Raw genomic sequence first — 230,686 nt, forward strand, 5'->3', positions numbered from 1 at the left:
GCATCTCCTGCTCGTGCTCGAGAACAGCGAGCGCGCCGCCGACGCGGCCGCTCAGGGCAACTTCAAGAAGTTCATGGAACACCTGACCGTGGCGCGGAACGAGGACCGAGCCTTCCGGGCGATCCTCGCCGAGCTCGGCTATACGCTGCCCGATCTGAGCTCGAAGCGCTGAGGCGGCGGAGCTCCGCCCGCGGGCCCTCGGCCCGCGCCGGTCGAAGCGGGCCTGCGCCGGAGGAGCGGCGCCGCGCCGGAAGCGCCTGCCAGGCGCCCCGGCGGTGCGCGCCTCAGAACACGGCGCCGAGATCGAGCGCCAGGGTCCACTGCGACCCGAGCCCGGCGAACTTGTTCTCGCCGTTGATCTCGTGGGTCGATCCCTGGTTCGCGTCCTCGGGGCTCACGATGTCGGTGATGAAGTGCGCGCCGAGCTTGACCATCTGGAACCGCAGCTGCGCGCCGAAGTGGAGCCGGTGGCGCGTCATGCGCACGGCGTCGAACACGACGGTGTTGTTGAAGTCGGCCTGGGAGCCGCCGTCGCAGACCGGCTGGCCGTCGTGGGGGAGCGTCTCGCCGCCCTGTCCCTGCACGGGGTTCGCGGGCGAGTTCAGCCCGCGGAAGTTGCAGTAGTTCACGGCGTCGGTGTTCGGGGTGAGATCGATCAGCCCCGAGTCGCCGAAGATGTGGATCCACTGGTAGCCCGCGTACGGGGTGACGACCACCGTGCCGCCGATCGGCAGAGGCTTCGAGATCTGCGCGTCGAAGCCGGCGACCGTCAGCTGGAACTCCTCGGTCCCGGTGACCGTCCGGACGCTGCCGCCGACGGCGAACTCCGGGAAGATCGCGGGGATCCCTCGGCGGAACCCCTCGAACAGCGCCCAGCGCACGTCGGCGCCCCCGCTCACGATGCTTGTGTTGGCCAGGAATCCGACCGCGCCGGTCAGCTCGAGCCCGAACGGAAAGCCCTTGCGCACCTTGAGGGAATAGTGCTGCAGGAAGGAGTCCGGGCTCCGGTTCTCGATCGAGAAGTTCCCGCTCGACGGATCCTGCGGTCCCTGCGTGCCGCGGCGCCAGTAGTCCGCGTCGCTGTCAATCTTTGTGTAGTCGGCCTCGACGCCGATCTCGAAGCCGCCGTAGCCCGTGGTCCGCGCCGAGTGCATCGCCGACGGCGCCACCGCGAAGCCGTACTGCGCGATGAGCTTCGCGAACGCGGCGTCGTCGGTCTGGCAGCGCTGATAGCGCGACGCGGGGTTGTAGTAGACGCCATGGTCCGGCCCCACGAGGCGGCAGGGGACGGCCGCGGCACCGGCGCCCTGAGCCGGGTCGCGCACGAGCCGCGCGAGCGCCGGGTCCATGGAGTCTGCGGCCGCCAGCGAGGACGACGCGACCCCTGCGAGGGTAATAGCCGAGGCGATCCAGCACGATGCGCGCATTCCGTGTCTCCGAGGCGGGAGGCTACGTGTCCGCTCGTACAGCCGTCAAGCGAACAGAGGCACCTCGGCCGGTTCCGATCGCGTTTTGCGCGCTGCCGCGTGGGCCGGCACCCGATCAGGCGGCGGTGGCGAGCCAGGTCGCAGGCGCGATCCCTCGCTCGGGGGTTGCGGCGCGCGGGCGCGTCGCGGAAAGAGAGGACGTGCTCAATGATGGTCGCCCCCGGCTCCGCGCGGCGCCGCTCGATCCGCCGTTCCGGATCGTGCTGGTCGAGCCCGAGATCCCGCAGAACACAGGCAACATCGCGCGGCTCTCGGCTGCGACGCAGAGCCCCTTGCACCTGCTCGGGAGGCTGGGGTTCCGCATCGACGAGCGGAGCGTCCGCCGCGCGGGGCTCGATTACTGGCACCTGGTCACGCTCGAGCAGCACCTTGACATCGCCCACTTCCGCCACCGGCACCCGAACGCGCGGCTGCGCCTGTTCAGCGCGGTGGCGCAACGGAGCTACCTCGACGCGGACTTCCGGCCGGGCGACGCCCTCGTCTTCGGCAAGGAGAGCGTGGGCCTCGACCCCGACCTCCTCGCCCGCATGCCCGACGACGTGTTCGGCATCCCCACGCTGGGCCCCGTGCGCTCTCTCAACTTGGCCAACGCGGTGGCCATTGTCCTCTACGAGGCGCTCCGTCAGGCGGGCGCGCTCGCGGGCGCCGCGCCGGGGTGAGCGCGTGATCCGCGGCGAGGCCGCGCCGGAGGTGACGCCCGCGCGCGGTGGATCCCGGCGCCCGCGCGCGGTGGACGGCGACGGGGCGTCGTTCTAAGGGACGGGGACATGAACATGCACCGGCAGCGCGCGCGGCACGACGGCGGACGGGCTGCCGCGCGCTTCGTTCGAATCGGCATGGCCGTCGCGCTCTCGGTCGCGGCGCTCGCCTCCGCCGGATGCACGAGGCGGCCTCCGAACGGCACGCCCGACGGCGCCGTCCGGGAGCTCGTCGCGCGCCTGCGGCAGCTGCATGGCGACCCGGCGGACGCCAAGGCCGCCTTCGAGCTCCTGTCCCGGCGCGCTCGGGACAACCTGGCCGCGCGCGCGCAGCGCTACAGCGCGGCGACCGGCAAGGCGATCGCGCCCGAGGCGATGATCACGCCGTCCCGCTTCATCCTGCGCTTCGAGCCGCAGCGGTACGTCGCCCAGGTCGCCGGCGCTCACGCCCTTGTGGACGTCGCCGGCCTGCTCCCAGGCGAGCGCGTCCAGGTGCCTTGCGTCTACGAGGATGCAGGGTGGCGCGTCGATCTTGCGCTGCCGTCGCTCCCTCCCGTCCAGAAGCGGCCAGGCAGCGATCTCTGAGCGCGCCCGTTCCGCCACCAGCGGTGCGGACCGAGGCGCGACGTTCCGAGCCCGAGCCCTCTGGAGGGGATCTCGGGCTCACAAAAGCCCGGAGGCCGGCAGTGCCGGCCTCCATCGGCAGCGGCCGCAGGGCCGCTAGCCATGAGGTAACGCCTCAGTTGGCGAGAAAGATCGCCTCGATCTCGGTCTTCACCTGCTCTTCCGTCTGGCCCCGGGCGATCGCGATCTCCTTGACGATCAGCGTCCGGGCGGTGTCGAGCATGCGGCGCTCACCGAACGAGAGTTGCTTGTCCGTCTTCAGGCGGTAGAGGTCGCGGAGCACCTCGGCGACGTCGTAAATCGAGCCCGTCTTGATCTTGTCCATGAAACCGCGGTAGCGGCGGTTCCAGGTCTGGTTGTCGAACGCGATGGTGCGCTCGCGGAGGATGTCGAAGATTTCCCGGATTTCCTGCTCAGAGATGACCTGGCGAAGGCCAACCGCGCTCGCGTTGCTGACCGGAACCATGATCTTTCGATCCGTGTCCAAGATGCGGAGAACGTAGAATCGCTGGCGATTCCCAGCGATATCCTTCTCCTCGATGTTGACCACCTCGGCAACGCCTTGGGCCGGGTAGACGGCTTTGTCGCCCACCTTGAACTGGATCTCCGAACGAGCCTGCATATCGTCTCCTTTGCCTTCCACCCCGCCGTCTCTTTATTTTCTCGTCTGCCTCCCGAAATCCTCTTCGGGACGCGTACGTTGAACATGCGGTTGAACCTGGACCCGCAGAACCGACACACACCGTCGCGCATTCCTAGAAAAGAGCCATGAGCCGCCTCTCGAGACCGCTGTGCGAGGAGCAGAAGCGAGAGCACCACCGCCATGACCCGCGAGGGGCCGGTGCTCCGGCATGCACAGTGGAAGCTTGAGCGGCGGCGGTAGAAGCGGACGGTTCCGGGCGGAAGGGATTGAGGTTGGGGGAACGGCCCTCTTGAGAAAGAGCCGGTTTGCGCCAGGCGCGCGCACTCTAGTGAGCCGGCCCAGATACGTCAACGAAAATCCCCGTGGCGGACCCATCGCAGCGAGATCGCTCTGGTTTTTCTTTCGGGATCGGACGGGGGCACAGTGTGTACCGATGGGGCATCCGCGTGGATGCACGCTGACTGACGCCGCCTAGCTTAGGGCAGAGCGGGCCTCTCCGGGAGAGGCGGCGGACCTGACCTGGGTGGGATGGGTCGAAAATGTGGCGGACACAACGGCGCCTGGTGCAATATCCGTCCAGGCTTCAAACGAGCCAGGGGACTCAGGCGGTACAGAGCCGCTCGGCCAGCCCCCAGCGGACGCCGCGATCCGAGGCGATGAGATCGACGGGCGCTCCGGCGAGCCGCGAGGCCCACGCGAGGATCTCCTCGATGAGCACGCTGCCCGCCACGATGACGTCGGCGCGCGCCGGATCCAGGGCGGGCAGCTGCCTGCGCTCGGCGAGCGGCACCGAGGCGAGGCGGGACGTGATCGTCACGACCTCCGCCCCGGATACCCGCGCGCCGTGCACGCGAGCGCTGTCGTAGGGGACGACGTCGCGCACGAGCGCGGCGAGGGTCGTCACCGTCCCCGCCACGCCGACAAGGGTGGGCGCGGCGAGCAGGGTCACGGCGGGGACAGTCGCCAGGGCGGCCCGGGCGTCCGCGCGGACGGCCTCGAGCTCCTCCCTGGTCGGCGGATCCGCCCGGATGTGACGCTCGGTCAGCCGGACGCTCCCGATGTCGAGGCTCACCGCCCCCTCCACCGCCCCGCCGGCGCTGCCGACGATGATCTCGGTGCTGCCGCCGCCCACGTCGAACACGATCCTGGGACCCTGGGCCGGCAGATCGAGCCCCGTCAGCGCGCCGGCGTACGTGAGCTCCGCCTCCTCCGGCCCGGAGATGACGCGCGGCGCGACGCCGATGAGCCCGCGGGCGCGGGCGATGAACTCCTCCCCGCCGGCGGCGTCGCGCATCGCGCTGGTCCCGACGGCGTCCACGCGCTCGACCCCCAGCGACCTCAGCTCCTCGCCGTACCGGGCGAGGCAAGCGAGCGTCCGCTCCACGGCGTCGGGCGCGAGCGCGCGCGCCGCGTCGACCCCCTGGCCGAGGCGGGTGATGGTCGCGCGCTCGGCGAGCGCGACGAGCTCGCCCCCGCGGCGCTCGGCGATGAGCAGGAGGACCGAGTTGGTCCCGATGTCGATGGCCGCGACGCTCATCCGCGAGGCCTCACTGGGTGAGCGTCTTCAGGTCGAGCATCTCCTCGACGTTCGGCAGCACCACGAGCTCGCAGCGCCGGTTGGCCTGCTTGTTCTCCGGGGTGTCGTTGGCCTTCACCGGGTCGGTGTCGCCGTAGCCCGAGGCGCTCCACCGCTCGGGCTTGAGCCCGCCGCCGCCCTTGTCCTCGGGCTGGAGCAGGAACGCCAGCACCTCGCGGGCGCGCATGACGCTGAGCCCCCAGTTGTCCTTGAAGCGGCCGCCCGCGAGCGGCGCGTTGTCCGTGTGCCCGGCGACCTGGAACGAGCGCGCCGACAGCCCGGCGTCGTTGCGGATGACCTCGGCCACCTTGAGCAGGATGTCGTGGCCCTCCTTCTTGAGCGTCTCCCGGCCCGAGTCGAAGAGGACGTCGCCGGGCAGCTGGATGACCATCCGGTTGTTGCGGACGGTCACGTTGAGCCCGAGCTTCGTGAGGGCCTGGAGCTTGTCCCGCAGGACCTCGAAGCGCTTCTTGATGTCCTCGAGCTGCTGGGCGCGGCGGCGGAAGTCCTCGAGCGCCCGGGCCTGCTGCTCGAGGTTCGCGTTCAGGTTGGAGATGTCGACGCCCGCGGCCTTGAGCTGGGACTTGAGCTGCTCGATCCGGGCCGCCGCCTCGTCGAGCTCGCTCTTGGCTTTCTTGTTCTGCGCCTGCTCGGCGCTCAGCTGGGTCTTCAGGCCCTCGATCTCGCGGACCCTCGCCTGCATCTCCTCCTCCGAGTAGCCGCATCCGAGCGCCCCCGAGCCCGCGAGGAGCGTTGCGCCCAGGAGCACCCACGACGTCGAGCGACGAACCAACATACCTTTCCTCCTAGAGCCGCGAGGCGCTCGGCCATGAGGGGCGCCGCGCAGGCGGCGCGACCGTAGCGAGGCGAATGGCGCCGCACAAGGCTCTCTAGAGCCTGCGCAACGCTGGTGCTCCGTGCGACCATGAGCTCTCCGGCGCCGCTCGCCGCGCCGTGGGGGCGCGCGATCGCCGGGAAGGAGCGCAGAGGGCCAAGACAGACGTTGTAGAGGTTGTCAACGAAAATCTGTTGTCCAGTGCGGTCTGGTTGTTTTCACCACGGCCTGATCCGGCGTTTACCCTCGCAACGCTTGCGGACCAGTTTGCCTGGAACACATGGGATACATCGGTTTAGGCCCTGCAAGATTTTCCTTGACCATCACCATGCGTGGCAATATACGTCGTGCAACATCTGTTGCCTCGGTGAGTGAATTGTAGCGGCGACGACGTTGGGCGATGTCCGCCGTGCCGGGGCGAATGCAGGAGGATTTCCAATGGCTGCTAAGAAGACCGCGAAGAAGCCTGCGAAGAAGGTGACGAAGTCGGCCAAGAAGCCGGCCGCCGCGAAGGCCGGGAAGGTCGCGAAGAAGCCGGCGCGGAAGGCAGCGAAGAAGGCCGCCCCGAAGCGCGCGGCCGCCAAGAAGACCCCGAAGCGCGCGGCCGCCAAGAAGCCCGCCGCCAAGAAGGCCGCTCCGAAGCGCAAGGCGAAGGCCGCCGGCAAGCGCGCGGCTGCTCCGAAGAAGGCGGCCTCGCCTCGTGGCGGACGCGCCGCTGCCAAGCGAGCTCCCGCCAAGGGTGCGAGTACCCGCGGCACGCGCAAGAGCACGCCGGCGCCGGCTCCCGCGAGCGCCGGGCCGTCCGACGAGTCGGAATAAGGCGCAGAAGGCGCGCCTCGCGTTTCTCAACAGCTCGAGGCGCCGCGCGCGGGCCCACCGGCCGCGACGAGACAATCCGTCTTATATGATGTTCGGGGGGTGAGGACGCCGCGGATCCGGCGCCGAGCCAGACCGTCGGGCGCGCGGGTGGATGATGTCCCCGCGATGCACCGCCGCCCGCGATCGCGGCGACGGCGCTCGGCGAGCGCTCAGGTGCGCTCGCCGAGGTAGAGGCGGAGCGCGCGCGTGGCGCCCTTGCGATCGAACGGGACGCCGGCGAGATCCTCGCGCTTCGAGATCTGCTCGAAGAGCTTCATCAGGAACTCGAAGAACGCTTCGCACTCGCGGATGGCGGCGTCGAGCCGCTGGGGATCGAGCAGGTCGCTCTCCTCGAGCGCCGTCATCGCCGAGATGAACGCGTCGACGCGGGGATAGTCGCCCACCCTGAGCAGCGGGTAGCCCATCGCCCGGAAGTACGAGAGGAACTCGCGGACGAACGCGAAGCTCGCGATGCCCGTCCATCGATCGGGCGCCGGGCCGGTGGTGCGTGCCTTGCTCGCGAACGCGCGCGCGATCTGGGCGAACATCCACACGTCGCGCCGGAGCCGATCGCTCGTCGACCGCCGCGCCGCCTGATCGTCGAAGACGCGGCCCTCCTCGAGCTTCGCGTCGAGCGACCTGCCGATGAACAGGATCGCGTTCTGCAGCGCGGGGCGGAGGCCGTGCGCGACGGCGCGGAGGCGGACGCGGTACTCGGACTCGCTCACCAGCGCGTCGGCGGGCGGCAGGTCGTGCTCGAAGGCGCGGCGCATCTCGAGCCGCAGGTTCGCGGCGAGCCCGGTCAGGGCGGCCTTCGTGGAGAGCAGGCGGTGGCCCTCGGCGGCGAGCTCGTCGTGGCGCGCGACGATGTCGCTCGCGGGCACGCGCAGGAGATCGCGCTCGTAGCTGTCCGCGAGCAGCGCGCCCGCGCGGCGCCGGAGGTAGTTCGAGAGCGCGCGGGCGTCGCTGCGCAAGACCGCGAGCACGAGGTACCCGCGACCGGCGACGCGGTGATCCGAGTGATCGAGCGCGAGGGCGTCGAGCAGCCGGAGGTACCGGAGCATCCTGAACAGCGCGAGGAACGTGAGCGCCACGAGGCGGTGCGCCTGCTCGCCGGGGACGCGATGGATCAGCTCGAGCACCTGCGTCGACGCGATGCGATCGAACTCCGGGCGAAACTCGAGCGCGTGGAGCGGGTTGAAGAACGTGCTCTGAGCGATCTCGCGCATCGCCGTCGCGAGGTGGGCGTAGAAGAGCCTGAAGCTGACCCGCGGCAGCCGGAGCAGCCCGCCCGCGACCTCGATGAGGTTCGTGAACCCGTGCCGCAGCACGAAGAGGCTGGACTCGGGCGACTCCTGCGCCATCGTCGCGTGCAGGAGCCGCGTGCGCGCGGTGTCCTCCGGCATCACCGTCTCCAGGTAGCGCTGGAAGACGAAGGCGCGGTCGCGATCGCCGAGCATGGCGCGCGTCAGCTGGACCACGCGCGCCATGCCGTCGCGCGCGTGCTGGAGGTGCTCGTGGAAGTCGTGGCTGACGATCGTCTGGCGCTGCGCGGCGCCGGGGTGGTTCCGCGGGTTCGCGAAGCAGGCGACGCCCTTCAGGAGGATCTCGAGCTCGAAGAGCGTCTCGTCCTTCTTGTCGGCCGCGAGGCGCGCGAACCACGCCTCGCGGGCTTGCTGCTGCTCCCGCCGCAGGCCGCGCGTGTCGCGGAGCAGCTCGGCGTAGGCGTTGCGGCCGGGGTAGCCCGAGCCGCGCAGGATCCCCGAAGCGTCGCTCGACACAGACGTGCTCCTCGGCGGCGGCGCGCCGCTAGTAGTTGCGTCGCTTGAAGTCGAAGGGGTAGGTCAGCACGGTCTCCTTGCCGCTCGGCGACCGCGCCCAGGTGGTCGACTTCGCGAGCTCCGCCATGCAGGACTCGACCTGCGGCGCGGTCACGTCGCTCTTGTCGCGCACGATGGTCGCCTCCTCGAAGGTGCCGTCGGGCTTCAGCTTGAGCTGCCACGTGATCCTGCCCTGCGCGCCCGGGTGCTTGCGGGCGTAGAGATCGAAGCAGCAGCGGAAGCCGTCGCGCCTGGCCTTGATCGCGTCGACGAGCGGCTGCAGCCGATCGCTCGAGCCCGCGTCGGCGGACGTCATCGCGTTGTTCATCACGACGCCGCCCTCCGGCGGCTCGTTCGTGATCTCGGAGGCGATCACCTTGCAGTCCTCGACCGTCTCGGGCGCCTTCTTGCGAGCCGCAGGCTTGTCCGGCAGCGCCGGCGCGGCAGCCCCCGGGTCGGTGGCGCCCGGGCCTGCGGCGCCCGGGCCTGCGGCGCCCGGGTCTGCGGCGCCCGGGTCTGCGGCGGTGGCCGGCTGCGATGCCGGCGTGGGCGATGCGCCGAGCGACGCGCTGTCCGGCGGCGAGGGCGGCGCGGTGCCGCTCGAGCAGGCGCCGGACAGCGACAGCGTCGCGGCGAGGAGGACTCCGGTGAACACGGCGCTGGCAGTGGCGCAGGGACGCATGGCGCGCATACTAAACGGTTCGGATGAGCGGAGGCGAGGCGCCTTGTGGTTTTCTCCCCCGCGCGCCGGCAATCCGAGGTCTCCTCACGGCTGCCTTGAAGATTCCGCTGTCATTCATCGCTGGCGCCGCGGCCGCCGCTGCACCGGCAGGCTGCGATCCCATCGCCGAGCCGCAGCTGTGCGGGGAGATCCCCCAGGGAGGGTGCCCGATCGGCCGAGGGGGGAGCTGCGACGACGCGGCTTGCCGCGCCCTCCACGATTGCCTCGATGGCGCCTGGACGGAGGTCGCCCGCTGCGTATCGACAGGGCGATCCTGCGCTGGACGCGGGCGCGGGCGGCGGAACGGACGGCGCGTGCGAGAGCGTGACGCTCGACCGCAGCGGCGAGGCGCGGGGCTGCACGCCCGCGCTGCAGCTGCCGGATTGCCCGGCGGAAGCCGCCGAGACATGCGCGGATGCCGCGTGCTGGACCGGCTGCATCGATTTCTTCCTCTGCACCGAGGACGGGTGGAGAGGGGTCGCCACCTGCGACGAGCAGGGGCGACTCACCGTGATCCCGTGAACGATCGCCTCGTCGGCGCCAGCCTCCGTCGGCCGTCGCGGCGAGGCCCGCGCGGGGGGCGGTCAGCCGGCCTTGAGGAAGGGGTTCCACTCGTCGAACGAGTGCGGCAAGCCGAGCAGGATCTGCATGGTCGCCGACCACCGCGGCGGCAGCGGCTGACGGATGAGCCGCATGCAGGCCTCGTCCGGCGTGCGCCAGCCCTTGCGGAGATTGCACGTGCGGCAGGCGGTCACGAGGTTCTCCCAGGAATCCTCACCGCCGCGCGACCGAGGGAGCACGTGGTCGATGTTGAGATCGCGGACGGGCGGGCGGCGCGTGCAGTACTGGCACTGGTGCGCGTCGCGCAGCATCACGTTCTTTCGCGTGAGCCGGATCGTCGGGCGCCGCATGCGCTCGTAGCGGCGGAGGTGCAGGACGCGCGGCACGCGGAGCGAGCCGCCGACCACAGGGAGGCCGTCGTCCTTGTCCCGCACCGGCAAGCTTCGCCAGGCCGAGAAATCGTGGAGCTCGCCGAGCTCATCGATGGCGAGAGCGGCGCCGCCGAAGAGCAGCAGGAAGGCACGACGCGCCGTCGTGATCTGCACAGGCTGGAAGAAGCGGTTCACCACGAGGACGGGAAGATCGAGCGGCTCGGTCCGGCGCTCGCGGTGAAACCCTGAAGATCCGTCGCCGAGATCGAGCGCCTCGTGAGGAGAGCCCCCCGGGACTGTAGCTACCCCGTCCGGCACGCTGGGGAGTGTAGCAATGAAAGCCCCCTTGAACATCCGGTGCTGCACCGAGGAAATTCTGCTGGAACTCCGCCGCCATGCGGCGCGCGCCTCGGGGCCTCGCCCCGAACACCGCGCCCGCTCCGCCGACGCTCGGGCGCCGTCTCCATGCGCCGCGGCCCGCGCGGGGCCAGGAGGCCGGCGCCCGTGCCTCGCGGGCCGGGCGGCGCCTCGCGCCGCGGACCGCTTTCGGTCGGGCGCCGGTTTCGCTAAGACGCGTCCATGTCAAGGGACGGTCGTCTCCGGGGTCGAGCCGCCGTGGTGGGGAAGCAGGTCGGATGACGGAGCAGCGCGAAGGTGCGGGGCCGGAGCGGGCGACCAGGGCAGAGCCGCCCACCGGCTCGCCCTGGGACGATCCGATCGAGCGCGCGCCGCTCGTGTTCCTCGATCTCGAGATGACGGGCCTCCGCCCCGAGAGCGACCGCGTGATCGAGGTCTGCGCCGAGCGGATGCGGGGGGACACGCGCGAGGACGCGATCACGTCGCTCGTGCGGCCCGAGCCGGGCGTCTTCGGCAACGCGCACGTGCACGGCATCGATCCGCAGCACCTCGCGGGCGCGCCCACGTTCGCCGAGCTCTGCGATCGCATCGATCGGGTGACCGAGGGCGCGGTGCTCGTCGCCCACGCGGCCGCGTGGGACGTCGCGTTCCTGGAGGCGGAGCTCGCGCGGGCGGGGAGGGCGAAGCGCGTCACGCACTACCTCGACACGCTCGTCCTCTCCCGCCGGGCCTTCGCCCTGCCGAGCCACAGCCTCGCCTCCCTTTGCCGGGAGCTCGGCGTGCACCGCGAGCGCGCCCACCGCGCCGAGGACGACGTGCACGCCCTGCGCGCCGTGTTCCGCAAGGTCGTGGAGGTCCTCGCCCCGCGCACGCCGCGCGACCTGTGGCACGTCCGGATCGGCGAGCGCCACGCTCGCCCGGAGCTGGTCGCCGCGGCGGTGCACGCGGCCGAGCATGCCGCCACCGTGCTCGTGCGGTACCGGCCGGCGCGCCGTGGGCCGGAGGAGCTCGTGGTACGGGTAACGGGGGTGCGAACGGACCTCGACCCACCCCGGGTTCTCGGCTATCTGCTCCCGTCGCGCAGCCGCCGGGAGCTACGGGCCGATCGCATCCTGGCGATCGAGCCGATTTCGCCGGGAGAAATCGGCCCGGACGGCACGCGGCAAAGGGCCTGAGATCCACGTGCGAATCCATTCGAATCGAAACGCGCCGACGAGAAGCTCCCTCGCTGTTCGCCTCGGCGGCTTGCTGACCGCGACCCTCCTCGCGTCGTGCTCGACGATGATCGGCCCGGAGTCCGCCCGCCCGCCGGCGGCGGAGAAGTGGCTCGCCCGCGCTCGACAGGAGTTTCAGTCCGCCGACGTCGACAACGCGCGCGATGCGGTCGCGAAGGCGCTGACGATCGCCCCCGGCGACACCGAGGCCCGCCTGCTCGCGGGGCGCATCGCGCTGGCCCGGCTCGACTACGCCGAAGCGCTGCGCCTCCTCAAGGGCGTCGCAGGCTCCGAGGCCGCCGGGCTCCGCGGGCGCGCGCTCTGGTACAAGGGCGACCTCGACGCCGCCGCCGACGAGCTCGAGGCGATGCTCGACGATCCGGAGGTGGTCGACGACTGGGCGAAGTCGATCGCGAAGCTGGCGCGGCGCGGGGCGGGGCGCGTGCCGTTCACGCTCTCGGGCGCGCTCCTGGCGGCGATCGAGATGCCCCACGTCAACCCCGCGGCTCCGTTCTTCATCGTCCCGGTCGAGATCGACGGCGAGTCGGCGCTCGCGATGGTGTCGACCGGCACCGGCGAGGTGGTCCTCGACAGCAGCACGCGCAAGGAGCCGAGCTGGGTCTCCCTCCGCTTCGACAGGAAGCTCGAGGTCAACGACGTCCCGGCGCTCACGCAGGACCTCTCGGGCATCTCGAAGCAGATCGGCGCGCCGGTCAAGGCGCTGCTCGGGGTGAACCTGATCCGGCACCTCAACGCGACCATCGACTACGGCGGCCGGCAGTTCGTCGTGCGCAGCTTCTCCCCGCCGGCGCCGCCCGACGCGACGCGCGTCGACGTGGCCTTCATCAAGGGCGGCGGCATGGTGCTGCGCAGCAGCCTCGGGCCCGACAAGACGGTGCAGGGGCCGATGCTCATCGACACGTCGATGACGTTCCCGATCGCGCTCGACAAGGAGGGCTGGAAGAAGGCCGGCTTCGAGGCCGACGGGCTGAAGCGGGTCGAGCAGGATCCGGAGCAGAAGCTGAAGCAGGGCGTCGTGCCGATGCTGCGGCTCGGCGCGCTGGAGATCCCCAAGGTCCCGGGCGTGTACGGGGCGCCGCTCCAGGCGATCGAGAAGCAGCTCCAGCTCGATCTGGACGGCGTGATCGGCGCGGGGCTGCTCGCCTACTTCCGCGTCACCTTCGGCGACGGAGGGCGGCTCATGTGGATCGAGGACGACACCGCCATGAACAAGGTGCTCCAGGGCAGCGAGCCGGCGCCCGCCGACGAAGGGCAGGCCCCCGCCGCCCCTGCGGATGGGGCCGGCCCCGCTGGCGCGATCGGCTCGCCTGCGCCCCAGGCGCCGGCCTCGCCTGCGCCGGCCTCGCCCGCGGCCGCGCCGAAGTCGCCCCCGCCTGCGGCTGCTCCGAAGCGGACGCCGGACCAGTGAGCGCCATGCCCAAGGAACTGCTGGCGGTTTATGCGGGGAGCTTCGATCCGATCACGTTCGGTCACCTCGACCTGATCGAGCGGGCGTCGAAGCTGTTCGATCAGGTGATCGTCGCGGTCGGCCGGCATCCGACGAAGCACCCGCTCTTCACCTACTCGGAGCGGCTGGAGCTGCTGCGCCAGACCACGAGCGAGGTGACGAACGCGCGCATCGACTCGTTCGAGGGGCTGCTCATCCAGTACTGCCAGCGGGTCGGCGCGCGGGTGATCGTCCGCGGCCTGCGCGCGGCGACCGACTTCGAGTACGAGCTGCAGATCGCCCACGCGAACGCGGACATGCTCCCCGGCGTCGACACGGTGTTCCTGCCGACGCGCACCCACTACGGCTTCGTCTCGGCGTCGCTCGTGCGCGAGATCGCGAGCCACGGCGGCGACGTCAGCCACTACGCGCCCGCCGTCGTCTGCGACGCGCTGCGGGCGAAGTTCGGCGCCGCGAAGCCCTGAGCGCCGGCGCGCTCAGTAGGTCCCGAACGGGGTCGGCATCAGCAGCAGCACGAAGAGGAGCAGCGTCACCACCGCGATCGCCTTGCGCGCCGGCGACAGCTCGCCAGGCTCCGTGGGAGGGTGCTCCCGCCCGCCCATCCGCAGCATCAGGTAGACCACGCCGAACCACGTGAGCCACGGCATCCCGTTGGCGACCCCGGCGCGGAGCGCGTCGGAGAACCCGTCGGCGATGAAGTGCCGCGTGAAGTAGACGACGTTGCCGATAAAGAGCGCGAGCATCAGGAAATGCGCGGCGCGGCTGTAGCGGTCCTGCTGCTTGCCGAACAGCGCGTAGGCGACGTGCCCGCCGTCGAGCTGGCCGACCGGGAAGAGGTTGAACGCCGTGATGAGCAGCCCGGCCCACCCGGCCATCGCCGCGGGGCCGAGGAAGACGTCGTGGCCCTCCGGGATCGGGCCGACGGCGAGCCGCCTCAGCAGGAGGTAGAGCAGGCTCCGCCCCTCCTGCAGCGCGGGTCCCGACGCGGCGTGCACCTCCGACTGCATCAGGCCCACGAAGAGGACCGGGAGCGCCACCACCAGGCCGGCCAGCGGGCCGGAGGCGCCGATGTCGAGCAGCGCGTTCCGCGACTTGATCCTGCCCTTCATCGAGATCACCGCGCCCATCGTGCCGAGCGGGCTGATGACCGGGAGCGGGATGAAGTAGGGGAGCGACGCCTCGACCCCGTGCGCGCGCGCCGCGAAGTAGTGGCCGAACTCGTGCGCCAGGAGGATCGACAGGAAAGGCACAGCGAACGGCCACGTCTGCGGCAGCGCCTTCACGAGGGCGAGCACGCTGTCGTCCTCCGGACTGATCGGAGCCCAGAGGGTGCCGGCGACGAACACCGAGACGACCGTCAGGCAAAAGAGCGCGAGGTTCTTCTTCCAGCGAAGCGGAGGCGGACGCGAGGTGGCTGCAGCGCTCGGCCCTGGGGAGCTCGCCGTCGCAGGAGCCAGCTCGGCCTCCACGTCGAGCCGGCGCGGGGAGGGGAATCGACGATCGTCGGTCATGCGCCGCTAAGCGTGGCCGTCTCCTCGTCGCCGCTCAAGCGATCCGCGCGCACCTGCGTCCGGGCGGGCAGCTCGCCGCGCGCCGCCTCGTTCGGCGCGACCCGTCCGCGGCGCTCGATGGCGGCCCCAGCAGGCTCCGCCAGGCCCGTGCGCGGCACCGGATGACTTCGCGCGTCATCCCTTGTGTCCTCGTCCTCCGGCGGAGCCAGCCCGGTCGGCGGGAGCGAGCGCGCCGGCCTGGGCTCCTCGCAAGAGGTCGCGCCGCGGCCGCCGGTCGGTGCGGGCGCGGACCTCCTGCTGCGTCGGGCCGGGCTGCGCTCTCTTCTGCGCTGCCTCTGCGCGCCTTTGCCCTTCGGCGGACGCGACTGCGCTACGCTCGATCCCATGCCTCCCGCACGCGTCGCCGCCGAAGCGCTCGTGGGCAGGCTCCTCTGCAACAAGTACCGCGTCGTGCAGCTGCTCGGCAGCGGCGGGGTCGGGCACGTCTACCTCGCGGATCGCATCGGCTGGCCCCAGGAGGCCGCGTCGTCGCGCGTCGCGGTCAAGGTCCTCCGGGCGGAGCTCCGCGACGATCCGCGGGTCGTCGCGCGGTTCGAGCGAGAGGCAGGCGCCGCGTCGCGCGTCCGCCACCCCAACGTCCTCTGCGTCGAGGCGCTCGAGCGCGCCGTCGATACGCCGTGCTTCGCGATGGAGCCGCTCGTCGGCCTCGATCTCGCCGACACGCTGGGCTTCACGTGCTGGCTCGTCGCCGCGCGCGCGGTTCGGATCGCCGCCGACCTCGCCGCGGGCCTCGAGGCCGCGCACCGCGCCGGCGTGATCCACCGCGACGTGAAGCCGGAGAACGTGTTCCTCGTGCACGCTGCCGACGGGCGCGAGCTCGTCAAGCTGCTCGACTTCGGGTTCTCGTTCATCGAAAGCCAGGGCGAAGGCGCGCGGCTCCCCCGGGTCGTCGGGACGCCGGAGTACATGGCGCCCGAGCAGGCGCAGGGCGCTCCGGCGGCGCCCGTCGCCGACGTCTACTCCCTGGGCATCGTGCTCTACGAGATGCTCGCGGGCCGTGTGCCGTTCCAGGGCCCGTACCCGGCGATCGCGGAGAAGCACGCGCGCGAGCCGCCGCCGCCGCTACACCGGCTGCACCCGGGGCTCCTCATCTCGCGCGAGCTCGACGCCGTTGTGCGCAAGGCGCTCGTGAAGGACCCGCGCGGCCGGTTTCCTTCGATGGCGGAGCTGCGGCAGGCGCTGCTCGCGACGCCGGAGGCCAGCGCCGGGGCGCCGCTCGCCGCCCAGCCGGACGCAGCCCCGCCGCCGGGCGCCGGGATCGGGCACTGGGGTACCAAGCCGTGAAGCCCGCTCGCTCCGGAGACTTCCGTCGGTCTCCCTGCGCCTCGGCTTTGCTCTCACGGCGAAGCCCTGCTAGACGGCCGTTAGCATCTCTTGTTCCGGGCGACAGCCGGATCCGCTCGTCAGGCCGACGCAGGCCGAGGCGAGCCAGCCGGCACGGTTCGGGGGTCCGCGGGCGCGGGCCTCATCTGCGCGGGTCGGCTCTCCAGGGAGTCCTGGAATCCCACCATCGCGCGCCAGTCGTCCTCCACTCCCTCCAGGCGCTGCCTGGTGCTTTCTCGGTTGCTCACTATGGGTCGCGCGACCCCATCTCCTGAAAACGGAACAGCGGCGATTCAAGAGGCCGAACTCCCGATGTATGAGAGCCGCAGTGCCCCCGGGCTACGCGCGGGGCCCGAAGGCGAGCCTATGCCGACGGACACAGGCGTCCTCGACGCCGATCCGTTCCGCGTCGAGTTCGTCGACGAAGACATCCCCACCCCGCGTCGCTACCAGGTCGTTTTCGACGAGGCGCGGATCGATCCAGACGTCCAGAAAGTCGTGCGTCGTCTCGTCCGCCATGGCCATCAAGCCTACTTGGTAGGTGGCTGTGTGCGAGATCTGCTGCTCGACCGCCGCCCGAAGGACTTCGACGTCGCCACCAGCGCCCGGCCGGAGGAGGTCCGCGAGCTCTTCCGCAACTCGCGCATCATCGGCCGGCGGTTTCGCCTGGTGCACGTCCTCTTTCAGGGCGGGAAGGTCATCGAGGTGGCGACCTTCCGCCGCAATCCGAAGGAGGACTCCGAGGACGGGAGCGAGCTGCTCATCCGGAGCGACAACGCGTTCGGCGTCGCGCACGAGGACGCCGTCCGCCGCGACTTCCGGATCAACGCGCTCTTCTACGACGTGGAGGCGCGGCAGATCCTCGACTGGGTCGGCGGCATGGATGACGTGCGCCGCCAGGTGGTCCACACGATCGGCGACCCGGAGACGCGCTTCCGCGAGGATCCGATCCGGATCCTGCGCGCCCTCAAGTTCGCCGGCCGGCTGGGCTTCGCGATCACCCCGGACGTCTACGATGCGGTCGTCTACTGCCGCGACGCGCTCGCGCTCGCAGCGCGCCCGCGCCTCTCGGAGGAGATCCTGCGCCTGCTGCGCGGCGGCCAGGCGCGCCGCACCATCTACATCGCGTGGGAGACGGGGGTGCTCGACGTCCTCTTGCCGGAGGTCTCGGCGCTGCTCTACGACGATCGCGGCGACGACGGCCCGGGCCAGCGCGTCTGGCGCGTGCTCGACTACGTCGACCGGCGCACCGCCGCGGGCCAGCCGCTCGACGACACGGTGCTCTGGACGCTCCTGCTCCTCGAGCCGATGAAGGAAGCCTGCGACGGGGTCCGCGACCGCGCCGCGGCGGTCGCCGACTTCCTCGAGCCGCTCATCGACCGGCTGGCCATCTCCCGCCGCTACGCCGACGGCATGCGCCGCATCGTCGCCGTCCTGCCGAGGCTGGCCGGCGGCCGCGCCGGCCGCTTCGCGCGGACGGACATCTTCCAGCCCGCCCTCGACGTGCTGGCCGCCGAGCTGACCGCGCGCGGGGAGCCCACCGAGGCGATCGACCGGCTCCGCTCCGCCCCACAGCCGCGGCGCCACCACGCCGATGCCGTGCAGCACCGGCGCTGATCGGCGTCTGACCGTCGCCGACGGTGAACGCCGGTGACGAGGGCGCGGACGGACCGGCCGGCGTGGAACATCGCCGGGGTTTCTGGTTTCATAACAGCCCCCTGATGTCCTCTCCGGCCGCGCGCCTGCGCCCTGCTCGTCCGCCCGCTGTCTCCGCGTCCCGGCGCCGGCTCGGCGGCTGGGCGCGCGGCCTGCTCGTGCTCGCGCTCGCCTGCGCCGTGTCGCCGCTCGCGGACGCGCAGGTGTCGCTCCTGCACGAGTTCATCGCGCCGGACCCGGCGGAGGACGTGTCGCTCGCCACGACGACGCTCGACGGAGGGCTCCCGGCGGCGATCCAGACGCCGAGCGGCCTGGCCACGGCGCCCGATCCGCAGCGCCCGCCGTCGAACCAGCAGCAGGTCTACAGCAACGTCGGCTCCGACGCCGGTCCCGAGGCGTCCTACGAGCCGGATCGAGACACCCGCCGGCCGAACGTCGAGCGCTACGACGATCCGTTCTCCCCGGCGACCGCGCCGTTCAAGCGGCTGCAAGCCTACGACGCGGTGAGGGCGGACTACTCGCTCGTCGTCCGCCATCGAAGCCTGAAGACCGTCAAGGCCGACAGCTTGGTCGCGGCGGGCGACGAGGCCTTCTACGGCGACATCTCTGTCGACCTCGTGCCGAACGAGCCGGTCCGGATCCCGACGGTCGGGCCGGACACGCGGCTCGTGCGCATGCACGTGAACCCCGACACGCCGGTCGTCGTGCTGCGTGACGGCGCCGACAACTGGTTCGTGCGCGGCACGAAGAGCGCGCGCGTCCGGATGGTCGTGCAGCTCGCGATCGCGCGCGCGACCTTTGGCAGCGATTTCGCCGACGTCGACTGGGGCGTGCTCGCGCGCACGCCGCAGGAGGCGTCGCACGAGGCGGCGTTCCGGCAGGTCGCCCAGGCGATCGGCATCTCGCCCACGATGCGGCCGCGCGACGTCGTGCAGAAGATGGTCGAGTACTTCCGGTCGTTCACCCCGTCGGACGACCCGCCCAAGGGGAACGGCGACATCTATCTCGACCTCGCGCTGTCGCGAAAAGGCGTCTGCCGCCACCGCGCCTTCGCGTTCCTCGTCACGGCCCTGCACATCGGGATCCCTGCGCGGATGGTCGTCAACGAGGCGCACGCCTGGGTCGAGGTCTTCGACGGCTCGCTCTGGCACCGCATCGATCTCGGGGGCGCCGCCCTCAACATGGACCAAGAGGTCGATCCGAGCCGCCCGCCCTACGTGCCGCCGCCGGACCCCTACAGCTGGCCGGAGCAGCGCGACTCGGGCCAGGATCTCGCCGAGCGGACGCGCGCCGAGCAGATGCAGCAGGGGCCGCCCGGCCCGGGCGCTGCCGGTGGCAGCACCGCCGCGCCGCCGCCTCCACCGCCGGCGCCCACGTCCACGAGCGACGCGACCGGGCGCGCGGCGCGCACCGACGTTGTCGTGACCGCGCTGGACAAGGACATCCGCCGCGGCTTTCCTCTCCACCTGCAGGGGCAGGTCAGCAGCGACGGGGCGCCGTGCGGGCACGTCCGCGTCGACGTGATCCTGACGGGGAACACCGCGCCGCAGGGCGTGACGATCGGCTCGCTGTCGACCGATGAGCGCGGCCGCTACGACGGGGCCGTGGTCATCCCCGGCGACTTTGCGCTCGGCGACTACGAGCTCGCGGTCGCGACGCCGGGCGACGTCCGCTGCAAGGCCGGCCGCACCGGGACGACCGCTCCGTGAGGGATGCGCCGGAACGCGCCCCGGAGCCCCCGCGCGTGGCGGTCGGCGCCGTCGTGATCGAGCGCTGCCCGGACGCGTCCGGTGCGCCCCGCGTGCTCCTCGTCCGTCGCGCTCACCCCCCGCTCGAGGGCACATGGTCGCTCCCCGGCGGTCGCGTGGAGCCAGGAGAGCGGCTCGCAGACGCTGTCGCCCGCGAGATCCGCGAGGAGACGGGCCTCGAGATCCGCGTCGGCCCGCTCGTGGAGGTCGTGGAGATCGTGGAGATTCCGTATCACTACGTGATCCTCGATTACCTGTGCGAGCCGACCGGAGGTGTCCTCGCTCCAGGCGACGACGCCTCCGAGGTGGCCCTCGTGCCAGTCCCCGAGCTGCCGGCCTATGGTCTCACCGACGTCGCGCTCCGCGTGATCCATCGGGCGCTGGCGATGGCGACCGCGGGCTGAGATCTCGCGATGCGGGGAGAGCCCGACTGGGCGCAGCCGCGGAGGCGGGATGTCGCCCGAGGCGCGACTCTCCACGTTGAGAGTCCAAGGTCGTGTGGTGACAACGTTATTTTGCCGCCCTGCCGCCCACGACATGCGCCGGCGACAGCGCTAGGTTTCACGTGGGTGTCGGGATGAGCGCTGGTCCAGCGATCGTGAAGGGTATGGTGGTTGTCGCGGCGGCGACCCTGCTCTTTTCTCCTCTCTGCTTCGCGCGGCCCGAGACCGACGGCGCCGGCCTCTTCGCGCTGCCCGCGCCGCGCGCATTGCGCGCCGCCGCGCGGCCCGGCGCGCGGGGAGGCGCGCCCGCCAGCTCAGGCGGGTTCGCGGCGCGGATGGCGCGAACGCTCTCAAGGACCGTCGAGCGGGCGGCGCGCTCGGGTATCGCCCCGATGTTCCTCGGCCTGCACGGGTTCGGTGTGACCGTATCCGGTGAAATGTGATGAGCGCGGCTACCCTGCCATAAGCAATGGCTGAGCGAGCGCGCGTCGGACGCTCGTGGCGCTTCCGTCAACTCGAATTCGCCGGGGGTCGACCACGGCGTCTGCATTGCGGCGCTCCTGGAGACAGCGTAAACCGGTAAGCCTATGAGCTCGACGCGAAGAGCGAGGAAGGAGGAACAGAAGGAGGAGCGACGGCGGCTCATCATCGACGCAGCCTGGCAGCTGTTCCAGGAGACCCCGTTTATCGAGGTCACCATGGCTCAGGTCGCCGAGCGCACAAGGCTCGCAAAGGGCACCCTCTACCTCTATTTCACCACCAAAGAGGAGCTCTTCCTCGCGGTCGTGGATCAAGAGCTCGCGAAGTGGTTCCATGAGGTGGAGTTCCGCCTGACGCATTTCGGCGCGTCCCAGGGCGAGGCGACCGCGGCGCGCCCCCGACCCTCGCGAGCGCGCCGCGGCGCGCCCGCGGCGCCCGCCCAGGATGCCGCGGCCGGCATCGCCTCGATCCTGTCGACGACCCTCGTGGCGCGCGACGCGATGACGCGCTTGCTCTCCATCCTCCACAGCGTCCTCGAGCAGAACGTCAGCTACGAAGCCGGCCTCCGCTTCAAGCTCTCGCTCCTCGCTCACGTCGAGCGCACCGGGGCGCTGCTCGAGCGGTGCCTGCCGTCGCTCACGCCCGGGCAGGGCGGCCCGATCCTCGTCCGCATGTATGCCCTGCTCATTGGCATGCGTCAGGTCTGCGACCCCAGCGACGTGATCCGCGATATCCGCAGCCGGCCTGAGATGGGCCTTTTCCGGCTCAACTTTGGCGAGGAGATCCGGGCCTCGTTTGCCATCCTCCTGAGCGGAGCGAGCGCGCCGCCGCTCGGGTCCGAGCGGCTCGGCGCCCCGGTCCTCCGCGGGATGACCTCAGTGGAGCGGCGCCGCCCGGAGGGGTGAGGGGCGCGCGCTCACCACGGATCCCGCGCCGACATCGGCGGCAGGTGATCGGCGAACGGCTGGTTGAGGATGCGGGCGATGACGGACTTCCACGTGGTCGCGTCGTTCTCGAAGTCCTCGTGTCGTCGCGCCTCCGAGCCGTGGGGAGGGGGCCTCGTGTTGGGCCCCTTGATCCACTCCGCCCGCGGAAACACGGTGGGCCGATCCTCCCTGTTCTCCGTGAGGAGCGCGAGGACGTCGGCGTTCTCCGGATCGAGGAGCCCCGCCTCCATGCCGAGCAGCGAGACGCCGCTCGTGCCGGGCACCCGCGGGCGCCGCTCGAGCGCGTTCGAGACCAGGTAGAGGAGCGACCTGCCGTACACCTCGCAGTGGTCCTGGAGCTCCGCCTCGTCCGTGAGCGTGAACAGGGCGAACCGGCGGACCATGCCGCTCTTGATCGGCGGCATGTACGTGTCGCGGAACGCGTCGATGGCGCTCGCCGGAGCGAGCAGGGAGAGCGAATCGATCGGGAGCCCGAGCCCGAGCTGACCCCGCATCGGACCGCCCTCGATCTTCCTGCCCTTCTCCGAGGTGACCAGCTGGATCAGCGGCGCGAGCAGGAACGTGCCGCTGGAGTGGGCGACCAGGTGGAGCTCGATCCTCGGGTCCCTGTCCATCAGCGACGCGAGGCGGCCGATCATCTCGCGGAGGCCGCCGTGATCGGCGTCCATCGTCGCGTCGCCCGCGGCGAGCTTCATGCGATCCCACTCGGCCTTGCCGCCCATGCGCCGGACGAGCGGCTCCAGGGCGTCGTCGCGCCGATCGATCATGAACCCGAACGCCCTGGGATCATAGCCGTCGTGGCGGCGACCCTCCGTGGCGCGGTGGAGGATCTCGAGGAGGCGCGGGTAGTGGTCGGTGTCCCAGAGGAGCTCCAGGGGATAGATCTCGTGGCCGAGCAGCTTCGGCCGGAGGCGCGACATCCGGTTGATGGCGTCGATCTGCCGGCGGAGCCCGCCGCCCGCGACGAGCAGGAGCCGGCGGCGCCTCCAGCCCTCGGTCGCGCTCAGGAAGTCTTCTTCCATGATGATGCGGACGTCCTCCGAGGACGTGCCGTAGGCCCCGCGCTGCTGGAGCTGACCGTGCATGTCGACGCTGATGAGGTGCGGCCGCAGGCTGGCGAACGTGCGGCTCGTGGACGTGAGCGGGCGCAGCGAGCGCGGCTGGCTCAGGCGGATGGGGACGCCGAGCCGCCCGACCCACGCGTCGAAGCCGTACTGGAGCCAGTCGTCGTAACAGAGCCGCCCGAAGCCGCTCTTGCCCCAGCCGGGGCCCCAGGAGTTCTGGAGCCAGAAGCCCTCCGCGTCATACCCCACGATCGCGAAGGCATGGCCGCCCCAGGGCGCGATGAACGGGTTCGTCTTGTCGACCGGCGGGATGATGCCGTTCTTCTGCGTCCCGTAATACCAGCCGTTGAACGGGATGAGCGCCGAGGCCGCGATGATCCCGACCTCCGCGAGGGCGTTGTGCATCGCCGGGAGGTCCTTGTGGTTCACCCTTTGATACAGGCCGAGCGGCCGGAGCATCGCGTCCGCGGCGCGCTCCGGCGTGAGCGTGCCGTGGAGATCGTTCGGGTCCCACGGCCACTGCTCACAAGAGCAAATACCGTGTTTGTGCCAGCCCTTCATGGCGCCCCTCAGGCTGGAGCCCCTCGCGTCGTCCTCGCCCGGGTACTCGTCGTATCGGCGCGCCATCGTGTACACCATGTTCTGGCTCACGAGGCCGTACTCCGGGGAGACCTTGCGCTTGCGCAGCAGGAAGTGGGCCACGGTGGCGACCGTGAAGCCGGTACAGCCGTTGTTCCTGCCCTGGTCGAGCACGGGCACGCCGTAGTCCATGAAGCGCTCCGGTGGCATGACCGGAGGCACCTCGATCATCGTCGGACGATAGAGGGTGTCGCGGAAATCGAGGACGTCAGCGCGCGCGTCGGTCGTGATGTCCCCGTGACGCTCGGCGAAACGCTCGGAGTCGATCATGGTTTCCGATCTCGTGAAGTCGCCGAGTGTCGCACGGGCGGCGCTCCTGGCAAAGTCGGCTGCGCCCGCCCCTGGGACGAGTCTGCTCGTGCTAGCGTCGCCCGAGACGGCGCCGCCGCGCCGGCCAGAGGTGGGATGAGCGAGGACAGCCGGGCAGGGGGAGGAGGCGAGAGCGCGCAGGGTGACGTCGGCGACGTCGTGCCGCGGCTCGAGGCCGAGGTGCTGAGGCGACTCACGTCGTTCCGAGGCCGGCTCGGGGGCGAGCTCGGCGCGCTGTTCGACGCGCTCGCCGCGCGCCTCAGGCTCCTTGAGGGCGAGCCGGGCGAGGGCTATTTCTCCCACCCGACGGCGCTTCCGGTGCTCGAGCTGCCGCTCTGGGTCGCGACGCGGCCCGGCGGGGCGACGCCCGGGCCGGACGCCGGATCGCGGGCGCTTCCGCCGCTCGCTGTCGATCTCGCCGAGGCGGCGGCGGTCGGGTACCTCCACGTCCGCATCGAAGACGACCTGCTGGACGAAGGGGTCGGCGAGCCCGGCGCGGCGGTGCTCCTGTCCGGGGCGTTGTTCGCTCGCCACCAGGCGCTGCTCGCTCGCTCGCTGCCCGGCGGGAGCCCGTTCTGGGGCCTCTTCGAGGAGGTCTGGCTGGGATACGGCGAGGCGATGCTCCTCGAGCGGCGGCTGCACCGGGGCGCAGGTCCGCGCGACGCCGCCACGTTCCGGCGGGTGCTCGCCCGCTCGCGCCCGCTCGTGCTCCCGGCGGCCGCGGCCCTGTTCGCGCTGTCGCAGGCCGAGCACCTCGCGGCCCTCGAGGAGTTCGTCTCGGCGCTCGCCGCAGCGCACCAGCTGTTCGCGGACCTGCTGCACGCCGAGAAGGATCGCGCGCTCGGGAACGCGACGTACGTGCTCGCTCGGCTCGGAGCGCTGGTCGAAGCGAGGGATGAAGGACAGCCTCAGCCGAGCGGCGCCGCCCTCGCCGGAGGCGAGCCGCGCCACGATCCGGCGGGGCGCGGCGCGACGGCCCTGCGCGCGCAGCTGTTCGCGCGCGGCGGCTTCGACGCCATCCTGGACGAGGCGCGCTGTGAGCTCGCTCGCGCCGAGGTCGCTGCCAGGGCGCTCGGGCTGCCGGAAGCCGCGCGCTTCTGCAAGAGGCGCGGGCAGTACATGACCGAGATCCAGCGGCGCGTATTCCTCGCGTTCTTCGGCGCGCTCACCGGCGAGCCCGTCGCGAGCGGCGGCGCGCCGCGCTGAGCCGGCGCGCGGGCGCGGTTGCGCCGCGGACGCGCGGACGCGCGGACGCGCCTGCTTGTACTTGCTAGCCGTTTGGAGGTCTCCTAGCCTCCCGAGCGAGAAAGCGAGGAGTCGTGATGTCGAAGAAAACAGAGGCAGAGCTCATCGGTCGTGCCGTTGTGGATTCGAGCTTCCGCCAGCAGCTCCTTGCCGATCCGGAGCGCACCATCGAGGCGGAGGGGTACGCGGTCGGACCGGAGACGCTCCAGCGCATCCGCGACGCCGCGACCTCGACGCCCGAAGCGGTCGATGCGGCCATCGCGACCGCGGCGCGTGACGGCGGAGTCGGTATGTGACGCTGTCCCCTGCCTCAGGGGCGACCGCCGTCTGGCCCTGGCTCGACCCGGACGACAGGGGGGTGTGCGAGCGCTCCTGGTCGGCGCTGCTGTCGGCGGGGGCGCTCCGGCGCGGTGACACGGCATGGGGGGCGCTCGCGCTCGCGCGCGGCGTGGGCGCTCCGCCGGGGCACGGCATCCCGTGGGCCAGCTGGGCGCTCCGGCTTTGCGGCCGCGTGTCTTCGCCCGCCGCGGCCGGTGATGTCGCCGTGGCGATCGCCGCGGTGGCCGCCGGCGACGTCGAGGGCGCTCCGGACGCGCTCGCGCGGGGCGCGCTCGCGGCGCGTCTCCTCGCGCGTCACGCGGACGAGGCGCGCGCGCGCCGCTGGCTCGTCGACCTGGCCGAGCTCGCGGAGGCTTCGTGGCGCCGCAACCCGGTGGTCGCGGGCGCCGGGCCGGACGCCGCGACGGGGCGCGCCGACGCCGCCGGCTCGCGCGAGGTCGTCGCCCTCTGGACGGCGATCGCGCTCGTTGCAGGCGACGATCTCGCGCCCGCGCGCCGCTTCGCAGAGGCCGTGGCCGAGCCGCTCGCGCTGCTCGACGGGCTCGGGCGCCTCTGGCTCGATCCGGCCGCGCCGGATCTCGCAGCGCCGACGCTCACGCCGCTCCTCGCGCTCTGGTTGCGCGGCGCGGATCTCGCTCCTCCGCTGCTCCGCGCGCTCTCGGGCGAGCGCGCGTCCCCCGTGCGCCGCCGCGAGATCCACGGCCTGCTCGCGACCCGCCCCTACCGGGCCGCGCTCGCCGCGCGCATGCGCGGCGCGCTCGCGTCGGCCCGCGAGGCGGCGGCCAGCTCGCCTCGATCGCGCCCGACCGAGCGCGGCCTCGCCGAGGCCCAGCGCGAGCTCGTCGACGCCCTTGGCGAGCGCCTCCGCTTCTTCGATGGGCTGATGTCGTTCCGCGATCTCCTCGACGCTGGCGCGGCGCTCGGGCCATCGCGGTCGCAGGGCGACGGGGCGCCGCGCGAGGACGCGGGCGCCGATCTGCAGGCGGCGGTCGCGTTTCTCGTGGAGGCGGCGCCGTGGTCGGAGTCCTGGGAAGTGCAGCGCTTCGGCGTGCTCGGGTCGCGCGAGCAGCCCGTCGGGCACTGGTTCGTGCGGGCGACGATCCTGAGAGCGCTGATCGAGATCGGGGAGGTCGGGCGCGACGTCCGCGCCGACGCCGCGGCGCTGCTCGACGAGATCCCGGCCGGAGAGCTCCGCTACTTCGGCGCGTTCCGCGATCTCCCGCCGGACGCCGACGACCTCTCGATCATGCTCGAGCTGGTCGCCGAGACGGGTGCCGCCCGGGACCGCGCCGAGACGTGGGTCGAGGTCATGCTGACCAACGTGGGCGAGGATGGCGTCGTGCCGACCTGGTTCTACCGCGGGCCTGCGGGGCCAACCACGCCGGGCGCGGCGTGGGCCGGCGACGACTGCGCGGCGGTCCGGTTGAACCTGCTCGCGGGCCTGCTGTCGTTCGACGCGGAGCGGTTCGCGCGGCTCATCGACGCCAACGTGCGGCGCGTGCTCGACGGCGCCGCGGAGGGCGGCATCGAGGGCGCCTGCTTCTACGACGCGTCGTACACGGACCTCGCGTTCCTCCGCTTCGCGCGCCTCTACCGGGAGAGGGCAGGGGAGGCGCGGTGGGCCGCCGAGGTCGCCGCGGTCGAGGCCGCGACCCTGTCGCGGATGCTCGGAGCGCAGCGGCTCGACGGCGGCTTCGGGACGCCGCTCCGCACGGCCGCGTGCCTCGAGGGGGCGGCGATGACGTCGTCGCCGGACCCGCTGATGGTGGAGCGGGGGCTGCGTTACCTCGGCGAGCACCAGCTCGTGGACGGCTCCTGGCCGGCCGAGCCGCTCTACCGGGTGCCGATGAAGCACGGCCGCGAGGGGCACCACCAGGGCAGGGCGCTGACGACCGCGCTGTGCGCCCGCGGGTTCGCCGCGGCGTGGTCCCGGCGGCGGCGCGGAGGAGAGCGGCGCGCATGAGCATCGAGAAATCGACGGAGATCGTGCGGATCCTCCAGGCGCAGGAGATGCGCGGAGAGCAGATCGTGAACCACGTCCGGTTCGTGTTCGCGCTGCTCTCCGCCTACACGTTCACGCACGTGTGGACGGTCAACACGCCGGCCGCGAACCAGGTCTTCGCGATCCAGATCGGCGGGTACCTCGCCTTCTCGCTCCTGCTCTACGCGTTCTTCCGGCTGCGCCCCGGCGCCTACGCGGGCTGGCTCAAGTACGTGAGCATCTTCGTCGACCTCGCGCTCCTGACGCTCACAGCGCTGGCGACGGCGAGGAACCACTCGGGGATGATCGAGTACTTCTCGAGCTACCTCGCGACCGTCTACGTGCTCTGGAACCTGATGTCGGGCTTCCGCTACAGCCTCGCGGCGTGCCTGTACTCGGCGGGGCTGTCGGCCCTCTTCAACTCGGTCGTGCTCGCGATCACTGTCCACTCCGGCGCGATCCCGATCAGCCCGGTGTCCGTCTACGGACAGAACGCCATCAACATCGCGGACCAGTGCCAGCAGGTCCTCTTCATCGCGCTCCCGGGCGTCGTCGCCGGCATCATCGCGCGGATGTCGCGCAACCTGGTCCTCCGCGCCGAGATCGAGTCCCTGGCCCGCCTCCGGCTCGAGCGCGAGAAGCAGGAGCTCGGCCGGTACCTCTCGAAGGACCTCGTCGACTTCGTCCTCTCCGACCCGGGGCGGCTCAAGCTGGGCGGTACGCGCCGGCACGTCTCGGTGATGTTCACCGACATCCGCAACTTCACGCCGCTCACCGAGTCGGTCGAGCCGGAGGCCGTGGTCTCGTTCCTGAACGAGTACTTCACGGAGATGGTCGACATCGTGTTCCGCTACGGGGGCACCCTCGACAAGTACATCGGCGACGGCTTGATGGCGGTGTTCGGCGCGCCGCTCTCGGTCGAGGACGCGCCCAAGCGCGCCGTGATCGCGGCGATCGAGATGGTGCAGGCCCTCGAGCGCATGAACCAGCGGCAGCTCCTCGGCGGCGGCGAGATCAAGATGGGCGTCGGCATCGCGACCGGCACCGTCATCTCCGGCAACATCGGGTCGCTCCAGCGAATGGAGTACACCTGCATCGGAGATACGGTCAACACGGCCTCGCGCCTCGAGCAGTTCAACAAGGAGCTCGGCTCCAAGATCATCATCTGCCAGGCGACGTACGCGAACCTCGACGACTGCGTCCCGGCGCAGGCGACCGGCGCCCTGAGCATCCGGGGCAAGAGCCGCCAGGTCCACCCCTACATCGTGGACCACCAGGAGCTCCCGCCGGCGCTCCTGGATGCGCTCCGGCAGCAGCTCCTCTCGACGCCCCGCCCCATCGCATCGATCCCGCCTCGGGCCGACGCGGCGCAGGCGCCCGCCGCCTGGCAGAGCACGGATCGCGAAGGAGCGCAGTAGCGTCGCGGCGTCAGGAGGGCGTCGCGCGGAAGCGCCGCACCCGCGCCGAGCCGGGGCCGCCGTCCTGCGTCGACAGGCCGAGCGCCGTGCGCGCCGGCGCGTGGAGGCGCTGGAGGACGCGATCGAGCAGGCGGAGCGCGCCGTCGCTCATCTTCACTCCGCGCGGCGAGCGGTAGCCGAACGCGACGCCGTCCACGACCTTGTAGGCGTTCTCCGTGGGCGAGGCGGGGCGCATCTCGACGACCAGCGCGCCGTCGCGCGTCTTCATGATGACGACGATCTCGCCCGGGCGCGCGGAGGCCTCCACGAAGGTCCACCCGCCGGAGGTGGCCTCCTTGATCCCGAGCTCGAGCACGCGCTGCAGATCCTGCCCCGCCGGCGCGAGCGTCGTCGCGCCCTCGACCCGGATCTCCCCGCCCGGCGGGACCACGCCGCTGCCGAGCGGCATCGCCGGCCGCCGCATCTCGCGCGGCCCGGGGAACGACCACATGTCCGGCGTGATCTCCCCACCCTCGCGGTACGCCATCTCGATGAGGCGGCTGCGCTCGCGGGAGAGCGCGTCCTCGGACCAGCCGAGGCACGAGCGCATCATCAGCGTGAACGGGTCGAAGCGGAGCTCGAACGACGCGGGCGCGCGGGTCATGAGGTCGTCCGGAAGGACGAGGCTGTGGAAGATGCGGACCTTGCACGGCAGCTCGCGCGCGCGCTCGAGCGTGCGCCGGAACGTGACGGGGCCGTCGCCAGGCAGGCCGAGGAGGATGTCCACCTCGATGTCCGTGAAGGTCGAGAGCTCCTCGATCACCTTCGCGAACTTCGACTCCCGGAAGGGGCGCTGCGTGCCGTCGCCGGTGTCCTTGTTGAGCGGCGGCAGCCGCGCCTCGAGGGACACGCGCGCGGCGCCGTGGAGGAACTCGAGGTGCTCGTCGTGCACGTGCTCCGGATCGAGCGACGCCATCAGCGTCGCCTGCTTGAAGAAGCCGACCTGCTTCTCCGCGGCCACGAGGTTCCGGAACGCCTCGGCGTTCAGGTTGAGCGGGGCGTCCACGATCTGCGCGCCCGGGGCGCCGGCGTCGCGGAGCGCGCTCAGCTCCTCGACGAGGTAGGCCTCCGAGAAGGCGCCGGCGCCGGCGTCGCCCGTCGAGGCGCCGCACGTCGGGCAGCTCATGACGCCGCCGCGGCAGATCTCGATCGGGACGAGGCGATCGGTCGGGAGCAGCTTCATCCGGATCGGCGAGGGGAGCTCGTCGGGCGCCACGTGAGGCGCTTCGCCCGTGGAGACCCAGCCGTCGGCCGTGAAGACGTGCAGCCCCGGCACGGTGCGCAGCGCCTCGGAGGAGCGCTCGCTCAGGCGGACGATGTTCCGGAACGTGAGCTCGTTGCCGTACACGAGGGCGTCGATGCTGGCGGCGGCGTCGCGCCAGGGCGAGAGCGCGAACATCGCGGGGCGCGCGAGGGGACCGCAGAGGACGATCGTGCGCCCCGGCCGGTTGCGCTGGAGGTGGCGCGCGACCTCGATGAACGTGGGAAAGGACCAGACGTGCGCGGCGAGGCCGACCACGTCCGCGTCGACGGTCTCGACCTCCGCGACCCACGCGTCGAGATCCCTCGTCTGCGCGTCGATCACATGGATCGGCACGCCGGCGAGCTCCGGATCGGCGAGCAGAGAAGCTTCGACACGACGGATTCCATGGCTGAACGGCGCTCCCCCACCGTCCGGCATGGTTGACTCCATCGCGAGTAGCGCGACGCGGCGTTCGCCAGGCATCCATGGGAGTCTACCAGGGTGTCTCGTCCGTCGGGGAGTCCGTTCGCGCTCTCTGTTTGCTCCCGCTCCCGTCCGCTCCGGCGGCGTGCGGGGTTACGACCAGGCTTACGTCCGGCGTTCGCGTCCGGAGTTGCATCCGGAGCGCGTCCGGGCTTTCATAGTGCCCGGGGCGAAAGAGGGGGAAAGGAACGTACCGGATCGCCGGAGTGCGGCGGTCTGTCGGGTTGCGCGCTTCGTGGGTGGACGTGGCGCGCCGCGGCGAGCGCTCTGGACTGCGCAGATCCGTTCGCCCGGGTGATTCGTCACGCCGGGTCGGTCATCGTCGTCGAGCGGGCCTGCGCTGCGCCGGCTGCTGGCCAGTGGGGCTCGCGTCGCGTCGAGCGTCGCTCCTCCGTGCGTGGAGGAAAGATGGCGCGCCGCCCTGCGCAGCGGCCCCCGTTTCCGAGGAAAGCCGAGGGGAGCCATGTGTGGCAAGCACGTGATCCTGGTTGCAGAGGACGACGTTGACACTGCGGCAATGCTGCAGGAGCTCCTGACGCTGGAAGGATACGAGGTCGAGCTGACCGCGACCGCGGGCGCGGTGCTCGACGCGCTCGCGGAGCGACGCTTCCACGCCGTCCTCCTCGATCTGACGATGCCGGGCATGACGACGGACCGGTTCGTCTCCGAGATCGAGGGGCTCGGCACGCCCTCTCCCCTCATGATCTTCTCGGCCCGCCTGCCCCACGAGATGCAGGCGATCGCCGAGCGGCTGCGCGCGGCCGCGCTCATCCCGAAGCCGGTGGACATCGATGTGCTGCTGAGCACCCTTTCGAGGGTGGTGCTCGGCGCCGCGGGCCAGGAAGGTTGACGCTGCCCGCTCGAGCCGCGCCGCGCGCCTCGCGCCGCTGTTCCGGTGGGCCGCGCTGCTGCGCACCACCGCGCCGGTGGTACGATCGCAGGCTCATGACCTGGTGGAGCGCGACCGAGCCGCGCGATGCTCACCCTGGCAGGCCGCAGATCGGACAGAGAGCGGCTTCGCCGGAGCGCGACCGTGCTGTAACATCTCGTGCTCGACCTCCGACGATCGAGCACGATGCGCACGCCCGAACCCCTCCTGCCTGACCCGTCCGGCTTGAGGACCGTCGACTCCACGCGGGTCCACGGCGTGAGGGGCGTCGATCGAGCGGGCTCCGCTCCGAGGCGCCCATTGCCGCAGAGAGACCTTCATGCGCCCCCTTCCTCGCAGAACAGGCCTGATCAAGCGGACCCCGAGCAGGGATTCAGGGCTTTCCCTGTTTCGCCGTGACGTCAGGCTTTCGCATAGTGGTTGATGCACCGTGCCTGCCACTCCCTTGAAGAGGATCCTCGTTGTCGATGATGATCCGGATATTCGAGAGACCCTCGCCGAGCTCCTGCAAGAGGAGGGCTACGCCGTCGCGTCGGCGGCGCACGGCGGCGAGGCGCTCAGCGCGCTTCGAACGGATCCCAGGCCTGGCCTCATCCTGCTCGATCTCATGATGCCCATCATGGATGGCTGGCAGTTCAGGGCAGAGCAGAAGAAGGACCCGGAGCTCGCGTCGATCCCGGTGGTGATCATCTCGGCGACAGGCCGCGACGAGTTCGTGTCCTCGCTCGGCGCGGCGCAGTTCCTCAAGAAGCCGATCAACCTCGAGCAGCTGCTCGCCGCGGTCGAACAGCACTGCCGGTGACGGCGCCGTTGCGCCTGTTCGTCTACGGCACGCTGATGCGGGGCGAGCGCTCGCACGGGCTGCTCGGGCGCGCGCGCTACCTCGGGGGCGCCCGCACCGCCCGGTCGTTCGAGCTCGCCGACCTCGGCGCCTACCCGGCGCTCGTGCGCGGCGGCTCGAACGCGGTCCTCGGGGAGCTCTACGAGCCGGATCGGGAGACGCTCGCCTCGCTCGACGTCTACGAGGGCTGCCCCGATCTCTTCCGGCGCGAGCCGATCCAGCTCGACGGGGGCGCGCCCTGCGAGGCGTACCTGATGCCCGCGGGCCAGGCGCTGGGGTGTCCCCGCATCGACTCGGGGGACTGGCGGGCGCGGCGGCGGTGAGGGCGTCAGTCGGGGCCGGCGCGGCGCGCTGGCCGTAGCCCCGGCGGAGGGGGCTCGTCCTTCTCGGGCCCCGTCCTGTCCTCGACGACGAGCAGCAACGCCGGGAGCTCGCCCTCGTCGGCCTGGAGCCGGAAGGCGGAGAACGACAGCGTCCGCCGCCCGGCGTGCGCGAGCACGGCCTCGAGGCGGAAGTCGACGAGCGCGGCGCTGCGGCGGAGGACGTCCCGGAGCCGCAGCTCCAGCTGCGGGGTGTTCCACCCGGCGTCGATGGCCGAGAGGGGCCGCCCCTCGATGTCCCCGAGCGGGACCATGAACAGCTCGCAGTACCGCCGGGTGGCCGCGCGGATCCGGAGCTCGCCGTCGAGCAGGAGGAACGGGTGGCGCAGCACCTCGAAGACGGCGGAGATGCGATCGCGCGCGCCCGCGAGCTCGCGCCCGGCACGCCTCGGCGCGTCGCTCTCCAGCCAGCAGATCACCGCGCCGTCCACCTCGTTCCCGGTGGTCCGGAAGGGGCGCGCTCGCATGAGATAGAGGCGCCCCTCGCGATCCTCGACCTGCCGCTCGACGGTGCTCCTCGTGTCGAGCACCTCGGCGACGACGGGCGCGATGTCGGCCGCGCTCCTCGGCTTCACCTCGAGGATCGACCTGCCCACGTCGCTCGCGCCGAGGCCGAGCAGCTTGTCGGCCGCGCCGGCGACGCGGCGGATCCGCAGGTCCGCGTCGAGCATCAGGACCGGGATGTTCATGCTGCCGAGGAGGTTGCGCAGATCGTCGTTGGCGAGCCCGAGCGCGACGCTGCTGCTGCGGAGCTCCTCGTTGATGGCCGTCAGCTCCTGGTTCGCCGACCGGAGCTCTTCGTGGGCGGACTCGAGCGCGTCGTTCATCCGGTGCAGCTCGTCGTTGCTCGCGAGGAGCTCCTCGTTCGTGCAGAGGAGCTCCTCGTTCGTTGCCTCCAGCTCATCGATGAGCGACTGGAGGTACTCCCTCGTGGTCACGAGCTCCCTGCGGAGCTGGGCGATCTCCAGATCCTTCTGGGGATCGCTCTGGGCCGGATCGTCGCCCGGCCGATCCAGCCTGGGCCCGCCCGACTCGGAGAAGACGACGAGGAAACAGCGCCCCTGCGGGAGCCGCACCTTGAGCGGCCACACCTCGACGTCGACGTCCCGGCGCCTGTCTCCCTGCCGGACCTTGATCTTCTCCTTGCGGGCCATCGCGCCCGAGTTCATCGATGCGTCGATGGCAGCCCGGAGGCCGAGCAGGAGCCCCTCCCGGGCCATCTTGAAGAGGTGCAGGCTGGCGTCGCCCGGCGCCGGCTCGAGGTAGGGCCCTGTCTTGCCCCGGAACTGGACGATCTGCATCTCCTCGTCGACCACCACGCCGGCGGGGGCGTAGCGCGCCATGACGATGGCGTCGGCCTCCTTGCGCACCGCGTCCATGATGAGCCCCTCGGGGCTGCGCGGCTTCTCCTTCTCCAGCGCGGGCGCGGGCTCCAGCGCGGGCGCGGGCTCCAGCGCGGGCGCGGGCTCCAGCGCGGGCGCGGGCTCCAGCGCGGGGAGGGCGGGCGCGGCGGGGAGGCCGCCCGCGCAGGTCGCCTCCGAGGCGGCGCGCTTGCAGAAGATCCTGTGGGTCCTGTCCACGACCCCGAACAGGTCGGACATCGTGCTGATGCTCTCGGAGGAGCCGAGGAGCAAGAAGCCGGTGGGCTTGAGGGCCTGGTGGAAGGTGTGCAGCAGCCGGCGCTGCAGGCTCGGCTCCAGGTAGATCATCAGGTTGCGACAGCTGATGAGATCGAGCTTCGCGAGGGGCGGGTCCGCCGCGGCGTTGTGGCGCGAGAAGATGCACAGGTCGCGGACCGCCTTGTTGACCTGGAAGCCGCCGTGCACCCTGACGAAGAAGCGGCGCAGCCGGCTGGGCGAGACGTCGAACGAGATGCTATCGATGTAGATCCCGGCGCGCGCCTGCTGGATGGCGGCCTCGCTCAGGTCGGTGCCGAAGATCTGGACCGCGTTGTCGCTCGCGTCGGCTTCGAGGAACTCGAGCAGCGAGATCGCGAGAGAGTAAACCTCCTCGCCCGTCGAGCAGCCCGGCACCCAGAGGCGAATGGGGGAGTCCTGCGGCCTCTTGTGCATGAGCACCGGGAACACGTGGGTCTTCAGCGCGGCGAAGGCGCCCGGATCGCGGAAGAACGTGGTCACCTTGATGAGGAGCTCCTGGTAGAGGTGCGCGAGCTCGTCCGGGTCAGCTCTCAGTTGATCGAGGTACTCCTGCAGGGCCGCGAGCTTGTGGAGCGTCATTCGACGCTGGATGCGGCGCTTCAGCGTGCTCTTTTTATAGTGGCTGAAGTCCACGCCCATCGCGGCGTGAAGCAGCCTGAAGAGCTTGCCGAGATCCGGGTCCACCCCCAGGGATGTGCCCTGCGCGAGCCACGGGGTGAGCGCGCGACCGGGGCGGCCCATCCTCACGAGCTCCGCCGCGATCGCCTCGACGCTGAGGGGGAAGTCGACGCCTCCGGCCGCGATGGCGTTGCGCGGGAGCGCCGGCCGCTCGGCGGTGCGCGGATCCTCCGCGAACGTGACCCCGCCCTCCGCCTTCACATCCTTGAGCCCGAGGGCACCTTCGCTCCCGACGCCGGACAGCACGACGCCCACCGCGCTCGACCCCAGCTCGATCGCGAGCGAGCGCAGGAAAGCATCGGCGGGGCTCGGGTCGCCCTCGCTGCGCGGCGCGAGCTCGACGCGCAAGCCGTCGAGCGTCGCGCGCGTGTCCGGGGGCAGGACATGGACGTGACCTGGCACGAGCCTCGCCCCTGGTCGAAGCTCGGTCACGGGGAGCGGGCTGCTCTGCGCCGCGAGCTCGAGGACCGGGATCTCCCCAGGATCTGCGCTGTAGCTCAGCACGAGGGAGAGCCTCGTGTCCCTGCTCGGCATCCGCCGGAGGAGCTCCGCGATCGCGCCGCGTCCACCGGCCGACGCGACGACGCAGACGACCGGAAAGCGCCGCTCGTTCCCGGCGTGCGGCTCGCCCGCCGCGGCCTCCTCCCCGGCGTCCTGAAGCGGGTCCGGCGCGCGCCTCGGCGCAGCCGCCCTGCCGGCATGGGGCGCGGCGTCGCTGTGGCCCGGTGCTCTGAGTTGCGTCCGGCGTGACTTCTTCTGTTCCGGCATTGTTGGCTTGAACGGTTAAGCGTTCTCTCTGGCGTCTCGCTGCCGCGGGAGCAGACAGGGGCGAAGCTAGGGTTGCTGCGAGCGATCGGTCAACGTGCCTGTCCTCGCCGGCGCGGAGCGCCGGACACGGCGCCTGGCGGCCACCCCACCTTGCTCAGCGCGCCCCTTCCAGGCGCTTCAGGAGCTGCTCGAGCTGCTCGATGACGTGCGCCGATCGGTCGGACGCCGTGCGGGCGGAGTCATTGAGCCTCATCAGCGTCCTCTCATCCATCTTCCCGCTGGGCTGGAGCCTGGTCATGGCTTCCAGCGCGGCGTCGTGACGCGCCCGGGCGACCTGGGCTGCCGCCATCGCGCGGCGCAGACGTGTGCGCGGGGGTTCCGGGCTCTCGACCCTCGGCGACCTCCTCTCGGGCGGCTCGCGCCGCGCCTTGTCCTCGGCCCGCGCCTCGTGCTCGGCGGGCGCCGCGCGCGGCGCGGGGGCCTCGCGCGCCTCCCGCAGCGCTCGATCCGCCTGGCTCCCCGCCTCGTGTGCGCGCTCCCCGCGCTGGTCATCGGCCCCGATGCGGAGGCTGACGCTGAGCTCCCGGTCCGCGCTGGGCTCCCGGTCGTCCTCCCACCCCTGCTCGTCGACAACCTGCTTCGTCGCGTCGTTGACGAGGAACACCTGATCCGCGTCGTGGAACCGCTCGGCCCGCAGGGCCCGCAGCGAGGCGCGCGCCGTCTCGAGCGAGCGGATGTGCTTCATGAGCGCGAGCCGCCTGCCCCGGAAGCGAACGTAGATGCTGTAGGTGGTCTGGGACGCCATCTGCATCGCCTCGTGGGCCTGGCCGCGTCATGCGGTGTTCCTCGCTCTTCTTGACAGCAGCTTCCAGGGGTCAGCGCGCCGTGGTGCCGGGTCGAGCATGCGAGTACGCCGCTGGGTCACGTTCCCGCCGGTCCGCCGCCGTGAGTCCTCCGCGCGAGCTCCGGGGGCGCGTCCTGCTCTCCGCGTCACGCCTCAGGCACCGTCGTCAGCAGCACCAGCCTCCCGGCGGTCCGCTCGGCCGTCCTGCAGGCGGTGCGCACGAGCTGCCACTCTGACTTCACGAGCTCCGCCATGAGCGACCTGTCCTGAAAGAGGGCTTTGCACAGGGACTCCTCGGCGTCGTCGCCGAAGGAGAGCACGCGTATCGCGATGGCGAGCGCGAAGTCCCGGGTCAGCCGGACGCGCAGGTCGACGTCCGGGGTGGAGACGTGGAGCGCGTGCTCGGCGAGGGCAACCTCGATCCTGTCCGCGATCGACCTCTCCGTGTCGGCGCGCCACTGGAGCGAACGGCACGTCTGCCGGATCAGCTCCTGGATCAACCGTCTGTCGCAACCCGATCGTGTGCTCATACAGCCCCCTCGACAGCCCCATTCCCCTGCGGAGAACCGCCCGGAGAGCGCCTGTTATCGGCCAGAGCGCGCGATGGTCACCATGGCGCGGTCGAACGATCAGGACCGCTCCCCCAAGGCTGCGCTCCTCCGGGGCGCCCGGGCGGTTTCCCTCCGACTCCCCGATCCTCCCCCTCACTGTCCCGAGGCCGAAGTCCCCGTTGACCGTTAGCTCTACCTCACCTGCAGCTCGGCCGACCGCTAGGGCAATGAGGAATCACTAGTCAGGGATTTCCTGTACATTTGCCGTGATTGAACCGGGGATCCGCGTGCTGGTTCAGGTAATTCCTTACTTCCGGCACCGTAGCGGTCGACGGCGGGCTCGGCTCACCGTCGCCGGTTGACGACGACCCGCGGTCGGCGCGCACCGCAGCCGTCGCCGAGGGCCGCGGGCAGGCGGCGCGCGCCTCAGGTCGTCTTGGCCTTCGAGCGCCGGCGCTCGCGACCCGGCCCTGATGCGGGAGCCGAGCCGGCGGTCTGCCGCGCGCTGCGCGGCGGCGCTTCCGTGACCGGCAGGTCAGCGACGGCGCGCGCCTCCGGGGTGAGCAGGCCCTGCATGAAGAGCTGGAGCACCTGCGCACACCAGTCGGCGATGTCTGGCCTGGAGGGCGCGTCGATGAGCTTGCGGACCAGGCGATCGAAGGCGCCCGAGATGAGCGCCGCGATGACGCTCGGATCGAGGTCGCGCCGGTAGAGGCCGATGTCGATCGCGTACCGGACGCGGCTCTCCACGAGGCACGCGACGCGCTGGGCGAACTCGTCGATCAGGTAGGCGTAGGGGGCCCCGCCGCCGCCCGCTTGCATCATCTTGAGGAGCGCCCGGTTCTGCCAGCAGAACTCGAGCACCTCGATGTCGTGGGCGAGGAGCCGCTTGAAGTACTCGCTCACCGGGGCTCGATCGACGCCCTCGACGGCGATGAGCGGCAGCTCCACGCACCCCGCGAGCCGCGCGATGAAGGTCTCGACGATCTGCTTGAAGCAGTCGTCCTTGCTGTGGAAGTGCAGGTAGAAAGCGCCCTTCGAGACGCCGGCCCGCTCGGTGATGTCCTCGACCCGCGCCGCGGCCAGGCCGCGCTCGGTGAAGGCCGCCTCGGCGGCGCGGAGCAACTCGATCCTGGCGCGGCGATCGGCGAGTCGGGGCATTCTGACTGGTGGGTCAATTCGAGGGACCTGGGCACTATGGGAAGGCCACCAGGAGCCGTCAAGACGGCTCGGTCGCGCTTCCTCGCGACGCGGCGCGTTCGAGCGCGGCGCGGCGCGGGTGGCACGCGCGATGCTCCAGGGAAATCCATGGCGACCGTGGCGAGACGAAATGCAGCAGGGCGCGACGCCGGCGCCGGCGAGGCGACGGCGGCGGCCCTGGTCCCCAGCGATCCTTCGTTGCCGCGCCTGCGCGAGGCCGCCGCGGGCTGCCGGGCGTGCCCGCTCTGGGAGCGGGGGACGCAGACGGTGTTCGGCGAGGGCGCGGCGCGCTCGGACGTGCTCCTCGTCGGCGAGCAACCGGGCGACAAGGAGGATCTGGCCGGCAAGCCGTTCGTGGGCCCGGCGGGGCAGCTGCTCGATCGCGCGCTCGAGGCGGCGGGGATCGATCGGCGCCGGGCGTACGTGACCAACGTGGTCAAGCACTTCAAGTGGGAGCCGCGCGGCAAGCGCCGTATCCACAAGAAGCCGGACGCGCGCGAGATCCGCGCGTGCCTTCCCTGGCTCGCCGCGGAGATCGCGGCGGTGCAGCCGGCGATCGTCGTATGCCTCGGCGCGACGGCGGCGCAGGCGCTGCTCGGCAGCTCGTTCAGGGTCACGCGCGATCGCGGCCGGATCGTCGCCTCGCCGCTCGCGCCGCGCACGCTGGCGACCGTGCACCCCGCGTCGATCCTGCGCATGCCGGACGAGGCTTCCAGGCAAGCCGAGCTCTCCCGCTTCATCGACGATCTCACCGCGGCGGCGCGCGCGCTCGGTTGAGACCGCGCGCCCCGCCTCCTCGCGGGGGGCGCTCGCGATGGAGTAGGATCCGCGCCCCATGACGACAAGCCCACAACCGGCCCCGGGCTCAGAGCGCCCCGCGGCGTCTGCGCCGGCCGAGGGCGCTCACGGAGCGAGCCCGAAGAAGACGTGGCCGCTGATGCTTGCGGCGCTCGGGGTCGTCTACGGCGACATCGGGACGAGCCCCCTCTACGCGATGAAGGAGTGCTTCAGCCCGATCAGCCCGCATCATGTCGCTTCGACGCCGCAGAACGTGCTCGGCGTGCTCTCGCTCATGTTCTGGGCGCTGATGATGGTGGTGACCGTCAAATACGTGACGTTCATCACGCGGGCTGACAACGAAGGGGCGGGCGGCATCCTCGCGCTGCTCGCGCTCGTCCCGAACAGCGAGCGCAAGGGCGATGGTCGTGGCCTCCTCGTGCTCCTCGTCCTCATCGGCGCCGCGCTCCTCTACGGCGACGGCGTGATCACGCCGGCGATCTCGGTGCTCTCGGCGGTGGAGGGCCTCGAGGTCGCGACGTCGACGCTGAGGCCCGCCGTCGTGCCGATCACGTGCGCCGTGCTGCTCGCCGTGTTCCTCGTGCAGAAGCGCGGCACGGTCGGCGTCGGGACGATCTTCGGGCCGGTGACGCTCGTGTGGTTCATGGCGCTCACGCTGCTCGGGGCCAAGGAGATCCTCCACAGCCCCGGCGTGCTCCGGGCCGTCTCACCGACCTACGCCGTGAGCTTCTTCGCCGAGAACAACGTGCACGGCTTCCTGATCCTCGGCGCGGTCGTCCTCTGCATCACGGGCGGCGAGGCGCTGTACGCCGACATGGGTCATTTCGGCCGCGGGCCGATCAAGTACACCTGGTACACGATCGTCTGGCCGGGGCTGCTCATCAACTATTTCGGTCAGGGCGCCAAGCTCCTCGAGGACCCCGCCGCCGCGGCGAACCCGTTCTACGCGCTGGTCCCGTCGTGGGCGCTCTACCCCACGGTGGCGATCGCGACCGCGGCGACGGTCGTGGCGTCTCAGGCGCTCATCTCCGGGGCTTTCTCGCTGACGCAGCAGGCGGTGCAGCTCGGGTACTTCCCGCGCGTCACGGTGATCCACACCTCGAAGGACGAGGCGGGGCAGATCTACATCCCCGAGGTGAACAGCGGGCTCCTGATCTCGTGCCTCGTGCTTGTGCTCGCCTTCAAGAGCTCGAGCGCGCTCGCGGCCGCGTACGGCATCGCCGTCACGGGCACGATGGGGATCACGACGGTGGTCTACTACGTGGTCACGCGGAAGACGTGGGGCTGGCCGCTCTGGAAGTCGCTCCCGCTGGCCGGGCTCTTCCTGGTGATCGATCTCGCGTTCTTCGTGGCGAACAGCGCCAAGTTCTTCCACGGGGGCTGGGTGCCCATCGTGATGGGGGCGGCGATCTTCACGGTGATGACGACGTGGAAGACGGGGCGCAAGCACCTCGCCGCGGCGATCAGGTCGGTGATCTTGCCGCTCGACACGTTCCTCGAGGACGTGAAGCGCGTGAAGCCGCACCGGGTGCGCGGGACGGCGGTCTTCATGGCGTCGAGCCCGGAGGGCACGCCGCCGATCCTGCTGCACCACGTGAAGCACAACCAGGTGCTGCACGAGCAGGTGGTGCTCCTCTCGATCCAGGTGCTGAACGTGCCGGAGGTGCCGGCGGAGCGGCGCATGACGGTGATCCCGCGGGGCGAGGGCATCTACCAGGTGACGGCGTGCTACGGCTTCATGCAGACGCCGAACGCCCCGTCGGTGCTGGAGGGGTGCAAGCGGCACGGGCTCCACATCGATCTCGGGCGGACGAGCTACTACCTCGGCCGGGAGACGCTGCTGACGACGGGGAGCTCGAAGATGTCCCGGTGGCGAAAGGGGCTGTTCGCGTTCATCTCGCGGAACGCGCGGCCGGCCACGGCGTACTTCGGTCTGCCGCCCAACCGGGTGGTCGAGCTCGGCATGCAGGTCGATTTTTAGGGCGCGGCAGCGCGGCGATCAGGGCCCGGTGTACCGGGCGCGGGGCCGCAGCATGTACCCGGCCTCCCGCTGCTCGAACGCGTGGGCGATCCACCCCGCGGCGCGCCCCACCGCGAAGAGCGCCGCCGCCGAGCCGGCCGGCAGGCCGAGCGCTGCGGCGATCGCGACGAGGCCAACGTCGAGCGACGGCGGGTCGTGACCGGCGTCGCGCAGCGCGTCGACGAGCGCGAGGACCGTGCGCAGCGCCGCGCTCTGCGGCGCGAGCGCCCGGGCCGTGTCGAGCAGCGCCCGGGCGCGGGGGTCGCCCTCGGGGTAGAGCCGGTGCCCGAAGCCGGCGATGGGCTCGCCGCGGCGCAGCCGCTCGTGGACCGCGGCGGCGGCGCGCTCGGGCCGGCTCGCTTCGGCGACCAGGGCTTCCACCCGGTCGCTGGCGCCGCCGTGCCTCGGGCCGGAGAGCGCCGCGAGCCCGGCGCTGACGCAGGCGTAGAGGTCGGCCCCGGTGGAGGCGGCCACCCGGACCGCGAACGTCGAGGCGTTCAGCTCGTGATCGGCCGACACCAGCAGCGCCCGGTTCACGGCGCGCTCCGCCTTCTTCGTGGGGTTCGCGCCGAGGGCGACGAGCAGGCGCCGCGCCGTCCCCTCGGCCTCGAGGGCGGCGGTCGCCCTGCCCGCCTCCCGCCCGAGGCCGACGAGCGCCGCGAGCGATCGCACGAGCGCCCGCGCCCGCGCGCGCTCCGCGTCGCTCGTGGGGATGCGCCCGTCGCCCGAGGGCGCGCCCACGTGGCGGGTCGCGTCGTGCGCGCCGAGCGCGGGCACCACGAGCGCGAGCGCGGTGAACGGCGGCGCGCCCTCCGGCAGGAGCGCCGCGAGCTTCGCCGGGCGGACGCCCAGCCGGCCGGGTCGCGCCGCCGGCGCGCCCTCCGCCGGCAGCTCGCCGGTCCACAGCAGCTCGGCGACCGCCTCGAACGGCACGTCCTCGAGCGCCAGCGCGACCGCCTCCTTGCCCCGGTAGACGGGCCCGCGCGGGCCGATCGCCGTGAGCGCCGACTCGAGCACCGGCTCGCCCCACCGGAGCGCCTCGGCGGCGACGGGGCCGTGGCCGGCGCGCGCGTCATGCCGGGCCCTGAGCCGCTCGATGTCCGCCCTCAGGTAGAGCCGCGCGCGCCCTCGCCCGCCGGGCACGCCCCGGAGCACGCCTCGGCTCGCATACGCATAGAGCGTCTCCCGCTTCACGCCGAGCAGCTCCGCCGCCTCGGCGCCGGTCACGTACGCCGAAGGCCGCTGCTCCGATTCAGGTAGATCAACCATGAGGGTCCATCAACGTCAGCTCCAGATCCCGTCGACCGATGCCGGAGGCGCGGCCCGCGGATCGCCGGGCGCCTGTGTCCCTCCTAGCACCGGCTTCCCCGGTCCTCGCCGGGATTCTTCGCGCAGGCGCGGGCCACGCGCCGGGTGGCCGCCGCCCGCGAGCGCCCACCGTGCGCCGCGCCCGAGCCGGGGAGGCGCGGGCTGGGCGACCCGCGCCCGGCGGCATCCTCGACGCACTCCGATAGCGTGCATGGTTGATTGTACAATCAAGGTTGATCAACTTCATGCGATGCCCAACATGTCCTCGGTGGAGGTGATCGGAATGAGGGACATGGCGGCGCCGCTCGCGAGCGGCCTGGAGGGTGTTGTGGTGGCGGAGACGCGGCTCTCGGAGGTGGACGGGGAGCGGGGGAGGCTCACCCTCGCCGGCCACGACGTCGAGGCGCTCGCCGGCGACGGCGGGGTGACCTTCGAGGACGCGTGCGGGCTGCTCTGGGGCGGCGCGTTGCCGTCGGCGCCTGCGCGCGAGTCGCTCCGGAGAGCGATCGCCGAGGGGCGGACGCGGGCCTTCGCGCTGCTCGGGCGGCTCGGGGACGCGCTCGACGCGGGCGACGGCATGGACGCGCTCCGCGCCGCGGTCGCGCACCACCGGGGCGACGCCCCGCCCGCGGCGATCGCCGGGGCGGTCGCGACGTTCGCGGCGGCCTGGTCGCGGCGCTGCGCGGGCGAGGCGCCGGTCGCGCCCGATCCGGCGCTCCGGCTCTCGGCCGACTACCTGCGCATGGTGCGCGGCGCGGCGGCGAGCGAGGCCGAGGCGCGCGAGCTCGATACCTACCTCGTGACGGTCTCGGACCACGGCATGAACGCGTCCACCTTCGCCGCGCGCGTGGTCACCTCGACGGGGTCGGACGCGATCTCGGCGGTGGTCGCGGCGATCGGCGCGCTGAAGGGGCCGCTCCACGGCGGCGCGCCGGGGCCGGTGCTCGACATGCTCGACGCCATCGGGGCGGCGGGCGAGGGCGGCGCGCCGTCCCCGGGCAGCGCCGAGCGCTGGATCCAGGCGGAGCTCGCGGCGGGGCGGCGGATCATGGGCATGGGGCACCGGATCTACCGGGTGAGGGATCCGCGGGCGGCGGTGCTCGAGCGGGCGATCGAGCGGCTCGAGCGGACGGCCGGCGGGGCGCGAGGCGCCCGGCTCGCGCTGGCGCGCGCGGTCGAGCGGGCGGCGGAGGCGGCCCTCCGCGCGCGGCACCCGGATCGCCCGCTGCGCGCGAACGTCGAGTTCTACACGGCGGTGCTGCTCGACGCGCTCGGGCTGCCGCGCGCGCTCTTCTCGCCGACCTTCGCGGTGGGCAGGGTCGCCGGCTGGTGCGCCCACATCGACGAGCAGCGGCGCGCGGGGCGCCTCATCCGGCCGAGCTCCCGTTACATCGGGGACGCCCCCGATGCGGCCGCTGTCCCCGGAGCGGCCGCTCCGCCGCATTGACGCCGAAGCGGCAGATGCTCCGCCAGCGCGCCAACAGGAGCGCCGCGCCGGCCCTCGACGGTCCCCAGGTCGACAGGCCGCGAGCCGAACTTATTGAAGAACCCAGACGGGCATTCCCCTCATCCCCGTCGTCCTGTCACCCTGCCGATCACAGATCGCCGACGAGGGCATTCCGCCGTCCTGGAAGGGAGAAAGTGGAACACGACGGGCACAGGTAGGACTTTGTTCGTCCAGCAAAGTTGGCGGCTTCGCGAGGTCACTGTTACCATGTTCAGTATGTCGCCCGCCGCTCTTGCCGCTCCTCTCGCCCGGGACCTCCTGCGCCACACCCTCCCCGAGTTCGAAGCGCGCGCCAAGACGCTGCCGCTCAGTATACAGGAAATCAACGAAGCGCTCCCGGAAGGGGGCCTTCCGCGCGGGGGGGTCGTGGAGCTCGCCGCGCCGCGGGGGCTGGGGCGCTCCACCTCGCTCGCCCTCTCTGCGTGCGCGTCGGCGCAGGTGGAGGCGCGGCTGCGCGGGACGAGCGCGACGGCGGGCGCGTGGTGCGCGTGGATCGACCCGAGCGGCTCGCTCTTCGCGCCGGCGGTCGCGCGCGCGGGGGTCGACCTGAGCCGGCTGCTCGTGGCGCGGCCCCCCGTGGAGATGCTCGCCAAGGTCGCGGTCCGGATGGCGATGAGCCGGGCGTTCGCGGTGCTCGTGATCGACGTGGCCGGGGTCCCGGGGGCCTTCGGTCAGGGCGCGGGGAAAGGGGAGCGGGGCGCGCCCGCGGCGGGGCGCCGCGAGGAGGACCTCGCGCGATGGGTCAACGTGGTGCGCAAGCTCGCCCTGGCGACCGAGGGGAGCGACGGGACGATCCTGCTCCTCACCGATCGCCAGGCGGCGCGGCCGATGCCGCTGCCGGTCGCGATGCGGCTGGAGCTCGAGCAGGTCGCCGAGGGGCGGTTGATGGTCCGCGTCGCAAAGGATCGCCGCGGGCGCGTGACCTCGCCGACACCGGTGGTGCTCGGGGATCGATCGCGGGAGAAGGCGGAGCGGGCGGCGGGAAGCGAGGCGCGGCCCGCGCTGTCGCGGGCGTGAGGGAGGAGAGGCGATGGCGACGAGGCGCATTGTGGCGATCGTGCTCCCGCAGCTCGCGTGCGAGCTGGTGAAGCAGCGTGGACCGGTCTCACCGAGCGGGAAGGCGCCGCTCGCGGTGATCATCGGGGGCGAGGAGGAGCGCCGGGCGGCGCTCGGCGCGCGGTCCGAGCGCGAGCCGGCGGCGCCGGTAGCGGTGCTCGACGTCGTCGACGACGAGGCGAGGCGGTACGGGGTGAGGCCGGGGCAGAAGGTCGTCGAGGCGGCGGCGCTGGTCGCGCACCTCGCGATCCACCGGGTGACGTTCACCGAGATGGACGCGGCGCTCGGCCGGGTCGCCGAGGTGGCGCTCGGGCTCGGGGCGACGGCGGCGATCCAGCTCGGCGAGCAGGGCGCTGCGGCGCGCGCGGGGGCGTCGCGGGCGGGCCGCGCTGGTGAGCGCGCCGCGAGCGCGGCGCGGAGCCCCTGGGGCGACGGCCCGTACGACACGGTGTGGCTCGACATCACCGGGGCGTCGCACCTCGTCGGCGGCGAGGAGGCGCTGCTCGGCGATCTCGGCGAGCGCGTGGCGGCGCTCGGCCACCGGGCGCGGCTCGCGATCGCCGACGGGCCGCGGCTCGCGCAGGCGCTGGCGCGCTTCGGCGCGCACGCGGACGGCGGGGCAGGGGCGGAGGCGCCGATCGCGCCGCCGGGCAAGGGGGCGCAGGCGATCGGGCCCCTGCCGGTGCAGGCGCTCCCGGTCGAGCGCGAGGTGGCGAGCTTCCTCGTCCGGCTCGGCGTGCTCCGCGTCGAGGATCTCGCGCGCCTGCCGCGGGCGCAGGCGGCGGCGCGGCTGGGCCCGCGGACGGCCGAGGTGATGGAGCTCCTCGCCGGCCGCGATCCCGTGCCGCTCCTGCCGTACGAGGTGCCCCGGTTGATCGAGGAGGAGGTGCTCTTCGACGAGCCGGTCGAGAGCGCCGAGTCGCTCCTGTTCGTGCTGCGCGGCATGACGTCGCGGATCGCGTCGCGGCTCGCCGCGCGCGGCGAGGCGTGCGGTCGGCTCAACGTGGCGATCGCCTACGATCGCTCGATCGCGCGGCTCCGCCTCGGTGATCGCGAGGACGACGTCGCCGCGCTCCTGGAAGACGAGGCGCGCGGCCCTTCGCTGCGCTTCCACGTCGACATGCCGGTGCCCCTCTCGGACGCGGGCGACCTGCTCCGCCCGCTCAGGGCGAAGCTCGATCGGATCGAGCTCGCGGCGCCCGCGGTGGGGGTCCACCTCATCGCCTCCCGCATCGCGCGCGCCCGCCGGGTGCAGCTCGATCTGTCGCGCGATCGGTCGGTCGATCCGGACAGCCTGCCGGCGCTCCTGGCCGAGCTCTCGGCCGAGATCGGCGCGGAGCGGGTGGGCGTCCTGGAGATCGCCGACGCGCACCGCCCCGAGGCGCGCTCGCGGCTCGTGCCGGTCGCGGACGAGGCGGCCACGGCGCGCGCGTCCGCCGCGGCCCGCGCGCGCGCCGCGGCGGATCGGGCCGCGGCGGAGCAGGGGGCGGCCGCGGGCGAGCGCGTGGAGGGCGCCGACGCGCCGGCGCCGGAGCCCGCGCGGCTCCTCGCGCAGCCGATCCCGCTCGGCCGCGTGGGGCGCGGGGCGATCGTGGCGGTCGACCGGCACCTCTACGCGATCGAGCGGCTCTCCTTCGTGATGCGGATCGACGCGGTGGAGTGGTGGACGCCCACGCCGGCCTCGCGCGATTACGCGCGCGCCTGGCTGGTCTCGGGCTCTCCGTCCGGCAGGGCCGCCCCGGCGCGCCTCGGCGAGCTGCGTCCTCTCCGCGACGGCGCGAGCGCGAGCTCCTGCGGTGAGGCGTGGATCTACGTCGACCGCGCGACGGGCGAGGCCTTCCTGCAGGGGTGGTGCGAGTGAGCGCCGGCGCCTCGGTGCCGTTCGCGGAGCTGTGCGGCCGCTCCTGCTTCTCGTTCCTCGAGGGCGCCTCGCACCCCGAGGAGCTCGTGCACCGCGCCAAGGAGATCGGCCTCGAGGCGCTCGCGCTCTGCGATCGCGACGGGCTCTACGGCAGCGTCCGCGCGCACACGGCGGCGAAGAAGATCGAGCAGCGCGTGATCGTCGGGGCCGAGCTGACGATCGGCGCGCCGCGCTCGGCGGTCGAGCGCGTCGCGCCGCGCGCCGAGCGCGCGCCGGAGGTCCAGCCCTCGGTGGTCCTCCTGGTCGAGGACAACGAGGGTTACGCGAACCTCTGCCGGCTGCTCACGATCGCGCACGCCGATTGCGAGAAGGGTACGGCGAGCCTCTCGGCGGAGGCGATCGCGGCGGCGCCGCGGGGCCTCTCCGCGATCGTGCCGCTCGATCCGCTCGTGCCCGCGGCCGTCTCCGGCGCGCTCATCGGCGCGCTGCGCGACGCGTTCGGCGAGCGCGCGCTCGTCGCGACCTGGAAGCACCTCGACCGCCGCGACGGCGAGCGCATCGCGGCGGCCCTCGCGGCGGAGCGGCGCTACGGCCCCTGCGTGGTGCCGACCGCGCGCCCGCTCTACCATCACCCGTCGCGCAAGCCGCTCGCCGACGTGCTCACGTGCATCCGGACCAAGGCCACGCTCGATCAAGCCGGGACGCGGATCGCGCCGAACGCGGAGGCGTACGTGCGGTCCGGCGCGCAGATGGCGGCGCTGTTCCGCGATCATCCGGCCTGGGTCGCGCGCACGGTGGAGGTCGCGTCCCGCTGCCGCTTCTCGCTGGCCGAGCTCCGCTACAGCTTCCCGAGCGACGCCCTCTGCATGCCGGGGGAGACGTCGGATCAGGCGCTGCGCCGCCTCACCGAGGAGGGCTGCCGCGACCGCTACCCGGAGGGGACGCCGCCGCAGGTGCGCGCGCAGATCGAGAAGGAGCTCGCCCTGATCGCGAAGCTCGGCGTGGCCCCCTACTTCCTCAGCGTGCAGCAGGTCGTGAAGATCGCCCGCGCGCGGCAGATCCTCTGCCAGGGCCGCGGGAGCGCGGCGAACAGCGCGGTGTGCTTCGTGCTCGGCGTGACGGCGGTGGATCCGGCCCGGTCCAACCTGCTCTTCGAGCGCTTCCTGTCGGAGGAGCGCAACGAGCCGCCGGACATCGACGTCGATTTCGAGCACGAGCGCCGGGAGGAGGTGATCCAGGCGATCTACGAGATGTACGGCCGCGACCGGGCGGCGATGGTCTCGGAGGTGATCGCCTACCGCGGCAAGAGCGCGCTGCGCGAGGTGGGCAAGGCGTTCGGTTTCTCGGCGGATCAGGTCGACAGGCTGAGCGGCCTCGTGCTCCACCACGAGGCGGACATCACCGAGCAGCGGGTGAGCGAGGCGGGCCTCGATCCGGACGACGTGCGCGTCCGGCAAACCGTCCTGATGGCGAGCGCGCTGGAGGGCTTCCCGCGCCACCTCTCGATCCACGTCGGCGGCTTCGTGCTGTCGTCGGAGCCGCTGCACAAGGTGGCCCCGGTCGAGCCTGCGCGGATGGAGGGCCGCACGGTGATCCCGTGGGACAAGGACGACCTCGACGACCTCGGCTTCTTCAAGATCGACGTCCTGGCCCTCGGCATGCTGACGGCGATCCGCAAGGCGCTCGCGTTGATCCACGCGGATCGGTACGCCGAGCTCGCGGGCCCCTCGGCTCATGCGGCTCGTGACCCCGCGTCCGCGGGGCTCTCGGTCGGCGCGGCTCGTGACCCTGCATCCGCGGATCTCTCGGTCCGTGCAGGCCGGGGCGCCGCGTTCGATCCGATCGCGGCGCTCGCGCAGATCCCGCCGGAGGACCCGGCCGTCTACGAGGCGATCGGCCGGGCCGACACGGTGGGGGTGTTCCAGATAGAGAGCCGCGCCCAGATGGCGATGCTCCCGCGACTGAAGCCGAGCAAATTCTACGATCTGGTGATCGAGGTGGCGATCGTGCGTCCCGGGCCCATCCAGGGCGGGATGGTGCACCCCTACCTGCGCCGGCGGACGGGGCAGGAGCCGCCGGTGTCTCCGCACCCGTGCCTGGACCCTATCCTGGAGCGCACGCTCGGCGTGCCGCTCTTCCAGGAGCAGGTGATGCAGATCGCGATGGTCGGCGCGGGCTACACGCCGGGCGAGGCCGATCAGCTGCGCCGCGACATGGCGGCGTGGAAGAAGCACGGGCGCCTGGAGCGGCACCGCGGGCGGCTCATCCAGGGCTTCGCCGAGCGGGGGATCTCGGCGAGGTTCGGGGAGATGCTCTACCAGCAGATCCAGGGCTTCGGCGAGTACGGCTTCCCGGAGTCGCACGCGGCGAGCTTCGCGCTGCTCGTGTACGCGTCGGCCTGGCTCAAGGTGCACCACCCGGTGGCGTTCACCTGCGCGCTGCTCAACGCGCAGCCGATGGGGTTCTACAGCCCATCGGCGCTTGTGCAGGACGCGCAGCGGCACGGCGTCGACGTGCGGCCGGTGTGCGTGGTGCAGAGCGCGTGGGACGCGACCCTCGAGCCCGGCGCCGAGCCCTCGGCGGGGCCGGCGCTGCGGCTCGGCATGCGCCTCGTGAAGGGGCTCGGGGAGGCGGCTGGGGCCGCGATCGTGGCCGCGCGAGAGGAGGCGCCGTTCACGAGCCTCCCGGATCTCGTGACGCGCGCAGAGCTGAAGAAGAACGAGGTGGAAGCGCTCGCCGAAGCGGGCGCGCTCGCCGCGCTGGTGCCCGCCCGGAGAGAGGCGCTCTGGCGGGCGCGCGCGCCCCGCGTGGAGGGGTTGTTCGAGGGGGTGCCGATCGAGCGGGACAGGGACGTCGGGCTTCCGCCGCTCAGGCCGCTGGAGCAGCTCGCGCTGGATTACGGGCGCGTGGGCCTGTCGCTGCACGACCACCCGATGCGGCACCTGCGGCCGGCGCTCAAGCGGCGGCGCGGGGCCGGGCGCGTGCGGACCGCCGAGGAGATCAAGGCGGCGCGCAACGGGGAGAGCGTGCGGGTCGCCGGGATGGTGGTCGGCCGCCAGCGGCCGGCGACCGCGAGCGGCGTGACGTTCGTGACGCTCGAGGACGAGACCGGCGTGGTCAACGTCATCGTCCAGAAGCAGGTCTTCGCAGATCACCATCAGGTGGCGCGGCACGCCGCGCTCTTGCTCGTCGCCGGGCGGGTCGAGCGGCAGGGGGAGGTGATCCACGTGGTCGCGCGCGAGCTGGAGCGGCTGGAGCTGCCGAGCGGCGAGGAGGTCACGCTCCGATCGCGCGACTATCACTGAGGGCGCGAAGAAGGCGTGCCCCCCCGGAGGGCGCAGGACGAGCGGTCGGCGGCGCGTGAGGCGCCCAGCGCGCGTCAGGGCGCGGCGACGACCTCGTCGACAAGCGAGAGCAGCGTCGCCGCGTCGAACGGCTTCAGGAGCAGCCGGGCGTTGACCTGCTGCAGGAACGCCTTGCTGCGCTCCGTGAAGGCGCCGCCGGTCAGGAACACGACGCGGCGCTGCTGCTCGGGTGCGTGCTCGGCGAGCGATGCGTAGAAATCCATCCCCGTCATATCGGGCATCATGAGGTCGCACAGGATGGCGTCGTAGCGCTCCCCGGCGCGGATCCGGGTGAGCGCGTCGCGCGCGCTCGCGGTGGCGGTCGTCTCGTGCCGCGGCTCGAGCGTCCCCGCGATGGCGCGCGTGAGCATCGGCTCATCGTCGATGATGAGGACCCGCTGTCGCGGCGCCGCCTCCGGCGCGGCCGCGGCGGGCCTGCCGCTCTCGCGCCGCCCGCTCGGCGCACCGGAGCCGGCGGCCGCCGGGGCGCGCGCCTCGCTGGCCGTGGCGGCGGGGAGGATGACGCGGAACGTGCTCCCCTCGCCATGGCGGCTCTCCACCTCGATCCGACCCCTCAGCGCCGCGACGATGGCGTGGCAGATCGCGAGCCCGAGGCCGAGCCCTTCGCCCGCTCCCTTGCTCGTGTAGAACGGCTCGAAGATCCGCCCGAGCGATCCGGGCGCGATCCCGGCGCCGGTGTCGCGCACCTCGACGACGACCCACCCGGCGGCATCGCAGCGCGTCGAGAGCTCGATCACGTTCTGCTCGGCGAGCCCTTCGGGGATGGCCTGCGCGGCGTTCACGATGAGGTTCAGGAAGACCTGCGCGAGCCGCGGCTCGTTCGCCTCGACGGGCGGCACGTCCTGGAAGCTCCGGACGACGCGGGCGCGGTGCCGGATCTCGTTCATCGCCATGTGAACGCAGGAGTCGAGCACCCGCCGGGGGTCGACCGGCCCGCGGCGGTCCTCTTCGGCGCGCGAGAAGCTGTGGAGATCGCGCACGATGAGCCGCACCCGCTCTGCGCCCTCGCGGGCGTCCTCCAGGAGGCTCAGCACCTCGGAGAGCTCGCTCGATGTCCCGCGGCCGTCGGCGTGAGGGCGAGCCCACGGTCCGCTGCGCGGAGCGCTGCTCCGCCGCTCCATCGAGCCGATGCGCCGGAGGGTCGCGTCGACGTTCGCGATGACGAACGCGAGGGGGTTGTTGATCTCGTGGGCGACCCCGGCGGCGAGCGTGCCGACGCTCGCCATGCGGCCGGCGAGGACGAGGCGGGCCTGCGTCTGCGCGAGCGCGTGGCGCGCGGCGGCGTCGCGCGCGGCGCGCTCTCGGGCGACGGCGAGCCGCGCCCGAGCGCCCGCGCCCTCGTTGCCCACGAGCAGGAAATCGCTCGTGCCCGCCGCGAGGATCCCATCGAGATCCGCGTCGCGCTCGGTCATCGCGAGGAGGAACACCGCCTCGCCGCCGGGCTGCGCCCGCACGCGGCCGCAGAACGCCGCGGCGCCGGCCGGGTCGCTCCAGTCGACGGCGAGCGTCAGCGGCGGCTCGCCCAGGCACCGCTCCAGCGCGCGCTCGGGATCGGAGACGACGGCGACGTCCGGCACATGGCGTCGGATCAGCGCTTCGAATCGCTCGCTCGCCGCGGCGCGCCCGCGGAGAAGCAGGAAGGCGACCGACTCCGCGCAGCCCATCGACGTCCTCTCCGTGTCCTTCGTAAACCCTTTACCGCATCTCCATCCCGGCGTGCAGGCATGGTGATCCCTCCCCCGGCGCCTGCCGCGCACCTTGCCGCGTCGCTGGCTCCTTTCGCGCCGTTCGCCCGGCGATTGGCTGGCCCCTGTCGCGGCCCCTGCGGTCGGCTCGCCGGTCGCGCGACGCTAGCGAGGGCTCGCCGTCGCGTCGTCGTCCGGATCGCCATCGTCGGCGACCCTCGACGCGCCGTCCGTGAGCGGCGGGTACAGGCTCTCGACGAGCTCCCCGGAGAGCCGCTCCGCGAGGCGCGCGTCCATCCGCGCCATCGCCTCGCGGAGCCGATCGATCTCCGCCGAGAGCTCCGCCCTGAGCGGCCGGCGCTGCGTCTCCTCGATCGCGGCGAGCTCCGCCAGCGCTTCCGCGAGGCGGGCGCGCGCCGCCTCGTCCGCGCCGCCCGCGCCGGAGGCCCGGACCAGGTGCTCCGTTACGCGCACGCGCCCGCGGTAGCGCACCCGCGTCCGCTCGAGGAAATCCCGGTACGGCTTCACGGTCCCGCTGAGGGCCTGCACCGCCGCCGCGAGCGCGCGCGCCTCGCCCCGCAGCGCCTCGCGATCGGCGTCGTCGAGCGCCGGGTTGTGCTCGACGTGGGCCTCGAGCGTGGCCAGCACCTCGCGGGCCCAGCGGAGGTGCCGGAGCCCCGAGGCGCCGCGCGACAGGCGCCGCCCGGCCGCCCCGCCCGAGCCAGGCCCCGCGCTCACGCCACCGCCGCCGCCGGCGCCGCCTCGCGCTCCGGGCGCTTCGCCGTCTCGTTGATCCGCACGCTGACGAGCTTCGACACGCCGGGCTCCTGCATCGTCACGCCGTAGAGCACGTCGACCGACTGCATCGTGCGCTTGATGTGCGTGATGAGGATGAACTGCGAGTGGCTCGTCATGCTCCGGATGGCCTCGTTGTAGCGGGTCACGTTCGCCTCATCGAGCGGCGCGTCGACCTCGTCGAGGATGCAGAAGGGCGACGGCTTGAACTGGAAGATCGCGAAGATGAGCGACACGGCGGTGAGCGCCTTCTCGCCGCCGCTCATGAGCTCGATGTTCCCGAGCTTCTTCCCCGGCGGCTGCGCCAGGATCTCGATCCCCGTCTCCAGCATGTCGTCGGGGTTCGTCAGCCTGAGCTCCGCCTGGCCGCCGCGGAACATCTTGGGGAAGAGCGCCTTGAAGCGCGCGTTGATGCCGTCGTACGTCGTCTTGAAGAGCCGCTTCGACTCGCGGTTCATCTGGGCGATCGCCTTCTCGAGGTCGTCGATCGCCTTCTCGAGGTCGGCCTTCTGGGTCGAGTAGTACGTGTACCGCTCCTCGGCCTCGGCGTGCTCGCGCACGGCGTCCAGGTTGACGGGGCCCATGCGGTCGAGCAGCTCCGTCAGCTCCTGGATGCGCGAGCGGTGCGAGGCGTCGACCGGCGGCCGCTTGTGGTAGTCGCCGACGACGCGGGCGAGCTCCAGCCCGCGGAAGCGCTCGCGCACCCCCTCGATGAGGTGGTTGTGCTCGACGCGCAGCCGCTCCAGCGCGAGCTCGTGCTTGCGGAGCTGCTCCGACACCGCGGCGAGCTCCTGGCGCAGCCCGCGCAGGTCGGCCTCGCGCCCCGCGTGCGCCTGCCGCGCCTCGTCCAGCGCGCGCCGCGCCTCGGTCAGCGTGGTCTGCGCCGCGTGCGCGTCGGCGACGGCGCAGACCAGCGCCTCGCGCGCGATGACGATCGTCGCCGCGGCCTTCCCGGCGGAGACCGCGCTCTCCGTCCGCTCCTGGTCGAGCCGGGCGATCCGGCCCCGGAGCTCGGTGCACGACCGCGTGAGCCGCTCGACCGTGCCCCGCGCCGCCGCGGCGCGCTCGCGCACGCGCGCGAGCTTCACCTTCCGCTCGGTCACGACCGACTGCTGCCCGAGCACGCGCTCGCGCCACTCGGCCGCCACCTGCTCGGCGTGATCGAGGCCCGCCGCCGCCGCCTCGCGCGCCGCGCGCCCGGCCGCGAGCTTGTCGCGCGCCGCCTGCTGCTCGCTCCCGCCGGCGTCGAGGTTGTCCGCGAGGTCCTCGAGCTCGGATCGCACCACGCCCTCGCGCTTCTGCGCCGCGGCGAGCTGCTCCTCCGCGCGGCGGAGGTCCTTCTCGGCCGTCACGAGCGCGAGCTCTCCCTCGTGCGCCTCGCTCCGCGCCCGCTCCAGCGCCGTCCCCACCTCGGTGATCCGCAGGCGGAGCTTCTGCTGCGCGTCGAGCAGCGCCGTCACCTCCTCCGACTTGGTCGCGACGAACTCGTGCAGCGCGCGCATCTCCCGCTTCTGCTCGATCATCCCGGCCGCGACAGCGTCGCCCGAGCCGCCGCTCACCACGCCGTCCTCGCGGAGGACCGTGCCGTCGAGCGTCACGAGCGTGCACCCCGCGCCCTCGGCCGCGAGCCGCGCCGCCACCTCGGCGGACGCGACGACCACCGCGTCCCCCACGAGCGCGCGCGCCAGCGCCTCGTCCTCGGGTGCGAAGACGAGCCGGTCCACGAGCGGCCCGAGCACCCCCTCGCCGCGGGGTGGCCGCCGCGCGGCGCCGGCCACGAACGAAGGCCGCGCCGCGATCACGCTGGCCCGCCCGCGGTTGTTCTTCGACAGATCGGCGAGCAGCGCGATCCCGCGCTCGACGTCGCTCACGACCGCGCACTGCAGCCGGTCGCCGAGCAGCCCCGCGAAGGCCGCGGTCAGCTCGGCCGGCGCCTCGATCCGGTCGGCCACGAGCCCGAGCAGCGCCGGATCCTTTGTCTTGAGGAGGTTCTTCACCCCGGCGCCGACGCCCTCCAGCCGCGCGTGCAGCTCCTCGAGCGCGCGGAGGCGGTTGCGCCGCTGCCCGAGCTCGTTCTTCGCGTGCTCCACGGCGCGATCGCTCGCGACCGCCTGCTCCCGCAGCGCCTTCATCTCGACGTCGAGGCGCGATCGCTCCTCCGCCGAGATCCGCTTCCCGTCGGCGAGCTCGGCCACGTTCCGCGTCAGCGACGAGCGCCGCCGCTCGAGCTCCTCCGACTCGTACATCAGCCGGCCGATCTCGTCCTCGAGCTTCGCGCGCCGCTGGCTCATCTCCGTCATGCGCCGGTCGAACCCGGCGAGCGACGCCTCGGCGGCCGCGACCGCCGCGGTGGCCTCGGCGGCCCGCCGGCGCAGCGCGGCGACCTCGTGCTCGGCGGTGCGCTCGCCGTGCCGCAGCTCCTCGAGCCGCTCGTGCTGCTCGAGCGCGAGCTCGCTCTCGCGCGCCTCCTCTTCGTCGACGCCGGCGAGCTGCGCCTCGAGCTGCTCCTTCTCGGCCGTGAGCTCCGCGACCGTCTTCTCGAGCTCTCCCTGCTCCTTGGCCGCGGTGACGAGCCGCTCTTCCAAGTGCCGCATCCGGTCGCGCGCCCGCGCGATCTCGGCCTCGTGGGTGCGCACCTGGTTGTCGGCCGCGAACGCCTCGTTCTGCGCCCGCTCGGCCCGCTCCTCGCACGAGAGGGCCTCGAGCCGGGTGACCTCGATCTCGGCCTCGCGCGCGGCGAGCGCGGTCCGGGCCGCCTGCTCGCGCTCGGCGTGCTCGGCCCTGCCGATCGACTCGCGCTGCGTGAGCACCGTGATCTCGAGGAGCTTGTGCGACGCCTCGTGGAGCACGAGGTCCTCGAGCTCCTTGCGGTAGTTCACGTACCGCTCGGCCTTCGCGGCCTGGCGCTTCAGGGACGCGAGGTTCCGCTGGATCTCGGAGACGATGTCCCCCACGCGGAGCAGGTTCTGCCGCGTCTGGTCCATCTTCTGCTCGGCCTGCTTCTTCCTGGCCTTGTACTTCGTGATGCCGGCGGCCTCCTCGATGAGCATCCGCCGGTCCTCCGGGCGCGCCGAGACGATGAGCCCGATCTTGCCCTGCTCGATGATGGAGTAGGCCTTCGTCCCGACGCCGGTGCCGAGGAAGAGGTCCGTCACGTCCTTGAGCCGGACCTGGGTCTTGTTGATGAGGTACTCGCTCGTCCCGTCGCGGAAGAGCCGGCGCGTCACCGCGATCTCGGCGTAGTCCCGGTACTCCAGCGGGAGCTGCGACGCCCCCGTCGGCTCGCTGTTGTCGAAGGTGAGCGTCACCTCGGCCATCCCGTGCTGCGCGCGGGTCTCGGAGCCGTTGAAGATGACGTCCGACATCGACTTACCGCGCAGGTGCTTCGCGCTCTGCTCGCCGATGGCCCACCGGATCGCGTCGACGATGTTGGACTTGCCACAGCCGTTCGGACCGACGATGCCCACCACGTCCGTGTCGAAATGGACCACCGTCCGGTCGACGAACGATTTGAACCCGCTGATCTCGAGCTTCCGAATGCGCATGACATCCCCGGACCGGCCAGGCGAGCTTAACGTATCGTCACAGCACGCCACGTACCGTCACATCTGGCTTTCCCCAGGGTCTACGTGGGCTGGTGCCGCGCGGCAAGACCGGATCCCGCCTCCTCACGCGCACATGGAGGACCAGGTCTTGCCCAGCTCAGGGCGTGGCGGCGGCGCGTGTGCGTATCGATGTGTGTCGGAAACGCAACGACCGCTCTTGGCAGCCGCCTTGACAGGTGGCTAACATGGCCATATCCCTCGCATTGTTCTGAGGAGTAGAAACGCCATGCCCACTTACGAGTACGCCTGCACATCTTGCGCGCATGAATGGGAGGCCGAGCAGTCCATCAAAGAGGCGGCGCTTTCCGATTGCCCGTCGTGCCACAACGCGACGGCCCGGCGGCAGATTTCGCGCGGCACGGGCTTCATTCTCAAGGGCAGCGGCTGGTACTCCGACCTCTATGCCTCGGGCTCGAACAAGCCGCCCGCGAAGTCGGAGAGCGACACGGGCAGCTCCTCAGGATCTGCAGGATCTGCGGGGACGGGCTCCGACGCCGGCTCGGGCAGCTCCTCGACGACGAGCGACAGCACCAAGAGCGACACCGGCGCCTCGTCCGGTTCCGCTTCCGGTTCCGCCTCCGCGGCGGCCTGACGCCACCCCGGCGAGCCGCGACGAGGTGTGACCCGCCGCGCGCGGCGTGGCGCCGTGGCGTTGCGCCCGGAGCGCTGCGTGTCCACGTGCGCCGGGGGCGGTGCTAGGGTGGCCGGGATGGATGAGAGAAAGCGACTTGAGGAGCTCCGCCGGCAGCTCACAGAGCTGGATCAAGAAATCCTGCGAAGCGTCGAGCGCCGGGCGCGCATCGCGCACGAGCTTGCCAAGCTGAGGACGGGCACGGCCCGGTTCGCCCCCACGGCCGACGCCGCCCACATCCAGGCGCTCGAGCGCGCCGTGACGCCGCCGTTCCCGCAGCGCGCGGTGCGGCGGATCTTCGTCGCCATCGACGCGGCCTCGCGCGCCTTCGAGGTCGCGCCCCGGGTCGCGTACCTGGGCGCCGAGGGCGACTACGGCTGGACCGCGGCGCACGATCACTTCGGGGTCGGCGGCGAGTTCGTCCGCGCGGACAGCCCCATCGCCTCCATCGAGGAGGTCGCGCGCTCGCGCGCGGACTTCGCCGTGGTCCCGTACGAGTCGTTCAAGGAGGGGCCGATCTTCCCGACCATCCAGGCGATCGGCGGCGCCGACCTCAAGGTGGTCGGCGAGCGCCAGCTGGTGCAGGCGCTCGACCTCGTGAACCGGACCGGCAACCTCGCCGACGTCGAGCGGGTGTACGCCTCGCCGCAGGACCACGTGGCCTGCGTGAACTACCTCGAGCTCCAGCACCCGCGCGCGCTGGTGCTCGACGTCCGGTGCCCGGAGGCCGCCTGGGATCTCGCGGCCGAGGACGCGGGCAGCGCCGCCATCGTCCCCCGCGGCTTCTCCGGCGCGCAGGAGCTCCGGGTCGCCCGCGAGAACGTCGGCGACGAGGGGGAGCTCCGGATCCGCTACGCGGTGCTGTCGCGGCTCCCCGCGCCGCGCTCGGGCCACGACGCCACGGCGATCCTCTTCAGCGTCCACGACCGCCCCGGCGGGCTCCACGACATCCTCCAGCACTTCAAGGAGCGGAGCTGCAACCTCCGCCGGGTCCACTCCCGCCCCGTCCCCGGCGAGGGCTGGGACTACGTCTTCTACGTCGAGGTCAGCGGCCACACGACCGATCGCGCGCTCGTCGCGGCGCTCGAGGGCGTGAAGCGCGAGACCAAGATGCTGAAGATCATCGGCTCCTTCCCGCTGGAGCGCCCCGACCCGCCGCACGAGCGACCTTGATGACGAACACGATGGTGCGGATGCTGCTGCATTCCCGGGGCGCCGCCGCCCTGCGCCGCGCGGCGGTCGCGCTCGCGATCGCCGCGACCGCCGTCCCGGCGCTCGCCGGATGCGGGGGCGCGGACGACAGCCTCGCGCTGGTCGGCGGAGAGAAGATCGACGCGACGGCGATCGATCGGGATCCCCTGGCCGTCCTGCCGAGCGGCGTGGTGATGCTCGGCTACCTCGACGCGGCGGCGATGTTCACCTCCGGCCTGGGGGGCGAGGTCAACCAGCTCATCACCAACCTGCTCCCGCTGGGCCCGGAGTCGAACTTCGTCCCGGCGCGCGACGTCGTGAAGATCTACGGCGGCCTCTACGCGATGCAGGGCGCGGACTTCTGCGCCGTCATGCAGGGGAACTTTGACGTCGACGCGATCCGCCGCTCCGCCGACGCCAGGACGGTCACCGTCATCGGCGCGCCGCTCGTGAAGACGCGCTACGCGGACAACGATCTCTTCACGGCCGGCAACGTCGGGTTCGTCGTGCTCACGCCGCACACGATCCTCACCGGCAACGAGACCGGGCTGCGGCGAGCCCTCGACCGGCTCCGCTTCAGCAAGCTGCAGCGCTCCGTGCCCTCGTGGATGGTCGAGCTGCTCGGTACGAAGAGCGCGTCGTTCGCCGTGGCCGGCGACCTCTCGAGCCAGCCCGCGGTCGCGTCGGCGGCGGGCCAGCTCCCGTTCCTCGCGGGCCTCCAGTACGTGCGCGTCATCGGCAACTTCCAGCCGCCCGGGGTCAACTTCGCCGGCGCCCTCACGTACACGGACCCGCAGAGCGCGGCGAACGGCGCCGTTGCGCTCCGCAACCTCGAGCAGATCGCCAGGATCGCGAGCCTGCTCTCGTCGTGGGGCTTCGGCTACGGCTCGGTCCCCCCGATGCAGGTCGCGCAGCGCGAGAGCGACGTCGGGTTCACGCTGCCTCTCGGCGAGGGGATCGTGCGCATGCTCCTCCGCACGGCCGCCGAGACGGCGAGGACCGCGGCGCTCGTGCGCTGATTCACGATTGATTCACGCCTGATTCACGCCTGATTCACGCCTTGCGGAGCGGCGCGCGCGACGGCGGCGCGGCGTGCGCGGGGTCGTCCGGCCACGCGTGCTTCGGGTAGCGGCGGCGGAGCTCCTTGGCGATGGCCGGGTAATGGCGCGCCCAGAACCCCGAGAGGTCGGTCGTGACCTGCACGGGGCGCTGGTTCGGCGCGCAGAGGTGCAGCACCACGGGCACCCGTCCGCCGGCGACGCGCGGCCCCTCCGCCATGCCGAAGAAGTCCTGTAGCCGCGACGCGAGCGACGGCGGCGCGCCCGCCACGTACTCGAGGCGCCCCCGCCGGCCGCCGGGCAGGACGATCGACTCGGGGGCGAGCTCGGCGAGCGCCCGCGCCTTCGCGGGGCTCAGCGAGGCGTGCACGGCGCCCGCGAGGTCCGCGTCGCGGAGCTCTGCGAAGCTCCTGCGCCCTTCGCAGAGCGCCTCGAGCGCGGCGAGCACCGCCTCGTCGCCCACGTCGGGCAGCCCGGCGTCCGGGCAGTGCGCGCGCACGAACGCGACCCGCAGGAGCCAGCCCGCGAGCGCGTCGCCCTTCACGAACGCCCGCCACCCCTTCGCCCTCGCCTGCGCGGCGAGCTCTCGCGCGGCCGCCTCCGAGAGCGGGCCGCCCGCGCCCGCGGCCGGCCGCGCCTCGTCGAGCACGAGCCCGTCGTACGAGAGCCGGCGCACGACCTCGACGCGCTCCGCGGCCGCGTTCCACGTCGCCTCCGTCGAGTCCCGGATCGCGTCGGTGAAGAGGTCGAGCAGCCAGTCGGCCTCGATCGCGCTCGCCGCCCGGACGACCGTGCGCGCCGCGCGTCCCTCGCTGCGCTCCTCGATGTCGACCGCGACGACGAGGTCGACATCGTCGATCACGCTCGCCTCGGAGAGCGCGGCCGTCCCGCCGGCGGCGAGCACGACCTCGCGCCCGCTCCGCCCCGAAGCGTTGGCCGGGCGGCGGAGGCGCCCCACCCGGTCGGGGTAGCCGGAGAGGATCGCGATGCGCTGCGCGATCTCGCGCGCCTCCAGCGTCTCCGGCGGCGCCGCGCTCCGGTGGTCGGCGAGCCGCGAGAGCTGCTTGCGCGTCCGCTCGACCGCCAGCGTGCGCGCCGGATCGACGCCCAGCCACCGCAGGCGGTCGGCGGCGAACCGCGCGCGGTCCGCCTCCTCGAAGGTCTGGAGCGCGGCGAGCAGATCGGAGCTGTGCCGCGCGTCGCTCCTCCGCGCGCGGCCCTCGCGTGGGCCCGCGGGCGCGCCGAGGTCGCGCTCCGCGACGAGCGCCGCGAGGGTGCACCCGTCGTCGGCGACGCCGCGCCGCTCGGCCTCGACGATCATCCGCGCCTGCCGCGGGTGCGCCGGGAAGCGCAGCATTCGCCGGCCGGTCGGGGTCATGCGCCGCCCCTCGTCGAGCGCGCCGAGCCGCACCAGCAGCGCCTCGGCCGCGGCGAGCCCGGCAGCAGGCGGCGCCTCCAGCCACCCGAACCCCTCGAGATCCGTGACGCCCGCGGCGCAGAGATCGAGCACCGTCTCCGCGAGATCGAGCCGGCGGATCTCGGGCGCCTCGTGCTCCGGCCGCGCGGCGAGATCTCCGCGCGTGTAGAGCCGGAGGCAGCGGCCGGGCCGCGTCCGTCCGGCGCGCCCCGCTCGTTGCGCCGCGGAGGCGCGGGCGATGGGCGCGACGCGGAGCGTCGGCAGCCCCGACCAGGGCGCGTACGCGGCCACGCGCGCGAGGCCGCTGTCGACGACCGCCACGACGCCATCGATGGTCACGGAGGTCTCGGCCACGTTGGTCGAGAGGATGATCTTGCGCCGGTCCGCGGGGCGCACCGCGCGGTCCTGCTCCGCCGGCGACAGCGAGCCGTGCAGCGGCAGGAGCAGCAGATCCTCGCTCTTCGCGAGGGGCGCGCACGCCTCCATCGATCGGCGGATCTCCGCGGAGCCTGGCAGGAACACCAGCACGTCGCCGTCGAGCCCCTCCTCGATGAGCTGACGCACCGACGAGGCGACCAGGCTCTCGAGCGTCCTGTCGCCCCAGTGCGCCGGAGCGCGGCGGTCGCCCGCGGCGTGGGTCGACGTGCTCGCGCGGGCGGCCGGCAGGTGCTCGATCGCGACGTCGAACATCCGCCCCTCGGCGCGCAGGGTCGCGCAGCGCGGGGCCTCGATCGCCGGTGCGCCGTGGGCGTCGACGGCCCCGGCCGCCGGGGCCTCGGGCGCGCCGAGGAACGCCGCGATCGGCCCGGCGTCGAGCGTCGCGGACATCACGATGAGGCGGAGATCGGGCCGCGCGCCGCGCTGCAGCCGCCGGAGCAGCGCCAGCGCGACGTCGCCCGCGAGGTGCCGCTCGTGGAACTCGTCGAGCACCACGGCGCTGACGCCCCGGAGCTCGCGATCGACCAGGAGCCGCCGCGTCAGCACGCCCTCGGTCACGAAGCGGATCCGCGTCGCCGGGCCGGCGGCCTCTTCGAAGCGCATCGTGTAGCCCACGGTCTCGCCCGCGCGCTCGCCGAGCTCTTCGGCCACGCGCCGCGCCGAGAGGCGCGCGGCCAGCCGCCGCGGTTCGAGCACCAGGATCTCGCCGCGCTCCGCGAAGCCGGCGTCGAGCAGCGCGCGCGGCACGCGCGTCGTCTTGCCTGCGCCGGGCGGCGCCTCGAGCACCACGCTCGGGCGCGCGCGCAGGGTGGAGCAGAGATCGGGGAGGATCGGATCGATCGGCAGCGGTTGCATGGCTCCGGCGCTTCCCCCGCGAACGGCGCGGGGCCCCGGAGCCTAGCAACCCTTCGAGCGCGCGGACCTGTGATACTCGTCGATTCACCGTGAGCGCGACCGATCCGACCCGCCTCTCCGCGACCGCGCTCTCCGCGCTCCTGGCCGCGCGCGAGGTCAGCTCCGAGGAGGTCACGCGGGCGCACCTCTCGCGCATCGAGGCGCTCGATCCGCGGCTCCGCGCGTTCACTCAGGTGCTCCACGACGAGGCGCTCGCGGCCGCGCGCGGGCTCGACGACGAGCGCCGTCGCGGGGAGCACCGCGGCCCGCTCCACGGGCTCCCGATCACCGTGAAGGAGTCGCTCGACATGGCCGGCATGGCCTCCACGCTCGGCGTCGCGTCCCGCAGGGGCCACCGGGCCGCCGGCGACGCGGGCGTCACCGCGCTGCTCCGCCGCGCGGGGGCCGTGATCCTCGGGCGCACGAACGTCTCGCAGCTGCTCCTGTACAACGAGACGCGCAATCCGCTCTTCGGCCAGACGGCGAACCCGTGGAGCCTCGATCACAGCCCGGGTGGCTCGTCCGGCGGCGAGGCCGCCGCCGTCGCAGCGGGGATGTCGCCGCTCGGCATCGGCACGGACATCGGCGGCAGCATCCGCGTCCCCGCGCATTGCTGCGGGATCGTCGGCATGAAGCCCACGCTCGACCGCTGGACCAACCTGGGGAGCAACTCGGCGCTGCTCGGGCAGGAGGCGGTCCGCTCGCAGGTCGGGCCGATGGCGAGGAGCGCGCGCGACATCGCGCTCGTCATGTCCGAGCTCGACCCCGCGACCATGGCCGAGCTGGACGTGCGCGTGCCGCCCTTCCCGTTCACCGAGCCGGCGAGCGTCGAGGTGGCGCGGCTGCGCGTCGGATTCTACTGCGATGACGGGCTCGTCCCCACCTCGTCCGCCGTCACCCGCGCCGTCGTGAAGGCCGCGTCGGCCCTGCGCGCGCGGGGCGCCGCGGTGGTGCCGTTCACGCCGCCCGGCATCGCCGACGCGGTCTACGGGTACTTCGCCGCGCTCTCGGCGGACGGCGGCGCGACCGCGCTGTCGCTCCTCCAGGGCGGCGAGCTGGGCGGCGACGCGGGCGACATCGACGTCTCGCTCCGCTCGCTCCGCACGATGGCGTCGCTCCCGCCGTTCGCGCGTCGCGCCGCCGCGCGCGTCGCCGGGCTCGCGGGCGAGCGGCGGCTCCAGCGTCTCCTCGAGGTGACGGGGCCGAAGTCCGTCGCCGAGCTCTGGCGCGCCACGCACGCGCTTCGCGAGGCGCGCGCCGCGATCGCGTCGGCGATGCGCGCCGAGTCGCTCGATCTGTTGCTCTGCCCGCCGTACGCCACGCCGGCGCTGCCGCACGCCGCGTCGCGTGACTTCGTCCTCGCGGGCAGCTCCGCGATGCTCTGGAACCTCACGCAGTTCCCGGCGGGCGTCGTCCCGGTGACCCGCGTGCGCGGCGGCGAGGCGCGCCGCGAGCGGCCGCGCGACCGGCTGGAGAAGCGGGCCGCCGAGATCGATGCGAAGAGCGAGGGGCTGCCCGTCGGGGTGCAGGTGGTCGGCTTCCCCTTCAGCGACCACGTGGTGCTGGCAGCCATGATCAGCATCGAGGACGAGCTCGCCGGCGAGCCGGATCGGCCCGTCACGCCCGTCTCACCGCCTCCGCTCGCCTGATGACGCGGCGAGCCCCCGGGTGCCGGGTGACGTGAGCGACCCCGGGACGCGATGACGGGGCCACGCCGCCGCTGCCCGGCGCTCCACGGTCGACAAGCAATTGAGCCCTACAAAGCCGAAAGGTCCGCCGGAGAATCTTCTCCGCCGGACCAGTCGGGGCGAGTGGATTCGAACCACCGACCCCTTGACCCCCAGTCAAGTGCGCTAACCAGGCTGCGCTACGCCCCGAGCCACTCCGCCGCCACGTTTCGGTGCGGAGCGAGGCGGACCCTAATCGAAGCCTTGAGAATTGCAAGGGCATCGCGTCGTGGATCGCAGACCCGCTCCGGACGGGGCGTCCGGCGCTGGCCGGAGCCGGGGGCGCGCCGCGGCTTGCTCGGCGAGGAGGCCGTTGCTTTCAGCGCGAACGCGCGGGCGCGCGATCCGAGCGGCGCGGCGGGATGGCGCGGAGCGCGGCTGCGAGGCTCTCTGCCGTGCCTTCCGCCACGAGGATTCCGTCGTCGTCCCTGGCCCACGCGACCACGTCGCCCGCGTCGCACGCGATGACGGGCACGCCGAGCGCGCGCGCCTCGCGGATCACCGTGGGGGCGGCCTCGTGCGATGACGGGTGCAGCAGCACGTCCGCCGCGCCGATCCACGCGAGCGCCTCGCTTCGCGGGAGCGTGCCCGTGAAGCGCACCGCCGCGCTGCCCGCGCTGCCCGCGGCGCTGCCCACGCCGCCGGCGCCGCGCGAGCTCGCCGCGGCGGGGGCGCCGCGGCGCGCGATGCGCTCGAGCGCGGCGCGCTCCGGACCGTCGCCGACGATGACGAGCCGCAACCCGGCGTCCGCCGCGCGCGCCGCCTCGATCGCGAGCTCGACCCGCTTCGTCGGGATCAGCCGGCACGCCACGACGGCGAGGCGCTCACCGGGGCGCTGCACGAGCTCGCTCCGGAGCGCGCCCGCGCGCTCGGCGACGAGCGGCAGATCGATCGCGGGCGGCGCGACGCGCGAGGCGAGGGCGAGCGCGCGCGCCTGCTCCGGAGCGAGCGCGCCCGCGAGCGCGTCGCGCAGCGCGCGCGCGGCGAACACGAAGCGCGCGTCGCGGCGGAGGAGCGAGCTAACCACCGCGGCGCGCGCGGGGCGCGGCGCGCGGAGCAGGAGCCGCACGTCGGCGCCGTGCGCGTGCACCTCGAGCGGCGCGCGCGGCAGGGCGAGCAGGAGCGGCCACGCGCACGGGACAATCCAGTGCGCTACCGCGCGGTCGACCGGCCCGAGCTGACGGAGCCGATCGAGCACGGCGGCCGCGAACGGCGCCACGGAGAGCAGCCGGATCGGCGACTCGCGCGCGCGCGCCACGGCGCCCGGCCACGCGAACAGCGCGCCCCCGCCTGCCCGATGGACCACGAGGGCGCCGTCCCGCGAGGGCGGGTCGAGGACCGAGCCCCCGGCGGCGATCACGTGAACCTCGTCGCCGCTGCGCGCGAGCGCCTGCGCCGACGACCGCACGAAGTGGCCCGAAGGATCCTCGTCGCTGATCGGATAGGACGTCGTGACCACGACGGCGCGCATCGAGACCTCAGGGAGCCGGGGCGCGCCACGCGCGTTGCCTGTGCGTCGGCGCCGCATGGACGCGCGCAGCCCGTGTCACATCGACGTCGTCGAGGCTGTCGCTGGACAAAAATGACAAGACGCAGAGCACGCCGCGGGGGCTTGACTCAAGCGTCCGCGCGCGTCTTCTGCGTCTTGGCCGGTTGCCCTTGCGCGAGGGATGGTCGCGCTAGGCGACCATGTCCATCTTCGACCGCTTCCGGCGGCGGCGAGCGGCCTCGGAGGCCTTCTTGCGCCGCTTCACGGACGGCTTCATGTAGTGCCGGCGCCGCTTCAGCTCGCGGAGGATCCCCTCGGCGGCCATCTTCCTCTTGAGGTGTTTGATGGCGCGCTCGATGCCCTTGTCGCCCACGGCGACCTCGAGCGGTTTGCACTGAATGGCGTCGGTCGGCATGTCTCGAAGCGTCCTCTTTAGCTGGGAAAAAACTTGGCCCAGTTGGCGGGCGAAATGCGAGCCGGCGGGGGCCCGGCAGCGCGGGGCGCGCACTATGGCAGAGGCTTTCTGGCCTCGCAAGAGCCATCCCCCCAGGCACGGAGCGCGACGCGGCGTCGCGTCGTCCGCGGTCGATACGACAGATTTGCCTGATTCGAGCTGGAATTACCAGGCTCATCTGCCGGTGATTGTTGAGACTTGCAACTGAGAAACTTTCTAAGTATCACTCTCGCCGTGGCCACCCCGCGAACACCTGCCGTCAAGGGGTCTACGCCCCGCGCTGGTCGGTGGCGCGCGGGCAGCCTCGCGCGCGAGGGGATCGAAGAGGATGCCCGGGTCGCGTCCATGCTGGCGTGCGTGCGATCCTCGGGGCTCAAGCTGACGCCGCAGCGCCTGGCGATCGTGCGCGAGCTCGCGGCCGATCCGACGCACCCGACCGCGCAGGAGCTGTTCGAGCGGCTCCGGCCGGCGCTGCCGACGATGAGCTTCGCCACCGTCTACAACACGCTGGATGCGCTGGCGTCGGCGGGGCTGTGCGTCGCCCTGTCGCTGTCGCCCGGCGCCTCGCGCTTCGATCCGAACATGGATGCGCACCATCACGCCGTCTGTGACCGCTGCGGGCTCGTCCGCGACGTGCCGTGCGAGCCGAGCGAGCTGTTGGCCGAGCGCTTGGACGAGATCGTCCCCGCGCCGCTCACGGCCGCGCCCGGCTTCGAGGTCCGCGCCGTCGAGCGGATCTACCGGGGGCTCTGCGCTGCCTGCGCGAAGGGCAGGCAGGACGAGAGCGCGCACGCAGCGGCGCGCCACGCCGGGCGCAGCGAGGAAAACAATCGACTCCGCCCCGCAGGGGCTCGACGGGCGCGGCGCCCTGAACATGGCTAGCGGAGTCTCCGCGCCGCCGAGCTGACCTGCGGGCACCAGGGATCCATCGTCCCAGCCGTTCAACCAAGGAGAGCGAACACCATGACCACCAAGCAGCTTACGGGCACGAAGACGCACCAGAACCTGAAGGACGCGTTCGCCGGGGAGTCGCAGGCCAACCGCCGCTACCTGTATTTCGCAAAGGTCGCCGACGTCGAAGGTCGCCCCGATGTCGCGGGTCTCTTCAAGGACACGGCGGACGGCGAGACGGGCCACGCGCACGGCCACCTCGACTACCTCCGGCAGGCCGGCGACCCGGCGACCGGTCTGCCGATCGGCAACACGGAGAAGAACCTGAAGGCCGCCGTCGCCGGCGAGACCCACGAGTACGAGACGATGTACCCGGGCTTCGCCAAGGAGGCCCGCGCCGAGGGCTTCGACGACATCGCCGAGTGGTTCGAGACGCTCGCCAAGGCCGAGAAGTCTCACGCCGGGCGCTTCCAGAAGGCGCTGCAGTCGCTCGACTTCTGATCTCGACCCATGAGAGAGCGCGAGCGCCCCGGATCGCGCCGAGCCGTCGGCGGCTCGACCCGGGGCGCATGCGCCGTCGCCGTCCGGTGCCGCGCCACGCGGCGAGCGGCCCCATCGTCTCGTATTTCCAGAGGATGTTGAGAGGAACCGACCCGTGAGCGTCATTCGGCGTGCACCAGACCGTCCGCCGGCGACATCGCCGAACGACGAGCGATATCTCGATCCCCGCGACCTCGAGGCAGAGCTGCGGCGGACCTTCCAGATCTGTCACGAGTGCCGCATGTGCGTCGGGTACTGCGGCTCGTTCCCCGAGCTCTTCGCCCGCGTCGACAGGGACATCGAGTCCGGTGTCGCCGAGGGCGCCGAGGCCCTCGCCTACGACGACTTCAAGGCCATCGGCGACGAGTGCTGGCAGTGCAAGCTCTGTTACATCAAGTGCCCGTACACCGCCGACGAGCACGCCTACGAGCTCCTGGACTTCCCGCGCGTGCTCGCGCGCGAGCGCGCGGTGCGCGCCCAGCGGGAGGGCATCCCGCTGGTGGACCGGATCCTCGGCGAGCCACAGCTGATCGGCGCGCTGGGCTCGGGCCGGGCCGCGCCGCTGGCGAACCTCGTGCAGACGAGCCGCCTGCTGCGCAAGGTGCAGGAGAAGGTGACCGGGATCTCGTCGGAGTTCCCGCTCCCGGAGATGGCGCGCAAGCCGTTCTCGTCGTGGTTCGTGGAGCACAGCGCCGCGCCGGACGCCGGCAAGCAAGGCGCCGTGGTGCTCTTCGCGACCTGCTACGGCGAGTACAACACGCCCGGGGTCCCCGAGGCAGCGGTCCGCGTCCTCGAGCACAACGGCTACGCGGTGCACGTGCCCGGCTGCACCTCCGCGGACGATCCGCAGGACGCCCCGGCGGGCGCGCTGACATGCTGCGGGATGCCGAACCTCGACGGCGGCGATCTCGAGGCCTTCACCGCGAAGGTGAAGCAGAACGTCGAGCTCCTGCTCCCGCACGTCCGCATGGGCAGGAAGATCGTCGTGGTCGGCCCGACGTGCGGCTACACGATGAAGAAGGAGTGGCCGGAGTACCTGCAGACGGCGGAGGCGCGCGAGGTCGCGGCCGCGACGCTCGACATGATGGAGTTCCTCGTCCAGCTCGGGCGCGAGAAGAAGCTCAACCGCGAGTTCAAGAAGGGGCTCGGCGCGATCGCGTACCACGCCGCGTGCCACCTGCGCGCCCAGAAGATCGGCTTCCCGGGCGCCAGGGTGCTCGGCGTCGTGCCCGACACCGAGGTGCGCGTCATCGAGCAGTGCTCGGCCGTGGATGGCACGTGGGGGATGAAGGCGGCCCACTACGAGACCGGCCGCAAGTACGCATCGAAGCTCGTGCGCGGCGTCGCGGATGCGGACGTCATCGTCAGCGACTGCACCCTCGCCGGCCTCAGGATGGTCAAGGAGAACGGCGCGAAGGTGCTGCACCCGGTCGAGGCGCTCGCCCACGCGTACGGGCTCGGACCGACGTCGCACCTCGGTCCGAAGTCGTGAAGAGACGTACGGGAGACGTAAACGAGACGTCGAAGAGAGGAGCCGTCATGCGTCCCATCGATCGCAACGAGGTGCTCGGGATCGGCGAATACGAGGCGATCCGGGAGCGATTCCGCAGCCGCATCATCGAGGAGAAGCGGGCCCGCCGCGTGCGGATCGGAGACCACATGACCGCGGTGTTCGAGAACCGCGACTCCGTGCTCTTCCAGATCCAGGAGATGCTCCGCACCGAGCGCATCACGAGCGAGAGCGGCATCCTCCACGAGATCGAGACGTACAACGATCTCATCCCGGGGGAGGGGCAGCTCAGCCTGACGCTCTTCGTCGAGATCCCGGACCGGGCGCTGCGCGATCGGATGCTCGTCGATCTTGTCGGGCTGGAGGACACGGTGTCGATCGAGGTCGACGGCATCGCCGCGCGGGCGCACGGCAAGCGCGACGAGGCCATCCTGGAGGACCGCACGACGGCGGTGCACTACCTCAAGGTGGATCTCCCGGCCGAGGCGCAGGCCGGGATCAAGGCAAAGAAGGCGACGGTGTCGCTCGCGATCGCGCACCCGCGCTACGCGGTGAAGGCGCCGCTCGGGAGAGCGACCCTGGAGAAGCTCGCCGAGGACCTCTCCTAGCCGCGATGGTCTCGCTCGATCGCCCGATCAAGTTCGAGGACGTCGACGCCGCGAACATCGTCTTCTTCGCGCGCTTCCTCAACTACGCGCACGAGGCGATGGAGCGCTTCTTCGCGCCGCTCGAGGGAGGCTACGCCGCGCTCATCCTGAAGCGGCGGATCGGGCTGCCGGCGGTGCGGGTCGAGGCCGACTACGCGGCGCCGGTGCGTTACGGCGAGACGCTCCGCATCGAGACGTCGGTCGTCCGCGTCGGCAGGCGGAGCGCCACGCTCCGGTACCGCATGATCCGCACCCACGACGGTGTGCTTGCGGCCGAGCTCCGGCACACGGTGGTCACCACCGACCTGGTACAGCTGGCGTCGGTCCCGATGCCGGAGGACGTCCGGGCCCTGCTCAGCGCCCACCTCGATCTCGAGCAGGCGCCCGCCGGCGCCGGTCAACGGGTGTGAGCGCGCGGCCGGCGCGCCCGCGCGCACGCGCGCGCACGCGGGTCGATGAAGCGGCGACGCCGCGGATCCAGCTCAAGCGGCGGGTCGAGCTGACGCTCCTCCGCGACAGGGCGCACTACGACGCGCTCGTCATGGGCGCCGTCGCGAACGCCCGCGTCTCGGTGTGGATCGCGACGGCCAACGTGAAGGAGCTGCGCGTCGAGGCGCCCATCGGATCGAGGGCGCGGGCGCGCGGCCGGTACATGTCCTTCCTCGACTTGCTCGACGCGCTCGCCGCCCGCGGGGTCGAGCTGCGCCTGCTGCACGCCGGCGTCCCGTCGCGCGCCTTCCGCGCCGAGCTCCGCCGCCGGCCCCGGTCGCCGATCGCGATGCGGCGCTGCCCGCGCGTCCACCTGAAGATGATCGCCGTCGACGGCGCGCTCCTTTACCTCGGCTCCGCGAACCTCACCGGCGCCGGGCTCGGGGCGAAGGGCGATGGGCGGAGGAACTTCGAGGCGGGCGTGCTCACGGACGACGACCTCCTGCTCGACGAGATGCAGGCGACGTTCGAGGCGATCTGGACGGGCGCCGAGTGCAAAGGCTGCCGGCTCCGGCCCCTCTGCCCGGGGCCGCTCGACGAGCTCGACAAAATCCCGTTGCGCTGACGGCATTGATGGCCGATGAGCAGCGCATGAGCACCGCGGGACCGGACCCCTCCGACCTCGATCGAATCGCCGTCGCCGCGCTCGCGCGCGTGAACAGCGGGATGCTGCTCGGGCTCGGCACCGGGCGCGCGGCCGAGGCCTTCATCCGCCGCCTCGGCGAGCGCGTCCGCGGCGGCCTCCAGATCCGGGGCGTCGCCACGTCCGAACGCTCGGCGGCGCTCGGCCGCCGCGAGAACATCCCGATGGTGCCGTTCGACGAGGTCGAGCGCCTCGACGTCGCCGTGGACGGCGCCGACGAGGTGGCGCCCGATCTCGGGCTCATCAAGGGCCTCGGCGGCGCGCTCCTCCGCGAGCGCGTGGTGGCCTACGAGGCCGCGGAGTTCATCATCCTCGTGACCCCCGAGAAGCTCGTCGAGAAGCTCGGCTCACGCGTGCCCATCCCGGTCGAGGTGGTGCCCTTCGCCAGCACGTCGGCCGCGCGGCACCTGACCGCGCTCGGGGGCAAGCCGGCGATCCGCAAGAACGCGGACGGGTACCCCCTGCAGACCGACAACCACAACTGGATCCTCGACACCGCGTTCGGCCCGATGGACGCGCCCGCAGCGGTCGACGCCCGCATCCGCAAGATCCCCGGCGTCGTCGACACCGGGCTCTTCCTCGACATGGCCACCCTCGTGCTGGTGGCCGACAAGGGCGCGGTCCGAGAGCTGCGTAAGCAGCGCTAGCGCGCCGCTCTGTGCTGCTCGGCCTCGCTAGCGGGCCTGCCGCTCCAGCCTGCGGGCCAGGTCGTCGAGCGCGAGGTTGCCTGGGGCGCCGAGCGACACGCGCGCGCGGAGGCTCGCCGCGGCGTCGCCGGCCGGGAGCGCCGCGATCTCGGCCGCGACACTCCGGTAGGCCTCGCGGAACGGGATGCCCTGCACCGCGAGCTCGACGGCTCGATCGGTCGCGAAGCACTCGGGCGTGATCGCGCGGGCCATGCGCTCGCGGTCGAACGCGAGCCCCTCGACGAGCCGCGGCAAGAGGCGCGACGTCGCGAGCGCCTCGTCGAGGCCGCGCATCGTGGGGCCCTTCGTGAGCTGCAGGTCGCGGTGGTAGCCGGACGGGAGCGCCACGAGGGACTGCACCTCGGCGAGCGCCCCCTGCACGACCGAGCAGGCCGCGCGCATGAGCTCGATGACGTCCGGGTTGCGCTTCTGCGGCATGATCGAGGAGCCGGTGGTGAACGCCTCCGGGAGCCGGATGAACGCGAGCTCGCTCATCGCGAACAGGCTGAGATCCCACGCGAGCCGGCGGATCACGGCGACGACCTGCCACGCGGCCGCGAGGATCTGCGCCTCGATGATGCCGCGCGACGTCTGGGAAGCCAGCGGGTTCAATGCCACGCCGGCGAACCCGAGCTCGCGCGCGACGCCGGCGCGATCGAGCGGCAGGTTCACGCCGAAGCCGGCGGCGCCGCCGAGCGGGCAGCGGTCGACGAGCGCCCGCGTCGCGCGGATGACATCGACCGCGTCGGTGAGCCCCTCGACGAAGGAAGCGGCCCAGTAGCCGACGGACGACGGCACCGCCCGCTGCAGGTGCGTGTAGCCGGGCATCGGCGTCTCCGCCTCGCGCCGGGCGAGCTCGAGCAGCGCGCGGGCGCCGGTCGTCGCGTGCTCGGCGAGCTCGTCCAGGGCGTCACGCTCGTAGAGGCGCATCGCGACGAGCACCTGGTCGTTGCGGCTCCGGCCGGTGTGCACCTTCTTGCCCGCATCGCCGATGCGGGCGACAAGCGCAGCCTCGATCGCGCTGTGACCGTCCTCGTCGTCCTCGGTGAGCCGCAGCTCGCCGGCCTCGTTCTGCGCTGCGAGCACATCGAGCTCGCGGACGAGCGCGTCCCGCTCCGTCTCGCTGAGCACGCCGATCCGCGCGAGCCCGCGGACGTGCGCGATCGTGGCCCGCAGGTCGTAGGCGAGCAGGCGCTGATCGAGCTGCCAGTCGTCGCGCGAGGTGTAACGCAGCATTTGGGCGTCGGTCGCGCCCCCTTTGTCCCAGAGTCGTACGCTCATTCAGCTCCCCAGGCTCTCGTCCACGAGAGCACGGATCTCCGCAAGCTTCTTGGCCTTGCCCTCATCCAGCGATCGCGCCTTCGCCGCGCCGGCCGCGAGCTCTCGCTCGAGCTCGCGCAGGTCGTCCTCCGCCGTCCGCGCCGGCCGGCGCTTGCCGAAGCCGAGCGCGCGGGCCAGCCAGCTCCTCGACTCGCCGATCGCGTAGTCGTCCGCGGCGATGCGATCCGGGGCGGCGCGCAGCATGCGGACGAGCGCGATGTTGGAGCTGGCCCAGACCGCCGACTCGTCGAAGTGGGCGCGCGGCGTCACGTCGAGGTGCCGCGCGGCGGCCCGGTCGGGCACGTCGTGCAGCCGGCAGTGAATGGCGAGCGCGAGCGCGAGCTCGTCGACCGGCATCTTGGTCGCCGAGTGCACCTGCACGCCGCCGCAGCCCTTCGCGTACAGGTACGAGCCGTTCGTCGCGAGGACGCCGAAGCCGAGCAGCACGGCGGCGAGATCGACGGCGGGCTCGCGGTCCGGCGGCGCGAGCGCGTGGAAGGTGCCGGCCTCGCTCAGGAACATGAACGACACCGCGCGCACGAACGCCGTCGTGAGCACCGTCGGGTTGCGGAGCTCGCCCGCGGAGACGGCGACCCGGTAGCCGCCGTCGTCGCGCCGGGCCACCCGCTCGAGCTTCGTCTCCAGCGCCATCCCGCCGCACGCACCGCTCGAGCAGCTCACGGTGCTGGCCTGCCCCTCCGGGCTGACCACCGCGAGCTCCACCGGGAGATCCTGGAGCCCGGCGTGCTCCTGCACCCGCAGCATCAGGGCGGCCACCGTCTTGGGCGAGCCGTCGTACGGATCGGGGAAGAACTCGGCCGTCGGTTGCACCAGCCCCCGCACCGGCTCTGCGCCGTGCTGGAGGAGCGTGGAGGTCGTGCGAAGGATCCAGCGGATCTGGGATTCGTCCGGGAGGTCCATGGGGTTACTTTATGCCACGGCCGCCCGCCGGTCGCGCGGTAGGTGCAAGGGGAGGGGGGGCCGACGCCGGCGCGGGCCTCGGGGCGCGATTTTTGGCGATTTTTTGTCCATGCCACTTCCTTTTCGACGGAGGTCACCGACCGCGTAAAGTTGTGCCCCCATGACGGAAGAGGCGAACGACATCTCCGAGAGGAAGGCCGACCACATCGAGCTCTGCGCGACGGGTGATGTCGGATTCCGGGCCAAGACCACGCTTCTGGAACAGGTCGAGCTGATCCACGACGCGCTCCCGGAGCTCTCCCTCGACGCGATCGACACCTCGGTGCTGCTGCTCGGCAAGCGGCTCCGCGCTCCGCTCCTGATCGCGGCCATGACCGGCGGGACGGAACGCGCGCAGGCGATCAACCGGGAGCTGTCGCAGATCGCCGAGGAGCGCGGGTACGGCTTCGGCCTCGGGAGTCAGCGCGCGATGCTGAACGGCGAGGCCTCCGCCTCGTACGAGGTCCGCGAGCACGCCCCGACGACCCTCGTCCTCGGGAACATCGGCGCCGTGCAGGCGCGGTCGCTGTCGACGGAGGCGGTCGCCGAGCTCGTGGCCCAGGTCGGCGCCGATGCGCTCTGCGTCCACATGAACCCCGCGATGGAGCTGGTCCAGCCGGGCGGCGACCGCGACTTCACCGGCGCGCTGGAGGCGATGAGCCGGCTGGCGAACGGCCTCAGCGTGCCGGTCGTCGCGAAGGAGACCGGCTGCGGGATCGGCCCCGGAACCGCGTACCGCCTGGTCAAGGCAGGCGTCCGCAACCTGGACGTCTCCGGCGCCGGAGGAACATCGTGGGTCGCCGTCGAGACGGCGCGCGCCAACGGCGCAGCCCGCTCCCTCGGCGAGGCGCTGCGCGAGTGGGGCGTCCCGACGGCCGCGTCGGTGCTCATCGCTCGCACCATCCGTCCTCGCTTCAAGACGATCATCGCGACCGGGGGCATCACGAGCGGCCTTGACATCGCTCGGGCGCTTGCGCTCGGCGCGCATGCGGCCGGGATCGCTCGTCCGGTGCTCCAGGCCTTCGTCTCGGGAGGACGGGACGCCACGGTGCGGTACCTGGAGAGCATCGAGGCGGAGCTCCGGGCGGTCATGCTGCTCGTCGGGGCGCGCGACGTCGCGTCGCTCCGGAAGACTCCTGCGCTGCTCGGACGGGAGCTGCGCCAGTGGACCAAGCTGCTGAAGCAGATGGAGAAGGCGTAGTCGTGGAGGTGGGCGGGCCGGGAAGGCGGGGGTCCGGTCCCCGAGGTAGGGCGAGCGCGCCCGAGCCGACATCGCTGACCGCGGCCGGGGCCGCGAGGCGCCGGGCGCTCGCCCCCTCGGCGGCGGGTCCGGGCGGCGCCGGCGGCCCGCGCTCGACGCTTCCGTCCGGTCAGCCCCGCATGATACGGTCCGAAGCTCTGGAGAACCCCGGGATAAAATGACGGAGAAAAAAGGGCGTCCGAGCGATCGTCCCCCCGAGGACCTGAAGAAGGAGCGTGATGCCTTCATTCAGCAGTTCTTCCGCAAGGGGGCGCAGCTGACCGAGGAGCTCCTCCGCGAGAACGAGCGCCTTCGTGACAAGATCACCGAGCTCGAATCGGAGAACGGCAAGCTGCGCGCGCACCTCGCGAGCGACTCGGCCATCCGTGACCTGCTCCGCAAGATCGAGGAGCTCGAGCAGGAGAAGCGCGACCTCGTGACGCAGTCGGTGCGGATGGTGGCGGCCTCGGACCGCTTCAACAGCCGCTACTCGGAGGCGGAGGGGGAGCTCGCGAACCTCGCGAACCTGTACGTCGCCCTCTCGCAGCTGCACGCGGCGCGCAACGTGCGCCATGTCCTCCGCAACCTGAAGGAGCTCCTGGCGCAGTTCCTCGGGGCGGGCGCCTTCTCCGTGTACCTGGCGTCGCCTGATGGTAAGGAGCTCGTCTCGATCGCGAGCGAAGGTGTGGCCGTCGAGGAGATTGTGCGCATGCCGGTGACCGAAGGCATCGCAGGCCAGGCATTCTCGAAGGGGGAAATCTTCTTCGACGAGGCCAAGGACGTCTCCAAGGGGAGCATCGAGGAGCCGGCGGCGGTGATCCCGCTCGACTTCAACGGGCGCACCGTGGGTGTCATCGCGATCTTCAGCACGCTCCCGCAAAAGACGGAGTTCGTGAACGTGGACACCGAGCTCTTCAAGCTCCTCGGGGCCCAGGCCGCCCCCGCCCTCATCAACGCGCGGCTCTTCACCGACGCCGGCCGGAAGGTGCCCGGCGTCCAGGCATTCCTGGACCTGGAGGACTGATCATGGCCGAGTACTCGTGTCTGATCGTTGAAGACTCGCCCATGATGCGGCAGCTCTTGGTCTTCGCGCTGGCGCGCGTGAAGAACCTCCGCGTCACCGAGGCGGACGATGGCGTCGACGGTCTCCGCAAGCTCGCCTCGACCAAGTACGACGTGATCATCACCGACATCAACATGCCGATCATGGACGGGCTCAAGCTCGTCAAGCGCGTGCGCACCGATCCGGTCCACAAGGACACCCCGATCATCATCATCACCACCGAGGGGTCTCAGGAGGATCGCCAGCGCGCGCTGCAGCTCGGCGCGAACGCGTACATCACGAAGCCCATCCAGGCGCCGCAGGTCATCGCCAAGGTCAAGGAGCTCCTCAAGATCGACTGAGGCTCGCGCCGGCCCTGCGCCGCCAGCCGGGGCCACGGCGCTCTCGCGGCCGGCCACGTGGCCCGGGCAGCGCGGCGCCCCTCGCGCGGCCGCGACGGCCGGCGTCGCCGCGAGCCCCGCGCCAGGCTCAGGGCTTCGGGCCGAACTTCAGGAGCACGCGGTTGCGGCCGGTGCGCTTCGCCTCGTAGAGCGCCTCGTCAGCCGCGGCGATGAGCTCGACGCCGCTCTGCACCGGGACCACGGGGTGCGCCGCGACGCCGACGCTGATCGTCGTCGGCACGCGGACGCCCTCGTGCTCGAAGAGCGACCCCTCGATGAGGAGGCGCAGCCGCTCGCCGAGGATGCCCGCGTTCTCCAGCGTCACGCCGCGGCACAGGATGCCGAACTCCTCTCCGCCGTAGCGGGCGAACACGTCCTCGGTCCGCACCGTGTTGCTCGCGATCTTGGCGATCCTCGCAAGGACGTAGTCGCCGGCGAGGTGCCCGAAGGTGTCGTTGATCTTCTTGAAATGATCGACGTCGAACATGAGCAGCGACAGGTGCGCGCTGTGCCGCCGCGCATACGAGACCTCGCTCTCCAGCCGGTCCAGGAAGTACTTCTTGTTGAACGCCTTCGTGAGCGCGTCGCGCAGCGCGGCGTCGTACATCTGCTGCTGAAACGACTCGTCCAGGTGGTCGTGGTACGTGAACTTGAGGACCGTCGTCGAGCCCAGGCGGATCTTGTCGCCGTCGTGCAGGGCGAGGCGCGTCACGTGCTCGCCGTTCACCAGCGTCCCGTTGGAGCTGTTGAGATCCTCGATGAGGACCTGGTTGTCCATCTGGAGGAGGCGGGCGTGGCGCCGCGAGATGCCGTCGTCGTTCAGCCGGATCGTCGCCCCCGCGGCCCGGCCGATCACGATCTCGGCGCCCTCGACCCGGTACATCTCGCCGACGTTCGAGCCGGCGAGCACGATGAGGTAGGCGCGATCCTTCGGCGAGCGCGCCGAGAGCTCCTTCTGGAGTTCCCCAACGTTGGCCACCCGCGTGGCCTCGAAGTCATCGTCGGGGGAGTAGTTGCCCATGCTCCCTGAGGATGATCCTAAATCCTTGATACAGGTTCAAGCGGGAGGGCATGGCACCGGCGATGTTCCTTGCCCGGTAGGATGCGCGACGAGCTCCGCGCGCGCTTCCGGCGTCTCGCAACGTCTCGCCGCGGCGCTCCCGCTCACCGGAGCGCTCAGGCAGCCCTGCCGAGCGGCACCACGAGCTGCTCGACCCAGAGCTCGCCCGCCCGGAGCTCGACGAACGTCGCGTCGGCGTGTCCCGCCCCGTAGGTGGAGACGGTCCCGCTGCGCACAAGCTCGCCGGCAGGACGCGCTCCGCCGCGCATCCGGTCGACGTCGCTCCGCACCGAGCACGGCGCCTCACCCACCGAGCCGACGTTGATGATGCGCACGCCGCCCACCATCCGGTCGAACGGGACGTGGGAGCCACCACAGATCACGACATCCGCCGGGTCGTCGCCGAGGAGGGAGAGCACCTCCTCGTCCGTCATGTCGTGCGAGATCGGCTCCAGCGGATCCGCAGGGGAGCCGTGGACCAGGACGAGCTCGCCGCCGTCCTCGAGCGGCAGGCGGTACGTCGGGGCGAGCCGCGCCAGCCGCGCAAGGATCAGCTCGCCCAGCTCGGTGCGCGTCTGGGCCAGACGATCGAGCCGCGCCCGCTCGTGCTCGCTCCGCGGCCTGACCTTGTCGATGTCCAGTGTCGCCAGGGCGCGATCCGATACGCCCTGTACGCAAACCGCCTTGGCCTGCGTCAGCCGGCGCCACGTCTCGAGCGGCTTCGGGCCGGGAAAGCAGAGATCTCCGGCGACCAGGAGCTGGGTGTAGCCTCGGCGCTCGGCGGTCGCCAGGACCGCCGCGAGCGCGTCGGCGTGGCCGTGGATATCCGAAACGCAGAGCAATCGCACCCGGCGAGCATAGGATCTGAGAGCGACGCCGCCAAGGCGCGAGGCGACGCCTGGCGGCGATAAACTGGCGGTCGGGCGCTGCGGAACCGGGGTTCGCGCCCCCGCGGACTTGCTAGCCTCCGGCCATGCAACAGGTCTCGAGGCTCCTGGAGATCGCGAACGCGATCGATGAGCAACGCGTGAGGGACCGCGCGGCGCGGCTGGCGCCCCGCCTGCACCCCGGGACGATGGCCTTCGCCATCGCGGCGCTCCTCACGGCCGCCTACCCGGCGATCGGCGCGATCATCGAGGCAAATCCGGAGTTGGCGGAGCGGCTCGCGGCGGAGGGGCACCAGACGGCCCGCGACCGCGCCACCTACCTGGCGCGGATCCGTGACCGCATCGGCGACGTCTCGGACGCCGCTCGCGTCCGGCGGGAGCTCCGGCGCATCGCGCGCGAGGAGCGGATCCGCATCGCGCTGCGCGAGATGCTCCCGCCGTCGGCGGGGGGCGCGGACATCGACGTCACCGCGCGTGAGCTCACCGCGCTCGCCGAGGCCACCATCGAGGTCGCGCTCGCGGAGGCCGTCTCGGCCGTGACCGCGCGGTTCGGAGAGCCGCGCACCGCGACCGGCGCGCGATCGAAGTTCGTCGTCCTCGGCATGGGGAAGCTCGGCGGCGACGAGCTCAACGCGGGCTCCGACGTGGACCTGATCTACCTCTACGACACCGACGAAGGGCACGTGGGCCCCTCCGGCGACCGCGCCGTCTCGGTCACCCTGCACGACTTCTGGGCCCGCGTCGCGCGCCGCCTCACGGCGACGCTCGAGGAGGTCACGGAGGACGGGTTCGTCTGGCGCGTGGATCTCCGGCTTCGCCCCGAGGGGCGGAGCGGCCCGCTCGTCAACTCGCTGGCCGCCGCCGAGCGCTACTATGAGTCGTTCGGCCGCCTCTGGGAGCGCGCCGCGCTGCTCCGCGCCCGCGAGATCGCCGGTGATCTCGACTTCGGCGCCGAGGCGCTCGGGGTGCTCGGCCCGTTCGTCTGGCGGCGCCAGGTCGATCCGCAGCTCGCCGTCGACATGATCGAGCTCGTCGAGCGCGCCCGCGCGGAGCTCTCTCACGACGCGTCGCGCGACCTGAAGCTCGGCCCCGGCGGGATCCGCGAGGCGGAGTTCTTCGTGCAGATCCTGCAGCTCATCTGGGGAGGGCGGGTGCCCCGGGCGCGCGCGCAGGGCATGCTCGACGGCCTCAGGCGCATGCGCGCGCTCGGGTACGTGACCGACCGGGAAGGGCGGGAGCTCGTGGAGGGCTACCTCGCGCTCCGGCGCGCGGAGCACGCGGTCCAGTCCGCTACCGGGCTGCAGACGCACCTGCTCCCCGACAGCGACGCGGAGATCGAGCGCCTCGCCCGGACGCTGCGCTTCAAGGACGCCGCGGCGTTCCTCGCCGACACAGCGCAGCGCCGGAGCCGGATCAAGGCCCGGCTCCTGTCGCTCCTGCCGAAGGGGAGCTCCCGGCCGTCGCGGTGGATCGAGGCGATGGCCGCGCTCGATCACGGCGATCGCGACGCCTTCGCCGAGGCGCTCGCGAAGCACGCCGTGCTCGTCCTCGGCGGCGCCGGGGGAGAGCCGGAGGCCGCGGCCGCCGACGTCGCGGCGGCCGAGCTCACCGCGCCGCCCGCCGGCGCGCCGCCCGAGCCGGGCGCGAACGCCTCGCTGACCGCGCGGTTCCGCGACGTCGCCGACGATCTGTTCGAGCTCTCGCGCCACCCGGATGGCCTGCTGGGCGCCCGCAGCCGCGAGGCGTCCTCGTCGCTCGCGGAGACGCTGCTCGCCGCGGTCGTCGACGCCGCCGATCCGGAGCAGGCCGCGCGCTTCCTCCGGCTGTGCTTCTCCCGCATCAGGCACTCCGCCGTCTATGCGCGCATGCTCGGCGACGATCCGCGCGCGCTCCGCAGGCTCGTCGAGGCGCTCGGGTCGAGCGCGTTCATCGGCGACGCCATGGTCAGGTACCCCGAGCTCGTCGACGTCGTCCTGTTCGCGCGCGGCGCGCCGAGCGCCGACGTCATCAGGCACACGATCGAGGAGAGCCTCAGCGAGGCCGCGCCGGACGACGATCCGGAGGAGGCGCTCATCGCCGCGCTCCGGCGCGCGAAGGCGCGCGTCACCATCGAGGTCGGCCTCGCGGACCTGAGCGGCGAGGTCGGCACGCGCGAGGCGACGCTCGCGCTCTCGGATCTGGCCGACGCGTCGCTCGAGGCCGCGACGCGCTTCGCGCTGGGGACGCCGCCCGGGGAGCCGGTGCGGGGGCTCGCCGTGATCGCGATGGGCAAGCTCGGGGGGCGCGAGATCGGCTACGGCTCGGACCTGGACGTCTTCTTCCTGTTCGATCCGACGTGCGCGCCGTCCGGCGATCAGGGGCCCGGCTCGGATCCAGGCACCTACTACGCGCGGCGCGCGCGGCAGATCATCCGGCTCATCTCGATGTCGCACGCGGCGGGCCCCGGCTACGAGCTCGACACGCGCCTGCGCCCGTCGGGCAGCCAGGGGCTGCTCGTCACGTCCATCGACTCGTTCGCTCGCTACCACGGCATCCGCCCCGCGGGCGGGGCGGCCCTGGCGCCCGCGGAGCCGGAGCCGTCGCCCGCGCGGCACATCCACGCGGCGATCTGGGAGCGCCTCGCGCTGATCCGGGCGCGCGCGTCGGCCGGCGATCCCGGGCTCGGGGCGGAGGCGATGGCGATCGCGCACGAGGCCGCGTACCTCCAGGCGGACGACTTCGATCGGATCGCCGAGGAGATCCACCGCCTCCGGCTGCGCATGGAGCGCGAGCTCTCGCACGAGCGCCGCGGTCGCCGCGACTTCAAGCTCGGGCGGGGCGGCCTCGCGGACATCGAGTTCGCGGTGCAGCTCCTGCAGATCCGCCACGGCGCCGACCCGCGCGTCAGGACCACCGAGACGCTCGCGGCGATCGACGCGCTCGCCTCGGCCGGGTACCTCTCGGCCGCGCACGCCGAGATCTTCCGGGAAGGCCACGCGTTCCTGCGCAAGCTGGAGCAGCGGATCCGCATCGTGCACGCGGACGCCTCGCAGCTGCTCGAGGAGAACGCGCCCGGGGTCCCGCTCCTCGCGCGGCGCACGGGCATCCGGGGCCGCACCGCGGCCGAGGCCGCGAGGGAGCTGCTCGCGCGCTACGGCGCGATCACCGAGCGCGTCCGCCGTGCGTACGAGGCCATCGTCGCGCCCGGCGCGGCGCCGAGCGCGGCGTCCGGGGGGGAGGCGAGCGCGCCAGGCGACGCGCGCTGATGGTTGCCGTTGACCCTCGACCGGGCGCGGTGGAATGTCAGGCGATCCGATGAACACCCAGAGCGAGAAGAACGCAGGCGCGGCGGTCGGGCGCCGTCTGTTCACCCAGGTGACCTCCCTCGACAGCCTCATCGGCGCGCACCCGGATGCGTTGAGGCAGATCTACGGGAAAGGGACGCCGGCGGATCCGGCGGAGCTCGGCGACGCGCCGCGAGGGCGCCTGCTCGCCCTGCAGCCGACGGTCGGGGTTCACCTGGCGACCCGCCCGCTGATCAGGGCGCTCGCGTCGAGCTGGATGCCCTGGAAAGGGAATGAGTTCGACCATGGAGGCAACTCCGGCACGAACGTGGTCCTCGGGAGCAAGGTGTGCCGCTTCAAGGCGCAGCTCGTGCCCTCGGAGCTCGACGGCGAGCCGACGCTCGCGCTGACCTACAGCGAGAAGGCGTTCGGCAATCCCTGGCCGGTGAGCGCGCTCAAGGACGAGCTGCGGACCGTGTCGACCGGGGTCGCGATCGGGCCGGTGCTGTTGAAATGGCAGGGGGGATGGCACGTCGTGCTCTGGTTCGGGCTGACGCGCGTCGATCCGCAATAAACAGCGCTCGGGATCGAACGGCCCGGGGCGCCGTCGGCGCGCGCGGTCAACTCCGGCCGCGCTCGCGGCGCGATTGCGCGCAGCCGCTGGAGCGGCGTGCTCCATCACAATCACCCACGCGTCGATCCGTTGTGTGATCGTGTCGCGCACATGTCGCAGGCGCGGAGATCCGCTGTTCCATCCGTCCGACGCCGAGGTGGGCGCGTCCTGCGCGGAGGCGGTAGTCAGGAGTATCAGGGTTCACCTTAATCTACTATCGCTTCATCCCTGCTCTTTGCTGGACATACTTCCCGAATTCTACGCTCTGGCCTACGATAGAGACTGGGCGGCAGCAGGGTACCTTTGCTCGCATCGCCCGGGAGGCTCGAAATGTTGACTTGGTCGAGCAAGGCGGGAGTCTTGATGGCTGCGATCGCCGTAGCGCCGGGCGTCATCGCTGGCTGCTCCTGCGGCGATACGGGAGGCACGGCGACCCTGGCATCCGGCGGCGCGGGGCCTGGCGGCGGGGGCGGAGACGGAGGCGGCGTTGGCAGCGGCTTCGGTGGCATCCTGGCGAATGTCGGCGGGGGCGGCCTGGGAGGTAACGGCTCGTGCGAGGGCCTCGAATGCCAGCAGGTCCAATGCGAGAACGGGGCGAAGACCACGGTGAGCGGCACCGTCTACGACCCCTCGGGCAGACTGCCCCTCTACAACGTGATTGTCTACGTTCCGAATGCGCCGCTCGATCCGCTCACCGACGGCGCGACCTGCGATCAATGCAGCGCGACGCTCTCGGGCTCGCCCCTCGTGACGGCCCTGACCGACACGAAAGGGAGCTTCATCCTGGAGGACGTGCCGGTCGGCGAGAGCATCCCGCTCGTCGTCCAGGTGGGCAAGTGGCGGCGCGAGATCACGGTCCCGGTGGTCGAGAGGTGCAAGGACACCGCGACGGATGCCGGGACCATCCGGCTGCCGCGCAGCCAGGCGGAGGGGCACATCCCGAGGATCGCGCTCACGACGGGCGGCGCCGATCCGCTCGAGTGCTTGCTGCGCAAGCTCGGGATCGAGGAGAGCGAGTTCACTCCGGAGACCGGGACAGGGCGGATCAACCTGTTTGCCGGCCGTGGCGACGCGGGTCACCCCGTGACGACGCGGTATGCGGACGGCCTCAATCAAGGTGTGGAGTTCACGCCGGCCACGAGCCTCTGGGGGACCGTCGACAGCCTGCGCCAGTACGACATGGTGATCCTCGCCTGCGAGGCCGATCCGCACGTCGAGGACAAGCCGGAGACGGCGCGCCAGGCCATGTTCGATTACACCTCGATGGGCGGGCGCGTGTTCGCGTCCCACTGGCACAACGTCTGGCTGAAGCGGGGGCCGGCGCCGTTCCCGAGCACGGCGGTCTGGGACAACTTCAACGAGGACCCGGTGAGCCCCCTCACGGCGCTCGTGGACACCACGCTTCCGAAGGGGCAAGCCCTGGCGGACTGGCTCGTCAACGTCGGCGCGTCGACCGCGCCCGGCGAGATCGTGATCAACGGGGCGCAGCACACGGTGAACGACGTGGTCGAGGGCACCTCGACCCGGTGGATCTATTACAACGAGCCTGAGCCGGCCGGGGTCCAGTACTTCACGTTCAACACGCCCATCGGCGTCGACGAAGATCAGCAGTGCGGGCGCCTCGTGTTCACGGACATCCATGTCTCCGCGGGCGACGTCACCGGCCCGCCCTTCCCGGAGGGGTGTTCCGAGGAGGAGCTGACGCCTCAGGAGAAAGCGCTGCTCTTCATGCTGTTCGACCTGTCGTCCTGCATCGTGCCCGACGACGAGGAGCCGCAGGTTCCCATTCCGCAGTGACGCCCCCCGTTCGACTCCGCCGGCCCGCTCTCCTCCGTGGGCCGGCCCCGGAGCCCTCTGCCAGGGCTGCATGACGGACCTCAGCGTTCTCCCGACAGACGTCGTCCCCCTCCCGAGCTGACGCAAACGATGCTTGGCCACGTGCCGGAAGCGGGCGCCCCGCCACCGGCCGAGCATCGGGCATCATCGGGCATCATCGGGCCATGCCTGAGCGCTTCTCCGGAACACCCTGCTGCGATCCGCTGCGCCTGACGCGCGAGGCCGTGAGCCCTGGAGCGTCGGTTCTCACATTGCGCGCGATCGGCCGGAGGCTCACGCTGCCAGCCACTCCGCCGCTCTGCCTCGCCGCGCTGCGACAGCGATTGAGCAGAGCAAGACGGCAAGGAGGACGACAGCAAAGACAAGACGCTGTCACGGTGGGAAGCACCACGCACATACGGAATGTCATCCATGCATGGCCCGGGGATCCTGCTAGCATGAATCTCAGCCGCAATGCGGTGCCACTCCCGAGCCTGGGTCGCTGGTTTCGGCTCGCCCGAAGGAGCATTCCTACGATGGTCCAGCATCGCCCTACGCCAGCGGCTGCATGTGGGACCATCGAGCGCGGGCCTCGCGAAGGCGGCCGCGCGCCGCGGTCTCTCGGGGCATCGCAGGGGGCCGGGCGCGCGGAGGCGCTTCTGCCGCAGAGCGGGATGGGGGGTATGTGCGGAGCGATGGAGGGCGATGAAGTTCAGGTCTGTCCTGCGTCCCTGCCGCCGTCCTCGCGCCGGTACCTCGCTGGCCGGCGCGGTGACGCGGGCTGCTCGCTCTGCGCGAGGCGCGCGCGGGGGGGGGCGACGCTGCCGGGCCTCGGCGGGACGGCGTACCACTTCCTGACCGCCACATGGGTGGTCCTCATGGTCGGCGAGCCGTCGCCGTCGCAGCCCTGACCGGGCGCCGCTGGGATCTGTTGTTGCAGGAAAAATGCAGGCGGGCGCTCCGCGACGCGCGGCGCGCCCGACGCTGCGGCTCAGCTGGCCGACCGCCTTCCGGCCGTCGCGCGCTTCTGGCCGGCCCTCTGCGCGCCTGGCTGCGCTGACCTCGTCCGCCGCGCTCCGCCGCGCCCGCCGGCAGGCGGCTGCCTCGCCGCGCCGGCGCGCTGCGGTGCCGCCCGCTTTGTGCTCGCCGCCTTGCGCGCCGTCTTCCGCCCGCCGGCCGCCGCCGGCCCGGCCGTGCCCCGGGCGCGCCCCGCCGCCGCCCCGCCGGCTGCGGCCCGCTTCCTCGTAGCAGCCGCTTTCTTGGCCGCGGCGCTCCGCGGCCGGCTCGTCTGGCCGGCGGCCGCCTTCCTCGCCGCGCTGCCCGTCCTCGATTTCGCCCCCGCCTTTGCCCCCGCACCCGCAGTGCTGCTCCGCGCCGTGCCCGGCCGCGCCGCGGCGCCTGCTCCTGTCTTGCGCGCCCCCTTCCCGGCCTGGGTCGCGCGCCGGGTCGGACTCGCGGTCTTCCTCGCGCCGGTGGCCGCGGCCTTGGTCCTCGCGCCGGTGGCCGCGGCCTTTGTGGTCCGCCTGCCCGACGCCGTCCGACCGGCCTCGCCCTGGGACGTCGCAGGCGAAGCCTGCGCGCGCTCGCCGCTCCCGACCCGCTTCCGCTGCTTGGACGTATCCTTTGCTGTCTCGCCTCTCGGCATTGAGCCCTCCCCCCGAGCTCTCTCGACATGAGCTCGCTCGTGGACTCATGGTGCCACAGCCTTTCCTCTTTCCCGGTCGGAAAGTCGGCGGGAAGTACCGGAATCGAAATCAGGAATCGCTGTAGCCCACCCCGGCGAAAGCGCCTATTGCGCGTCAGGCACGCGGCAGATCGGCGCCGGAGACCCGCTCGGAAGCGCTCAGAAATCCCAGTCGAAGCCGACGCGGATGCCGCCCTTGAGGTTCCACTGGGCGGGGCGCCGGTGGGTCTCGAGCACGTGCTCGACCGCGATGCCGAGACCGGCCCACGGCATGACGCCCCGCATCCGCAGGGAGGAGACGCCGACCAGCGCGCCGGCGCGCAGCCCCGGGCTCAAGCGCAGGTCGTCCTGGGTGAAGTACGCGAGCGAGGCGAGCTCGCCTTCGTAGTGCCAGGTGCGGGCGTGGTACCGCAGCACCATCGGCAGCGCGGTGACGAAGCTGATGGGGAAGCGGGTCTTGGTCTCCGTCTGCTCGAGCTGCGCCGTGCCGCCGAACTCGCCGCCGGCGAGGAACGTCCAGCGCTCGTCGAGCCCGTGGCCGAGCAGCATCCGCGCCGAGCCGCCGGCGCCGGGGAGGACCCGGCCGGCCGCGCCCTCGAGGACCACGATGCCGCCCCCCTCCACGTTGAGCGTTGTCCGGTAGGCGTCGGTCTCGCGCCCCCGGAAGGCCGGGGAAGGGCGGAGCCAGAACGGGCACTCGGCCGGCGCGTCGCCGGTGCCGCGCGCGCGGCGCATCGCCTCGGCGAGGAGCGCGCGCACCCGCGTCGCGAACAGGAGATCCGCGACCTCGTCGAGATCGCCCCCGCCGCGCCGGAACGCCTCCTCGATGGGCCCGCCGAGCTCGAGGATCTGCCGGTCGAGCGCGGCGAGCGCGGCGGCGCGCGTCTCCGCGGTCGCCGAGCACACGCTCATCAGCGCCGGCGACATGATCTCGTCGATCTCGTACCGATCGATCGTCCAGCCGAGCGACTGCTGCACCTCGACCATCTTCTCGAGATCGACGAGCAGGCCGACCACCGCGAGATCGCGCGGCGCGGCCTCCTCCGGCAGCGCCCGCGGCGGAGCGGCCTCCGCGAGGGGCGCCGCCGACGCCGCGACCAGCGCGGCGAGCACCGGACCCCACGCCAGCGCGGTCACCTTTCCCATCGCGCCTCGCACGATCGCCCCTCGCATCTCGTCCCTCAAAAGCAGGCGCCGCCGCCGCAGCTCCTGCCCACGCAGCGCAGCAGCTGGAACGTCTCGGGGCTGTTCATGCACTCGAACCCGCAGACCGCGGGGCCGTTCCCCTCGTCGAGGCAGCCGAAGAAGCACGCCACGTCCTCGGCGCAGGCGAGGCTGGTGAGGCACTGGTTGAGCTGCGCGCAGCAGCTCTCGGCCACGCAGCCCCCGCACGCTGTCCCGTCGGACCGGCAGGCGGGGCCGCCGCAGAGGCCGTTCTGGCAGTTGCCGTCGCAGCACTCGTCCGAGCCCGCGCACGGCCGGCCGTCGGGGCTGCACCCGCCGCAGACACCCGCGTTGCAGCGCCTGGAACAGCAGTCCGCGCCCGCGTTGCAGCCGGAACCATCGGGCGAGCACGCCCCGGCGCAGCCGCCGTCGACCGAGCAGCCCTGCCCGCAGATCCCCTCGGCGCACAGCCCCGTGCAGCAGTCGCCCGGGGCGTCGCACGGCGCGCCGTCCTGCGCGCAGTTGCCGCCGCCGCAGATCCCCCGCGAGCACGCGGCGCTGCAGCAGTCGGCCGCGCCCCGGCAGGGGAGCCCGTCCTCCCGGCACACCGTCGCGTCCGGACGTGCGTCGGGGGCGCCCCCTGCGTCCGCGAGCTCGGGCAGCCCGACGAGCTGCTCGCGGGAGCCGCAGCCCAGGGCCGGAGCCGCGAGGGCGAGAAGGACCACCAGGAGCAGCGCGGGCGCTCGGGAAAGCACGGGCTCGAGGCTATCACGGTCGCAGTCCATGACGGGCGGGCGTGACGTGGGGAAAGCGGCGTGAAGCGTGGCAGGACGGAGCGGTAAGGGACGGCGGTGGGAGGAGCGCAAGACGGCGGTGCGGGAGACCTCGGCGGCCTGCCGAACGTTCGGACCCGGGGCCGCTTCCGATGCTACACTCGCCAGCGTGTCGTTGAAGATCGACCAGGATCACGGGCGCTTCCGTCAGATCGTTCGCGGCCGCATCCGCGAGAACCTGCGCAAGTACATTTCGCAGGGCGAGCTCATCGGGCGAAAGGGAAAGGACCTCGTCTCGATTCCCATTCCGCAGATCGACATCCCGCGCTTCCGCTTCGGCGACAAGCAGCGCGGCGGCGTAGGGCAGGGCGACGGCAACCCCGGCGATCCCGTGGGCGGCTCGGACGACAAGCAGCCCGGGCAGGGGCAGGCGGGCAGCGGCGAGGGCGACCACCTCCTCGAGGTCGACGTCACGCTCGAGGAGCTCGCCGGCATCCTCGGCGAGGAGCTCGAGCTGCCCGACATCATGGACAAGGGCAAGAGCAAGATCTCGAACGCCCACGACCGCTACTCGGGCATCCGCCGGGTCGGCCCGGAGTCGCTGCGCCACTTCAAGCGGACGTACCGCGAGGCGCTGAAGCGGATGATCTCCAGCGGGACGTTCCGCCCGACGGCGCCCGTGGTGGTCCCCATCCCGGACGACAAGCGGTACCGCTCGTGGAAGACGATCACCGAGCCGGTCGCGAACGCGGTCATCATCTACATGATGGACGTCTCCGGCTCGATGGGCGACGAGCAGAAGGAGATCGTGCGTATCGAGTCGTTCTGGATCGATGCGTGGCTGACGCGCCAGTACAAGGGCCTCGAGTCGCGCTTCATCATCCACGACGCGATCGCCCGCGAGGTCGACCGGGACACGTTCTTCCACACGCGCGAGTCCGGCGGCACGATGATCTCGAGCGCCTACAAGCTCTGCTCTCAGATCATCGACAACGACTACCCGCCGCACGAGTGGAACATCTATCCGTTCCACTTCTCCGACGGCGACAACTGGTCGATGGACGACACGCTCTCCTGCGTGGACGTGCTCAAGAACCAGCTCCTGCCGCGGGTCAACATGTTCGCCTACGGGCAGGTCGAGAGCCCGTACGGCTCTGGCCAGTTCATCAAGGATCTGAAGGAGCACTTCTCGCACGACGACCGGGTCGTGGTGAGCGAGATCAGGGACAAGGACGCCATCGTGGGCAGCATCAAGGATTTCCTGGGGAAGGGAAAGTAGAGCGGTATGAGCAAGTTCGCGTTGAACACCGCGCTCCCCCGGTACCTGCGCACCGAGAAGGAGCGCATCGAGAAGATCGCCCGGGACTACGGGCTCGACTTCTTCCCGGTCATCTTCGAGATGCTGACGTACGACCAGATGAACGAGATCGCCGCGTACGGCGGCTTCCCGAGCCGCTATCCGCACTGGCGGTTCGGCATGGAGTACGAGCAGCTGTCGAAGAGCTACGAGTATGGCCTCTCGAAGATCTACGAGATGGTCATCAACAACAACCCTTCGTACGCCTACCTGCTCGAGGGCAACTCGCTCACCGACCAGAAGCTCGTGATGGCGCACGTGTACGCGCACGTCGATTTCTTCAAGAACAACTTCTGCTTCCGGTCCACCGATCTCGACTATCGCGGCCCGCTCGTCGACCCCGTGCGCAAGAGCGAGTCGTATGATCCGGACCGCAAGTGGATCGACAAGATGGCGAACCACGGCGCCCGCGTGTCGCGCCACATCGAGCGCCACGGCATCAACAAGGTCGAGGCGTTCGTCGACCACTGCCTCTCGCTCGAGAACCTGATCGACCCGTGGGCCCCGTTCACCGGCCGCCCGGCGCCCAAGGAGGAAGAGGAGCCCACGGAGGAGCCGATGGACACCTACAAGCTCCGCGCCAAGGAGTACATGGACTCCTTCATCAACCCGGAGGAGATCCTCACGGCGCAGAGGAAGAAGCGGCAGGAGCAGAAGAAGCCGGAGCGCAGGGTCCCGGAGCGCCCGGAGCGCGACGTGCTCAAGTTCCTGCTCGACCATGCGCCGCTCGATCGATGGGAGCGCGACGTGCTCGAGATCATCCGCGAGGAGGCCTACTACTTCGTGCCCCAGCGCCAGACGAAGATCATGAACGAGGGGTGGGCCTCGTACTGGCACTCGAGGATGATGACCGAGAAGGTCCTCGATGCGTCGGAGATCATCGACTACGCCGAGAACAACGCCGGTGTCATGGCGACGGCGCCGGGGCGGTTCAACCCCTACAAGGTCGGCGTGGAGCTCTATCGCTACATCGAGGACCGCTGGAACAAGGGCCGCTTCGGCCGCGAGTGGGAGGAGTGCACCGACCTCGACGCGAAGCGCACCTGGGACATGCGGCTCGGCCTCGGCCGCGAGAAGATCTTCCAGGTGCGCGCGCTCTACAACGACGTGACCTTCATCGACGAGTTCCTGACGCCGGAGTTCGTCATCGATCAGAAGATGTACACGTTCGGCTTCTCGGGGCGGAACGACAGGTTCGAGATCGAGAGCCGCGAGTTCAAGGAGGTGAAGGAGAAGCTCCTCTTCCAGCTCACGAACTTCGGCGACCCCTACATCCGCGTCGTCGACGCCAACTACGGCAACCGCGGCGAGCTCCTGCTCGAGCACGTGCACGGCGGCTTCGACCTGCGCGCCGACTACGCGCGCGAGACGCTCATGGCGCTCGTCCGGTGCTGGAAGCGGCCGGTCGGCGTGGCGACGAAGATGGACAACAAGCCTGTGCTGCTCCGGTACGACGGCAAGGAGCACGCGATGACCCCGTACAAGCTGTGAGCTCCTGCGGATCGATCCGCCGGCTCGCGGTGCTGCTCGCGCTCGTCGGCTGCGCCGGCGCGCCGGCGGCGCGGCAGCCGGCGGAGGCGCCCGCGCGATCGGCCTCGCTCGACCCGCCCGCGCCTGCCGCGCCGCCCGCGCCTGCCGCGCCGCCGGCGGGGAGCGCCTCCGCCGCGAGCGCGGCGGGAGCGCCGGCGATCGGCTCGGGCGTCCCGCTCGACGCGCCGTCCACCAGCGAGGCCGCGGCGGCGAGCCCTCCTCCGCGCGTCGCGCGCGGCACCGGCACGCCGGCGGACAGGAAGCTCGAGGAGGGCGACGCCGCCTACGCGGGAGGCGATTTCGCCGCCGCGGAGAAGGCCTATCGCGCCGCCGCGCTGCTCGACAGGAAAGACCCCGCGGCGATCGTGGGGACCCAGCGCGCGGCGATCGCCGGGGCGGGGGTGTCCTCCGATTACAACGGAGCGCCGGGCAACAGGGCGCTGCTCGCCGCGGTCCCGGAGCTGAAGCGCGCGGTGAAGCTCGATCCCGGCCACGCGCCGGCGCACCTCGAGCTCGGCCGCGCCCTCCTCGTCCTCGGCCGCGCCGACGCGGCGCTCTCCGAGCTCGCGCGGGCCGCGGAGCTCGCGCCGAGCGAGGCCGAGGCCCGCTCCGCGCTCGGCGTCGCTCACCTCGCGCTCGGCAACCTGCAGGACGCCGTCCGCGAGCTCACGCGGTCCGCCGAGCTCGCCCCCGGCGACGCCGAGCGGCAGGCGAACCTCGGGACCGCGCTGCTCGCCGCGGGGAAGACGGCCGACGCGATCCGCGCCTACGAGCGCGCCGCGAAGCTCGCGCCGGCCGACGCGCGCCTGCAGAACGATCTCGGAACGGCGCTCCTTGCCGCGAACGATCCGGCGCGCGCCGTCCCGCACCTCGAGGCGGCCGTGGCCCGCGACCCGACGCGCGCAACGTACCGATCGAACCTCGGGTATGCCCACCACCTCCGCGGCGACCTGCCCAGGGCGACCGCGCTCTACCGCGAGGCGCTGCGGCTCGACGACAGGCTCGGCAGCGCCTGGATCAACCTGGGCAACGCGCTGGCGCAGTCGGGCCAGCTGAAGGACGCGCGCGCAGCGTACGAGAAGGCGCGCGCGGTGGATCCCACGGATCCGCGCGTGAAGGCCGTGATGGACGAGCTCGACGCGATCGAGCGGCGCGGCGCCGCGCCGCCGTGACAGCCGCCTATTCGCGGCTGCCGTCCGGGCGCGTGTCAAGCGCAATCGTCGTCGAGCGCGCGCCTGGCCTCCAGCGCTCGCCGCGGTCGGCGGAGAGTGCGAGTTGGCGGGCCAAGCGAGCTCACGGAACGCGCGTCGCCTGCGGCCGCGCGCGCTCTCGCGAGGCCGGATCGCGGGGCGTGCGCGCCCGGATCCGTACGTCGCTGTGAAACCACCCGCCGGAGAAGGCCACTCGCCTCCGCGCTCCTCGCCCGCCTGCACTGGGTAGGTGGCCCCACCGAGGTCCGCACACTTCCGTAGCGACTCGCGACCACACGCCTTGAGTCATCTCCGCAGCGCTGGGCGATGGCATGAAAGTGTTGACAGGACCGACGCGCTTTCGATTACCTCGCTTGACGGTGTTCTCGAGGGCTTCGACGGTAGCAGGCGCCGCCTGCCGGGATCTGTGGGCGGTGCGCGCAGCGGCGAATTCTACGCCGCCGCTGCACGGCGCGCGCGCGTCGACTTGTGGACAAATGGGCCGACGAGCACCCGCGCCGCGCTCTTCCCACGAGGCGCTGAGCCCGGGCAACTGCGCAGGTAATGGTCCGGACCCCCGGAGGCGCAGCGGACGGGTACCTTTCTCTACCTGTACAAATTATCAGCAGCGATCGAGTGTGATTCATATCACACTATTGTCTCGATCTTGTAGCAATCCGGGCATCTTCAAGGCAGTCCTCGTTAGCGCTGTGCTCGTCCGAGTTCACCATGGCGACCTCGAACGGGAGCGCGATGCACTCGACGCGGCACCCAGACTCCAGGTACTCTGCGTCCTGCCTCCTCTCGCAAACCAACCCCGAGGCCTTGATGTCCGTTTCGAAGCCGACCGATGTAGCCCCGACGCTGCGACCACCGCCGGTCATGGCGCCGAGCGGCATGATCATCTCAGCCAACTTCTCGGTCACTGGCTTCAGCAAGCGCTGGAGCCACTGCCATCAGATGGCGAACTTCCTCGCGCGGTACGCGAGCGCAAACGAGGACGACCCGGAGCGCTATGCGACGCTGCTGTCGACCTTCTTCAACGAGCTGCTTGAAGCCATCTATCGCAATCACGAGCCGTCGGGCGACATCATCATCACCTTCCAGAGGAACCACGGTCGCATCAGCGTGACGGCTGAGGTGCCCGCCAGCAGCGAGAACCTGGCGTTCTACAAGCACGCCGTTCAGCTGCTCAATCAGCCGGATCCGATGGCCTGGTACCGAGAGCAGCTCGAGCACGACGTGCCCGACAACGATGTTACGACTCTAGGTCTGCTGGAGCTCGCTGTGGTTTACGGTTCGACGTTAAGCCTTACTGAACCCAAGAACGGGAACTCGCTGACACTGAACATCGAGCTGCCGTTTACTGAGGTAGATGAAAATGAGTGCTTCAATCTACCCTGAGAACGCTGTCCCGCCGTCGTCTTCATCGGGGAGCCTGCCCTCGTGGCGCTCATCGGTGACCTTCAACATGCGGGTCGACCAGGACGACCAGGAGGTCGCCCTCGCCGGCATGCTGCGGCCGTTCGTGGGCGACCAGATGCGCGCGATCCGGGGGACGCTGGAGACCGCCGCGAAGAACGCGACAGGCGAGCTGACCCTCGACTTCAAGCGCCTCAAGTACATGAACAACGTCGCCTTCCTCGAGATCAACCGGTTCGTCCGGTGGGCCGTGGAAGAGCGACCGAACCTCAAGATCCGCCTCATCATCTCGAGCGTCATCCCCTGGGCCATGCGCAAGTTCCAGGTGATGGAGGAGCTCTATCCCAACGTCTCCGTGGAGGTGTACGACAAGGCCCTCTACCCGATCCAGAGCGTCATCGAGGATGAGGATTTCGTCCGGGTGCTGCGGACCCAGGAGAAGATCGTGTACAACCACGAGCGCAAGCTTCTCCACCGGCACGGCCTGCGTCCGGGAATGAAGGTCGCCGACATCGGCTGCGGGCTCGGGGACTTCGCGGTCCGGCTCAACGCGGAGTACAAGCCGGAGTACATCACCGCCGTCGACCACTCCAGGGCGTTCCTGAAGCACGCCCAGGCGCACGCGCGGAGCCTCGGGATCGAGAACATCGAGTATCAGTACGGCGACGCCGCCGCGCTCCTGATCCCCGATGACGCCTTCGATTTCGTGTCCTGCCGGCTCGCCATCCAGGTCTTCCACATGCCGGACCAGCTGATGAAGGAGCTCTGCCGGATCTGCAAGCCCGGCGGCCGCGTCTACATCACGAACGAGATGCTCGCGTGCGTCACCGGCTTTCCTGATCAGGACCTCATCCGCATGGGGTACCGGCGGTACCTCGAGCTGAGCCGGATGGTCGGGATGGACTTCGACATCGGCGTGAGGACCCGCGAGCTGCTCGCGAGCGCGGGCCTCGAGGACATCCGCAGCGATCTCATCGACATCAACAACATGAACACCGACCCGAACAACTTCGCGAAGGTCGTAGAGAGCTGGATCAAATTCTGCGGCGACGTCGCGGCGTCGGCGAGCGCTGATCCGGTGATCTTCGAGGAGATTGGCATCGGGCTCCGGGCCCATGTCTCTGCGATCCTGAGCGACAAGGGGTATGCGAACTGGCCGATTCTCGCCGGCTCCGGGCGTAAGCCAGAACGGCTGATGCGATAGCTTGAGTGAACTGGAGGAGCCGATGAAGCGCCGCGGGCCGACATATGGAAGCTAAGGAGCGCAAGAAGTTTTCCATCGTTCAATGGATCGTCGAGAGGTCCTCCGGGCGCTTCCGTACGAAGTTCATGCTCGTGGCCTCGCTCGGCGTTCTCATCGCTCTGGCTTCGAGCGCGGGGACGGCCCTCTACAACGTTACACGACTGGAGCAGGAGGCCAGCGCCGAGGTCTACGGCGGGATGGCCCGCGCGAACGACGAGTACCTCGAGAACTACATCGAGACGACGGCGCTCCGGCTCGACCTCCTGTTCGAGCAGACGTTCTCCGAGCTCCGGATGACGGCGTCGATCTTCCAGACGCTGATCGACAACCCGGACGCCGCGGAGGCGATAGGCAATCTCCCTGACCAATCGCCCTTCTTCAGGGACGATTTCCAGGTCGATCCCAACGGGAAGTGGACCCAGAACAAGCCGGGCGAGCAGTCCGTGATGAGCGTGTGGCACTACATGCTCCAACCGGACGGCTCGATCAAGCCGGAGATCCTGAAGGACGTCAAGAAGAACGCCATCTTCGATCTGTTCGGCCCCGCCATCTGGAAGAACGGGAGCGAGAAGCTCCAGGTGTACTACGTGGGGTCGAAAGAGCGACCCATCATGCGTCTGACGCCCTGGCTCGAGATGGCGCAGACGTTCGACAGGCTCTATCCGGGGCACACGGACAAGAACTTCTGGGACTCCTTCTTCCCCGGCATCTACGAGGGGTGGCAGCGGTGGTTGACGGATCCCAGCAGCAAGCCGGTCGCAAAGACCGACGTGACCGGCTATCCTCCTTACATCGACGCGGCGACCGGCGGCAATATCGTCACGTTCTTCAATCCTCTCTGGACGAAGGAACGGACGGACTGCGCAGGGGCGGTCGCGATCGACGTCACGCTGGATCAGGCGGTGGCCCTCATCCGGCACGTGCACATCAAGTCCTCGGGCTTCGCGTTCATGTCGATGTCCGACTCGAACGTGCTCGCGATCAGCAGCGAGGGGGAGAAGGTCCTCGGGATCGGCACGCGGGACGGGCAGAACGAGGGCGTGAAGGAGGTCAAGCGACTCCTCAGCCAGAGCCAGTACCCCGAGGTCGCGAAGATCGCGATGCCGTCGAGCGAGAAGCCGGTCTTCCACCGGGTCTCGATCCAGGGGGCGCCCGACGAGCCGGCCACGCCCTACGTCATCGTCCTGCGGCGCCTGCCCGGGATGAACTTCTACCGGGGTGAGAAGCCCATCGGGATGGAGTACTGGGTGCTCGGGTTCGTGGTGCCCGAGTCCGAGCTCTTCTCGACGGTGCACACGGCCCAGCGCGCCATCCAGTCGACGGCGAAGAACATCCTGGGCCAGCAGGTCATCGTCGTCGTGCTGAGCCTGTTCGCCGTGCTGGTGGGCATCGCCTGGGTCGCGCGGAGGATCACGGCCAACCTCGTCGATCTCTCCGAGGCGGCGCACCGGCTGATGAACAAGGACTACTCGATGAGGGTCAACATCGACAGCCAGGATGAGATCGGGCGGCTCGGCATGACCTTCAACGCGATGGCGTCCGACATCGAGCGGTACACGGCCAACCTGGAGGAGCTCGTCAGCGAGCGGACGATGGCCCTCGAGAAGGCGAACGAGGAGATCAGCGAGCTGAACGCGAAGCTCGCGCAGGAGAACATCCGCCTCGGCGCCGAGCTGAACGTCGCTCGCCAGCTCCAGCTGATGGTGCTGCCGGCGCCGAGCGAGCTCCAGGAGATCCCGGGCCTCGACATCGCCGGCTACATGGCCCCGGCCGACGAGGTCGGCGGCGACTACTACGACGTGCTCCAGAGCGGCGGGCTCGTGAAGATGGGCATCGGCGACGTCACCGGCCACGGCCTGGAGAGCGGCGTCTTGATGCTGATGGTGCAGACGGCCGTGCGGACGCTGCTCGCCGCCGACGAGCGGGACCCGAAGAAGTTCCTGAGCATCGTCAACAAGGTCATCTACCAGAACATCCAGCGGATCCGCTCGGACAAGAACCTGTCGCTGACCCTGCTCGACTACAGCGACGGGCAGCTCCAGTTCACCGGTCAGCACGAGGACCTGATCATCGTCCGGAAGGACGGCACCCTCGATCGCATCGAGACCATGGGGCTCGGCTTGCCGATCGGCATCGATCTGGATATCAGCGACTTCATCAGCAGCATCGAGGTGAAGCTCGAGCCCGGGGACGTCGTGACGCTCTTCAGCGACGGTATCACCGAGGCGGAGGACTCTTCAGAGGAGCAATACGGCATCGACCGGCTGTGTCACGTGATCTCGCGGAACCACGAAAGAACCTCGAGGGAGATCAAGGACGCTATCATCGAGGACGTCTTGGCGCACGTTGGCTACAACAAAATCCATGATGACATTACGGTACTTGTCATTAAGAGGGTATGAGCAAGGGGGAGACTGGGCATTACCATGAGCGAAATCATCGGCGTCTACTCTTTAGACGATTCGTTCAGCGAACATATGTCGCTGACGTTGTACCCCGACTCGTTCGCGGTGAGATGGAGCCTGTGTAACCTGACGGCGAATTTCATGGCCGAGTACTTCGGGGAGCTCTTCCCGGAGATCGACGGCGAGGACAGGCTCATCAGCCGAGACGAAGTCTCAGGCGCCATCGGTTACGTTCTGAACGAGCTCGTTGAGAACGCCGTCAAGTTCAACCAGCACGGTGACATCACCGTGACCGTCGGCATCGGGCGCGAGGACCTGGTGTGCCTCGTCAGCAACCAGATCACGAACGCCGCTGTCCCTTCGCTGCGCGAGAAGCTGCTCGAGCTCACGCAGGAGGACCCAGGGGAGCTCCTGCGGAGGCAGGCGGAGGCGAACGCCGAAGACGCAGAGAACGCCGGGTCGGGGCTCGGCTATCTGATCATCATGAACGACTACGGTGTCAGTCTTGGATGGAAGCTGGACCCGATCTCGGTCAACAGCTTCAGCATCAAGACGATGGCCAGGATTCCTATTTTGAACGAAAGGTCGAGAATGGAAATCAAAGGTGGTAACTACCGGGTTTGGTACGATCCCTCTGAGGTGGTGGTGTACCTGGAAGGCATCCTTCGTCTTGGCGGCACCACCGAGTACGCCCCCATCGAGGAGCTGCTCGACAAGGTCCTGGCCACGAACCCGCCCACCATCACGCTCGACGTCAGGGCGCTCAACTTCCTGAACAGCTCGGGGATCAACGTCCTCTACAAGTTCGCGATCGCCACCCGCAAGAAGGGCGAGCTCCAGCTCATCGTCCGCGGGTCGAAGTCCATCCCGTGGCAGGGGAAGTCGCTGCCCAACCTCAAGAAGTTCAACCAGAACTTCGAGATGATACTCTGTGATTGAGATCGGATGGGGTCGTCCGTCCAACCCGAATCGCGTCCAGGTCGAGCCATGACTGCACCTAAGGACATCAGCTCGATGCACTCCAGAGGCTTCATACAGAAGCAGAGCAATCTGGATGCCATCAGGGCGATCGTGAAGGAGCGGCAAGCGTGGAACACACTGCTGCGCGAGGAGGGGAACTTCACCGACTTCATGGAGCGCTGCAGCGCACTCCTGGAGTACGTCGATAAGCTGAAGCTCGACTTCGACGACCTCTCCCTGGTGCACGAGGCCATCCTGGAGCACGCGACCAGCATCGAGAACGAGCTCGAAGGGTACAACCGGGCCATCGACGACGACCTCGCGGTGGCGCGGCAGGTTCAGCGCGCCCTGCTGCCGGAGGCGAGCGGGACCATCGCCTCGTCGTTCGACATGGCCATCTTCCACAAGCAGCTCGCGCAGGTGGGGGGGGACTATTATGACTTCTTCTATCTCCCCGGCGAGCGCCACGCGATCGGTGTCTACGATATCTCGGGGCACGGCGTATCGTCGGCGCTCATCATGGCATTTCTGAAGGCCCAGTTCGCCCACGCCACCAAGCGGCTCGACAGCCCCGGGGCGATCGTGGATTGGGTGAACCGGAGCGCCTACTCGTTCCTCCGGGAGGTTCGCCGGTACGCGACGGTGAACTTCGTCATGTTTACGGACCGATTCCTCCGCTACGTCTCGGGCGGAGGGTACGGACTCCTGGTCCGTCGCGGTACGCCGCGCTCGTTCAATCGGGTGAGCAACTTCATCGGTCTGCGCATCAAGCCGTTTCACGAGTTCGAGCTGCCGTTCGAGGAGGATGACGTCCTCGCCTTGTACACAGACGGGATGTTCGAGGCGCAGGACGCGAGCGGGGAGATATATTCCGTGCAACGTCTCAACGAAATCGTGGTCAAGCACAGCGAGGAGCCGGTGCAGGTGATCCTCGACCGGTGCATCGAGGACTACACGCGGTTCCGAGTGGCGGACGCGGACGACATCACACTGATCATCCTGCGAAGGTGCGCCTGATGAAGCCCGAGAAGAATCATTCGCAGACGTCGGTCGGTGCATCGATATATATATCTCCGGTCGATCACATCACGGGCGACGTGGCCGGCCTGCTTGCGAACTTTCTGGACGCGCTGCTGGTGAGGTTCTACCCCAGGCGGATCTGCCAGAAGGTCAACGTGGTCGTCACCGAGCTGGTCACCAACGTGATCCAGCACGGGACCGAGCGTGACAGCGAGGTACGACTCGACCTGAGCATCGACCCAGACCGGCTACTCATCAAGGTTTCCAACCGCGTTACGCCGGAAGAGTACCGAACCGTGAAGGCGGTATTCGACGAGATCTTCGCCGCGGAGGACCCGAGGGAGCTCTTTGCCAGGACGGTGCGCGAGCGGCGCAACGACCGACGCAGGGGCGGGCTCGGCCTCATTCGGCTGACCGCTGAGAACAAATTCCATCTCTCGACGCAGTACGTCGATGGAATTCTCGTCGTCCAGGCTACTTTCCCTTGAAAAGGCTGCGTATGTTTTCCACGAAAGGTCGCGTATGAAGGCTCTCAGCTATGGAGAAATCACGGATGGCGGGCTGAGCGTCTTTCAGTCGGTCGCCCGGCTCGATGACGACAACCGCCTCGTCTTGACCTTCGAGGGCGCTATCCGGATCGACAACCCGTACCGGTACCTGTCCAGCTACCTCGACGAGCTGGCGCGAGTCCTCCCGCAGCATCCGATCACGTCCACGGTGATGGACTTCGTGAAGATGCGGTTCTGCAACTCGAACGGCTTCTACGTCATCATGGATATCGTGGACGCCGTGTACAACCTGGTGCCCGGGCGGGTGACCGTGCGGCGGATCCTCGACGACGACTCGCAGCACGAGACCCTGCCGATCCTGCTCAACCTGAACGAGGAGCACGTGGCCGCGAGGACGACGTTCGAGGACGTCAAAGAGCCGTAGCCGTGGGGTGTGGGCTGGCTAAGGCGACCGGTGATGCACGCACCTGCGAACGAAGCGGACGTGGAGAGGTTCTTCGCTGTCTGCCCCGATCCGCTCTGTGTTCTGCGGGCCGACGGGGCGTTCCTGCGCGTGAGCGGGGCCTGGGAGCGGACGCTTGGCCTGAGGGCCGAGGAGCTCGTCGGCCGGAACCTCCTCGATCTCGTACATCAGGACGACCTCCCCGCGACCCGGGAGCAGTTGGATCGGCTCCGGGAGGAGCCCGTCACGCTCGGGATGGAGAACCGGTGCAGGAGCAGGAGCGGCCTCTACGTCTGGCTGTCCTGGTCGATGCTCTCGGTGCCCAGCGAGGGGCTCGTCTACGCCTGGGCGCGCAACGTGGGCAAGCAGAAGCGCGTCGAGCGGGCGCTGATGCAGCGGATCGAGACCAAGATGCTGGTCGCGTCGATCTCGGCCCATTTCATCAATGTGAAGCTCGCGGACATCGACCGCGGCTTTCAGTCGGCGCTCGCGGAGCTCGGCAAGGCGCTGCGCGCCGACCGGACGAGCCTGTTCCTGCTCTCGGAGGACGGGCGGCGGTTCCTGAGCACGCACGAGTGGTGCGCCGAAGGGGTCCCGTCGCTGCTCGCGGAGCGGGCCGTCGTCTCCAGGGATGAGTATCCGTGGCTCGTCGAGAGGCTGTGCCGCCTCGAGGTGTGCGACGTGCCGCGCGTGGCCGACCTGCCGGATGAGGCCGCGAGCGAGCGGAGAGCCTTCACGGAGCTCGGGATCGCTTCGCTCGTCCGGATGCCCGCGGCGTACGCGGGGCGGCTCGTGGGGGTCGTGGGGATCGACGCGGTGCGCTCGATCCGCGCGTGGGACAAGAGCGTGCGGGCGCTGCTCCAGGTCGTCGGCGAGATGTTCGCGATCACCCTGGAACGCATGCGCGCCGAGGAGTCGCTCCGCGCGGTGGTCGAGCAGCAGGAGTCGCTGCGGGCGGTGATCGAGCGGCAGGAGTCCGCGATCGAGACGCTGTCGACGCCGATCATCCAGGTCTGGAACAGCGTGCTCGTGCTGCCGCTCGTGGGGAGCATCGATCGACACCGAGCGTCCGAGATCACGGAGAAGCTGCTGCACACGATCGTCGAGACGAAGTCGCGGTACGCGATCGTCGAGGTGACAGGGGTCGAACAGGTCGACTCGACGACGGCGCAGCACCTCCTCGGCATGCTGCGGACGATCGAGCTGCTCGGCGCTCAGGGCGTCGTGGCCGGCGTCCAGCCCCAGGTGGCGCAGACGGCGTCGTCGCTCGGGATCGAGCTCTCGTCGGTCCAGGTGCACCGGGACCTCCAGGAGGCGCTGCGGTGGTGCATCCGGGAGATCCAGGCGGACGGACGGCGAGGAAAGCGGCGGCAGAGGGCGAAGCGGTAGAGGCGAAGCGGTAGGGGGGAGGGGGAGAGGGAGGGGGAGGGGGAGAGGCAGGGAACGGATGCGCTCGCTCGGCAGGGGTGGGGCGCGGGCGCTCGCGCTTGACGCGCCCTGCGGGAGCGAATATTTCGTACACGAAGCATCGTGACCGCGACCCTGCCGCAGCCAGAGAGGCCGGAGATCGACGCCATCGTGGAGATGATCATCTATCTCTACACGGAGTCGCGCCGGCTCACGAAGGGCATGGCGAGCGGGTTCGGCCTCACCGGACCACAGCTCACCATCCTCAAGCTGCTCGAGTCATTTCAAGATCTGTCGCTGTCCACGCTCTCGGAGCGCATCCGGGCACAGAACAGCACGGTGACGGGGATCGTCGATCGGATGGAGCGGGAAGGGCTCGTCCGGCGCGAGCGCTCGAGCGCCGACCGGCGGGTCGTGCACATCCGGCTCAGCGAGAAGGGGGCGCGGCTCGCCCGCGAGATCCAGGTGGAGCCGATGGAGATCTTCCGGAGCGCGCTGCTGAGCCTGAGCTCGACCGATCTGCGCGATCTGCTCCGGATCTTGACGAAGCTGCAGCGGCAGGTGGTCGCGCGGGTCGCCCAGGACGGGCAGAAGAAGAGCGACGGCGGCGACAGGACGTGAAAGGGAGGCAGGGGGCATGAGAGAGAAGCCGACGTTCACCGGGGAACCGAGGGAGCCGGACGAGCGAGATCCCGATATCTGCGTGGTGACCTGCGCGCTGTCAGGCGTGCTCGCCAGCCGCAAGCAGTGCCCCGCGATCCCGTACACGCCGGTCGAGATCGCCGAGGAGGCGAAGCGGGCCCACGACGCAGGGGCGGCGGCGGTGCACATCCACGCGCGCAACGACGACGGATCGCCGACGTTCTCGCCGGCCGTGTTCGCGAAGATCAAGGAAGAGGTGCGGCGGCGCTGCCCGGTGATCCTGAACTTCTCGTCGGGCACCCTCCTTGAGGACGTCAGCGAGCAGTGCACCTATATCCGCGAGAGCCGGCCCGAGATCGCCGCCCTCAACATGGGCACAATGAACTACTCGAAGTACTCGCGCGCACGGAAGAGCTTCGACTTCGATATGGTGTTTCCCAACACGTACGCGAAGATCGGCAAGCTCCTCGCCGCCATGAACGAGGCGGGGACGAAGCCCGAGCTCGAGTGCTTCGATACAGGGCACACCCAGGGCGTGTGGCCGCTCATCGACATGGGCCTGCTCAAGCCCCCGCTGCAGTTCTCGTTCATCGTCAACGTGCTGGGCGGCATCCCGGCGCACGTGGAGTCGCTCCAGCTCCAGACCAAGATCATGCCGCCCGGCTCGGAGTGGGAGGTGATCGGGATCAGCCACGGGCAGTGGAGGATGCTGGCGGCGGCGCTCGTGCTCGGCGGCAACGTGCGGTGCGGGCTCGAGGACCACTTCTACCTGCCGAGCGGCGAGATGGCGCGCAGCAACGGCGAGCTCTGCGAGGTGGCCGTGCGCATGGTGCGCGACGTCGGGCGCAGGCCGGCGACGGTCGAGGAAGCCCGGCAGATCCTGGGGCTGCGCGGCGACGACGCGGTCGGCCCGGCGGAGGGGGCGGCGTCGTGACGGCGGGCGCGTACACGGTCATCCAGGCCGCCTCCGCGGGGGGCGTCCTCCGGCTCACGCTGAACAACCCGTGGCGCAAGAACGCGATCGGGCCGGCGATGGTGAACGAGCTCCTCCACGCCCTGGAGGTCGGCATGGCCGACGCGGCGGTGCGCTGCGTGGTGCTGACCGGCGCGGGCGACGCGTTCTGCGCCGGGGGCGACTTCGCGCAGCTCTCGGGGGCGGAGGGGGCGCCGCAGCCCGAGGTGAAGGGCGATTACGCGGATCTGCTGCTCGCCATGGCGAACGCGGGCAAGCCGATCGTGGCGCGGGTGAACGGGCACGCGCTGGGCGGCGGGCTCGGGCTCGTCGCGGCGTCGCACGTCGCGATCGGCGCCCGCGGCGCGAAGCTCGGGACGCCGGAGATCAACGTCGGCCTGTTCCCGATGATGATCATGGCGGTGCTCCAGCGGCACGTGAGCCGCCGCAAGCTGCTGGAGATGATGCTCCTCGGGCAACGGCTCGACGCCGACGAGGCCGCGCAGTGCGGCCTGCTCAACAAGGCGGTGGAGCCGGGGGCGCTCGACGCCGCGGTCGACGAGGTGACGTCCACCCTCGCCGCGAAGAGCCCGATCGCGGTGCGGCTCGGTCTGGAGGCGTTCGCGGCGCAGGACGACCTCGATCTCGAGTCGGCGCTGCCGCTCCTGCGCGAGCGGCTCGCCGGCTGCCTCGCGACGGACGACGCGCGCGAGGGGCTCATGGCCTTCCTGGAGAAGCGGCAGCCCCGGTGGTCGGGCAGGTAGGCGCGCCGGGCGCGTGAGAGCTTTGCGGGGGACGGGAGGGCGTCGCAGTCCGCGGCGCTCGCTGGCTCTCGGTTGAGGCGGCCCCGCTCTCCGGCGCGCGCCACGAAGGCGAGGCGCGCGCCGGAGAGCGGGGCCGCAGGATGAGGTGGCCCGTGAACATGCGTGAGCTCGTGAAGGACCTCGAGGCCCGCCGGGAGCAGGTGCGGCGGATGGGCGGCGAGGAGCGGGTGGCGAAGCAGCACGCCCGCGGGAAGATGACGGCGCGGGAGCGGCTCGCCGCGTTCTTCGACGACGGCGTGCACTTCGAGGTCGGGATGCACGGCACGCAGATGGGGATCGCGGCCGGCGCGGACGGGAGGGACCGGCCGCCGGCCGACGCGGTCGTGTGCGGGTTCGGCAAGGTCGACGGCCGGATGGTGTGCGCGGCGGCGTACGACTTCACCGTGAAGGGCGGCAGCATCGGGCACACGGGCGAGGAGAAGGTGACCCGGCTGCGGCAGATGGCGCTCCGCGGCCGCTGGCCGATGGTGTGGTTCATCGACTCGGGCGGGGCGCGCATCGATCCCGGCTCGATGCACCCGGACAGCATCTCGCTGTTCGCCGGCACGGGGCACCTGTTCCGCGAGCAGGTGCACATGAGCGGCGTGGTGCCGCAGGTGGCCGCCATGGTGGGGCCAGGCGCCGCGGGCACGGCGTACATCCCGGGGCTCGCGGACTTCGTGCCGATGGTCAAGGACATCGGCTCGATGGCGCTCGGCGGCCCGGCGCTCGTGCGCGCGATGACCGGCGAGGACATCTCGGAGCAGGAGCTCGGCGGCAGCAAGGTGCACGCGACGAAGAGCGGCGTCGGCGACGCGGAGGTCGCGAGCGACGCCGAGTGCGTCGCCGCGGTGAAGCGGTACCTCTCGTTCTTCCCGTCGAGCTGCGACGAGGAGCCGCCGCGCCTGCCGGTCACCGATCCGATCGAGCGGCGGGAGGAGTCGCTGCTCGACCTGTTGCCCGAGAGCCCGCGGCGCGCTTACGACATGCTGAAGCTGATCGACGCGATCGTCGATCACGGCGAGCGGCTCGACCTGAAGCCGCGGTGGGCGCGCTCGATCATCACCTGCCTCTCGCGCATCGGCGGCCAGCCGGTCGGCATCGTGGCGAACCAGCCGACCCAGATGGGCGGCATCCTCGACGTGGACGCCGCGGACAAGGCCGCGCGCTTCATGCAGATCTGCGACGCGTTCAACATCCCGCTCGTGTTCCTGCAGGACGTGCCGGGCTTCATGATCGGCTCGAAGGTCGAGCACGAGGGGATCATCCGCCACGGGGCGAAGATGCTGCACGTGATGGCCGCGGCCACCGTGCCGAAGATCACGGTGGTCGTGCGCAAGGCGTACGGCGCCGGCTATTACGTGATGTGCGGGCGCGCGTACGAGCCGGACCTCATCGTCGGCTGGCCGACCGCGGAGATCAGCGTGATGGGGCCGGAGGGGATGCTCGGGATCGCGGCGAAGAAGATGTTCGGGGACACGCCGCCGCCCGCCGAGGTGAAGCAGGGGATTGTCGAGGCGATCCAGAAGAACATCGACGTGATGAAGGTCGCCGGGTGGGGGCTCATCGACGACGTGATCGATCCGCGGGACACGCGCAGGGTGATCGCGTGGGGGCTCGAGCTCGCGCGGAAGAAGCGGGTGGAGCGGCCGGAGAAGAAGCGGGGGATCCTCCCCGTCTAGCGCGTGGCGCGGGCGCGGCGGGGACGGAGAGCCGGAGGAGAGAGAAGACCGCCACGGCACCGAGAGGGAAGGATAACCTTGTAGTTTGGCACCGCGCCGACGCGCGGGCCAGCCTTTTCAGGGATCACTCGTTCTCGTCATGGTCATTCTTCCTCGTTCATCGTTCCGTTTGGCGCCTGGCCCTCATCGGACTCCGGCGGCTTCGGCGTCGGCACGGGCCGCGGCGCGGCCGTGTAGAACGGCTCCGGCGCGCTCTTCACGCGGAGGAGCGTCGAGTTCTGGGCGGGGACGATGGCGGTATATGCGTCCAGGCCGAGCCGGGTGCCCGGCTCGTTCGCGTGCAGCGTGGCCGTGACCCGGTAGAGGCCCTCGCGGGCGAACGTGTTGTTGGGGCAGACCTCCCGCAGGAGGAGCGAGAGGTCGACCGACGCGCCGGGCTTCAGTGTTCTGAACAGGTCGCGCGGGATCGCCCCCGTCGGCGGGGACGCCGCGCACACGGTCGTGCCGTTCGGGCCGGCGACGTAGAACTGGAGCATCCGCGGCCGGACGGCCACGGTCATGGGGCGCTTGCCGGCGTTCCTCGCGCTGACCCGGACGACGATCGAGCGAGGGCTCGCCGCGTCGGACCAGGGCTCGCTCGTTAGCTCCAGGCGAGGCGCGTTGGCGTCCACGATCAGCCCGCCCGGCGAGCCGGCGCCGTGGTCTCTGGGTGACGGTGCCCGCGGTGCAGCGGCCTCGCCGGCTGGCCTGTCCGCGGAGACTTGAGCGGTCTTGTCGCCCGCGGGCCGAGCGGTCTTGTCGGCCTCGGGTCGAGCCGCCGCGTCGGCCGACGGCTGTGCCTGCTCGCCTGCCGGAGAGGGCGGTTCGACGCCGTCCGGGTCGCCCGCGGCGGCTTCCTTGGGGGGCAGATCGTAGCTCAGCACGACGGTGGGCGCGGCGAGCCCGGTCGCCGGGGCGAACGCCGGCGGATCGTCGGTCGACTCGACGGCGAACGGCGGCGAGGGCGCCTTTCTCGACCACTTGGGCGGCGGGCCCCAGCCGTACCACGCCCTCACCACCGAGCCGCCGGCGAGCGCAGCTGCGTCCTTGCCGAAGCAGAGCAGGCGCGGATCGAAATGCTCCATGTACGACTGGCCGGGCGCGAGCAGGAGCGCGCGCCGCTCCGGAAAGCCGCTCGGCTTGAGCCCCGCGGGGGCGGCGCAGCGGACCGTCTTCTTCGTGCGCTTGTTCAGCGTGTCGATCTCGAAGCGCAGCAGCCGCACGTCCGCCGGGATGCGCATGGGGCGCTCCCCGTCGTTGTCGAGCCGCAGCGTCCACGGCCCCCGAGGAGACGGCGCGATGAGCCAGACGCGCGCCGGCGCCGGCGGCAGGGGCGGGGGCTCGGGCGCCTTCTTCTTCGCGCCCGCCCTGGGCGCGGCGGCCTTGGCCCTGCCAGCCGGCGCGGCGGCGTCGGCCTTCGGGCTCCCTGCCGGCACGGCGGAGCTCGGCTTCTCTCCCGGCTGCGCGGGACCCGACTTCTCTTCCGCAAACGCAGGGCTCGACGCGAGCCCCAGAACGGCCACGGCGGCCGACGCGGCCGACGCGGCCGATGCGAACAGACAGGCGATCCGGGCGAGACGTGTGCGCATGGAGGATCCGTTCGGGAGCGAACGCTTCCGCTTTCTTTCTGGGGGCGTCAACCTTAGCGTGGCCAGCGCGCCTGGCCTCCCTCGGAGGGTCGGGCCGCTGTCTCCCATCGCTCGAAGCGTGGTCATGCGCGGTCTGTACGCCATCGTCGACACCGACTCGCTCGCGCCTCGCGGGCTCGATCCGGCGGCGTTCGCCGAGGCCGTCCTCGACGCGCGTCCCGCGGCCCTCCAGCTCCGCGACAAGCGGGGCGGGGCGGCAGGCACGCTCTCGCTCCTCCGCGCGATCCGGCCGCTCGCGGCGCGCGCGGGCGTGCCGCTGTTCGCGAACGACCGGGCGGATCTCGCGGTGCTGGCGCGCTGCGATGGGGTGCACGTCGGCCAGGACGATCTCCCGGTGCCCGCGGTGCACGCGCTCGCGCAGCGCGCCGGTGTCGCCCTGCGCGTCGGGCTCTCCACGCACACGCGCGCGCAGCTCGAGGCCGCGCTGCAGGGGCCGCCCGAGCACCTCGATTACGTCGCGATCGGACCCATCTTCACGACCTCGAGCAAGGAGCGCCCGGACGCCGTTGTCGGTCTCGAGGGGCTCGCGTCGCTGCGCGCGATCGTCGAGCGGGCGCGGCCGGGGCTGCCGGTCGTGGCCATCGGCGGGATCTCGCTGGAGAGGGCGCGCGACGTGGGCCCGCTCTGCTCCGCCGCGGCGATCATCGCCGCGCTGCTGCCGGAGCAGGGCGCGCCGACGTCGCGCGCGCTCGACGAGGTGAGCGCGCGGGCGCGGGCGCTCAAGGAGGCCCTCGCGCCGGCGGCGCCGCCCGGAGGGGGCGCGCGATGAGCCTCACGCTGCTCGCGGCGGCCGCCGCGGCGGTGGCCGTGACCGTGGGCTACATGGCGGCGCGCCGCGAGCGGGAGGCGTCGGGAGAGGACGGCGGCGAGAACGAGCGCGCCGCGCCGGCGGCGTCCCCCGAGGGCGCGCCGTGGGACGAGCTGCCGTTCGCGCTCGGCGACGTGGTCCTGGCCGGAATCGAGGAGCGCTGGCTCTCGGGCGCGATCGTGGCGCGCGAGCGGGGCGAGATCGTCGCCGCGGTGTTCCTCGCGCCCGAGGGCGCGGCGCAGGGGGCGGTGGCGGCCTTCCCCGCGCCGCGGCGCGAGATCCTGTGGCTCGCGCCCGCGGCCGTCGACTCGCCGGAGGAGCCGCCGGCGACGCTCGAGATCGCGGGCATGACCCTGCGGCGGCGGGCGCGGCTGCCGGCGGCGCTGGAGCGCCTGGGGCAGGGCGCGCCCTCGCTGGGCCACGCGGGGATCATCGCCCTGTACGAGGGCGGCGGGCACGACGCGGCCGTGGTGATCGCGAGCGAGGGGCGCATCCACGCCTGGGCCGGACGGCGCATCGAGGACGGCGGGTACGAGCGGCTGGGCGGCGGCGGCGAGGGCTGACGCGGGCCTGCCCCGCGGGGGATCGCTGCGTCCCTCAGCCGATGACGCTGCGCAGCTCCGCGATCAGCGAGGCCATCGCCAGGCTCGGCGAGGCGTTGCGCTCGAGCTGCGCCACGGCGCGGGAGACCGCCGCGTAGCGCCTGGCCGAGACGACGGCGCGGCGCGGATCGGCCGCGACCGTGGCGCGGGCCTCGCGGGCGAGCGCCGCGTTGAGCGCGCGGAGGTCGTCCTTGAGGGCGCCCTTGTCGCGATCCACCGACTCCGCGAACGCGACGGCGGGACCGAGGTCCCGGGCGGCCGCGGCCGCGAGGGCGCTCTTCACGAAGGCGTCGCGCGCGGCGGTCTGCTCCTCGTCCGCGAGCTCGAGCGCCGTGGAGGCGCTGCCCGCGGCGAGCTCCACGGCGAGGTCGTGGCGCTCCTCGGGCACGCCGTGATCGCGGAGGATGCCGCGGACGATCGGCTCGGAGAGCGGGGCGAAGCGCACGGGCAGGGTGCGCGAGCGGATCGTGTTGAGCAGGCGATCGCCGCGCGAGGTCAGCAGGACGAAGTGGGTGCCGGGCCGCGGCTCCTCGAGCGTCTTGAGGAACGCGTTCGCGGCGCCGACGCTGAGGTCCTCGGCGTCGCGGACGATGAACACCCGCGCGCGCCCCTCGTGCGGCGTGTAGGCGGCGTGCGCGAGCACGATGGCGCGGACCTGGTCGACCGAGATCTCGGTCAGCTCGTCGCGGCTCCGGCCGATGACGGCGGCGGGGTAGAAGTTCTTCGCCACGATCTGCACGTCGGGGTGCAGAGGCGACGCGGGGCGCCCCGCGGCGCGCGCGGCCGCGCGCCGGCACGCGTCGCAGCGGCCGCAGCCGAGCGGGTCGCCTCCGGTGCAGACGAGCGCCTGCGAGAGCGCGACGGCCGCGAGCTCCTTGCCGACGCCGGGCGGGCCCTCGAAGCGGTAGGCGTGGTGCACGCGACCCGCCTCGAGCGCGCGCACGAGCGTGCCGACCGCGGTGTCCTGGCCAAGGATGTGGGAGAACGGCACGGCCCGCTATCTAGCACGACCGGGGCGCGACCAGATCCCGGCTCGCGCGAGAGGCCGCCCGGCGTCCGCCCGCGCCGCGATCGTGCCGCTCCTCATTGCGAGCGGCGGTGATAGCTTGCCGCGCATGCGCGTCCTCGTGCTCGGCGGCACTCGATTCATGGGTCATTTCCTTGTCTATCGCCTGCTCGCGGCGGGCCACCAGATCACCCTCCTGAACCGCGGCGCGACGCCCGACCTGTTCGGCGATCGCGTCGCGCGGATCCGCTGCGACCGGGCGGCCGGCGATCTCGCGCAGGCGCTCGGAGGCCGCGAGTTCGACGTCGCGGTGGACTTCACCGCGTACACGGCCGCGGACGGCCGCGCGGCGGCTGTGGCGCTCGGCGGCGGGCGCGTCGGCCACTACGTGATGATCAGCACCGGCTCGGTGTACCTCGTCCGCGAGGGGTGCCCGCGGCCGTCGCGCGAGCGCGACTACGACGGCCCGCTGCTCAAGGAGCCCGCGGGCGAGGAAGATCGCGCGGCGTGGGCCTACGGCATGGGCAAGCGCGGCGCCGAGGAGGTGCTCGCGGCCGCCTGGCGGGACGATGGCTTCCCCGCGACCGTGCTGCGCCTCCCGATGGTGAACGGCGAGCGCGACCCCTACCGCCGCCTCGAGCGCTACATCGCGCGCGTGCTCGACGGCGGCCCGCTGCTCGTCCCGGACGGCGGCAGGAACCCCGTGCGGCACGTGTACAGCGGCGACGTCGTGAGGGCGATCGCGAAGCTGCTCCTCGTGCCGTCGACCTTCGGCGAGGCGTACAACCTCTGCATGGAGGAGACGCCGACGCTCTCGGAGCTGCTCGCGCTCGTCGCCGAGCTGCTCGGCGCGCCGGCGCGCCTCGCGCCCATCTCGTCGGCCGCGCTCCGGGCCCGCGGCATCGACCCGGTCGCGATGTCGCCGTTCAGCGACCGCTGGATGTCGGAGCTGGATCCCGCGAAGGCCAGGGCGGAGCTCGGCTTCCAGCACACGCCGCTCCGGCGCTGGCTGGAGACCGTGATCACGTCGCTGCTCGCGAACCCGCCGTCCGAGCCGCCGCCGGGCTACGAGCGGCGCGCAGAGGAGATGTCGCTCGCCGCCGGGACGGGGGCGGGGAACGCCGGCGCAACGTGAGATAAGAGGTAAGCTGAGCCCGTGAAAGGCGGGAGGGCCGGGAGGTCGTGCGCCGCCCGCGCGCCTCGCCGTGAAACCTCCGAAGGACTGGAGAGCTCGCGATGCAGGATGTAGAGCCCGGGCGGGTCTTGGCGGCCATCGACGCCTTCCTGAGCACGCCGCTCGACGCGGCGCTGTCGCGGCATCGCGAGGTCGATCCGTCGGCCGGCGCGCTCTCGCTGTTCCACGAGGTCGCCGCGACCGTCCCTGCGTATCGCCGATTCCTCGACGAGCACGGCGTGGATCCGGCGGCTGTCCGGACCCCCGCGGATTTCGCGGCGCTCCCGGTGATCACGAAGCAGAACTACGTGCTCCGGCATCCGATCGCGGACCTGTGCCGGGGCGGGCGCGTCGAGTCCTGCGACATGGTCGCCGTCTCGTCGGGCTCGACGGGCAAGCCGACGTTCTGGCCGCGATCTGTCACGGACGAGCTCCCGGTCGCCCGGCGCTTCGAGCAGGTGTTTCACGACAGCTTCCGGGCCGACGCGCGCCGCACGCTCGCGGTCGTGTGCTTCGCGCTCGGCTCGTGGGTCGGCGGGATGTACACCGCCGCGTGCTGCCGTCACCTGGCGGCGAAGGGGTATCCGATCACGGTCATCACGCCGGGCAACAACAAGGACGAGATCTTCCGTGTCGTCCTGGATCTGGGGCCGGCGTTCGACCAGGTGGTCCTGCTCGGATATCCGCCCTTCCTGAAGGACGTGATCGACACGGGGCGGGCGCGCGGGATCGACTGGGCGCCTCTCCGGATCAAGCTCGTGACGGCCGGCGAGGTGTTCAGCGAAGAGTGGCGGAGCCTGGTCGGCGAGCGCGTCGGGTCGACGTCGCCCTGCTACGATTCGGCGTCGCTGTACGGGACGGCGGACGCGGGCGTGCTGGGCAACGAGACGCCGCTCAGCATCGCGATCCGCAGGTTCCTCGCCGGGAGGCCGGACGCCGCGCGCGCCCTCTTCGGTCAGGACCGGCTCCCCACGCTCGTGCAGTACGACCCCGCGGCGCGGTTCTTCGAGCAGCGCGAGGGGATGCTCCTCTTCTCGGGCGAGAACGGCGTCCCGCTCGTCCGTTATGCGATCCTCGACAGCGGGGGCATCCATTCGCACGCGGACATGATGGCGGCGCTCTCCGGCTTCGGCTTCGATCCGCGGCGCGAGCTCGACGGGGAGCGCGGCGTCCGGGAGCTGCCGTTCGTCCACGTGTTCGGGCGCTCGGATTTCACGGTGTCGTACTTCGGGGCGAACATCTATCCGGAGAACGTGGTCGTGGGCATCGAGCAGCCCGGCGTGAAGGAGTGGGTGACAGGGAAGTTCGTGCTGGAGGTCCGCGAGGGCGCGGACAGGGACGCGTCCCTCTCGGTGGTTGTCGAGCTCGCGCCGGGGGAGGGGGAGAGCGACGCGCGGCGCGAGGCAGCGGCGCGGTCGATCGAGGAGCACCTCGCGCGGCTGAACAGCGAGTTCAGGAATTACGTGCCGGCGGGGAAGCGCGCGCCGCGGGTGACGCTGAGGGCGGCGGGAGATCCGGAGTACTTCCCGCTCGGGGTGAAGCACCGGTACACGCGCAAGTCCGGGGGGTGAGGGCGGCCGAGATCCACGAACTCCTCGCGCGACAGGTCCGGGCCGGCGTGGAAGACGCGCCATCGCGGCGCGGCGCGACGCCTCGGCCCGTCCCCCCGCGAGGCGGCGGGGGGAGCGAAGCGACGCGGGCGCACTCGCTTGCTGCTCCTGCTGGTAGAAGGGTCGCCCAGACCATGCTCGATCCCTCCCCCCCGCTCCTCGTCCTCGGCTGCGGCTTCACCGGCGCGGTGGTCGCCGGCCTGCAGCGGGCGTCCGGCGGCCGCGTCGTCGCGACGACGCGCTCCGCCGAGCGCGCCGCCGAGCTCGCGCAGGCCGGCATCGACGTGCGCGTCCTGCCGGCGCTCACCGCCGAGGCCGTCGACCGGCTCGTGGCGGACGGCGCGGACGTGCTCGTCGCCTTCCCACCCGACGGCGCAACCGACGCCGCGATCGCGCCGTCGCTCCGCCGCGCGCGCGCGATCGCGTACGTGTCGTCGACCGCCGTGTACGGCGACGCTTCGGGGCGCATCGACGAGGCGACGCCCACGTCGGCCGACGGCCCGCGCGCCGCGGCGCGCCTCGCGGCCGAGGCCGTGTACCGCGAGCGCGGCGCCGTCGTGCTGCGCGCCGCGGGCATCTACGGCCCCGGCCGCGGCCTGCACCAGCGGCTGCTGCGCGGCGACTTCCGCATGACCGGCGAGGGCGATCAGCAGGGCAGGAACGTCGTCTCGCGCATCCACGTCGAGGACCTCGCGCGCCTCGCGCTCGCGGCCCTCGCGGGCGCCGCCCCCGGCGAGGCCTTCCTTGTCGCGGACGACGCGCCCGTGCCGCAGATCGAGGTCGTCCGCTGGCTCTGCGCGCGGCTCGGCCTGGGGCTGCCGGCCGGCGCGCCGCGGGAGGATCTTCACGAGACGCTCCGCCACGACCGCGCCGTGGACAACGCGAAGATCAAGCGCGCCCTCGGCATGACGCTGCTCTACCCGAGCTACCGCGAGGGGTTCGAGGCGTGCCTGGCCGTCGAGGCCGCGGCGCCGGCCCTCGCCGCGGCCGCTCCTCGGCGTCGCGGGTGAATCGCGAGATCCGGGCCAGCGCACGTGCCAACATCAGGCGTCGAACGGCGCGAGGGGCACGAGGGCCCTCGGTGCCGGTGAAGGAGCATTGCATGAAGCTTGGGTATTGGACGTTGCTTGTACTGGCGGTTGCCGCGGTGGGCGCGGGCTGCGGGGACGATGAGGGCGGGAGCGGCGGCGCTGGGCCGGGAGGCTCGGGCGGAGCGGGCGCCGGCGGGGGAGGCTCGGGCGGGGCGGGCACCGGCGGGGCCGGCGGCACGAGCGACGGCGGGGCCGGCGGGCAGACCCCGATGCCGCCTTGCGAGCCGTCCGACCCCACGCTGGCCGGCCGCGACGCGGACGAGCTGTACGCGGCAGACGAGATCCCGCGCTTCGACTTCCACCTTCCGGAGGAGCGCTGGGCCGAGCTCAAGGAGAACGCCCGCGACGAGGAGTACGTGGAGGCCGAGGCCTGCTACAAGGGCAAGAGCCTGGGCGTCGTCGGCCTGCGCTTCAAGGGCGGTTATGGCACCCTGGCGATGTGCTTCGACGCCGAGGGAAACCTCACCTGCCCGAAGCTCAGCATGAAGGTGAAGTTCGACGAGTACGTCGACGGCCAGCGGTTCTACGCGCAAAAGCGCCTGAACTTCCATTCGATGATCTGGGACCCCACCCGGCTCCACGAGCGGATCGCCTACGGCCTGTACCGGGAGATGGGCGTCGCTGCCCCGAGGAGCGCGTGGGCCACGCTGCACGTGAACGGCGAGTCGCAGGGGCTCTTCTCGATGGTCGAGGAGGTGGACGGCCGCTTTCTGGAGAGCCACTTTCCCGAGGGGCCGGACGGCGATCTCTACAAGGAAGCGTGGCCGGCCACGGGCGACGCGAGCTACTACGCGGAGCGGATCGAGACGAACGAGGACGAGGCCACGCACGAGCGCTTCGTCGCGTTCTCGACCGCCCTCTCGTCCGCCGAGGGCGACGAGCGCCTCGCCGCGCTGTCGCAGTGGACGGACGTCGAGCAGCTGCAGCGCTACATGGCCGTCGACGAGGCGATCGTGAACTGGGACGGGGTCACGACCTTCTACGTCGACAGCGCGGGTGGCGCCAACAACCACAACTTCTTCATCTACGACGAGCCCTCCTCGGGCAAGTTCCACCTGATTCCGTGGGATCTCGACCAGACCCTCGGCGCCAGCACCTACTTTGGCCATGTGCCCCGCTGGACCGAGACGCCGGCGACCTGCCCCACCGTGCTCCCGGTGTTCATGGGCGCCGAGCGGGTGCGGGTGCCGGGCTGCGACGCGCTGTTCGGCGCCTTGAGCCAGGACGCGGCGGGCTATCAGGCCGCGCTCCAGGCGCTGCTCGACGGGCCGTTCAGCGAGGGGCGGCTCGAAGAGCAGGTGGAGAAGTACGCGGCGCTGATCCGCGCTGCCGTCGAGGAGGACCCGCTCGGACCCGGCCTCGCTGCGTGGGAGCTGGCCGTCGAGCGCCTCGAGGACGAGGTGCCGATCCTGCGCGAGCGCCTGGGCCGGTTCGCCAGCAACACGCCCCTCCTGCCCTTCTCGTTCACCGCGGCGGGGATCAACGACTTCGAGGCCGCGGACACGCTCGAGCTGTACGTCGGGACGCTGCTCGCCACCAACAGCGCGTCCGGCGCCGTGCAGAGCCTCACGCAGGACGCGCCGCTGAACGGCGCGCAGAGCCTGCTCCTGAGCTTCGATTTCCGCGACGAGGCGTACGCCTGGGGGCAGTATGTGTACTTCACGGCGCCCGTCGCCGAGGGCTCGGTCGACGTGACGCCGCTCGAGGGCGTCCGCTTCTGGGCGCGCGCCGACGCGGCGCGCTGGCTGCGCGTCGACGTCGAGAGCCCCGCGCAGAGCAACGGGATCGCCGGCGTCCGCCACGGCTGGGACGTGCGGCTCGGCGCCGAGCCGACGCTCATCGAGCTCAGGTTCGCCGACATCGCGCTTCCCGGCTGGGCCATCGACCAGGGGCTCGACCCCGGCGACGACGTGAACGACGTGCTCGCGTCGATCATCGGCCTCGCCTTCAGCCCGGAGATGAACGGCGTCGGCGCGAGCGGCTTCCTCGGCCGGAACAAGGTCGACTCGGGCGCCGTCGTGATCGACGACGTCGAGATCTTCGGCGCGACGTCCGGCGCCCCGTGATCGCCTGACGCCGCGGCCCGCCCGATCTCTCCGCGCGCTCTCCGGCGCGCGCCCTTGTGGTCCTTCAGCTCATCTCACCACCGCCGGCCGCGCGGCGCCGCCCGCGGGCCGGCCGGCGGCGTACCCCGCGGCGGAACCCGAGGCCGGCGGCGAGGAGCAAGGCGGCGACCCCGCCCGCAGAGGGCGTGTCGGCGCCCAGGCGGCAGCCGCAGCCCGATGACTCGCCGCTCCCGGAAGCGCCGGCGCCCGAGCCGGTGGACGGCGCCCCGCCCGAACCCGACGCGGCGTCGCCCGCGCCGGACGACGAGATGGGGTCGAGCCCCGCGCCGACCGACGACGTGGCGGTGGGCGGCGGCGGCTCGTGGACGCACGTGCCCGCCTCGCACCGCTCGCCCGCGGGGCACACGACCCCCTCGCAGACCTCGACGCACGCGCCCTCCCGGCAATAGGTGCCGGCCTCGCACGTGACGCCGGCGCACGCCGCCTCGACGCATCGCCCGCCGTCCATGTCGCAGCGCTCGTTCGTCGGGCACCCGCGGCAGTTGCACTGGAGCACGCACACGCCCCCTTCGCACACCTGGCCGGAGTTGCACACGACGTCCTGGCACGGGTCGATGCAGCGCCCGGCGCGACAGACCTGGTCGTGCGGGCACACCACACCGTCACACGGAGCGCGGCACTCGCCCCCCTGACACACCTCGCCCACCTCGCACGCCACGTCGACGCAGGCCTCCTCGACGCACAGGCCCTCGCGGCACACGAACCCCGACTCGCACGGGAACTCCGCAGACTCGCAGTGGTCCACGCAGCGGCCGCGGTTGCACACCTGGTCCTCCGGACAGGGCGCCTCCTCGTCGATGACGTCATCGCAATCGTTGTCGACGCCGTCGCACTGCTCGGCCTGGCTGCCGGGCAGGACGAAGGGAGTGCAGATCACCTGTCCCTGCGCGTCGCAGTCGGAGATCCCGAGGCGGCACGCGCCTATGTTCTCGTCGACCTCGCACGGCTGGCCGGCCTCGGGGCACGTGATGCCGGAGAAGCGGAACAGGAAGTCCTCGTAGTCGAGATCGTTGCCGTTCACCCCTGCCGCGCCGGCCGCGTTCAGGAAGTCGAGATCCTCGAAGCCCAGGTAAAACGTGTTGAGGAGCTCGTTCGACCTGTAGATGAGATCCGAGTACCACGGGCCCGGGGTCGCGCACGCCGTACACTCCACGTTGAACCGGTGCTCGGTGTAATGGTACTGCGTGGCATTCTCGTTGCCGGTGCCGTTCGGGTTGGGGATCAGCACGAACCCGATGAGTCCGCCGGCGTACGCGGGATTCTCGCGGATCGAGACCGCCGTCAGCTCGCGCATCGCGGCGGGCGGCAGGTCGGTCGAGAAGGGAAAGAGGATCTGGATATCGCTGTCCGGCGCCGCCGTGTTGAGGCCTGCTCTGGAGTTCACAGGAACGTACACCGGCGGGTCGTCGCTCGCGCGGCTGTCGTCGACGTTGTACCAGCCGACGGCGAAGTTGGCGCCGCCTCCCTTGGCGATGTACTTGCCGCTGAACTCGCAGAGCGGCGAGAACACCTGCGGCTCCACCGCGGCGTCGGCCACGACGTCGATCCTCTCGTCGATGTCGTCATTGTCCGCCGACCCGTTGACCAGGCCGCTCAGTCGTCCAGGGCTCGCAGGCACGACGGTGCCGTTCGGTTGCACGACGTCGGCGCGCGCCGTCCCGCCCGCGCCGAGCGCCGCCAAGAGGGCCACACACCACGCAAGAGCAGACGGTTTGCTGAAGGTCGACCAGCGCATCGGGCTTCCTCTCCTGAAAGGACGCGTGAGTCCGAAACGACAAGTGGACTCCAACTTCGCTCGCTTGTCCAGGCGGACCGCGCTCGCTCGGATCAACGATCGAGCGACGTGGACGGCCATCCAACGCAAGATGACACGATCCGCCTGCGCGCCTCCCTCACCATGAGCTTACGACACCCACCGAGCTCCTCGGTGCCCGACACGTCGCCTGCTGGGGGTCGATGCTCGAGCTCGTGCGTGATCTTGGGGCAACGTGCTCCGGCCCGATCGGACCCGCGATCCGCCGCGCGCCGCCGGCGGCGCGCGATCGACACGGGAGCATGATCGGGCAGCGGCGCCGCGGTCGCCGTCAGCGACGGGAAAACCGCGGTCGATCTGCGAGAGCCTCCGGTTCGCTCGCTCGAAGAGCGGGCGCCGGCCGGATGGTCAAAATCAAGCCGAGTCCGCTCAGCATTCCGAGGACCGCCATGCCAACCACGGCCTCGACGCCGAGATCGTCGAAGAAGCGCCCGGCGCCGAACGCAACGATGACGATACCGAGGTTGAGAAAGCTCGCGTTCAGGGCGGTGATGGTGCCCCGGGCGTGGCGTGAGCTCTGCCCCAGGCCGGCGTGATGGACAGGGCCCGCAATGCCGTACCCCAGCGCCCAGACCACCCCCGCGAGCGCGGCCATCGGCAACGAGAGCGGCGGGAGCACGCCGACCACCAGACATCCGACGAGCGTCGCGACGATGCCGCCGACGACGACCCGCGAGCGCGAGCCGGCGAGCCTCTCGGTTCGGCCGATCAAGGAGTTCCCTACCACCGTCGCAAGTCCAAACGCGCCGACCAGGATGCCTGTGGCCTCGGTCTGCAGGTGGAAGCGACGACGCAAGATCTCGGCCAGGACGGTGGTGACGCCGATCGACAGACCCAGCCACAGAAAGCTCGCCGCGAGCCGTCGCCGGACGCTGTAGATGGCGAGCGCCTCTCGGAACGTCCTCCAGAACCCGAGGTTCCTTGCGACAGCGCGCCGGACAGGCATCCGCCCTACCAGGACGGCGGCCACGAGCGCCGCGGCTGCGACGAGGAGATACGCCGCTCGCCAGTCGAACCGTGCGGCGAGCAGGGCGCTGACGACCGGCATGACGACGAAGCTGAGCGTCAACCCCATGAAGACGCGGCCCGTGGCCGCCGGCTGCGCCTCCTCCTCGATATCGTCGTTGATGATGGCCAGCGCGTTCGGCTGGACCGCCGCGGCGCAGAGGCCCCCGAAGGTGCCAGCCGCGACCGCGTACGTGAAGGAGGACGCCAGGGCGATGAACGCTGCTGCAGCGCTGAACCCGACGAGCCCGGGGAGCAGCAGCGCCTTGCGCCCGAACCGATCGGACAGGGGGCCAAGAAATGGCGCGAGGGAGGCATAAACGAGGGCATAGCTCGCCGGCAACCAGGCAATCCGCGCAGCAGGCACACCGAAATGAGCGCCCATGGCCGTCATCATCGGCCCCGCGATCACCTCCGCCGTCCCGATGAGAAACATGACCAGCATCAGCGGGAAAAGCCGCCGGGTTGGCACATGAGGCACCGCGCGACGAGCGGGGGGATGGCTATCTTGAATTGTCACCCAGTGATTACCTGCGTTGCCGGCGACGGCTTCGCGTCGCCGTCGGGGCCCAGCGTTCGGCGGCCTGTCGCCTCGGTCAGAAAAAGTGAACCTCGAGCTTCAGTTCATCGATATAAGACCAGTTCATGGTGCCGTGAAGAGAAAACTCTTCTGGGGCAAAAATCCGCTCGTCGTTCGGTTCTTCCTCGTAGGTGAGCCCGTTGCAGATGTACCGTTCCAGGTAGTCGTAATCGGTTGGTACGATGGCATCTTTCCCGTGCGCCGTCACGTCGAGGATATAGTTGACATCGCCCGCCTGGTAGATGCTCACCACCGGGGCTAGGTGCGCCATGTCGAGGTGCTTCAGAAACTCGATGCCGAAGTTGTTGGCGCCGACTTCGAAGTCGATCCTGTCTTTTCGCATCTGGTCGGTGACCACGCGAGGCTCTTCGCCCAGGTTATTGTAGAGGTGAAGGTTGGGGGAGTCTTTCCCTGCCTTGTCGTAGATGTACTCGTACCTGGTGTTCTTCACCTTCTTGGCGTTGGAGATGAAGTAGTAGTGCCCCAGGCTATGCAAGATCATGAACGTCTTGGAAGAGAGCGAGATCCCTTCCCGGAACGTGAATGTCTTGTGCTTGATGATGGCTTTGATGTTGTTCGGGTGGGATTCGACCATGTTGTATTCCAGGTCGAACATCTCTGTGGTCTGCTGGACCAGCCTCTCATAGTCGCCCGGGCTGACCATCTCCAGGACGCTCTTGATCTTGTCTTTCTTTGAAGCGACGCTGGGCTTCATCCTTGCTGACGTGCTTTCTTGCGTTTCCATACGATCCTCTCTTGATTTGCCTTGAAAATGAAGTGACAGAAGATTGTCGCCGGGTCGCGAGATCCGCTCTGACGCCGGGAGCGGCCCGCCGTCTCGCACGCCGCGCTACTTCGCGTCGCCGCTCGAGGCGGCGACGCCGTCCAACAGCGAAGGGAGGGCATGGCCCATTCGAAGGCGCTTCGTCTCCAGGTAGGGCGCCGAGAATGGATTGGCCGGAATGAGCGCTGGTGCGCGCGAGGCGACGCGCACGCCGAGCGCCAGGAGCGCGTTCACCTTGTCGGGGTTGTTCGTCAGGAGCCGGATCGACTCGATGCCCAGGTACTCGATCATCGCGGCCGCAGGCTCATAGCCGCGGGCGTCGTCGGGCAGCCCGAGGAGGCGGTTCGCGTCGACTGTGTCGTGCCCGATCGATTGCAGCTCGTAGGCGCGGATCTTGTTTGCCAGGCCGATCCCGCGCCCCTCTTGCCTGAGGTAGAGCACTACGCCGAGGCCGTGCCGCCCGACCTCGGTCTGCGCCGCATCGAGCTGCTCGCGGCAATCGCATTTCAACGAGCTGAACACCTCGCTCGTGAGGCACTCGGAATGGACACGAAGGGTGACCCCAGATTTCCCTTGAACTTCACCCATGACCAGGGCGACGTGATCGGGGGAAAGCCCGTGCTCGGGATTGGTCGGGCTGAGCCAATGAAATACCAGCATCTGAAAGACTCCATGCTTCGTGGGAACAGGAGCCTGGGCGCGTATCTTGAGCTGAGGCCGGATCGCCGTCTTGGGGACGTGCATCTCGCTCTCCTTTCGAACATGTTCAGCCCTCTGAACAAGCGACGATTGCCGCGAGCGGTGACCTCGCCGTTCGGGAGGATGCAGGCATGTCGCTTCGAGGTGCTGTGTCGTAGCGTACGTGTGGAACAAACTCAAGAACGCATTTGCGGTCTCCATTCGATTTTTGTCACGGTCGATATGCGCTCGCGAAGCGTGAGATCTCGAACCAGGACCTCCGGCGCGCTGCGGACGGGTTCGATGAAAGAAAGCCAATCTGGGTGAATTGATCTCCCGGGCTTGATGGAGGAGAAAATTCGCGACGTGTTATTCCTCGAGGTACCGATCGCAATCGAAGGCGCCGGTGCATGGTCTACGGCCGCGCGCCCTCTTGCGTCGGCCCGTCAGCGGGGGAATGTCACCACCCGGTGGCCCCCTCCGGCGGGCCGGCGCCGCGCGGCCCGTCAGCCGAACATCTCGATCGCCGCGCCGGTCACGGCCTCCGGTGCGTCGAGCGCGGCATACACGATGAGCCGCGCCACGTCGTCCGCGCTCATCTGCGGAGGGAATCCGCTGCCGACGAGCATGTCGGTGTCCACCGAGCCCGGGAGCACGGCGATCGACTGGAGCCCCGTCCCGCGCAGCTCCTCGGCGAGGCTCTTCGAGAGGCTGACGAGGCCGGATTTCGACGCAGCGTAGGATGCGTTGCCGGGGGACGCGAGGGTCGAGGAGATGCTGCCGACGTGGACGAGCCGGCCGCGCTTCTCAGCGAGCATCGCCGGGAGGAAGGCGCGCGCGACGAGGTACGGGCCGCGGAGGTTGACGGCCATCACCTCGTCCCAGGCGGCGGCCGAGGTCTCGTGGACCCGCGCGCCGCGGCGCACGATGCCCGCGTTGTTGACGACGACGCGGGGCGCGCCGAGCCGGGCGACGACGTCGGCGGCAGCGCGCGCGACCTGCTCCTCGGAGGCGACGTCGCAGGGGATCGGCAGCGCGGCGACGTCGAGGCGGCGGACCTCGTCGGCGGTCTCGTCGAGGCGCGGGCCGGGACGACCGAGGAGCGCGACGGCGAGGCCGCGCCGCGCGAGCGCAAGGGCGGTGGCCCGGCCAATACCGCGGCTCGGCCCGGTGACGACCGCGAGGCCGATCATGCCCGCCCCCCGGAGAGCGTGGCGGCGAGGGCGAGGTCGCGCGCCGGGCACGACTCGGCGAACGCTCCGGCGACCGCGATCGTCTCGATGAGGGCGCCCGATTTGCGCTCCCCCCGCGAGACGAGGCACGTGTGGGTAAGGGAGAGCTTGCACAGCGCGCCGCGCGCGCCGAGCTCGCGCACGAGCAGCTCGACCAGCTGCCCGCCGATGCGCTCCTGCAAGGTCAGCCGCCGGGAGAGCGCGTCGAGGACGTGTGCGAGCGTGCCGATGCCGGCGACCTGCGCGCCCGGCAGGTAGGCGACGATCCCGGCGCCGTGGGCCGGCAAGAGGTGGTGCGGGCACATCGTGGTCACGGCGAGGTCGCGCGCGACGACGAGCCCGCGATCGAAGGGGCCCGCCTCCATGGCGCCCTTGCGGAGCATGGCGGCCGCGTCGATCGCCTCCCCCTCGATCAGGTCGTCCGCCCAGGCGTCGGCGACCCGTGCGCCCGTGCCCGCCAGCTCTCCCTCGATGTCGCGCCCGAGGGCGCGAAGGAACTCTTCGATGGCCCGGGCTGCTCTGCGCCGATCGACCATGGCGACCTCTTTAAATTGAATCGGATTCAATTGGGTGGCGAAGGAAAGTGGAGAAAGAAAGTCGATGAGCACGTAAAAAGAGCAAAACGGTTTGGGGATGTCAATGGCGATCGGCTCGTGTCTCTTCGATGTGACATGGTGATATAGAAGTGGCCGGCCAGTGTATCTGTTGGTGTTGTACAGTGATGTCGCGACTGCGCTGAGTGGTCGATTGGCCGAGGCGACGCGCTCGCGGCGTCGCGCGGCGCCGCGAACGATTGACATTTCACCGTGTCTGAATCATGAGCTTTGTTCACCATGAATGTTCGACTTGTGCACGAGTTTCGCTTCGAGGCAGCCCACCGTCTTCCCAAAGTGCCGCCTGGACATAAATGCGCGCGCCTCCATGGCCATAGCTTCAAGGTCGAGGTCGCGATCCGGGGACCCGTGAACGAGGAGACGGGGTGGTTTCTCGATTTCAGTCATCTCTATCAGGCCTGGGCTCCCCTCTACACGGCGCTCGATCATAACTACCTGAACGAGGTGCCCGGGCTGGAGAACCCGACCAGCGAGGTGCTCGTTCGATGGATCTGGGACCGGCTCGCGCCGTCGTTGCCCTTCTTGAAGCGGGTCACGGTCTTCGAAACCTGCGACGCCCGCTGCGAGTACGAAGGCGACTAGAGCGATAAACGGGTTGAAACTGCCTGAAAAGCGCAGAACTTCGAACCGCCAAGACACCGAGGACGCCAAGGACGGAGAACTATCTTGGCGTCCTTGGTGTCTTGGCGGTTCATTTCTCGTTTGATCAACGTGATCGGTGTCCTAGCTCCTCGTCGCTCAAGCTCGTCCCTGGTTCCGTGCCCGCGGTATGCCCCCCGAGGCGGGTGTTCGTCGCGCGGGGCGGGGACGGGCTCATCCGTGCACTCATTCGCTCCTGCTCTCGCTTCAGCGCCAAGCTTATGGGTACAGATCGGTGCTGAGGTACTTCAACCCCGAGTCGCACGCGAGGCAGACGACGGTCTCCCCGCGGTGCGGTCCGGCGAGCAGCTTCTCTGCGGCGGCGACGTTCGCGCCCGTCGAGAAGCCTCCGAAGATGCCCTCGACCCGGGCGAGGCGGCGGGCGGCGGCGATGGCTTCGTCGTCGTTCACGGCGAGATAGCCGTCGCACAGCGCCGGATCGAGGAGGGGCAGCTCCCGGCTGTAGCCGCCACCCTGGATGCGGTGTCGCTGATCGGTCACCTCTCCACCGGCCAGGAAGGGTGCCGTTGTGGGCTCGACCACGTACGTGCGTACAGCCGGCAACGCGTGCTTCAACGCCCGCGCCACGCCAGTGAACGTGCCGCCCGTGCCCACGAAATCGACGAACGCGTCCACCCTACCGCCGGTCTGCCTCAGGATCTCTGCGCCTGTCCCGTGCTCGTGCGCCGCGACGTTGGCCTCCATCTCGAACTGGTCTGTCCGATAGGCGCCCCGCTCGAGCACGATGGCGCGGGCGCGCTCCTCGACAAGCGCGAGATCGCGCCCGCTGACGACGCCGGGCACCGAGTCGGGGTGCTGCGGTACCAGCACGACCTCGGCGCCGAGGGCCATCATCATGCGAGCGCGCTCGATCGAGTTCCCCGCGCTCATCACCGCCACGAAGGGATGCCCGAGGATCGCGCAGGCGATCGCCAGCCCGGCGCCGGTGTTTCCGCTCGTGAGCTCGACGAGCGGCTGCCCGGGCCGCAGGGCGCTCGTGCGGCGGGCGGCGCGCACCATGTCCAGCGCGATCCGGTCCTTCTTGCTGAGGCCCGGGTTACGCATCTCGAGCTTGAGGAGGATGGACCCCTCCTGTCCGCGACACAGGCGGTCGAGCGCCACGAGCGGGGTGTCGCCGATCGTATCGGCCACGCTCGCGACGACCCCCGCCGTGGCTTCGCCCGGCCACCGCGCGCCGGCCGCGCGCCCATCACCCCGGCGCGCGACCAGCAGCGCGGCGTCCCATCCACGCCACGCGCAGGCTGCGTCCATGTGCGCGTCCTGCCGTAGCCAGAGGAGATGATCTTCCACGGCGGCCGGCCGATCGCCGGCGCGCCCTTCCGGCGCCGCGCCGTCCGGCGCGGCGCCGCTCGTCGCCCGCTCGTGGATCAGCTCTCCTGCCGCGCACCCGAGCTCCCGCGCGAGCCCTTCGAGCCGGAAGATGTCCAGCAGCAGGAGCGCGCCGTGCGGCGCGAGGTGCGCGCAGATCATGCGAAAGAGAGCCCTCTTGTCGCGATCGGACAGCCGATGCGCCGCGCCGACCGAGAGGACGATATCGAAGCGCGCATCTCCGAGCCTCGCCGCGATTCCGGGCGGATCGAGGGGCAGCGCGTGGGCCGCGACGATGGAATCGCCGAGCGCATCGCTGGCGCGCTGGAGCGTCGTCTCATCGCCGTCGAGGATCGTGAAGCGGACGCGATCTGCCCCGAGCGTGTCGCGCAGCACGGCTGCAGGCTGGAGCGCGCCGCAGCCGAGATCGAGGACGCGAACATGCCCTCGAGGCAGCGACCGGCCCACGATCCGCGCAGCGGACGCGAGCGCCGCCATGGCCGCGCTCGCCATCTGAATCATCGGCTCGCGAAGGCGCTCGGACGCCTCGAGCGCATCCAAGCGCCTGAGCCAGCGGTTCATCCCATCACCTGCGGCGCGGGGCGACCCGTCGAGGTGAGTCACGCCGGCCCCGCGCGGCGCGCTCGGCTGCTCCGATGAGCGCGCCGAGCATACGCCGCGACGACACCACGGCTCCTCGCGCACATGCTTCCGCTGAAGAAGGACCCCGGCAACCAGCGGGCCGTGCCGCGCATGACCCTCATCGATGGTTCTCCTCGATGGCGATCTGGGCGATGATGTCGCGCATGATCTCGCTCGTCCCGCCGGCGAGGGTCGCGGCGGGCGCGTCGCGGTAGATCCTCGAGATGGCCGACCCTTCCAGGTAGCCGTGGCTGCCGTGCAGCTGCATGCACTCGGCGGCCACGCGGCTCGCCAGCTCGGTGGCGCAGAGCTTGGCCATCGAGCATTCAGCGATGGGCAGCTCCCCGCGCTGGTGCAGCCACGCGGCGTGGTAGACGAGCTGTCGCGCCGCCTCGATGTTCGTCACCAGGTCAGCGATTCGATGTCGGACCGTCTGCAGGCCCGCCAGGGTCCCCTGGAAAGCGCGCCGCCCCAGGACGTGCCGGCGGGTCTCTTCGATGCAGCGATCCATCCCGCCGATGGCCAGGGTGGCTGCGACCAGCCTCTCGAGCTGGAACCCGCGCATCAGGTAGATGAAGCCGCTGCCGGGCTTGCCGATCAGGTTCTCGGCAGGAACGCGCACGTTCTCGAAGCGGAGCTCCGTGGTGTCGGAGCAATGCCACCCGATCTTGTCCTGCCTTTGCCTGGAGATGCCAGGCGAGTCGGCATCGACGACCAGGAGCGAGAGCCCGGTGGCGCCGTGCTTGGCCGTGGTCGACGCGGGGGCGGTGCGCGCCGCCAGCGTGATGAAGCCGGCCGTCGTGCCGTTGGTGACGAAGGTCTTCTCGCCGTTGACAACGAAGCAACCGCCGTCGGGTGCCGCTGTGGTGGCGATGCGATTCAGGTCGGAGCCGGCGTCCTTCTCGGTGATCGCGAGCGCCGCGACCTGCTCTCCGGCGACGGCCTTCGACAGATAGTTGCGCTTCAGGGCCTCGCTGCCGGACGTGGCGAGATAATGGGTCGCCATGTACTCGTGCACCGACACGGCGGCGCGGAACCCAGCATACCCCGTGCGACCGAGCTCCTCGAGAAACGCCACGGAATGAAATAAATCGAGCTCGGCTCCGCCGTACGTCTTCGGGTAGTGCAGTCCGAGCAGCCCGTGGCGACCCATCTCCAGCCAAGCGTGCCGCGGGATACACCGAGCGCGCTCCCATTCGTCGGCGAACGGCAGAACCTCCCGCGACAGGAACTCCCGTACGCGATCACGAAAAGCATGGTGCTCGGGCGAAAAATAGACAGACTTCATGGCGTCTCTCGATCCACGCTCCTCTTGCCCCGATCCACGTGATGCTCTCCTTGCCCGTCAGCAGGATTCCAGCACGGCACGGATCTGACTCAGCATCGCACCCTCCGACGTCCGGATGAAGAAGTGCTCACCCGGGAGCGTATGGGCGGCGAACCGCTTTTCCGTATAGTGAGCCCACTCCGGCATGCGGTCCGGCGGAGCGATCGCGTCGTCCACGCCGGCGAACGCGGTGATCGGGATGCCCAGCGGCTGGCCCGCCGCGCCCGACCACGTCTCCGCCAGCTTGATGTCCGCGCGCAGCGTCGGTTCGAGCAGCGTCATGAACCTCTTGTCTGCCAGGACCTCTGGCGGTGTTCCGCTGATGTCGCGCAGCCCCGCGTAGAACTTCTCGTCCGGCAGGTGATGGATCGCCGGTATGTAGCGAGGGACGTGCGGCGCGCGGCAGCCGGCGAGCAGCAGATGCGCCGGGAGCGGCCGGCCCTTCGCCGAGAGCTGGCGGGCGAGCTCGTAGGCCACCGCCGCGCCCATGCTATGGCCGAAGAGGACGAAGTGCCCGGTGAGCAGCTCTCGCAGCGAATCCTCGATGGCGGCGAGCAACGCGGGCCATTCGCGGTATGCCGGCTCTTTGATCCGGTTATCGCGGCCAGGTAGCCGCACTGCCATGATGTCCACGTCCGCCGGGATGGCGTCGACCCAGCTCCGGAACAGCGTGGGGCTGCCGCCTGCGTAGGGGAAGCAAAACAGGCGGAGCCGCGCGTTCGCTCGCGGGGCCGGGCGATAGATCCAGCGATGAGGGCCAGGGACCACGGTACGGATCTGCTCGGTACTCATTTCTGCCTCTCGACGCGTAAGGGCGGGGCGGCCGGCGGCGTTGCAGAGCCTGTCGAGCTCATCGCGCGTCGACTCGCCCTGGAACGGCGGGCGCGCGGGCGGCGCTCGCCTGCGAGGGAGCGGCGCGCAGGAACCAGGTGAGGGCTGCCAGCGCGAAGATGCCGGCGACGAGCCCCCAGAACGCGGCGCCGATTCCGAACAGCGAGACGCCGGACGCGGTGACCAGGAAGGTGACCAGCGCAGGCTCGCGGGCGCGCTCGTCTTTCATCGCCCCCGAGAGGCCGTTCGCGATCGTGCCGAGCAGCGCGAGGCCAGCCACGGCGAGCACGAGCTCTCTGGGAAACGCCGTGAACAACATGCCGACCGCCCCGCCGAACACGCCGACGAGCAAATAGAACACGCCGGCGGCCACGCTCGCCAGATAGCGCTTCGACGGATCCTCGTGGGCCTCTTTCCCCATGCAGATGGCGGCGGTGATGGCGGCGAGGTTCAGCGCGAAGCAGCCGAACGGCGCCAGCAAGAGCGTGGTGGCGCCGGTCCAGGTGATCAACGGAGACACCGGCGTCGCGTAGCCGGAGCCGCGGATGACGACCACGCCGGGGACGTTCTGCGAAGCCATCGTCACGACGAACAGCGGAATACCGACGCCGACCAGCACGGGCAAGGAAAACGAGGGCATGGTGAACGTCGGCGTCGCCAGGGCGAGCTGGGACGACTCGATATGGATCAAGCCTTGCCACCACGATATGACGATACCAAGGAACAGCACCACGATGACCGCGTAACGAGGCCACAGGCGCTTGCACAGCAAATAGGCAAAGAACATCGAGAAGACCAGCAAGAACCTGGTCTTCATGGCGGTGAACACATCCATCCCGAAGCGGGCGAGCACGCCGGCCAGCATGGCGGAGGCGATCGGCAGCGGGATCCGGTCGATGACCCGCTCGAACCAGCCGGTAAGCCCGCAGATCGTGATCAAGGCCGCCGAGAACAGGAATGCGCCGATCGCCTCCGCCATGGATACGCCGGCGAGGCTCGTGACGAGCAGCGCGGCGCCCGGCGTGGACCAGGCCGTGACGACGGGCGCCCGGTAGCGCAGCGAGAGGCCGATGCACGTCACGCCCATGCCCAGCCCGAGCGCCCCCATCCAGGAACTCAGCTCGGCCGGCGTGGCACCGGCGGCGCTGGCGGCCTGGAAGACGATCGCGGCCGCGCTGGTAAAGCCGACGAGGACGGTGATGAACCCCGCGGCGACGGTCGATAGGGGAACTGAGCTCGTCATCGACATCGGCATGAACATGCAGTCACGGTAGCGTCAATCATCCGTCGCGCGCGTGAGCCAACCGGCGGGTGACGTCACGCCGCGCCGGCTCACGCGGCGCCGCCCTCGGCCTGACGCACCGCGAGCGCAGCATCGATGGCGGCCGCCATGTCGCCGAGCCGACTCGTCGTGAAGATATCGTCGGGCGCCAGCACGTCTACCCCGAAGCTGTCCTCGATGTGGGAGAGCAGCCGCACCGCCGTCAGGGAGTTCCCGCCGAGCTCGAAGAAGTCCGTATCACGACGCAGCTCGCCGGTGCCGAACAGCTCCTGCCAGATGCCGGCGAGGCGCGACTCGACCTCGCTGCGGCTGCCCCCCGGCGCGTGCGGGGCATCGCCCGCGCGGGAGAGCGCCGCGAGCTCGCGGAGGCTCGCCTCGGTGGGAAGGGCGCTCCCGAACAGGAAGCGCTCGGGGATCGGGTAGCCGGGGAGCTGGCTCGCGATCGACGCGCGCAGGTCATCGGCCAGCCTGCGCCGCGACGGCCAGCGCACGTCGGGCGCGGCCGCTCCGGCCCGCGCGCCGGCGCGTCGCCTCTGCGCCCGGTAGCCGTAGACGGTATAGCAGCCCGTCTTCACCATGCGGGCGTCGCAGTCGTGCGCGACGACGAAGCCTCGATCGCCGAGCATCTTCAGGACATCGCCGAGCCGACCACCGATGTCGTGGACCTCGATGACGACCTGAGCGACCTTGGCCCACGTCGCCTCGTCCATGCCGCTCAGGACGTCCATCTCGGCCTTTTCGACGTCGATCTTCAGAAGATCGATCGATTCGATGCGCTGAAGCTCGACCACCTGCCGCAAGGTCATGACCTCGCAGCTCCGCCGCTCCATGACCATGCGGTCCGCGACGAGGTCGTCCAGCAGGCGCCCCTGCTGCGCGCCCTCTCCGGTGATCAGGTAGGCGCGCAGCACGTCTCGGTCTTCCGCGTCGGCGAAGCGGCCTGACATCACGGTGTTGTTCGGATAGAAGGTGAGCTCGGTCCGTCCCGCTTCGCTCCCCATGGCGCAGTTCAGCACCGTGATGTTCGCGCGGTGGATCTCTGCGTTGGCGCGCACCGCTCGGCTGAGCTCGGCGATGGGCTCGATGGCGATGATGCGCGCCGTCGGGCAGGTCTTCGCCGCGAACGTGCTGAACATCCCGATGTTCGCGCCCACGTCGATGATGCACGCCTGCTCGGGCAGATCGATGCCGTGCCGCAGATAGGCGTTGTCGAGAAAGATCTCTCGGTACAGGAAGTCGGTCTCCGTGCGGTTCCGCTGCGCGACCAGCAGATCGGGGCTCGGCTCGTGGAGCGACAATCCTTCCAGGCGGCCGTCCGCTTCGAGGGCGCACGCGCGCCTGATCTCCCCTGCGCGATGTGCATCCGGCACGATGCACGCGACGAGGGCGCCGGGGCCATCACCGCCCGATGCGACGACGGCCGCCTCGACCGCGGCATGACCGCGGAGACACGAGGCGAGCGCTCGAGTTACCTCATTGTCGTTGTGGCTCATATTTTTCTCCTGCCCCATTCGTCAGTTCGCTTCGCGAGCAATGAACGCGGCGGCCAGATCGGCGAGGCGTGATTCGGCTTCAAACAGCGACAGGTGATCCCCGTGCTCCCCGACGTGCAACGTGGCGCGGGGCAACTTCCCGGCGACGTACCGCGACCCCTCCGGGTGCGCGGTCTCGTCGTCATGGCTCGTCACCACCAGGGCCGGCTGGCCCACCCGGTCGAGCAGGGGTCTGCAGTCGTGGTCCATGATCGTACCGTTCAACCGGCCGTAACGGTAGAGGAGCTCGCCGTTCGCATAGGGATACATCACGTGGTGGGCCATGTCCGTGCGAACCTTGGCGAGCACCGACGGCCGCCTGAACATCCTCTGCAGGCCCGCGGCCTGAGCGCGCCCCCTGCCGGCCATCGTCATCAGCATCTGGACGTCGCGCTGATGCTGTGTCTTTGGCGCGTCCTGGCCGAGCTCGTAGTCGCCGTGCCAGAGGCTCAACGACGAGATGCGCTCCGGCGCCATCTCGGCCGCGGCGAGCGCGATCACGGCGCCGCCGCACAGCGCCGTGGCGTGCGCGCGCTCGACGCCGGCGTGGTCCATGACGGCGAAGAGATCGCGCGCCTGCGCCCGCACGTCGTATGCCCGCGCGTCGAACTCCTCCGTCGTGCCCAACGCGCCGAAGAGCCCGCGGCTTTCCCAGGTGACGACGCGGAAGCCCTGCGCGAGGCGACGCACCCAGGGCTCGCACAGGCCGATCGGCATGCCGCACGCCGGAACGAGGACAACGGCCTTGCCGTCGCGCGGCCCTCGGGCGTAGACCCGCAGCGGGGCGCCGTCCCAGGACTGCAGGTCCGAGCGCGCGAGCACCGCCTCGACGCTGTGCGCGCGCGACTCCTGCGCGATCCCGTCTACCTCGGGGCGTATCGCACGGAGGGCCTCGGGCGGCAGCTCGAACAGCGATGCGAGCGCCAGGCGCTCGCTGACGATGAGCTCGAAGGCGGACAGCGGGGCGGCATCGCGGTGCAGCACGATGCGCGGCGCCGCGATGCCGTCTGCCAGTCGGTCGAGCAGCCCCTGGACCTCGTCACGCCGCTCGGCGGACGCCGGTTCTCCGCCCGCGGGCGCGCCCGGCCCCGAGGCCGAAGCGCGCACCGGGGCGTCGAGCGCGTTCACGAGAGGCGCGATGGTTGACATCGCTTCCGCCAGGCGCCGCACGGCCGTGCGTGCGGACGCCTGGGGCCCCTCGTGACCACCCGCCAGCGGACGGGGGTCAGACCCATTCACAGTCGGCAGTAAGCTCATTCTTCAGCTCGCCCGTGTTGACTGTGCTCTTCGGCTCGAAGAGCAGGACGTGCGCCTCGCCCGTGGCCACCGGCAGATGGAGGACGCCGCGCGGCACGACGGCAAAGTCCCCTTCACCGAGCGTGATGTCGCGGTCCTCCAGCTTGAGCGTGAGCTCGCCCTTGACGACCAGGAACATCTCGTCCTCGTTGTCGTGCTTGTGCCACACGAACTCGCCGTGGAACTTCGCCAGCTTGACATACTGTCCATTCAGCTCGCCCGCGATCTTCGGCGTCCAGTACCGATCAACAAGCGCGAACTTCTCCGCCAGGGACACGCGCGTGACGAGCGCCTCGCTCATGCGAGCGCTTCCTGCTGCGCGAGCGGGGCCGCGGTATCTCGGCAGACGAAGCGGTCGCCGCGCGTCGTGCACGTCGCGATCCGGTTGTGGGTGAACTCATTACGACCGCTGACGAGCACCGCGCCGTACTTTTCCAGGCTCACCTTGCCGCCGTATTCCTCGATGATCTCGGTGTCGGGGTAGATCCTCACCGAGGTCGGCACGTAGCGGGAGACGAAGCCGAGCCGCATATCCTTCGTCTTGCCGCTGTGAGGGTGCGACGCGTGCATCAGCGTCGACCAGAACATGATGAACTGTCCGGGCCGCATGACCATCGATACCGCCTTCGACTCGTCCGGCTGCCAGTCGGGGTCGATCTGCAGCTGGCGGTAGTCGTACCCGAAGAAACCGCGCCGGGTGCTCCCCTTCTCCTTGCTGTTGATCTGGCTCGGATCGTAGTGCATCCGCTTGGTCTCGTCGTAGAACATGGTGCGATGGGTGCCCGGAATGAACTGCAGGCAGCCGTTGTCCACCGTGGCCTCGGTGAACGCCGCCCACACCGTGATCGTTCCGCCGAACTCCTCGTCCTCCGGCCAGACGATCTGGGGCGAACCGGAGGCATTGGCGAACGTGTCGGCCTGGTGCCAGTCCGTCCCCTCGTCGCCCGGGTACTTCGGGAAGAACTCGGTGCGCCAGCACAGGACGTTCGGTCCGAGGATGCTGGCGACGCGGTCGACGATCTGCGGCCGGCTGATGTGGGACGCGAGGAAGGCGTTATCGAGATGGCGGTCGTAGTTGGCGATGTTCGTCACGCCGGACTTGGCCGCTTCGTCCTGGTAGATCGCGGCGCTGCGGTCGAGCATCTTGAGCCGCTCGCGCCTCCACAGCTCCTTCATCTCCTCCGGCTCGTACATCGTGAAAGGACCGGCATAGCCGCGTTGGTGAAATTCGCCGATCTCGTGCGGCGTCAAGGAAAAAATGGGGCTTTTCCCCGAGTGAGTATTCATCCTTGGACTCTCAACGCTTGTTGGTTGTTCAATGCCTTGTCGATGCAGCTGGCGAGCTGGGCGATCGTCGCGCCATCGCCCATGACGGCGGGATCCAGATCCGTATCGAAGTGGTCGTTCACCCGACCGAACATCCGGATGAGCGCGAGGGACGTTCCGCCGAGATCGAAGAAGTCTTCGTCCTTCCCGACGCGCGGCAGGTCCAGGATCTGCCGCCAGATCGCCTCGATCTGCACCTCGATCGGGCTCGCGGCGTCGCCCGCGGCGTCGTCCATGCGCGGGCCCGCCGCCGGCGCAGGGAGCGCGGTGCGGTCGATCTTGCCGTGGGCCGTGAGCGGCAGCGAAGCCATGCCCACATAGGCCGACGGCCTCATGTGGACCGGCAGCGCCGCGGCCGCCCGCGCCTGCAGCTCGGCGCCGACCCTGCTGGCCCAGGACGGGTCGGGCTGAATGCCGGGCCCGGGGACGACATAGGCGACGAGCCGGACGTCTCCATCGCCGTAGTCGTGAGGCACGACGACGCTGGCGAGCAGATCGGGGTGGCTGTTGAGACATAGCTCGATCTCGCGCGGTTCGATGCGGAACCCGCGCACCTTGATCTGCTCGTCGGTGCGGCCGAGGTAGGCGTATTCGCCGTTCGGCCTGCGCACGACCCGATCGCCAGAGCGATACAGCTGCGTGCCGGTGTCATCGCCGAACGGGTTGCGCACGAAGCGCTCGGCGGTCAGCTCCGGACGGTTCAGGTAGCCGCGCGCGACGCCGGGACCGGCGATGTGGAGCTCGCCCGGCGCGCCGTCCGGCACAGGCTGCCCTGCCTCGTCGAGGAGATAGAACCGCAGGTCCGGCAGCGGGACGCCGATCGGGCTGATCTCGGGCGCTGCGAGATCCTGTCGGGCGACGGGTCGGTAGGACGCGTGGACCGTTGTCTCCGTGATCCCGTACATGTTGATGAGCTGCGGGTGCTGGTCGCCGCGGCGCGCGATCCACGGCGCGAGCTGCTGGGTGTCCAGGCGCTCGCCGCCGAAGATCACGAGCCGGAGCGACAGCGGCGCCGGCGAATCACAGGCCAGATCGGCCGCAACGAGCTGTCGGAACGCCGATGGCGTCTGATTCAGGACGGTGACGCGCTTGTCCCGGAGCAGCGCGAGGAACCGCGCCGGTGTTCGCGACACGTCGAACGGAACGATGACCAGTCGCCCACCATAGAGCAGCGCGCCCCAGATCTCCCAGACGGAGAAGTCGAAGCTGATCGAATGGAACATGGTCCACACGTCGCGCTCGTCGAAGCCGAACCACGCGCGGGTCTTCTCGAACAGCCGAACGACGTTGCGGTGCTCGATCAGCACTCCTTTCGGCTTTCCGGTCGAGCCGGAGGTGTAGATCACGTACGCGAGATTGCCGTCGGAGACGCGCGCCGGGGGCGCGTCGGAGAGCTCCGCGCCGACGGGCGCCGGGTCCTGATCGGCCATGACGATCTTCGCCTGGCAATCGTCCAGGCCGGGCGCGGCGATGCGCGATACGCTGACGATGACGGCGCTGTCGCGGACAAGGAGCTGAACCCGCTCCGCCGGGTACGTCGGATCGATAGGCACGTACGCGCCGCCCGCCTTGAGGATGGCGAGCAACCCGACGATCATGTCGATGCTGCGATCTACGTAGAGTCCCACGAGCACATCCGGACCCACGCCCAGCGTCAGCAACGTGCGCGAGAGACGGTCAGCGCGCCCGTTCAGCTCGCCATACGAGATGTCGTCCTCCGGCGTGCTGACGGCCACGCGATCGGGATGCGTCAGCGCCACTGCCGTGAAGATCTCGTGCAAACATTTTCCGGGCAACTGCTGCACCTGCTCGCCCAGCGCCCTTCTTAGGGCTTCACCCCTGGTTTCAAGCATCGATATGTCCTCTGCGAAAACGGCGATTGGCAGAGGGAGGGGCACTGCACGTCTGCTCGTTCGCTCAGGATATCGGCGCCCCAAGGCGTCTTCGCACGATGTCCAAAGCACATCGCGAGGCGCGCAGGAACGGCGTCGATGCAACCAATGATTGCAGGAAGCCAAGCGACGAGCGCTAGGTCACGAACCCCCCCCAAAAAAACGATATCTATCGTTCTTGGGGGCCATACTATGTTGCGGGCGGTAGTGGGTCAAGAAACATTTTTGGAGGTTCGAGCGACATGGAGGACGCGAGCACGAGGAGCGCACCTCGGCGAGAGATATGAGAGAATGTTTACAAATCGTGCGGTCTCATCGTTCGACCGCGCAGCGCTTCTGTACTTCTGTAGCGGATTGCGTGTTCAGCGCGTCGGGCCGCGAGGACGCGCACGAATACGGCGCGCGGGGGCCGAGATGGCGAATGCGAGTCATGGACTCGTCCGTCATGTAAGGAGGCGTCGACCCGATGCACCGCGAAACCTGCTCGACACAAATGTCTCTGCGGCAGCGGAGGACGCGCCCGCGTCCGGATCAAGGGAGCTGGTCGGGTGGCGGCTCTCGCCGGCGGGCTGTGCAGCACGACGGCATGACGCGTGGTCGGCGACGGCCAGGAGGGCAGGCGCGTCGTCTCGCGCGTCCACGCAGGTAGGAAGGAGGAGAGAGAGGAGGCGCGCGCCGGAGGACGCCCGCGCCGACCGAGCTACCGGAGGAAGGGGACGCCGTCGCGCCCCGCCGCCCCGGCCGAGGGGCTCACGCCTCCCGGTTGCGCACGAGCGCCGCGAGCTCGTTGATGAGCTCGGGGACTCCCTCGCCCGTCGCGGCGCTGACGAGGTGGAGCTTCACCTTCGCCTTCGCGAACCGCGCCTTGAGCTTCGGGTAGGCCTCGCGCACCTCGGTCAGGTCGGCCTTCGTCAGGGCGACGATCTCGGGGCGCCCCGTCATCTCCGGGCTGAATTTCTTGAGCTCCTTGCGGAGGGCCCGGTAGTCGGCGAGCGGCTCGCGACCCTCGCCGGGATCGAGCGTCACGAGGTGGAGGAGCGCCCGCGTCCGCTCGACGTGCTTCAGGAACTGGATGCCGAGCCCGACGCCCTCGCTCGCGCCGGGGATCAGCCCCGGGATGTCCGCGATGACGAAGCTCGACCCGCCCGCCCGCCCGCCGCCGCCGATCTCGACCATGCCGAGCGTCGGGGTGAGCGTCGTGAAGGGATAGTCGCCGATCTTCGGCCGGGCCGCCGAGACGGCCGCGACGAAGGTGCTCTTGCCGGCGTTGGGGAAGCCGAGCAGGCCGACGTCGGCGAGCACCTTCAGCTCCAGGCGGAGCTCGCGGACCTCGCCCGGCTCCCCGGGCTCGGCGCGCCGGGGGGCCCGGTCGTGCGGCGACTTGAAGTGCAGGTTCCCGCGGCCCCCCTTGCCCCCGTGGGCGACGACGACCCGCTGGCCGTGCTCGGTCATGTCGGCGATCAGCTCGCCGCTCTCCGCGTCGAGGATCTGCGTCCCCACCGCGAGCTTCTCGACCCGGTCGGCGCCGGCGCGCCCGTGGCAGTCGCTCCCCATCCCGTGCTCGCCCCGGTCAGCCTCGAGCGTGCGCGCGTAGGTGAAGTCGAGTAGCGTGGACAAACCTTCGTCGCCCACGAAGACGACGTCCCCGCCGCGGCCGCCGTCGCCGCCCGCTGGGCCGCCGAACGGGATGTACTTCTCGCGCCGGAATGCGATCGCTCCATTGCCGCCATCCCCCGCGATGACCTTCAGACGGCATCGATCGACGAAACGCATGGTGGCGGCTCATAGCATAGAACTTAGGAAAGACCCCACAGCGGAAGGCCGCCCCGTGCATCGGGCCGCCCGCCCGACCGCTCGGCCAGGAGATCCCAGGTGCGCGCTCGAATCCTGATCGTGGACGACAACACGAGCCTCGCCGGAAATCTTCGCGAGGTCCTGGAGGGCGCGCGCGAGCTCGACGTGGAGGTCGCCCTCGCGTCGGACGGCAAGCAGGGGCTCGCCGCCGCCCGCCGCGACGGCTTCGACGTCGCGGTCGTCGACGTCAAGCTCCCGGACGCGAGCGGCCTTGAGCTCATCGCCCCGCTCCGCGCCGCCGCCCCCCACGGCGAGATCGTCCTCGTGACCGGCTTCGCGACCGTGGACGCCGCGATGGCCGCGCTCCGGGCCGGCGCCTTCGCCTTCATCCTCAAGTCGTTCCGCCCCGAGGAGCTCATCTCCACGGTGGCCCAGGCGATCGAGAAGATCTCGCTGAAGCGGGAGCGGGAGGAGCTCGAGCGGCGGTACCGGGCGATCGTCGACGCGGCGGACGTGCTCATCCTCGGCCTGAACGCCGAGGGGCAGGTCGCCCTCTTCAACCCGCGCCTGTCCGCGCTGACCGGGGTGGGCGGCGACGCCGCGCTCAGCATGCCGTTCTGCGAGGCGCTCGTCGACGAGACCGAGCAGCGCCGGTTCAACCAGTCGTTCCAGGGGGTCGTCGAGGGCGACGCCGCCGCCGAGGTCGAGGTCGGCGTCCGGGACGCGGTCGGCGCGATCCGCCGGGTGCGCTGGCACCTCTCCGGCGTCCGCAGCGGCGCGCGCGGCGGCCGGACCGACCTCGTCTATGGCATCGGCATCGACGTGACCGAGCGGCGCGCCCTCGAGCGGCGCGCCGCCGACGCCGAGGCCCTGAACGCCATGGCCCCGCTCGCCCTAGGGCTCGCGCACGAGATCCGGAACCCCTTGAACGCCGCGGTCCTGGAGCTCCACCTGCTCAGCCGCGGCATCGACCGTCTCTCCGACGAGGCGATCCGCGAGCCCATGAAGCGGCGGGTCGGCATCGTCGAGGCGGAGATCGGCCGCCTGGGCCGGCTCCTCGGCGAGTTCCTGGAGCTCGCCCGCCCTCGCGCGCCCCACCGCGAGCCCGTCGACCTGGCCCGGGTCGTCCGCGACGTGCTCGATCTCGAGGAGGAGGCGCTGGCGAGCCACCGGGTCGAGGTCGTCCGCGACCTGGCCGACGACTGCTTCGCGCTCGGCGACGTGGAGAAGCTCAAGCAGGTGGTCCTGAACCTCGTCGTCAACGCCCTCGACGTCATGCCCGACGGCGGGGTCTTGCGCGCGTGTGCCTCGGGGGACGCGCACGAGGTCTGGCTGTCGATCGCGGACACCGGTCCCGGGATCGACCCCACGATCCTCGCGGAAATCTTCGATCCGTTCTTCACCACGAAGGCGGCGGGCACCGGCCTCGGCCTCGCGATCGTCCGGAAGATCGTCGATCAGCACATGGGTCGTGTGGAGGTCAACACGCGCGCCGCCGAGGGCGCGACGGTCCGCGTGCGGCTCCCCCGCTTCACCCCCGAGCCCGTCTCCCGCCCCCCCCCCACCTCCACCCCGCCCCGCGGCGCCGGCATCTGATCGGATGCTCCGGCCCCCCCGAGCGGCGTTCCCCCGCAGCTCTGGCCCCCCCGAGCGGCGTTCCCCCGCAGCTCTGGCCCCCCCGAGCGGCGTTCACCCGCAGCTCTGGCCCCCCCGAGCGGCGTTCACCCGCAGCTCTGGCCCCCCCGAGCGGCGTTCACCCGCACAGGAGACGGGCCCAGATCGGCGTTTTCGGCGCGCAGGCGTACTCCAGTACGCCGAGCACCGAAAACGTCGAGGTGGGCCCGTATCCGCAGCGGGTGAGCGCCGCTCAGCCGACGATGCGCATGGGGGGCTTGAGGGGGAGGGGAGGCTTCGAGCCGGGAGCGGAGGGGATCGCGGAAGGGGCCGGCTTGGGGACCGCGTCGCCCTCGAGGGCGGCGAGCGCGACGAACAGCCGGTCCATGCCGTAGTCGAGGGCCACCTCGCGCTGGAAGACGTGGGCGACCTTGATGAGGCGCAGCGACGTCTGCTTGCCGAGGTCGATCTCGCGCTCGAGGAACGCCTCGAACGAGCCGTAGCCCTTCGCCTGATACAGCTCCTGCTGCTGGATCTCGGCGAGCACCACCCCGATATCGAAGAACCCCTTGTCGAGCCGCTTGCGGAGCGTCCGGATCTTCTGGGTCTGGTTGTGGAGCTCGCCGATCTTCGCCTTGATCTCCTCCGCGCCGCTGGGCACGCGGATCGTCGCGCGGGCGCTGCCGGGAGGCGCCGGCTCGGCGGCCCGGGCCCGCGCCTCGGCGGCGTGCTTCGCGGCGTGCCGGGCAGCCCAGGGCGCAGCGCCGCGGAGGCCGAGCTTACGCTTCGAGGCGCTCGACGAAGATTTCGAGTCTTCCTTGATTACCGGATTCACGGGTTTCGCAAGCGAAGCTTCAGCGCCCCCCTTGGCGCTCGAAGAGGCCTTCTTCTTCGTGCCCGTCTTCTCGGAGCTGCCCTGCTTTGTGATCTTCGCCATGTCGCTGCGTCCCCCGCTGGGTACGAGATCGTCGCGGCCCTTCGCCCCAAGCGCGCGCCGCCCGCGCGGGGGAAAGACCCGCACGGCTGTCAAGCCCAATTGGTTCGACAGGTCGTCGCCTTACCAAAAAATCGACCTCCCCGTCCACTAAGTTTCGGGGAGGGTCTCGCTTTCCCGATGGTCAGCATGACCCAAGATCGGTCCGAGAGCCAAAACCCATGAGCATCGCATGCTTGGGCATCTCTCGAAAAGTCGGAGGTCGCCGGCGAGCGGTGTTCTGGTCACGTTGGACTACAGCAAACTCCCGGCGGGCTCGACGCTTCGATCCGTCGGTCGCCTTCGGCCCGCCCGCGCGATGTGCAAGCGCAGCGGTCGGTCGTGGTAGATCGCGGTCCATGACCTCTCCGCCCGCCGGTCGCGGCTCCGATGACGCCTTCCAGGCCGTGGCCGCTGATGCGCCGCGTCGTCCGAGCGACGTGCCGCGGGGCGCGGCGAGCCACCGGATTGCCGTGGTGGTGAACGGCAACGCCAAGAGCGTGACGGCGGAGGTGATCGAGACGCTCGATCAAATTCTTGACACCGGGGATCTGTTCGTCTCGCGGCGGGTGGAGGAGAGCGAGGGCATCGCGCGGATCCTGGTTGACCGGGGTTACGGCACGATCCTCACGGGCGGGGGCGATGGGACGTTCACCGTGGTGGTGACGGCGGTGGTGAACGAGGCGAAGCGGCGCGGGCTGCCGCTGCCGCGGTTCGGGCTGCTCCGCCTGGGGACGGGCAACTCGCTGGCGTGGGTGCTCGGCGCCTCCGGGGGCGCGGGCGCGAAGCCTGGGCTCGCGGTGGACCTCCAGCGGCTGCGCGCCGAGGCCGGGAGCCGGAACCTGCGGCTGGTGGAGGCCGAGGACATCCTGTCGCCGTTCTGCGGCTTCGGGATCGATGCGGTGATGCTGCGCGACTACAACGCGGTGAAGTCGGCGCTCGCGCGCGGCCCGCTGAAGCGGCTCGCGCCGGGGCCGGTGGCGTACGCCGTCGCCGCGACGACGCGGACGATCCCGAGCTACCTGGTGCGGCGCACGCCGCACTGCCGCATCATCAACGAGGGCAACGACGCGATCCGCGTCGGCGAGAAGGGGACGATCCTCGGGGCGCCCATCAAGAAGGGCGGCATCATCTACGAGGGGCCGGCGAAGATCGCGGCGCTGTCGACGATCCCCTATTACGGCTTCGGCTTCCGGATGTTCCCGTACGCGGACGATCGCCAGGACCGGATGCAGCTGCGCGTGTCGATGATCTCGCCGTTCACGTTCGTGAGGAACTTCTCGAGCATCTGGAACGGGGAGTTCGACGACCTGGAGACGGTGTTCGATTACTTCGTCGACGAGGTCACGATCGAGATGGACCCGGCGACGAGCTTCCAGATCGGCGGCGACGTCCGCGGGGAGCGCTCGCGCGTGCGGGTGCGGCTGACCGAGCCGATCCGGATCGTGGACTTCTACGCGCCGCCGCGAGGGTAACGCGCGAGGACGCGCGAGACGCCGGAGGAGCGCCGCTGACCTGCGACTCCATCCGTCCGCGCACCCTCGCGCGGTGGAATGCTCATCACCCGCTGATGACTCCCGATGGAGGGCGGCGCCTCCAGGCTGAGGGAGCGCGCCCCCAGCGCGCCCGACCAGGCGCGGCCCGCCCGCGCCCCGGAGCGCACCGACGCGCGCAACTCAGGCGCTGTGCATCGACATCGCCGCGCTGCCCGCGTTCGACAAGACGGCCGTCTAGTCGAGCTCGAGCGACGTCGGCAGCTTCACCCTCCGCGAGTCGCCCGACGACACCTACTACAGCAGCAAGGGCAGCTACGTCGTCGAGGTCACGAACGTGAAGAGCGCGTTCGCGTCGAGCCAAACAGCTTCATCGCTTCTTCATGGGAGCGTCTCCCGCGTCCGACACACTTCAGGTGAGCTCACCGCCCAGCTCTCCTGATCAAAGGACGCAAACCGATGCCTTTCAACAACTCCGCTCCGCCCTGGGATGACATCGTCCCCGCAGTCCTCGCGGGGCTGGCCCTGTTCCTGTTCGGGCTTAGACACCTGGGTCAAACCCTGCAGGAGGTGGCCGGCGAGCGGATGAAGCGGTCGATCGCCGCGGTCGCCGACAACCGGCTGCTGGGGCTGCTCGTCGGGGTCGTGGCCACGACCCTCCTCGACTCCTCGTCAGCGACGACCATCCTCGTGATCCGCCTCGTTCGCGCCGGGCAGATCTCCTTCCCTGGGATCCCGCTGATCGGGCTGCTCAGCCGGCTCGTGGAGGCCACGTCCGGTGACGTCGGCCGGCAGATCGCCAACGCGCATATCCTCTTCAACACGGCCGGAGCGCTGCTCGTCCTTCCGTTTACGCCGTGGATCGCCCGGGTCATCGAGCGGCTCATCCCCGGCCGGTCGCTGCGGGCGGAGCCGGGCGCTCCGGCTGCCCTTAGGCGCCGCGACACGTAACACGTAGCGCATGAATCCTGGTGGCTCAGAGGGCCTGGCCCCGTACGGGACAGAGCTCCCTCCGCCCGGAGCGGGCCACGCCGGAAGGCCTCCGCGCGCTCAGCGTCGCTCGATGTGTGGCGCTCAATGTGAGTGGCATGCTCCTGACGAACGGTCGCGACCCCGGTCGGACGACCCTGAGCTCTTTCAGGAGAGCGCCGCGCATCGCGCGCTCGATGGCAGGAGGCGAGGCGTACCGTAACGTTCGCGCAAACTCTCCGCCAGAAAAACAGGGGCGCGCAGCGCGCCTTCAGGCGACGCATGGCTAGCGAAGGGCGAGCTTTTCTGCCGCTCTCGTCAGGGGGGCTATCGCCTCAAGCTCGTCTCGGGATTGGTGTGTGCAATGTTCCACTTGGCATGAAACACAAGGAGTTTGTCTCATGAAGAAGCTCATGATCCTCGCATCGCTCGCCGTCATGTCGATCTCGGGCAGCGCCATGGCGATCGCGCCTGGGCCGCACGCCATCACCATCGAAGGGGCGCCGTCCGGCACAGGGACGTTCATGTTCATCGGCCCCGACGGCGCCAATCCCGTGCTGGCCCCGAGCGGGACATGCGCGTACAACATGCTCTGGTCGCCCCCAGCGTCTTTGGCGGGCTTTGGCACGCGCCTCTGCCAGGTTCTGGAGGCGACGACGTTCACCTTCCCGAGCTGCATGGGCAGCACCTACGGTGCCGGGAAACATCACGAGGAATATCAACAGCGTCATGTACGCCGGCGATGGCTTCACCCCCACCTGTAATGGATTCCAGGGCGCTGTCGGGGGGTTCCCCGCCACCCCCATCTCAAACGTCATCATGATCTTGGGCGAGTCGGCGACGGGGACGCCATCCGCGGTCGGCATCCTAGGGATACGGCCCGACGCTCGCCATCGCGCACAGCGGTCACGACGTCGCCCTCATGCTCCCGAGGAGCGGGATCGTCGAGGGGCATGTCTACAACGAGCGCAAGGAGCCGATCACGCGGTTCACCGTCGACGTGGTCACGATGGCCCCCGACAGCACGGCGGCGCCTGCGCCCCTTCTGTCGAAGCGCTTCGAGGGGCCGGACGGCGCCTTCCGTCTTGACCAGATGTCCGCCTGGCCGGTGCTCCTCAGGATCACCGCGTCCGACTACGCGCCCGCGTTTTCCGAGCTCGTCTATGCCAGGGCCGGCGAGACCCACAAAGTCGATCTGACGCTCTCGGGCGGGTGCACGCTGACGGGGACGGTTCATGACGAGAAAGGCGCGCCGCTCGCAGGGGTGTTCCTCGACGCGGAGTCGCGCAACGCCGCGGGCGCGGTGAGCCAGGGGTCGATGGATGCCGCGAGCCAGGCGCAGAGCGATCTCGACGGCAGCTTCCGGCTGGAGCGCGTCCCTGCCGGCGAGATCCTGGTCCGCGGATACGCCGCCGACTACGCCACGACGACGGCGGGCGTCCAGGTCTCCGCGTGCGACGATCTGGCGCCGATCGAGCTCACGATGGCCACGGGCGGCAGCATCGTCGGCGTGGTGCGCGGGAGCGACGGCAAGCCGCTCGCCGGCGCGAGGCTCGTGGCCTCTCACCGGAGCATCGGCTTCGTGAACACGGTGACCGACGCCGAGGGTCGATATCGCTTCGAGCAGCTCCCGCCTGTCGTGGTGCGCCTGGAGCTGCTCGACACGGCGCAGCGCAACGTGGTGCACGTGGGCGTGAAGGAAGGGCAAGCCGTCGAGCGAAACCTCGCGCTCTTCGCGAAGGGCTCGGGCGAGATCCGCGGGCGCATCACGTCCGGCGGGAAGCCGCTCCGGGGGATCCAGGTCCAGGTCGCCTGCAACCAGGGCGAGGGAGGGCTCGACATGCGCTACCCCATGACAGGCCCCGACGGGACGTACCGGGTGACGGATGTGCCGGACGGCGCCTACATGGTCGGGGTCACCGCGGCGGGCCGGGCCATGGCGGCGTACGTGCGTAACGGCGGCATCGCGGAAGCAAACCTGGACGTGATCGAGCAGCCCAAGCCCGCCGACGCCGCGGTGGTTCCGGCCAGCGTCACGAAGGATTGAGCGGCTCGCCGGCCGCGACGCCCTGGCGGCGTGGCGAAAGGCGCACGCGGTCCTCGGGCTCGGCTGCGCGACCGCCGGGCTCCGGCAGCGCCGTCCCTTCAGTCGTAATACTCGTTGCCCAGGTGGGTGATGAGATCTTCCCCCATGAGCCAGCGCATCGTATTCTTGAGCTTCATCGACTGGATGAAGAGATCGTGCTCCGGATACAGGTCCGGCGCGGTCATCGGGCTCTTCCAGTAGAAGCTCAGCCACTCCTGCGTGCCGCGCAGCCCGGCGCGCTGCGCGAGATCCAGGAGGAGCGAGAGGTCGAGCACGATCGGCGCGGCGAGGATCGAGTCGCGGCAGAGGAAGTTGATCTTCATCTGCATCGGGTAGCCGAGCCAGCCGACGAGATCGATGTTGTCCCAGCCCTCCTTGGCGTCGCCCCGAGGCGGGTAATACTCGATCCGCACCTTGTGGAAGAGCTTGCCGTAGAGCTCGCCATAGACGTGCGGCTGGAGGATGTGCTCGAGCACCCCGAGCTTCGAGACCTCCTTCGATCGGAACGACTCCGGGTCGTCGAGCACCTCGCCGTCGCGGTTGCCGAGGATGTTCGTCGAGAACCACCCCGCGACGCCGAGCATCCTCGCCTTGAGCCCCGGGGCGATCACCGTCTTCATCAGGGTCTGGCCGGTCTTGAAGTCCTTGCCGGCGATGGGGACCTCCTGCTTCCGCGCGAGCTCCCACGCGGCCGGGAAGTCGACGGTCAGGTTCGGGGCGCCGTTCGCGAACGGGATGCGCTCCTTCAGGCAGGCCCAGGCGTAGAGCTGGGAGCTCGAGATCGCCGGGTGGTCCTCGGCGAGCCCTGCCTCGAAGCGCGCGATCGACTGGTGGACCTCCGCAGGTGCGATGTGGACCTCGGTCGAGCCGCACCAGACGGCGACGGCGCGCGCCGCGCCGCTGTCGCGCAGGAAGGCGCGGAGATCTTCCCGGAGCTGCTCCACCATCTCGGCCTTGCTCGCGCCCTTCTTCACATGGGTGCCGTTGAGGCGCCGCACGTACTGCGGGTAGAACGCGGCGGGCATCGGCCGGATGCGCTCCAGCTCCTCGCGGACGGCGTCGAGGTGGCGGCGCTCCAGCACGTCCGCGTGGCGCGCCGCCTCGTAGGCGTTGTCGGGGAAGATGTCCCACGCGCCGAACACCAGCTGATCGAGCGTCGCGAGCGGCAGGAAATCCTTGATCCTGGGCGCGCGGTGGTCGGTGCGCCGGCCGAGCCGGATCGTGCCCATTTGCGTGAGCGACCCGATCGGCGCCGCGAGCCCGCGCCGCGCGAGCAGGGTGCCGGCGATGGTCGTCGTGGAGACGGCGCCCAGCCCCGGCAGCAGGACCCCGAGCTTGCCCTCTGCCTTCTTGATCTCTTTCGGCTGCTTCACGTGACGTGTTCCCCCCCCGGTCGTGGTCGTGGGCGCTCCTCGGGCAGGGGCGGGGCATCCGCCGGTGCCGTGCGCGCGGCGAGCGCGGCGTCGGCCGAGGCCGCGCGGCGCTGCGACCGCCGGGAGCATGAAGCCCGGCGGCCGCGATCACCACGGCCCGGCGCGCGGGCGAGGGCGTTTCCGGCGCGCGCCCTTCACCGGTTTCCGGCGCGCCCCTCGGGCCGGCGCCTCGGACGGCGCCGGCCGGGCGGCCGGGAGATGCCGTCAGGGCGCGGCGGGCGGGTAGCCGGCGGCGGGGGTCATCGCCTCGATCCAGGCGCGGACCGCTGCGACGGCCTCCTCGTCGACGCGGCGGGTCGCGAGCGGCGGCATCTGCTCGGGCGTTGCGCCGGGCGCGTCGCGCCGGGACATGGCGCGGAGCAGCGTGCTGCGATCCGGATCGCGGGGCCTCAGCCGGTAATAGCGTGCTTCCGGCGGCGACCCGGACGGGCGGAGCTTCGCTGGCTGGTTGATCGCCGTCTGGTAGACGCGCGTGCCGCGCACATCGCCCACCTGGCCGGCAGCATCGATGTTGAGGCGCATCTCGAAGTGCGTGGCGACGCCGGACGGATGGTGGCACGAGACACCGCAGTTCGCGTGGAGCAGACCGAGCGCGCGCCGCTCCGTCTCGGTCCCGGGCACCTCGAGCGCGGCCGCGCTGGGCAGCGGGCCGCCGGACGCCGTCGAGAGCAGGCCGCGCTGGACCAGCTCGGCGTACGTCAGTCCGCCTGCTCCCCGCGCGGCGAGCTGGATCGCCTCGAAGCCGAGCGGGTTATCGGTCTTGCCCGCGTGGCAGCGGATGCAGTCGACCTGCGCCGGGATCGCATAGCCGTCCGCGCCGGGCACGTGGGGAACACCGGCCTTCACCTGCAGCGCGCTCGCGCCGTCCTCCGACCAGACATAGGTGGCGCGCGTCCAGCGATCCTCCGCGGTCTTCCAGAGGAGCCTCGTCTCGAGGCGGCGGCTCGCGCCGGAGGCGGGGCTCCGGAACTCCTTCCACAGCCTGGTGCCGACAGGGAAAATCCAGTCGTTCATCCTGGAGACATCGATGGTCGAGCCCGGAGGGAGGTGGATCCAGCGCGTCTTCTCGGCGCCGTCGCTCCAGAGCTCGAACGCCGGCCTGAACTCGTGGACGCCCTCCGCGAGCGAGCGCGCGCCGAAGTCGCTGTAGAGGCCGGTGCAGCGGAGATCGTGAGGATCCTCGTCCCCGTCCTTGCAGGGCGGCGGATCCCGGGGCGCGGCGGGCGCGCTCGCGGCTGGGCGCTCGTCCGCTCCGGCGCCGCGCGCGGCCGTTCCGGCGTGTGCGCCGAGCCGGTCGGGCGCGGGCAGGGGATCGGCCCGGGGCGTCTCCTGCGCGCTGCAACCGCCGCAGCTCGCGAGCAGCAGCGACGCGACCACGGCTTGCCATGGATGGCCGGTCATGATGAAGGTGGAGGCGGAGGTGTCCGCTTGTCCGAGAGACCGATCCACCGCCGCGCCGCGGGGCGCGCTGCCTGTGTGACGAGAGCGTGCGCGTTCCATCGGACCGCCTTGTGCCTCCTGCTCGCGGGCAGTGTAGCCGCCTGCGACAGGCGTGTGCAGGTCGCTGGGCCGCCCGAAGGGCCGCGCGAGGGCGGCGCCGCCGGCGCGGCCGCGGCAGGGAACGCGGCCGCGCCGCCGGCGCAGGCGAGCGCGGCGCCCCCCGGTCCGGCGCCCGCCGCGGCGGAGGGCGCGCCCGCTGCGGATGGCGCGCCTGCGCCGCCGCCGGCGAGCGCGGCGGAGCTGGCTCGTCCGGCGAAGTGCGGCGGCGTCCCGCCGCTGAAGCTCACGCTTGTGGCGAGCGGGCTCGACCAGCCGACGTATGTCGCCGGGCCGCCCGGCGATCCGGCGCGGCTCGTGGTGCTCGAGAAGGCGGGGACGCTCCGGCTCGTCAAGGACGGCGCGGTCCAGCCGGCGCCCTTCCTCGACGTGCGATCGCGCGTGTTCTTTCCGGCGCCGAACGCGGAGGGCGGCCTGCTCGGGCTCGCCTTCCACCCGGACTACGCGAGGAACGGGCGCTTCTGGCTTCATTACTCGTCAGCGCCGCGCGGCAACGTGGTGATCGAGGAGTGGAAGCGCGCGGCGCAGGGCGAAGACGCCGCCCATCCCGAGCCGGTCCGGTCGCTCGTCGACGTGAAGCACGGCGCCTGGAACCACGTCGGCGGCATGCTGGCTTTCGGCAAGGACGGCCACCTCTACGCCGCCATCGGCGACTCCGCGCGATCGCCGAGCCCGGCGGCCGATCTCACCTCGAAGCTCGGCAAGATCCTCCGGATCGACGTCGAGCAGCCGGGGAAAGCGCCGGCGGGCAACATGACCGGCGGAGATCCGATGATCTGGGATTACGGGCTCCGGAACCCGTGGCGGTTCAGCTTCGACCGGCTCACGGGGGACCTGTACATCGGCGATGTCGGTCAGAAGAGCTGGGAGGAGATCCTTGTGGAGCGCGCTGGCCAGGGCAGGAACGATTACGGCTGGGAAGCGATGGAGGGCGCCCATTGCTATCCACCGGGCGCGGCGTGCAAGCCGCGCGGGGTCCCGCCTACGGTCGAGCACCCCCGCAGCGAGGCGGGCTCGATCGTCGGCGGCTACGTCTATCGCGGGGCGAAGATCCCGTGCCTGCGCGGCCGCTATCTGTATGCCGATTACGTGACAGGGCGCTTCTTCTCCTTCGTTTGGGACGGCAAGGCCGCGACGGATCGCGCAGAGCTCACCACCGCGTTGAGCCCGAACGGTCTCCCGTCCTCGTTCGGCGAGGACGCCGCCGGGGAGATCTATGTGGTGATGTTCAACACCGGGCGTATCTACCGGATCGACCCGGGGTGAGGCGTCCGCGTGGCGCTTTCCAGGCGCCGAGCCCGGCACGAGCCCGCGCCGCCGGCGAGGGGCTTCACACCGCCCGGGCGAGCTCGTCGCGCGCCTGCGCGGTGAGCTCGAGCGAGCGCACGCGCGCGGCATGATCGAAGATCGGTGAGCTCACCATGAGCTCGTCGGCGCGGGTGCGGGTGATGAACGCGTCCAGCCCCCGCCGCACGGTCTCGGGCGAGCCCGCGATCGTGCAGGCCAGCATCTGCTCGAGGCCAGCGCGGTCCAGCGGGCTCAGCTGGCGCTCGAGGTCGTCGACCGGCGGCGGCAGGGGCCCCGGGCGGCCGCGGCGCAGGTTGACGAAGGCCTGCTGAAGCGAGGTCCCCAGCCGTCGACCCTCCTCGTCGCTGTCGGCGGCGAACACGTTGACCCCCAGCATGACAACCGGCTGCGCGAGCTGATCCGAGGGGCGGAACTCCCGGCGATACAGCGCGATCGCCTGCGCCATCTGGCCCGGCGCGAAGTGCGAGGCGAAGGCGTAAGGGAGGCCCAGCGCCGCGGCGAGCTGCGCGCCGAAGAGGCTGGAGCCGAGGATCCAGATCGGCACGCTCAGGCCCGCGCCGGGCACGGCCTGCACCAGCTGGCCAGGCTCCGCCGGGCGGAAGTAGCCCATGAGCTCCAGGACGTCCTGAGGGAAGCTGTCGACGTCTCCGGACAGGTTACGCCGTAGCGCGCGGGCGGTCGCCGGGTCGGACCCGGGAGCCCGCCCGAGGCCCAGATCGATGCGCCCCGGAAAGAGGGACGCCAGCGTGCCGAACTGCTCGGCGATCATGAGCGGCGCGTGGTTCGGCAGCATGATCCCGCCCGCGCCGACGCGGATCGTCGAGGTGCCGCCGGCCACGTGCGCGATCACGACCGAGGTCGCGGCGCTGGCCACGCCGGCCATGTTGTGGTGCTCGGCCAGCCAGTAGCGGCGATAGCCGAGCCGCTCGGCGTGGCGGGCGAGGTCGAGCGTGTTGCGGAAGGCCTGGGCGGCATCCCCGCCTTGGACGATCGGAGCCAGGTCGAGAACGGAAAAGGGGGTCATGTGGGCACCTCGCTGGACTGTTGCACGGCGAGGACGATTTCGGGAGCGCTCGGGGGGGGGGTGGCGCTCCCTGGAGCAGAGAAACTCCCTCCCTCCAGCGCCCCCGCACCCTCCAGCGCCCCCGCGTCCTCCCTCCAGCGCCCCCGTCCGCCCGGCGCCTCGCCCTCGGCGCTCGAGCCGCCTGGAACGGTCATGACGCGGCCGCGCTCGCTGTACTACGCTCGGGTCGTGCGCCGTACCGTCTCGCCGCTGCGCCGGCTCCCGCAGGTCCTGCTCGTCGTCGCCGCCTCGGCCGCCGCGCTCGCGCCGCCCGGGGACGCCGCCGCGTTCCTCTGGCCCAACGTGCCGGAGCAGATCGCGCGCGCGCTCACGTCGGGCGACGTCTCGGAGCGGCGCCTCGCCGCCACCCGCGTCGGCGAGCTCGCCCCGGAGACGGCGATCGGGCTGATCCAGAAGGGCATGAGCGACCCGGACATCGAGGTGCGGCTGTACCTCGCCGGGGCGGCTGTGCGCTTCCGGATGCCGCGCGCAGGAGACCTCGTGATCGAGTGGCTCGGCGAGGGCGACGCGCGCCTGCGGCTCGCGGCCTGCGACCTCATCCGCGCGGCGCCCACCGATCGATCCGTCGTCGCCCTCGGCCGGGTGCTCGGCGATCCCGATCCGCACGTCCGCCTCGCCGCCGCGGCCGCCATGGGCGCGGCGGGGCTCCCGGACGCCGTCTCGCCGCTGCTTGGCCACCTCGACGACACCGCGCCGGAGGTGCGCGCGGAGGTCGTGCGTGCGCTCGGCCGGATCGGCGACGCGCGCGCCGTCGTGCCGCTCATCGGCAAGGTGCAGGACTCGGTCCCGGAGGTCCGTCGGGCCACGGCGCGGGCGCTCGGAGAGCTCGGCGATGCGCGGGCGGTCAGCGCGCTCATCCTCACGCTCCAGGACGCATCCCAGGACGTCCGCGTCGAGGCGGTGAGCGCCCTCGGCCGGCTGCGCTCGGACGAGGCCACGTCCGCGATCGCCGATCTCGTCGAGGCGTCGCCGGCAGGCACGGGCGCGTTCCTCGGAGCGCGCCCGGCCGACAGCGGCACCTCGAGCAACGACGTGCGTGATGCGGCGCTCCGGGCGCTCGGCCGCATCGGCTCCGACGCGGCGGTGAAGGTGCTGCTCGCGGCGCTCGCGAAGGACGACCCCGCGGCGCCGCGGTCCGCGGTCCGCGACGCCCTCGTCAGCGCCGGGAAGCCGGCTGCGGCCCCCGCGCCGGCTGCGGCCCCCGCGCCGGCTGCGGCCCCCGCGCCGGCTGCGGCCCCCGCCCTCCCCGCGCTCGTCGCCGCGCTCGCGGCCGCGCCGTCGGCCAACACCGCCGCAGGCGCCGCCCTCGTGCTCGGTGAGCTCAAGGCCAGGGAAGGGCTGCCCGCGATCGTCCGGGGGATGCAGCGGGGCGTCGTCCCGCTCCGGCACGGGCTCCGCGCCCTCGGGGCGCTCGGCGACCCCGCGGCGCTGCCCAGCGTGCTCGAGCTGCTCGGCGACGTCGACCCCTCGGTCCGCCGCGAGGCGATCCGCGCCGCGACCGCGCTGCTCGATCCCGCGCGGCCCGACGGGCGCGCCGTCGACCCCGCGCGCGCCCTGCTTGTCGACCCGGCGACCCCGCCCGACGAGAAGCTCGCCCTCGTCCAGCTCCTCGGGCGCACCGGCTCGCCCCGCGCGCAGGAGGTGCTCCTGCCGCTCGCGAAGGCCCGCTCCGCGCCGCTCCGCCTCGCCGTGATCGAGGCGCTCGGCGCGGCGCGCGCCGCCGGGGAGCTCGGCGCCGCCGTGGACGCCGCGCTGCTCGAGGCGCTCGACGACGAGTCGGCCGACGTGCGCCTCCGGGCAGCGGTCGCGCTCTCCCGCGTCGCCGGCCCCACGAGCGCGCGCGCGCTGCTCCAGCGCCTCACCGTCGCCGCCGAGCAGGACCGGGGCGCCCTCGGCATCGCCCTCTCGGGCGCGCTGTCGCGCGCGGCGGACGACCCGAAGGACGGCAGCGGCAAGGGCCTCGCCCACGACGTCGCGGCGGCCATCGCGAGCGCCCCGGACGCCGCGCGCGACGCGCTGCTCGAAGGGCTCGGCCGCATGCCCGGGCCGGCCGCGGGCGCCGCGCTCGCGCGGATGGCCTCGGCGGCGCCCATCGACGACCGCCGCAAGATCGCCGAGGCGCTCGCCGGGCACCCGGCGGCCGCCGCCGCGCTCCGCAAGCTCGCGGGCGATCCGGATCCGGGCGTCCGCGCCAACGCCGTCTGGTCGCTCGGCGCGGTGGGGGACAGGGACGCGCTGCCGCTGCTCCAGCCGCTCCTCAAGGACCCCGACGCCGCCGTGGCGGGCAACGCGGCGGGCGCGATCGGGCGCATCGCGGGCCGCGCCGGCCAGCCCGCCCGCGCGGCCGCGGCGCTCTGCGGGGCGCTCGCCGACGCGCGCCCCTACCTGCGCGCCAACGCGCTCGCCGGCCTCACGGTCGCCCGGGCGCGCTGCGACGGCGCCGCGGCCCGGGACCTGCTCGCGCGCGACCCCGCCGAGGCGGTCCGCCTCGCCGCCGCCGACCACCTCGCGCAGGGCGGCGACGACGCCGATCGCCGCGCGCTCGCCCGCTGCGCCGGCGAGGACAGGAACGCCTCGGTCGCGGTGCGCTGCGCCCACACCGCCCCGCCCCGCGCGCCCCCCTCGGGCGCCGAGGACGTCGCGGTCTTCGTCGTCCCGTTCGACGCGGGCCGGGGCGGCTCGGCCCGCGACGCGCCGGTCCCGCGCGCCCCCTTCGCGCTCGTGCGCGCGGACGGCCTCATGCGCCTCGGCGTCGCCGACCGGCGCGGCGAGGTCTTCGAGCGCGGCGCTCCCCGAGGGCCGCTCCGCCTCGCCGTCCCGGCGCCGCTCGTGAAGTGAGCCCGCGCCCGCCGCGCTGAGCCGCTCTCCATGCGCAGCCGACCCGACGTCGAGCTCCGGATGTCCAGGACCGTCCACCCGGGCGACGTCGTCCAGGTCGAGCTCGTGCTCCGCAGCCGCGGGAGGACGCCGGTCGACTCGATCGAGCTCCACCTGGAGGGCATGCAGGTCGCCCGCGTCGAGGAGCGCGTCCTCGTGCCGCCCCACTTCCTCTCGCTCGTCGCCCGCCTCGCGGGGGAGACGACGCTCCCGGAGGGCGAGCAACGCTACCGCGCGAGCTTCCCGCTCCCGGCCGACGCGCCCTGCTCGTACCTCGGCACGCGCGCCGAGATCCGCTACGGCATCACGCTCTCCATCGCGATCCCGTGGTGGCTCGACGTCCAGGAGTCGTACGAGGTGCTCGTCACGCCGCGCCCCGTCACGCGCCCGGCCCGGTCGCCTGTCGCGGGCACCACGGCGCGCGGCGACAGCCCCTTCATCGAGGTCTCGCTCGACGATCAGGTCTTCGCGCCGGGCGACGAGATCTCGGGGGCGGTGGCCCTCGGCAACGTGCAGGGCCGCAGCGTCCGCGGGATCGAGATCTCGCTCGTCGGCGTCGAGCGGCTCCTCAGCGTCGACCCCGCCGCGTCGAACCGCGCGACCGAGGCGCACCGCTTCACCGCCTTCCGCCGCGCGGACAGCCGCGACGAGGGGCGGGAGCTGCCCTTCCGGTTCCGGATCCCCCGCTCCGTCGCGCCGTCGTTCGACGCCGGGTGGGTCGCCCTCCTCTGGGGGCTCGAGGTGCGCGTCGAGCTCGCGCGCTCGGACGGCGTCGTCCACACGACGCCGCTCGCGCTCGGCGTCTTCGATCGGCCGCCCGGCCTCGGCGCGATGCGCCGGCAGATCGGCTCGGGGAGGTGGCGCGGGGTCTGGGGCACGGTCGGCGCGCGCCACGGCCTGTCGCTCGACCCGCTGGAGCTGCGCCTCTCGGGCGCGCTCGCCGGCTGCGCGGCGTCCGTGTGGATCGACGCGGGCTCCTCGTCGAGCGGCGCGATCGTCGGAGAGCTGCGCTGGCCGTCGTGGGGGCTCGACCTGGAGGTCGGCGTGAAGCGCTTCCTGCTCGCGCTCGCGTCCGAGGACGACGAGGGCTTCGGCCGCCGCTACCGCGTGCGCGGGCGCGACCCCGGCCAGGTCCGCGCCGTCGTCGCCGGGCCGCTGCGCCGGGCGCTGCTCGCCTTCGACGACGTCCGGCTCGACGACGAGCACGTGTCGGTCCGGTCCCGCACGCCCGGCCACGACCAGCCCTGGCTCGGCGCGTTCCTGGAGCACCTCGCCGCGCTGGCGGCCGAGATCCGCGCCGCGTCCGCGCGCATCCCGCCGCCCACGCCCATGGCGGCGATGCGCCCGGCCTGGGAGCAGTTCGCGGCCGAGGTCCACGGCCGCTTCGAGGTGGGCCGCATGCGCATCCGCGACGCGCAGCTCGACGGCGCCACGTTCCACATCGACACGTGCTTCGAGCGAGGCCCGCACCCCGAGCGCTCCGAGGTCACGCTTGTGCTCGATCCGCCCCTGGATGTGACGCTCGATCCCGATGACCCCGAGCAGCTGCGCGCGGCCTCGCCCCGGGCGCGCGAGGCGGTGAGGCGCCTGCGGGCCCGCACGCACGCGCTGCGCATCGCCCCGCACGCCATCGTGATCACGGTGCCGGCCCCGCTCGAGGACCCCGCCACCCTGCGCGACCTGCTCGACGCGCAGCTGCACCTCTCGGCGCTCCTGCGCGGCCCGCGCGTCGCCCGCCCGTACCGCTGAGCCGCGACGAGCGGGCCGCCGGAGCCGCTGAGCCGCTGAGCCGCGCCGGGGATCTCCTTACAGCGGACCGCGAGCCGATTTCCACACAGAACGCCGGCTGATCCGGGCTAAAGTCTTCGCCCATGCTCGACAAGCTCTCTCGGCAAGAACGCCTCCAGCTGATGCGGTTCATCTGTTCGTTCGCCTGGGCCGACCTCCAGGTGCGCGAGCAGGAGCGCGAGTTCGTGCGCAAGATGATCCTGCGGCTCCAGCTCGACGAGGAGGAGGCCAAGGAGGTGCGCAGCTGGCTCGATGTGCCGCCCGCGGCCGACGACGTCGATCCGATGCAGATCCCCCGCGCGCACCGGCAGCTCTTCCTGGCGGCCGCGCGCGAGATGATCTCGTCCGACGGCGAGATCGGCGAGGAGGAGCGCGAGAGCCTGAGCCTGCTGGAGCAGCTCACGCGCTGACCGGGGCACAGCCCCTCGGTTGACGGATGGATGGATGGATCGATGAGTCGGCGATTGGTGGAACGATGAGCACGATGGCGCAGCGAGGGGCCGGCGAGGGCCGGGCCCCGACCGAAATGGGAGCGAGCTCGACCGAGAGGCCCTGGGTCGGCGTGATCATGGGGGGCAAGAGCGACTACGAGCACCTCGCCGTGACGAGCGAGCTGCTCACGCAGCTCGGCATCCCGCACGAGGTGCGCGTCGTCTCGGCGCACCGCACGCCGGACCGGATGTTCGAGTACGCGAGCACGGCTGAAGGGCGCGGGATCGAGGTGATCATCGCCGCCGCGGGCGGCGCCGCCCACCTGCCCGGGATGGTCGCCGCGAAGACGGTGCTCCCGGTCATCGGCGTGCCCATCCCCGCCACGGCGCTGAACGGCATGGACGCGCTGCTCTCGATCGTCCAGATGCCGAAGGGGGTCCCCGTCGCCACGATGGCCATCGGCAAGCCCGGCGCCGCCAACGCCGCCCTGTTCGCGGCGGCGGTCCTGTCGGGCAAGCACCCCGAGCTCCGCGAGCGCCTCGCCGCGTTCCGCGGCGCCCAGGAGGCGGCGGTCCTCCGCGACGCGGTCATCGTTTAACCCTCCACCTCCACCTCGCCCCGCCTCGCCCTAGGTCCTCCGGAAATGCCCATCGCTCCCGGCTCTACGCTCGGTATTCTCGGCGGCGGTCAGCTCGGCCGCATGACGGCGCTCGCCGCCCGCACGCTCGGATACAAGGTCCACGCCCTCGACCCGGACCCGGACTGCCCGGCCCGCTCGGTGCTCGATCGCTGCATCGTCGCCTCGTTCGACGACGCGGCGCAGGCGGCCGAGCTCGCGTCGCAGTGCGACGTCGTGACGCTCGAGATCGAGAAGATCTCCACGGAGGCGCTCACGGCCGCCGCCCGGCTCGCGCCGGTGCGCCCGTCGGCCGACGTGCTGGCCATGGTGCAGGACCGCGGCGTCCAGAAGCGCTGGCTGTCGAGCAACGGCTTCCCGGTGGGCCCCTTCCGCGAGGTCGCGACGAGCGCGCAGCTCCTCGAGGCGACGCGCGCCATGGGCGGGGCGTGCTTCGTGAAGTCGTGCGTCGGCGGGTACGACGGCAAGGGGCAGCTGCGGCTCTCGGGGGGCGCGTCGCCGGGCGACGGCGACGCCGGGAGCGAGGCGGCGGCGCTCTTCGGGTCGCTGGGCGGCCAGCGCTGCGTTGTCGAGCAGGCGCTCGATCTCGAGGCCGAGCTGTCGGTGCTCGTCGCGCGGAGCCCGAGCGGCAAGCTGGCGGTCTACCCGCCGGCCCTGAACCACCACCGCGACCAGATCCTCGACTGGTCGCTGCTGCCCGGCCCGCTCTCGGCCTCGGTGACCGGGCAGGCGGTGCAGATCGCGCTCGATCTCGCGGTCGGCCTGCGCGTCGAGGGCCTGCTCGTCGTCGAGCTCTTCCTGCTCCGGGACGGCCGCCTGCTCATCAACGAGCTCGCCCCGCGGCCCCACAACAGCTACCACGCGTCCGAGGTCGCCTGCGCGACGAGCCAGTTCGAGCAGGCGGTCCGCGCCGTCTGCGATCTGCCGCTCGGCTCGACCGAGGTCGTCCGCCCCGCCGCGATCGTCAACCTGCTCGGCGACGTCTGGATGGACGGCGCCTCGCCGGCCTTCGAGGCCGCGCTGGAGATCCCGGGCATCCGGCTCCACCTCTACGGCAAGCGGATCGCCCGCCCCGGCCGGAAGATGGGCCACCTCTCGGCGACGGGCCGCACGCCGGAGGAGGCGCTCGTCGCCGCGAAGCTCGCGATGGCCCGGCTCTCGGCGCACGCCGGGCTGCCGCTCCCCGGCCGCTGAAGGGCCTCCCGGCAGCGCACGGCGCAGGCCCCTGACAGGCGCATTTCGAGCCCCCGCGCGGCCCGGTCACGTCGATTCCTGAGCCGCCGGCGAGCCGCGGTCCAACGACAGACCTCGGCTGACGCGATCGCGTCACTGTTCCTGAGTCGATGCAGATGTGCCCACGTGGTACACATCGTGTCTTCTGTTCCGATGCTCCTTCACGTCCAGAGCTTCGACGCCTTCGAGGACGTGGGCGCCGCCTTCTTCACCGCTGTCCCGGCGCTGATGGACTCGCACCATCGCGCCATCAGCCGGGCCGTCATCGCCGCAGGCACCTTGTTCCTTGTCTATTACACGCTCGCTTCCCGCTCCCTGGACAGGCGTGGCTACCGGGTGTCGTTCCCCGAGGTGTGGCTGCTCGCGAGCGCGGGGCTCTGCTCCATCTACGCGTGGGGGTTCAACCCCTGGGGACAGGCGTTCTTCATCATGAACCTGTTCCACGCGGTGCAGTAGGATGTATGAGAATCCAGGGTTGTCTCGGCTCCGTGCGCTTCTCGCTCGCGGTTGCCTCGATGGCGCTCGTCTCGCCCGCCTGCAGCAAGTCGCCGCAGATGACGGCGGAGAGCCTCGAGGATAGCTGGGCGCTCGTGGAGTAGCACGATCCCGGCTCCGTATGAAGGGCCCGAACGGGGGTGTGCTCCAGCCCGTCGGGGACGACATCGTGAGGGTGGAGGTGCTCGCCGCGGCCTCCCGCGGCGCCCGGACGCGGTAAGGTAGCGGCGCCGCGCGCCCGCGCCTCACCCGACGGAAAGCCCCTCTCCATGACCGAAGCGCCCGATCTCCCCGACCTTTCCCCCGACGACTGCCACCCCCGCGCGGCCGCCGCGCTCGCCGACCCGTTCTTCTGGTCGCTCACCGACGCGACCGCCCCCTTCGGCAACGAGACGGCGCACGACACGCTCACCGCGTTTCGCGACTTCCGCGACGAGCACCCGAAGGCGAGCCCCATCGAGCTGCTCGACGCGCTCCTCGCCCGCTGGGAGGTCGACAACGCCCACTGGGACGCCGTGGACGCGGCCGAGGTCCAGGCCCTCGGCGAGGAGGACGAGTACAGCCTGCTCACGCGCGACGAGGCGCTCCTCGCCCTCGCCTTCAGCCAGATCGTCACCGAGGGCAGGCTCGAGCCCGAGGTCCGCCGCCGCGCGCTGCTGGCGCTGGCCCGGCAGGCGCTGCCCGCCCTCCTCAGCGCCTTCGAGGGCCGCGCCCTCGAGCGCGCGCTCAGGATCGACCGGATGAGGGCCGTCCTCTCGGAGCGATGGGCCTAGAGCACCGATCAGCTTGAAATGCCCGGGAATGAAGAGATTTGAACCACAGAGGCACAGAGGACACAGAGGGACAACAAAAAACTCTGTGCCCTCTGTGCCTCTGTGGTTCATTTTCTCGGGGTTTCAACCTGTTCGGTGTCCTAGCGCCGGGCGACGAACGGGGTCTCCTCGAGCCTACCGCTTTCCCGTGCGAACGTAGGAGCCGCCGATGTCCGAGCTGGCTCGGTAGGACTCGCAGCAAGAGAGCTTGGCGCGCGCCACACAGCTGTCGCCCGCCGCCGCCCGATCGCAGGACGCAACACGCTGCGGTTTGTACATGGACGGCTTGAAGACCAAGAGCGCTTTGTGTCGCCGGTGTTCTTACACTTCATGCCGTTGAGGCTCGCGGCCGTCGGACGTACGCCGGCGTGGAATTCTCCGCCGCGGTGGTGCTGGTGCCCTGCGATACCGCGCGACGGTTGCGCTCATGGATCGTCGAGCTCATCGGTACAGGAGGTGAAGCGGGTGACGCGGGTGAAGCGAGTGAAGAGCGTGAAGCGGTCCCCCTCTTCGTTTGTGAAGGCCCGGCAGGAGCGGCGAGGCTCGTCGGCTCCGCCCTCGGCCGATCCGCTGGAGCCAGCGCTGCGCGCATGATACGATCATCGTTCCGGCGATCGGTGTCGCATGGGACCTTGAAACGAATGGGTAGGGCATGGCGCCCCAAAACGAAGGAGTGAGGAATGGAGCTCAGGGCATGGTGCGCGGCGCTCTGCGCAGGGACGATGGGTCTCGTGGGGTGCGGCGGGGGCGCGGGCACAAACCAGGACAGCGGTTCGCCGGGCGCTGGAGGCCCGGGCGCCGGAGGCCACGGGCAGGGGGGTGACGTCTTCGGGCAGGGGGGTAACATCTTCGGGCAGGGGGGTGGTTCCATCGGCAACGGGGCCAACGGAGCGAGCGGTGGGACAGGGGGCAACGGCCCGAACGGCTCGGGGTGCCAGCACGTCGATGTCGTGTTCGCGCTCGACAACTCCTCGAGCATGCGTGAGGAAAAGCAATCGATGCGCGAGGTCGTGTTCCCGGCCTTCGCGCAGGCGCTGCTCGATATCAGCGGCATCCAGGACTTCCGCGCGGCCGTGCTGGACGCCTGCCCTCGGCCCGCAAATTTCCACACGCGCGGCGTCGGGGGCGACTGTTCGTTCCAGAGCGGAAAGTCGTGGATGGAGAGCTCGAGCACCGACATCCTCGGCGAGTTCGAGTGCGCCGCAGATGTTTACTCGGACGATGTCGAGTGCAGCAGCAACAACGATGACGAGCAGCCCGCGTCCTCGGTCGCCGCCGCGCTGGAGCCGCCGTTCTCGAACGAGGAGAACGCGGGCTTCCTCCGCGAGGATGCGCTGCTCGTGGTCGTGGCGATCACCGATGAGGACGAGCAGCCCGTCCCGCGCCAGCAGCCGCAAGCGATCCACGATCGGCTCGTCGCCGTGAAGGGCGACGCAAAGAACGTCGTGTTTCTCGGCATCGGCGGGAAGACCGATTGCGAGGGGGCCTATGGGAGCGCGGACGAGGCCGAGGACATGCAGCGGCTCGTGGACACCTTCGCCGCCGACAACCGTGGCTTCTTCTGGGATCTTTGCGAGGGGCGCCTCGAGGACGGCCTCACGAACGCCCTCACGGCGATCGAGGAGGCGTGCGAGGAGTTCGTGCCCGTCGTGAATTGATGCGCGCCGGGTGCCAGGGAACGCCTTGAACGCACCTGGCCCCGGAGCGGCGGAGCGTTCGACCTTGCCCTGATCACGCCTCGCGGCGGTAGCATCGCCGCCATGGACATCGCTTCCTTCCTGGCCGAGGTCGAGCCGCTTGCCCACGACGACCGCGTCCGCCGCGTCGTGGCGCTGGGCGGCGCCGCCGCGCGCGGCGACGCCGGCGCCGCGGCGCTCCTCGGCGCGCTCTCGGGCAGCGATCAGGCCTACGAGCGCCTCCTCGCGCTCATGGCCGTGTATGGCTCGGGGGACGGCGCGCGCGTCGTCGCGGCCGTGTCGGACCCGTCCCGCCTCGTCCGGCGGCGCGCGGGCCGCATGGTGGCCCGCTTCTGCGACGACGCGCAGGCGCTCGCGGCGCTCGGCGTCCTCGTCGAGCGGCGCGCCCTCCGGCGCACGGTGGCCCAGCTCGCCCGCCGCAAGCGCCAGGGGGTCGTGGACGCCTTCCTCGGCGCGCGCATCCAGCAGGGGCGCGATCCGGCGATCGTGGATCTGCTCCCGTTCGGCTCCGAGCCGCTCGTCGCGGCGCACCGGCATGCCCTCGACGAGGCGGGCGGTCCGCACTGCCTCGCGCGGCTGGCCGTCAGGCACCCCGCGGCCGCGGCGCGCTGGTTCGGGGAGGCGGTCGCGCGCTCCGGATCGCTCGATGTCCGGCTGCGCTACCGCCTCGCGCCGCTGCTCGTCCCGCTCGCCCGGCGCGCGCCCGACGCGGCGCTCCCGCTGATCCGGGCCCTCTTCGACCTCGGCGAGGAGCCCTCGTTCCTCGCCGACCCCCTCGGCGTGCTGGCCCGCGCGCGCCCGGCCGCCACGTTCGACCTCCTGAAGGCGCGCCACGAGAGCGGCCGCCCCGCGCGGCCGCCCGGCGCCTTCGCGGTCGTGAGCTTCGACAAGGGCGCGCCGGCCCTCGGCGCCGAGCGCCTCGACTACCTCATCCGCAACGCCTGGGGCGCCCTGAGCGACGGGAAGCGGGGCCCGCGGTGGTTCCTGCGGCTGCGTCCCGACGACAAGAGGGCGGTCCTCCGGGCCTTCCTCCTCGGCGGGCGAGGGGGCTTCGGCGCCTTCCTGTTCCGCTACGTGACGGCCGCGTCCGCCGAGGAGCAGGCGCTCCGGGAGCGGGCCTTCGAGCGCTGGTCGCGCGCCGCGCAGGCCGCCGACGGCTCGATCGCGCCCGAGGTGCTCGACGCCCTGCCCGCCGACCTGCGCGAGCGCGAGGCGCGGCGGCACCTCGTCGACTGCCCCGCGCTCGTCGCCAGGCCGGACCGGCGGATGAGCTACGCGCGCCTCCTGCCGTTCGCCGAGGCCAGGACGGTGCTCGCGCCGCTCCTCGGGCACCCCGAGGGCGACGAGCGCGCGAAGGCGCAGGCGCTGCTCCTCGCGAGCGTCCTGCACGATCGGGGCGCGCTCGCGGACGCCCTCGCGAACGTGCGCGCCCGCAAGTTCGAGCAGGATCCGGTGCGGCGCGCGATGATCGGCGCCCTCGCCGCGCTCCCGCTCGCCCGCTTCGGGCCGGAGCACCTCGAGGCGGTGGGCGCCGTGGCGCAGGACGCGCTCGACGCCGCGGATCTGTCCCAGGCCACGGCCTCGGCCGTGGAGCGGCTCGTTGTGCGGCTGTTCCGCGTCGACGGCGCGTGGGGCGCCCGCTGGCTCGGGCGGATCCTCGCCGTGCGCGGCTCGGTCTCGACGGCGGGGCTCGGGGAGGGGCTGACGAGGGCCGAGGCCGAGCGGCTCACCCCCGCGCTCGCGCAGCTCGCGGGCGCGTGGTGCACCCGCGAGCGGGCGGGGGCGGTGCTGTCGCTCGCGCACAGCCTCGGCATCCGCCTCGGGGTGGTCGTGCCGCTGCTCGAGGCGCTCGAGCGGCTGTCGCGCGAGCTCCCGTTCGTCGGCGTCGCGGCCGGCGCGCTGGCGCTCCTCCGCGCCCATGATCGGCCGCGGTTCGCGCGGCTCGTGCCCGCGCTCCTGCGCGACGACGCGAGCTTCGTCCTGATCGGCGACGTCGCCCGGCACGTGAGCCGGAAGCGCCAGGATCTCCTCGACCCGCTGCTGGACGGCCGGCCCATGACGGGCAGGTTCGCGACGGGCCGGACGCGCTGGGTGCTCGACTTCGGCGCGGGCCACGGCCGCTGGACGGCGCGGCAGCAGGAGCGGTACGCGGCCGGCCTGCGCGCGCTGCTCGCGGACGAGGGGTGCGACGTCCCCACGCTGCGGTTCGCCGTCTCCGCGCTGGTCCGGCTCGCGTACGTCGACGCCTCGGCGATCACCCCGTTCGCCGCGGATCCGAGGCCGCCGCTGCGCGAGATGGCCATCCGGGGCCTGCCGTGGCTCGACGCCGGCCAGGGCGTGCCCGTCCTGATCGAGTGCCTTGGCGACGAGCGCGCGCGGTGGGCCATCTACGCGCTCCGGAAGGCGTTCGCCGAGATGCCCCGGGATCGGGTGCTCGCCGAGCTCCGGGCCGTGCCGACCGCGAAGGTGACCGTGGCCAAGGAGGTCGTGCGCCTGCTCGGCGAGATGGGCGGCGACGACGCCTACCGGGACCTGCTCCGGCTGGACGGCCCGAAGACCCACCGCGACGTGCGGATCGCGCTGCTCCGGGCGCTCTGGGACCACCTCGACAAGCCCGGGACCTGGGACGTCTTCGGCCGCGCCGTCGGGGATCCCGACTGGATCGTGGCCTCGAAGCTCGCGGACCTCCCGCTCGGCAGGCTCTCGACCGAGGCCGAGCCGCGCGTCGTGGGCCTGCTCGCCGCGATCCTCGGGCGGGCGGAGCCGGAGGCGCGGCTCGACCTGCTCCGGCGCGCCGCGCAGCTGCCGCTCCGGGACGAGCAGCGCGCGCTCTTCCTCCGGCTGCTCGCGCATCTGGACGCGCCGGCGCCCGAGGAGGCGGCCGAGGCGCTGGCGGCCGTGCTCGCCCGGATGCAGCCGGCCGAGGTCGCGGCCGTCGTGGCGCGGCTCCGGGAGCTCGCGCCGAGGCGCCGCCACCTCGTGGCGTTCCTGCCGGTGCTCTCGGCGCGGCTCGGCGCCTATGCCGCGCGGCACCACCTGGCGGTCGGCGAGGGGCTCCTCGCCGTGCTGAAGGCGGACGCCCTGGCCGTGCCCCAGTACCTCGGGCTCGCGGCGCGCCTGCTGCAGTGGCGGGAGCTCGGGCAGGCGCTCTCCGAGCTCGGCCGGCGGGATCTGCTGCACCACGACGCGATGGTGGCGGCGATGGCGGCGGTGCAGGGCTGCGTGCACCCGTCGCTCCTCGAGGAAGCGCTGCGGGGGAGCGACGATCCGCGGTTGCGCCGGCTCGCGCTGGAGGCGCTCGTGCAGGCGGCGTCGCCGAAGAACGGGTGGACGGAGGAGCGGCGCGCGCTGCTCGAGCGCTACCGGGGCGACAGGTCCCCCGCCGTGGCGGGGCCGGCGGGGTTCGTCGCGCCGCCGTGAGGGCGGGGCGCGGGGCGCGGGCTGTCTGGGGTTGAGGGATTTCCTGCGCGATTCGCGGCGCTGTTCGCGCGCAGCGAGCCGCGCGAGCGGGCGATCGAGTACGTGCGCTCGCGGATGGGGACGGCGGCGCGGCGGAACGGTTGGCAGCGACCCATCTTTTGGTGGAGGCGTGTCCAGCGGGAGATGGGTGCGACCCATCTTTTCTTGGAGGCACGTCCACCGGGAGATGGGTGCGACCCATCTTTTGTTGGAGGCGTGTCCAGCGGGAGATGGGTGCGACCCATCTTTTCTTGGAGGCACGTCCACCGGGAGATGGGTGCGACCCATCTTTTCTTGGAGGCGCGTCCACCGGGAGATGGGTGCGACCCATCTTTTCTTGGAGGCGTGTCCACCGGGAGACGGGTGCGACCCATCTTTTCTTGGAGGCGTGTCCACCGGGAGATGGGTGCGACCCATCTTTTCTTGGAGGCGTGTCCACCGGGAGACGGGTGCGACCCATCTTTTCTTGAAGGCACGTCCACCGGGAGATGGGTGCGACCCATCTTTTGGTGGACGCGCCAGCCCACCCGGGCGGGTTCACGGCGTGCCGCCCGCCAGGGCGAGGGCGCCGGCCCTTGGAAAGGATGTTCGTCGCGCGGCACGGCCTTGCCCTTGCCCGGCTCCAGGAGATAGCTAGCGACGGGCATGGACTCGCTCACGCACGGGCTCTTCGGGCTGGCGGTCGGCGCGATGCGTCGCCCGGACGTCATGCCCGGCCAGGGGCGCGCGTCGCCGACCGACCGGGCCGTGCTGCTCGCGTGCGTAATCGCCGCCGAGCTGCCGGATCTCGATTACCTCTGGCCGGCGGGGGACGCGGTGCTGAGCACGCTGCGCGCGCACCGGGGGCCGTCGCACGCGCTCCTCTTCGCGCCGATGGTGGCGGCGGTGGCGGCCGGGATCGCCTGGCTCGTCCTCGGGCGGCGGGCGCGGATCGGCCCGGTCTACGCCTTCAGCGTGCTCTCGGTCGCCCTCGCGCACCTCTTGCCGGATCTCTGGACCGGGTGGGGGACGCGCCTGCTCCTCCCGCTCTCCGACGCGCGCCTGACGCTCGACTGGACCGGCGTGCTCGACCCGCTTGTCACGCTGCCGCTCGCTCTCGGCGCGCTCGTCGCGTGGCGCCGGCCGGCGCGCTGGCGGCGCGCAATCCTCGCCGGCGCCGCCGTCGCCGCCGTGTACGTCGGCGGCCGGATCGCGGCGCAGCAGGTCCTCGTCGCCCGCGTCGCCGCCGCCCACCCCGAGGCGCAGCGCGTCGCCGTCTTCCCCGCGATGCTCGGCGTGACGGCATGGCGCTTCATCGCGACGCATGAGGACGCTTACGTCGCCGGCTCGGTCGCCCTGTTCGGCGGCGCGCCGGTCGAGGAGCGCCGGCTCTCGCGCGCGCCCAGCGGCCCTGTCCCTACCCAGGTCATGGCCGTCCCCACCGTGCGCGAGGCGCTCGCCTGGGCTCGCTTCCCCGTGGTCCGCCACGCCCCCGCCGAGGGAGGCGGGACCACCGTGCGCGTCGCCGACCTCCGCTATCACCTCCGCGGCAACCCGACGCTCGAGTTCATCATCGACATCGCCCCCGGCGGCGCCGTGACGCGCGCCCGCCTCGAGCGCGGCGGCTCCGCCCGCGAGCTCCTCGAGCGCTGGCGGGAGTAGTAGCTCGTCACCTTGGGGATGGGTCGGCCCATGCGCGCCGGCGCCCAGCCACGTGGGATCGGTGTAGCGACGGGACAGTAGAGGATCGGTCTCCAGGAAGGCGCCCGAGCCGGACGCGGGCGTGCGGCGCGCGCGCTCGAGGAGGGTCCAAGCCCTCGACGACGGCGAGGAGCCAGGCACGATCGTCCTCCTCGGCGAAGGTGCCGAGTCCGGCGAGCATCCCGTCGAACGGCTGGTCGCCGCGCTGGCTGGCGAGCTCGAGGATCGCGCGACGGGGGCGCGGCCGACAGGGGATCAGCATGCGCCCCCCGTGGCCGGGAGACGCGAGATCGCTCCGAGGCGCGCCGGGCGGCCCGTGGTCTCCACGTGCGCGCTCATCGGTCGTCTCGCCAGTCACGTGCCACGATGGCTGAACTCCAGGCGTTCTCCGAGATGGCGCAAGCAAGCGAGCATGTTCCGGTATGGCATCCAGGATCAGGCAGTCCGAGCGGTGAACACTTACGACTCGTCCTGTGACCGGAGCGGCCGCCTGCATCGCGGGCCCGTGAGGCCGTTCCCTGATATTCCAGCTAGCCTCTTCCATCCTTCCATGTGAACCGACCCCCCTGTAGCACCGGACCAAATCCATGCACGCATCCTTGCTCGATCGCGCAACGGGCCGTGCTCGTCTCCACCTCTGAAGCGGCCCTCGCAGCGCGTCGTGGCGTGAAGAACCGTCGAAAAGAGGGGCTGCGAGCCCGCGCTCCGCGCCTCGGGAACGCTGGCACGGGCGATGCTGAGACGGTTTCGTGACGGGAAGCCGGTCCCGGAGCGGAGGCCAATCGAGAATGCTTGCTCGACCGGCGCCGTGGCCGGGCTCATCTCCCCCGTTGCACCAAAGGAAGGAAACACACAATGAACGCCATGACCATCAAGAAGACGAAGCTCAGCAACGCAGGTCTCTCCGTCCCCGGGCGGAGCCTCTCGATCACGAAGATGAAGCTCAGCAACGCAGGCCTCTCGGTGCCTGGCTGAGCCACGCGCGTCCGGCGAGCCTCCCGTGATGGGGAGGCTCGCCGCGGTGCCCATCCCCCACGAGCGCACGCTCGCGGGCTCTTGGGCTGCACGCTGGCCGATCCCTGCCGGCCGGCGTGTGTTCTACCGGCGCATGCCCGCGCTCTCGGGCTGAGTTCATCGTTCATCCAGAAAAAATCGTCTCCGATCCACAGCGTGAATGACATGGAAACATCAGCTTTGCCAAGAAAGAAGTCCACGCTCGTCGTCCACGAGATCGAGGGCACGCTCTACTTCTGCAGCTCGGGGTACGCGACGTCGATCCAGGACCCTTCCGGGGAGATCGCCCACCTGTTCGCCGTCATGGATGGCAGGCGGACGCTCGACGAGATCCACGCGCTCCTGAGCGCTCGGTATCCGCACGTGACGCGAGCGAGCCTGGCCAAAATCATCGAGACGCTCGATCAAATCGGGCTCTTGGAGAATGCCTCCTTCGGCCCGGAGGGGCTGCTCGACGCATACGAGCTCGCCCGCTGGGATAGAAACCTCAAGTTCTTCAATGCATACTCCGGACTCAGCACGAGCCGGTACGAGCTCCAGCACAGGCTGAAGACGGCGAAGATCGCCTTGCTGGGGCTCGGCGGGCTTGGTTCGCACATCCTCTACGATCTCGCGGCCATGGGCGCGCAGGACGTCTCGGCGGTCGACTTCGATCGCATCGACATCTCGAACCTCAATCGACAGATCCTCTACGGCGAACCAGACATCGGGCGCAGCAAGGTCGAGGTCGCGCGCGAGCGGATCAGCGCCTTCAGCTCGCGCCTTCGCTTCGAGGCCCGCGAGGTGCGCCTGAGCTCCACCGAGGACGTGCTCGAGATCATCCGCGGCCGGGATTACGTCATATGCGTCGCGGACCGGCCCACGACGGAGATCATGACCTGGGTCAACGAGGCATGCGTGCGCGAGCGCGCCACGCTGATCACCGGCGGCCTCGATACCCAGCGAGCGATCTATTACTCCGTGATCCCCGGCGTCACCGGCTGCATCCGCTGCTGGTCCATGGAGGTACAGAGGCGAGACCCCGTCTCGCATCGACTCCTCGAAGAGCAGCGCCGGATACGCGGCACGCGCGACGACGCGACCTTCGTCACGCTCATCTCGGTCCTCGCCGGCCACATGCTCACCGAGCTCGTCCGGTTGATCACGGGCATCGCGCCGCCGGTCGGCGCCGGGAGGCTCATGGAGATGCACTTCGACACGATGAACGTGCAGGTGGGCGAGCAATGGTCGCGCGCCGACAGTTGCCCTGTCTGCGGCGGCGTCTGCCCCGGCGCGGAGCTCGCCTCGGAGCCATACACCTCCGCGGCGTGACCGCCTGAACGAAGGGAACGGGCCGTGACACGGAATTACTACCTGCTTCTGTCGGCATATGCCCTCTCCGCGGTCGGGAACTGGATCTACAAGCTCGCGCTTCCACTCCTCATCTACGAGCGTACACACTCCGCCCTGGGCATGGCACTTGCGTTCGGGGTCACCTACCTCCCGTTCCTGCTCTTCTCCCCGTTCGGCGGAGTCCTGGCCGACCGTTACGATCGCCGGCGCCTGCTCTGGGTCGGAGACACCGTGTCCGGCGTCGTCGCCGCGTCGCTGGCCTTCGCGGTCCTGGTCAAGCCGGACGGGCTCTGGCTCCTCTATCCGCTGGTCTTCCTGCTCGCGTCGGTGGAGCCCTTCTATCACGCGGCGTTCCAGAGCATCCTCCCGTCTCTGGTCGCGCCGGATCGGCTCGCCAGGGCCAACGCCGGGCTCCAGGGCGCCGACAACCTCACGGCCTTTGTGGGACCGCTCCTCGGCGGCGGCGTGATCGCCGCCGTCGGCACGCTGCCCGCGCTGTACGTCAACGCCGGGTCCTTCCTGCTCTCCGCGGTGCTCATCGGCCTGATCCGCGGCACGGAGCGCTCACGTGCCGGAGAGGCGCGACCGCGTCGCGACGTGCTGGAGGAGCTGAAGGAAGGACTATCGCACGTGCTCAGGAGCCCGATCTTGCGCTACGGCTCGCTCCTCTTCGTTGGCGCCAACTTCGCCCTTTCGCTCTTCACGGCCAACTTCATGTACTACCTGGCCAGCACCCTCGGCCTCGGCGCGGCGCAGATCGGGCTCGTCACGTCGGCGTCGGGCGCAGGCGCCATCGCCGGGGCCGTGGCGGCTCCCAGGCTGGGAAGAGGCCTCTCCCCTGGCGTCATCTTGGTCGCCGGCACGATCCTGGAGGGGCTCTCCATCACCATGCTCTTGCCGGTCCGCGGCCCGATCGCCGCGGCGCTGGTCCTCGGAGCCATGATGTTCTTCGAGACGCTCCTCGTGGTCACCTGGTTCACGCTGCGCCAGCGTACCGTGCCGGAGCACCTCCTCGGCCGGGTCGTGGCGACGACGCGGCTCATCGCCTTCTGTCCCATCCCCATAGCCTCGGTGGTGGCCGGGCTCATCCTCCGCGTGAGCGGGAGCACTGCCCCTGTCATCGCCGCCTCTGGACTGCTCACCATGCTGGTCGGAATCGCCGCCTGGCGATCTCCCATCTGCGCGTCTACACGCGTCAGCGCGCCCTTCGTGCCTACAGATACGAAGCATTTATAGAGAGTAATCTGAACGAACCATGAACAGAGATCTGAACGACTGCCTGCCACCCGACGTCTCCGCGGAGGAGTGCGTCGCCCGGCTGGAAGATTATGCCTTATCCTCGCTCTTACAGGGAGTCGAGCACCCAGCGGCGCACATCGTGATCCTCGACATCACGGGCCTGGGCCGCCGGCGGGAGAGGAGCGCCGGCGGCTATCGTCCGGGGTGGGCGGCCCCAGGAGCGCCGCCCGCGACCCGCCGCGCCGATCAGCCGATGCCGCCGCCGCTGGCCGTCCCGTCGGATCGATAGCACGCGAAGTTGTAGCCGAGCTGCCCCGGCGTGCCCGACTCCGAATAGGCCGCCGTCAGGTAGTACGCCATCGCGTATCCCCACCGACCGAGCGAATACGAGTAGCCGTACGACCAGCTACCGCTCGTCGACTGCACGTAGAACTTCGAGATGCCGTTGAACGGGCCCGTGTACATCGTGCCGAGCGTCGCTCCGCCGGGTGAGCTGCGGAGCGTGAGCGACTCGGCGCAGGCGGCGTTCACCGCGCCGTTCGTCACCCCCTGCTCGGCGACACCGGTCTGCTCGTCGACCTCCGCGTCGTCCCCCTGCTCCGATGAGGAGTCCATGTCGGCGACACACCCCGCGAGCCCGAACGCCGAACCCAGGATCATGAGCACACTGAACAATTTCATGATTGCGATACCCTTTGATACCCACCGCGTGACGACTCGCACGCGGCTTCCCGAAGCAAGCGCGCCGGAGGCGCATGTCCTATCGGCTCCCCGGGCCCTCTCCTGTGCTTCGCTGGCTCGGGGGCGACGGATCTCCCAAACGTAGACTAATAGAGCGTGAGGGCTCGTGGGGGATCTATTTGATTCATCCGTTGCATGCGCGCGTTCGCGCGTGTGCGCTACGACGGAGCGCTCTCCCTCACATCGGACGACACCGACATCAGCACGCGCACGTAGGCCACCAGCGCGCCGTCAGAGGCTCCAGGTCTCGATGAGCGAGGGCGAGCCATCGCGCGACGCGTCGCTGCTTTGCCCTGAAGCGGCTCAGCGTGTTAAGGCATCGGGATAACGAAGGTGGTGATGGAAAAGGCCGGGACCGTGATCGCCAGGCGATAGTCCTCGATCGCCATGTCGGGGAGCCGCTCGAGGTCCTCCGTGCGCGAGGTGCGGTGCACCTCCGCCGCGAGACCGACCGTGGGGAGCCGGGTGAGATCGAGCGTGTAGCCGCGGCTTGCGCTGCGATCGCCGTTGCGGACCACGAGCGTGAGAGAGCTGCCGTCGGCGCTGACCGCGGCCACCATGTCCTCGCTGTCGACGTCGACGAAGATCGCGCCGGGCCGGATGTAACGACTGAAGCCGGCATGCATGTAAAAGCGCTTGATGGGGGTGTACGACTGCTCGCTGTCGTTCAGCGTGAAGCTCGCCCAGCTGCGCGCCGGATCGCCCGACTGCCAATCCACCCAGGCCTCCGGCCTCAGCTCACGCAGATCCCGGATGATGCGCTCCGCCATGAACAGCGCCGTGTCCGTGTCGTCGCTCAGGCTCTGCCCGAGCGGCCCCGATTCAGATTGCCACAGCCGCTTGCCGAGCTCGGTCGCCAGCTGCCGGAGCTCCTTGCGCCGGCTGCCGGCGTAGGAGTGGACGTTGATCTGCTGGAGAGCGGCGAGCGTCCCCGCGCCGAACGCGCGGAGGTTCTGGACGGCATCATCCATGCTGTTTTCGTCCGATGCGCTGACCACCGTCTCGCCGAGGCCCTTGCTGGCGAGCTGTTTGGCGACCTCCTGGATGATCTTCTCCTGGCTCGCCCGGTCGAAGTGGCAACCTTCCTGGGAGCCGTCCGATTTCCACCAGTTGGCGTGAGGCTCGTTCAGCGGCTCCAGCGAGCGAAAGGTGATCGCGTGCTCGTCCCTGTAGTGACGCACGACCTCCGTGAGGTAGTGGGCGAAGTCGTCGTAGTGGTCGGCTTTGAGGTTGTCTCCGCCGGTGCGACTGCCCGAGGCGCAGCCGCTGCTCGTCATCCAGTACGGGGGAGAATTGGAGAACGCCTCGAAGATCAGATCCTCTCCGCGCTCTGCGATGCGCAAGAGGATGGCGCGCTGGTTGGCATCGTTCGCCCACGTGAAGGTCCCGTCGGCGTCCTGGAACCCCGGCATCTCGCGATGCCGCTCCATGTGCTCGTGGGACGGATTCTCCCCTCCACCGATGTTGTAGCGGAAGATGTTGTAGCCGAGGCCACGCACCGGATCGACGACCGCTTCGACCACGGCATTGCGCTTGGCCTCCGCCCATCCGCCGACGTGATGGGCCCACCAGCACAAGCTCGTGCCCCAGCCCTCGAAGGATTGGTGGAGCACGTCCGTGTCGATCCTGACGAGCTCCGTGCCCGGAGCGGCGGTCACCGTGGGGCGTGGCTCGCTCGGCGAGCCCCCGCCCTCGCCCCCGCTCCCGCCCAGCGCGCCGCCGCTCGACGTCGACGATCCGCCACCCGAGCCCGCGGTCGCGCCGCCTCCGCTTCCCCCCTGGCCGCCGCTCCCCGCTGCCGTGGCGTCCACGGGAGGGCTCGGATCGCGCGGGGAGCACGACACGGCCACGGTGAGTGCGGCGAGCGACGCGACGAGAGCTTGAATCTTCAACCAGGTGCGTGCGGCTTCGGGGGGTGCTGTCTTGCGCATGACGACGTGATGCCACTTCAGGGAGGCGCGTGCGGGATCGCCGTGGCCTCAGGACTTTCTCATTAGCGGAGTCTCGTCGAACGGTCAGCGGCTTCTGCACCCGAAACGTGCCTCCGACAGAGAGGGCATGGCGCTCGGGGCGCAAGATTGCAACGGACCTTCACCGTTCGCCCCGACCGGTCGAAATGGCCCGGAGAGGCTAGGGTACCGAGGCGTCGGGGTTCACCACCACCTGGTACTGGCGTCCCGTGGACAGCACGCTCAAATCCATGCCCTCCTTGAGCGGTACGCGCGTCCGCGTGAGCTGGTGGCCGGGCAAGCAACAAGCGAGGGTGAAGGCCGCGTCCCAGCGCAGCCGATCGAGCACCCTGTCCATGTGCACGTGGGCGTGGACGAACGTGACGAACACCGGCATCGGGGGCAGGGCATTGAGCTGATCCGCGACGTCGTCGATGCTGGCCTTGAGCCACGCCAGGCGCCGGACCCCAAAGCGATCGCGCCACGCCTCCACCAGGCCCACGTTGAGCAGCGGATCGACGCTGATGTTGTCCGCCTCGCTCTTCAGCGAAAAGAGGGCTCCGGTCCTCGCGTGGGCCCCGTCCCCGACGTGAATGACGCGACATGGGCGGCCCTTCGGCAGGAGGGGCCGAAGGTGGCAGAGGGCAGAGTAGCTCTCGGTCATTTCCTTGGCGGGCTTTGTCGCCTTTGCGAACAAGGGCCACAGCGCTTCGAACGAGCTCCTTCGCATCAGCCGGTCCAGGTAGTCGCCGTTCGGGGGCTGCGCGTCGGTGCTGGCCATAGAGGCTGTCTATAGCAGAGCTGCCGCGATCCGCGCGGACCTCCCGTCGGAGGACCGGAGCCGCCGCGGGCCTTCCCGGTGACGAGCTGCAAGGGCGCCGCCTCGGGGCCGTGTCTCCCGGGGCAGGCACCGTCGCCCCATCCGAGCCGAGGAGCTGGCTCTGCAACGGCCCGGCCGTCAGCGGCCAGGCTGTTCAAGTTGCAAGATCCCAGGTCAGGGGGCGAGGCGCCCATGCGCGCGCGTCGCTCGCCTCGTGCGCATCGTCCGCGCCCATCGCAAAGGCAGCAAGGACCCGTGGACGCGCGACGCTCGTAACCCTGTGAATTCCATCAGTTCTGCCGGAGGCGGCGTGCATTCTCACCGGTCTGCTGCTCTCCGACCCGGCGCCTCGGTTTTGCATTCGTTGCTGACGCCGAGCCTCTCGCAATAATCGTCGCCTATCCACCGGTTCTCCTCGCAATTGCAGAGCGACCGCGTGGGTACGAAGCTGAAATCGTGCTTCTGCACCGCGCTATGGCAGCCCAGGCAACTGGACCGCGTCGCCTCAGGCTCGACGGCGCAGGGGTCCTGCGAGGCGTCCCGGTGCGACGTCGTCGAACCCACGATATAGGTCTCGATCACCGGATTCCGCAGCGTCTCCGGCTCCGCCTTCGACCCATTGTACGGATTGTACTGCACACCAATGAGCTGGTAGTGCTGAAGTACAGTGTTGCTGGATTTCAGCCAGGCGCGAGCCTGCGCGTTGAGTCTTTGTACTTCCAAGGGGATGGGATCAATACGCGTGATCTGTGTTCTGCACATCGTGGATCCGCGCACCTGAACCTGCTTGCTCGCGTTGGGGCGGCACGTCGACGGGTCACACCCGGTATCGTTGAAAGAGGGCCCGCTGGGGGTCTCGGCAGGCGCGAGGTTGTCCACCTGCTCGAACGTGGACCAGATCCACTTCCCGTAGGGCTTGGACTTCTGCGCGATATGAAACCCGACCAGGCCCAGGGTGATCCCATCGCCGGCTCCCGGGCCGGACGGCCGCGGTGACGCGCGCCTCTGGAGGAAGCGACCGCTCGTGCTCTCCTCTTCCGTCAGTGTCTTCCAGGCGAGCTTGATCGCCGTGGCGCCGGTCAAGTCGTAGGAATCCCCTCCGGCGTCCGGACCTTGGAAGCGGCACTGGCCATGCGTGAAGCTGATATCTATGGATGTTCCGGAGCGCTCCCGGACCTCCTCGGGTTCTTCGGCGACCTCGCTCGATTCCAGCGCCCTCATGAGCGTCTTGTGCCAGCTCTCGTCCAGCCTGACCTCATAGAGCACCGCTTGGCCGTTCTGGTCATAGACGAGCCGGTGCGGCGTGGAGGCCCGGCGCCCGCTCCGATTGAGCCCGTTCGTCAGGCAGTCGCCATCACAGCTCCAACCCAGCGGGGCACCGCGCTCCGGCGAATCGTCGCTGGAGTCATCCGTCAGGTCGCTGTAGATCGTCTGCGGTGTGTACCAGCTGTTCCAGCGGGGATAAACGTCCCGCTCGTTCAGTTTGTCGAGCCCACGTTCGGCCCTCCAGCGGCCGGGGTTCGGAATTCGGCCAGGCCAGTTGAGCGCGATGAACTGGCGCCAGGCGAAGAGCTCCATTCCTCGACGCTCCTGGTCGCGATCCTCACTCCATGGCGAGACGCAGTACCACGTAGAGGGCAGTTTGAAGAGCTCGTGTCCGCGCGCGGCGAAGGGGAACTCCGGGGCGCCCTCCGCGGCCTCCCCGGGGCGCTGAGGGTCGATGGCGAGGCCGCGTCGGCATCCGCTCACCGTCAGGCAAGCGGTCCCGGCGAGCAGGGTGAACATAGCACCCACGATCGTGTTTGCGTGCATGTGAAACCTCTGTCTCTGCGGTTCGTCTGTCAGAACACGGAGAGGACCGGCGCGAAGCCCAGATAACCCTTCGCGCCGATGCCTTGCTCCGCGTGGAGCGTGATCTTCACGTCAAGCCAGCGATGAATACGGGTCTTGGCCGAGATCGAGGGGCTCAACTCGCGAGCGCTCCCCGGCCAGGTCTGTAGCGCACGCCCTTTGTCGCCGGCGCAGAGCTCGTGTTCCTCGAGCGACCTCAGCAGCGCGCCCCGCCCAGGGTCGGAGCGCGCCGGGTGGTCCATCTGGAGCTGCGAGAAGGCGATCGCTGCGTAGGGCAGGAGCGCGTGGTCGAGCGAGAGATCGAAATAGACGGTGTCGTCGGCCGTCTCGGGCGTGTAGAAGGTATGCGCGAGCTGCTGCAGCGAATCGAGCGGGCCGGGCCAGCCGAGGTCCTTCAAATAGCCTATCAGATGAGCCCTGGGAACAGAGCCGTAGAGCTTGATCGTCGCCGGCTCTCTGGCGAGCATGAAGGATACGTGGATGATGCGACCAGAGGGCGGGAGGCGCCGGAAGCAAGCCTCCATCGCGCACCGGTTGCTCGCGGACAGCAGCCCCTCGAAGGCTGGAGGGACGGCGGGCGTCAAGAAGCTCAGGCAACTCTCGTACGAGTCCTGAGCGTCCCAGGGAGCCGAGGGGAGGCGTGGCGCCGGGTATTCGGGGTCGACACAGATCCAGATCGATGGAGACTGTTGCGCCGCCGGGCGCGTGTTCACGTGGTCGAACTCGAGCCACAGGCAGGGCATCCTGCTGGAGCCTTCATGGGTGAGGGTCGCCCAGCGACGGATGACGTCCCAGGCGAATCGCCAGGCCGGCTCGCGCGTGAGATGGTCCGGTGGTCCCTCGGCCGCGGCACGGATCCTCCCCAGGGGATCTTCGTCGCGGGGAGACGGGGCGATGCAGGCGAGGAAGTCGACCTGCTCCTGCGCCGCCGAGAGGCGACACTCGATGTAGTACGAAGAGAACATGTCCGGGAGCCGCGCCGTGAGCGCACCGAGGTTGGACCTGACGGCGTGGTCCACGCACACGCCGGGGATCCTCGGCGCGACTAGCTCGATAATTTCATGACTGGACCACATCATGGATCTATCTCGGTCCCGGGGGGAGGGGTCACGGCGCTCGAGGTGATGGACTTGCGACGACAGTCACCAGAATTGTAGCTCGGTCGACATGAGCTCCTCGACCAGGTGCTCCTTGAGGAGCTGCTCGAGCAGGGGCTTCACTTCGTCCGGCTTGGTAGACACGTCGGCGATCTTCAAGAGCAGCTGGGCCCTGGGGTCATCTCTCGTGATGCCGAAGCGGCTTTTCATGGTGGCACTCATGTCCTCGTGGAACTCAGCGTTGATATCGGGGTTGTTCTTCATCCAGTAGAGCAGGGAGAGCAATCCTTTCGGCTTCTTGTCGCTGGTCCTGTTCAAATCACTCATGGTCGTTCTCCGCGTTGTCAGGTTTTTCAGTCGAATGGACGGGCTCTCCGGAGAGCTCGTCGAGCGTCGCTTTGGCCGACTTCAGATGCGAGGTGTCGAATCCCTCGGCAAACCAGGTGTATGAGTCGCTCAACAGCCTCCGCGCGGCCGCGCCTCTCCCCTGATGATGCCACAGGCGTGCCAGGCTGAGCGCGGCACGCAGCTCCCAGGATCTGGCGTGGTGGTGGCGAGCGATTTCGACGGCCTTGTGCAGGGACTCTTCGGCCCGGTCCGCGCCGGAGGCGGTCGGGTCAGCTCGCAGGCTCAGGTCGCCTCGGAGGCGATAGAGCTCGGCTTCGTAGAGGCGGCCCTCGGTCCTGACCACGTGATCGAGCGCCTCGGCGACGGCCTCCAGCGCCTCTTCATGCTGGCCGCGCCCCCCGAGGGCCTCGGCCAGCCCGAACGCGAATTCAGGGTAAACTATCTGCGCGCCAGCCTCCAGCGTTCTCCGGAACCCCGCGCGCATGTCCTCGATTCCTCGATCCACCTGCCCCTCCAGGCAGAGCGCCCGGCCTCGCAGGAAGATGCCGGCGGCGTGCCACACGGGGAACCCTTTGTCTTCGGCGACCGCGAGAAGGGATGGGAGCTCCTCGAGCGCCGCGCCGCCTTCACCGCGCAGCAGGGCGACCTGGAGCGCGCGAAACAGGCTATGAGCATAGCTGTGGGCGTGTCCCCGCGCTTTCGTCTGAGCGACCGCGGCGCGCGCCATCTGGATCGCCTGATCCGGATAGCCCAAGAACCAGAGGGTCATGGCCAGGTACGCCATGCTCGCCGTCCCGGGATCGTATGAATAGACGGCCGCCAGGGCGCTGTGCTCGGCGGCGTCGTAGAACGACAGGCCGCGGCCGAGGTGCTCCTCCGCGGTGCGGAGCTCGCCCCGCCACAGGTGGTTGCCTCCGTGCAGCAGGTGGGCGGGCACGAGGAGCGCCGGATCGCTCTCCTTCTCGGCGATACCCAGGGCACGCACGGAGAGGTGGAGAGCGATGTCCAGCTGCGCCCGCACGCAGTTGAACGCGCTGAGCCCCCAGATTACCGAGAAATTTTGCCTGGAGTCGCCGAGCGCGTCGCACAGCTCACGCGCCCTCTCGTACGCCGCGCCCACCGCCGGCACGGCGTAGCCGTGGGCCCCGATGAGGGCCACCGACAAGGAGAGCCGCAGGCCGAGCTCCTGGGCGACGCGGGCGGGCGTATCCGGTCGGGTCGCGAGCAGATCGAGCGCTCGCTCGAAGTGCTGGATCGGCTCCAGGCTGGCGGATTGTTGCAGGGCCTTCTGCCCTGCTCGAATCCAGTACGGGATCGCTTGCTCGACGAGCTCGGCCTCGGTGTAGTGATGGGCGAGGAGCTCCGGCCGGTCGGTCACCCACTGGGGATAGTGCGCCTCCAGCACGCCTGCGATCCGCGCGTGGACCTCCCTCCGCATCTCCCGCGGCAGCGACTCATACGCCGCGTCCCGGACGAGCGCGTGCTTGAACGCCCACCCTGGAGCCTTCATCCGGCGCTGGCGCAGCACAAGCCCCGTGCCGACCAGGTGGTCCAGGTGCTCCTGCAGCACGGCCGGTTCAAACGGGCTCACCACCGAGAGCACCTCCACGCTGAACTCCCGCCCCAACGCCGCTGCGAGCTGAGCCGTCTTCTTGGCCCGATCCAGCCGGTCCAGGCGCGCCATCAGGAGGTTTCGCAGCGTGCTCGGGATCTCCTCCCGCGCGAGCGGGCGCGCCATCTCGTACCGATCGTTCCGCTCGACCAGCACGCCCGACTCGACAAGCATCTGGGTCAGCTCCTCCACGAACAGCGGCACCCCGTCCGTTCGGGTCACGACCTGATCAATCACCTCGGAGGGCAGCGACTTTCCGCGGAGGAGCGCCGTGACCAGCTCCTCCACGTGCGCACGCTCGAGGCGGCTCAAGGGGAGCTGCTGAACACCGGTCGTCGAGAACGGGGGCGAGAATTCGGGTCGTGCGGTCATAAGCACTGACACCGGAGCCGAGGGGGCCTCGTGGACGAGGTGCGTGAGCAGCTCGAGGGTCGTGGCGTCGCACCAATGCAAGTCCTCTGCCACCAGCATCAGCGGGCGCTCCTCGGCCATCCCGAAGAGCAGCGACAGGACGGCGTTCAGGGTCAGCTCCTTCAGCCGCTGGGGAGAGACGTCGAGCGCGGCGTGGGGCGGTGCCATGGGCAGGGAGAGGAGCGTCATGAAGAGCGGCATCGCCTCCGCCAGCGTGAAGCCGTGATTCGAGAGGAGCGCCTCGAGCCGCGCGCTCCGGCGCTCGGGCGAGGCCTCCTGATCGAGCCCCAGCGCGCGCCCGAGCATGTCGACTACCGGGAAGAGCACGCTGTGCTGCGTGTCCGGCGCGCAGCGGAGCTCCAGGAAGGTGTGGGGATCGCTCGCCAGCCTGGCGCGCAGCGCGCGCGCGAGCCGGCTCTTGCCGATGCCGGGCTCGCCCGTGATCAGGGTGCATTGCCCGGCGCCCGCGCGCGTCCGGCGCCAGCGATCGAGCAGGATCGCCATCTCCTGCTCCCTGCCGAAGAGGGGCGCCTCGCGGCTCTCTGCGTCAGGTGTCGACCGGGCTCCTCGCTCGGACCGCAGCACGAAGATCTCGGCGGGCGTGCCGTCCGCGTCGCCGCGCCGCGGCCCCTCGTCATCGAACTCGAAGGCGCTCCGCAGCAGCCGATGGGCCTCCACCGAGACGGCCACGCCCCCTGCCGGCGCGAGCGCCGCGATGCGCGCGGCTTTGCGCGGCGTCGCGCCCACGGTGAGCCCAGCGGCGGCGCGGCGCTCCTGCGCGACGAGGACGCCCGTGTGGACCCCGAGCCGCGCGTCGAGCCGCACGCCTCGGGCGGCGAGCCGCTCGCCCTCGGCCTGCGCCGCGGCCGCGATCTCCAGCGCCGCGCGGGCGGCGCGTTGCGCGTCGTCTTCCTCGGTCCGTGGATAGCCGAAATAGATCAGCAACCGATCGCCGAGCGTGGCGGCCACGTGCCCCCGGTAGCGGTACGCGATCTCGGCGCAGCGCCCGAGCTGCGCGCGCAGCAGCTCATCGGCCTGCTCCACGTCGAGCGCCTTTGGCGCGTCGGCGAGCACATCGATCGCGCAGCACACCGCCGTGAGCTGCCGCCGCTCCCCCTCGGCCGTGGGCCGCGACGTGGAGCCGGGCCGGGCCACGATGGTGGCCTCGAAGAGGGCGTGCACCGAGCGCGGTCCGCCATGGTTGCTGCCAGGGAGGGGCGGGCTGCCGACCATCGTCTCCCGCGACAGATCGCCGAGATCGACGACCTCGAGCGCGGGGACGAGCGCCGCGGCGTGCGCGTCGCGGGTGGCCGCGTTCTTGTCGGTCACGTGACGGAGCAGCCCGCCCAGCCAGTGGCCATCGAGCGCGCGCGGGATCGGCACCGGCTCCGGACTGAGCTGCGCGTACAGGATGTCGGCCGCTGAGCTCCCGTGGAACACGGGCTTTCCGGTAAGGCACTCCAGGAACACCAGCCCCCACGAGAACAGGTCCACACAGGGCGTCGGGTCCAGGCCGCGGAGCTGCTCGGGCGCGGCATAGCCCACCGTGCCCAATGCCTCGTTCGTGCCGGTCAGCTGGATGTGCTGCTCGGCCCCGGCGCCGACGAGCGCGCCGATGCCGAAGTCGAGTACCACCGCGTTCCGGCGCGCACCCGAGGCGAGCACCATGATATTGCGCGGCTTGAGATCACGGTGGATGATGCCTTGCGCGTGGGCGCACGCGAGCGCGTCGAGCACCTGCAGCATCAGGTGCCGCGCCTCCCGCGGCGCGAGCGCGCCCTCCCGGGCGAGCACGTCCGCCAGCGTCTCGCCGGGTACGAAGGAGAAGACGGTGTAGAGCAGCTGCTCCCCGACCCGTCCGGCGTCGACGAGCGGGACGATGTTGGGGTGGTGCAGCTGCGCGCAGAGCTGCGTCTCGCGGATGAACCGCGCGATCCGCCGCTCGATCTGGGCCGCTCCGTCTTGCTCGGGCGGCCGCATGATCTTGAGCGCCACCGCCTGCCCGGTGGTGAGCTGCCGCGCCTTGTAAACCGCGCCGAAGCCGCCCATTCCGATCTCCGAGAGGAGCTCGTATCGATCCGCGAACGCAGCTCCACCGGCGAGCAACGAATTGGCTTGGTGCATGCCCGTCTCTTCCGTGTGATGAGGTCCGCGGTTTTCCGCGCGACGCGGCGCGCAGCGCAACCGCAAACGCAAACGCCTCAGCGCCAATGAAACCGCCGCGCCTCATCGAGTGTCAAGCTGGGCGCGCGGCTCGTTCCTCCCCTCCCGTCCAGCGCGGCGGCGCGCGCGTCAGCGCCCCTCCGCCGGCGTCTCGGCCTCCTCCTTGAGCAGCGCGGCGAGATCGGGATCGATCTCGCATCCCAGCTTGTCGGCCAGCTCCCGGACCCGGTCGAGCTCCCGCCGCAGCGCTCGGTGGTGGTTGCGGTTCTTGATGAGCTGCTGTTGGCCGAGCAGCGTGAATGCCTCCTCGCGGCTCCCGGTCCGCCTCACCGCCGCGCCCAGCACGAGTCCCCGGAACGCCTCGGCGAGCTCGAGCGGCAGCGGCGTGCCTTCGCGCGCGCGCCGTTCTACCTCCTTCACGAAGGCGTGCGCCGCGCGCCAGATCTGCGTGAGCGGCGCGCCCTTGTCTGGCGCGCCCTCGTAGGCGAGCGCGCGCTCCACGTGGCCCCGCTGGAGCATGAGCTCGCCGCCGGGGCCGCCCCGCTCGGCCAGCGCGAGCGCGTAGGCGCGGCGCATGATGTTGTCGAGTTGCCGCAGGTTGCCCGGCCAGGGTACGTCGAGCAAGAGCTTCACGGCATCGGGCCCGACGCGCGCGGCGCTCTGGCCGCCCCCCTCGCGGTGGCGCCGGCTCAGCATGTAGTCCGCCCAGAGCGGCACCTCGTCGAGCCGCTCGGTCAAGGGCGAGAGCCGCACGGGCAGCACGTTGATCCGGTAGTAGAGATCCTCGCGGAAACGGCCGTCGCGCATGGCCGCGCGCAGGTCGGTGTTGGTGCCAATGATGAAACGCACGTCCGCGCGGCGCTCGCTCCCCTCGTCGCCGAGCAGCCGGTAGCGCCGCTCCTCGAGCACGTGGAGCAGGCCCGCCTGGGCCCTGAGTGAGAGCTTGTCCACCTCGTCGATGAAGAGCGTCCCCTGCGCGGCGCGCGCGATCGCGCCCGGGTTGTCGCGGACCGCGCCGGTGAAGGCGCCGCGCTTCCAGCCGAAGAGCTCGGCCATCTGCAGGTCCTCGGGCACGCTGAGCAGGTCGAGCGTCTCGAACCGCTGCCCGCGGCGCGCCGACTGCTCGTGGCACCAGCGCGCGAGCCGGGACTTGCCGGCGCCGGTCGGACCGCTGATGAGAATCGTCTCCTCCTGCCGCGCGAATACGCGGAGCAGGTCGATGAGGCTTGCGGTGGTGGGGCCGACGACCGGCAGGAACTCGTCCGCGTACGCCGCGCTGGCAGGCCGGGGCGGCAACGCGCGCAGATAGGGCGCCGCGGCGCTGGCGAGGAGCTCGAGGACCTCGTAGCACCCGCGCCAGACGAGCTCACTCGCGATCGCCTGCTTGCAGCTGACCTCCAGCGCGATCATTCCCTCGACGGCGCCGCCCGGCGCGCGCAGGGGCACCACGTGGACGTGCGTGGCGTCGCGCCCGAGCATCCGCTCGCGCGTTTCGCTGCCGGGCAGGCCAGCCCCCTCGCGCCGCTCGACGTGCGCGGGCGCGCCGTCCGGCAGCCAGGGGCGCAGCACGCCGAGCTGGACGTCGATGGAGACCGAGCAGCGGTGCTCGACGAGCCAGCGCCAGACGCTGCCCGAGGTGAGATACCCCGTGCCCTCGACCCGCGCGCCGCTTCGGTGCTCGAGGCCGAAGAGGCGCTGGTAGCCGCCTCCGGGGCGAAGGTGCACAACCCCGCGGAGCACGCGCCCCTGCCGCGCGAGCGGGCTCGCGGCCAGCGCCGCATTGACGCCGGTGAGCATGTCCTGCAGCACCGCCGTCGCGGCGTCCTCGAAGCAGGTGGCCTCCATGAGTCTGGCGATCAGCGCGGGGAGCAGGTCATGGAGCATGGAGACGTAGGCCAGGGTACACGGACTACATTCGGTTCGGACGAAAATTGATGGCGGTTCTCTCGGCATCCGGGCTGGCGTGGGTGCACAGCGGAGTGCGCGTCCGGAGCCGCCGGCGTCCCGAGGAGACGCGCGCGCGTCCTGTTGGGAAACATGAGTTCGCCTGCTTACATGCGCGCCGCGGGCCCGCTCGGCCCGCTCAACCCTGGTCGGTCTCGGGGAGGAGCATGACCTTCGGGGACACGCCCGTCCGTCTCTCCGGACGAGCGCTGGAGCGGCTGCCGGGACGCATCGTTGTCAAATGCCCTGTGGGCCAGCAGGGCGCCGACATCTATCCTGGCGAGTTCGGCGGAAAGCTCTCGATCCCCATGTGCTTGCGGCCGCTTGATTCCTGAGAAGAGCTCATCTTCGCGCGCGTGGACGTACTCGCAGGTCCCGTTGTTCGCGATGGACGCTAGTGGCCCTGCAATATGGGCTCACTACCCGTACGTTCGAAAACCCCAGCCAGAATTCAACGCCAAGGCGGCAAGGCGCAAAACGACGGAGAGGGAATGGACGAGGATGAGATGGCCAGGATCGTCGTCGACGCGGCGATCGAGATGCATCGTGGCCTTGCCGCCTTGGCGTTAAATTCTGGTTTCGCGCTGCGGCAAGTCGTTACGCTGTTGCTCGAACCATGCACCCACGGAGTCTGCGGAGGAGCCGGAGCCCGGGTCGTGGCCCCTGCTCTGGGCTGCCTGTTCCATGGCCCCGCTGGATGGCCCCGGTCCGGAAAAATCGATACCCTATCCGCATGCGCCAGCCTGCATCGTCCCTCGCCGCCCTCTCTCTCGTGCTCTCGCTCACCGCGCCGGCGCTCGCGGAGGAGACCGTCGCGGAAGGGCAGTGGGCGAAGTCCCATGGCTTCCGGCTCGGCATGGAGGCGGACGTGCTCACCCGCACCATCGAGGCGAACCTCCCCGGCAGGGAAGCCGCGAGCGGCGACGGGACGAGCAGCGGCGTGGTGGGGAGCTCCTTCGTGGCGTCCTTCGCGGTGGTCGCCCAGATCAAGCTCGTCGCGGGGCTCCACCTCGACGCCGAGCTGCCTTTTGCGTACGGGAGCACCCAGGCGAGCGCGCCCGGCCCGGCGGAGCACGACGCGGCGACCGTCGCGCCGGAGCTCGAGGGGTTCTTCTTCGGCAATCCCTCGATAGGACTCCACTACTCCGCGAGCATTCTCCCCATGATGATGCTCATCGGCGGGCTCGCGGCCTCCATCCCCATCACGCAGGATCCGTCCGACGACACGAAGGCGGCCGCGGCGGCGGCGCTGGCCGTGCGGGGGTACTTCGACGCGCAGCGGGCGCTCCTGGAGCACGTCCCGCTGCGGGTCCGCGGCGGCATCGAGCTGCGCCCGATCGAGGCGTTCTATGTGCGGAGCGATCTCGTGGCGATGCTGGCCATCCCCACGGACAGCGGCGACACGGAGCTCTTCATCGAGCAGAGCAACGAGGCGGAGCTGCGCAGCGTGGGCGGGTTCGGGGTCGGCGCGCGGCTCCAGGCCGCGTTCCCGCTCACGGAGACCGACAAGCTGCAGCTCGCGGCCGAGCCCTTCGTCGGGGTGGAGCCGCCCACGTCGGGCCTGTACTTCCGGGCCGGGCTGCTCGTGGCGCTGGATGAGCCGCTCGGGTTCGGTCTGGAGCAGGGCAAGCTCGCGACGGTCCGTGTCGCGCTGGGGGCCAGATTCTGAGTCGACGGCTTCCGCCGCGGCGGAAGCAGCCACCTCGCCCGGGCAGGCGCCGATCGAGCGGCGCGGGTGATGCCGCAGCCTCCACCACACATGGAGGCGCGCGCCCCCGCTTGCGGCCGGAGGCGCGCGCTCTCGCGACCGGCATGGGCACGGCGCAGCTGCCGTCAATGCAGGATCGGTTGTTCACCGTTCCGTTCATGGGTTGATGGTTCAGGGGATCGGGCGACGATATCGTGCGTTATCGGCGCGGCCCGAGCGCGATCTCGACGCTCACCGTGGCACAACCAGGCACATCCGTGCCGGGGGGGCTGCATGCGCCCAAGCGATGACCAGCCGCCCCTGTGCCCGTAAGCCCGCGAACAGGCTCTTGCTGGGGTTTGAAATCGTTGGGTTGGCCCGTTCGCGTGGCGATCGCGGGAGGCGTCCCTCGCGGATGCGGGTCAACGGTACGCACCGTGCAAGCACCCCAACAAGGAGGCGACCGTTGACTCTCAAGACAATCAACTTCACCGCAATCTGCGGCTTCCTTGCATTGGCTGGCTGCGATGGCACGCTGGTCGATGCCGGCAGTTCCGGCGGCGCGGGCGGCTCCGGCGGGGCCAGCAGCTCAAGCGGCTCCGGCGGCGGGGCCAGCAGCTCAAGCGGCTCCGGCGGCGGGGCCAGCAGCTCAAGCGGCTCCGGCGGCGGGGCCAGCAGCTCAAGCGGTGGCGGTGGGGACACCGCCGGTTGCCCGGAGGACCTGCCTCCTGATGCACTGGAGGCGTGCAGCACGGCAGAGAAATGCGTCTACGACCTGTTCAATGGCAGGTGCGCCACGAAGGTGCGCGTCGAGGCGAGCTGCGTCGAAGGCGAATGGCACGTCCTGTGGCCCGTGACGTGCGAGCCTCTGCCTGCAAGCCTGAGCTGCGATCCATTCGGCACGTGGCTGGTGGAGCCAGGCGAGCTCGTCGGCGATTTCGTGGAGACGCTGTCCATGTACAGCAGACCGTTCAAAGTGAGCGTCTCCGTCGGGGAGAATGGGCTCGTCTACGTTCTGAACCACTATGGGCGGACGCTCTCTGCAGACGGCTGCTTGCTGGACATCTCCACCTTTTTTCCCGCACGCTGCTCCGTGTACGAGGGGGAAGTGTTCTGCGACACTTTCTGGCGGAGCACGACCATCGACTTCTCGAAGGTGCCTCCCGAGGCATCGATCCACATCACCCTCGAGGGCGAGGCCTCGGGCACGGCGGCCGCCTCAGCCACCGTGACGAAGGAAATGTGACACGCTGCACGCCCGCGCGTCCGGCATCTCTCGCAGCCATCCGATGATCTTCGACGTGACGCTGTGCAGCGAGCTGAACGCCTCGTGGAAGTCGCGCAGCTGTTCGTCGGTCAGCACCGCGCGCTTACCGCGCCCTGGAGCGCGCCGTCATCGAGAGCCACAGGGCGGCGCGGCGCCGCCCTCCGTCACTGGCAGGGGGCGTCGCCGACCGCCGCGGCGCACACGCTCGGATCCTCGAACGCGCGGCTGACATGGAGCAGCCGGCAGGCGAGCGTGTCGCCCTCGGCGCTCGCGACGGCGTAGCCGGAGTCGTGGCCCGCTCCCGACACCGCGCCGCAATCGAGCTCGCACGCGGCCCGGTCCCCGCCAAACAGATCGTAGAAGGCGTCATTGCAGGCCGCCTCGAGCAGCGTGCAGTACGACGCGCAGTTGCCCGTGGTCGTGGCGTCGCTGTCGGTCCCGCAATGGCCGTCGCCGCCCGGCCCAGCGTGCCCGCAGTGGGTGTCCGGAGCCAGTATGGCGCTGTAGGCGTGGTACTGGCGGCAGCCCACGGTGTTCTCGGTCCGGTGCTCCGTGCCGCCGGGCGGGAGCGCCGCACAGACGGCGAGGCACTGCTCGGTGGACTCGTAGACGGCCAGCTCGCCCGCGCACGAGATCATGACGACCTGGCAGTAGCCCTCGCAGGTCGGCTCCGTCCCCTCCGGCTCGGCGCACGGCTCCACCGGCATCAGGCTCGCATGAACGCAGTGCTCGTCGGGGTCGACCGTCGCGGAGCTCACGTGCACGAGGCGGCACTGCAGCGTGTCGCCCTCGTGGTTCGCGATGACGTCAAACCCGTCGGCGTCCGGGAGTCCCGCGCACTTGGCGATGCACTCCTCGTGCGTGTCGAGCTCGGGCGAGCACGCCGCCGCCTGCAGCATGCAGTAGCTCTCGCAGTTGCTCCCGCAGACCCCGTCGCCGCCCGGGCCCGCCGCCGGACAGTGCGCCGCGGGCTCGCCGGTGAGCCCCGCCAGGCCCGCCTGGCGGGCGCGGCAGGCGAGCGTGTTGTCCACCGGCTCCAGGGGATCGCCCGGCGGGAGCGCCGCGCACACGCCGTGGCAGGTGTCCAGCGTGGAGTAGGCCTGATGCTCGCCCGTGCAGTTCGCCATCACGTCGGCGCAGTACGACGCGCACGCCTCGCTCACGGGGTCAGGCTCCTGCTGCTCCTCCGGTGGAACGTAGGTGCGGTCCTCGATGCCGGCGATGGCGTGGCAGCCGAGCCAGCCGAAGAGCGCCGGCGGGGCGAGCAGGACGAGCGACAGGAGCCCGATCATGCGCCTCATTCGAAGGTCCCTCCGACGCGCAGCCCGACGTTGCGCGCGTCCACGATCGGCCCCACCTGAACGCGCGACGACTGCGCCGGCGCCACGACGAACGCCAGCACGGCGCCGCCGACGACCGCGGCCGCCCCGAGCCCGAACGCGATGTTCGAGACGGTGGCGGCGCTGCTGGCCTCCTCGGTCAGCGTGACGCCGCGCGGATCCTCGCACGTGCTGCCGCCCTTGCAGTAGCCCTCCGCGTCGCCGTTCCTCGAGATGGCCTTCAAGCCGAAGAACGTCCCGACGCCGAGCCCCACGACGCCCGCGCCGCCCACGACGAGGCCGAGCAGGCGCATCGTGTCGCCGCCCGCCGCCGGCGCCGGCGCCGGTGCCGCCGGCGCGCCGCGCGCGGGCGCCGGCGCAGGGCCACCTGCCTCGCTGGGCGGCGGCTCTACCGGGGTGGGCGGCGGTCCCTCGACCCGCTTGAGCGGCGGCACATCGACGTTCGTCGCGGCCTTGTTGCTCCCCAGCTTCACGGTCGTCGTCCAGGCCTCATGCCCCGGCGCGCTCGCCTCGATCGTGATCTCGCCCGGATCCACCGGGATCGCGATGCCGAAGACCGCCTGTTCGACGGGGTTTCCTGAGGAGCGCACCGAGAACCCCTCGATTGACGTGTTCTCCGGCGCGACGCTGATGCTCAGCTTGGACAGGCTCGGCTCCAGCCGGGCCGCCCTCGCCTGCGCCTTGCGGGAGCGATCGGCCTGCCCTGCGGCCTTCGACTCGGACGCGGCCTGGCGGAACGTGGCCCAGGCGCTCGCCGTGCGGCCCGTGTTCTCGTAGCACTCGGCCAGGTAGAGGAGCGTGCCGATCCCCGGGTCGATGCGGTGGCTCTGCTCCAGCCTCGGGCACGCCTCCGCGCTGCGCCCCTGCTTCATCAGATCGAGCGCCGCGTCGAAGAGCGCCTCCGCCGTTGCCTTCTCGGAGGCGCTCGGCTCCGCCCGCGCGGGGAGCGCCCCGGAGATCAACGCCGCGCACAGACCCAGGCAGGCGGGGAGTGCGATGCTTCGCTGATGCCATCTCATTCGTCCTGTACTCTCCTCCAAGCTGTCCGTGACAGGGCCCGAGGGCCGCTGTCCGGTTGACGCGGGCGCCGCGCTCAGCGCCGCCCGCCGAAGTCGCTGATCTCGTTGCTCCGACGCGGCTCCGGGCGCGCGCCCGGGCCGGGCTGCGGGCGCTCGGCGGGCCGGGCCACGGCGCTCGCCGGCGGGGCGGCGGCGGCAGGCGCAGGCGGGCTGGAGGACGCCGCCGGCGGTGGCGCTGCCGGGCCGCCGCTGGCAGGCGCGGGCGGCTCCGGCGCGGACGGCTCCGGCGCGGGGGGGGCCGCCTCGGGCGCGGCGACGCTCGCGGCGCCGGGCGCGGCTTCGCGCGCCTGCTCCGGCGCTCCGCGCGCCTGCTCCGGCGCTGCGGTCTCCGGCGGCAGCGTCGCCGCGGGCGCGGGGGCCTGTCCGTCGCCGGCTGTGCCCCCGGAGCGCAGGAAGAGCACCGCGCCGAGCGAGATCGCGGCGCCGACGGCGAGGGCGGCGCCGGACGCGAGGGCCAGGCCGACGAACGCGCTCTTGCGCCCTGCGCGCGGCGGCTGGCCCGTCTGGCTCCACGAGCTCACCGTGGGACCCATCTCCACGGACGCCGCGGTGGACGGCCCGCCGTGCGGCACCGACAGGCGCGCTCCGGGCTGCGCGCCCCCGGTCAGCGCGCCGGGCGGGCTGAACGTCACGCCGGGCGGGCCGAACGTCACGCCGGGTTGACTGAGCCGCGGCAGCCCGGTGTCCGAGAGCCCGAGCACGCGGCGCGCGCGCTCGACGTGCACGTGGCCCCCGGCTGGACCGAACCCGAGGAGCGCATACGCCAGATCACCGACGTTCCTCCACCGGTGCTCGGGTTCCTTGGCAAGGCAGTGCATCACCACCGTATCCAGCTCGCGCGGGATGTCGGGGCGGAGCTGGGCCATCGTGGGGGGCACCTCGTGGAGCAGGGACGCGAAGAGCTGCGGTACGGAGTCGCCGTTGTAGGGAGTCCGCCCGGTCAGCATCTCGTACACGATGACGCCGAGAGCCCAGATGTCGGTGCGCGCGTCCACGTCCTTGGCACAGCGCACCTGCTCCGGGGACATGTAGAGCGGTGATCCGAGGAGGGCCGCTGTCTTGGTCAGGGCCAGCTCGTCGCGCGAGCCGCCGAGCAGCGATTTGGAGATACCGAAGTCGAGGACCTTGAGGATCCGCCCGCCGTCGGGCCGGCGCGCGAGGAACAGGTTGGCCGGCTTGAGATCGCGGTGCACGATGCCCGCGGCGTGCGCCTCGGCCATGACCTCGATCGCCTGGAGGATGTACCCGACCGCCTCCACCACGGGCAGCGGCCCTCGCCCGCGGATCTCCTCGGCGAGGTTGTTCCCGTCCAGGAACTCCATCACCATGTAGGGCATTCCGTCCTGCAGCGATCCGACATCCAGGACGCGCGCCACGTGCTCGCTCTTGATCCTGGCCAGCGCGCGCGCCTCGCGCCGGAACCGCTCCGCCGGGTCGCCGCCCTCGACGCCGGGTGCGTGCAGGAACTTCATCGCGACGCGCTGATCGAGCTCCATGTGCCACGCGGCGACGATCGTGCCCATCGCGCCCGCACCAACGACCTGCTCCACGCGGTATTTGCCCGCGAGCACATCACCTACCGCAACGGGAGCCGCCGCCATGGGCCCCAGGCTAGCCGAGATCCGGGGGAGCACATACTTCGGAGAGCCGTCACGGACGCGCAGGACGCAAAATCCCTGTGAATTATTCCATTCGGGTAAAACTGTGTGCCCGGACACGTCGTGGGCGGCTCGATGATCGGTGCCCGCGGCGGCGAGGCGCTCACGGGCGCTCGAGCGCCCATCGCCGACTCCCTTGCGCTGCCGGGCCTCCGGGGGCACGCCGGGCGTGCCGGGGTGAGCCAGGATGAAGCGGCGTAGATGAGAGCGTGCTCGTGGCGAGCGTCTCGCCGAGCACGACGCGTACGTCACGCCCGCGCCGCGAGGTGCCGCTCGATGTGGTCGATCGCCGTCGCCACGCCGTCCTCGCCGCGGATCTTGCGGCCGAGCTCCCCGGCGCGCTGCTGCATGCCGGGGTCGGTCGCGGCGGCGTGGATCGCGGTCGCGAGCGACTCGGCGGTGAGGCGCGGCCGCGGGATGGCGCGCGGGCCGACGCCGAGCTCCTCGACGCGCCGCCCCCAGAAGAGCTGGTCCCCGAGGTGCGGGACGACCACCGAGGGCCGCCCGGCGCGCAGGCACGCGGCCACGGTGCCGGCGCCCCCGTGGATCACCGCCGCGGCCACGCGCGGATAGAGCCAGTCGTGCGGCACGGCGTCGACCCGCAGCATCGAGTCGGGCAGCGCCGTGTCGCCGAGCCCGGCCCAGCCCGAGAGCAGGACCGCGCGCCGGCCGCTCCGCACGACAGCGTCGACGAGGAGCCGGGTGGTGGCGCCGGGATCGTGGGACGTCATGCTGCCGAAGCCGAGGGCGACGGGCGGCTCGCCCGCCGCGAGGAACCGCTCGAGCGCCTCGGGCGGCTGGTAGTCTCCGCCCTCGTCGAGGAACCAGTAGCCTGTCGTGTGGAAGCTCGGCGGCCAGTCCGGCGGGTGCGGGACGACGTGGGCGCTGTAGCCGTGGACGACCAGCATGCGGCGCAGCGCGGCCAGGTACCCCCGTCGGTCCTGCGGCGGCAGGCCGAGCCGTGTGCGCACGCGGTTTGTCACGCCGCCGTACCAGCGCCACACCGTCGGCTCGATCAGGAGCTTGCCGACGAGGAGGTTGAGCAGGCTGTCGCGGCGCGGGACGGGGGCGACGGTCGCGGTCGGCCCGTGGCGCGTGGCCAGGATCGAGGGCTGGAGCGGCATGCTGATCTGCACCGCGCCGGACGCCTCGGCGATCGACGCCGCGTACGAGTCCGAGGTGAAGCTGCTCAGGATGAGCTCGGCGCCCTCGCAGGCGCGCAGGGCGTCCTCGGCCATCGCCGCGCCGAAGCGATCGATGATCTGCTGCAGGATCCGCGGCTGGGCCAGGGGATCGGTGCCGCGCGACACCCACGCCTTGCCGAGGTCGCTCTCCATGATGTCGACCGTGTCGACGCTGGCCGGCGTCGCCTTGAGCCCGTGCGCCTCGATCCAGCCGTGGAAGCTCTTGCCGGCGAGGACGCGGACGGCGTGGCCGCGGGCGGAGAGCGCCTTGCCGAGCGCGATGGCGGGCTGGACGTCGCCCCGGGTCCCCACGGCGAGAACGGTGGTCTTCATCAGGGGCCGGCTCGCCTCAGAGCGCCTTCCAGGACGCCTCGCTCGACGGCAGCCGCGGCGGCTCGATCGACAGGATGTAGTCGACGCGGCGGTTGCGCGGCTCGTCCGTCTGGTCCGCTGTCTTCACGAGCGGCGCCGACTCGCCGAGCCCCTCGAAGGCCACCGGGAGCTTCAGGCCGCGGCCCTTGAACCAGGCGGCGATCGCGCGGGCGCGCCGCCGCGACAGGGCGAGGTTGTGCTCCACGCTGCCCACCGTGTCCGTGTGGCCGGCGATGAACAGGGTGATCTTGCCGAGCTCGCTGGTTTTCGCGACGATCTCCGCGATCTTCTGGAGGCTCGCCTCCAGCTTCGGCACCTCGGGCGCCCGGATGACGTCGGAGTTGGTCTCGAACTGCACCTCTTCGTGGGGGATGCTCACGTTCCACGGGATGATCGCGACCCCTGCCCAGTAGCCCTGGGTGTCGTGGCCGTACACCTCGATGCGCGCGACGGTCTCGTCGCTCGAGGGCGTCCAGGTCACGGCGAGCGGCGTGCCGGCGGCGGCCCCGCCGAACGGCTTCTCCTCCTCGGCGAGGACGGCGCCCGACTGGCCGACGACCTTGATGCGCACCTTGGCGGCGGCGCGCGACAGCTTGACCTCGATCTGGCGGCCCTTGATGTCCACCTTGGCCCGGTCGATCGTCACCTCCAGCGCCGGCGGCCTGGCCTGCGCGCCCTGCGCGGGCGCGGGGGCCGGGCCGTCGCCCCGCGCGGCGGCGGGGGCGAGCAGGGAGGCGGCGAGGAGCAGGGCCGGGACATGGCGCATGGGGGTTGCCATCTTGGATCTTGGAGGGTGATGGAAGTGCGGGAAGACGGGCCGAGTATACCACCGGGACGGGGGCGCCACGCCGGCGGGTGTCGGGCGCGCCGGGCGTTTTCTCCCGGAGCTCCTCGGGCACGCCGGCCTGCGCCTGCTCGCCGTCGCTGCGTTTGGTGTGCTGCCCTGCGCCGCGCTGGCGCGACAGTGGCGGTGGCCGGCGCCATCTCGTAGTGTCCGTGGGCGTCAACAGGCCCTCCGGCGAGGGCTCTCCGGCGTTCCAGCATCCATGGCAGTTACCATTTTCGACCTCTTCAAGATCGGCATCGGGCCGAGCAGCTCGCACACGGTCGGGCCGATGCGCGCGGCGCGCATGTTCGCGGTGGATCTCGATGCGTCGGGGCTGCTCGTCCGCACCGCGGCGGTCCGGGTGGAGCTGTTTGGCTCGCTCGGCGCCACGGGCCGCGGCCACGGCAGCGACAAGGCCGTGATCCTCGGGCTCATGGGCGAGACGCCGGACGGCGTGGATGTCGAGCGCGCGGGCGAGATCGTCGAGGGCGTGCGGCAGAGCGGCCGGCTGTCGCTGCTCGCCCGGCACGAGATCGGCTTCGAGGTGAAGGGGCATCTGGCCTTCCTGCACCGCAGCTTGCCGTTTCATCCGAACGGGATGCGCTTCACGGCGCTGGACAAGGGCGGCGAACCGCTGCGCGCGCGCGTGTATTACTCGGTGGGCGGCGGCTTCGTGGTGAACGAGGCCGCGGCGAAGGGGGAGAGTCCGATCGAGCAGGACGCGACGCCGCTCCCGTATCCGTTTCACAGCGCCGCGGAGCTGCTCGCCGCGTGCGCGGCGGGCGGTCTGTCGATCAGCCAGGTCATGCTGGAGAACGAGAAGGTCTTCCGTCCCGAGGCGGAGATCCGGGCGGGGCTCCTGCGGATCTGGGGGGTGATGCAGGAGTGCGTGCGGCGCGGCTTCCGGACAGAGGGCGTGTTGCCGGGCGGCCTCAAGGTGACGCGCCGCGCGCCGGCCCTGTATCGCAAGCTCATCGAGAGCCCCGAGGCGGGCCTGCGGGATCCGCTGACGGCGATGGACTGGGTGAGCCTCTACGCGCTCGCCGTGAGCGAGGAGAACGCCGCCGGGGGCCGCGTCGTGACGGCGCCGACCAACGGCGCGGCGGGGATCATCCCGGCGGTCCTGCACTATTACCGGCGCTTCGTGCCGACGTCGACGGACGAGGGGGTCGTCCGGTTCCTGCTGACGGCGGGCGCGATTGGCCTTCTCTACAAGGAGAACGCGTCGATCAGCGGCGCGGAGGTGGGGTGTCAGGGCGAGGTGGGCTCCGCGTGCTCGATGGCCGCGGGCGCGCTGGCCGAGGGGCTGGGCGGCACGCCGGCGCAGGCGGAGAACGCGGCCGAGATCGCGATGGAGCACAACCTCGGGCTCACGTGCGATCCGGTGGGCGGGCTCGTCCAGGTGCCGTGCATCGAGCGCAATGCGATGGCCGCGATCAAGGCGATCAGCGCCGCGCGCCTGGCGCTGCACGGCGACGGCGCGCACTTCGTGAGCCTCGACAAGGTGATCAAGACGATGCGCGACACGGGCGCGGACATGGAGTCGAAGTACAAGGAGACGGCGCGCGGCGGCCTCGCGGTGAACGTGGTCGAGGTTCCGCTGGAGGTCGGGGTCCATCTGCCGGAGTGCTAGCGGACCGGCGACGCCATCGTTGTTGCTGCAATTGTTCAAGTTGCGCGCTGTTTTTCGCGCTCGGCGGCACCGCGCGCCACCGTGCGCCACCGTGCGCCGGTGTCCAGGTGATAGGTTCCGCACCATGCGCGCGCGTTCCTTGGCCGAGTCTTTCGCACGGTTCACGCTGGCGGCGGCCCTCGCCGCCGGTTGCTCTGGATCTTCTGACGACGGAGGCTCCGGCGGTGAGGCGGCAGGTACCGGAGGTAGCGGCAGCGCGAGCGTCAGCAGCGGCACGGGCGGCACCACGAACCCGGGCTCCGAGCTCGGCGCCGGCACCATGAGCGGCTCCGGCAACTCGAGCGAGCGGTACGAAACGGGCCTCGTCTCGCGCGACGACACGCCCTACGTGCTCATCACCAACGGCTGGGGCCCCGGCTTCGGCAGCCATACCGTGTCGTGGGAGGGCACGTCGTTCACGGTGGAGAGCATGAGCGGCACGGCCGGCGCGATGGGGCAGCCCGCCTCGTACCCGACCGTCTTTTGCGGCCGCTACTCGGTGAGGGAGGTGCCCGATTGCGGTTTGCCGGCGCCGAGCGCATCCATCACGAGCCTGCGCACCGGCTGGCGCTGGGCCAAAAATGGCAATGAGGGCGAGTACAACGCCGCGTACGACATCTGGATGGGCAACGGCACGCAGCTCCGCGGCTACCTCATGGTGTGGCTGCGCGATCCGCCGAGCTATCAGCCCGCCGGGCAGCCGAACTCCGCGCACCAGGGCGTGACGGTCGCGAACGTCCCCGGCTCGTGGAACATCTGGAACGGCATGGTGAACGGCCTGCCGATCGTGAACTGGGTGCGCGCCGAAGGGAACGACAGCTACGAGATCGAGTTCGACGTGATGGACTTCGTGCGCGACGCCGAGACGCGCGGCCTCAGCGTGCCCGGCGACACGGTGAACGCGGTCGCCGTCGGGTTCGAGATCTGGGAAGGCCCGATCACGAACCTGAAGAGCGTCGACTTCTATGTTGACGTGAACTGAGCGCGCGCCTCGCGCCTCGAGTCAGCGCGCGCCGACGCACGATCAGGCCGGCAAAGCTGGATCTCCGCTGGAGCACGGCCCCAGCGCTCTGGCCTGGACATTATAAAGGGGCTGGGGCGGCGCGCGACGTCACGGTCGGAGCGTGACATGTCGCGCCCTCGGCCGTGACATGTCACGGTGGCTCGCCCGGCGCGGAGGTCGAGCCCTCGGCCCGACGTGCGCCGCGGTTCGCCGACTTCGGCCGGAGTTGCCGCGTCGGCGCGCTTCGTCGGCGTCAAGGGATGTCACGCCGGCGAGGGGCGCCGGGCGGCATGCGCCTTGCTGATTGCCCGCTGGCTCGCAACACACACGGGCGGGCGGGGTGGCCGCGCCATCGCCCCGGGGGGACGAAGCATCATGATGTCTGCGCCGACGCCGATCACGACCCTCAACCTCCTCACGAGGTCCATCTCTGCCGGGGAGCGGCTCGACGAGGCGGTCCTCTGCGCCAACGTGCCGAGCCCGCTGTCCGCGGTCGCGTTTCATCAGGACGTCGAGTGTATCCGCAGGTTCTTCGCCGCGGGATTCCCGGTTCACCTGGCGGTCCACCGCGTGGACAGCGCCGAGCCGGCGCGCCGGGACTACACCGCGCTGCACACCCACGACGGCCCGGAGATCAACCTGATCCTCCCCGACCCCACGGGCCTCGAATACCGCATCGAGCTCGGCTCCAGCGTCCACCACGTCACGACCAGCACCAGCGTCTGGATCCCGCCGGGCGTCCCGCACTCCGCGAACGTGGTCCGGGGCTCCGGCTACCTCGTCGCCGTGCGCTTCGATCACGGGGCTGCGACATGAGGTGTGACCTTCCTCGGGACCTCGACGGTGACGCCGACGCAAGGACGCCAGCCATGACCAGCTCCCGTGTCGCTCAGGCTTACCGGAGAGGGAGCCTCTGGCAGAAGGGGCGCGGCGAGCGCCTCATCGAGCTCGCCGGCGTGCGGCGGGGCGAGCTCGTGCTCGACCTCGGCTGCGGCACAGGCGGCCTCACGCAGCAGCTCGCCGAGCTCGTGGGCCCCGGCGGGCGCGTCATCGGGGTCGATCCGGACGAGGCGCGGATCGCGCTCGCCCGCGACACCGCCGGCGCGCCCAACCTGGAGTTCCACGTGGGGGCGGCCGAGACCCTCGGCGAGGTCGCCCTGGACCGCCCCTTCGATCTCGTCTTCTCGAACTTCGTGTTCCACTGGATCCGCGACAAGCGGGCGGTCCTCGGCCTGATGCGCGGCCTGATCCACCCCGCGGGGCGCATCCTCGTCCAGTGCGTCTCGTCGCTCCCCGTGCTCATCGGGGAGCTCTCGCGGCTCGCGGACCCTTCGGGGGAGAAGATCCTCCGGGACCTCGCCTTCGAGGACGCCGCGGCGATCGCGCACCACGTCGAGGGCGCCGGCCTGCAGCTGAGCCGCCTGGAGGAGCAGCAGGGGACACACGTGTATCCGACGCTCGACGCGCTGCTCATGTGGTGGAGGGCGACGACGCACGACCGGTTCGACCCGCGGGCCATCGAGCCCGCGGCGCTCTCGCGGTTCGCCGAGCAGCACGGCGACGGCGGCGCCTTCCACGTGCGCGAGACGTTCTGCTGGTTCGAGGCGCGGCTCCCCCCGGCGCACGCGTGGGGACGCGGCGGCTGACCGGGCGCCCCCTCCGGGCGTCGCCGGTTCTTCAACTTCGGCGGTTTCCTCGGCACGGTGGCCGGGGGCTCGTTCTTCGCGCTCGAGCCGCAGCCGCCCGTGTGCTACTTCTTCATACGCGATGGCCATCGCCGTCGCGCTTGTGGTCGTGAGCTTCACCTCGCTCCGCACGCACATCCCGGGCCGGAACAGGGGCGCTTCGCTGCAGGCGTAAGGGGTTGAGGAGGGCAGCGGGCAGCAAGAGCGCCTATCGAAACGTGCAAGCCTTGGCGCCGCCGCTCCTGACACCTGCCAGCGGACGGGCAGCCGTATGGCCTGACACCACGTGGTGTTGACGTGCAATCAGCGCGGGTGAACGCCGGAGAGCGCCGGTGTCGGAGATTTGCTTACGGTTTTTTGTAAGTAGCATTTACATACTTGCCGCGGCCGCCCGCTCATGTGCAGCTTGCTCTGTGGCGCGCCGGTCATGGTCGTCAATCCCGACGACTGTTGCGGTCGCGTCGGGTTGCTTTCTTTCAGCCGTGGCGGCGCTGTGTCCGGGGGACAGCCTCGTGCTCGCGCGGCCTGCGGTGGAGATCAAGAGTCATGACCGACAAGAAGCAAGGAGCACATGCGTCCAGCTCGGACCGTACCCGTCGCCAGGTGTTGAAGCAAGCCGTGGGCCTCGGCGCGGGCCTGGCCGTCACGCACCTGCTCGGTGGAGAGGCGTCCGCCGCGCCGCGCATCCGCTCCAGGACCTTCACGACAGACGACGGGGTCGCGCTCAACTACCTGGAGGCGGGCAGAGGCGAGCCGCTGCTCCTGCTGCCGGGGTGGTCTCAGTCGGCGGCGCTGTACAGGGCGCAGATCCTCGCCTTCGCGCGGCATCACCATGTGTTCGCGCTCGACTGGCGCGGCCACGGCGCGTCGGAGAAGGTCGACCACGGCTACCGCATGGCGCGCTTCAGCAGGGATCTGTACGAGTTCATCCGCGGGATGAGGCTCAAGCACGTCACCGCCCTCGGGCACTCGATGGGGTGCGGCGTGCTCTACAGCTACTGGGACAACTACGGGGGACAGTCCCTGGACCGCCTGATCCTTGTCGACGTGGGCCCGGCGCTGACGGCCTGGCCGGACTGGTCCGCGGAAGATGCGGCCGAGGCAGGGGCCGTGTTCACCCCGCAATCGCTCTACGACACGGCCGCCGCGCTGCGCGGCCCGAACGGGATCCCCACGACCCAGGGCCTCCTGGCCAGCATGTTCAGCCCCGGCTATCCGGCGGATCAGTTCGCTTTCGTCGTCGAGGAGAACCTGAAGCTCCCGCGCGAGTACGCCGCCAAGCTGCTCGTGGACCAGGCCGCGCAGGACTGGAGGGGCGTGATCCCGCGGATCGACGTGCCCACCCTCGTCGTCGGAGGCGAGGTGAGCATCTTCAACCCCATCTCCCAGCAGTGGGTCGCCGACCAGATCCCCGGCGCCGAGCTCATCGTCTTCAGCGCCGAGGAGGGGGGCAGCCACTTCATGTGGCTCGAGAACCCCGAAAAATTCAACGAGGACGTCCTCGACTTCCTCTGCTGAGCCACGCCGCTCCTGAGCAGCCGTCGCGCGGGCGCGCGCGGCGGCGCTGCCGGCGCTCTCCTCGTCGCCGGGTCGGCATGGAGCGGCCTGTCCGCTTCTAGCGAAGGGCGCCCCATGTTTCACCGAGAGCTACTGCCGCCGTGATCCGCGAAGAGAAATGGAGACGCAGACAATGAGACACCGATCGATAACATACGGTAGGCGACTGTGCGCTGGAGCATGCTTCACGCTGCTGGCAGTGACCGTGGGGTGTGGAGGGGCCGCAACTGTAGAGGACGACACTGGTTCAGTAGCGCCCTCTGTCGGGGCCGGCGGGGGCTCAACAGCACCCTCTGTCGGGGCCGGCGGGGGCTCAACAGCACCCTCTGTCGGGGCCGGCGGGGGCTCAACAGCACCCTCTGTCGGGGCCGGCGGGGGCTCAACAGCACCCTCTGTCGGGGCCGGCGGGGGTTCAATCGCATCCCCTGATGCAGGTACGTGGCCAAAAACGGTTACCTTGACGGCGCGGGAGGTCGGGGCCGGCGATTATGTGCGCCTTTCAGATGGGACCGTGTCTGATGCAGGAGACCTTGGTATCCGATCGGCGATGGTGATTTCTCTTCGGTCTACTGCGGCCGAGTCAATCTGTGAGAGGGGGACGTCCTTCGCGGCGCTGGCGGAGATCCCGACCGACGTGGATGGCTGCTCGAGCTGGACCGCGTTCGCATCCCTGAGCGGGACATCGATCCATGAGAGTGACGAGTCGTACCGCATCGGACTCGGGTTGCTCGTGTGGGACGCTGAGCATGCCGCGCTCTACCGGCTCCGAGTGCTGGGTGATTCGTATGACGTGACCGGCGGTTCAACAGCCACATTCGAGTACGAGCCGGTGCGTTGACCGTCGCGGGCTCGCCATGGAGCACGTCGTTGACTGGATCGGCGACCTCGATCTTCCTGTCGACCAGGCGCGATTTGACGCCATCGAGCGTGCCATGGCCGTGATGGGCTGCGCTGAGAGCTCAAGGATGACGTGGCTCCGTGAGTATTGCGCGGCTCGAAACCCTCGGCCGAAAGCGAGATGACCACGTACCTCAGCGCCGCTCCGCCATGGCGCTGCCACCCCTGAATTGGCTCTCGCCTCGCGTTCTCCCGTCGTTTGATGTCGGCATGGGGTGTGCTCGAGGCCGAGCGTCATGCCGACGCTCGAGCACAACGCCCTCGTCGAGATGTTCCGTGAGCACCCGGCGCTCGCGCTCCGCTTGCTCGCGACGCTCTTCCACGTCGAGGTGCCGCCGCACGCGTCGGTCGCGGTTGTCGCGTCGTCGCTCGACCAGCCTGGAACGGGTTGCGCGAGCAGCTCGCGGGCGGGCAAGGTCAGGCGGCGGACACGCGATGTACGCTGGCGCGCGGCCGCCCGCTCGGGCGCGCGGGGCCCGCGGGTGCCAGCTTGGCAGTACCTCGACGCGCCCGGGTCTCGTAAGATGGTGAGCTCATGCCGCGACCGCCGGCACGACCCGACCCCATCCCCCGGCGCTGCACGCGCGCCCGGGCGACCCCGACAGACGCGGAGCCGAGGAGACCCACGTGAGCGCTCGAATCCCTCTTCAGCCGTTCCCGACAGGCTGGTTTCAGGTCGCGTCTTCGGACGAGCTGTCCGCGGGCGGCCCCCTCCCGCTCCGCTGCTTCGGGCAGGATCTTGTGCTGTTCCGGACGCAGGACGGCGAGGCCCGTGTCCTCGACGCCCACTGCCCCCATATGGGCGCCCACCTCGGGGTGGGAGGCCGCGTCGAGCAGGGCGGGATCCGGTGCCCGTTCCACGGATGGGTGATCTCCGGCCAGGGGGTGTGCGTGCGTATCCCCTACGCGGACACGATCCCCCCGAAGGCGAGGATCCGCTGCTGGGAAGTCCGGGAGCTCGACGGCGTGATCCTTGTCCACCACGCCCTCGGCGGGGAGCCTCCCGAGTTCGAGATCCCGCCGCTCCCGGAGGCGCGGTCGGCGGAGTGGTCCCCGGGCATGAGCAAGCGCTGGAGGATCCGGACGCACGTCCAGGAGACGCTCGAGAACATCGTGGATCCAGCCCACTTCGTCGTTGTGCACAGCATGCCGGCGCCCCCCCGGACCGAGGTCGAGTTCGAGGGCCACATCATCCGATCCCGCTCGGCGGTGAAGCAGAAGGGCCCGGGCGGCCAGGTGGTCGACGGCACGATCACCTGGGAAGGCCACGGCATGGGGTACGGGACGATCCGCTTCACCGGGATCGTCGAGCTCCTCTTCGTGAACACGGTCACCCCGATCGATGACGAGCTCATCGACGTCCGCGTCGCCTTCTGGCTGCGCAACGACGGCGCGCTGCGCCTGGCTCAGGCCCTCGCCGCCGAGGTGTGCCGGCAGATCGAGGAGGACATCCCGATCTGGGAGAACAAGATCTATCGCCCCCAGCCCGTCCTGTGCGCCGGGGAAAAGGGTATCATGACGTTCCGCAAGTGGAGCAGCCAGTTCCTCTGAGCGCCTCTCCGCCGCGGAGCACGCCGGCCAGCGGCACCCTCAGGGGCGTGCCGGCGCTGCTGCCAGCCGATTCAGGGGGCGGAGCACCTTGCCGTCGAGGAATGCGCGGATGTTCTCGACCGCCTGGCCGTAGAGCAGGCGATAGCCCTCCTCGGTGACATAGCCGAGGTGCGGCGTGATCACCGTGTTGTCGAGGGCGAGCAGCGGATGACCCTCGGGCAGCGGCTCGGGCTCGAAGACGTCGAGCCCCGCGCCGGCGATGCGCCGCTCGCGCAGGGCGGCGAGGAGCGCCGCCTCGTCCACGATGGGGCCGCGCGAGGTGTTGACCAGGAAGGCCGCGGGCTTCATCAGGCCGAGCTCGGCGGCGCCGACCAGCCCGCGGGTCCGCGGGCTCAGCACGAGGTGGATGCTCACCACGTCCGCGCGGCCGAAGAGCTCGTCTTTCGGCACGAGGCGCGCGCCCGCCTCCGCGGCGCGCTCGGCGGTGAGGTTCTGGCTCCAGGCGATCACCGCCATGCCGAAGGCGTTGCCCACCTTCGCCACCTGGCCGCCGAGCCGGCCGAGCCCGAGGAGCCCGAGCGTCTTGCCCTTCAGGCCGAGGCCGAGCGTCGTCTGCCAGCGGCCCTCGCGCGCGGCGCGGTCCTCGCGCGGGATGTGCCGGAACAGGGCGAGGATCAGCCCCCAGGTCAGCTCCGCCGTCGGGTAGGGCAGCATGTCGGTGCCCGAGATCTGGACCCCGCGCGCGGTCGCCGCCGCGAGATCGATCGACGCGTTGCGCATGCCGGCCGTGACCAGCAGCCGCAAGCGCGGCAGCCTCTCGAGCAGCGCGCGCGGAAACGGCGTGCGCTCGCGCATGAGCACCGCGCCGTCGAAGGGGCGCAGCCGCTCGGCCAGGGCGTCGAGGTCGTCGAGGTGGTCGGCGAAGGCCTGCACCTCCGCCGCCGGATGGAGGCTCTTCCAGTCGGCCATCCGGAGCGCCACGCCCTGGTAGTCGTCGAGGATCGCCACGCGCATCATTGCTGACTCCTTCAACTCCGTTGCGATCCGTCGGATTCTCCGGGATCTTGGGAGAGTGTGACGACGGATCGCACGATCGCCGAGCTCGCGTGGTACCCGCTCGACGCCTTGCCTTCGCCGCGCTTTCGCCCGGTCGAGCTCTCGATCGCCAGCTACCGCCCAGGGAATCGCTACGATCCCCTGGGTCCGCCGTCGAGCGAAGCGTCGTCGCATCAGGCTCAGAGCCCGATCACGGCGATGGGGATGTTCACCTTCAGGCTGCCATTGCCGAGCTGGCCGGCGTTCGCGCTGCCCCAGGCGATCGGCTCTCGTCCGGGCAGCACCTCCGGCGGCACAATCTCGACGATCGCCCTCGGGATGACGCTGATGCGACGGCGCCCGTGGTCGTGGCGCTTGACGCGCTTGCGACCGCCGTGGTCGGAGCCGGAGGACGACTCTGCCGCTCCCGCGAGCTCCGACGGGCTCGCGGGGTCCTGCGGCGGGCTGCCGGTCTCGCTCGAAGCCGCTTCGGCCGAGGCGTCGACGCCCTCGGCGTGCGACTCGGCCGGAGCCGGAGAGGCGCCTGGCTCGCCGGCCAGCGAAAGCCGCAGCTGGTCCGGCGAGACCCGCTCGGAGACATGGCGCCGGAACCCGATCTCCAAGGCACGGATCGTCTCTTGCAGCTGTTGATTCTGCGCCTTGAGCGACTCGACCAAGCGATCGAGCTCTCGCGCCTGCTGCTCCGCCGTCGACAGCTCGGTCAGCTTCGCCTCGAGCTCCTGCACCCGCCGTAAGAGCGCGTCGACCAGCGACGCGGCGTCCACCGCGGCGGCTTGTCCTTGTGCCCTGGCCTGGAGATAGCCGAGCACGAGCGCCGCGCCGTCAAAGCGCTCTGTCTCCGCCGCTTGCGGTAGCTCGGTGTCACCGTGTCGCGCCGTCGAGGACAAGGCGCGCCATGAATGCACCCTCTGTCCCCTCTTGGCAAGTGCCTCGTGCTCAGAAACTGCCGGAGGATGAACGCTTGATGGAAGCGGGAGTCACGCCGTCAGCGAGGGCAGCGGCTCTTCATCGATACTTCACTGATTCAATGAGAAAATCGGGTCGCTGCGCGGAATGCACGACGGGGCGTGCTGCACCCCCGGCGATGCGCCCTCACGAGGTCTTCCGGGCGGCCCGGCACGCGCTCTGCTTCATCTCCCCGTCGCGCTGCGCCGGCAGCCATCGTGCCGCACCGAGGCCGAGACCTCGGCCTCCGAGCTACGTCCTCGTGTCCCGGTCAGTGGACAATCCGGCGACGGTTTGCCAGCTCGTCCACGGGGAGGCCAGCGAGCAGCTGGGCGAAATCCTGTGCCGACAGCTCGATGCATTTGCCGTCCGCCTCCGTGAACGGGGGCAGAGAGAAACTCCCCTTCGAGAGACGTCTATATAGGATCGTGTATCCGTTGCGATCCCACCAAAGCGCTTTGAGCCGGTTGCGCTTTCTATTGAGAAACAGGAAGAGCGCGCCGCTCGCCGGGTCGAGGCACAGCACCTGCCGGGTGATCGCGGCAAGCCGGTCGAACGCTCCCCGCAAGTCGATCGGACCGACGGCAAGGTAGACCGCTATCGTCGCGGGGGTCACCGTCCCCTCCGCACCGCGTCGATCGCTTCCACGAGATCGCGCGCACTGAGCCCACAGACCTGCATCCGCGTCCCGTCGGCGAACGCAAGCCTCAGCCGCATCGCCGATGCATCCCGGCGCTCCGGACGCACCACCACCGGCACGAACGGCAAGGCCTCGACCGTCTTGGGTGTTGCCCGCGGCGCGCCCTCGTCGGAGCCCTCACCTCCGGAGACCCATCGGCTGGCGGTCACGGTGCGGACTCCGAGCTCGGCCGCGATCTCGCTCGGCGTCGCCCCCGCCCGGCAGCGCTCCTTCGCATAGGCCTCGGCCCGCTCCCGCAGCTCCCTCGGGTACTTCCCGCGCCGCTGCTGCTCTCGATACCTCGACAACGCCGCACGCAACTGCACCAGATCCCTGCTCCCTGGCATCGCTTGCTCCTCGTCGCTCGGCGAGGGCACCGCCCTCTTCCGGCGCCGCGTAGCGTGCAGCCGAGTCTGGCCAGGTCAAAGACGCGGTCTGCGGAGCGGCTACCTCCGGCGGCGCCGGCAACGACCGATTGTTCGGCGACGGCGGGGACGACCAGCTCTTCGGCGATGGCGGAGACGACTACCTCGACGGCGTCGCGGGGACGGACACTCTCGATGGCGACCGACTCACCAACGGCGCCGACGGCGACGTGTGCCTCGTAGAGGCCGCCGACTCCGCCGCCAACTGCGAGCTTTGACGGCGTCGCCCGGCGACCGCCTCCCCATCGTCGTTGCGCCCGACGCAGTCCTCGACTCGAAATCAGAATTGCGTGATGAATTTCCACGCCTCGGGGGCGTTCCAGCTCGTCGATTGCCCGGGGTCCTTCGGCTCCCAGCCGTGCGGGCCGTCGAACACGCAGTACTTGGTGGGGTGACCTGCGGAGCAGCCCTTGTACTCGGTACACGTGTGGGGCTGGCCAGCTGCCGGGAAGGTGGTCGCCGACGGCTCCTCCATGCAGCCGTTGACCTTCGCGAACTCGGCTTGTTTGACGCGACCGCTGGTCGGCATGGGGGGGCCGCTGCTGTCACCGCTGGCTTGCGACGCGTAGTAGGCGATCGGCTTGGTCAACGTCGCCGTGCAGGAGCCCGTGAGATCTGCCCCCGAAAAGAAGGCGACGCCTCGGAACACGTCCGCGCGGGTGCAGGCGAGAGCCAACGACATCGCTCCCCCGAAGCTGAAGCCGGTGGCGAAGATCCGAGTTTTGTCGATGCAGAGATCTCCCTCGAGCTCCTCCAGGATCGCGTCCGTCAGCTCCACGTCCGACTTGCTCCAGGAACCGGCGCCGTTCGCGGCGTCCGGCGCGACGAAGATGGTGGTAGCTCCAGTGTCGAGCGTCGCCATCGTGAAGTAGTTCCGGTTCGCCACCGACATGGCGGAGGAGCCGGACTCCGCGAAGGCGAACACGAGCCGATACGGCTTGTCCTTGTCGTAATCGCTCGGCACGCGAAGGATGTACTTGCGAGAGGCGCCGCCGAACGAGATGTCGATCGTGCCGTTTTGCAGAGTCTTCGCTTTGCCGCAGCCAGCGCTCTTGACCGCGTCCGTCCCGGTCGCGCCGCCTGCGCTGCCGCCGCTGTCGCCGGCTTGACCGCCACCACCGCTCGCCCCCCCCATGCCCGCGCCACTCGCGCTGCCGCCCGCGCCGCCGGCGCCGCCTGCGGCCGCTCCGCCCGCGCCCGCGGAGCCGGGCCAGCCACCGCCCGGGGTGCTGCCCGCGCTCGCGGCGTTACCACCGGCGCCCGCCTGCGCTTGGCCGCCCGCGCCTGCGACCCCCGGTTCTTCCGACGGAGGGGTGCTGCTCGACGAACAAGCAACACCCGAGAGTGAGAACAGGGCGAGGACCAGGGAGGAGGAACGGGCGCTTGTCATCGGTAACTCCGCGCGCGCGAAGGGCGCGACTGGGACTCGACCCTAGCTCATGGCCTCCCGACCAGCAATGGATTGAGGCGCGCCGGTTCAGTTGTGAAGCAACAGCTCAAAATAGGCGCGTCACCATACCGGCCGCGACCGTATCGTTCGGCGCGTAGGTAAAAGAAGCCGGGCGCGTAGGTAAAAGGCGGCGGCGCGTAGGTAAAAGAAGCCGGAGCGCAGCGCGAAGAAACGTAATGCAGCAAGCCGAAAGGGTGGGACCGCGAGCGTCGTGATGGCTCGGTCCTGGGTCGAAAGAGCTCGGCGCGGTTTGTCGACCGCTCGATAGCCGCCACGCTTGCGTTTCGGAGCGGCGTCATCGTCCGCCGTCGTAGGCTCTTCTGGCTTCGCAGGGCGCGGTCCGATGCGCTTGCGCGCCAACGTGGGCGACTTGCCGAGGCGAGCACGCCCGCGTACTTGACGGTGTGAAAGCGCGGCGGCGGGACGCTGGCCGCGAGGCGGCACAGGAGCGAGAGCGGATCCATGTCCACCGCGACAGTCCCGTCACCGAAGGCGCGCTTGAGCGAGAGCCGCACCAGGCCGTCCTGCTGCGGTTCGACGCGCTCCTTTGCGATCGGGGTCGCAGCACGTAACGCAGCAGCGCCTCCCTCGCCGCGGCATGGTGCGCACCGGCGCGCGTCGCTGCGTGCAAGGTGAAGCCATCGAGCGCAGCGCACGGCGGCTTGTCGTACGCGAGCGCGCTCGGAGAAGACGGCGACAGCCCGCGGAGCCATTGCGGGCCGGCGGGCGGCTCTCGTCCCGAGACGGCGGAGGCAGCGCGTTGCCGGCGCCAGCGCCGGCGTCGGGCGAGCCGCCTGTCCCGCCGTCGTTGCCTCCAGTGCCGCCCGCGCTCGTTCCGCCGTTCGAGCCACCGCTGCCTGCGGATCCGCCGTTTCCGCCGGAGTCGACGGGCGGCACGCTGGCGCCTACGCTCGGCCAAACGGCGTCATCTAGCTCGATGCCCGCGCAGACGGGCCCGGCTGCCGATACGCCGCCCGCGCCCGCAGTTGCTGTCGCGCTGCTTTTCGAAGCGGGGCCTTGGCGCATGGCGACGAAGCGGACTCGCGCGTTGGAAGTCAGCTCACCGCCGTGGGAGAGCAGCGTGAGCCGACCGAAAGCCGGCAGGTCCAAGCACTCGTGCTCGGCGGTTTTGCCGTTCATCATCAAGTCGCCATTCCAGACCTGAACGTCCAGCTGCACTTTCGCGGCGTGGTCGCCAGAGCGATTGGGAACGAAATCGATGGCCACGCCGCCGACCTTGCCGCTCGTGTCTTTCACTCCGCTGATGAAGACTCGGCCATCCCCATCCTCTGTATCGTCGCAATTGGTGAGCAGACCCAAGCACGCGAGGCCGAGGGAAGTGACAGCAACGAAACGACCCGGCGGCCGTACCCGTCGGGATCCCGTGATCCCACCCTGGTTCATCGAAGGTCGCTCTATCAAGGTTCGGCGCGCGCACCCGATAGTCATTGTCCTGGCGAGACGCCGTGGGGCTCTTGAGAGCCGGAAGCCGCGTCGTGCTGCCATTCGTTCTCGATACCAGGCGAGGTGATTGCGCCGGGGCGAACCAATAGCCGGGGTTACGCCGCGAGCTCCTCAATTTCGGCTCGAACGGCGTGCGCCGCGAATCTGCTCGAGCGTTGGTGGCGTTCGCCTTTCGATTTCAGCGAAGGTACGGACTCAACGCCTCGAACCAAACATCGGCCATGCGGTTATACCCTGCCTGGTTCGGGTGGAGATTGTCGGCGAAGAGGGACTGCTTGTAGTTCGCGTCGTTGGTGAACGCTGTGTACATGTCCACCAGCACGATGTGCTGCCCCTTGCTGACGCGCGTCGAAACCAGGTCGGGCATGGCCGCGTTGTAGGTCTTGATGGCGTTGTTCGTGCCGTCCGTTCTCGTCGGCACGATCTGCGCGAGCACCACGAGGATGTTCGGATCACGCATGAAAATCGAGTCGAGCAGCTTGCCCAGGCGATTCGGTGCGTCCGCAAGGTTGATGTTACCGTTGATGTCGTTCGTTCCGATCATCAACGTAATGATGTTGGGCTTGTAATTCGGAATGCTGGTGCCCACGAGCTGCGCGATGCCGTTGTTGCCCTCGATCGTCCAGCCGCCGTGACCCTCGTGGTTCCTCGGGAACGTCACTCCGTCCACCATGGGCACGCTGTAATCATTGGCGGAACCGACGAAGGTGATGTCGCGGTTCGCTTCGAGCGCGAGGTGGAACAGCGGGGCGCGGTAGCCGCCGGCGACATTGAAACCCTGCGTGATTGAATCGCCGAAGGGCATGACCTTACAGGAGCCGCTCGCCGGGCAGGGCTGGAATGCCGGGCCGCCGCCCGCGCCAGCGCTGCCCCCTCCGTCACCTCCGTTGCCCGCGGTACCTCCGCCACCGTCGGATACGCCGCCCATGCCACCCGAGCCCGCTCCGCCGGCGCCCCCGCCGGCCGTGCCTCCTGCACCGGCGTTCGCCGCGCCCCCGCTGGTCGCGCTCGAGCCGGAACTGCCGGGCGAGCCGCCGCCACCCGCCGCTGTCCCGCTGCCGCTCGTGGTCCCGGCGCTGGCCGTGCTCGCGGTTCCGCCAGGCGAGTCGGCGCCCTCACTGCACGCCGCGACGAGCAGCACCACACACGCGAGGACGGCGGAAGAAGAGAGTTTTAGGCGGCGCACGGGCATCTGCTACGCATAGCACGATCGCGTGCTCCACCGCGATTGTGAAGCGCAGCCTATCGAAGTTGCCGTTGTCGTTGAACGATTTCATCGCGAGGGGAAGTGCGTCTGGACGGCGGCGCTCTTCGCGGCCACGCGGCGCCCGAGTGCGAAACGGCGGTTACACCGGCGCACCTCGTATTCGGTTCTGCGCCCGACGGCCCACGCCTGGTCCGCCTCGGTCCGACCCTCCGAGCACGGCCCGGCCCAGTTTTCGCTAGTGACCGCGCGATGGACGGCTCTTGCGCGACGAGGTACGCGCGGCGGCGCGGGCGACGACGACCGCGCCGGCTAGTCCTCGATCAAGCGCTTGGCGACCCTCGAAATGGGCCGAACCGCCGTCTCGAATCGCCGAGCGGATCCGTCCTGCCGGAGAGCCGGGATTCGGTGATCGTCGCTGCGGCTGGTCAAGGATCCCTCGTTTCGTGGTTCGAGGTTGTAGGTTCGCGGTCGGGCTGCCCGTGCCTCAGTGCGTCGGGCAGCCCCGGCCGTCAGAGCGCATCAAGGAAGCGGAAGAAGATGGGCAGCTCGGGACGCCAGGCAAGGAGCCGATAGACGAGAGTTCGACCGGTATGGAGGATCTGCGCCGGAACGAGAATGAAACGCTGCACGAAGGAGCGGAACTCCATGCGCAGAACGCGCTCTCGATCGGCTTGGTGTGCTTCGTGCCATCGCGGCGCCGTGGGCATGAGCAAAGAGAACCAAGCCTTGAGCGACCACGCGAGCGACGCGATCACCATATAGGCCCAGTTCGACTCGAGCGTGTTCAGCGGGGCGCTCCATCCTGGGCCTCCGGCGGCCGGCGGCGCCGCGCTGCAGCGGACCAGCTGGTCATCGGCGCACTCGGGCGAGAACCCGTGCGGCGGGATGGGGTTGCAGGTCGACGTGGAGAGAGCCCGAGGGGGGTATATCTGGCAGATGCCCGCGATGTCGTCGTCGTGCAGCGTGCGGAAGTTCATCGGGTCCGACCTGTCGTACCTGGAGTGCATGGTCGCCTCGGGGCCGGCCATGGTGTGGTCGAGGCCCAGAAAATGCCCGGCCTCGTGCGTGTCGACGGCGTGCAGATCTTCCCTCCGCGCGGCGGAGTCGTCCCCGACGGTGAAGTCGTAGCAGATCGCGGTCCAGCGCCCGCAGATCGAGGGCATTGCGCGCCTCCTCGGCCTCGCGGGCGAGGGGCCGGCCGCGCAGCGCCGCGTGGCGCCGGTCGAGGGCCGCGAGCTCGGCCGCCCTCGCGCTCTCGCGCTCCTCTGCCAGCGCCGCCTGTGCGTCGCGGAGCCGCCGGGCTCCCTACTCCAGGCCCGCCACGTGCTGCGCGACCCCGTACGCGGCCGCTGCGCCGCCGCACAGCACGAGGCCGAGCGCGGCGGCGAGCGCGTGCACCAGGCCCGCGGCGCCGGCCCTCGGCGCGCGCGGGCGACGGCCAGCTCGTGCGCGCGCGCCGCGTTGTCGGCCTCGAGGCGCGCCTTCGCCTGGGCCTCGATGCGTGCCACCTCGATCGCCGCCCGCGCCCGCGCTTCCGCGCGCGCCTCCGCTTCTGCCTGCTCCCGCGCGCGCCGCGAGCCGGGGGCCTTCCGGGGGATGCCCGCGCGGCGGCCGGTCACCGCTGCTACCGTACGGCGTCGCCGCCGCTCAGCGCGGGCGCGAGCTCCGCGATGACGAACAGTTCGAGCAGCGGCGGCGCGATGCCAGCCCGGACCGCAAGGTCGCGCGCCGTGTGCGCGGCGCGGAGCTCGAAGCCCTCCGACGACACGAGCGCGCGCAGGTGCTCGAGGTCGTCGAGTCCCCGGCGCAGCATCGAGCGGAGCGCGCGCTTGCGCAGCCATGCCTCCCCAGGCACCCCGGCGTCGCGCGCCGGCGTGGCCGCGGCGCCGTCGCGCAGGTAGAAATCCATGAGCACCACGCACGAGCTCAGGCGGCTCGCCACGCGGCGCACCTGCCGCAGCAGCCCGCGCAGCGCGGGCTCGTCGAGGTAGCCGGTCAGCCCCTCGGAGACGACCGCCGTGCGGCGGTCGCGCAGCGCCGCGCCGAGCGCCTCGCCGAGGTCGGCCTCGCGCAGGTCCGCCGCGACGAGGACGAGCTCGCCGCGCGGCTGTGCGGGCTCGAGCAGACGCCGCTTCGCGTCGATCACGGCGGCCTGGTCGACCTCGATGTACACGACCGGACGAGCTCTTGCCCACTCCGCCCCGCGCGGCGACAGCCCCGCGGCGAGCTCGATCACCTGCTCGGGGGCGATCTCATCGAGCAGCGCGCCGAGGCCGAGGTGGCGCGCGGCGAGCAGGAGGCTCGTGACGCTGTGGTCGCCGCGCAGGCCGAGCATGCTCCCGCCCCAGCGCGCGGCCTGGTGGAGGACGCGCCCCCTCAGGGTGTCGAAGCGCGCTGCGCCCGGGACGCCCAGCGACGCCCACACCGCGGCGGTGAAATAGGCGCTCCAGGCGAGCGCCGCGTTCTCTCGCGCTCCGCTCAAGAGCGCTCCTCCCCGGAGCGCGACGCCGCGAGCCACCGCCTGGCCGCGCCGCGGACCATCTGGCCCGCCGACGAGAGCCGCTCGAGCTTCGGTCCTCTGCCCAGCGAGCGCACCATCCCGCGCGCCAGATCGAAGAATGCGCGGTCGTAGGGGAACCACCAGAGCTCGCGCGGCGCGGTGTTCTCGTCGACCGCGAGCAGCCGCGGCCTCGTCATCGCCTGCACGACCGCCGGGCCGTTCTGCACGCCGTAGCCCGAGATCCCGCGCCCGGTCCACACGGCTTGCGGCGCCGCGGCCGTGAACATGTGGTTGTTGACCGTCGCCACCCCGACCCGGAGCTCTCGCGCGAGCGCCGCGCCCCGCGCGACGTCGCGCGTCCACACGCTCCCCGTGAGGCCGTAGGCGCTCTCGTTGGCCGCGCGGATCGCCGCGTCCGCGTCCGGAACGGCGACGACGGGGATCACGGGCCCGAAGGTCTCCTCGCGCAGCAGGTCGAGCGACGGGTCGACGCCGGTGAGCACCGTCGGAAGGTAGCAGTTGCCATGCCGCGCACCGCCGCAGCGCACCTGCGCCCCGGCCGCGACCGCCTGGCTGACGTGCGCCTCGACGCGCGAGAGCTGCGCCGGCGTGGCCATCGGCCCGATCTCGACCGTGCCCGGCGCGGTGCCGTCGTCGCCCACGCGGAGCCGCTCGGCGACGGCGACGAGGCGCCCGACGAACGCGTCGAAGACCTCGGACTCGACGTAGACGCGCTCGACCCCCGCGCAGCTCTGCCCGGCGTTGACGAAGCCGGCCCAGGCGATCCCGTGCGCTGCCCGATCGAGATCCGCGTCGCGGAGCACGATGGCCGCGTCCTTGCCGCCGAGCTCGATCTGCGCCGGGATCAGGCGCTCCGCCGCGGCGCGCGCCACCGCCCGCCCGCCCACGACGCCGCCGACGAAGACGATCTGGTCGACCTCCTCGACGAGCGCCGCGCCGGCCTCGGCGCCGCCCTGCACGAGGCCGAGCAGCGCCTCGGGCAGCGCGTCCGACAGGGCGCCGACGAGCGCCGCGCTGGTCCGGGCGGCGTGCTCGGACGGCTTGAGCACAACGGCGTTGCCCGCGAGGAACGCCGGGACGAGGTTGTGCACCGGGATGGAGACCGGGTAGTTCCACGGCATGATGAGGCCGACCACCCCGTGCGGTAGGCGCTCGACCCGCGCCTTCTTCCGCGGGAACATCACCGGGTTGAACGCGACGTCCTCGGCCGGGAGGAAGTCCTCGGCGCGCGTCGTGTAGTAGCGAAAGACCTCGGGGGTCGAGCCGAGATCGACCCCGTACGCGTCGGCCATCGGCTTGCCCAGCTCGCGATGGAGCTCCGCCGCGATCTCGTCGGCCTTCCCCATCAAGCAGCGCCCGGCCTCGGCGAGGAGGCGCGCCCGCTCCGCGATCGGCCGCGCTGCCCACGCCGCCTGCGCCTGCCGGGCGCGGCGGACCACGCCCCGGATCCCGTCGGCCGTCGTCACCCGCACGGGACACAGCGGGGCGCCGTCCAGCGGTGAGGCGCCGTGAATCCACCCATCGTGGATGATCTCGCCCATGGGACTACGCAGCTTGCCCGCTGAGAAGCGCGGGCATCAGGCGACGGCAGCCCGGCATCCCCGACTCCTGGATGTGCGCGGCGAGCGCCTTCCGGAAGGAGCCGCGGGGCAGCGGCTTGTGGCGATCGAGCGCCCGGAGCAGCGGCACGACCGTGGCGAGCACGCCCGCCGTGTGCCACCAGTAGCGCGCGGTCGCGCGCAGGTGCGCGGACCGGCTCGACCGGGCGAAGAAGCCCTCGAGGTAGGCGAGGTCGTACGCCGTGTGCGCCTCCTCGTCGCTGGCGAGGCGCCGGAACACCGGCTCGAGCGGAGGGTACGACAGGCGCGGCGCGGCGACCTTGTAGAAGGCGCTCATCACCACCTCGAAGGCGAGGCAATCGACGGCGAACTCGAGCACGCCGTGCGGGACGGCGACCTTGCGGAGCATCATCTTCATCAGCCAGCCCGGCAGGCGCGCGCGCTTAACCACGTCGGGGTAGGCGCGGCTGAAATCGAGGAGCGCCTTGCACCAGAGGTTGGCGTGCATTTGCTCGTCCTTGAGGTGCCGGATACCGTGCGCGAAGAACGACTCGAGATACCCGAGATCGTCGCGCTCCCGCGCCAGGTCGAGCGCCGGGAGGACGGGGAGGACGCCGAGCGCTGCCGATTCGACGATCGCAAACCATGTGATCAGGAGACACGTGGCGTCCGCTTCGGCCTCGCTCTCGAACGCGAACGACATCGGCTCACGGATCGAGACGGTCTCTTCGGCAGCTCCCATTTCCGGATCGTCGCTTTCCCTCTTCGTCGAAGAGAGCATCGGAGTTGAGCTGCCCGCAAGGTACTCGACCAACCATCCTGCCGCAAGCCAACTTGCCGGAGGACATGCGCCGGCCGTCGTCGACATAGCTTCACCGCAAGCGCTGGCGCTCCATGCGCAGCGCTTTGGACACCGCGCGCCGCTCGCACGCCGTCATGGCGCTGGGCTGAACAAGCGCCGCCGCCCGCTCCAGCAGCACCCGGTCCATCTCGTGCGCGACCATCCGCTCCCGGGACGCTTGCGGCGCGCCCCGCGAGAGCGCGGGCGTGGCGGCACCCAGGCAGCCGCTCCCGGCGGTTGACGCCGTTCAGCCGGACGCACTCTTCACGCCACGGTGGTGCGATGAAAGCTCGCCATCGTCGCAGAACGTCCTGAACGAGCCGCCTGCAGGCGGAGAAGGGAGCAAGATGCATAGTTGACGTGATCGCGCTCTCTCCGATGTTCGGGGCCGCCCGGTCGGCGTGCGCGCTCCTCTTGTTCTCGGTCCTCTTCGCCTGGGTGACGTTCAGGCGCGGGCGCGACTCGAACCACGTGGACAGGGCGGTGGTCCCGGCGCCGGGGGCGCTCCTCGTCGACGCCGCCTACCATGCTCTGCACCACGCCTATCCGGACCGTTACATGAGCTCGTTCACCACGGTGTTCGACCGGCTCGCGGGCACAGGGTGTGCGCTCGCTGGAAGGCGCGTGGCGATGACCGGCGCGACGGGCGCTCTCGGCGCGCCCTTGAAGGAGATGCTCGAGCGCGAGGGCGCGCAGGTGACCGGACTGCGCTCCAACGTCGTTTACACCTACGACGATTACGGGCGGCTCGACGCGGCGCTTCAGGGCGCGGACATCCTCGTGCTCGCGCACGGGTCCAAGACGGACCATGCGATGGACGCGAACTGCGCGTCGTTCGTGGCGATCATCGAGCGCTTCCGCGCGCTGCACGGGGGCGACAAGCTCCCTGTCGAGGTCTGGGCCGTGGGCTCGGAGATCGAGTGCCATCCGGCCTGGGGCGACCCGGATCTCCGGATCTACCTCGAATCGAAGCGCACCTTCGCGCGGCGGGCCCGCCATTACTTTCACGACCTCAGCGTGGTGTAGACAACATTACGCGGCCGAGTGAACTCGTTGGATCTGATGGATTTTTGCAGGCGGAGCAGTGGATCGTACTTTATGTACGTTATGTCAACTGCTGGTCGTTGGTTGGAAATTCTTGACAGGTCGGAATGGCTTTGCGCCGGCTATCCTCTCATCGTCTGGCTCGCTTTCGGCCTGCTGGCGCTGGTTCTCGCCTGCTCCGGTCCTGTGCCACCTCGGCCGCCATCTCCGACAGTGCTGGCCAAGGTTAAGACGGTTCGGCCTCCGCGGAGCTCCGCACCTGTCCTATCCAGGCGCCTCGCCAATGCGGCTTGCTACCGTCGACGCGACCTTTCTCGCCCCTCCGGTGCTGGCACCAGGCCGAGCAGCCGACCGATCGCCTCGTGAACGACCCGGGCCGCCGCCTCATCCCCGAGGGCGACGGCGCGGCTCAGGGTGCTGGCAAGCGAGGCGACCACCGCAGCCCGAGGCGACGGCCCGGTCACGGCGAGCTCCCCAGGCCCGAGGCTTGACGCTTGGGCCCGGGTTGGGCCCACGCCTTCCGAGGGGCTGCGATCCGTCGTCACGCCCTCCCCAAATCCCCGGGGATGCGACAGAGCGCGACGGTTCGCCCCCGCGGAATTGTCCCGCCAGAAAAACCGGTCGATGACGAGCGGGCGCCGGAAACAGCAACGATTTTGATAGTTTCCACCTGCTTCGCCGCCGAGGGCGGCTCCGGTGTGGCCCAACGGGGCGCCCTACGCCGCCGCGTCGCCCGCGGCCAAGGGCCCGCGGCATCACCGATCGGGGTCGGCGTCTGGGCTGGCGGCGCAGCGCCGAGGCATTCTCCTTCGCTCGCCGCCCCGTCGCCGGGCCCTTCGATGCGCTGCCGCCTGTTTCAACCTCCCAGCCACTCCACTGCTCAGATGCCGGCAGAGCGGGTCGGCTCCGAAGCGCTGAGAGACCAAGACCGACAGCCCATCGAAGCTCTTGTCGGCGGGGTGTTGCTCGCGAAGTCAAGGCGCCTCCGTGGGCTACACTTCTGCGCCGAACGTTCGAAATCGATGGTACTCGGTGCATGAAAGTGCCACGCGCGGATCCGCATCCTCTGTGCGATCACCGAGCGCGCCACGAACACAAAGATCCTCGAGCACCTCGGCATGCCGGTGGATCCTCCACCGGTCAAGCGATGGCGAGACCCTACCTGGAGCGAGGCCCCGCCGATCGGGGCCGACATGTAGACGACGACCCGGCATGCCGCGCGTCAGGCGGAACGCTCTCGAGCAGGCCCGGGTGGCGAGAGCCGCCCGAGGAGCCGTCGATGCTGGACACGGTGCGCTGCGGGGTCGTGCGTGACGGCGTTTGGACGAGCGCAGCGTGGTGTAGACGATATTGCACAGTCGAGTGAACTCGTTGGATCTGTTGGTTCTTGTCGGGGATCAGTGGATCCGTACTTTTTGTACGTGATGTCAACTGCTGGTCGTTGGTGGAAAATTCTTGACAGGTCGAAATGGCTTTGCGCGAGCCATCCTCCTGCTCGCCAGGGCATAGCTCCCGATGACGAGCGGGACCGTGCGCGATGGCCGGCGCATGGTGACCGATTCTACCACGACGTGCTAAGCGCTCGGAGATGGCTTCGGGAATCGGGGTATTGTGCTGCACACCGCTCGCCTTGGTCATCGCCTGCGCGGCCGAATCCTCGCGCGCGCCCGTCGACGCGGGCACCGACGCGCCGCCCGCGGGCACCGTCACCGCGCCCCCACCGCTCCCCCGTGAGGCCGCCCTCGACGCACGCTTCGTGAAGATCACGCTGCACCGCGAGTTCTACTGCGAGGGGGCGAGCTTTGCGGACTTCAATCACGACGGGGTGACGGATGTCATCGCGGGCCCGGATTGGTACGAGGGTCCGGGGTATGGCACGAGCCATCCCGTCTGGCCGAGGGAAGCCTTCGATCCGCACGGCTACTCGGATTGCTTTTTCGAGTTCCCCTACGACTTCGACCACGACGGTTTCACCGACGTCCTCGTCGTCGGCTTTCCGGGTGTGCCCGCGGCTTGGTACCAGAACCCACGCGACGGCGACGCGCTCTGGGCTCGTCACGACACACTGCCGTGGCCGATCGACAACGAGTCGCCCCTGTTTTCCGACATCACCGGCGACGGCGTGCCCGAGCTCGTGCACATGTCGGGAGGCGTGCTCGGAACGTCGTCGCCCGGCGCGGACCCGACCGAGCCGTGGGTCTTCCGGGCGCTCACCGAGAATCGGGGGTACGGCGCGTTCACGCACGGCCTCGGTGCAGGCGACGTCAACGGGGACGGCGCAAGCGACTTGGTCGAGGCGAGCGGCTACTTCACGCGGAGCCCAGAGTCGCCCGACGGCTTGCCGTTCACGCGCGTCGAGCAGCCGTTCGGTGCCGGGGGAGCGCAGATGCCGGTGGTCGACGTGGACGGCGACGGGGATGCGGACATAGCGACCACGCTCGCCGCTCACGGCTACGGGCTCTCCTGGTTCGAGCAGGTTCCGAACGCGGCCGGCACCAAGTTCGTGGAGCACGTCGTCGTTCCGGGGACCACACCCGATGCCGCGTCGAGCGTGTTCATGCACGAGCCGCACGCGCTCGCTCACGCCGACATCGACGGTGACCGGCTCCAGGACCTCGTGAGCGGCGAGCGCTTCTGGGGTCATGTGCCTGCCGGCATGCCGGACTTCGACGCGCCGGCACGGCTCTACTGGTTCGAGCAGGCGCGAGCGGCGGAACGCATCGACTTCCAGCCCGTTCTCATCGACGACGATTCGGGGGTAGGCACCCAGCTCACGGTCGCGGACGGCGACGGAGACGGCCGGCCGGACATCGTCATCTCGAACAAGAAGGGCGCTTTCGTCTTCCTACAACGCTAGGGCGAGAATCCTCGCGCCGATCCAAGACGGCCTCCCACCGGCGCGAAACGTTCGAAGCGACGGAGGCGAGGGCTTGGTTCTGGGTCGAGGCGCTGACGTGCTGGTCGATCACCAGGTGCGTGAGGGGGCTCATGCCTCCGGTGCCACCGGCAGCCCGAGCAGCCGACCGATCGCGTCGTGAACGACCCGCGCCGCCACCTCGTCCCCGAGGGCGAGGGCGCGGCATCGGGTGCTGGCGAGCGAGGCGACCATGGCAGCCCGACGCGACGGCTCGGTCACGGCGAGCTCCCCAGGCCCGGGGCTTGACCATTGGGCCCATGCCTTCCGAGGGGGTGCGATCCGTCGTCACACTCCCCCCAAATCCCCGGGGATGCGACGTCTCGCGACGGTTCGCCCCCCCCCAGAACAGTCCCGCCAGGAATTCCCGGCCGGAGAGGGGTGGTCGCCAGAAAGCTTAGCGGTTCCTCGTCGGGATTTCGATCTCGTGGCCGCCGCGGCGCCTGGCCAAACGCCGGCGCTGCTCGCCATCCGGCCCTGAAGAGGCCGGCGCGCGCAATCGCCTGCCGGCGCTCGCTTCTTTTCGTTCACGGGATGTACGGGTCAGCGCTCGACGCGGAGGCTCCTTTCACGCGCGAAGCGCGCGACGGCCGCCCAGTCGATCGGCGCCGCCATCCTCGGCGCGGGAGGGATCGAGGCCATGTTCTCCCACATGTCCTTCGTGCCGAAGAGCCTCGCGACGACCGCCGGATCCTCGTCCCACGTGACGGGCACGAGGTCGTGGAGGCACGTCGTATCGACAGGGGCCTCGGGATCCGCGATGAACTTCGCCATCATCTGCGTGCCGCAGGGCGCCGCATCGGCGGTCTTCACGGGGGACTCGAACGTGACCACGTGCGGGCTCCAGGGCACCGCCACGAACGTCTGGTGGGGCGCGGTCAGCCTGTCGGCCGCCAGCTCCGCCAAGCCGATGGGCGTCTGCGGATCGAGCAGGCCGTTCATCGCCAGGATGGGCACGGAGGAGCGCGGCCATTCGGTCCAGAGCTGGTCGTGCGGATACCGCGGCCAGCCATCGTAGAGCTGGCCAATCTCCAGCGCTGCCCCCGGGCAGGCGCGCTGCGCATCGCAGCGCGCCTGGAGCTCGGCCGAGGTCGGGGCCGGTGATCGGGCCCGAGCTTTGCCCCGCAGACCGGATCGGCGGCGCAGATCGCGGACAGGTCCTTTAGCACGGGATCGAACTGCGTATCGTACGAGGACAGGTACTGCGCGCCCGGCGATACGATCGAGTCGAGGATCACGGCGTCGACCGCCTCGGGGTACTTCTGCAAGAAACGCAGCGCGCGCGCCGTCCCGTACGAGGCGCCGTAAAGGATCACCTTCTTGCCGTGCTCGCGCGTCCGCTCGACGAGGCGCGCGAGATCGTCGGCGTCGGCTGACGTCGTGAAGTGCGCGAGATCGTCGCCCCACTGCGCCTTCAACGCCTGGATGCAGGCGGGCCACTCGCTCGCGCTGATCTCCGCCCCGTCCTCCGAGCTCGGGTCCTCCTGGACCGGGCATTCGAGGCGGCTCGAGAGCCCGACGCCGCGGTGCTCGAGCACGTACCAGTCCACATCGGGCATCACGCGCTCCCATAGCTGCTCGATGAAGCCCGTGAACATGTTGCCGGAGTCGCCGGGGCCACCTTGCAGGAGCCAGACCTGCGCCTTCGCCGCGCCGCCCGGCGCGAGGTGGCGCGACACGAAGACGGGCAGCGTCGCGCCGCCAGGCTTCGATGGATCGAGCGGCAGGGCGACCGTGGCGCACTCGGAGATGAAGTCGCCTGGGCAGCCTCCCCATTCGACCGCCGAGCCGCCGCCGGAGGCTCCACCGCCGCCGCTGCCAGGCTCGCCGCCGCTGCCGCCATCGCCGCCGCTGCTGGCCTCGGTGTTCGCCGGCGCCTCGTCGTTGTCGGGGCAGCCCGCGAGCAGGGTCGAGGATCCGAGCAGCGCCGAGACAAGGACCGTCGAAAGGGCGCTTCGCGAGCGCGCCGTGGCTGCGCCGGCAACGCGCGTTCTCGGAGAAGTGACACAATGGTGCAGAGATTTCATGATCGGCTCCTGGTCGTGTGCGGGCGCCCTGGGCTCACCGGCGCGCGCCGACGACCATTTTTGCGTCGATTGGAGGGCGCCGCTCCTATTCGTATCTCTGTTCCCGGACTCGCGAGGTTCGTTCATGACTCGCCGCGAGAGCCACGCCGCGAGCGACGGGCGACGCCTCCGGGGCGGCCGGTGTGCAGCGGGAGCCCCGCAGGTGGGCCGGCTTCCATGGCAAGTCGCCGCAGGCACCCGCAGCGGTCCGCAGCGCGTCATGCACCTGCGCGACGGTGCGACATCGAGAAAATCGTAAAAACCGTTGAACGGAGCCAAGCCGAGCGGGAACACACGGGCATGGCGCTCAGCAAGTCCTCGATTCCGCTCTTCTGCATGGCATTTCTCGTCGCGGGTTGCCCGAACAACTCTTCCGAGGAGGGCGACGCGACGTACGACAAGCTGCTCCAGGAGGGGGTGGACAGGATCCAAGCGAGCGGCATTGTCGCCGTGCATGCCGAAATGCTCGAAGGTGACCGACGGATCCGTGCCCGCAGCGGCGTGGCGCAGCTCAACAGCGAGACGCCGGTCGACTTCGACAGCTACTTCCGGATGGGCAGCAACACAAAGACGTTCGTCGCCGTCGTCGTGCTGCAGCTAGCCGGTGAGGGAGCGCTGTCGCTGGACGACACGGTCGAGCGGTGGCTGCCCGGCGTCGTGTCGGGCAACAGCAATGACGGCTCGCTGATCACGATCCGCCAGCTGCTCCAGCACACGAGCGGTATCTACAACTACACCGGTCCGGCCGAGCCGGACGGCCCGGATCCGCAGTCGGCCCTGGCCGTGCTGCGCTCCGCCGACGAGTACATGCAGCATCGGCTCGACCACTTGGACGCGGAAGAACTCGTGGCGCTCGCCATGGAACACAAGCCGACCTTCGATCCGGGGACGCAGTGGGCCTACTCCAACACGAACTACGTGCTCGCCGGCATGATCATCGAGCGTGCCACCGGAAATCACTGGAGCGAGGAGGTCGAGGCGCGCATCCTCGATCCGCTCGGCCTCGACCACACGTTCGAGCCCGGCGATGAGCCTGATCTGCCTGCCCCGCACGCCGTGGCATACCAGCAGTACGAGGTCGACGGGCCGCTCATCGACGTCACGATGGCGAACCATACAATGGCCGGCGCCGCCGGCTCCCTCGTCACGACCACCGCGGACCTCGCGAAATTCTGGCGGGCGCTGACCGAAGGATCGCTGCTCGATCCGGAGCAGATGGCGGAGCTCCACGAGACGGTCCCGGCGCCTGCCTTCGACCCGATCGCGCCCGGCACCGATTATGGCCTCGGCATCATGTGGATCCCGACCAGCTGCGGTGGAGGGTACTGGAGCCACGCCGGGGGCACGCTCGGGTACTCGACCCGCAACGCCGCGAGCGACGACGGTTCTCGCGTCGTCGTGATGTCGCTGTCGACGTCGACCGACGACCCCGAGGCCGCGTACGCCACGATCATCGATAGCTTCAAGATCATCGATCAGCTCATGTGCGCTGATTGAGCGTGGGCCCGGCGCGGGAGGCGCGGCCGCCCCGGGGAGGCCCGTGGCAGCGCGCCGGGGTTCGAGCGATTGAAGAGGTAGATGAACTGCGCGGCGAGCCTCCCGCCGCGGGAGATCCCATCGAGATCGTCGGGATGCCGCTGGAGCACGACGGAGGCGAGTGCGCGGAGAAAGTTGTGCGCCGTGCCCGCTGCACGGAGGGCGACAGGAGGCCCGACGTGGCAGAGCACTACTGGCACTGGTACGAACCGTGGCGCTCCGTTGCTTCCCCCGAGAATTCGGGAGGGCGCGGCGACGAATCGCAGCCCCTTGGGGGATGGCCCCAACCCGGACCCCCGGCGAGCCCCAGGAGATACAGTGCGATCCGCCGGCGCCGCGCCGCGCCTCGTACCGGAGAGCCCGCCGCTCGTCGGGCAAAACCCCTGCCTGGTCATCCGTCGCTCGATCTCGCCACCTCGTCTGGCAACGTGGGTGCCCTATGACATCCCGTACGAGACGAAATTCTCTGTCGATGGTGGTTGCCCTTACTGCGCTGGTTGCTCTGAACCCCGCATGCATGGAGGACCTCACGGCGGCGGCCATCTTCAGGCTCGAGGACGAGGGAAATTTCAGCGTGTCGGACTCGCTCGCGACCCTTTTCGACGACGTGCCGGCCGACAAAGCCGAGATCACCGTCCTGCAAATCGTCCAGCGCAGCGCCGGGTTCGACGAGTACCACGACACCGAGGGAGACTTCGAGCCCATGGCGCGCCTTGAAGCCCGCCAGCGGATCTTCGCGCAGGAGCTGCGGTTCGCGCCGGGAAGCGAGGTCGACTACTCGAATTCGGGCTATACTTTGCTGGCCGACGTCGTCGAGACCGTTTCGGGGCGAGGGTTCACCGATTACGTGCGCGACGAGCTCCTGACGCCGGCCGGGATGCAACACAGCGGCTTCTTGGGGGACCCGGTGTGGGAACGGGTCGACACCGCAATCGGGTACGGCCACTCGACGTTCGGGAGCAACGACCCGGCCGCGTGGCCGTACACGTGGTCGCTGGTCGGCAACGGCGGGCTGGTCACGACGGTCTCCGATCTGGAGCGGTGGCTGGTCGCCGTCTGGGGCGGGGGCGAGCTCGCCAAATTCGTTCTCTCGGTGAGATAGGACGAGCTCAGCCTGGCCGGCGAATGCCCACGGTGTTCTCCAGCAACTGCTGCCGGACCTCCCGCGCCCGCTCGCGCGACACGGGGACGCGGAGCGTGGGGCCGACTTCGACGATCAGCTCTCCCGCGATCGCCCGGTGCATGCCGAGGCGCAGGATCGTCGTGCTCATGGCCGAATCGCCCCGGAACCGCTCCGTCACCGCGTCGATCCGGCGGCACAGCGCCGGCGTCGAAGTCCGGGTCACCGCCGTCCTCGCTTGAGCTTCCAGGCGGCCATCGCGAGCTGGCGATGAGCTTCAGGAAGGCGTCATTGGGTCGAGCGTCGATCTGAAGCTCAGAAGCCGACGGGACCCGCGAAATTTCTATTTTGCGGGCGCACCTTCACCGAAATCATGAATCGACCAGTCGATGAACATCTTCAGTCGTTCATTGAGGTGCCGGTTGGGCGGGTAGACGATATGCAGGGGAATGGGGGGCGCGTCCAGTCTTCCAATAGCTCGACCAGCTCGCCCGAGTCCAGGTAAGGCTGAACGCAACGTCTGAGATGCTGGCCGATGCCCGGGCCCGATAAGATCATCTCGAGGAGCCCATTGCCGTCGTTGGTCGAAAAAGCGCGATCTGCAATCTCGTAACGATGGCTCCCCTTCTCGAAGATCATCGGATCCAGCTTGCCCGTGGCAGCAAAGAAGCAGCCGGCGTGGGCGTGTTTCTTCTCGAGATCCGCGGGAGAGGAAGGGGGCCTGAGGGGATCCCTTAGATGGCGGCGCCATCGTACGCCAGGTCCGCTGCCGTTCACGACGTCATGGTGCGCCCCGCTGCCTTTCAGCTCCCGAAGGCCGCGGACCGCCCCGTCCGCGCCTGGATCACTTCGTCGAGCCAGCGCAGCAGACCCACCAGCGGCGGCCGCTCCTGCGCCTCCCGGTGCCATAGCCGGATCTCGCGGCGTCCGGCAGGCGTCTCGATGTCGAAACAAACCTGCGCCTCCCCGGGGACGCCCATTCGTTTCGACGCCGCGTCCACCGCCGCGGCGCCGCCCAGCAACCGATCGAGCGCCGCCATCTCCGACTCCGACAGGGGCTCCGGTCCCCGGTGGATCTCCTCCCCGAGCGCCTGGCCCGCGAGCGTCACGCTCCCCCCGGCGTCGACGCTCACCACCCACGCGCCGAACCGTCCGTTCGGGCCGTACGCCGCGCCGCCTCGGAAGACCATCCTCATGATGACGAGCATTGTGCCCCGTCAAGCTGAAGCTGAACAGCGTAGACAAGACGCAACGTATTCATGGTGAGCTATGTCGCAGTCCTCGTGCCGCAAGTCAGCCACGCTGCACGCGCTGGTTGACATAGACAACCTTACGCGATCCGCATCCCTGATGGGAAAGTGACGCCCTCGCGTCGCATGACGGCGAGCCGCCCGGATCCGGCGCTTCTTCAGTTCCTGTCGCCGGATGTCACGGTGATGACCACGTTGCCCTTCTTGCGTCCCGTGTCGACGTTCGATAGGGCTGGCGAGCCCGCGCCGCGCCACCGGCCCGCTCTTCCGCGTTGGTGCCCCGCGCCCCCCGGGATACGCTCTCGAAGCATGGAGTCACGTCCTCTCGGAGCGGCCTCGCTCTGCGCGATCGTCCTCGGCCTCGCGGCGTGCCAGCCGGCAGCGACGCCGCTGCCGGCCCGGGTCCGTATCTCCATCGACGGCGCCGTCATCAGCCCGGCCAAGGCGGACGGGCGTCAATGGGACGGCATGGGCGTTGTCGCACCGGGGGCGCTCACCGCGATCGGCGACCTGCTCAGCACGGCGCACCCGGCCGTCGCCGCCGCCAGCGTGGCCGGGGTCGCCGCGGAGGCGGCGGGGGCGGGCACCGAGCCGCCGGAGCCCTTCGGCTCGGCGGAGCTGTTCGTGGGCGGCCGGTCGCTCGGGCGGCGCGCGCTCGATCGCCCGGGGCAGCGCGACACCTGCGCGCCCGGCTGGAAAGGCCCGCCGACCTGGCGCCACGTGCCGCTCTCGCCGGATGTCCACCTGAGCGGTGAGCTCATCGACAGGGACCTGGTCAACGACGACTTCATCGGGAGGTTTGCCATCCATCACGGTCACCTCGTCGAGGCGCTCCGGGCGCGCACGGTCTATCCGGTGGCCGTCCGCGATCAGGCCGCCGGACAGGTGCTGTTCGTCTGGATCGAGGTCTGGCCGGAGTAGCCCGGCGTGGACCCGCGCCGGCGACGCCGGTGCCCGCGCGTCTTCGCCTGGACCCGTGCGATGCGCCAGCGCAGCGCCCGCGCCGCCACGCCCTCGCCGGCGCTGCCCAGCGCGCCGGTGAAGCAAATTGGCTCAATCAATCCGTTCCGCGAGGCGCCCCTCCCGGGGTATCGTGTGCTCGCCGCCCGTGGGACTCCGGGGCGATTTCCGAGCCCAGTCTGGTAACTGTTGTAGGTTGATCGCCCCACCATTCCCCGGGCGGCGCTTCGTATGCCCCCCGCGCCCCCCGCGTTCCCTGCACGTTTCCATACCGAGCGCGTCGAGCGCGAGGACCTTGTCATGTTCATCAACGCCTGCTTCGCGTGCACCGGGCAGGCCGAGTTCTATGGCTCCTCGGGCGGGCAGGTCGTCTCCGTCGAGTTCCTCCACGAGTACATCCTCGGCAACTACCGCCGCCTCTACGCGCGCACGCTCGCCGCCGGCATCAACCACTTCAACCAGGCGCGCATCGCCGTGAACCTCCTCGCGACAGGCGCCGAGACGCCCGCCGCGGACCGGCGCGAGGAGGGGCTGCTCATCGCGGCGGCGCTCCGGGAGCTCCCGCCGCAGCGCGCGCTCCGGGCGCTCCGCGAGCTCCGGGAGCGCCGCGTGAACAACCGCCGCGCGCGCGCCGTCATCCGCGGCTACCTCGCCGGACGGCCCGAGCCGGCCTTCGACGCCGTCAAGTACCGCGCCCACGTCCGCGCGCTCGCCGCGCACGCCCACCTCCGGCTCCCCGGCGAGCTAGGGCCCTTCCTGTTCGAGCCCGGGCGGCGCGCGCCGTTCGAGACGCCGCTCCTCGAGCGCGCGCGGCAGGCCCGTTACGCGAAGGAGGCGATCTTCGACCTGCCGCTGACCGTCGCCGAGGGGCTCGCCGCCGCCCGCGGCGTCTCGCGCGACGAGCTCCTGCGCCGCGCCGCGCCGCGCATGACCGAGGGCGAGCGCCTGCGGCTGCAGCGCACCGCCGGGCGCGAGGACGTCGACCTCGCCATCGACCTCGGCCGCGCCCCGCTCACCCGCCTCGCCCTCTATGCGCTCTCCCTGCCCGAGAAGGCGCGGCGCGACCGCCGCGACGAGCTCCACGCCGCGCTCGAGCGCGCCGCCGCCCGCGCGCTCCGCCGGAGCCCCGCCGCGCTCGGGCGCGTCGCCGCCGTGCTCGACCGGAGCTACTCGGCGTCCGGATCGAGCGAGAAGCGCCGCCGCCCGCTCGCCGTCGCGCTCGGCGTGAGCTACCTGCTCCGCGCCGCCGCCCGCGAGTACCGCGCCTTCTGGACCGCGCCCACGCCCGACGAGCTCCTCGTCGACGCGCGCGGCCAGACCGATCTCGCGACGCCGCTGCTCGACGCGCTGGCCTTCCGCCCCGACGTCGTGCTCCTCGTCTCGGACGGCTTCGAGAACGACCCGGCCGGCGCCGCCGCCGAGGTCGCCCGGTGCTTCCGGGCGCGGCTCGACCCGGGGCAACGCACGTCGATCGTCCACATCAACCCCGTGTTCGACAGCGAGCGCTACGCGCCCCGCGCGCTCGGCCCGTCGATCCCGACGGTCGGCCTGCGCGACGCCGAGGACCTGCCGACGGTCCTCGGCTTCGCCCGGTTCGCCGAGGGGACGGCGCCGCTCGCGGAGCTCGAGCGCTACCTCGCGCAGCGCGCGGCGGACCTGCTCTCGCGCCACGCCCGAGGCGCCGGCGCCGGTGGGACGGCGGAGGCGCTTGCCGCGGCGCCGGCGGAGGCGCCCGCCGTGGCGCCCGAGGCGTCCTGATGGCCAAGGCGCCGGCCCTGATCCAGTCGCTCACGCTCCGGGGCCTCTCGGCCACGCACGCCCAGGTCTTCGCGGGCGTGCGCCTCGTCCCGCTCCTCCGGGCCGCGCCGCGCGACGACCTGCGCATCGCCCGCCACGGGTACGACGACACCCTGGCGGTCGTCGATCTCAGCGACGGCGCGATCTATTGCTCGACCTACGTGCCGCACGCGCTCGTTATCGGGTGGACCGACGACGGCTCGCCCGTCGCGTCCTACGGCGCTGCGCTCGGGGCGCCGACCGACAGCATCCCGCTCGCCAAGCGGTGGCGCGGCGTCAACGTGCTCCACCGCATGACCCGGCGCGAGGCGCGCGGCGAGGACCCGGCCGAGCGGAACCGCCTGCGCCTCCTGCCGCAGCACCTCGCGATGGAGGGCTTCCTCGCCCTGCATTTCAACGCGCCCGAGATCGCCTGGTCCGAGTACTCGCGGCGGGCGATCTCCCGCGGCCTCGACCCGCGCGTGGAGGTGTCGCTCTCCGGCCGGGCGATCCCGAGCCTGGAGGACGCGCTGCGGGTCTTCGAGATCCACGAGGGGCAGTGCGGCCTCCTGCTCTTCGTCGGCGAGCTGCTCGCGTCGGTGTTCGTCGTGTCGCACCCCGACGACTACCGCGCGCTGCACCGCACGCTGATCGAGGATCTGTTCGAGCAAACGCTGCTCTACGCGGCCCGCCACAACGGCGACAGCCAGGCCTTCACGCACACCTTCGACGCGGCGCAGATCGGCTCGCTCGACGATCTGCGGGCCGCGCTCGGCCGGGCGCGGGCCGAGGCCGGCGCGCTGCACGTGGACACCGCCGCAGGCCTCCTCGGCCGGCCGATCTCGGCGGAGCGCGTGTACCGGGCGGGGCCGTTCTCGCTGCAGCGGTTCATGACCGAGCTCGATCCGGCGCTCGACAACCACATCGGCGAGGCGATCGTGCGCGACGACGGCACGCTGGAGTACGCGAAGACCTACCGGCTCTCGGCGGGGCAGGTGCGGCGCGCGCGGCTCCTCCAGCAGCTCGCCGCGCACGGCTGGAACCTCGACGCCACCGCGGCGGCGCTCAAGATCGCCCGCGACCAGCTGCTCCGGCGGATCGACGGGGAGGGGTTCGGGTATCTGATCGCGGAGCACGTGCTCAAGGCGGCGCTGAAGCGGACGCGCGAGCGCGGTCGCTGAGGCGATCCCGGCGCCTCGCGCGGAACCTGTGCCGTCTCGGCCTCCATGTGTGCCAAGCGAGGGGGGTCCGGCACTGGCACAAACGCAATGCATTGCGGCACACCGGGGTCCGGACCCCTCGAGAACGTTCTGCAGAGCGTTGGCGAGGGCGCAAGTTGTGCCAGAAACCGCTCCGTAGTTCGCATTTTTGTGCCATTCACCCCCTGAAAACGCTGTTCGCTGTGTCAAAAGGGGGGTCCGGACCCCCCGGAACCGCAAGACAGAGCGCCCGCGGGGGGCGGAGCCCCTTCCGGTCGCAATGCGGTGCGCGCGCGGGAGGGCTGGAACCCTGCGCGGCGGAACGTGGAGCGCTCCGGGTAGCGAGACCGGAGCGCGTCCCAGGTTGCGGCGTGCGGCGTGTGTCCCAGGTTGCGGCGTGGGATGCGCTCGCCACGCCGCGCAGGGGCTCAGCTCGCCCGACCTGCACCCCCGAAGCGTGGCCAGCGCTGCTACACTGCGCTCCATGAGCAACCCGGCCGAGAAGCTCCTCGACGAGGCGTTGAAGCTCCCGGAGAGCGAGCGGCGCGTCATCGCGCTCCGCCTGCTCGACAGCGTGGGCGAGGAGCCGCCCGAGGAGATCGAGCGCGCGTGGACCGAGGAGGCCCTGCGTCGCCTCGAGGATCTCCGCGCAGGACGTACCCAGCCGATCCCGTGGGAGGAAGCTCGGAAGCGCATCTTCGCGCGGGGCTGACGTGGCTCGACGCGTCCTGTCCCTCGCGCCCGAGGCCGAGCGCGAAGCCCACGAAGCCTTCCGCTGGTACCGGGACCGGGACGAGCGTGCAGGCGTCCGCTTCGAGGCGGAGTTGCTCGCCGCCCTCGACCGCATCACGGAGACCCCCGAGCAGGGTCCCGAGATCGAGCGAGGCGTGCTGCGCATGCTCCTGCACCGCTTCCCGTACGGTGTCCTGTACGCGATCGAGCCGGAGCACGTCTTGGTGCTCGCGGTGATGCACCTCCGGCGCCGACCGGGCTCCTGGCGCGGCCGCGGGGGCTGACTCTTCGAGCGTCAGCCGCTCGCAGCGCGCCCCCGTCGTTCTTCTCGACGCCCAGGAGGGCCTGCTGGCCCGTACTGCGCGCGGAATCGGGCGAGCCCGCGACTGGGAGGCGCTCGAGGCGCCGCCCGCGTCGGTCGATCTGGAGCGGGATATCGTGCTGCTCCGGCTCTACCGAGAGAAGCCGATCCAGGGGCTGCAGATCGCGCTCTCGCTGCGGGAGGATTACCTTGTTCCAGGGCGGCCCTGAAGGGAAGCGAGCCACCGCATCATCCATAGGGGAAAAAGGTCCACGGACGAGCGCCGCTCGCTGGCGTCTCCTGGGAGAGGCACCGTGTAGCAGGAGCGGATGAACAAGCTCCTGGAGCAGCGATCCGCTTGAAGACCGAGAGTGTACCGCAGAGGCGCAGAGGAGAGGCTGCCTCTTCTCGAGCAGGGGCTGAGCCCGCGAGGTCGGCTCGGCGCGTCACATCGGCTCTTGCAGATCCTTGTAGCTCGGCAGCGCGCCGAAGTTGAACCCGATGCCGAAGTTGTAGACGAGCCCCGGCCCCTCGACGCTCTTCATCATCGTGATCTCGGGGTGGATCGCGAAGTTGTCCGATGCCCGGAACTGGAAGCCGAGGCTGCCGCGCAGGAGGAGGCCGTCCGCGCTCGCCGCGGCCTCATCGTCGTCCGAGAGATCGCCCGAGGCGAGGCCGTAGGTGACGCCGGGGCTCACCACGATCGAGAACCAGTCCGCGGGGTTCACGGCGAGCATGAGCGGCGCGTGCAGGTAGACGATGTGCACGGAGGCCTCTTCCGCCGACAGGAAGAAGTACTGGAGCCCGGGAGCGACCGCGAGGTCGAAGATGCCGCGGACCGGGTTCACCTTGAGATCGACGCCGAACGAGCTGAGGTTATGGACGTGGGCGCCGATATCGAGCATGTCCGTCAAGCCGGCCCGGAGCTGGTACGAGGGCAGCGTCGGCAGGAATCCGCTGGTCGTCCTCCTCGCCGTCTCGACCTCGGTGGTGCTCGGGTCGTCGGCGATCTCCTCGATCTCGCCGATGTACCCGAAGCTCTCGAGGGACACCGAGTGCGAGATCTTGCCGGGCTCCACGGTCCGCGGCGTTCCGTAGGAGTTCGGGTTGGGGCACCCGCAGAGCAGGGAGCCAAAGAGGAGGACCGCCGGGAGCGCCAGGAAACGAGCAGAGGGCTTTCGCATAGCCGACGATCTTACCCATTCCGCATTTCGGATGTCCAGGCACCTCACGGAGGGAGCAGCTTTACGACAGGGGCTTGTTGCGGGGCCTATCGTGAGCACCCAACCACGGACGAGCCTGGACGACGAGGTGTCATGCGTGGCTCATGCCATCAGAGCACGGACTGGATACGTCGGTCGATGGCGAGGACCGGCTGCGGACCTCGGCACGCCGTCGTTCAAGTCCACCGCTGATCCCGCGTGGGCGCCTCGGGCCGGGCAGCTCGTCGAGGCCTCTCCAGCGACCACGAAGGCTGCCTAGCTTGCCTCTTCAGCCGGAGCCGGCTGGCTCCGCTCGAGCGCCTCGATGCGCCCGAGGAACGCGCGCCCCCTGACCGGATCCGTCATGTACACGAACGCCGCGAGCCCCTTGAGCTGCGCGAGCGTCTCCCCCTTTCCGGGCCTCCCGAGCTCCCGGTTGCGGATCGCCGCGCGCAGCGCGCGCACCCGCTCGCGCGGGACGCGCGCCGCAGGGACCGCGTCGCCCGCGCCGTTGACGACGAGGCCCGTCACCTTCTGCCGGCTGCCCTTGCGCATCACAACGGTCTTGCTCGGGTGCAGCCGGAAGCCCTCCGAGCTCAGGATCTCCCGGAGCCCGCGGAGCAGCGCGCCCACCGGCGCGCGCGGCCGCGCGGCGCCGGCGACGCCCGGCGCCTCGGGCGCGCGGAAGGAGAACGTGAGATCGTCAGCGTACCGCGTGTAACGAAGCCCCAGCTTGCGCGCGAGGCCGGACGCGCGCCGATCGAGCCGCAGGCAGATCGCGTTCGTGATCGCCGGGGAGGTGGGCGCGCCCTGCGGGAGCACGCGCGGGCCCGTCGCCACGTAGAGCGTCTGCCCTCGGAACTGCACGACGTCCCGCGGCGCCTCCGTCGAGAGGAGCGCAACGAGCGTCGCCGGACCCTCGGCCACGCCCGCCTTGCGGAGCAGGCCGCGCACCCGGCGCCACGTGATCGTCGGGAAGAAGTCCTTGATGTCCACCTTGACGATGGTGTCGGCGCCGGCGTGCGCGGCGGCGTTCGTGACGATGGATCGGCTCGCCAGGAAGCCGTGCGCCGCGGCGTGGACCGGCAGCTTCTCGAACAGGTTGCGGAGCGCCCAGCGCTGCGCGCGCTTCAGATCCCGCTTCGGCGACGAGATGGTGCGCGCGCTGCCGTCGCGCTTCGGGATGTGCCACCGCCGGTAATGGGTGCCCGTGTCGACCTCGCGGTGGTACGCGAGCCAGCGGAGCCGCGGGATCGACAGCCCCAGCGCGCTCGCGAGCTCGGCCGCGCCCGGCAGGTCGGGGAGGCCGTGCGCCCGCGCGCGCTCGCTCAGCCCGGGCACATCGAGCCTGTCCGGCCCGCCACGGTCGCTCCAGTGCACGCCCGCGCCAAGGTGGTTGACGTGCGTGGCGACGTAGGCCTCCCAGGCGAGGCGGCGCAGCGAGCGGCGCTCCCTGGCCTCGACCTTCTTGCGCTCCTTCCACTGAGCGCGCTCCCGGTCGGACATCGCCTTGGGATCGCCGGTCGCGAGGGCGCCCTTCGACGTGAGCTCCGCGCTCACCCACGCGTCGATACCGCCCGCCTCGTCGATCGCCTTCCAGCGGGCGACGCGCTCCTCGTGGGCGAGCCGGCGCGCTTCTGCGCCTGCGGCGGCGTGGAAGCGCGCCGCCGCGCCGCCGGGGGCAGGCGGCGTCGTGATGGGGAGAACGACGGGGGCTCGGGCTTGAACGGTCGCGTCGATCTTCGCGGTCATGTCTCGGTGGGAGCGTGGTGGTGAGTCACGATGGGAGCGATCTGTCCCGGGGACGCCGGACCGTCGATCGCTGTCTCATGTCGCCAAGAGAGGCTCCAAGCGCATCACCTTCATCGCTTGGTGCACGGTAGCCTCACCGGTTCTCCGGCTAGACGAGCCCTACGGCGTCGGGAGAAACGGCGTTTGCGAGGTTGTCTCAGCTCTCCCGACGCCGTAGGGCTCGTCTAGCCGAAGAGAACCAAGAACAGGCTACCTTGCGGAGAGTGACTGGCGGTTCCTCCAGAGCGGCGCGACGCCGCTCCTACGCTCGAGGCGTGGAGGCTGGTGCGTTCAGAACCTCTCCTGGCAACACGAACAATCTCTTTTTCTTGACCTCCTTTCCTCTCTCATGCTGACGACGCGTCGGCGTCCACGAACCCGGAGGACGTCAATGCATCCAGTCTCTTGAAATACGCGTCGCGCGCTTCGCCGTCCGTGTCAAACCAAATGCGCTGGTGTCGTGGCGCTTCGGCGCGCGCCCCCCACGACAGGTGTACTACGCGGTCGTCCAGGGAGACACGGTAGACGACCTCCGCGCCCGAGGCCTCGCGGCGCACGTACGTGCGCGTCTCGGCGCGGATGAGCGACCGCCCCTCGGCCGTCTGGCGCAGGGCGTCCCGCTCGGCGCGCTCGCGGGCGTAGGCGACGCGGAGCGCGATCATGTGCTCGCACGGACCTTCGCGGAGGCCGCTCCGGCGGAACGTGGGGCAGCTGCACCACGCGTCGGAGACGCGGCCCTCGAGATCCATCGTGAACCGCGGGGCGAAGTCGCGGTGGGCCTCCCGGTCCGCGACCTCTCCGTGGATCTCGGTGCCCTCGCCGGCGATCTCGTGCACCTTGGTCGGCCTGACCGCGCCGGGCGCGCCGAGCAGGCGGTGGGCCGCGGCCTCGCGGGGCGAGCTGTAGCGGATGTCGCGCTCGTCAACCGGATCGGCGAACAGCTCGCGCGGGCGGTAGACGCGGCGCGCGACGTCGTAGAGCACCCGGCCGCGCAGGCACTCGAGCTGGAGCGCCGCGCGGGCGTCCTCGGCGCCGCCGCCGGCCGCGAGCGCCGCGAGCGGGAGCGGCCCGCGCTCGCGGAGGAGGGCGATCTGCCTGGCCGCGAGCGCGTCGAGCGCCGCGCGCGCCTTGTCGCCGCCTTTCCCCTCGCGGGGCATCAGGGCGTCGAACGAGGCGGCGCTGGCCCAGCTGCTGTCGGTCCAGCCCGTGAGCGCGATCGTCAGCGTCGCGCGGCCCAGATCGAGCACCCAGAAGACCGGCAGCCCGGGGCCCCGGAGCTCGGCGCGCACGCGCTGCACGTGCGGCAGGAGCCGCGACAGCGCGAGCAGCCGCTGCCGGCCGAAGGTCCGGACCACGCGCGCCGGGCCCTCATACGGAGGGCCGTGGCCCTCGATCAAGATCTCCCAGGGCTCCAGGATGAGACGCGGCGGCTTGCCGGGGACGAGCTCGAAGCGCAGGCCGCGGGGCGGCTTCTTCGCCTTGCGGGTGCGGAGCACGAAGAGCGCGTTGTAGAGATCGATCGGCGCGAGCTCGCAGGAGACCGCGGGGAGCGTCGCCGCCGACTGCACCTGCAGGAAGCCGCGGAGCCAGGTCGTCGGGACCTCGAGCGAGCGCTCGATCGGCGTCGCGCGGGCTGCCGCGGCGTCGCCGCGCGCCACGTCTGCGTCGAGCTCCACCTTGGCGTAGGCGCGCAGGCGATCGATCTGCTCGACGATGCGCGGCGAGAGATCGACGAAGGCGGTGCCATGGGCGGCCTCGCGGCCCTCGAAGAGGTCGCTGGAGAAGGCGAGCCGGGCGTAGGCGCTCTCGTCGCGCGAGAAGACCTCGATCGAGACCTCGTCCGGGTGCACCGTGAGCACGGGATCGAGCGCGCCGGAGGCCCTCGGCTTCGCGGCGGAGCCGTCGCCCTGGGTCGCCGCGTCGTCGGGGAAGGCGCCCTCCAGGAACGCCTTCTGCGCCTCCCAGATGGCCGCCGTCGCCTTCTTGCCCTGCTTCATCAGGTAGGCGAGGTACGCGGTCCGATCCCGGCCCTTGTACCGGAGATCGCTCTCCAGGATGGTCGCCAGCGCGGCCATCGCGTCGCGGAAGAGCGCCGCGTCGCGGACGGTGCCGCGCACGCCGACCGGGCCGCGGGCGCCGTCGAGGGAGAGGCGCACGCTCGAGTGGAGCGGGGCGGCGGCGAGCTCGCTCGGCGCGGCGTACCGGAGGAGGATCGGGCGGGCGAGTGCGGCCGTCATGCGTTGACTCCTTCGGGGGTCTCTGGCGATGCGGGGGAGGGCGCGGCCGCGAGCCGCGCCGCGCGGGGATCCGCCGCCTTGCGCTTCGCGCGGCGGTACGCTCGGTACGCGGCCTTGCGGAGGGCGACGTCGGCCTTCTCTTTGGCCTTCTCCTTGTCGAAGGCGAGCGCGGCGAGCGCCTCGAGCGCGCGCTCGCCGCCGGCGCGGCCGAGCGCCGCGATGGCGTCGAGGCGCGCGGAGGCGTCGCCGCCGCTGCCCTGCGCGAGCGCGATCAGCGGGGCGAGTGCGGCGACGTCGTGGCGCGCGAGGATCGACGGCAGCGCGAGGCGCCGGCCCGGCTCGGTCGTGGTGAGCGCCGCGAGCGCCTCGGGCGAGGCGACGCGCGCGGTCGGCCCGAAGGCGACCGGGTCGAACGGCCTCACCGCCACGGCGATCGCGGCCGAGCCGTCCGGCGCGAGCGCGGCGAGCGCGGCCGACGCCGAGGCCCGGACGCCGGCGTCCATGTCCTTGAGGGCCGCCGTGAGCGCCTCCACGGCGCCCGCGGGCGGCGCGGCCCCTGCGGACCTCGCGGCCGACTCCAGGGCGCCGAGGGCGCGCGCGGCCTCGCGGCGAACCTCGCCGGGAGCGCTGTCGTTCGAGAGGAGCGCGCGCAGCGCGGGCGCCGCCGCGGTCGCGCCGGCGCGACCCGCGGCCCAGAGCAGCTCGCGCCATGCAGCGGCCTCGGCGCTGCGCTCGTCGCCGTGCGCGGCCGACCAGCGCTCCGCGGTGCGCTGCGCCGCGGCGGCGAGCGCGCCCGCGAGGGCCCCGCGATCGCCGGCCACGGTGCCGGCGGCGATGAGCCGCGCGGCCTCCTGCCGCGCCGGGGCGCGCTCGTCCTCGAGCATGCGCAGGAGCGCGGCCACAGGCAGCGCGCCGCGGCGGAGCAGGCCCATGGCGAGGCGCTGCCGCAGGTCCTCGTCCTTGAGCGCGGCGAGCCGGGGCAAGAGCTCGGCCGGGTCGGCCTCCGCGGCGAGGTAGCTCGCCGCCGGGCCCGCGATGTCGTCGTACTCGCTCCCGACCGCGAGGAGCTCGACGCGCGTCCGCTCGCCAGGGAAGAGCTTCTCCAGCGCCTTGCGCGCGTTCTTGCGGACCTCGCTGCTCCGCGCGTCGAGCGCGCGGGCGAGCGCGGGCTCGGCCGCGCCGTCGCCGAGCAGGCCGAGCTCGTTCACCGCGACGATGCGGAGCCTGTCGGGCGTGTCGCCGGCGCGCACGAGCTCCTCGAGCAGCACGCGGGCGCGCTCGCCGCCGATCCAGCGCACGCCCTTCGCCGCCGACTCGCGGAGA

General features: G+C 71.0%; 190 protein-coding genes, 1 tRNA gene and 3 pseudogenes (2 of these 194 running past the window's edge). 108 read left to right on the plus strand and 86 right to left on the minus strand.

The annotated features are described in order from the left end of the window. Positions 1-172, plus strand: the end of a protein-coding gene (locus tag WMF28_RS08230) for a hypothetical protein (protein ID WP_437601555.1). 248 nt of this gene lie to the left of the window's left edge; the window shows 172 of its 420 coding nt (coding positions 249-420); its start codon lies beyond the left edge, outside the window; its stop codon occupies positions 170-172. Between the two features lie 112 nt (positions 173-284). Here WMF28_RS08230 and WMF28_RS08235 read toward each other — a convergent pair whose 3' ends face one another. Continuing rightward, positions 285-1,349, minus strand: a complete 1,065-nt coding sequence (locus WMF28_RS08235; RefSeq protein WP_437601556.1) for a hypothetical protein — start codon at positions 1,347-1,349, stop codon at positions 285-287. 278 nt (positions 1,350-1,627) lie between these two features. Between WMF28_RS08235 and WMF28_RS08240 the strand changes: the two genes are divergently transcribed. Together WMF28_RS08240 and WMF28_RS08245 are read left to right on the plus strand one after the other, a co-directional pair. Beyond that, a complete protein-coding gene (locus WMF28_RS08240) occupies positions 1,628-2,146 on the plus strand; it encodes a tRNA (cytidine(34)-2'-O)-methyltransferase (protein ID WP_437601557.1) in 519 nt (172 codons plus the stop codon). A 108-nt stretch (positions 2,147-2,254) separates the two neighbouring features. Further along, positions 2,255-2,770 carry a hypothetical protein gene (locus WMF28_RS08245; RefSeq protein WP_437601558.1) on the plus strand — a complete coding sequence of 172 codons (516 nt, stop codon included), beginning with the start codon at positions 2,255-2,257 and terminating at the stop codon, positions 2,768-2,770. A 154-nt stretch (positions 2,771-2,924) separates the two neighbouring features. Here the strand turns inward: WMF28_RS08245 and WMF28_RS08250 are convergent, their stop codons facing one another. From WMF28_RS08250 to WMF28_RS08260, 3 genes are all read right to left on the minus strand, one after another. Further along, positions 2,925-3,431 carry a CarD family transcriptional regulator gene (locus tag WMF28_RS08250; RefSeq protein WP_012234339.1) on the minus strand — a complete coding sequence of 169 codons (507 nt, stop codon included), beginning with the start codon at positions 3,429-3,431 and terminating at the stop codon, positions 2,925-2,927. Positions 3,432-4,053: 622 nt separating this feature from the next. After that, positions 4,054-4,989: a Ppx/GppA phosphatase family protein gene (locus WMF28_RS08255; RefSeq protein ID WP_437601559.1), complete on the minus strand. Its 936-nt coding sequence runs from the start codon at positions 4,987-4,989 to the stop codon at positions 4,054-4,056. Between the two features lie 10 nt (positions 4,990-4,999). Next, complete coding sequence (locus WMF28_RS08260; RefSeq protein WP_437601560.1) at positions 5,000-5,824, minus strand: OmpA family protein; 825 nt, start codon at positions 5,822-5,824, stop codon at positions 5,000-5,002. A 477-nt stretch (positions 5,825-6,301) separates the two neighbouring features. Between WMF28_RS08260 and WMF28_RS08265 the strand changes: the two genes are divergently transcribed. Continuing rightward, positions 6,302-6,682 (plus strand): histone H1, encoded by a 381-nt coding sequence (locus tag WMF28_RS08265; RefSeq protein ID WP_437601561.1) that lies wholly within the window; start codon positions 6,302-6,304, stop codon positions 6,680-6,682. A gap of 209 nt (positions 6,683-6,891) precedes the next feature. On the opposite strand, the gene WMF28_RS08270 is transcribed toward WMF28_RS08265, so the two are convergent. After that, on the minus strand, positions 6,892-8,502 hold the full coding sequence (locus tag WMF28_RS08270) for a hypothetical protein (protein WP_437601562.1): 1,611 nt from the start codon (positions 8,500-8,502) through the stop codon (positions 6,892-6,894). 28 nt (positions 8,503-8,530) lie between these two features. Next, positions 8,531-9,196 carry an AgmX/PglI C-terminal domain-containing protein gene (locus tag WMF28_RS08275; RefSeq protein WP_437601563.1) on the minus strand — a complete coding sequence of 222 codons (666 nt, stop codon included), beginning with the start codon at positions 9,194-9,196 and terminating at the stop codon, positions 8,531-8,533. 294 nt (positions 9,197-9,490) lie between these two features. Between WMF28_RS08275 and WMF28_RS08280 the strand changes: the two genes are divergently transcribed. After that, entirely contained in the window at positions 9,491-9,784 is a 294-nt protein-coding gene (locus WMF28_RS08280; RefSeq protein WP_437601564.1) for a hypothetical protein, read from the plus strand. 62 nt (positions 9,785-9,846) lie between these two features. Here WMF28_RS08280 and WMF28_RS08285 read toward each other — a convergent pair whose 3' ends face one another. After that, a complete protein-coding gene (locus tag WMF28_RS08285; RefSeq protein ID WP_437601565.1) occupies positions 9,847-10,512 on the minus strand; it encodes an HNH endonuclease in 666 nt (221 codons plus the stop codon). Between the two features lie 317 nt (positions 10,513-10,829). On the opposite strand from WMF28_RS08285, the gene WMF28_RS08290 reads away from it, so the two are divergent. The 3 genes from WMF28_RS08290 (at position 10,830) to coaD (ending at position 13,697) form a co-directional block, all read left to right on the plus strand. Beyond that, the gene (locus WMF28_RS08290; RefSeq protein ID WP_437601566.1) at positions 10,830-11,726 is read left to right on the plus strand and encodes a 3'-5' exonuclease; all 897 of its coding nucleotides are present in this window, start codon (positions 10,830-10,832) and stop codon (positions 11,724-11,726) included. Between the two features lie 70 nt (positions 11,727-11,796). After that, positions 11,797-13,194 carry a tetratricopeptide repeat protein gene (locus WMF28_RS08295; RefSeq protein WP_437601567.1) on the plus strand — a complete coding sequence of 466 codons (1,398 nt, stop codon included), beginning with the start codon at positions 11,797-11,799 and terminating at the stop codon, positions 13,192-13,194. Positions 13,195-13,199: 5 nt separating this feature from the next. Continuing rightward, complete coding sequence (coaD, locus tag WMF28_RS08300; protein ID WP_437488504.1) at positions 13,200-13,697, plus strand: pantetheine-phosphate adenylyltransferase; 498 nt, start codon at positions 13,200-13,202, stop codon at positions 13,695-13,697. Positions 13,698-13,709: 12 nt separating this feature from the next. Here the strand turns inward: coaD and WMF28_RS08305 are convergent, their stop codons facing one another. Next, a complete protein-coding gene (locus WMF28_RS08305) occupies positions 13,710-14,744 on the minus strand; it encodes a site-2 protease family protein (protein ID WP_437601568.1) in 1,035 nt (344 codons plus the stop codon). Between the two features lie 384 nt (positions 14,745-15,128). Between WMF28_RS08305 and WMF28_RS08310 the strand changes: the two genes are divergently transcribed. The 6 genes from WMF28_RS08310 (at position 15,129) to WMF28_RS08335 (ending at position 21,359) form a co-directional block, all read left to right on the plus strand. Further along, positions 15,129-16,088, plus strand: a complete 960-nt coding sequence (locus WMF28_RS08310) for a serine/threonine-protein kinase (RefSeq protein WP_437601569.1) — start codon at positions 15,129-15,131, stop codon at positions 16,086-16,088. Between the two features lie 405 nt (positions 16,089-16,493). Beyond that, entirely contained in the window at positions 16,494-17,744 is a 1,251-nt protein-coding gene (gene pcnB, locus WMF28_RS08315) for a polynucleotide adenylyltransferase PcnB (RefSeq protein ID WP_437601570.1), read from the plus strand. A 104-nt stretch (positions 17,745-17,848) separates the two neighbouring features. After that, complete coding sequence (locus tag WMF28_RS08320; protein ID WP_437601571.1) at positions 17,849-19,492, plus strand: transglutaminase-like domain-containing protein; 1,644 nt, start codon at positions 17,849-17,851, stop codon at positions 19,490-19,492. Beyond that, positions 19,489-19,935, plus strand: coding sequence for an NUDIX hydrolase (locus tag WMF28_RS08325; RefSeq protein ID WP_437601572.1), 447 nt, complete (start codon positions 19,489-19,491; stop codon positions 19,933-19,935). The genes WMF28_RS08320 and WMF28_RS08325 overlap by 4 nt, the downstream gene beginning before the upstream one ends. A 173-nt stretch (positions 19,936-20,108) precedes the next feature. Next, a complete protein-coding gene (locus WMF28_RS08330) occupies positions 20,109-20,417 on the plus strand; it encodes a hypothetical protein (protein ID WP_437601573.1) in 309 nt (102 codons plus the stop codon). Between the two features lie 144 nt (positions 20,418-20,561). After that, the gene (locus tag WMF28_RS08335) at positions 20,562-21,359 is read left to right on the plus strand and encodes a TetR/AcrR family transcriptional regulator (protein ID WP_437601574.1); all 798 of its coding nucleotides are present in this window, start codon (positions 20,562-20,564) and stop codon (positions 21,357-21,359) included. Positions 21,360-21,370: 11 nt separating this feature from the next. Here the strand turns inward: WMF28_RS08335 and WMF28_RS08340 are convergent, their stop codons facing one another. Further along, positions 21,371-23,374, minus strand: coding sequence for a C1 family peptidase (locus WMF28_RS08340; protein WP_437601575.1), 2,004 nt, complete (start codon positions 23,372-23,374; stop codon positions 21,371-21,373). Between the two features lie 135 nt (positions 23,375-23,509). On the opposite strand from WMF28_RS08340, the gene WMF28_RS08345 reads away from it, so the two are divergent. The 4 genes from WMF28_RS08345 to WMF28_RS08360 all read left to right on the plus strand — a co-directional run bounded on the left by WMF28_RS08345 (position 23,510) and on the right by WMF28_RS08360 (position 28,396). Further along, positions 23,510-24,619: a geranylgeranyl pyrophosphate synthase gene (locus tag WMF28_RS08345; RefSeq protein ID WP_437601576.1), complete on the plus strand. Its 1,110-nt coding sequence runs from the start codon at positions 23,510-23,512 to the stop codon at positions 24,617-24,619. A gap of 116 nt (positions 24,620-24,735) precedes the next feature. Beyond that, positions 24,736-24,954, plus strand: a complete 219-nt coding sequence (locus WMF28_RS08350) for a Franean1_4349 family RiPP (protein WP_437601577.1) — start codon at positions 24,736-24,738, stop codon at positions 24,952-24,954. Beyond that, the gene (locus tag WMF28_RS08355) at positions 24,951-26,960 is read left to right on the plus strand and encodes a hypothetical protein (protein WP_437601578.1); all 2,010 of its coding nucleotides are present in this window, start codon (positions 24,951-24,953) and stop codon (positions 26,958-26,960) included. The genes WMF28_RS08350 and WMF28_RS08355 overlap by 4 nt, the downstream gene beginning before the upstream one ends. Then, positions 26,957-28,396 carry an adenylate/guanylate cyclase domain-containing protein gene (locus WMF28_RS08360; protein WP_437601579.1) on the plus strand — a complete coding sequence of 480 codons (1,440 nt, stop codon included), beginning with the start codon at positions 26,957-26,959 and terminating at the stop codon, positions 28,394-28,396. The genes WMF28_RS08355 and WMF28_RS08360 overlap by 4 nt, the downstream gene beginning before the upstream one ends. Positions 28,397-28,406: 10 nt before the next feature. Here the strand turns inward: WMF28_RS08360 and WMF28_RS08365 are convergent, their stop codons facing one another. Continuing rightward, a complete protein-coding gene (locus tag WMF28_RS08365) occupies positions 28,407-30,116 on the minus strand; it encodes a B12-binding domain-containing radical SAM protein (protein ID WP_437601580.1) in 1,710 nt (569 codons plus the stop codon). A gap of 508 nt (positions 30,117-30,624) precedes the next feature. On the opposite strand from WMF28_RS08365, the gene WMF28_RS08370 reads away from it, so the two are divergent. The 3 genes from WMF28_RS08370 to WMF28_RS08380 all read left to right on the plus strand — a co-directional run bounded on the left by WMF28_RS08370 (position 30,625) and on the right by WMF28_RS08380 (position 32,214). Beyond that, a complete protein-coding gene (locus tag WMF28_RS08370; RefSeq protein WP_437601581.1) occupies positions 30,625-31,011 on the plus strand; it encodes a response regulator in 387 nt (128 codons plus the stop codon). Between the two features lie 484 nt (positions 31,012-31,495). Beyond that, positions 31,496-31,852: a response regulator gene (locus WMF28_RS08375; RefSeq protein ID WP_437488538.1), complete on the plus strand. Its 357-nt coding sequence runs from the start codon at positions 31,496-31,498 to the stop codon at positions 31,850-31,852. Further along, entirely contained in the window at positions 31,849-32,214 is a 366-nt protein-coding gene (locus WMF28_RS08380) for a gamma-glutamylcyclotransferase family protein (protein WP_437601582.1), read from the plus strand. The genes WMF28_RS08375 and WMF28_RS08380 overlap by 4 nt, the downstream gene beginning before the upstream one ends. Before the next feature lie 5 nt (positions 32,215-32,219). Here WMF28_RS08380 and WMF28_RS08385 read toward each other — a convergent pair whose 3' ends face one another. The 4 genes from WMF28_RS08385 to WMF28_RS08400 form a co-directional block, all read right to left on the minus strand. Beyond that, positions 32,220-35,375 (minus strand): CheR family methyltransferase, encoded by a 3,156-nt coding sequence (locus WMF28_RS08385; protein WP_437601583.1) that lies wholly within the window; start codon positions 35,373-35,375, stop codon positions 32,220-32,222. Between the two features lie 154 nt (positions 35,376-35,529). After that, the gene (locus tag WMF28_RS08390; protein ID WP_437601584.1) at positions 35,530-36,180 is read right to left on the minus strand and encodes a hypothetical protein; all 651 of its coding nucleotides are present in this window, start codon (positions 36,178-36,180) and stop codon (positions 35,530-35,532) included. A gap of 185 nt (positions 36,181-36,365) precedes the next feature. Then, entirely contained in the window at positions 36,366-36,749 is a 384-nt protein-coding gene (locus tag WMF28_RS08395) for a hypothetical protein (RefSeq protein ID WP_437601585.1), read from the minus strand. Between the two features lie 447 nt (positions 36,750-37,196). Then, entirely contained in the window at positions 37,197-37,931 is a 735-nt protein-coding gene (locus WMF28_RS08400) for a TetR/AcrR family transcriptional regulator (protein WP_437601586.1), read from the minus strand. 147 nt (positions 37,932-38,078) lie between these two features. On the opposite strand from WMF28_RS08400, the gene WMF28_RS08405 reads away from it, so the two are divergent. Together WMF28_RS08405 and WMF28_RS08410 are read left to right on the plus strand one after the other, a co-directional pair. After that, the gene (locus tag WMF28_RS08405; RefSeq protein WP_437579221.1) at positions 38,079-38,747 is read left to right on the plus strand and encodes a UdgX family uracil-DNA binding protein; all 669 of its coding nucleotides are present in this window, start codon (positions 38,079-38,081) and stop codon (positions 38,745-38,747) included. A gap of 160 nt (positions 38,748-38,907) precedes the next feature. After that, positions 38,908-40,749 (plus strand): potassium transporter Kup, encoded by a 1,842-nt coding sequence (locus WMF28_RS08410; protein ID WP_437604228.1) that lies wholly within the window; start codon positions 38,908-38,910, stop codon positions 40,747-40,749. Positions 40,750-40,767: 18 nt separating this feature from the next. Here the strand turns inward: WMF28_RS08410 and WMF28_RS08415 are convergent, their stop codons facing one another. After that, a complete protein-coding gene (locus WMF28_RS08415) occupies positions 40,768-42,057 on the minus strand; it encodes a citrate synthase family protein (RefSeq protein ID WP_437601587.1) in 1,290 nt (429 codons plus the stop codon). A gap of 289 nt (positions 42,058-42,346) precedes the next feature. Here WMF28_RS08415 and WMF28_RS08420 point away from each other — a divergent pair, with 289 nt between their 5' ends. From WMF28_RS08420 to WMF28_RS08435, 4 genes are all read left to right on the plus strand, one after another. After that, complete coding sequence (locus WMF28_RS08420) at positions 42,347-43,543, plus strand: citrate synthase (protein WP_437601588.1); 1,197 nt, start codon at positions 42,347-42,349, stop codon at positions 43,541-43,543. A gap of 276 nt (positions 43,544-43,819) precedes the next feature. After that, positions 43,820-44,620 (plus strand): recombinase A, encoded by an 801-nt coding sequence (locus WMF28_RS08425; protein WP_437604229.1) that lies wholly within the window; start codon positions 43,820-43,822, stop codon positions 44,618-44,620. Between the two features lie 13 nt (positions 44,621-44,633). Further along, on the plus strand, positions 44,634-46,520 hold the full coding sequence (locus WMF28_RS08430; protein ID WP_437601589.1) for a DinB/UmuC family translesion DNA polymerase: 1,887 nt from the start codon (positions 44,634-44,636) through the stop codon (positions 46,518-46,520). Continuing rightward, entirely contained in the window at positions 46,517-49,825 is a 3,309-nt protein-coding gene (locus WMF28_RS08435; RefSeq protein WP_437601590.1) for an error-prone DNA polymerase, read from the plus strand. Before WMF28_RS08430 ends, WMF28_RS08435 begins: the two co-directional genes overlap by 4 nt. 74 nt (positions 49,826-49,899) lie before the next feature. Here the strand turns inward: WMF28_RS08435 and WMF28_RS08440 are convergent, their stop codons facing one another. The 3 genes from WMF28_RS08440 to smc all read right to left on the minus strand — a co-directional run bounded on the left by WMF28_RS08440 (position 49,900) and on the right by smc (position 55,910). After that, on the minus strand, positions 49,900-51,549 hold the full coding sequence (locus WMF28_RS08440) for a hybrid sensor histidine kinase/response regulator (RefSeq protein WP_437601591.1): 1,650 nt from the start codon (positions 51,547-51,549) through the stop codon (positions 49,900-49,902). Between the two features lie 186 nt (positions 51,550-51,735). Then, positions 51,736-52,308, minus strand: a complete 573-nt coding sequence (locus WMF28_RS08445) for a hypothetical protein (RefSeq protein ID WP_437601592.1) — start codon at positions 52,306-52,308, stop codon at positions 51,736-51,738. After that, positions 52,305-55,910 carry a chromosome segregation protein SMC gene (smc, locus tag WMF28_RS08450; RefSeq protein WP_437601593.1) on the minus strand — a complete coding sequence of 1,202 codons (3,606 nt, stop codon included), beginning with the start codon at positions 55,908-55,910 and terminating at the stop codon, positions 52,305-52,307. The genes WMF28_RS08445 and smc overlap by 4 nt, the downstream gene beginning before the upstream one ends. A 286-nt stretch (positions 55,911-56,196) precedes the next feature. Here smc and WMF28_RS08455 point away from each other — a divergent pair, with 286 nt between their 5' ends. The 3 genes from WMF28_RS08455 to WMF28_RS08465 all read left to right on the plus strand — a co-directional run bounded on the left by WMF28_RS08455 (position 56,197) and on the right by WMF28_RS08465 (position 58,811). Then, positions 56,197-56,562, plus strand: coding sequence for an FmdB family zinc ribbon protein (locus WMF28_RS08455; RefSeq protein ID WP_437601594.1), 366 nt, complete (start codon positions 56,197-56,199; stop codon positions 56,560-56,562). Between the two features lie 117 nt (positions 56,563-56,679). Beyond that, the gene (locus tag WMF28_RS08460; protein WP_437601595.1) at positions 56,680-57,774 is read left to right on the plus strand and encodes a bifunctional chorismate mutase/prephenate dehydratase; all 1,095 of its coding nucleotides are present in this window, start codon (positions 56,680-56,682) and stop codon (positions 57,772-57,774) included. Beyond that, positions 57,774-58,811 carry a hypothetical protein gene (locus tag WMF28_RS08465; protein WP_437601596.1) on the plus strand — a complete coding sequence of 346 codons (1,038 nt, stop codon included), beginning with the start codon at positions 57,774-57,776 and terminating at the stop codon, positions 58,809-58,811. Before WMF28_RS08460 ends, WMF28_RS08465 begins: the two co-directional genes overlap by 1 nt. Positions 58,812-58,845: 34 nt before the next feature. Here WMF28_RS08465 and hrpB read toward each other — a convergent pair whose 3' ends face one another. Continuing rightward, positions 58,846-61,560, minus strand: a complete 2,715-nt coding sequence (gene hrpB / locus WMF28_RS08470) for an ATP-dependent helicase HrpB (RefSeq protein WP_437601597.1) — start codon at positions 61,558-61,560, stop codon at positions 58,846-58,848. A gap of 89 nt (positions 61,561-61,649) precedes the next feature. Here hrpB and WMF28_RS08475 point away from each other — a divergent pair, with 89 nt between their 5' ends. Then, positions 61,650-63,248, plus strand: a complete 1,599-nt coding sequence (locus WMF28_RS08475) for an amidase (RefSeq protein WP_437601598.1) — start codon at positions 61,650-61,652, stop codon at positions 63,246-63,248. A gap of 153 nt (positions 63,249-63,401) precedes the next feature. Here the strand turns inward: WMF28_RS08475 and WMF28_RS08480 are convergent. The 3 genes from WMF28_RS08480 to rpsU all read right to left on the minus strand — a co-directional run bounded on the left by WMF28_RS08480 (position 63,402) and on the right by rpsU (position 65,230). Then, a tRNA-Pro gene (locus tag WMF28_RS08480) sits at positions 63,402-63,476 on the minus strand. A 169-nt stretch (positions 63,477-63,645) separates the two neighbouring features. Beyond that, positions 63,646-64,797, minus strand: coding sequence for a glycosyltransferase (locus WMF28_RS08485; protein ID WP_437601599.1), 1,152 nt, complete (start codon positions 64,795-64,797; stop codon positions 63,646-63,648). 208 nt (positions 64,798-65,005) lie between these two features. Beyond that, a complete protein-coding gene (gene rpsU / locus WMF28_RS08490; RefSeq protein WP_012234386.1) occupies positions 65,006-65,230 on the minus strand; it encodes a 30S ribosomal protein S21 in 225 nt (74 codons plus the stop codon). Positions 65,231-65,467: 237 nt separating this feature from the next. Here rpsU and WMF28_RS08495 point away from each other — a divergent pair, with 237 nt between their 5' ends. The 7 genes from WMF28_RS08495 to rpiA all read left to right on the plus strand — a co-directional run bounded on the left by WMF28_RS08495 (position 65,468) and on the right by rpiA (position 70,636). Continuing rightward, entirely contained in the window at positions 65,468-66,151 is a 684-nt protein-coding gene (locus WMF28_RS08495; protein WP_437601600.1) for a Fur family transcriptional regulator, read from the plus strand. Positions 66,152-66,232: 81 nt separating this feature from the next. Next, on the plus strand, positions 66,233-66,661 hold the full coding sequence (locus WMF28_RS08500; protein ID WP_437579236.1) for a rubrerythrin family protein: 429 nt from the start codon (positions 66,233-66,235) through the stop codon (positions 66,659-66,661). A gap of 154 nt (positions 66,662-66,815) precedes the next feature. Continuing rightward, positions 66,816-68,192, plus strand: a complete 1,377-nt coding sequence (locus tag WMF28_RS08505; protein ID WP_437601601.1) for a hypothetical protein — start codon at positions 66,816-66,818, stop codon at positions 68,190-68,192. A gap of 47 nt (positions 68,193-68,239) precedes the next feature. After that, entirely contained in the window at positions 68,240-68,818 is a 579-nt protein-coding gene (locus WMF28_RS08510) for a DUF3501 family protein (RefSeq protein ID WP_437601602.1), read from the plus strand. A 5-nt stretch (positions 68,819-68,823) separates the two neighbouring features. Beyond that, positions 68,824-69,267 carry an acyl-CoA thioesterase gene (locus WMF28_RS08515; protein WP_437601603.1) on the plus strand — a complete coding sequence of 148 codons (444 nt, stop codon included), beginning with the start codon at positions 68,824-68,826 and terminating at the stop codon, positions 69,265-69,267. Next, the gene (locus tag WMF28_RS08520) at positions 69,264-69,911 is read left to right on the plus strand and encodes a phospholipase D family protein (protein WP_437601604.1); all 648 of its coding nucleotides are present in this window, start codon (positions 69,264-69,266) and stop codon (positions 69,909-69,911) included. The genes WMF28_RS08515 and WMF28_RS08520 overlap by 4 nt, the downstream gene beginning before the upstream one ends. Before the next feature lie 26 nt (positions 69,912-69,937). Beyond that, complete coding sequence (gene rpiA, locus WMF28_RS08525; RefSeq protein WP_437601605.1) at positions 69,938-70,636, plus strand: ribose-5-phosphate isomerase RpiA; 699 nt, start codon at positions 69,938-69,940, stop codon at positions 70,634-70,636. A gap of 27 nt (positions 70,637-70,663) precedes the next feature. Here rpiA and argH read toward each other — a convergent pair whose 3' ends face one another. Together argH and WMF28_RS08535 are read right to left on the minus strand one after the other, a co-directional pair. Beyond that, positions 70,664-71,956, minus strand: coding sequence for an argininosuccinate lyase (argH, locus tag WMF28_RS08530; RefSeq protein ID WP_437601606.1), 1,293 nt, complete (start codon positions 71,954-71,956; stop codon positions 70,664-70,666). Continuing rightward, a complete protein-coding gene (locus WMF28_RS08535) occupies positions 71,957-72,916 on the minus strand; it encodes a hypothetical protein (protein ID WP_437601607.1) in 960 nt (319 codons plus the stop codon). Positions 72,917-73,076: 160 nt separating this feature from the next. Here WMF28_RS08535 and fni point away from each other — a divergent pair, with 160 nt between their 5' ends. The 3 genes from fni to WMF28_RS08550 all read left to right on the plus strand — a co-directional run bounded on the left by fni (position 73,077) and on the right by WMF28_RS08550 (position 75,599). After that, positions 73,077-74,156 carry a type 2 isopentenyl-diphosphate Delta-isomerase gene (gene fni / locus WMF28_RS08540; RefSeq protein ID WP_437601608.1) on the plus strand — a complete coding sequence of 360 codons (1,080 nt, stop codon included), beginning with the start codon at positions 73,077-73,079 and terminating at the stop codon, positions 74,154-74,156. Between the two features lie 217 nt (positions 74,157-74,373). Beyond that, entirely contained in the window at positions 74,374-75,219 is an 846-nt protein-coding gene (locus WMF28_RS08545; RefSeq protein WP_437488618.1) for a GAF domain-containing protein, read from the plus strand. Positions 75,220-75,221: 2 nt separating this feature from the next. Continuing rightward, positions 75,222-75,599: a response regulator gene (locus WMF28_RS08550; protein WP_012234398.1), complete on the plus strand. Its 378-nt coding sequence runs from the start codon at positions 75,222-75,224 to the stop codon at positions 75,597-75,599. Positions 75,600-75,726: 127 nt separating this feature from the next. Here the strand turns inward: WMF28_RS08550 and WMF28_RS08555 are convergent, their stop codons facing one another. Both WMF28_RS08555 and WMF28_RS08560 read right to left on the minus strand, forming a co-directional pair. Continuing rightward, positions 75,727-76,659 (minus strand): diguanylate cyclase, encoded by a 933-nt coding sequence (locus WMF28_RS08555; protein WP_437601609.1) that lies wholly within the window; start codon positions 76,657-76,659, stop codon positions 75,727-75,729. A gap of 155 nt (positions 76,660-76,814) precedes the next feature. Beyond that, positions 76,815-77,546 carry a metallophosphoesterase family protein gene (locus tag WMF28_RS08560; RefSeq protein WP_437601610.1) on the minus strand — a complete coding sequence of 244 codons (732 nt, stop codon included), beginning with the start codon at positions 77,544-77,546 and terminating at the stop codon, positions 76,815-76,817. Between the two features lie 125 nt (positions 77,547-77,671). On the opposite strand from WMF28_RS08560, the gene WMF28_RS08565 reads away from it, so the two are divergent. The 4 genes from WMF28_RS08565 to WMF28_RS08580 all read left to right on the plus strand — a co-directional run bounded on the left by WMF28_RS08565 (position 77,672) and on the right by WMF28_RS08580 (position 84,187). Then, positions 77,672-80,830, plus strand: a complete 3,159-nt coding sequence (locus tag WMF28_RS08565; RefSeq protein ID WP_437601611.1) for a bifunctional [glutamate--ammonia ligase]-adenylyl-L-tyrosine phosphorylase/[glutamate--ammonia-ligase] adenylyltransferase — start codon at positions 77,672-77,674, stop codon at positions 80,828-80,830. A gap of 49 nt (positions 80,831-80,879) precedes the next feature. Then, the gene (locus WMF28_RS08570) at positions 80,880-81,422 is read left to right on the plus strand and encodes a hypothetical protein (protein ID WP_437601612.1); all 543 of its coding nucleotides are present in this window, start codon (positions 80,880-80,882) and stop codon (positions 81,420-81,422) included. Positions 81,423-81,824: 402 nt separating this feature from the next. Next, complete coding sequence (locus WMF28_RS08575) at positions 81,825-83,258, plus strand: carboxypeptidase regulatory-like domain-containing protein (RefSeq protein ID WP_437601613.1); 1,434 nt, start codon at positions 81,825-81,827, stop codon at positions 83,256-83,258. Between the two features lie 713 nt (positions 83,259-83,971). After that, the gene (locus WMF28_RS08580) at positions 83,972-84,187 is read left to right on the plus strand and encodes a hypothetical protein (protein WP_437601614.1); all 216 of its coding nucleotides are present in this window, start codon (positions 83,972-83,974) and stop codon (positions 84,185-84,187) included. 932 nt (positions 84,188-85,119) lie between these two features. Here the strand turns inward: WMF28_RS08580 and WMF28_RS08585 are convergent. Then, on the minus strand, positions 85,120-86,106 hold the full coding sequence (locus WMF28_RS08585; protein WP_437601615.1) for a hypothetical protein: 987 nt from the start codon (positions 86,104-86,106) through the stop codon (positions 85,120-85,122). A gap of 35 nt (positions 86,107-86,141) precedes the next feature. Further along, positions 86,142-86,879, minus strand: coding sequence for a hypothetical protein (locus WMF28_RS08590; RefSeq protein ID WP_437601616.1), 738 nt, complete (start codon positions 86,877-86,879; stop codon positions 86,142-86,144). A gap of 187 nt (positions 86,880-87,066) precedes the next feature. Between WMF28_RS08590 and WMF28_RS08595 the strand changes: the two genes are divergently transcribed. The 15 genes from WMF28_RS08595 to WMF28_RS08665 all read left to right on the plus strand — a co-directional run bounded on the left by WMF28_RS08595 (position 87,067) and on the right by WMF28_RS08665 (position 104,461). Further along, positions 87,067-88,176 (plus strand): DUF444 family protein, encoded by a 1,110-nt coding sequence (locus WMF28_RS08595; protein ID WP_437601617.1) that lies wholly within the window; start codon positions 87,067-87,069, stop codon positions 88,174-88,176. A gap of 6 nt (positions 88,177-88,182) precedes the next feature. Continuing rightward, positions 88,183-89,745: a SpoVR family protein gene (locus tag WMF28_RS08600; protein WP_437601618.1), complete on the plus strand. Its 1,563-nt coding sequence runs from the start codon at positions 88,183-88,185 to the stop codon at positions 89,743-89,745. After that, complete coding sequence (locus WMF28_RS08605; RefSeq protein ID WP_437601619.1) at positions 89,742-90,956, plus strand: tetratricopeptide repeat protein; 1,215 nt, start codon at positions 89,742-89,744, stop codon at positions 90,954-90,956. The genes WMF28_RS08600 and WMF28_RS08605 overlap by 4 nt, the downstream gene beginning before the upstream one ends. 846 nt (positions 90,957-91,802) lie before the next feature. After that, the gene (locus WMF28_RS08610; RefSeq protein ID WP_437601620.1) at positions 91,803-92,378 is read left to right on the plus strand and encodes a hypothetical protein; all 576 of its coding nucleotides are present in this window, start codon (positions 91,803-91,805) and stop codon (positions 92,376-92,378) included. A 55-nt stretch (positions 92,379-92,433) separates the two neighbouring features. After that, positions 92,434-93,600: a methyltransferase domain-containing protein gene (locus tag WMF28_RS08615; RefSeq protein ID WP_437601621.1), complete on the plus strand. Its 1,167-nt coding sequence runs from the start codon at positions 92,434-92,436 to the stop codon at positions 93,598-93,600. A gap of 44 nt (positions 93,601-93,644) precedes the next feature. Then, positions 93,645-96,041: a SpoIIE family protein phosphatase gene (locus WMF28_RS08620; RefSeq protein ID WP_437601622.1), complete on the plus strand. Its 2,397-nt coding sequence runs from the start codon at positions 93,645-93,647 to the stop codon at positions 96,039-96,041. A gap of 24 nt (positions 96,042-96,065) precedes the next feature. After that, the gene (locus WMF28_RS08625) at positions 96,066-96,983 is read left to right on the plus strand and encodes a slr1658 superfamily regulator (RefSeq protein ID WP_012234413.1); all 918 of its coding nucleotides are present in this window, start codon (positions 96,066-96,068) and stop codon (positions 96,981-96,983) included. Positions 96,984-97,058: 75 nt separating this feature from the next. Next, entirely contained in the window at positions 97,059-98,021 is a 963-nt protein-coding gene (locus tag WMF28_RS08630) for a PP2C family protein-serine/threonine phosphatase (protein ID WP_437579258.1), read from the plus strand. Next, complete coding sequence (locus tag WMF28_RS08635) at positions 98,021-98,512, plus strand: ATP-binding protein (RefSeq protein ID WP_437488665.1); 492 nt, start codon at positions 98,021-98,023, stop codon at positions 98,510-98,512. Before WMF28_RS08630 ends, WMF28_RS08635 begins: the two co-directional genes overlap by 1 nt. 34 nt (positions 98,513-98,546) lie before the next feature. After that, the gene (locus WMF28_RS08640) at positions 98,547-98,957 is read left to right on the plus strand and encodes a hypothetical protein (RefSeq protein WP_437601623.1); all 411 of its coding nucleotides are present in this window, start codon (positions 98,547-98,549) and stop codon (positions 98,955-98,957) included. Positions 98,958-98,990: 33 nt separating this feature from the next. Next, on the plus strand, positions 98,991-100,364 hold the full coding sequence (locus WMF28_RS08645) for a PAS domain S-box protein (RefSeq protein WP_437601624.1): 1,374 nt from the start codon (positions 98,991-98,993) through the stop codon (positions 100,362-100,364). Positions 100,365-100,505: 141 nt separating this feature from the next. After that, positions 100,506-101,003, plus strand: coding sequence for a MarR family winged helix-turn-helix transcriptional regulator (locus WMF28_RS08650; protein WP_437601625.1), 498 nt, complete (start codon positions 100,506-100,508; stop codon positions 101,001-101,003). A gap of 16 nt (positions 101,004-101,019) precedes the next feature. Further along, a complete protein-coding gene (locus WMF28_RS08655; protein WP_437601626.1) occupies positions 101,020-101,958 on the plus strand; it encodes a 3-keto-5-aminohexanoate cleavage protein in 939 nt (312 codons plus the stop codon). Continuing rightward, entirely contained in the window at positions 101,955-102,740 is a 786-nt protein-coding gene (locus WMF28_RS08660) for an enoyl-CoA hydratase/isomerase family protein (protein WP_437601627.1), read from the plus strand. The genes WMF28_RS08655 and WMF28_RS08660 overlap by 4 nt, the downstream gene beginning before the upstream one ends. A gap of 158 nt (positions 102,741-102,898) precedes the next feature. Beyond that, positions 102,899-104,461 carry an acyl-CoA carboxylase subunit beta gene (locus tag WMF28_RS08665; protein WP_437604230.1) on the plus strand — a complete coding sequence of 521 codons (1,563 nt, stop codon included), beginning with the start codon at positions 102,899-102,901 and terminating at the stop codon, positions 104,459-104,461. A gap of 143 nt (positions 104,462-104,604) precedes the next feature. On the opposite strand, the gene WMF28_RS08670 is transcribed toward WMF28_RS08665, so the two are convergent. Beyond that, a complete protein-coding gene (locus WMF28_RS08670; protein ID WP_437601628.1) occupies positions 104,605-106,089 on the minus strand; it encodes a hypothetical protein in 1,485 nt (494 codons plus the stop codon). Positions 106,090-106,213: 124 nt separating this feature from the next. Here WMF28_RS08670 and WMF28_RS08675 point away from each other — a divergent pair, with 124 nt between their 5' ends. Both WMF28_RS08675 and WMF28_RS08680 read left to right on the plus strand, forming a co-directional pair. Next, positions 106,214-106,918, plus strand: coding sequence for a thiamine phosphate synthase (locus WMF28_RS08675; protein WP_437601629.1), 705 nt, complete (start codon positions 106,214-106,216; stop codon positions 106,916-106,918). Beyond that, positions 106,915-107,520 (plus strand): hypothetical protein, encoded by a 606-nt coding sequence (locus WMF28_RS08680; protein ID WP_437601630.1) that lies wholly within the window; start codon positions 106,915-106,917, stop codon positions 107,518-107,520. Before WMF28_RS08675 ends, WMF28_RS08680 begins: the two co-directional genes overlap by 4 nt. Positions 107,521-107,554: 34 nt before the next feature. Here WMF28_RS08680 and WMF28_RS08685 read toward each other — a convergent pair whose 3' ends face one another. Then, positions 107,555-108,550: an ATP-binding protein gene (locus tag WMF28_RS08685; RefSeq protein WP_437601631.1), complete on the minus strand. Its 996-nt coding sequence runs from the start codon at positions 108,548-108,550 to the stop codon at positions 107,555-107,557. A 124-nt stretch (positions 108,551-108,674) separates the two neighbouring features. Here WMF28_RS08685 and WMF28_RS08690 point away from each other — a divergent pair, with 124 nt between their 5' ends. The 4 genes from WMF28_RS08690 (at position 108,675) to WMF28_RS08705 (ending at position 114,506) form a co-directional block, all read left to right on the plus strand. Next, complete coding sequence (locus tag WMF28_RS08690) at positions 108,675-109,700, plus strand: NAD-dependent epimerase/dehydratase family protein (protein WP_437601632.1); 1,026 nt, start codon at positions 108,675-108,677, stop codon at positions 109,698-109,700. Positions 109,701-109,801: 101 nt separating this feature from the next. After that, positions 109,802-111,310 (plus strand): phenylacetate--CoA ligase family protein, encoded by a 1,509-nt coding sequence (locus tag WMF28_RS08695; protein ID WP_437601633.1) that lies wholly within the window; start codon positions 109,802-109,804, stop codon positions 111,308-111,310. Between the two features lie 173 nt (positions 111,311-111,483). Further along, positions 111,484-112,359: an NAD-dependent epimerase/dehydratase family protein gene (locus tag WMF28_RS08700; RefSeq protein WP_437601634.1), complete on the plus strand. Its 876-nt coding sequence runs from the start codon at positions 111,484-111,486 to the stop codon at positions 112,357-112,359. Between the two features lie 92 nt (positions 112,360-112,451). Next, entirely contained in the window at positions 112,452-114,506 is a 2,055-nt protein-coding gene (locus WMF28_RS08705; RefSeq protein WP_437601635.1) for a CotH kinase family protein, read from the plus strand. Between the two features lie 64 nt (positions 114,507-114,570). Here WMF28_RS08705 and WMF28_RS08710 read toward each other — a convergent pair whose 3' ends face one another. From WMF28_RS08710 to folE, 6 genes are all read right to left on the minus strand, one after another. Next, positions 114,571-116,301: a hypothetical protein gene (locus tag WMF28_RS08710; RefSeq protein ID WP_437601636.1), complete on the minus strand. Its 1,731-nt coding sequence runs from the start codon at positions 116,299-116,301 to the stop codon at positions 114,571-114,573. 349 nt (positions 116,302-116,650) lie between these two features. Further along, the gene (locus WMF28_RS08715; protein WP_437601637.1) at positions 116,651-117,820 is read right to left on the minus strand and encodes an MFS transporter; all 1,170 of its coding nucleotides are present in this window, start codon (positions 117,818-117,820) and stop codon (positions 116,651-116,653) included. Positions 117,821-117,980: 160 nt separating this feature from the next. After that, positions 117,981-118,709 carry a hypothetical protein gene (locus WMF28_RS08720; protein ID WP_437601638.1) on the minus strand — a complete coding sequence of 243 codons (729 nt, stop codon included), beginning with the start codon at positions 118,707-118,709 and terminating at the stop codon, positions 117,981-117,983. Positions 118,710-118,814: 105 nt separating this feature from the next. Beyond that, a complete protein-coding gene (gene ribA / locus WMF28_RS08725; RefSeq protein WP_437601639.1) occupies positions 118,815-119,648 on the minus strand; it encodes a GTP cyclohydrolase II in 834 nt (277 codons plus the stop codon). A gap of 284 nt (positions 119,649-119,932) precedes the next feature. Continuing rightward, a complete protein-coding gene (locus WMF28_RS08730) occupies positions 119,933-120,619 on the minus strand; it encodes an SDR family NAD(P)-dependent oxidoreductase (protein WP_437601640.1) in 687 nt (228 codons plus the stop codon). Next, the gene (gene folE, locus WMF28_RS08735; protein WP_437601641.1) at positions 120,616-121,194 is read right to left on the minus strand and encodes a GTP cyclohydrolase I; all 579 of its coding nucleotides are present in this window, start codon (positions 121,192-121,194) and stop codon (positions 120,616-120,618) included. Before folE ends, WMF28_RS08730 begins: the two co-directional genes overlap by 4 nt. Before the next feature lie 297 nt (positions 121,195-121,491). On the opposite strand from folE, the gene queD reads away from it, so the two are divergent. After that, positions 121,492-121,854 (plus strand): 6-carboxytetrahydropterin synthase QueD, encoded by a 363-nt coding sequence (queD, locus tag WMF28_RS08740; RefSeq protein WP_437601642.1) that lies wholly within the window; start codon positions 121,492-121,494, stop codon positions 121,852-121,854. Positions 121,855-122,130: 276 nt separating this feature from the next. Here queD and WMF28_RS08745 read toward each other — a convergent pair whose 3' ends face one another. From WMF28_RS08745 to obgE, 10 genes are all read right to left on the minus strand, one after another. Then, positions 122,131-123,822 carry a pyridoxal-phosphate dependent enzyme gene (locus WMF28_RS08745; RefSeq protein WP_437601643.1) on the minus strand — a complete coding sequence of 564 codons (1,692 nt, stop codon included), beginning with the start codon at positions 123,820-123,822 and terminating at the stop codon, positions 122,131-122,133. A 178-nt stretch (positions 123,823-124,000) separates the two neighbouring features. Beyond that, positions 124,001-125,170, minus strand: a complete 1,170-nt coding sequence (locus WMF28_RS08750; RefSeq protein ID WP_437601644.1) for an acyl-CoA dehydrogenase family protein — start codon at positions 125,168-125,170, stop codon at positions 124,001-124,003. Positions 125,171-125,227: 57 nt separating this feature from the next. Continuing rightward, positions 125,228-126,001, minus strand: coding sequence for a thioesterase II family protein (locus WMF28_RS08755; protein WP_437601645.1), 774 nt, complete (start codon positions 125,999-126,001; stop codon positions 125,228-125,230). Positions 126,002-126,059: 58 nt separating this feature from the next. Continuing rightward, positions 126,060-127,301 (minus strand): benzoate/H(+) symporter BenE family transporter, encoded by a 1,242-nt coding sequence (locus WMF28_RS08760; protein ID WP_437601646.1) that lies wholly within the window; start codon positions 127,299-127,301, stop codon positions 126,060-126,062. Between the two features lie 71 nt (positions 127,302-127,372). Continuing rightward, positions 127,373-128,815 (minus strand): FkbM family methyltransferase, encoded by a 1,443-nt coding sequence (locus WMF28_RS08765; protein ID WP_437601647.1) that lies wholly within the window; start codon positions 128,813-128,815, stop codon positions 127,373-127,375. A gap of 21 nt (positions 128,816-128,836) precedes the next feature. Further along, positions 128,837-130,003 (minus strand): alpha/beta fold hydrolase, encoded by a 1,167-nt coding sequence (locus WMF28_RS08770; protein WP_437601648.1) that lies wholly within the window; start codon positions 130,001-130,003, stop codon positions 128,837-128,839. 76 nt (positions 130,004-130,079) lie between these two features. Beyond that, on the minus strand, positions 130,080-130,451 hold the full coding sequence (locus WMF28_RS08775) for a cupin domain-containing protein (RefSeq protein WP_437601649.1): 372 nt from the start codon (positions 130,449-130,451) through the stop codon (positions 130,080-130,082). Beyond that, positions 130,448-131,437: a chlorinating enzyme gene (locus tag WMF28_RS08780; RefSeq protein ID WP_437601650.1), complete on the minus strand. Its 990-nt coding sequence runs from the start codon at positions 131,435-131,437 to the stop codon at positions 130,448-130,450. Before WMF28_RS08780 ends, WMF28_RS08775 begins: the two co-directional genes overlap by 4 nt. After that, entirely contained in the window at positions 131,434-133,329 is a 1,896-nt protein-coding gene (locus tag WMF28_RS08785) for an amino acid adenylation domain-containing protein (protein ID WP_437601651.1), read from the minus strand. The genes WMF28_RS08780 and WMF28_RS08785 overlap by 4 nt, the downstream gene beginning before the upstream one ends. A 789-nt stretch (positions 133,330-134,118) precedes the next feature. Beyond that, positions 134,119-135,141: a GTPase ObgE gene (gene obgE / locus WMF28_RS08790; RefSeq protein ID WP_437601652.1), complete on the minus strand. Its 1,023-nt coding sequence runs from the start codon at positions 135,139-135,141 to the stop codon at positions 134,119-134,121. Between the two features lie 99 nt (positions 135,142-135,240). On the opposite strand from obgE, the gene WMF28_RS08795 reads away from it, so the two are divergent. Next, positions 135,241-136,758, plus strand: a complete 1,518-nt coding sequence (locus tag WMF28_RS08795; protein WP_437601653.1) for an ATP-binding protein — start codon at positions 135,241-135,243, stop codon at positions 136,756-136,758. A gap of 271 nt (positions 136,759-137,029) precedes the next feature. Here WMF28_RS08795 and WMF28_RS08800 read toward each other — a convergent pair whose 3' ends face one another. Then, positions 137,030-137,713: a hypothetical protein gene (locus WMF28_RS08800; RefSeq protein WP_437601654.1), complete on the minus strand. Its 684-nt coding sequence runs from the start codon at positions 137,711-137,713 to the stop codon at positions 137,030-137,032. A gap of 395 nt (positions 137,714-138,108) precedes the next feature. Between WMF28_RS08800 and WMF28_RS08805 the strand changes: the two genes are divergently transcribed. The 4 genes from WMF28_RS08805 (at position 138,109) to WMF28_RS08820 (ending at position 142,258) form a co-directional block, all read left to right on the plus strand. Beyond that, positions 138,109-139,224 carry a diacylglycerol/lipid kinase family protein gene (locus tag WMF28_RS08805; protein ID WP_437601655.1) on the plus strand — a complete coding sequence of 372 codons (1,116 nt, stop codon included), beginning with the start codon at positions 138,109-138,111 and terminating at the stop codon, positions 139,222-139,224. A 477-nt stretch (positions 139,225-139,701) separates the two neighbouring features. Beyond that, complete coding sequence (locus WMF28_RS08810) at positions 139,702-140,193, plus strand: Na/Pi symporter (RefSeq protein WP_437601656.1); 492 nt, start codon at positions 139,702-139,704, stop codon at positions 140,191-140,193. A 419-nt stretch (positions 140,194-140,612) separates the two neighbouring features. Continuing rightward, a complete protein-coding gene (locus WMF28_RS08815) occupies positions 140,613-140,975 on the plus strand; it encodes a hypothetical protein (protein WP_437601657.1) in 363 nt (120 codons plus the stop codon). Between the two features lie 158 nt (positions 140,976-141,133). Then, the gene (locus WMF28_RS08820) at positions 141,134-142,258 is read left to right on the plus strand and encodes a carboxypeptidase regulatory-like domain-containing protein (RefSeq protein WP_437601658.1); all 1,125 of its coding nucleotides are present in this window, start codon (positions 141,134-141,136) and stop codon (positions 142,256-142,258) included. Between the two features lie 98 nt (positions 142,259-142,356). On the opposite strand, the gene WMF28_RS08825 is transcribed toward WMF28_RS08820, so the two are convergent. Continuing rightward, on the minus strand, positions 142,357-143,670 hold the full coding sequence (locus tag WMF28_RS08825; RefSeq protein WP_437601659.1) for an inositol-3-phosphate synthase: 1,314 nt from the start codon (positions 143,668-143,670) through the stop codon (positions 142,357-142,359). Positions 143,671-143,934: 264 nt separating this feature from the next. Then, a complete protein-coding gene (locus WMF28_RS08830; protein ID WP_437601660.1) occupies positions 143,935-145,131 on the minus strand; it encodes a hypothetical protein in 1,197 nt (398 codons plus the stop codon). Positions 145,132-145,284: 153 nt separating this feature from the next. On the opposite strand from WMF28_RS08830, the gene WMF28_RS08835 reads away from it, so the two are divergent. Next, positions 145,285-146,553: a PQQ-dependent sugar dehydrogenase gene (locus WMF28_RS08835; protein ID WP_437601661.1), complete on the plus strand. Its 1,269-nt coding sequence runs from the start codon at positions 145,285-145,287 to the stop codon at positions 146,551-146,553. A gap of 64 nt (positions 146,554-146,617) precedes the next feature. On the opposite strand, the gene WMF28_RS08840 is transcribed toward WMF28_RS08835, so the two are convergent. Then, on the minus strand, positions 146,618-147,619 hold the full coding sequence (locus tag WMF28_RS08840; RefSeq protein WP_437601662.1) for an LLM class flavin-dependent oxidoreductase: 1,002 nt from the start codon (positions 147,617-147,619) through the stop codon (positions 146,618-146,620). Between the two features lie 228 nt (positions 147,620-147,847). Here WMF28_RS08840 and WMF28_RS08845 point away from each other — a divergent pair, with 228 nt between their 5' ends. The 14 genes from WMF28_RS08845 (at position 147,848) to WMF28_RS08910 (ending at position 166,663) form a co-directional block, all read left to right on the plus strand. After that, positions 147,848-150,517 (plus strand): HEAT repeat domain-containing protein, encoded by a 2,670-nt coding sequence (locus WMF28_RS08845; protein WP_437601663.1) that lies wholly within the window; start codon positions 147,848-147,850, stop codon positions 150,515-150,517. Between the two features lie 30 nt (positions 150,518-150,547). Next, a complete protein-coding gene (locus WMF28_RS08850; protein ID WP_437601664.1) occupies positions 150,548-152,305 on the plus strand; it encodes a hypothetical protein in 1,758 nt (585 codons plus the stop codon). Positions 152,306-152,427: 122 nt separating this feature from the next. Further along, entirely contained in the window at positions 152,428-152,754 is a 327-nt protein-coding gene (locus WMF28_RS08855) for a TerB family tellurite resistance protein (protein ID WP_437601665.1), read from the plus strand. Between the two features lie 65 nt (positions 152,755-152,819). Further along, the gene (purE, locus tag WMF28_RS08860; protein ID WP_437601666.1) at positions 152,820-153,374 is read left to right on the plus strand and encodes a 5-(carboxyamino)imidazole ribonucleotide mutase; all 555 of its coding nucleotides are present in this window, start codon (positions 152,820-152,822) and stop codon (positions 153,372-153,374) included. 45 nt (positions 153,375-153,419) lie between these two features. After that, positions 153,420-154,607 carry a 5-(carboxyamino)imidazole ribonucleotide synthase gene (gene purK, locus WMF28_RS08865; protein ID WP_437601667.1) on the plus strand — a complete coding sequence of 396 codons (1,188 nt, stop codon included), beginning with the start codon at positions 153,420-153,422 and terminating at the stop codon, positions 154,605-154,607. 177 nt (positions 154,608-154,784) lie between these two features. Next, complete coding sequence (locus WMF28_RS08870) at positions 154,785-155,102, plus strand: hypothetical protein (protein ID WP_437601668.1); 318 nt, start codon at positions 154,785-154,787, stop codon at positions 155,100-155,102. Positions 155,103-155,107: 5 nt separating this feature from the next. Further along, positions 155,108-155,245: a hypothetical protein gene (locus WMF28_RS08875; protein WP_437601669.1), complete on the plus strand. Its 138-nt coding sequence runs from the start codon at positions 155,108-155,110 to the stop codon at positions 155,243-155,245. A 165-nt stretch (positions 155,246-155,410) separates the two neighbouring features. Then, entirely contained in the window at positions 155,411-155,914 is a 504-nt protein-coding gene (locus WMF28_RS08880; protein ID WP_437601670.1) for a hypothetical protein, read from the plus strand. Positions 155,915-156,633: 719 nt separating this feature from the next. Beyond that, positions 156,634-157,611 (plus strand): hypothetical protein, encoded by a 978-nt coding sequence (locus WMF28_RS08885; protein WP_437601671.1) that lies wholly within the window; start codon positions 156,634-156,636, stop codon positions 157,609-157,611. Positions 157,612-157,713: 102 nt separating this feature from the next. Beyond that, positions 157,714-161,070, plus strand: a complete 3,357-nt coding sequence (locus WMF28_RS08890) for a hypothetical protein (protein ID WP_437601672.1) — start codon at positions 157,714-157,716, stop codon at positions 161,068-161,070. Between the two features lie 684 nt (positions 161,071-161,754). After that, positions 161,755-162,750, plus strand: a complete 996-nt coding sequence (locus WMF28_RS08895; protein WP_437601673.1) for a metal-dependent hydrolase — start codon at positions 161,755-161,757, stop codon at positions 162,748-162,750. Between the two features lie 1,218 nt (positions 162,751-163,968). After that, positions 163,969-165,114 (plus strand): HesA/MoeB/ThiF family protein, encoded by a 1,146-nt coding sequence (locus tag WMF28_RS08900; RefSeq protein WP_437601675.1) that lies wholly within the window; start codon positions 163,969-163,971, stop codon positions 165,112-165,114. A 24-nt stretch (positions 165,115-165,138) separates the two neighbouring features. Beyond that, positions 165,139-166,371: an MFS transporter gene (locus tag WMF28_RS08905; protein WP_437601676.1), complete on the plus strand. Its 1,233-nt coding sequence runs from the start codon at positions 165,139-165,141 to the stop codon at positions 166,369-166,371. A gap of 19 nt (positions 166,372-166,390) precedes the next feature. After that, entirely contained in the window at positions 166,391-166,663 is a 273-nt protein-coding gene (locus tag WMF28_RS08910) for a hypothetical protein (RefSeq protein WP_437601678.1), read from the plus strand. Here WMF28_RS08910 and WMF28_RS08915 read toward each other — a convergent pair. From WMF28_RS08915 to WMF28_RS08950, 8 genes are all read right to left on the minus strand, one after another. After that, a complete protein-coding gene (locus WMF28_RS08915; RefSeq protein ID WP_437601680.1) occupies positions 166,621-167,055 on the minus strand; it encodes a hypothetical protein in 435 nt (144 codons plus the stop codon). The genes WMF28_RS08910 and WMF28_RS08915 overlap by 43 nt on opposite strands. A gap of 371 nt (positions 167,056-167,426) precedes the next feature. Beyond that, a complete protein-coding gene (locus WMF28_RS08920; RefSeq protein WP_437601681.1) occupies positions 167,427-169,007 on the minus strand; it encodes a glycoside hydrolase family 30 protein in 1,581 nt (526 codons plus the stop codon). A 238-nt stretch (positions 169,008-169,245) separates the two neighbouring features. Continuing rightward, the gene (locus WMF28_RS08925; RefSeq protein ID WP_437601683.1) at positions 169,246-169,845 is read right to left on the minus strand and encodes a hypothetical protein; all 600 of its coding nucleotides are present in this window, start codon (positions 169,843-169,845) and stop codon (positions 169,246-169,248) included. A 357-nt stretch (positions 169,846-170,202) separates the two neighbouring features. Then, on the minus strand, positions 170,203-171,669 hold the full coding sequence (locus tag WMF28_RS08930) for a hypothetical protein (RefSeq protein WP_437601684.1): 1,467 nt from the start codon (positions 171,667-171,669) through the stop codon (positions 170,203-170,205). 56 nt (positions 171,670-171,725) lie between these two features. Then, positions 171,726-172,814 carry a hypothetical protein gene (locus WMF28_RS08935; protein WP_437601685.1) on the minus strand — a complete coding sequence of 363 codons (1,089 nt, stop codon included), beginning with the start codon at positions 172,812-172,814 and terminating at the stop codon, positions 171,726-171,728. 63 nt (positions 172,815-172,877) lie between these two features. Next, the gene (locus tag WMF28_RS08940) at positions 172,878-173,159 is read right to left on the minus strand and encodes a hypothetical protein (protein WP_437601687.1); all 282 of its coding nucleotides are present in this window, start codon (positions 173,157-173,159) and stop codon (positions 172,878-172,880) included. After that, positions 173,152-177,327, minus strand: a complete 4,176-nt coding sequence (locus WMF28_RS08945; RefSeq protein ID WP_437601688.1) for a TOMM system kinase/cyclase fusion protein — start codon at positions 177,325-177,327, stop codon at positions 173,152-173,154. Before WMF28_RS08945 ends, WMF28_RS08940 begins: the two co-directional genes overlap by 8 nt. 168 nt (positions 177,328-177,495) lie before the next feature. Next, positions 177,496-179,250 (minus strand): sigma-54-dependent transcriptional regulator, encoded by a 1,755-nt coding sequence (locus WMF28_RS08950; RefSeq protein ID WP_437601689.1) that lies wholly within the window; start codon positions 179,248-179,250, stop codon positions 177,496-177,498. 793 nt (positions 179,251-180,043) lie between these two features. On the opposite strand from WMF28_RS08950, the gene WMF28_RS08955 reads away from it, so the two are divergent. Both WMF28_RS08955 and WMF28_RS08960 read left to right on the plus strand, forming a co-directional pair. Continuing rightward, positions 180,044-180,979 carry a hypothetical protein gene (locus tag WMF28_RS08955; RefSeq protein ID WP_437601690.1) on the plus strand — a complete coding sequence of 312 codons (936 nt, stop codon included), beginning with the start codon at positions 180,044-180,046 and terminating at the stop codon, positions 180,977-180,979. Positions 180,980-181,463: 484 nt separating this feature from the next. Further along, positions 181,464-182,243, plus strand: a complete 780-nt coding sequence (locus tag WMF28_RS08960; RefSeq protein WP_437601691.1) for a hypothetical protein — start codon at positions 181,464-181,466, stop codon at positions 182,241-182,243. Positions 182,244-182,428: 185 nt separating this feature from the next. On the opposite strand, the gene WMF28_RS08965 is transcribed toward WMF28_RS08960, so the two are convergent. The 5 genes from WMF28_RS08965 to WMF28_RS08985 form a co-directional block, all read right to left on the minus strand. Then, on the minus strand, positions 182,429-183,565 hold the full coding sequence (locus WMF28_RS08965; protein ID WP_437601692.1) for a hypothetical protein: 1,137 nt from the start codon (positions 183,563-183,565) through the stop codon (positions 182,429-182,431). Further along, entirely contained in the window at positions 183,562-184,623 is a 1,062-nt protein-coding gene (locus tag WMF28_RS08970; RefSeq protein ID WP_437601694.1) for a hypothetical protein, read from the minus strand. Before WMF28_RS08970 ends, WMF28_RS08965 begins: the two co-directional genes overlap by 4 nt. A 74-nt stretch (positions 184,624-184,697) precedes the next feature. Beyond that, positions 184,698-186,284 carry a serine/threonine-protein kinase gene (locus WMF28_RS08975; protein WP_437601696.1) on the minus strand — a complete coding sequence of 529 codons (1,587 nt, stop codon included), beginning with the start codon at positions 186,282-186,284 and terminating at the stop codon, positions 184,698-184,700. Between the two features lie 305 nt (positions 186,285-186,589). After that, positions 186,590-187,858 (minus strand): glycosyltransferase, encoded by a 1,269-nt coding sequence (locus WMF28_RS08980; protein ID WP_437601697.1) that lies wholly within the window; start codon positions 187,856-187,858, stop codon positions 186,590-186,592. Positions 187,859-187,874: 16 nt separating this feature from the next. Further along, positions 187,875-188,663 carry an OmpA family protein gene (locus WMF28_RS08985; RefSeq protein ID WP_437601698.1) on the minus strand — a complete coding sequence of 263 codons (789 nt, stop codon included), beginning with the start codon at positions 188,661-188,663 and terminating at the stop codon, positions 187,875-187,877. 280 nt (positions 188,664-188,943) lie between these two features. On the opposite strand from WMF28_RS08985, the gene WMF28_RS08990 reads away from it, so the two are divergent. From WMF28_RS08990 to WMF28_RS09025, 8 genes are all read left to right on the plus strand, one after another. Next, a complete protein-coding gene (locus WMF28_RS08990; protein ID WP_437601699.1) occupies positions 188,944-190,356 on the plus strand; it encodes an L-serine ammonia-lyase in 1,413 nt (470 codons plus the stop codon). Between the two features lie 124 nt (positions 190,357-190,480). After that, the gene (locus WMF28_RS08995; protein WP_437601701.1) at positions 190,481-191,377 is read left to right on the plus strand and encodes a GH12 family glycosyl hydrolase domain-containing protein; all 897 of its coding nucleotides are present in this window, start codon (positions 190,481-190,483) and stop codon (positions 191,375-191,377) included. 396 nt (positions 191,378-191,773) lie between these two features. Further along, a complete protein-coding gene (locus tag WMF28_RS09000) occupies positions 191,774-192,214 on the plus strand; it encodes a hypothetical protein (RefSeq protein WP_437601702.1) in 441 nt (146 codons plus the stop codon). 53 nt (positions 192,215-192,267) lie between these two features. Continuing rightward, positions 192,268-193,044, plus strand: a complete 777-nt coding sequence (locus tag WMF28_RS09005) for a class I SAM-dependent methyltransferase (protein ID WP_437601704.1) — start codon at positions 192,268-192,270, stop codon at positions 193,042-193,044. A gap of 642 nt (positions 193,045-193,686) precedes the next feature. Continuing rightward, positions 193,687-194,601, plus strand: a complete 915-nt coding sequence (locus WMF28_RS09010) for an alpha/beta fold hydrolase (protein ID WP_437601705.1) — start codon at positions 193,687-193,689, stop codon at positions 194,599-194,601. A gap of 586 nt (positions 194,602-195,187) precedes the next feature. After that, complete coding sequence (locus WMF28_RS09015) at positions 195,188-195,478, plus strand: hypothetical protein (RefSeq protein ID WP_437601706.1); 291 nt, start codon at positions 195,188-195,190, stop codon at positions 195,476-195,478. Between the two features lie 16 nt (positions 195,479-195,494). Further along, entirely contained in the window at positions 195,495-195,662 is a 168-nt protein-coding gene (locus WMF28_RS09020) for a hypothetical protein (RefSeq protein WP_437601707.1), read from the plus strand. Between the two features lie 502 nt (positions 195,663-196,164). Next, positions 196,165-197,088 carry a Rieske 2Fe-2S domain-containing protein gene (locus WMF28_RS09025; protein ID WP_437601708.1) on the plus strand — a complete coding sequence of 308 codons (924 nt, stop codon included), beginning with the start codon at positions 196,165-196,167 and terminating at the stop codon, positions 197,086-197,088. Between the two features lie 39 nt (positions 197,089-197,127). Here the strand turns inward: WMF28_RS09025 and WMF28_RS09030 are convergent, their stop codons facing one another. From WMF28_RS09030 to WMF28_RS09045, 4 genes are all read right to left on the minus strand, one after another. Then, positions 197,128-198,102: a D-2-hydroxyacid dehydrogenase family protein gene (locus tag WMF28_RS09030; RefSeq protein WP_437604232.1), complete on the minus strand. Its 975-nt coding sequence runs from the start codon at positions 198,100-198,102 to the stop codon at positions 197,128-197,130. A 221-nt stretch (positions 198,103-198,323) separates the two neighbouring features. Then, positions 198,324-199,049 (minus strand): hypothetical protein, encoded by a 726-nt coding sequence (locus tag WMF28_RS09035; protein ID WP_437601709.1) that lies wholly within the window; start codon positions 199,047-199,049, stop codon positions 198,324-198,326. A 311-nt stretch (positions 199,050-199,360) separates the two neighbouring features. Beyond that, positions 199,361-199,705, minus strand: coding sequence for an IS66 family insertion sequence element accessory protein TnpB (gene tnpB / locus WMF28_RS09040; RefSeq protein ID WP_437601710.1), 345 nt, complete (start codon positions 199,703-199,705; stop codon positions 199,361-199,363). Continuing rightward, positions 199,702-200,076: a helix-turn-helix domain-containing protein gene (locus WMF28_RS09045; RefSeq protein WP_437601711.1), complete on the minus strand. Its 375-nt coding sequence runs from the start codon at positions 200,074-200,076 to the stop codon at positions 199,702-199,704. The genes tnpB and WMF28_RS09045 overlap by 4 nt, the downstream gene beginning before the upstream one ends. 155 nt (positions 200,077-200,231) lie before the next feature. On the opposite strand from WMF28_RS09045, the pseudogene WMF28_RS09050 reads away from it, so the two are divergent. Continuing rightward, positions 200,232-200,411 (plus strand): annotated as a pseudogene (locus WMF28_RS09050) (hypothetical protein); the annotation flags it as partial. A 62-nt stretch (positions 200,412-200,473) separates the two neighbouring features. Here the strand turns inward: WMF28_RS09050 and WMF28_RS09055 are convergent. Next, positions 200,474-201,583: an alpha/beta hydrolase family esterase gene (locus WMF28_RS09055; RefSeq protein WP_437601712.1), complete on the minus strand. Its 1,110-nt coding sequence runs from the start codon at positions 201,581-201,583 to the stop codon at positions 200,474-200,476. 47 nt (positions 201,584-201,630) lie between these two features. Then, positions 201,631-202,356, minus strand: a complete 726-nt coding sequence (locus WMF28_RS09060) for a transposase (protein WP_437601713.1) — start codon at positions 202,354-202,356, stop codon at positions 201,631-201,633. Between the two features lie 304 nt (positions 202,357-202,660). Between WMF28_RS09060 and WMF28_RS09065 the strand changes: the two genes are divergently transcribed. Then, positions 202,661-203,122, plus strand: a complete 462-nt coding sequence (locus tag WMF28_RS09065) for a hypothetical protein (RefSeq protein WP_437601715.1) — start codon at positions 202,661-202,663, stop codon at positions 203,120-203,122. Between the two features lie 163 nt (positions 203,123-203,285). Here WMF28_RS09065 and WMF28_RS09070 read toward each other — a convergent pair whose 3' ends face one another. The 7 genes and pseudogenes from WMF28_RS09070 to WMF28_RS09100 form a co-directional block, all read right to left on the minus strand. Further along, positions 203,286-204,299, minus strand: a complete 1,014-nt coding sequence (locus WMF28_RS09070; RefSeq protein WP_437601716.1) for an SGNH/GDSL hydrolase family protein — start codon at positions 204,297-204,299, stop codon at positions 203,286-203,288. A gap of 524 nt (positions 204,300-204,823) precedes the next feature. Next, a pseudogene (locus WMF28_RS09075) lies at positions 204,824-205,108 on the minus strand (IS1380 family transposase); the annotation flags it as partial. Positions 205,109-205,249: 141 nt separating this feature from the next. Beyond that, a pseudogene (locus WMF28_RS09080) lies at positions 205,250-205,477 on the minus strand (matrixin family metalloprotease); the annotation flags it as partial. 461 nt (positions 205,478-205,938) lie between these two features. Further along, positions 205,939-206,796: a class I SAM-dependent methyltransferase gene (locus tag WMF28_RS09085; RefSeq protein ID WP_437601718.1), complete on the minus strand. Its 858-nt coding sequence runs from the start codon at positions 206,794-206,796 to the stop codon at positions 205,939-205,941. Then, positions 206,793-208,376 (minus strand): aldehyde dehydrogenase family protein, encoded by a 1,584-nt coding sequence (locus WMF28_RS09090; RefSeq protein WP_437601719.1) that lies wholly within the window; start codon positions 208,374-208,376, stop codon positions 206,793-206,795. Before WMF28_RS09090 ends, WMF28_RS09085 begins: the two co-directional genes overlap by 4 nt. A 4-nt stretch (positions 208,377-208,380) precedes the next feature. Further along, on the minus strand, positions 208,381-209,136 hold the full coding sequence (locus WMF28_RS09095; RefSeq protein ID WP_437601721.1) for a hypothetical protein: 756 nt from the start codon (positions 209,134-209,136) through the stop codon (positions 208,381-208,383). Positions 209,137-209,266: 130 nt separating this feature from the next. Beyond that, entirely contained in the window at positions 209,267-209,398 is a 132-nt protein-coding gene (locus tag WMF28_RS09100) for a hypothetical protein (RefSeq protein ID WP_437601722.1), read from the minus strand. Positions 209,399-209,595: 197 nt separating this feature from the next. On the opposite strand from WMF28_RS09100, the gene WMF28_RS09105 reads away from it, so the two are divergent. Both WMF28_RS09105 and WMF28_RS09110 read left to right on the plus strand, forming a co-directional pair. Beyond that, positions 209,596-210,261, plus strand: a complete 666-nt coding sequence (locus WMF28_RS09105; protein WP_437601723.1) for a hypothetical protein — start codon at positions 209,596-209,598, stop codon at positions 210,259-210,261. 1,606 nt (positions 210,262-211,867) lie between these two features. Next, the gene (locus tag WMF28_RS09110) at positions 211,868-213,136 is read left to right on the plus strand and encodes an FG-GAP repeat domain-containing protein (protein ID WP_437601724.1); all 1,269 of its coding nucleotides are present in this window, start codon (positions 211,868-211,870) and stop codon (positions 213,134-213,136) included. Between the two features lie 129 nt (positions 213,137-213,265). On the opposite strand, the gene WMF28_RS09115 is transcribed toward WMF28_RS09110, so the two are convergent. The 3 genes from WMF28_RS09115 to WMF28_RS09125 form a co-directional block, all read right to left on the minus strand. Continuing rightward, positions 213,266-213,415 carry a hypothetical protein gene (locus tag WMF28_RS09115; RefSeq protein ID WP_437601725.1) on the minus strand — a complete coding sequence of 50 codons (150 nt, stop codon included), beginning with the start codon at positions 213,413-213,415 and terminating at the stop codon, positions 213,266-213,268. A gap of 321 nt (positions 213,416-213,736) precedes the next feature. Continuing rightward, positions 213,737-214,150: a hypothetical protein gene (locus tag WMF28_RS09120; protein ID WP_437601726.1), complete on the minus strand. Its 414-nt coding sequence runs from the start codon at positions 214,148-214,150 to the stop codon at positions 213,737-213,739. Continuing rightward, complete coding sequence (locus WMF28_RS09125) at positions 214,132-215,220, minus strand: alpha/beta hydrolase (protein WP_437601727.1); 1,089 nt, start codon at positions 215,218-215,220, stop codon at positions 214,132-214,134. The genes WMF28_RS09120 and WMF28_RS09125 overlap by 19 nt, the downstream gene beginning before the upstream one ends. A 339-nt stretch (positions 215,221-215,559) precedes the next feature. Here WMF28_RS09125 and WMF28_RS09130 point away from each other — a divergent pair, with 339 nt between their 5' ends. Beyond that, positions 215,560-216,756 carry a serine hydrolase domain-containing protein gene (locus tag WMF28_RS09130; RefSeq protein ID WP_437601728.1) on the plus strand — a complete coding sequence of 399 codons (1,197 nt, stop codon included), beginning with the start codon at positions 215,560-215,562 and terminating at the stop codon, positions 216,754-216,756. A gap of 511 nt (positions 216,757-217,267) precedes the next feature. Further along, positions 217,268-217,897 carry a serine hydrolase domain-containing protein gene (locus WMF28_RS09135; RefSeq protein ID WP_437601729.1) on the plus strand — a complete coding sequence of 210 codons (630 nt, stop codon included), beginning with the start codon at positions 217,268-217,270 and terminating at the stop codon, positions 217,895-217,897. A 7-nt stretch (positions 217,898-217,904) separates the two neighbouring features. Here WMF28_RS09135 and WMF28_RS09140 read toward each other — a convergent pair whose 3' ends face one another. From WMF28_RS09140 to WMF28_RS09150, 3 genes are all read right to left on the minus strand, one after another. Then, a complete protein-coding gene (locus tag WMF28_RS09140) occupies positions 217,905-218,141 on the minus strand; it encodes a hypothetical protein (protein ID WP_437601730.1) in 237 nt (78 codons plus the stop codon). Positions 218,142-218,314: 173 nt separating this feature from the next. After that, positions 218,315-218,554 (minus strand): hypothetical protein, encoded by a 240-nt coding sequence (locus tag WMF28_RS09145; protein WP_437601731.1) that lies wholly within the window; start codon positions 218,552-218,554, stop codon positions 218,315-218,317. Positions 218,555-218,718: 164 nt separating this feature from the next. Continuing rightward, entirely contained in the window at positions 218,719-219,111 is a 393-nt protein-coding gene (locus tag WMF28_RS09150) for a hypothetical protein (protein WP_437601732.1), read from the minus strand. Positions 219,112-219,474: 363 nt separating this feature from the next. Here WMF28_RS09150 and WMF28_RS09155 point away from each other — a divergent pair, with 363 nt between their 5' ends. From WMF28_RS09155 to WMF28_RS09175, 5 genes are all read left to right on the plus strand, one after another. Further along, complete coding sequence (locus WMF28_RS09155) at positions 219,475-220,086, plus strand: hypothetical protein (RefSeq protein WP_437601734.1); 612 nt, start codon at positions 219,475-219,477, stop codon at positions 220,084-220,086. 270 nt (positions 220,087-220,356) lie between these two features. After that, positions 220,357-221,883 carry a hypothetical protein gene (locus tag WMF28_RS09160; protein WP_437601735.1) on the plus strand — a complete coding sequence of 509 codons (1,527 nt, stop codon included), beginning with the start codon at positions 220,357-220,359 and terminating at the stop codon, positions 221,881-221,883. Further along, on the plus strand, positions 221,883-223,082 hold the full coding sequence (locus WMF28_RS09165; protein ID WP_437601737.1) for an ARPP-2 domain-containing protein: 1,200 nt from the start codon (positions 221,883-221,885) through the stop codon (positions 223,080-223,082). Before WMF28_RS09160 ends, WMF28_RS09165 begins: the two co-directional genes overlap by 1 nt. Positions 223,083-223,584: 502 nt before the next feature. Further along, the gene (locus tag WMF28_RS09170) at positions 223,585-223,812 is read left to right on the plus strand and encodes an addiction module protein (protein WP_437601738.1); all 228 of its coding nucleotides are present in this window, start codon (positions 223,585-223,587) and stop codon (positions 223,810-223,812) included. A gap of 1 nt (position 223,813) precedes the next feature. Beyond that, positions 223,814-224,116, plus strand: coding sequence for a type II toxin-antitoxin system RelE/ParE family toxin (locus WMF28_RS09175; RefSeq protein ID WP_437601739.1), 303 nt, complete (start codon positions 223,814-223,816; stop codon positions 224,114-224,116). Positions 224,117-224,579: 463 nt separating this feature from the next. Here WMF28_RS09175 and WMF28_RS09180 read toward each other — a convergent pair whose 3' ends face one another. From WMF28_RS09180 to WMF28_RS09195, 4 genes are all read right to left on the minus strand, one after another. Further along, a complete protein-coding gene (locus tag WMF28_RS09180; RefSeq protein ID WP_437601740.1) occupies positions 224,580-225,317 on the minus strand; it encodes a hypothetical protein in 738 nt (245 codons plus the stop codon). A 294-nt stretch (positions 225,318-225,611) separates the two neighbouring features. After that, complete coding sequence (locus WMF28_RS09185; protein ID WP_437601741.1) at positions 225,612-227,087, minus strand: reverse transcriptase family protein; 1,476 nt, start codon at positions 227,085-227,087, stop codon at positions 225,612-225,614. 386 nt (positions 227,088-227,473) lie between these two features. Next, positions 227,474-229,363, minus strand: a complete 1,890-nt coding sequence (locus tag WMF28_RS09190) for an SWIM zinc finger family protein (RefSeq protein ID WP_437601742.1) — start codon at positions 229,361-229,363, stop codon at positions 227,474-227,476. Next, on the minus strand, positions 229,360-230,686 hold the 3' portion of the coding sequence (locus WMF28_RS09195; protein WP_437601743.1) for a HEAT repeat domain-containing protein. It continues 5,510 nt past the right edge of the window; 1,327 of the gene's 6,837 nt are visible here — the last part of the coding sequence; the start codon falls outside the window, past its right edge; its stop codon occupies positions 229,360-229,362. The genes WMF28_RS09190 and WMF28_RS09195 overlap by 4 nt, the downstream gene beginning before the upstream one ends.

Origin of the sequence: Sorangium sp. So ce590, from assembly GCF_051521365.1 — a bacterium.
Lineage (GTDB): Bacteria > Myxococcota_A > Polyangia > Polyangiales > Polyangiaceae > Sorangium.

Bases quoted from the DNA above. Each gene is read 5' to 3' on its own strand.
- WMF28_RS08235 (WP_437601556.1), bottom strand. From the start codon at position 1,349: ATGGACCCGGCGCTCGCGCGGCTCGTGCGCGACCCGGCTCAGGGCGCC.
- WMF28_RS08245 (WP_437601558.1), top strand. From the start codon at position 2,255: ATGAACATGCACCGGCAGCGCGCGCGGCACGACGGCGGACGGGCTGCC.
- WMF28_RS08250 (WP_012234339.1), bottom strand. From the start codon at position 3,431: ATGCAGGCTCGTTCGGAGATCCAGTTCAAGGTGGGCGACAAAGCCGTC.
- WMF28_RS08255 (WP_437601559.1), bottom strand. From the start codon at position 4,989: ATGAGCGTCGCGGCCATCGACATCGGGACCAACTCGGTCCTCCTGCTC.
- WMF28_RS08260 (WP_437601560.1), bottom strand. From the start codon at position 5,824: ATGTTGGTTCGTCGCTCGACGTCGTGGGTGCTCCTGGGCGCAACGCTC.
- WMF28_RS08265 (WP_437601561.1), top strand. From the start codon at position 6,302: ATGGCTGCTAAGAAGACCGCGAAGAAGCCTGCGAAGAAGGTGACGAAG.
- WMF28_RS08280 (WP_437601564.1), top strand. From the start codon at position 9,491: ATGGCGCCTGGACGGAGGTCGCCCGCTGCGTATCGACAGGGCGATCCT.
- WMF28_RS08290 (WP_437601566.1), top strand. From the start codon at position 10,830: ATGACGGAGCAGCGCGAAGGTGCGGGGCCGGAGCGGGCGACCAGGGCA.
- coaD (WP_437488504.1), top strand. From the start codon at position 13,200: ATGCCCAAGGAACTGCTGGCGGTTTATGCGGGGAGCTTCGATCCGATC.
- WMF28_RS08305 (WP_437601568.1), bottom strand. From the start codon at position 14,744: ATGACCGACGATCGTCGATTCCCCTCCCCGCGCCGGCTCGACGTGGAG.
- WMF28_RS08310 (WP_437601569.1), top strand. From the start codon at position 15,129: ATGCCTCCCGCACGCGTCGCCGCCGAAGCGCTCGTGGGCAGGCTCCTC.
- pcnB (WP_437601570.1), top strand. From the start codon at position 16,494: ATGCCGACGGACACAGGCGTCCTCGACGCCGATCCGTTCCGCGTCGAG.
- WMF28_RS08320 (WP_437601571.1), top strand. From the start codon at position 17,849: ATGTCCTCTCCGGCCGCGCGCCTGCGCCCTGCTCGTCCGCCCGCTGTC.
- WMF28_RS08330 (WP_437601573.1), top strand. From the start codon at position 20,109: ATGAGCGCTGGTCCAGCGATCGTGAAGGGTATGGTGGTTGTCGCGGCG.
- WMF28_RS08335 (WP_437601574.1), top strand. From the start codon at position 20,562: ATGAGCTCGACGCGAAGAGCGAGGAAGGAGGAACAGAAGGAGGAGCGA.
- WMF28_RS08340 (WP_437601575.1), bottom strand. From the start codon at position 23,374: ATGATCGACTCCGAGCGTTTCGCCGAGCGTCACGGGGACATCACGACC.
- WMF28_RS08345 (WP_437601576.1), top strand. From the start codon at position 23,510: ATGAGCGAGGACAGCCGGGCAGGGGGAGGAGGCGAGAGCGCGCAGGGT.
- WMF28_RS08350 (WP_437601577.1), top strand. From the start codon at position 24,736: ATGTCGAAGAAAACAGAGGCAGAGCTCATCGGTCGTGCCGTTGTGGAT.
- WMF28_RS08360 (WP_437601579.1), top strand. From the start codon at position 26,957: ATGAGCATCGAGAAATCGACGGAGATCGTGCGGATCCTCCAGGCGCAG.
- WMF28_RS08365 (WP_437601580.1), bottom strand. From the start codon at position 30,116: ATGCCGGACGGTGGGGGAGCGCCGTTCAGCCATGGAATCCGTCGTGTC.
- WMF28_RS08370 (WP_437601581.1), top strand. From the start codon at position 30,625: ATGTGTGGCAAGCACGTGATCCTGGTTGCAGAGGACGACGTTGACACT.
- WMF28_RS08385 (WP_437601583.1), bottom strand. From the start codon at position 35,375: ATGCCGGAACAGAAGAAGTCACGCCGGACGCAACTCAGAGCACCGGGC.
- WMF28_RS08390 (WP_437601584.1), bottom strand. From the start codon at position 36,180: ATGGCGTCCCAGACCACCTACAGCATCTACGTTCGCTTCCGGGGCAGG.
- WMF28_RS08395 (WP_437601585.1), bottom strand. From the start codon at position 36,749: ATGAGCACACGATCGGGTTGCGACAGACGGTTGATCCAGGAGCTGATC.
- WMF28_RS08400 (WP_437601586.1), bottom strand. From the start codon at position 37,931: ATGCCCCGACTCGCCGATCGCCGCGCCAGGATCGAGTTGCTCCGCGCC.
- WMF28_RS08405 (WP_437579221.1), top strand. From the start codon at position 38,079: ATGGCGACCGTGGCGAGACGAAATGCAGCAGGGCGCGACGCCGGCGCC.
- WMF28_RS08410 (WP_437604228.1), top strand. From the start codon at position 38,908: ATGCTTGCGGCGCTCGGGGTCGTCTACGGCGACATCGGGACGAGCCCC.
- WMF28_RS08415 (WP_437601587.1), bottom strand. From the start codon at position 42,057: ATGGTTGATCTACCTGAATCGGAGCAGCGGCCTTCGGCGTACGTGACC.
- WMF28_RS08420 (WP_437601588.1), top strand. From the start codon at position 42,347: ATGCCCAACATGTCCTCGGTGGAGGTGATCGGAATGAGGGACATGGCG.
- WMF28_RS08425 (WP_437604229.1), top strand. From the start codon at position 43,820: ATGTCGCCCGCCGCTCTTGCCGCTCCTCTCGCCCGGGACCTCCTGCGC.
- WMF28_RS08430 (WP_437601589.1), top strand. From the start codon at position 44,634: ATGGCGACGAGGCGCATTGTGGCGATCGTGCTCCCGCAGCTCGCGTGC.
- WMF28_RS08440 (WP_437601591.1), bottom strand. From the start codon at position 51,549: ATGGGCTGCGCGGAGTCGGTCGCCTTCCTGCTTCTCCGCGGGCGCGCC.
- smc (WP_437601593.1), bottom strand. From the start codon at position 55,910: ATGCGCATTCGGAAGCTCGAGATCAGCGGGTTCAAATCGTTCGTCGAC.
- WMF28_RS08455 (WP_437601594.1), top strand. From the start codon at position 56,197: ATGCCCACTTACGAGTACGCCTGCACATCTTGCGCGCATGAATGGGAG.
- WMF28_RS08460 (WP_437601595.1), top strand. From the start codon at position 56,680: ATGGATGAGAGAAAGCGACTTGAGGAGCTCCGCCGGCAGCTCACAGAG.
- WMF28_RS08465 (WP_437601596.1), top strand. From the start codon at position 57,774: ATGACGAACACGATGGTGCGGATGCTGCTGCATTCCCGGGGCGCCGCC.
- hrpB (WP_437601597.1), bottom strand. From the start codon at position 61,560: ATGCAACCGCTGCCGATCGATCCGATCCTCCCCGATCTCTGCTCCACC.
- WMF28_RS08485 (WP_437601599.1), bottom strand. From the start codon at position 64,797: ATGCGCGCCGTCGTGGTCACGACGTCCTATCCGATCAGCGACGAGGAT.
- rpsU (WP_012234386.1), bottom strand. From the start codon at position 65,230: ATGCCGACCGACGCCATTCAGTGCAAACCGCTCGAGGTCGCCGTGGGC.
- WMF28_RS08500 (WP_437579236.1), top strand. From the start codon at position 66,233: ATGACCACCAAGCAGCTTACGGGCACGAAGACGCACCAGAACCTGAAG.
- WMF28_RS08510 (WP_437601602.1), top strand. From the start codon at position 68,240: ATGCGTCCCATCGATCGCAACGAGGTGCTCGGGATCGGCGAATACGAG.
- WMF28_RS08515 (WP_437601603.1), top strand. From the start codon at position 68,824: ATGGTCTCGCTCGATCGCCCGATCAAGTTCGAGGACGTCGACGCCGCG.
- rpiA (WP_437601605.1), top strand. From the start codon at position 69,938: ATGAGCACCGCGGGACCGGACCCCTCCGACCTCGATCGAATCGCCGTC.
- argH (WP_437601606.1), bottom strand. From the start codon at position 71,956: ATGAGCGTACGACTCTGGGACAAAGGGGGCGCGACCGACGCCCAAATG.
- WMF28_RS08535 (WP_437601607.1), bottom strand. From the start codon at position 72,916: ATGGACCTCCCGGACGAATCCCAGATCCGCTGGATCCTTCGCACGACC.
- fni (WP_437601608.1), top strand. From the start codon at position 73,077: ATGACGGAAGAGGCGAACGACATCTCCGAGAGGAAGGCCGACCACATC.
- WMF28_RS08545 (WP_437488618.1), top strand. From the start codon at position 74,374: ATGACGGAGAAAAAAGGGCGTCCGAGCGATCGTCCCCCCGAGGACCTG.
- WMF28_RS08550 (WP_012234398.1), top strand. From the start codon at position 75,222: ATGGCCGAGTACTCGTGTCTGATCGTTGAAGACTCGCCCATGATGCGG.
- WMF28_RS08555 (WP_437601609.1), bottom strand. From the start codon at position 76,659: ATGGGCAACTACTCCCCCGACGATGACTTCGAGGCCACGCGGGTGGCC.
- WMF28_RS08565 (WP_437601611.1), top strand. From the start codon at position 77,672: ATGCAACAGGTCTCGAGGCTCCTGGAGATCGCGAACGCGATCGATGAG.
- WMF28_RS08570 (WP_437601612.1), top strand. From the start codon at position 80,880: ATGAACACCCAGAGCGAGAAGAACGCAGGCGCGGCGGTCGGGCGCCGT.
- WMF28_RS08575 (WP_437601613.1), top strand. From the start codon at position 81,825: ATGGCTGCGATCGCCGTAGCGCCGGGCGTCATCGCTGGCTGCTCCTGC.
- WMF28_RS08580 (WP_437601614.1), top strand. From the start codon at position 83,972: ATGGAGGGCGATGAAGTTCAGGTCTGTCCTGCGTCCCTGCCGCCGTCC.
- WMF28_RS08585 (WP_437601615.1), bottom strand. From the start codon at position 86,106: ATGGGAAAGGTGACCGCGCTGGCGTGGGGTCCGGTGCTCGCCGCGCTG.
- WMF28_RS08600 (WP_437601618.1), top strand. From the start codon at position 88,183: ATGAGCAAGTTCGCGTTGAACACCGCGCTCCCCCGGTACCTGCGCACC.
- WMF28_RS08610 (WP_437601620.1), top strand. From the start codon at position 91,803: ATGTCCGTTTCGAAGCCGACCGATGTAGCCCCGACGCTGCGACCACCG.
- WMF28_RS08620 (WP_437601622.1), top strand. From the start codon at position 93,645: ATGGAAGCTAAGGAGCGCAAGAAGTTTTCCATCGTTCAATGGATCGTC.
- WMF28_RS08625 (WP_012234413.1), top strand. From the start codon at position 96,066: ATGAGCGAAATCATCGGCGTCTACTCTTTAGACGATTCGTTCAGCGAA.
- WMF28_RS08630 (WP_437579258.1), top strand. From the start codon at position 97,059: ATGCACTCCAGAGGCTTCATACAGAAGCAGAGCAATCTGGATGCCATC.
- WMF28_RS08635 (WP_437488665.1), top strand. From the start codon at position 98,021: ATGAAGCCCGAGAAGAATCATTCGCAGACGTCGGTCGGTGCATCGATA.
- WMF28_RS08640 (WP_437601623.1), top strand. From the start codon at position 98,547: ATGAAGGCTCTCAGCTATGGAGAAATCACGGATGGCGGGCTGAGCGTC.
- WMF28_RS08645 (WP_437601624.1), top strand. From the start codon at position 98,991: ATGCACGCACCTGCGAACGAAGCGGACGTGGAGAGGTTCTTCGCTGTC.
- WMF28_RS08655 (WP_437601626.1), top strand. From the start codon at position 101,020: ATGAGAGAGAAGCCGACGTTCACCGGGGAACCGAGGGAGCCGGACGAG.
- WMF28_RS08665 (WP_437604230.1), top strand. From the start codon at position 102,899: ATGCGTGAGCTCGTGAAGGACCTCGAGGCCCGCCGGGAGCAGGTGCGG.
- WMF28_RS08670 (WP_437601628.1), bottom strand. From the start codon at position 106,089: ATGCGCACACGTCTCGCCCGGATCGCCTGTCTGTTCGCATCGGCCGCG.
- WMF28_RS08675 (WP_437601629.1), top strand. From the start codon at position 106,214: ATGCGCGGTCTGTACGCCATCGTCGACACCGACTCGCTCGCGCCTCGC.
- WMF28_RS08680 (WP_437601630.1), top strand. From the start codon at position 106,915: ATGAGCCTCACGCTGCTCGCGGCGGCCGCCGCGGCGGTGGCCGTGACC.
- WMF28_RS08690 (WP_437601632.1), top strand. From the start codon at position 108,675: ATGCGCGTCCTCGTGCTCGGCGGCACTCGATTCATGGGTCATTTCCTT.
- WMF28_RS08695 (WP_437601633.1), top strand. From the start codon at position 109,802: ATGCAGGATGTAGAGCCCGGGCGGGTCTTGGCGGCCATCGACGCCTTC.
- WMF28_RS08700 (WP_437601634.1), top strand. From the start codon at position 111,484: ATGCTCGATCCCTCCCCCCCGCTCCTCGTCCTCGGCTGCGGCTTCACC.
- WMF28_RS08705 (WP_437601635.1), top strand. From the start codon at position 112,452: ATGAAGCTTGGGTATTGGACGTTGCTTGTACTGGCGGTTGCCGCGGTG.
- WMF28_RS08710 (WP_437601636.1), bottom strand. From the start codon at position 116,301: ATGCGCTGGTCGACCTTCAGCAAACCGTCTGCTCTTGCGTGGTGTGTG.
- WMF28_RS08715 (WP_437601637.1), bottom strand. From the start codon at position 117,820: ATGTTTCTCATCGGGACGGCGGAGGTGATCGCGGGGCCGATGATGACG.
- WMF28_RS08720 (WP_437601638.1), bottom strand. From the start codon at position 118,709: ATGGAAACGCAAGAAAGCACGTCAGCAAGGATGAAGCCCAGCGTCGCT.
- ribA (WP_437601639.1), bottom strand. From the start codon at position 119,648: ATGGAGACCGCAAATGCGTTCTTGAGTTTGTTCCACACGTACGCTACG.
- WMF28_RS08730 (WP_437601640.1), bottom strand. From the start codon at position 120,619: ATGATCGGCCTCGCGGTCGTCACCGGGCCGAGCCGCGGTATTGGCCGG.
- folE (WP_437601641.1), bottom strand. From the start codon at position 121,194: ATGGTCGATCGGCGCAGAGCAGCCCGGGCCATCGAAGAGTTCCTTCGC.
- queD (WP_437601642.1), top strand. From the start codon at position 121,492: ATGAATGTTCGACTTGTGCACGAGTTTCGCTTCGAGGCAGCCCACCGT.
- WMF28_RS08745 (WP_437601643.1), bottom strand. From the start codon at position 123,822: ATGAACCGCTGGCTCAGGCGCTTGGATGCGCTCGAGGCGTCCGAGCGC.
- WMF28_RS08750 (WP_437601644.1), bottom strand. From the start codon at position 125,170: ATGAAGTCTGTCTATTTTTCGCCCGAGCACCATGCTTTTCGTGATCGC.
- WMF28_RS08755 (WP_437601645.1), bottom strand. From the start codon at position 126,001: ATGAGTACCGAGCAGATCCGTACCGTGGTCCCTGGCCCTCATCGCTGG.
- WMF28_RS08760 (WP_437601646.1), bottom strand. From the start codon at position 127,301: ATGTTCATGCCGATGTCGATGACGAGCTCAGTTCCCCTATCGACCGTC.
- WMF28_RS08765 (WP_437601647.1), bottom strand. From the start codon at position 128,815: ATGAGCCACAACGACAATGAGGTAACTCGAGCGCTCGCCTCGTGTCTC.
- WMF28_RS08770 (WP_437601648.1), bottom strand. From the start codon at position 130,003: ATGTCAACCATCGCGCCTCTCGTGAACGCGCTCGACGCCCCGGTGCGC.
- WMF28_RS08775 (WP_437601649.1), bottom strand. From the start codon at position 130,451: ATGAGCGAGGCGCTCGTCACGCGCGTGTCCCTGGCGGAGAAGTTCGCG.
- WMF28_RS08780 (WP_437601650.1), bottom strand. From the start codon at position 131,437: ATGAATACTCACTCGGGGAAAAGCCCCATTTTTTCCTTGACGCCGCAC.
- WMF28_RS08785 (WP_437601651.1), bottom strand. From the start codon at position 133,329: ATGCTTGAAACCAGGGGTGAAGCCCTAAGAAGGGCGCTGGGCGAGCAG.
- obgE (WP_437601652.1), bottom strand. From the start codon at position 135,141: ATGCGTTTCGTCGATCGATGCCGTCTGAAGGTCATCGCGGGGGATGGC.
- WMF28_RS08800 (WP_437601654.1), bottom strand. From the start codon at position 137,713: ATGGCGAAGATCACAAAGCAGGGCAGCTCCGAGAAGACGGGCACGAAG.
- WMF28_RS08805 (WP_437601655.1), top strand. From the start codon at position 138,109: ATGACCTCTCCGCCCGCCGGTCGCGGCTCCGATGACGCCTTCCAGGCC.
- WMF28_RS08810 (WP_437601656.1), top strand. From the start codon at position 139,702: ATGCCTTTCAACAACTCCGCTCCGCCCTGGGATGACATCGTCCCCGCA.
- WMF28_RS08815 (WP_437601657.1), top strand. From the start codon at position 140,613: ATGAAGAAGCTCATGATCCTCGCATCGCTCGCCGTCATGTCGATCTCG.
- WMF28_RS08820 (WP_437601658.1), top strand. From the start codon at position 141,134: ATGCTCCCGAGGAGCGGGATCGTCGAGGGGCATGTCTACAACGAGCGC.
- WMF28_RS08830 (WP_437601660.1), bottom strand. From the start codon at position 145,131: ATGACCGGCCATCCATGGCAAGCCGTGGTCGCGTCGCTGCTGCTCGCG.
- WMF28_RS08840 (WP_437601662.1), bottom strand. From the start codon at position 147,619: ATGACCCCCTTTTCCGTTCTCGACCTGGCTCCGATCGTCCAAGGCGGG.
- WMF28_RS08850 (WP_437601664.1), top strand. From the start codon at position 150,548: ATGCGCAGCCGACCCGACGTCGAGCTCCGGATGTCCAGGACCGTCCAC.
- WMF28_RS08855 (WP_437601665.1), top strand. From the start codon at position 152,428: ATGCTCGACAAGCTCTCTCGGCAAGAACGCCTCCAGCTGATGCGGTTC.
- purE (WP_437601666.1), top strand. From the start codon at position 152,820: ATGAGCACGATGGCGCAGCGAGGGGCCGGCGAGGGCCGGGCCCCGACC.
- purK (WP_437601667.1), top strand. From the start codon at position 153,420: ATGCCCATCGCTCCCGGCTCTACGCTCGGTATTCTCGGCGGCGGTCAG.
- WMF28_RS08875 (WP_437601669.1), top strand. From the start codon at position 155,108: ATGAGAATCCAGGGTTGTCTCGGCTCCGTGCGCTTCTCGCTCGCGGTT.
- WMF28_RS08880 (WP_437601670.1), top strand. From the start codon at position 155,411: ATGACCGAAGCGCCCGATCTCCCCGACCTTTCCCCCGACGACTGCCAC.
- WMF28_RS08885 (WP_437601671.1), top strand. From the start codon at position 156,634: ATGGAGCTCAGGGCATGGTGCGCGGCGCTCTGCGCAGGGACGATGGGT.
- WMF28_RS08890 (WP_437601672.1), top strand. From the start codon at position 157,714: ATGGACATCGCTTCCTTCCTGGCCGAGGTCGAGCCGCTTGCCCACGAC.
- WMF28_RS08895 (WP_437601673.1), top strand. From the start codon at position 161,755: ATGGACTCGCTCACGCACGGGCTCTTCGGGCTGGCGGTCGGCGCGATG.
- WMF28_RS08900 (WP_437601675.1), top strand. From the start codon at position 163,969: ATGGAAACATCAGCTTTGCCAAGAAAGAAGTCCACGCTCGTCGTCCAC.
- WMF28_RS08910 (WP_437601678.1), top strand. From the start codon at position 166,391: ATGAACAGAGATCTGAACGACTGCCTGCCACCCGACGTCTCCGCGGAG.
- WMF28_RS08915 (WP_437601680.1), bottom strand. From the start codon at position 167,055: ATGAAATTGTTCAGTGTGCTCATGATCCTGGGTTCGGCGTTCGGGCTC.
- WMF28_RS08925 (WP_437601683.1), bottom strand. From the start codon at position 169,845: ATGGCCAGCACCGACGCGCAGCCCCCGAACGGCGACTACCTGGACCGG.
- WMF28_RS08930 (WP_437601684.1), bottom strand. From the start codon at position 171,669: ATGTTCACCCTGCTCGCCGGGACCGCTTGCCTGACGGTGAGCGGATGC.
- WMF28_RS08935 (WP_437601685.1), bottom strand. From the start codon at position 172,814: ATGATGTGGTCCAGTCATGAAATTATCGAGCTAGTCGCGCCGAGGATC.
- WMF28_RS08940 (WP_437601687.1), bottom strand. From the start codon at position 173,159: ATGAGTGATTTGAACAGGACCAGCGACAAGAAGCCGAAAGGATTGCTC.
- WMF28_RS08945 (WP_437601688.1), bottom strand. From the start codon at position 177,327: ATGCACCAAGCCAATTCGTTGCTCGCCGGTGGAGCTGCGTTCGCGGAT.
- WMF28_RS08950 (WP_437601689.1), bottom strand. From the start codon at position 179,250: ATGCTCCATGACCTGCTCCCCGCGCTGATCGCCAGACTCATGGAGGCC.
- WMF28_RS08955 (WP_437601690.1), top strand. From the start codon at position 180,044: ATGCGCCAGCCTGCATCGTCCCTCGCCGCCCTCTCTCTCGTGCTCTCG.
- WMF28_RS08965 (WP_437601692.1), bottom strand. From the start codon at position 183,565: ATGAGGCGCATGATCGGGCTCCTGTCGCTCGTCCTGCTCGCCCCGCCG.
- WMF28_RS08970 (WP_437601694.1), bottom strand. From the start codon at position 184,623: ATGAGATGGCATCAGCGAAGCATCGCACTCCCCGCCTGCCTGGGTCTG.
- WMF28_RS08975 (WP_437601696.1), bottom strand. From the start codon at position 186,284: ATGGCGGCGGCTCCCGTTGCGGTAGGTGATGTGCTCGCGGGCAAATAC.
- WMF28_RS08980 (WP_437601697.1), bottom strand. From the start codon at position 187,858: ATGAAGACCACCGTTCTCGCCGTGGGGACCCGGGGCGACGTCCAGCCC.
- WMF28_RS08985 (WP_437601698.1), bottom strand. From the start codon at position 188,663: ATGCGCCATGTCCCGGCCCTGCTCCTCGCCGCCTCCCTGCTCGCCCCC.
- WMF28_RS08990 (WP_437601699.1), top strand. From the start codon at position 188,944: ATGGCAGTTACCATTTTCGACCTCTTCAAGATCGGCATCGGGCCGAGC.
- WMF28_RS08995 (WP_437601701.1), top strand. From the start codon at position 190,481: ATGCGCGCGCGTTCCTTGGCCGAGTCTTTCGCACGGTTCACGCTGGCG.
- WMF28_RS09000 (WP_437601702.1), top strand. From the start codon at position 191,774: ATGATGTCTGCGCCGACGCCGATCACGACCCTCAACCTCCTCACGAGG.
- WMF28_RS09005 (WP_437601704.1), top strand. From the start codon at position 192,268: ATGACCAGCTCCCGTGTCGCTCAGGCTTACCGGAGAGGGAGCCTCTGG.
- WMF28_RS09015 (WP_437601706.1), top strand. From the start codon at position 195,188: ATGGTGATTTCTCTTCGGTCTACTGCGGCCGAGTCAATCTGTGAGAGG.
- WMF28_RS09020 (WP_437601707.1), top strand. From the start codon at position 195,495: ATGGAGCACGTCGTTGACTGGATCGGCGACCTCGATCTTCCTGTCGAC.
- WMF28_RS09030 (WP_437604232.1), bottom strand. From the start codon at position 198,102: ATGCGCGTGGCGATCCTCGACGACTACCAGGGCGTGGCGCTCCGGATG.
- WMF28_RS09055 (WP_437601712.1), bottom strand. From the start codon at position 201,583: ATGACAAGCGCCCGTTCCTCCTCCCTGGTCCTCGCCCTGTTCTCACTC.
- WMF28_RS09060 (WP_437601713.1), bottom strand. From the start codon at position 202,356: ATGGCTCCGCGGGCTGTCGCCGTCTTCTCCGAGCGCGCTCGCGTACGA.
- WMF28_RS09070 (WP_437601716.1), bottom strand. From the start codon at position 204,299: ATGCCCGTGCGCCGCCTAAAACTCTCTTCTTCCGCCGTCCTCGCGTGT.
- WMF28_RS09090 (WP_437601719.1), bottom strand. From the start codon at position 208,376: ATGGGCGAGATCATCCACGATGGGTGGATTCACGGCGCCTCACCGCTG.
- WMF28_RS09095 (WP_437601721.1), bottom strand. From the start codon at position 209,136: ATGGGAGCTGCCGAAGAGACCGTCTCGATCCGTGAGCCGATGTCGTTC.
- WMF28_RS09100 (WP_437601722.1), bottom strand. From the start codon at position 209,398: ATGGTCGCGCACGAGATGGACCGGGTGCTGCTGGAGCGGGCGGCGGCG.
- WMF28_RS09110 (WP_437601724.1), top strand. From the start codon at position 211,868: ATGGCTTCGGGAATCGGGGTATTGTGCTGCACACCGCTCGCCTTGGTC.
- WMF28_RS09125 (WP_437601727.1), bottom strand. From the start codon at position 215,220: ATGAAATCTCTGCACCATTGTGTCACTTCTCCGAGAACGCGCGTTGCC.
- WMF28_RS09130 (WP_437601728.1), top strand. From the start codon at position 215,560: ATGGCGCTCAGCAAGTCCTCGATTCCGCTCTTCTGCATGGCATTTCTC.
- WMF28_RS09135 (WP_437601729.1), top strand. From the start codon at position 217,268: ATGGTGGTTGCCCTTACTGCGCTGGTTGCTCTGAACCCCGCATGCATG.
- WMF28_RS09145 (WP_437601731.1), bottom strand. From the start codon at position 218,554: ATGATCTTCGAGAAGGGGAGCCATCGTTACGAGATTGCAGATCGCGCT.
- WMF28_RS09150 (WP_437601732.1), bottom strand. From the start codon at position 219,111: ATGAGGATGGTCTTCCGAGGCGGCGCGGCGTACGGCCCGAACGGACGG.
- WMF28_RS09155 (WP_437601734.1), top strand. From the start codon at position 219,475: ATGGAGTCACGTCCTCTCGGAGCGGCCTCGCTCTGCGCGATCGTCCTC.
- WMF28_RS09160 (WP_437601735.1), top strand. From the start codon at position 220,357: ATGCCCCCCGCGCCCCCCGCGTTCCCTGCACGTTTCCATACCGAGCGC.
- WMF28_RS09165 (WP_437601737.1), top strand. From the start codon at position 221,883: ATGGCCAAGGCGCCGGCCCTGATCCAGTCGCTCACGCTCCGGGGCCTC.
- WMF28_RS09170 (WP_437601738.1), top strand. From the start codon at position 223,585: ATGAGCAACCCGGCCGAGAAGCTCCTCGACGAGGCGTTGAAGCTCCCG.
- WMF28_RS09180 (WP_437601740.1), bottom strand. From the start codon at position 225,317: ATGCGAAAGCCCTCTGCTCGTTTCCTGGCGCTCCCGGCGGTCCTCCTC.
- WMF28_RS09185 (WP_437601741.1), bottom strand. From the start codon at position 227,087: ATGACCGCGAAGATCGACGCGACCGTTCAAGCCCGAGCCCCCGTCGTT.
- WMF28_RS09190 (WP_437601742.1), bottom strand. From the start codon at position 229,363: ATGACGGCCGCACTCGCCCGCCCGATCCTCCTCCGGTACGCCGCGCCG.